A 230,686-nucleotide genomic window follows, 5' to 3' on the forward strand; every position below is an offset into this window, starting at 1 on the left:
ACTCGGCGCTGTTGAGTGAAGAACTGACCAAGACCGCGAATACCCAGTATTCGTTGGTGGAGCGGTTTAATCGCTGATAGCGCTTGAAGGCAAAAAAAACCGGACGGCGAAAGCGTCCGGTTTTTTATTATCCCCTTGAAAATTTGTTGCCTGTGAGGCCGCCATCGCGGGCAAGCCCGCTCCCACAGTGAACTGTGGTGTGGCTGGATTTTGGGATCGACTCGAAACCCTGTGGGAGCTGGCTTGCCCGCGAAGAGGCCCGAACTGGCACTGCAAATCTCACTGGAGAAACTCGGACACCTTCCCCGCCGCAGCCGCCAAATGCTGCTCATGCGTAAACCCCGAAGCCTTCAACGGCTTCAAATCATGGTCCCCTGCCGCCAGCCAGAACACCTCGATACTCGGCGCCAACGTGTAAGCCTCGACGGCCGCCAGACTGCCCAACGCATCCCGTTCACCCTGCACGATCAACGTCCGGGTCTTCAGCGCCGCCAGATGCTCGACCCGCGGCTTCTCCGGTTTGCCCACCGCATAAAACGGATACCCCAGGCACACCAGCGCATCCGCGCCCAACTCATCGGCCAACAAACTCGCCATCCGCCCGCCCATGGACTTGCCACCGATGGCCAGGCGCCCAGCGACATGGCGTCGCACCACGGCATACACCTCACGCCAGCATTCCTGCAGTTTGGGTGCCGGGTTCGGGGGACGTTTACCGCCATCGATACGCCGTTGCGCCATGTAGGGAAACTCGAAACGCAGCACGTTGACCCCATGCGCAGCAAGGCGCGCAGCCATGTCGCTCATCCAGCCACTGTCCATCGGCGCACCGGCGCCGTGAGCGAGAATCAGCGTTGCCGAAGCCGGCGCTGTGGCGGCATTCCACAACCATCCATGATCCCGCACACACTGCGCCCATTGATCCCCGTCAATACTGGCCTTGTGCTCTTTGTCCATGCTTGCCTCGCTTTTAGTCTGCCTATAACTCCAGGCGAAGGGAGCGTTGCCTTGCGCAAACGCCCTCACTTCGGCTGAACCGTGGATGGGGAACCATGAACACTTCTATCAGTACCGCCTACAACTACAAGGTGGTCCGCCAATTCGCCATTATGACGGTGGTGTGGGGCATCGTCGGCATGGGGCTCGGGGTTTTTCTCGCCGCCCAATTGGTCTGGCCTGAACTCAACTTCAACCTGCCGTGGACCAGCTTCGGCCGTCTGCGCCCGCTGCATACTAACGCGGTGATCTTTGCCTTCGGCGGTTGTGCCTTGTTCGCCAGTTCTTTCTATTCGGTGCAACGTACTTGCCAGACCCGTTTGTTTGCTCCCGCAATTGCGGCGTTCTGCTTCTGGGGCTGGCAGCTTGTGATTCTCTTGGCGGCCATCAGCCTGCCACTGGGTTACACCAGTTCCAAGGAATACGCCGAGCTGGAATGGCCGATCGACATCCTGATCACCATCGTCTGGGTTGCCTATGCCGTCGTGTTCTTCGGCACGATCATGCAGCGCAAGACCAAACACATCTATGTCGGTAACTGGTTCTTCGGTGGATTCATCATCACCGTGGCGATCCTGCACATCGTCAACAACCTTGAGTTGCCGGTGAGTTTCACCAAGTCCTACTCGGTGTACGCCGGTGCGACCGATGCCATGGTGCAGTGGTGGTATGGACACAACGCCGTAGGCTTTTTCCTCACCGCCGGTTTCCTCGGGATGATGTACTACTTCGTGCCGAAACAGGCCGAGCGTCCGGTGTATTCCTATCGCCTGTCCATCGTGCACTTCTGGGCGCTGATCACCCTGTACATCTGGGCCGGCCCGCACCACTTGCACTACACCGCGCTGCCGGACTGGGCACAGTCGTTGGGCATGGTGATGTCACTGATCCTGCTGGCGCCGAGCTGGGGCGGGATGATCAACGGGATGATGACGCTCTCGGGCGCCTGGCATAAGTTGCGCAGCGACCCGATCCTGCGCTTCCTCGTGGTGTCGCTGGCGTTCTACGGCATGTCGACCTTCGAAGGGCCGATGATGGCGATCAAGACGGTCAACGCCCTCTCCCACTACACCGACTGGACCATTGGCCACGTTCATGCCGGCGCGCTCGGCTGGGTGGCGATGATTTCCATCGGTGCGCTGTACCACATGATTCCGAAAATCTTCGGCCGCACGCAGATGCACAGCATCGGCCTGATCAACGCGCACTTCTGGCTCGCGACCATCGGCACCGTGCTGTACATCGCGTCGATGTGGGTCAACGGCATCGCCCAGGGCCTGATGTGGCGCGCCGTCAACGAAGACGGCACGCTGACCTACTCCTTCGTCGAAACCCTGGTGGCCAGCCACCCAGGCTTCGTCGTGCGACTGGTGGGCGGCGCGATCTTCCTCAGTGGCATGTTCCTGATGGCTTACAACACCTGGCGCACCGTTCGGGCCTCGCAGCCCGCCGAAGCCGCCGCTGCCGCGCAGATCGCCTGAGGAGTCCGCCATGAGACACGAAACAATCGAGAAAAACGTCGGCCTGCTGATGTTGCTGATGGTGTTCGCCGTGAGCATCGGCGGCCTGACCCAGATCGTCCCGCTGTTCTTCCAGGACGTGACCAATAAACCGGTGGAAGGCATGAAGCCCTACACCGCGTTGCAACTGGAAGGTCGCGACATTTACATCCGCGAAGGCTGCGTCGGTTGCCACTCGCAAATGATCCGCCCGTTCCGCGCCGAGACCGAGCGCTATGGCCACTACTCGGTGGCAGGGGAAAGTGTCTGGGATCACCCGTTCCTTTGGGGTTCGAAACGGACCGGACCTGACTTGGCCCGCGTCGGCGGTCGCTACTCCGAAGACTGGCACCGCGCGCATTTGTACAACCCGCGCAACGTAGTGCCTGAGTCGAAAATGCCGGCCTACCCGTGGCTGGTCGACAACAAGGTCGATAGCAGCCACACCGAAACCAAGATCCGCGCCATGCGCACCCTCGGCGTGCCCTACACCGACGACGACATCGCCGGCAGCGTCGCCTCGCTCCAGGGCAAAACCGAAATGGACGCGCTGGTCGCCTACCTGCAAGTGCTCGGCACTGCCATCAAGAGCAAGAGGTGAGCCATGTCCATGCCCTTTGAAATAGTAAGCGAAATGAGCAGTGGAATGATCCGCGGCCTGGGCACGGTCGTGGTGTTCGTGGCCTTCGTCGGCCTGACGCTGTGGGTGTTCAACAGCAAGCGCAATCCGGAGTTCGCCGAAGCGCGTCTGCTGCCGTTCGCCGACGAGCCGCAATCGGAAAACAGCACCCAACAAGAATCCGCCACAAGGAGTACCCGGCCATGACCACCTTCTGGAGTACGTGGATCTGCGTACTGACCATCGGCAGCCTGATCGGCCTGACCTGGCTGCTGATCGGTACGCGCCGAGGGGAAACCAAGGGCAGCACCGACCAGACCATGGGCCACAGCTTCGACGGCATCGAGGAGTATGACAACCCGCTGCCGCAGTGGTGGTTCATGCTGTTCGCCGCAACCTTGGTGTTTGCCGTCGGCTATCTGGTGCTTTACCCGGGCCTTGGCAACTGGAAAGGCATATTGCCCGGTTATGAGGACGGCTGGACCGGTGTCCACGAATGGGAAAAGGAGATGAACAAGGCTGACGCGAAGTTCGGGCCGATCTTCGCCAAATTTGCTGCCATGCCCATCGAAGAAGTAGCCAAGGACCCGCTAGCACTGAAAATGGGCGGTCGCCTGTTTGCATCCAATTGCTCGGTGTGCCACGGCTCGGATGCCAAGGGCGCGTTTGGCTTCCCGAACCTGGCCGACAGCAACTGGCGCTGGGGCGGCGATGCCGAAATGATCAAAACGACAATCATGGGCGGTCGCATGGCCGCAATGCCGGCCTGGGGTGAAATCCTCGGCGATGCCGGCGTGAAGAACGTCGCCGCTTACGTACGTCATGAACTGGCCGGCTTGCCCTTGCCTGCCGACAGCACAGCCGACCTGCGCGCTGGACAGCAATCGTTCAGCACCACCTGCGTAGCCTGTCATGGGGTAAACGGCCAGGGAACTGAAGCCATGGGAGCGCCGAATCTGACGCAACCGGCCGGATTTATCTACGGTACAAGCCTGGCGCAACTGCAACAAACGATTCGTCATGGCCGCCAAGGCCATATGCCGGCGCAGAACGAACTGCTCGGCAACGACAAGGTGCAATTGCTGGCCGCTTACGTGTACAGCCTGTCTCAAGGCCTGAGCACCGAGCGTTTACAGGCTGAAGGCAAAAGCGAATAAATCTCGTCCGCGCAACGCCGCATTCACCCGGATGCGGCAGTTCCCTGCCCCTTTGCGACGCATTGTCGCACCCTCCCTCGGTCTTCCTTTCGGTTCGCCGGATTCAGGTCTAAGCTTCCCAGCGATGCGGACTGGCCAGCGCCGGTTCCAGGTCGATTCAACCCGATGTGTTCGACGAATTTGCTCGATGACAGGCCCCAAAGGCTGGTAGACACCGGCTATCGTCCCCGTTGCCCTCTGTTACCCGATCGTCGTGTTTGAACATACCCCGTTACAACTGACCTGAACCCCTCGCCTCTTTCATCCGTTGCGACATTTTGTCCGAGGGCAATTTTGTCCTTACGCGGCGCATGGAAAGGCCGCAGAATCAGCTTTTGAAAGCATTGACCCACGTCATGGCGCGTTGCAATGACCCCCCGCTTTCTACATACTTGCGGCCGATTTTTACTCCTAATAAAACACCCAAACCGTGGAACCTTAGAATGAGCACAGCAATCAGTCCGACTGCTTATAACTATAAGGTAGTCCGCCAGTTCGCCATCATGACGGTGGTCTGGGGGATCCTTGGCATGGGGCTCGGTGTCTTCATCGCCTCGCAACTGGTCTGGCCGGAGTTGAACTTCGGTCTGGCATGGACGAGCTTTGGACGCCTGCGCCCGCTGCACACCAACCTGGTGATTTTCGCCTTCGGTGGTTGTGCTCTGTTTGCCACTTCCTATTACGTCGTGCAGCGAACCTGCCAAACGCGACTGATTTCCGACAGCCTCGCGGCCTTCACCTTCTGGGGTTGGCAAGCAGTGATCGTCGGTGCGATCGTTACCTTGCCGATGGGTTTCACTACCACCAAGGAATACGCGGAACTGGAATGGCCTCTGGCTATTCTGCTGGCCATTGTCTGGGTCACCTACGGTCTGGTGTTCTTCGGCACCATCGTCAAGCGCAAGACCAAGCACATCTATGTCGGTAACTGGTTCTACGGTGCCTTCATCGTCGTGACCGCGATGCTGCACATCGTCAACCACGCGTCCCTGCCAGTCAGTTTCTTCAAGTCCTACTCGGCTTACTCGGGTGCGACTGATGCGATGATCCAGTGGTGGTACGGCCACAACGCGGTAGGTTTCTTCCTGACCACCGGCTTCCTGGGGATGATGTACTACTTCGTTCCGAAGCAGGCCGAGCGTCCGATCTACTCTTATCGTCTGTCGATTGTGCACTTCTGGGCGCTGATCACCTTGTACATCTGGGCCGGTCCGCACCACCTGCACTACACCGCATTGCCGGACTGGGCTCAGTCCCTGGGCATGGCGATGTCGATCATCCTGCTGGCACCAAGCTGGGGCGGCATGATCAACGGGATGATGACCCTGTCGGGCGCCTGGCATAAGCTGCGCACCGACCCGATCCTGCGTTTCCTCGTGGTATCGCTGGCGTTCTACGGCATGTCGACCTTCGAAGGCCCGATGATGGCCATCAAGACCGTCAACTCGCTGTCGCACTACACCGACTGGACCATCGGCCACGTACACGCCGGCGCTCTTGGCTGGGTAGCGATGATTTCGATCGGCGCGATCTACCACATGATCCCGAAACTGTTCGGTCGTGTGCAGATGCACAGCATCGGCCTGATCAATACGCACTTCTGGCTCGCGACCATCGGTACCGTTCTGTACATCGCCTCGATGTGGGTCAACGGCATCACCCAGGGTCTTATGTGGCGTGCAATCAACGACGACGGCACCCTCACCTACTCGTTCGTTGAAGCGCTGCAAGCCAGCCATCCTGGTTTCATCGTTCGCGCCCTGGGCGGTGCGTTCTTCGCCAGCGGCATGCTGTTCATGGCCTACAACGTATGGCGTACCGTACGTGCCTCGAACCCGGCTGAAGCCAAAGCTGCTGAACAGATTGCTGTAGTTGGAGCTCACTGATGAAGCATGAAGCAGTCGAGAAGAATATTGGCCTGCTGGCCTTCTTCATGGTTATCGCCGTCAGCATCGGCGGCCTGACTCAAATCGTTCCGCTGTTTTTCCAGGACGTCACCAACAAGCCGGTCGAGGGCATGAAGCCTCGCACCGCCCTTGAGCTGGAAGGCCGCGACGTGTACATCGCCAACGGTTGTGTCGGCTGCCACTCGCAGATGATCCGCCCGTTCCGTGCTGAAACCGAACGTTACGGCCACTACTCGGTCGCCGGTGAAAGCGTTTGGGACCACCCGTTCCTGTGGGGTTCCAAGCGTACCGGTCCGGACCTGGCTCGTGTCGGCGGTCGTTACTCCGATGACTGGCAGCGTGCGCACTTGTACAACCCGCGCAACGTAGTGCCTGAGTCGAAAATGCCAGCCTACCCGTTCCTCGTGGAAAACAAGCTCGACGGCAAAGACACTGCCAAGAAAATGGAAGTCTTGCGCACGCTCGGCGTCCCTTACACCGACGAAGACATCGCCGGCGCCAAGGATGCTGTGAAGGGCAAAACCGAAATGGACGCGCTGGTGGCCTATCTGCAAGGCCTGGGCACCATCATCAAAAGCAAACGGTGATTTAGATGGATATCGGGATGATTCGTGGCCTGGGCACCGTTGTTGTGATGGTGGCCTTCATCGGTCTGGCGCTATGGGTGTTCAGCCCCAAGCGCAAGTCGGAGTTTGAAGACGCGACCTTGCTGCCTTTCGCGGATGATCCCGAAGCCATCAAGCACGTCGAGCAAGCTTCTAGGAGTAACAAAGAATGACTACGTTCTGGAGTCTGTACGTCACAGTCCTCAGTCTCGGCACCATCTTCGCCCTGACCTGGCTGCTGCTGTCCACCCGCAAGGGCCAGCGCAGCGAATCCACCGATGAAACGGTCGGCCACTCCTTCGACGGGATCGAGGAGTATGACAACCCGCTGCCGAAATGGTGGTTCATGCTGTTCGTGGGCACCATCATCTTCGCCCTCGGCTATCTGGTGCTGTACCCGGGCCTGGGTAACTGGAAAGGCCTGTTGCCGGGTTACAACTACCTCGATAACGAGAAGCAGACCGCGTTCGCCAACGGCCAGACTGGCTGGACCGGCGTTCACGAATGGGAAAAGGAAATGCTCAGGTCGGACGCCAAGTTCGGCCCGATCTTCGCCAAGTTTGCTTCCATGCCGATCGAAGAAGTCGCCAAAGACCCGCAAGCCCTGAAGATGGGTGGCCGCCTGTTCGCCTCCAACTGCTCGGTCTGCCACGGTTCCGACGCCAAAGGCGCCTACGGTTTCCCTAACCTGACCGACGCCGACTGGCGCTGGGGCGGTGAAGCGGAAACCATCAAGACCACCATCATGGGCGGTCGTCATGCCGTGATGCCGGCCTGGGCTGCAGTGATCGGCGAACAAGGCGTTGCTGACGTTGCCGCGTTCGTGCTGACCAACCTGGATGGCCGCAAGCTGCCGGAAGGCACCAAGGCCGATCCGGTTGCCGGCCAGAAACTGTTCGCCGCCAACTGCGTGGCGTGCCATGGCCCGCAAGGTAAAGGCACCCCAGCAATGGGCGCCCCTGACCTGACCCACCCGGCGGCGTTCATCTACGGTTCGAGCTTCGCTCAACTGCAGCAGACCATCCGTTACGGCCGTCAGGGCCAGATGCCTGCGCAAGAACAGCTGCAAGGCAACGACAAGGTTCACCTGCTGGCCGCTTACGTCTACAGCCTCTCTCACGGTGAGAAGGCAGCGGACGCGAATGCCCAGTAAGGCAAACGCCTGAAACAAAAAAGGCCCCGCTAATGAAAATTAGCGGGGCCTTTTTTGTTTCAGCAATGCGCTCATAACTTGAGACAAATGCTTAATAGACTCGAATTTCAGTGCCCTGTAGCGTTCATTCCCACCCCGATGATCAACGTCAGGGCCAACTTTCATGGAAGAACCACATGTCAAAGAATGACGACAACATGCCACTTCATCAGCCCTCTCCCTGCCTGCACGACGACATTGAACCAGCGCTTCAGGACGCTGTAGACGTTAAACCTGAAGACTCAGCGACAGGTGCAGGCGCGAAAAATACCCGAATCAGGTCTTTCGCCGACATAACTGACCTGGATGACGCAGATGGCGTGGATAGAAAACGTGATACCTGCAGTGGACTGGATAGCCTGGGAGGCGGCAGGCTGCCCTGATCCCCGGCACGGCCCATCAAACATTTACTGAAGCTACAAAAACGGCCCCTCATCTGATGGGGCCGTTTGCATTCAAGCCGACAGGGTTGAAGGTCGCGATCTCCGAAGCGGGTGACCCGGCAAGGCTGGGTTGAGCACAATAATTTCAACTTGCTGGATCACGAGCAGGGTAACAACGTTTCTACATCGGCATTTTCAGGAGCCTACGCATGGCCATCACCACCATTTCCAGTCGTGAATTCAACCAGGACACAAGTAGTGCCAAAAAAGCCACGCGTCATGGGCCGGGGTTGTCATCACCGACCGCGGCAAGCCTGCTCACGTACTGCTAAGCATTGAGGAGTACCAAAAACTGACTGGCATAAACGCCAACATGGTCGATTTGTTGGTGATGCCAGAAGCGGCAGACATCGAGTTCGAAACCGAGCGCGCCACTATCATCCATCGCCCCGTGCATCTGTCCTGATGTCAATCCATGGGACGAATGAGTTCGCTGCCCCTGCAAAACCGTCCATAATTCACAAGTCAATTGATTCAAGTCATTACACCATCAATTGATTTCTCCCAACGCGACCAAAGGTCGCACCCTTGCGCTAGAGCTACAGGCGTATCATTGCGCCACTGCAACACCTCTTTTTGACCGCGGTCGGCACGTACTGACCGGGGCATTTTTCCACTGCCGTGGGATGCAATGATGAGCAATCAGATTCCGGTACACGACGTTACTCCGCCTGCCAAGAACGCAAACAACAGCGTCGACCTCTACGCCTCTCGAGAAAAGATCTACACCCGCGCCTTCACCGGCCTGTTCCGCAACCTGCGGATGATCGGCGGTGCCGGGCTGTTTCTGCTGTATTTCGGCACGGTGTGGCTGAACTGGGGCGGTCATCAGGCCGTCTGGTGGAACCTGCCGGAACGTAAATTCTTCATTTTTGGCGCGACCTTCTGGCCTCAGGATTTCATCCTGCTCTCAGGTATTCTGATCGTCAGTGCCTTTGGCCTGTTCTTCATCACCGTGTATGCCGGTCGAGTCTGGTGCGGCTACACCTGCCCGCAAAGCGTCTGGACCTGGATCTTCATGTGGTGCGAAAAAGTCACCGAAGGCGACCGCAACCAGCGCATCAAGCTCGACAAGGCGCCGATGGGCGCCAACAAATTCTTGCGCAAATTCAGCAAGCACACGATGTGGCTGCTGATCGGTTTCGTGACCGGCATGACCTTCGTCGGTTACTTCTCGCCAATTCGCGAACTGGTGCTCGATTTCTTCACCGGCCAGGCCGATGGCTGGTCGTATTTCTGGGTCGGTTTCTTCACCCTCGCCACCTACGGCAACGCCGGCTGGTTGCGCGAGCAGGTATGTATTTACATGTGCCCGTACGCACGCTTCCAGAGCGTGATGTTCGACAAGGACACGCTGATCGTCTCCTACGACCCGCGTCGTGGCGAAAGCCGTGGGCCGCGCAAGAAAGGCATTGATTACAAGGCTCAGGGCCTGGGCGATTGCATCGACTGCACCATGTGCGTCCAGGTCTGCCCCACCGGCATCGACATTCGCGACGGCCTGCAAGTCGAATGCATCGGCTGCGCGGCGTGTATCGACGCCTGCGATAGCATCATGGACAAGATGGATTACCCGCGCGGCCTGATCAGCTACACCACCGAGCACAACCTGTCGGGGCAAAAAACCAATAAACTGCGTCCGCGCCTGATCGGCTATGCCACGGTGCTGCTGGCGATGATCGCGTTGCTGATGACCGCGTTCTTCATGCGTTCGCTGGTCGGTTTCGACGTCAGCAAAGACCGCGTGTTGTACCGTGAGAACGCCGAAGGCCGGATCGAAAACGTCTACAGCCTGAAGATCATGAACAAGGACCAGCGCGACCATACGTACGTGCTGGAAGCCACCGGCCTGCCGGATCTCAAGCTGCAAGGCAAGCGCGAGATCAAAGTCGCCGCCGGGGAGATTTTCAGCCAGCCGGTCGAACTGTCCAGCGCACCGGAACAACTGCCGTCGAGCACCAACGAGGTGAAATTCATCCTCAAGGATGCCGATGACGCCAACGTCCACGTTGAAGCCAAGAGCCGATTCATCGGCCCACAAATTCGTTGAGAGAAGTGATCATGCCCGCAGCAACTGCCGCAAGTCCTTGGTACAAGCATCTTTGGCCGTGGATCATCATCGCCATCCTGGCCTGCTCGGTGACCTTGACCCTGTCGATGGTGACCATCGCGGTGAACAACCCGGACAACCTGGTCAACGACAACTATTACGAAGCCGGCAAGGGCATTAACCGTTCGCTGGACCGCGAACTGCTGGCCCAGACCCTGCAACTGCGTGCCAGCGTGCACATGGATGACGTAACCGGCGAAGTCGACCTGCGCCTGAGCGGCAACAGCCAGCCGAAAACCCTTGAGCTGAACCTGATTTCGCCAACCCAGCCAGAGAAAGATCGCAAGATCACCCTGGCCCGCAGCGAAGCCGAACAGGGCCGCTACATTGGCCAGTTGAGCGACAGGATTGAAGGTCGTCGCTTCGTCGAATTGCTGGGCGTGCAGGATGACAAGATCTGGCGCATGTTCGAAGAAGAACAGGTCAGCCATGCCAAGGATCTGCTGCTCGGTGATGAGCCGCTGCAGGGTGCGGAAGACCTGAAAAAATAAAGTCGCGCTTCGCGCATCGCGAGCAGGCTCGCTCCCACAGTAGATCTGCGGTGTACATGAATTTTGTGCACGACATCGATCAAATGTGGGAGCGAGCCTGCTCGCGATGAGGCCCTCCCGGACGATATAGATTCCAGCTCATGAGTACTCCTACCCCCTGCTACCACTGCGCCCTGCCCGTCCCGGCCGGCAGCCGCTTCACGGCCGCCGTCCTCGGGGATACCCGCGAGTTCTGCTGCCCGGGTTGCCAGGCAGTGGCCGAGGCCATCGTGGCCGGTGGGCTGGAAAGCTATTACCAGCATCGCAGTGAAGCCTCGGCCAACCCCGAAGCCTTGCCGGTACAGTTGGTGGACGAGTTGGAACTCTACGACCGCGCCGACGTGCAGCAACCTTTTGTTCGCCACGAAGGCGAACTCGCCGAAACCACCCTGTTGATGGAAGGCATCAGTTGCGCCGCCTGCGGCTGGTTGATCGAGAAACACCTGCGCGCCTTGCCAGCGGTGGCCGAAGCACGCCTGAATCTGTCCAACCATCGCCTGCATGTACGCTGGGCCGACGCGCAATTGCCATTGAGCCAAGTGCTCAGCGAATTGCGCCACGTCGGTTACGCCGCCCACCCTTATCAGGCCGACCGCGCCAGCGAACAACTGGCCAGCGAAAACCGCCTGGCCCTGCGTCAACTCGGTGTCGCCGGGCTGCTGTGGTTCCAGGCGATGATGGCGACCATGGCCACCTGGCCGGAATTCAACATCGACCTCAGCCCAGAACTGCACACCATCCTGCGCTGGGTCGCGCTGTTTCTGACCACCCCGATCGTGTTTTACAGCTGCGCGCCGTTCTTCAAGGGCGCGATGCGCGATCTGCGCACCCGTCACCTGACCATGGACGTCTCGGTATCGCTGGCGATCGGCAGTGCCTATATCGCCGGGATCTGGACCTCAATCACCGGGGTTGGCGAGCTGTATTTCGATGCGGTAGGGATGTTCGCGCTATTCCTGCTGGCCGGGCGTTATCTGGAACGTCGTGCCCGGGAACGCACCGCCGCCGCGACCGCACAGCTGGTCAATCTGTTGCCCGCCTCTTGCCTGCGGCTGAGTGCTGATGGCCAGAGCGAGCGGATTCTGCTCAGTGAGTTGCGCGTGGGCGATCAGGTGCTGGTGCATCCCGGAGCAATTCTGCCGGCCGATGGCAAAATCCTCGACGGTCAATCGAGCATCGACGAATCCCTGCTGACCGGCGAATATCTGCCACAGCCACGAACCCCGGGCGATGCCGTCACCGCCGGCACCTTGAACGTCGAAGGTGCGCTGACCGTGGAAGTCCTGGCGCTGGGACAGGACACCCGACTGTCGGCCATCGTCCGCCTGCTGGATCGCGCCCAAGCCGAAAAGCCGCGACTGGCGGAAATCGCCGACCGCGCCGCCCAATGGTTTTTGCTGTTGTCACTTATCGCGGTGGCCGCCATCGGCCTGCTGTGGTGGGAACTGGATTCTTCGCGAGCCTTCTGGATCGTCCTGGCGATGCTGGTTGCGACGTGCCCGTGCGCCTTGTCGCTGGCCACGCCAACCGCCCTCACCGCCGCCACCGGCACGTTGCACAAGCTCGGTCTTTTGTTGACGCGCGGTCATGTGCTGGAAGGCCTGAACCAGATCGACACGGTGATATTCGACAAGACCGGCACCCTCACCGAAGGTCGCCTGGCCTTGCGTTCGATCCGCCCGCTTGGCCCCCTGACCAGCGATCAATGCCTGAGCCTCGCCGCCGCTTTGGAAAACCGCTCCGAGCACCCGATTGCCCGGGCTTTTGGCCGCGCACCGCTGGCCGCCGAAGAAGTTCACAGCACACCGGGCCTGGGTCTGGAAGGGTTGGTCGGCGCACAACGCCTGCGCATTGGCCAACCGGGTTTTGTCTGCGAACTCAGCGACGCTCAAGTGCCAGTAATGCCCGATGAGGCCGGCCAATGGCTGTTGCTCGGCGACAGTCAAGGGCCGCTGGCGTGGTTCGTACTCGATGACCGTTTGCGCGCCGACGCGCCCGCCCTGCTCGCAGCGTGCAAGGCTCGTGGCTGGCGCACGCTGCTGCTGTCCGGCGACAGCTCGCCGATGGTCGCCAGCGTCGCTGCCGAACTGGGCATCGACGAGGCCCGTGGCGGTTTGCGTCCGGACGATAAACTGCAGGTGCTGCTACAGCTGCACAAGGAAGGTCGCAAGGTGTTGATGCTCGGTGACGGGGTCAACGATGTACCGGTGCTGGCCGCCGCCGACATCAGCGTGGCGATGGGTTCGGCCACCGATCTGGCGAAAACCAGTGCCGACGCGGTGCTGCTGTCGAACCGTCTCGACGCGCTGGTGCAAGCCTTCAGCCTGGCCCGTCGCACCCGTCGGGTCATCATCGAGAACTTGCTGTGGGCGGCGCTGTACAATGGCCTCATGTTGCCGTTCGCCGCCCTCGGCTGGATCACTCCGGTATGGGCTGCGGTCGGCATGTCGATCAGTTCGTTGACCGTGGTGTTGAATGCCCTGCGCCTGACTCGCTTGCCGAGCGCGCCGGCCGTCAGCACCACGCCAGAAACCCGCCCGCTGCCGGCCTGAACCGCGCAGGCATGGAGTCCAGATGCCAGCTCTCTACGTGATGATCCCGGCCGCGCTGCTGATCGTGGCCATCGCTATCTATATCTTCTTCTGGGCAGTCGACAGCGGTCAGTACGACGACCTCGACGGCCCGGCCCACAGCATCCTGTTCGACGATCAGGACCCGAACCACAAGGCAGCGGTCGACGAGGCCAGCGGCCATCCGGCCAAACCGGACGACAAGGCGCCGCCCCATGCTTGAGTTGGCGCCACTGCTGGTGTCTGCGCTGATCCTCGGCCTGCTCGGCGGCGGGCATTGCCTGGGCATGTGTGGCGGCTTGATGGGCGCCCTGACCCTGGCGATCCCCAAGGAGCAACGCAGCCGACGCTTTCGATTGTTGCTGGCCTACAACCTGGGGCGAATTCTCAGCTACGCCGCGGCCGGCCTGCTGATCGGTCTGGCCGGCTGGGCCGTGGCCAATAGCCCGGCGGCGATGTTCATGCGCATCCTCGCCGGACTGCTGCTGATCGTCATGGGGCTGTACCTGGCCGGCTGGTGGAGCGGCCTGACCCGCATCGAAAGCCTCGGCCGTGGCCTGTGGCGGCATATCCAGCCGGTGGCCAACAAACTACTGCCAGTGTCGAACCTGCCCCGCGCCCTGCTGCTGGGCGCACTCTGGGGCTGGCTGCCGTGCGGGTTGGTTTACAGCACATTGCTGTGGTCGGCGAGCCAGGGCAATGCGCTGGACAGTGCGTTGCTGATGCTGGCATTCGGGCTGGGCACCTGGCCGGTGCTGCTCGCCACAGGGCTGGCGGCCGAGCGCGTCACGGGGTTGTTGCGCAAACGCAGCGTACGCATGACAGGTGGCTTGCTGGTGATGATGTTCGGCATCTGGACCTTGCCTGGGCCGCATCAACATTGGCTCATGGGGCATTAGATCGGCGGTGGCCCCATCGCGGGCTTGCCCGCGATGGGGCCGGTACCAGCACCACAAATCCCGACCCTTGATGCAAATCAAGATGCCTTTGCGCACTTCTCCCTAGACTCGCCCACATGCCAGCCTATCTCGGGGGAATGCCCGCATGCTCGACGCCATTCGTTGGGACACAGATCTGATCCGCCGTTATGACCTGGCGGGACCGCGCTACACCTCGTACCCGACCGCCGTGCAATTCGACAGCCAGGTCGGCACCTTCGACCTGTTTCATGCCCTGCGCGACAGCCGTAAAGCCCTGCGGCCGCTGTCGCTGTATGTGCACGTGCCGTTCTGCGCGAACATTTGCTACTACTGCGCCTGCAACAAAGTCATCACCAAGGACCGTGGCCGCGCCCTGCCCTATTTGCAGCGCCTGGAACAGGAAATCCAGTTGATTGCCTGTCATCTCGACCCCTCGCAGAAAGTCGAGCAACTGCATTTCGGCGGCGGCACGCCGACCTTTCTCAGCCATGACGAACTGCGCCAGTTGATGGCTCAGCTGCGCAAGCATTTCAATTTGCTGGACGACGATTCCGGCGACTACGGCATCGAGATCGACCCTCGCGAGGCTGATTGGTCGACCATGGGCCTGCTCCGGGAACTGGGCTTCAACCGGGTCAGTATCGGCCTGCAAGACCTCGACCCGGCGGTACAACGGGCGGTCAATCGCCTGCAAAGCCTGGAAGAAACCCGCGCGGTGATCGACGCTGCCCGGACCCTGCAATTTCGCTCGATCAACATCGACTTGATCTACGGCCTGCCGAAGCAGACGCCCGAAAACTTCGCCCGCACCATCGACGAAGTCATCAGCCTGCAACCGGATCGGCTCTCGGTGTTCAACTACGCCCATCTGCCGGAACGCTTCATGCCGCAACGGCGGATCAACAGCGACGAACTGCCGACCCCGGCGCAAAAACTGGAAATGCTCCAGGGAACCATCGAGCAGCTGACCAAGGCCGGTTATCGATATATCGGCATGGACCACTTTGCGCTGCCCGACGATGAACTGGCGATTGCTCAGGAAGAATCGACCCTGCAACGTAACTTCCAGGGCTATACCACCCACGGTCATTGCGATTTGATCGGTCTGGGGGTATCGGCGATCAGCCAGATCGGCGATTTGTACTGCCAGAACAGCAGTGATCTGAACCAGTACCAGAATGCGTTGGCCAGCGCACAGCTGGCCACCAGCCGTGGCCTGCTGTGCAACGCCGATGACCGCCTGCGACGTGCCGTCATCCAACAACTGATCTGCACTTTCGGCCTGGAATTCGCCCAGATCGAACAAGCCTTCAACATCGATTTTCAGGGTTACTTCGGCGAACTCTGGCCACAGTTGCAGGGAATGGCCGACGACGGACTGATCGAACTTGATAACGAACGGATTACCGTACTGCCCGCCGGACGATTGCTGGTGCGTTCGGTGTGCATGGTGTTCGACGCGTACCTGGAACAGCAAAATCGCCAGCGGTTTTCACGGGTTATCTAGCCATCAGCTCACTGGCCGGTCTGCGAAACGTTTATTTTATGACCCTGCGACAAAATCGCCGCGTGCCTGAATGTCCTCCCGTGGGTTACCCTTACAGCTTATGTGTGTTTTCCCACAAGGATTAAAGAAATGTCCGAGCCAGTAAAGCTGCGCGCTCATAGCCAGGCCCATTGCAAGGATTGCAGCCTGGCCCCCCTCTGCCTGCCACTTTCTCTGAATCTGGAAGACATGGATGCGCTGGACGATATCGTCAAACGTGGTCGCCCGCTGAAAAAAGGCGAGTTCCTGTTTCGCCAGGGCGACACGTTCGATTCCGTTTATGCAGTACGCTCCGGCGCCCTGAAGACTTTCAGCCTGAGCGATGGCGGCGAAGAGCAGCTCACCGGTTTCCATTTGCCGAGTGAACTGGTCGGCCTGTCGGGCATGGACACTGAAAAGCACCCGGTCTCGGCGCAAGCCCTGGAAACCACCTCAGTGTGCGAAATTCCTTTCGATCGCCTCGACGAACTGGCCCTGCAACTGCCACAACTGCGCCGTCAGTTGATGCGGGTGATGAGCCGCGAGATTCGCGACGATCAGCAGATGATGTTGCTGCTGTCGAAGAAAACCGCCGACGAGCGCATCGCCACGTTCCTGGTCAACCTGTCGGCCCGTTTCCGCGCCAGGGGCTTCTCGGCCAACCAGTTCCGGTTGAGCATGTCGCGCAACGAAATCGGCAATTATCTGGGCCTGGCGGTGGAAACCGTGTCCCGGGTGTTCACCCGTTTCCAGCAAAACGAACTGATCGCCGCCGAAGGCAAGGAAATCCACATCCTTGATCCGATCCAGCTCTGCGCCCTGGCCGGCGGCTCGCTCGACGGCTGATCGTGGCGACGGCGGCTGAGCGAAACGGTTCAGCCGCCGTTATACTGCGACGTTTGCAGCCCGCCAGGACACCTCGACGATGGTCTTCGACTCCTTCGACATCAAATCCCTGATCCGCCCCGTGATCGACTTCCCCAAGCCGGGCGTGATCTTTCGCGACATTACCCCATTATTCCAGTCACCCACGGCCCTGCGCCTGGTGATGGACAGCTTTGCCCATCGTTACGTCGAAGCGGACTTCACCCACATCGGCGCCATGGATGCCCGTGGCTTTCTGATCGGTTCGATCCTGGCCTATCAGTTGAACAAACCGCTGGTGCTGTTCCGCAAGCAGGGCAAATTGCCGGCCGACGTGCTGGCCGAGGGTTATCAGACCGAGTACGGCGAAGCCTTTCTCGAAATCCATGCCGACAGCCTGTGTGAGGGTGATGCGGTGGTGATGTTCGATGACCTGATTGCCACCGGCGGCACGCTGATCGCGGCGGCGAACCTGATTCGGCGCATGGGCGCGCGAGTGCATGAAGCGGCGGCGATCATTGACTTGCCGGAGCTGGGTGGTTCGCAGCGGCTGGAAGACATGGGGATTCCTACTTTTTGCCTGACGCAGTTTGCCCTTACCGATAAATAAGCAGCGTCTGTACTGACGTCATCGCGGGCAAGCCCGCTCCCACAGGGATCACCTGAGACCTGTGGGAGCGGGCTTGCCCGCGATGGCGTCAGCCGCAACACCGCAAAACTCAAAGCCCCATCTGCTTACTGATGATCTCGTTCATCACTTCCCGCGTCCCGCCGCCGATCGACAGAATCCGGTTATCCCTATACAGCCGCTCCACCAGACTTTCACGCATGTAACCCAGACCGCCCAGAATCTGCACCGCATCGGTCGTAATGCGATCAGCCGTGTCGGTGGCGAAATTCTTGGCCATGGAAATCTCCTTGATCACGCTCTGCCCCGCGGCCATTTTCGCCGCCTGGCGATAGGTGAATTCCCGTGACACCTCCAGCGCCGTGGCCATTTCCGCAAGACGGTGCTTGAGCACCTGGAACTTGCCGATAGGTTTGCCGAAGGCTTCACGCTGACGGGCCCACTTCAGGCTCTCCTCCAGCGCCAACTGCGCGGTCATGTTGGCCATCAGCGCCAGGGCCAGACGCTCGCTCTGGAAGTTGCCCATGATGCAGGCGAAGCCCATGTTCTCGGCCCCGATCAGATGGCCCGCCGGTACTCGGCAATCATCGAAAAACAGTTCGGCGGTGTCCGACGCCCACCAGCCCATTTTTTTCAACTGACGACCGACGGTGAACCCGGGCGTGCCCTTCTCGATCAGCAACAAACTGATGCCGCCAAACCCCGGCTCGCCGGTGCGCACCGCGACGGTGTAGAAATCCGCACGAACGCCGCTGGTAATGAAGGTTTTGCTGCCGCTGACCCGGTAAAAGTCGCCGTCACGTACGGCGCGGGTTTGCAGGTTGGCGACGTCTGAGCCGCCGCTGGGCTCGGTGACGGCCAGGGCGCTGATCTTCTCGCCTGCGAGCACCTGAGGCACAACGCGATCGCGGACTTCGGACCTGGCCCACTTGAGGATCGGCGGCAAACCAATGTCCAGCGAGCCCAGCCCCGCGACCAGACCACCGGAACCGCAGCGCATCAGCTCTTCACTGGCAGCGATTTTGGCGAACACATCACCTTCGTGACTGCCACCCAAGGCTTCTGGATAACCAATGCCCAAAATCCCCGCCGCGCCGGCCTTCAGGTAGAGCTCACGGGGGAAGCTTTCGGCTTCTTCCCACTGGTCGATGTCCGGAAGAATCTCGCGCTCGACGAAACGTCTGACGCTGTCGCGGACCAATTGGTGGCTGGGATCGAAGTATTCCTGAAAGGCAGGCATCGGCGAGCTCCACTGAAGGTTCAGCGAAGTTAACCGAGCGCTTGCTTGGTTTTCAATAGAAGGAGTCGCGGAAGATCAAAAGATCGCAGCCTTCGGCAGCTCCTACGCGCCTGTGGGCGCCGCCGAAGGCTGCGATCTTTTGATTTTGATGCGGTTACAGCGAGATCGGCTTACGCCCGGCAAACGAATGCGCCAATGTCCCGCCGTCCACCAGTTCCAGCTCGCCACCCAACGGCACACCATGGGCGATGCGCGAGGCGATCAGGCCTTTGTTGCTGAGCAACTGGGCGATGTAATGCGCCGTGGCTTCGCCTTCCACCGTCGGGTTGGTGGCGAGGATGACTTCGGCAAACGTACCCGCCTCTTCGATCCGCGCCATCAATTGTGGAATGCCGATGGCGTCCGGCCCCAACCCGTCGAGGGGCGACAAATGGCCCTTGAGCACGAAGTAGCGACCGCGAAAACCGGTCTGCTCCACGGCGTAAACATCCATCGGACCTTCCACCACACACAGCAAGGTGTCGTCGCGGCGAGGATCAGCGCATTGCGGGCACAGATCGTCTTCGGTCAGCGTGCGGCACAAGCGGCAGTGGCCCACTCCTTCCATGGCCTGGCTCAGCGCCTGGGCCAGTCGCGAACCGCCGCTGCGATCACGCTCAAGCAGTTGCAACGCCATGCGCTGGGCAGTTTTCTGACCCACACCCGGCAAAATTCGCAGGGCGTCGATCAGTTGGCGAATCAAAGGGCTGAAGCTCATGGGAAAAAGTCCGACATAACAACGAGACGCGGTTTATACCCGCGCCTCTGTTTAGCGTCAAATAGCACCGTCAATTACTCAGTCTGCGCGACCCGCACCACCAGTTTGCCGAAGTTGCGTCCCTCCAGCAGACCGATGAATGCCTGGGGCGCGTTCTCCAGACCGTCGACCACGTCTTCACGGAATTTCACCTTGCCGTCCCGCACCCACGGGGCCATGGCGCTGATGAACTCCGGCTGACGATCACCGTAGTCATCGAACACAATGAAGCCCTGAATCCGTACGCGCTTGGTCAGCAGTGTGCGTTGCAACTGAGGCAAGCGATCCGGCCCGCTAGGCGCTTCATTGGCGTTGTAGGACGCAATCAGACCGCAAAGAGGAATCCGCGCCTTGGGGTTGAGCAGCGGCAGCACCGCATCGAACACCTTGCCACCGACGTTTTCAAAGTAGATATCGACGCCTTTGAAGCAGGCCAGCGCCAACTCTTCGGCGAAATCCGGGCGCTTGTGGTCGATGCAGGCATCGAAGCCCAGCTCCTCGACCACGTAGCGGCATTTGTCCGCACCACCGGCCACACCGACCACTCGCAAGCCCTTGATCTTCGCCACTTGGCCGACCACCGAACCCACCGCGCCGGACGCAGCCGCTACCACCAGGGTTTCGCCCTCCTTGGGCTGGCCGATGTCCATCAACCCCATGTAGGCGGTCATACCGGGCATGCCCAGTACACCCAGGGCCATCGAAGGACTCTGCAGCCCGGACGGGATCGGAATGATGTTGCGCCCGTCGCTGATGCTGTGGCTTTGCCACCCCGTGACGCCGACCACCAGATCACCCTCATGGAATTTCGGATGCAGCGAGCGTTCGACACGACTGACAGCCCCACCGGTCATCACCTCGTCGATTTCTATCGGTGCAGCGTAGGACTGCGCGTCGCTCATACGACCGCGCATGTAGGGATCGAGCGACAGATAAAGCGTCTTGAGCAACACCTGACCGTCGGCCAAGTCTGGCAGTGCTACCCGTTCCAGGCGGAAATTCTCTGGTGTCGGCGCGCCCACCGGGCGGGACACCAGAACGATTCGTTGGTTGAGGGTCAATGCTTGTGGCATGTGAGCGTCTCCTTGATCGATGAATTTCAGCGGTATAGGGAGCAGACATTTGTGGCGGTGTCGGGTTCGAAGTTTCGTCAGTTGTACCGAGGTGACTTCATCGCGGGCAAGCCACGCTCCCACAGGATTCAGGTGATCACTGTGGGAGCGGGCTTGCCCGCGAAGGCTGCCTCACCGGCACCATACTTCCAACAGACAGAAACAAAAATGCCAGGCGCGATGCCTGGCATTTTTTTGTAACCTATCCGATGCGCGTTGGCGAATCAGAATGGCAGTTTCATACCCGGTGGCAATTGCATGCCAGCGGTCACGCCGGACATTTTGTCCTGGCTGTTGGCTTCGATCTTGCGCACGGCGTCGTTTACGGCTGCGGCGAATACCGCCTCCAGCATTTCCTTGTCGTCTTCGCTCAGGCCTTCGACCAGGCTTGGGTCGATGGTCACGCGCTTGACGTCGTGACGACCGGTCATCACCACGGTGACCATATCGCCGCCGGCTTTACCGGTGACTTCGGCGTTGGCCAGTTCTTCCTGCATCTTGGCCATTTTTTCCTGCATCTGCTGCGCCTGCTTCATCAGGCCGGCCATGCCACCTTTCATCATGGGAATCACCTCAAAAGTACTTGGATAAAAACAGCGCCCGGCGAATGCGGCCAAGCGCCTTCAGTTATTAGTCCTGACTGACCAGGGCCTCGACAGGTTCAATAGTATCGTGACGGACCACCGCCCCGAACTGCTGCATCATTTGCTGGATGAACGGATCGCCGTGGATCGATTCCTCGGCCTCGCGTTGACGGTTGGCACGCCGGCGGGATGAGGCCTGAGCCGGGGTTTCCTGCTCGGGCTTGATCAGCTCCATGCTCAGGGTCAGCGTGCGCCCGTGGAACTGGTTCAGTGCATCGTTGAGGCGACGTTGCTGTGTCGCGTTGAACAAGGCGCTGTGAGCCGGGTCCAGGTGCAACAACCAATTGTCGCCATCGACGGCGATCAGCGTGCAGTTGGCGGCGATGCTGGCGGTCATGCCGGACACCGGCAGTTTCGGGAACACCTCCAGCCATTGCAGGGCCAGACCCGTGGCCGGCATCGCGGCCGGTTCTGGCTCGGGTTCCGGCGCAGGTTCGGCGGTGTGCTCGCTGGCCAGTTCGTCGAGATAGCTATAGGCCGAATCCATGTCCGGCTCTATGTAATCCTCGTCCAGCGGCGGCTCGTCGTCCTGATCCATGCCAGGCGTGGCGGCATCGACTTCGGCCATGGACGGTTCCGGAATCGGCGCAGCGGCCCATTCCGGCGCGTCCGGCACCACACTGTCCGGCGTCGGCATGGGCATCGGTGGCAATTCGGGTTGTTCGCCAGCCGTTTCCAGCACCGGCTCGACCGCGGGCTGCTGGACAACTTCCGGCTCTACCGGGTCGTTCCACGGCAGATCGACGACTTCTTCGACCGCTACGGGTTCGGCAACAGGCTCGGGCTCGGGCTCAGGCTCAGGCGCGACCACGGGCACAGCCACGGGCGCGACCGGCTCAGGCGCAGCTACCGGGACAGGGGCCGGCGCCACCACGGGCGCAACAGGAGCCGGTGTAACGGCCGTAGCGACTACCGGCGCAACAACCGGCGCGGCAGCCACTGAATTTGCGGAATCAACTGTGGCCTGGCTGATCCCCACTGTCTTTAGCGGTTGCCTCGGCGCGTCCGCAGTGTCTGCCGGCCGGAACGCGAGCATTCGCAGCAGGACCATTTCGAAACCGCCGCGCGGGTCCGGCGCCAGCGGCAAGTCCCGGCGACCGATCAGGCCCATCTGGTAATAGAACTGCACGTCTTCAGCCGGCAATGCCTGGGCCAGAGCCAATACGCGATCACGGTCACCATGACCGTTGTCGACGCCTTCAGGCAGGGCCTGGGCGATGGCGACACGGTGCAGCACATTGAGAATTTCCGAGAGCACGCCGTTCCAGTCCGGGCCTTGTTCGGCCAGATGGCGCACGGCTTCGAGCAATGCCTTGGCGTCGCCTTCGATCAGCGCATGCAGGACGTCGTAGACCTGGCCGTGATCGAGAGTACCGAGCATGGCCCGCACGTCGGCGGCCATGACCTTGCCTTCACCGAAAGCAATGGCCTGATCGGTCAGGCTCATGGCGTCGCGCATCGAACCGTCGGCGGCGCGGCCCAGCAGCCACAGCGCGTCGTCTTCGAACGGCACGTTCTCGACGCTCAGCACGTGGGTCAAATGCTCGACCACCCGTTCCGGGGTCATGTTCTTCAGGGAGAACTGCAGGCAACGCGACAGAATCGTTGCAGGAAGTTTCTGCGGATCGGTGGTCGCCAGGATGAACTTGACGTAAGGCGGCGGCTCTTCAAGGGTTTTCAACAGCGCATTAAACGAATGGCTGGAGAGCATGTGCACTTCGTCGATCAGGTAGACCTTGAAGCGCCCGCGGCTCGGTGCGTACTGCACGTTGTCGAGCAGTTCGCGGGTGTCTTCGACCTTGGTCCGGCTCGCGGCGTCGATCTCGATCAGGTCGACGAAGCGGCCTTCATCGATTTCGCGGCACACCGAGCACTCGCCACAGGGGGTCGAAGTGATACCTGTTTCACAGTTCAGGCATTTGGCGATGATCCGCGCGATGGTGGTCTTGCCAACCCCGCGGGTACCGGTAAAAAGGTACGCGTGGTGCAGCCGTTGGCTGTCCAAGGCATTGATCAGAGCCTTGAGCACATGGGTCTGGCCGACCATTTCGCCGAACGAGCGCGGACGCCATTTACGTGCAAGAACCTGATAACTCATCGAAAACCGTCGCAACGAAGGAACAGAAGCGGCTAATGCTAGCGGAGCAAGGCCAAAATTGCATCCGGTGCGCTCGTCTATTCTGGCTAAGCTGCACTTTAAGGGGCTTTTATTGGCTCAGGTTTGAGCCGTACCGGAGCGTTTATGCGTTTTGCCTTGGGGGCACTGCTGTTGGTCAGCCTGAACGTCTCAGCCGCCGAGGCGCCGTTGCGCTTTGTCGTGTCCGACAGCTGGGCCATGCCCATGGCGCAGATGGAGCGCGGCGGCCGACCGACCCAGGGCATTCTGCACGACATCATGCTCAGCCTGGCGACACAGGTCGGCATGCCGGCGCAATTTCATGTCTTGCCTCGGGCACGGGTGCAAAACGCCATGGAACACGGCGAAGTCGATGTGCGCTGTTATATCTCAAAATCCTGGTTGCCGAACCTGTCCGGCAACTATATCTGGAGCGTTCCACTGCTGGTTCAGCGCGACTTGCTGATTGGCCGGCGAGGCTCACCCGACACGGTCAACCCGGCAGAGCTGCCGCAGCAGTCGATCGGCACAGTGCTCGGCTATAGCTACCCGACCCTGCAACCGCTGTTCGACGCCGACCGCCTGCACCGCGATGACGCGCGCAATCAGGAACAGGTGCTGGATAAACTCCTGGCCGGACGCTACCGATATGCCGTGAGCAGCCAATGGACCCTGGACTGGTTCAACCAGCGCCTGCTACCCGACCGACAACTGCAAAGCGTAGCGCTGGTACACGAACAAACCGTCGGCTGCTACGTGCGCAACGACCCCAAGGTGCCTGTGCAACGCATTCTGGACACGTTGCTGCAAATGAAAACGTCCGGGGAGATTGATGACATTATCCGGCTCTATACCGGTAACCCTGCTGCCAACCAGTAGCAGCTGCATGATGTCTCAGGCTGTCTGGCCGAGCGTCTGCCATTGCGACGGGGCGACAAACCCTGCCACCCAGCCAGGCACCTCACCGGGAGGCATCGGGCGGGCGATGAAATAGCCTTGAGCGACTTCGCATCCCAGCCGCAACAGCAATTCACCGTGCTCAACGCTTTCCAGCCCCTCGGCAATCACCTGCCGGCCGAACGCACGGGCCAGGCCAATCACCGCCGTGGTCAGAGCCAGGTCGTCGTGATCATTCAGAATGTCACGCACGAACGACTTATCGATTTTGATGGTTTGGGTACGTAAACGCTTGAGGTAACTCAGGGACGAGTAACCCGTGCCAAAGTCACCCAACGAGAACTGCACCCCCAACGCCTGACAGGCCTGCAAACAGGCACTGACATGCTGGATATTCTCGATCGCCACTGACTCGACGATTTCCAGATCGAGCATCTGCGGGGCGACTTGGGCATGTCGAGCGAGGACCTGCCTGAGCCGGTCGACAAAATCGGCGCGCTGAAAATGTCGCGCCGCGATATTGATACTGATCGGCCAGCCCTGCCCCGCTTGCTGCCAACGGTGCAACTGCGACAAAACCTGATCCATCACCCATTCGCCGATATCGATGATCAGGTCGGTGTCCTCCACCAGCGGCAAAAACTCCCGGGGTGGCACCATGCCGTTTTGCGGGTGCTCCCAACGCAACAACGCCTCGAAACCGACGACCACGCCGCGGCGCATGTTCACCTTGGGCTGAAAATGCAGGCGTAACTCACCGGCGACCAGCGCCTGACGCACCCGCTCGACGGTCTGGTGCGTGGCCTTGACCTCCTGATCCCGAGAGACATCGAATAGATGAAAGCGGTTTCGCCCGCTCTGCTTGGCCACATACATCGCCTGATCGGCATGACGCAGCAGGGTTTCGGCATCTTCGTTATCGTGGGGAAACAGGGTGACGCCGATACTGGCGAACACATTGATGTCCTTGCCATGCAGTGTGTAAGGCGCCGAAATCGCCCCCAACACGCGATTCAGCGCCGCGCGCAACTCCTGCAGATCACGCACATAACGCAGCACCAGCACGAACTCGTCACCGGCCAGTCGGGCCACCACGTCTTCGCCGCGCACAATGTCGCGCAAACGCTTGGCCACTTCCACCAGCAACATATCGCCACTGGCGTGACCGTAACCGTCGTTGACCGCCTTGAACCCGTCGAGGTCAAGCATGCACACCGCCAACGGAATATTTTCATGCCGGGAGAATTCCAGCGCCTGATCCAGTAAATCCGACAGGAACGCGCGATTGGGCAGCCCGGTCAGCACGTCGTGCCCGACCCGCCATTGCAAGGATTGCAGGAGTTGGCGTTTTTCGCTGATGTCGAACCGAATCGACAGGTATCGGTGAATGCGCCCGGTGGAATCATCGAGCACCGGCACCATGGTGCTGTCGACCCAATACAGGCTGCCATCCTTGGCGCGATTACAGATTTCGCCCTTCCAGATATTACCCAGGGCGATGGTGCGCCACATGGCGGCGAAGAAGTCGGCGGAATGCAGGCCGGAGTTCAGCAGGCGATGGTTTTGCCCCAGCAGTTCCTCACGGCTGTAGCCGGACACGGCGCAGAATTGATCGTTGACATAGGTAATCCGGCCGTTCAGATCGGTCTCGGAAAAAATGGCGGCTGCATCCACGGCCCTGCGGTATTTCTCATCCATGAGTCAGGCTCACTGTCGCTAGCGGTGGTACCGCTCGACCAGCACAGGATGCCCGGAAGAGGTGTTTTGAGACGTACTGCGCAGAGACACGTTATCACTCCATGAACAGCATTTGATGGCCCCGGACCGCCGAAGATCCAGGGCAAAGTAGCAACACCGACTCTGGTAATATTTCGCGAGGTTTCAGACCGTCAGCGGCCTCTGTGCATACCCGGCAGGGAACGCAATGCTGGCTTTTTCATATCGCCTAAACTTCAGAAAGCAGATCACCCAATAACCCTTCGAAGCGGCGATTCTACGAAATGCATCACATTTTGCAAAGCAAGGTGATGGATCATGCAGTTGCCTAATGCAAAAATCTATCGTTAAGTTCTTGATTCTAAATGGGAATTGAGCGATGCAAATTTCAAGTTTGGGTCCAGCCATCCGACGCTACCGTAAGGTCGCAGGGCTTACTCAGGCTGAACTCGGCGAAAAAACCGGTTTTGACCCCAAAACCATCAGCCGTTTCGAAACCGGCACCTACACCCCCAGCGTGGAAGCATTGTTTTTGCTTGCCGACGTGCTGGGCGTGAAGCTGAAAGCCTTTTTCGCAGATCTGGAAGACGAAGATGAACAGCGGGCGTACCTGTTCAGCGTCATACACAAAGCCACCCCGAAGGATCTGGGAAAGCTGATCGCAGCGGTTGACCAGGCCTTGTCCAAGCCTAGTGCCAGTAAATGAAAAAAAGAGGCCGATCTGTCGAATGCGACAGATCGGCCTCCTTTTTATATCCCGTACTTTAATTCGGAAACGACGAAACACCGCCCTGGATGAGCTCCATGGCAGGGGACAAAACAGAATTTTTAGATAGAAAACACGAAAGAGCGTTCGTGTTGCGTTATGGAGGCAACCCCACCAGCCACACCCCGGCACACAATGTTCCCGCTGTGGCTGCTCCCTTCCGGGTCTGACCAGGTTCACGGGTAATCGTTGCGGGGGGACCGATGGGGTCACCATAACGACGCTCACCTGACGGCGAGCCGCGCCATTGTACCTATCTGAGACGAAGTTACAACCGTTCGGGTGGATTAAAAAATATGAGCTGCGTCAAGGACATGCGCTGACCCTGAAACAATGCGACCTGTAGCAGCTGGCGCAGCCTGCGTTCGGCTGCGAAGCGGTCGTAAACCCGGTGTTCGCGGCTTATGTAAAAACCGGGCTGCCTGACTTCACGACTGCTGCGCAGCCGAACGCAGGCTGCGCCAGCTGCTACAAGGCTGCGATCTTTTGATCCTATTGCGCCAACACCTCATCCGCCCTGCCGCCCTCTTGCTGGATCACCAGATGAATGAAGTGCAGCTTGGCAATCACCGCCGGCGGCAGGACGAACGGATAGAAATCCGGTTGGCCCATGCTGCGTGACAGTTCGTTGAGCATGCCGGCCAGCTCGATCCATGCGTTGACGAACGACAGGAACGCCGGGCCTCCGGGGTGCTGCGGGTCGAATAGCGTGCTCGGCGGAAACGGCTGGTAGTCGAAATCCATTTCCTGCGCACTCATGCCAAAACCCAGGGCGGTGTCCACTGCATCCATCATGTGCAGGTAGTGAGCCCAGGTTTCGGCCCAGTCTTCCCAAGGGTGCATGGTCGCGTAGGCGCTGACGTAATGTTGCTGCCAGTCGAGCGGTGCGCCTTGCTGATAATGCCGCTCAAGGGCCTCGGCGTAGCTTGTTTGCTCGTCACCAAACAGATCGCGGAACGGTTCCAGCCAATGACTGTTGGCGACCAAGCGGTCCCAGTAGTAATGCCCTACCTCGTGACGAAAGTGCCCGAGCAGCGTGCGATAAGGTTCGTGCATCTGCACGCGAACTTGCTCGCGATGGGCGTCGTCGGCTTCCTTGATATCGAGGGTGATCAGACCGTTGGCATGCCCGGTGGTCGGCGGCTTGCCTTCGAGGTCGATACCGATGAAGTCGAAGGCCAGACCGATGTCTTCGTCCATGGATTTCGGAATGACCGACAAGCCCAGGCTGATCAACTGCGCCACCAGACGACGCTTGGCGATTTCCACTTTGCGCCAGCGCTCGTGGTTCTCGGGGATCGACAGGTCAGGGATGGTGCGATTCAGGCTACACGCAATGCATAACGCATCGTGATCATTGGCCGGCAGCAGCCAGTTGCATGCGGCTGGAGAGTCGAGATTGGCGCAGCGGCGGAACACCCCCGCGTCAGGATCGGCGTCGAGCAACCAGGTATCCGCTTGCGGGCCGGGTTGCAGCGAAGACAAGCGACTCTGCTGCGGCTGATAGCCCAGCGCTGCCGAACAGGCCAGGCACTGACTGTTGCGAAAGAACAGCGACTGCCCGCAACGGCAATGCCAGACCTTGCTGTTGCGCAAACGCTCACCCATGAAGGGCGCGGCGATGCGTGAACTGAGCTGTTCGAAGAAGCGGTACATGGCGATCTCTCCCTGGGGCCTGCCAAGACTAGATCATTCTTGTACCGTGATCGTTCCGCGTTCTTTGTGGCGAGGGAGCTTGCTCCCGTTGGGCTGCGTAGCGGCCCCAGAACCGGCAACCGCGATTTGTCAGACATACCGTGCAAGCAGGTCTTGCGACGGCTTCGCCGCCGAACGGGAGCAAGCTCCCTCGCCACAGGTCCCGCGCTAGATCGAGATGTTGTATTCCTTCAGGCGAGCCACAAACGCCTCTTCATCCAGCACCTTCAACCCCAGCTCATTGGCCTTGGCCAGCTTCGATCCCGCGCCCGGGCCGGCGACCACGCAATGGGTCTTGGCCGACACGGAACCGGCCACCTTGGCGCCGAGGCTTTCAAGTTTGTCCTTGGCGACATCGCGACTCATCAGCTCCAGCGAACCGGTCAGCACCCAAGTCTGCCCGGCCAGCGGCAACCCTTCGACGACCTTTTTCTCGCTCTGCCAATGCATGCCGAAATCACGCAGCTGCTTTTCGGCGGCCTCGGCGAGTTGACGATTTTCGGTCCCCGCAAAGAACTCGCGAACCGAAGTCGCCTGCTTCTCCGGCAATGCCTGACGCATGTCCAGCCAATCAGCACTCATCACCGCTTCGAGCGAGCCGAACTTGTCCGCAAGCTTCTGCGCCCCGCCCGGCCCGACCGACGGAATGTGCAACTTGTCGAGGAAACCGCCCAACGTGGTACTGGCGGCAAATTCGGCACCCAGCTCGCCCTGATCCTGAATCTGCAGGCCGTGCTTGAGCAGATCCTTGATCACCTGCTGGTTATGCGTGTCTTCAAAGAAGCTGTGAATCTCGTGAGCCACTTCCAGCCCGACATCCGGCAAGTACGTGAGTACTTGCGGCAACGCCTGCTGAACCCGCTCCAGAGAGCCGAGAGAACGTGCGAGGACCTTGGCCGTCTCTTCGCCGACATCGGGAATGCCTAAGGCGTAGATGAACCGCGCCAGGCTCGGCTGCTTGCTGTCTTGAATAGCGCCGAGCAGGTTCTTGCTCGACAGTTCGGCAAAGCCTTCCAGGTCGACGATCTGCTCGAACGTCAGGGCGTAGAGATCGGCCGGCGAACTCACCAGGCCTTCGTCCACCAGTTGCTCGACGCTCTTCTCGCCCAGACCTTCAATGTCCATGGCGCGGCGCGAAACGAAGTGAATGATCGCTTGCTTGAGTTGCGCACCACAGGCCAGACGCCCGACGCAGCGATACACCGCGCCTTCGCTGATGGTCTCGCGGCCCTTGCTGCGCTTGACCAGTTGCGTGCGCTCGACATGGGAGCCGCAGACCGGGCACTGCTCGGGAATCTGCACCGCCCGGGCATTCTCCGGACGGCGCTCGGTGACCACTTGCACCACTTGCGGAATCACATCGCCGGCGCGACGAATGATCACGGTGTCGCCGATCATCAGGCCCAGTCGCGCAACTTCATCCATGTTGTGCAAGGTCGCATTGGCCACGGTGACACCCGCGACCCTGACCGGCTTCAAGCGTGCCACCGGCGTCACGGCACCGGTACGGCCTACCTGGAATTCCACATCGAGCAGTTCGGTGAGTTCTTCCATCGCCGGGAATTTGTGAGCAATCGCCCAACGCGGTTCGCGAGCGCGGAAACCCAGTTCACGCTGGGAAGCAATGCTGTTGACCTTGAACACCACGCCGTCGATTTCATACTGGAGCGCATTGCGACGCTCACCGATGTCGCGGTAGTAATCCAGGCATTCTTCGATGCCGTGCGCCAGTTTCAGCTCATGACTGATCGGCATTCCCCAGGCTTTGAGTTGCTGCAGATTGCCAATGTGTGTGTCGGCAATATCGGCCGAAATCTGGCCGATGCCGTAGCAGCAGAATTCCAGCGGACGGTTGGCGGTGATCTTCGAATCCAGCTGCCGCAAACTGCCCGCTGCCGCGTTACGCGGGTTGGCGAAGGTCTTGCCGCCCACTTCCAGTTGCGTGGCGTTGAGCCGTTCGAAACCGGCCTTGGACATGAACACTTCGCCACGCACTTCCAGGGTCGCCGGCCAGCCGGTGCCATGCAGCTTGAGCGGAATATTGCGCACGGTGCGCACGTTGACGCTGATGTCTTCGCCAGTGGTGCCATCGCCGCGGGTCGCGCCGCGCACCAGCACGCCATCCTGGTACAGCAGACTGACCGCCAGGCCATCGAGCTTGGGTTCGCAGCTGTACTCAACCGCTGCGCCACTGCCAAACAAGTCGCCGACCGGCAGATCCAGCCCTTCCGTCACCCGGCGATCGAATTCGCGCATGTCGGTTTCTTCGAAGGCGTTGCCCAGGCTGAGCATCGGCACTTCATGACGCACTTGGGTAAACGCCGACAGCGCCGCGCTGCCGACACGCTGGGTCGGCGAGTCACTGGTGATCAATTCGGGATGGGCCGCTTCGAGGGCCTTGAGCTCGTGGAACAGGCGATCGTATTCGACGTCCGGAATGCTGGGCTCGTCCAGCACGTGGTAGCGATAGTTGTGCTGATCGAGCTCGGCACGCAGCTCTAGAATGCGGTTTTTGGCGGCGGTCATGGGTGTTCTCTCATAAAGCAAAAGAGCAGCCGAGGCTGCTCTATCTCATCTCATCAAGATCAAGAGATCGCAGCCTCGTTTCACTCGACAGCTCCTACAGAAAATCGCGAACCCTGTAGGAGCTGTCGAGTGAAACGAGGCTGCGATCTTTTGACTTTAACGCTTCTGGGTCAAAGCGCGACGCTCGAACTCGACGATGCGCTGACGGTAGTGCTCAATCGTTTGGGCGGTCAGCACGCTGCGCTGGTCGTCTTTCAGTTCGCCGTTCAGCTCCTGGGACAGTTTGCGTGCCGCAGCCACCATCACGTCGAAGGCTTGCTTCGGATGACGCGGGCCTGGCAGACCGAGGAAGAAGCTCACTGCCGGGGTGCTGAAATGATCGATGTCATCCAGATCGAAGACGCCCGGCTTGACCGCGTTGGCCATGGAGAACAGGACTTCGCCGTTACCGGCCATGCTTTCGTGACGGTGGAAAATGTCCATCTCGCCGAAACGCAGACCGCTTTCCAGAATGTTCTGCAACAGCGCCGGACCCTTGAAGCCGGCCGGGTCGCGGCAGATCACGCTGATCACCAGCACTTCTTCGGCTTGCGGCTGATCTTTCTCGGTCGAGCTGGCGGGCTTGGTGTCATCCGGGAAATCGTCACGGCTGTTGAAGCTCGGGCCGCCGTCCAGGTCCAGGTTGAGGTTCAAGTCGCCTTGCGATGGCTCGCCATGGCCACGCTTGCCGCGCTTGGAACCCGACTCGCGGGGTTCACGGGCAGGCATGCTCACCGACGGCAGATCATGCTCGTCCAGTTGCGGTTCTTTGTGGTTATCCAGCACGCGGGGCGGGCCCAACAGCTCGGCGCTGGTGTCCTCGTCCGGCAAATTGGACAAACTTCGGTCAAGACGGAATTTCAGTTTTCCCTTGCCGCCGCGCATGCGACGCCAGCCATCGAAAAGAATACCGGCAATGACAATAATGCCGATGACGATCAGCCACTCGCGCAGACCGATTTCCATGTAATCCCGTGCCTCTATAAAAAATGCTGAAAAATAAGGGGTTTACATTGTGTAAACCGCTTTAAAACGTGGCGCCAACTCTATGTTCTGACAGGCGTTTTGCCCACGTATACGAAAAATTGACATTAAACTAGCACGACCAAAGGCAACTTTACACCGTCTGTCACAGTGGCTTGCGCGAATTATGTCGATTGGCCAGCAAGTCAAGGCAAGTAAAAAGCCCTACAGCTCAAAAATACCTGCCCTACAAGCAATGATTCAGGCATCCACCATTGCCATCGCCTCCTCCACATCCACTGCCACCAGACGCGAGCAACCGGGTTCGTGCATCGTCACCCCCATCAATTGATCGGCCATTTCCATGGCGATCTTGTTGTGGGTGATGTAGATGAACTGCACCGTCTGCGACATCTCTTTGACCAGCCGTGCGTAGCGTCCAACGTTAGCGTCATCCAATGGCGCGTCAACCTCATCGAGCATGCAGAACGGCGCCGGATTCAACTTGAAGATGGCAAAAACCAGGGCCAATGCGGTCAGGGCTTTTTCGCCACCGGAGAGCAAATGGATGGTGCTGTTCTTCTTTCCTGGCGGCTGCGCCATGATCGTTACCCCTGTATCGAGTAGATCTTCGCCCGTCAGTTCCAAATACGCGCGTCCTCCACCGAAAACTTTTGGGAAAAGGGCCTGTAAACCACCATTGATCTGATCAAAGGTATCTTTGAAGCGGTTTCGGGTTTCCTTGTCGATCTTGCGAATCACGTTCTCGAGCGTATCCAGCGCTTCCACCAAATCGTCGTTCTGCGCATCCAGATAACGTTTGCGCTCGGATTGTTGCTGGTACTCGTCGATGGCCGCGAGGTTGATCGCGCCGAGGCGCTGAATTCGAGCGGCGATGCGCTCGATTTCTTCTTCGGCGTCTTTCTCGTTGGCTCCGGCCAGCAGCGTGGCAAGCACGCCGTTGAGATCGTAGCCGTCCTCGAGCAATTGATCCTGCAAAGTCTTGCGCCGCACCGTCAGCGCTTGCCATTCCATGCGCTGCTGTTCGAGCTGGCTGCGAATCAACTGGGATTGCTGCTCGGCCTGAGTGCGGCGCTTTTCGGCGTCGCGCAGTTCGCGGTCGGCGTCTTCCATGGCGATTTGCGCGGTCTTGAGTTCTTCGTCGACGGTCATGCGCTTGTCGAGCAGCTCTTCGAGTTTCAACCGCAGCTCTTCCAGCGGCGCCTCGCCCTCTTCGAGGTTGAGGCTCAACTGTTCGCGCTTCTCGGTCAGGCGCTCGGACTGCATTTCCAGCCGCTCAAGGGCCTGACGAGTGGAATCGTGTTGCGCCTTCAGCGAACCGAGGCGCACCGCCAATTGATGCGCATGATCCTTGTGCTGCCGGGCTTCCTGACGCACCCGGTCGAGGCGTTCGCGCAGGCTGTCGCGCTGGGCCAACAGCAACTCACGCTGCTCGGTGTCCAGCGCCATGCTGTCGAGGGCTTCCTGCAATTGCAGGCGCGCTTCGCCGATGTTTTCGTGTTCCAGGGCGCGCTGTTCGCTCAGCTCGGTGAGTTCTTCATCGAGACGGGTGCGGCGCAGGGTCAACTGCTCGACCTTGGCTTTGCCGGCGGACAACTGGGCTTTCAATTCGCCTTGCTGACGGGCTTCGTCTTGCAGCAGACGGCGCAAATGTTCGCGACCGTTTTCCTGCTGACGCTGTTGCGCCCTGAGATTTTGAAGTTGGGTTTCCAGGGTTTCGACCGTGGCTTCGCGCTCTTCGCGTTCAAGCCCCAAGCGCTGGATTTCCTGGCCACGGGCGAGTACACCGCTTTCCGCTTCGCTGGCCCGGCGCACACGCAAAAAGTGTCGACCGACCCAGTAACCGTCCCGGCTGATCAGGCTTTGCCCGGCGGCCAATTGCCCGCGCAAGGCCAAGGCCTGCTCAAGGCTGTCGACCGGTTTGACCTGCCCCAGCCATGGCGACAAATCAATCTGCGCCTCGACCTTGTCGAGCAAACTGCCAGGCATGCGCACGCCATCGGTGGCCGGGCTGAGCAGGCGCAAATCGCCTTGGGCAAACCCGGCCAGATCGAAATCACCGAAGTCATCCACCAGCACCGCTTGCAGGTCGGCGCCGAGCACGGTTTCCACCGCCAGCTCCCAACCGGCCTCGACCTTCAGGCCTTCGGCCAGACGCGGACGATCCGCCAGATGCTGTTCGCGCAGCCATTCGGCAGTGCCGGTGCCTGGATCGAGCGCGGCTTGCTGCAAGGCTTCCAACGACGCCAGTCGACCGTTGAGCCGCTGTAAATCACCTTGGGCTTGCTGCTGCGCCGAGAGCGCTTGCTGCAGCTCCTGACGCAGTTGCTCGAGGCGCTCGACCTGAGCCTCCTCACTGGCTTGCAAGTCTTCGAGCGTGGCCTCGGACGCGGCCAACTGCTCGCTGAGTTCCATGATCGCCGCGTCTTCCGGATCCGCCGACAGCAACGCACGCTCTTCACCAAGACGTTTCTGGCGATCGGCCAAACGTTCCATGCTGGTTTCCAGCTGCTGGATCCGCGACTGCTGAACTTCAGACTGACGGCGTGGCTCGGCGGCGGTGAGGTTGAAGGTGTCCCACTGCTCCTGCCAGCCGTGCATGGTGGTTTCGGATTCTTCGAGCGCGGCAGCAGCTTCTTCGGCAGCGGCGCTAGTGACTTCCTGTTCCGGCGTGAGCATGTCCAGCTCTTCGCCCAAGGTCAGCAGCAAGGTGCGGTCGTGGCCCAAGTGAGACTCGGTTTCCAGCCGCGCGCGCTCGGCTTCCTTCAGGTCGTCCTGCAACTGACGCAAACGCTGCTGACCGTGCTGGATGCTCTGTTCGACCCGGGCGATATCACCGCCGACCGAATAAAAACGCCCCTGCACCAGATTGAAGCGTTCGGAGAGATCGTGATGACCGTCACGCAGGCGTTCGATGGCCGCGTCGGCATTACGTTGCTCGGCCACCAGGGCTTCGAAGGTGACCTCCTGAGTGCCGATGATCGACTCGCGCTGGCCGACCTGTTCGTTCAATGCCTGCCAGCGCAGGGCCGACAGCTGGGCCTTGAGCTGGCGCTCTTCGCCTTTGTATTCCTGATACTTCTTGGCGGCCTCGGCCTGGCGGTGCAAGCGTTCAAGCTGACGCTCGAGCTCTTCGCGCAGGTCGGTCAGGCGGGCAAGGTTTTCGTGGGTACGGCGGATACGGTTTTCAGTCTCGCGTCGACGTTCCTTGTACTTGGAAATACCGGCGGCTTCTTCGATGAAATTGCGCAGGTCTTCGGGCTTGGACTCGATCAGCTTGGAGATCATCCCCTGCTCGATAATCGAATAGCTGCGCGGGCCGAGGCCGGTACCCAAAAAGATGTCGGTGATATCGCGGCGACGGCATTTGGTGCCGTTGAGGTAGTAGGTGGTCTGGCTGTCGCGGGTCACTTTGCGGCGAATGGAAATCTCCGCATAGGCAGCCCATTCGCCAAGCAGGGTACCGTCGGAGTTATCGAACACCAGCTCAATGCTGGCCTGGCTCACCGGTTTACGGCTGGTCGAGCCGTTGAAGATGACGTCGGTCATCGACTCGCCGCGCAAGTTCTTGGCCGAGCTCTCGCCCATCACCCAACGCACGGCGTCGATGATGTTCGACTTGCCGCAACCATTGGGGCCGACCACTGCCGCCATGTTACTGGGGAAGTTCACCGTGGTCGGGTCGACGAAGGATTTGAACCCCGCCAGTTTGATGCACTTGAGCCGCACGCTTAAGCGACCGTCAGGGCAGAGACCACCAGATCGCAGCTGCGCTGGGCATACGCCGTCAGCACCACGCGGATCTGAGGAAAGTCACGAGCCAGCACGGCAGCGAGCAAGCGTTCGAACAGCTCGAGGAACTCGCTCATCGAGGCCTTGCGCTGATCCAGCGCAAGGAAATACGCGCGGCTCATGGCCGGTTGCAGATTCTCGACGGTTTCCTGCAAGTACGGGTTGTTGGCGAACGGATAGGCGGCGCGCATCACACTGAAGCTGTCGTCGACGAACGTGCGGATGTCCTGGCGTTCGTAGCTGTCGGTCAGGCGCTGCTGGATCTGCACGAACGGCGCCATGTCGGCCTGGACTTGCCAGCCGCTGGCCACGGCGTTGCCGAGCAGAATGTACAACTCGCTCATCAGCGTGCACAGGCTCTGCACCTTGTGCGCCGTGAGTTCGGTCACGTGGGCGCCACGTCGCGGCAAAATCGCGATCAAGTGACGGCGCTCGAGAATCAGCAAGGCCTCACGGACGGAACCGCGGCTGACATTGAGCGCCAGCGTGACCTTCTGTTCCTGAATGCGCTCCCCAGGCTTCATTTCGCCGCGAATGATACGTTCGGCGAGGTGGTGAGCGATTTGCTCGGCGAGGCTGTCCGGCGCCTTGAACGTCATGGTTGTCCTTCAAACTCTTCGATCTGCACAAGCGGCGCAGTGTAGCGCAATTGATGGGTCATGGCGGAGTGCCCACCCAGCGGTTTTTGGCACGATTCAAGCAAAAGGCAAGCTATCCCGTGAGGGTCAATAATGAAGGAACGAGTCGTTGATCGACAAAACGCTATTTCCTGACCTTTAAGTCAGAAAATCATTGACCGAAAAGTCAGACCTGATAAATTCGGCTCATGTCGGTTAACAACAATAATGAGTTTGCGAGGCCTTCCGTGATCCAGTTTTTACTAAACCAGGAACTCCGTAGCGAGCACGCCCTGGACCCGAACCTGACCGTGCTCAATTACCTGCGCGAACATGTGGGCAAACCCGGCACCAAAGAAGGCTGCGCCAGCGGCGACTGTGGCGCCTGCACCGTGGTGGTCGGCGAGTTGCAGACGGACGACGATGGCCGCGAACATATTCGCTATCGCAGCCTCAACTCGTGCCTGACGTTCGTCTCCTCCTTGCACGGCAAGCAACTGATCAGCGTCGAAGACCTCAAGTACCAAGGCGAGCTGCACAGCGTGCAAAAAGCCATGGTTGAGTGCCACGGCTCGCAATGCGGTTTCTGCACGCCGGGCTTCGTGATGTCGCTGTTCGCACTGCAAAAGAATAGCGACGCACCCGATTCTCATAAAGCCCATGAAGCCCTGGCCGGCAACCTCTGCCGTTGCACCGGTTATCGGCCGATCCTGGCCGCTGCCGAGCAATCTTGCTGCGGCAAACAACCCGACCAATTCGATGCTCGCGAAGCGGACACCATCGCTCGCCTGAAAGCCATCGCGCCCACCGACATCGGTGAACTCAACAGTGGCGACAAACGCTGTCTGGTGCCGTTGACCGTGGCCGATCTGGCCGACCTCTACGACGCTTATCCACAGGCCCGCCTGCTGGCCGGCGGCACCGATCTGGCGCTGGAAGTCACCCAGTTCCACCGCACCTTGCCGGTGATGATCTACGTCGGCAACGTCGCTGAAATGAAACGCATCGAACGCTTCGACGATCGTCTGGAAATCGGCGCCGCCACCGCCCTCTCCGACTGCTACGACGCGTTGAAGGCCGAGTACCCGGACTTCGGTGAGTTGCTGCAGCGCTTTGCCTCCTTGCAGATCCGCAACCAGGGCACCCTCGGCGGCAACATCGGCAACGCCTCGCCGATCGGTGACTCGCCACCACTACTGATCGCCCTCGGCGCGCAGATCGTCCTGTGCAAAGGCGAAGCCCGCCGCACCATGGCACTGGAAGATTACTTCATTGATTACCGGGTCACCGCGCGTCAGGAAAGCGAGTTCATCGAAAAGATCATCGTGCCGCGCGCCAGCGTTGAACAGCTGTTCCGCGCCTACAAGGTGTCCAAGCGTCTGGACGATGACATTTCCGCCGTTTGTGCCGCGTTCAACCTGCGCATCGACACTGGCGTGATCGCCGACGCCCGCGTTGCTTTCGGCGGCATGGCGGCCATTCCAAAACGCGCCAAAAACTGCGAAGCCGCCCTGCTGGGTGCGCCGTTCAACAACGCCACCCTCGAACGCGCCTGCGCTGCATTGGCCGAAGACTTCACGCCACTCTCGGACTTCCGCGCCAGCAAGGAATACCGCCTCCTCAGCGCGCAGAACCTGCTGCGTAAATACTTCATCGAACTGCAAACACCGCACATCGAGACTCGGGTGACCGCTTATGTCTAATCATCACGCTGTAGAGAAGACCCAAGCCGAACTGGCTGAATTGTTCGCCAAGGACCTGACCACCGGAGTCGGCCGCAGCGTCAAGCACGACAGCGCCGACAAGCATGTGTCCGGTGAAGCGCAGTACATCGACGATCGGCTGGAATTTCCCAATCAGCTGCACGTTTACGCACGGCTGTCGGACCGCGCCCACGCGAAAATCGTCAGCATCGACACCAAGCCCTGCTATGCCTTCGAGGGCGTGCGCATCGCCATCACCCACGAAGATGTGCCGGGCCTGAAAGACATCGGCCCACTGTTGCCGGGCGACCCGTTGCTCGCCATCGATGACGTGCAATTCGTCGGTCAACCGGTACTCGCCGTGGCGGCGAAAGACCTGGAAACCGCGCGCAAAGCAGCCATGGCTGCAATCATCGAATACGAAGATCTGGAACCGGTTCTGGACGTGGTCGAAGCCCTGCGCAAACGCCACTTTGTGCTCGACAGCCACACGCATCAGCGCGGCGATTCGGCCACTGCGCTTTCTACTGCAGAGCATCGCATTCAAGGCACACTGCACATCGGCGGCCAGGAACACTTTTATCTGGAAACCCAGATCTCTTCGGTGATGCCGACTGAAGACGGCGGCATGATCGTTTACTGCTCGACCCAGAACCCCACCGAAGTGCAGAAACTGGTGGCGGAAGTGCTGGACGTGTCGATGAACAAAATCGTCGTCGACATGCGCCGCATGGGTGGTGGTTTCGGCGGCAAGGAAACTCAAGCGGCAAGCCCGGCATGCCTGTGCGCGGTGATTGCGCACCTGACCGGTCAGCCGACCAAAATGCGCCTGCCGCGTGTCGAAGACATGCTGATGACCGGCAAGCGCCACCCGTTCTACGTCGAGTACGACGTGGGCTTCGACAGCACCGGCCGCCTGCATGGCATTGCGCTGGAACTGGCCGGCAACTGCGGTTGCTCACCGGATTTGTCGGCATCGATTGTCGACCGTGCGATGTTCCATGCCGACAACTCGTACTACCTGGGCGACGCGACCATCAACGGTCACCGCTGCAAGACCAACACCGCGTCGAACACCGCTTACCGTGGCTTCGGCGGCCCGCAAGGCATGGTCGCCATCGAAGAAGTGATGGACGCGATTGCCCGCCATCTGGGCCTCGATCCACTGGCGGTGCGCAAGGCCAACTACTACGGCAAGACCGAGCGCAACATCACCCATTACTACCAGACCGTCGAGCACAACATGCTCGAGGAAATGACTGCTGAACTGGAAGCCAGCAGCCAGTACGCCGAGCGTCGCGAAGCGATTCGTCGCTACAACGCCAACAGCCCGATCCTGAAAAAAGGCCTGGCGCTGACTCCGGTGAAATTCGGTATTTCCTTCACCGCCAGCTTCCTCAATCAGGCCGGTGCACTGATCCACATCTACACCGACGGCAGCATCCACCTGAACCACGGCGGCACCGAAATGGGTCAGGGTCTGAACACCAAGGTTGCGCAAGTCGTGGCTGAAGTGTTCCAGGTGGAAATGGACCGTGTGCAGATCACCGCGACCAACACCGACAAGGTCCCGAACACTTCGCCAACCGCCGCTTCGAGCGGCGCCGACCTCAATGGTAAAGCGGCGCAAAACGCGGCGGAAATCATCAAGAAACGCCTGGTGGAATTCGCCGCGCGGCAATACAAGGTCAGCGAAGAAGACGTGGAATTCCACAACGGTCACGTGCGGGTTCGCGATCATATCCTGACCTTCGAATCGCTTATCCAGCAGGCGTATTTCGCTCAGGTTTCGCTGTCGAGTACCGGCTTCTACAAGACGCCGAAAATCTACTACGACCGCAGCCAGGCGCGGGGTCGGCCGTTCTACTACTACGCCTTCGGTGCGGCCTGCGCCGAGGTGATCGTCGACACCCTGACCGGCGAGTACAAGATGCTGCGCACCGACATCCTTCACGATGTCGGCGACTCGTTGAACCCGGCGATCGATATCGGTCAGGTCGAGGGTGGTTTCATCCAGGGCATGGGTTGGCTGACCATGGAAGAACTGGTGTGGAACAACAAAGGCAAACTGATGACCAACGGCCCGGCCAGCTACAAGATCCCGGCGGTGGCAGACATGCCATTGGACCTGCGGGTGAAGCTGGTGGAAAACCGCAAGAACCCGGAAGACACGGTGTTCCATTCCAAGGCCGTGGGTGAGCCGCCGTTCATGCTCGGGATCGCCGCGTGGTGCGCGATCAAGGACGCCGTGGCCAGTTTGGGCGACTACCAGCATCAACCGAAAATCGACGCACCGGCGACCCCGGAGCGGGTGTTGTGGGGCTGCGAGCAGATGCGGCAGTTGAAGGTGGCCAAGGCTGCCGAAGCTGAGCCGGAGTTGGCTTCGCTTTAAGACCGCGTTGCGGCCATCGCAGGCAAGCCAGCTCCCACAGGTACGATGCAATCCTTGTGGGAGCGTGGCTTGCCCGCGATGAGGCCCGAACAGACAACAATGTTGTAGGGGTGAAAACATGTACAACTGGATCGACGCCCTCGCCGACCTGCAAACCCGGGGTGAACCCTGTGTGTTGGTGACCATCATCGAAGAGCTCGGCTCGACGCCGCGTAATGCCGGCTCGAAAATGGTCATCAGCGCTACGCAAACGTTCGACACCATCGGTGGCGGGCATCTGGAATACAAGGCCATGCAGATCGGCCGCGAGATGCTCGCCAGCGGCCGACAGGACACCCATCTGGAGCGCTTCAGCCTCGGCGCCAGCCTGGGCCAGTGCTGCGGTGGCGTGACCGTATTGCTGTTCGAACCGATGGGCCAGGTCCAGGCGCAAATTGCCGTATTCGGCGCCGGCCACGTCGGTCGGGCGCTGGTACCGCTGCTCGCCAGCCTGCCCTGCCGGGTGCGCTGGATCGACTCACGGGAAGCTGAGTTTCCCGAACAGATTCCCCACGGCGTACGCAAAATCGTCACCGAAGAACCGGTGGATGAAGTCGATGACCTGCCCGCCGGCAGCTACTGCATCGTCATGACCCACAATCACCAACTCGACCTCGAACTCACCGCCGCGATCCTCAAGCGCAACGACTTCGCCTACTTCGGCCTGATTGGTTCGAAGACCAAACGGGTGAAGTTCGAACACCGCCTGCGTGATCGAGGTTTCGACAGCAGCGTGCTGCAACGCATGCGTTGCCCGATGGGCATCGGCGAAGTCAAAGGCAAGTTGCCTGTGGAAATCGCCATCTCCATCGCCGGCGAAATCATCGCCACCTATAACGCGAATTTCGGCCAGCACACCGCCAGCGCCGGATCATCGATCGCCAAACTGCTGCCTGCTTCACGCCGCAGCCAAGCTTTGAACTGAAAAGCTTCGAACTAATTGAGAACTCACATGCCTCTGACTCGCAAAGCCTACCGCGCCGCCCTCCTGCACAGCATCGCCGATCCCGCCGAAGTGGGTATCGAAGCCTCGTACGAGTATTTCGAAGACGGCCTGCTGGTGGTCGATAACGGCCAGATCAGCGCCATCGGCCACGCCAGCGAATTGCTGCCCACGCTGCCGGCCGACATCGAGATCACCCATTATCAGGACGCACTAATCACCCCGGGCTTTATCGACACCCACATCCACCTGCCGCAAACCGGCATGGTCGGCGCCTATGGCGAACAGCTTCTGGACTGGCTGAACACCTACACCTTCCCTTGCGAAAGCCAGTTCGCCGACAAGGCCCACGCTGACGAAGTCGCGGATATTTTCATCAAGGAACTGCTGCGCAACGGCACCACCACTGCACTGGTGTTCGGCAGCGTACATCCGCAATCGGTGAACTCGTTCTTCGAGGCCGCCGAACAGCTGGACCTGCGGATGATCGCCGGCAAGGTGATGATGGACCGCAACGCACCGGACTACCTGACCGACACCGCCGAATCGAGCTACGTCGAAAGCAAGGCGCTGATTGAGCGCTGGCACGGCAAGGGTCGCCTGCACTATGCGGTCACCCCACGCTTCGCCCCGACCAGCACCCCGGAACAACTGACCCTCGCCGGCCAGTTACTCAGCGAATATCCGGATCTGTACATGCAGACCCACATCAGCGAAAACCTCAAGGAAGTCGAGTGGGTCAAGGCGCTGTTCCCGGAGCGCAGGGGCTACCTGGATGTCTACGATCACTACCAATTGCTCGGTGAGCGCTCGGTGTTCGCCCACGGCGTGCACCTGTGTGACGACGAATGTGCGCGACTGGCGCAGACGGGTTCAGCGATTGCGTTCTGCCCGACCTCGAACCTGTTCCTCGGTAGCGGCCTGTTCAATCTGCCGATGGCCGAGAAGCACAAACTCAATGTCGGCCTCGGTACCGACGTCGGCGGCGGCACCAGTTTCTCGCTGCTGCAAACCCTGAACGAAGCCTACAAAGTCATGCAACTGCAAGGTGCGCGGCTGAGCCCGTTCAAATCGCTGTACCTGGCCACCCTCGGCGGCGCCCGCGCCCTGCGCCTGGAAGACAAGATCGGTACCTTGCAACCGGGCACCGACGCGGACTTCCTGGTGCTGGACTACAACGCCACGCCACTGCTCAGCTATCGCCTGAAGCAGGCCAATAACATTGCCGAGACGTTGTTTGTATTGATGACGCTGGGGGATGACCGGACGGTGTTGCAGACGTATGCGGCGGGGAATCTGGTGCATCAGCGCTAGTTTTCTCCAAGCATAAAAAATCCCCCGTAGCCGTACAGCCCGGGGGATTTTTATTGCCTGTCAGACCGCTATCGCGAGCAGGCTCGCTCCCACATTTGAAATGCATTCCCCTGTGGGAGCGAGCCTGCTCGCGATGGGCGCGACTCGGTCTATCAGAGTTTCGCGACCGGCCGCCCAGGCTTCTTGGTCTGCAACAAATGCGAAAACACCGCATGCAAATCATCCGACGCGCTTTCTTCGTCGAGGTTGAGTTTGCTGTCGATGTGGTCCATGTGGTGCATCATCAGGTCCACCGCCAGCGTCGCGTCCCGCGCTTCGATCGCGTCGATCAACTGGGTGTGTTCATCATACGAACAGTGGGAACGGTTGCCGCTCTCGTACTGGGCGATGATCAACGAAGTCTGGGACACCAGGCTGCGCTGGAAGCTGATCAGCGGCGCATTTTTCGCTGCTTCGGCCAGCTTCAAATGGAACTCGCCGGACAGACGGATACCGGCACCACGATCCCCACGGGAAAAGCTGTCGCGCTCGTCGTTGACCATCTGCCGCAGTTCGAGAAGTTGCTCGGCGGTGGCGTGCTGAACCGCCAATTCAGTGATCGCCCGCTCCACCAGACGCCGCGCCATAAATACCTGACGGGCCTCTTCCACACTCGGGCTGGCGACGACAGCGCCGCGATTCGGTCGCAGCAACACCACGCCTTCATGGGCCAGACGCGACAGCGCGCGGCGAATGATGGTGCGGCTGACCCCGAAAATTTCCCCCAGCGCTTCTTCGCTCAACTTGGTGCCGGGCGCCAGACGCTGTTCGAGGATGGCCTCGAAGATATGCGCGTAGACAATATCGTCCTGGGTACCGCTGCGGCCGGCTTTGCCTGCTCGCGGTTGTTTCTTGAGGGGTTGCAACTGTTCGTTCATGGGCACTCGAGTCGGGAGAACTGCGGCGAATTGACCGTGACTGTAATACGGCACAGTGGGTCGCTGGCAAGTATCGCGTAAAAAACACCGCGATTGTACACAATGGACGGTGGCAACACGACTGTACGGCTGTTTGTCGCCCTCGCTGTATTGCAACGACCGGTTACTTTTCAGTTTAGGCTTGAACGCAGAATCCTGTAGGAGCTGTCGAGTGAAACGAGGCTGCGATCTTTTGATCTTGGAAAATCAACATCAAAAGATCGCAGCCTCGTTTCACTCGACAGCTCCTACATTGGAAGACTTCGCTTCGGACATCTTCATATGTATAAGGAACACCGCTGTCATGACCGACGCCACGCACACGCAGCTTCGCCCCCTGACTGACACATCACCCTCGGCCATCGTCGCCGGGTTCATCGCCATGATGACCGGCTACACCAGCTCACTGGTGCTGATGTTCCAGGCCGGGCAAGCGGCGGGGCTGACTAGCGGGCAGATTTCGTCGTGGATCTGGGCGATCTCCATAGGCATGGCGGTGTGCTCGATCGGCTTGTCCCTGCGCTATCGCACGCCGATCACCATCGCCTGGTCGACCCCCGGCGCGGCATTGCTGATCACCAGCCTGGGCGGTGTCAGCTACGGCGAGGCCATCGGCGCCTACATCACTTGCGCAGTGCTGGTGACCATTTGCGGCCTGACCGGCAGTTTCGAACGGTTGATGAAAAAGATTCCGGCCTCATTGGCGGCGGCATTGCTGGCGGGGATTCTGTTCAAGATCGGCAGCGAGATTTTCGTCGCCGCCCAGCACCGCACTGCACTGGTCCTGGGGATGTTCTTCACGTATCTGGTGGTTAAACGCCTGTCACCGCGCTACGCCGTGCTGGCCGCGCTGTTGATCGGCACTGCGTTGTCGGGGTTTATGGGTTTGCTGGATTTCAGTGGCTTCCACCTGGAAGTCGCGATGCCGGTCTGGACCACGCCGCATTTCTCCCTGGCCGCGACCATCAGCATCGGCATCCCGCTGTTCGTGGTGGCGATGACCTCGCAAAACATGCCGGGCATCGCCGTACTGCGCGCCGACGGCTACAACGTGCCGGCCTCACCACTGATCACCACCACCGGCATCGCCTCGTTGCTGTTGGCGCCGTTCGGCTCCCATGGGATCAACCTGGCCGCCATCAGCGCGGCTATCTGCACCGGGCCGCATGCCCATGAGGATCGCAACAAGCGCTACACGGCCGCCGTCTGGTGCGGGATTTTCTACGGGATTGCCGGAGTGTTCGGCGCGACGCTGGCAGCGTTGTTCGCCGCATTGCCTAAAGAGCTGGTGCTGTCGATTGCCGCGCTGGCGCTGTTCGGCTCGATCATCAATGGGTTGAGCATTGCCATGGCGCAAGTGCAGGAACGGGAAGCAGCGCTGATTACCTTTATGGTGACGGCGTCGGGGTTGACGCTGTTTTCCATCGGTTCGGCGTTTTGGGGGATTGTCGCGGGGGTGTTGACCTTGCTGATCTTGAACTGGCGTAAAAGCTAAAAGATCGCAGCCTCGTTTCACTCGACAGCTCCTACACAGCGCCTACCTTCGTATGCGTTGCCCTGTAGGAGCTGTCGAGTGAAACGAGGCTGCGATCCTTTGATCTTCACAAAAAAAAACGGCGACCCTTGGGGCGCCGTTTTTAGAACATCAAGCTACCGGATTGATCGGCTTTTCCGGGTACCAGACGTCGATCAGCGGGCTGACGGTTGCTTCGGTCAGTTCGCTGCGGCCTTTGAGCCAGGCTTCAACAGCAGCACGCTGCTCTTCGGAAACCGAGCCACGCTTCTGCAGGCACACCAGACCGAAGTCGTCGCCGCCAACATAGCCCAGACCGTTGGCTTCCATGGCTTCTTTCAGGAACGCGTCGAGGAAAGCATCAATGGCTTCATCAGCCAAATCTTCTTTGAAATCCAGGTTCAGTTCGAAACCCAGCTCTTGAAATTCATCGACGCACAGTTTTTTGCGCAGACGCTGGGAACGGTTAGTCGCCATTGGAACAATCCTCATAAGTAATAACGGGCCGCACTTTAGCAGTTTAAGGCGCCGATTGCCCGTCTCAGAACGGCGCTACGCCTACCGTCGGTAAAAAAATAGCGGATTAGACGACCGGGGTACGGCACAAGCTGTTGCACCTTGGGGCATAATGCCGACACTTTCATGACCGCTGAGGGAATTTATCTCCATGCCCTCGTCTTTTTCCCCCTCGGCTGTAGGGTTTTATTTCAGATGATCAAATCTTTGCGTCCATTGCTGCTGGCCAGCCTTCTTCTGCCCCTGGCCCTTCCCGTTTCCGCCGCTTCGATCAACACCGCCCTGTCGCCCAACGTCGAAAAGGCTCTCAAGGCCAGCAAGCTGCAGGACAGTGCCCTGTCGCTGGTGATGATCCCGCTCAATGGCCCGGGCACCCCAACCATTCATAACGCTGACGTTTCGGTTAACCCGGCCTCGACCATGAAGCTGGTGACCACGTACGCCGCGCTGGAAATGCTCGGCCCGAACCACCAGTGGAAAACCGAGTTCTACACCGACGGCACCCTCAGCGGTGGCATCCTCAACGGCAACCTCTACCTCAAGGGTGGCGGCGATCCGAAGCTGAACATGGAAAAACTCTGGCTGCTGATGCGCGATTTGCGCGCCAACGGCGTGACCCAGATCACCGGCGACCTGGTGCTGGACCGCGGCTTCTTCGTGCAACCGCAACTGCCTGAATTCAACGACGACGGCAATGACGAGAACAAACCGTTCCTGGTCAAACCCGACGCGCTGCTGGTCAACCTCAAGGCCCTGCGCTTCGTGGCCCGCAACGACTCGGGCAAGGTCCTGGTGTCGGTCGAGCCGCCGATTGCCAGCATCCGCATCGACAATCAGGTCAAGGCGCTCAACTCCAAGCAATGCACCGGTGGCGTACGTTACAACCCGGTGCCCCAGGCTGATGGCAGCGTCACCGTGACCGTCGGTGGCCAGTTGGGCGAAGGTTGCAGCTCCCAGACCTACCTGTCGCTGCTCGATCACGCGACCTACACCGCCGGCGCTGTGCGAGCGATCTGGAAGGAATTGGGCGGCAGCATCCAGGGCCAGGATCGTTTGGCACCGACGCCGAGCAACGCCAAGGTACTGGCCCGGGCCTATTCGCCAGATCTGGCGGAAATCATTCGCGACATCAACAAATACAGTAACAACACCATGGCTCAGCAGTTGTTCCTGAGCCTGGGCCAGAAGTTCCGCACAGACGCCGACGGTGACGACGCCAAGGCGGCTCAGCGCGTGGTGCGTCAGTGGCTGGCGAGAAAAGGCATCACTGCGCCGCACCTGGTGATGGAGAACGGCTCCGGCCTGTCCCGTGCCGAGCGAGTGAGTGCCCGTGAAATGGCCGCGATGCTGCAAGCCGCCTGGCGCAGCCCGTATTCCGCCGAGTTCATCAGCTCGATGCCAATCGCCGGCACCGACGGCACCATGCGCAAACGCCTGAAGACCACCGCGATGCGCGGTGAAGCCCACGTCAAGACCGGTACCCTGAACACTGTGCGCGCCATTTCCGGCTACAGCCGCGACGTCAATGGCAATACCTGGGCGGTGGTGGCGATCCTCAACGACAAGGCACCGTTTGGCGCCTCCTCGGTGCTGGATCAGGTGCTGCTGGATCTGTATCGCCAGCCGAAACTACCGGAAACGGCTTCGGTGTTGTAACCCTCTAAAGTCAAAAGATCGCAGCCTTCGGCAGCTCCTACATGGGAATGTGTACACCCTGTAGGAGCTGCCGAAGGCTGCGATCTTTTCCTCTCACCACAAACATCCTGCCTGACCTAACTCATCTGCCCCTCAACCCGATCCCTTCCCGCCTGCTTCGCCGCATACACTCCTGAGTCCGCCCGCAACAGCAGCGCATCCGCGCCCTCTCCGGCCCGCCAGCTGGCAATCCCGAAACTCGCGGTGACGATCCCGACCTCGTCGATCGGCGCACTGCGCAACCCCTGCCACAACTCAACGGCCAACACATGGGCCTGTTCGCCGTCGATATCCGGACAAAGCACCATGAACTCTTCACCCCCCAGGCGACAGAACACATCAGTGCGCCGCAGGCGACCGCCAATGCGCTCGCACACGGCCTGCAATACCCGATCACCCACGGCATGACCGTGCTGATCATTGATGCGTTTGAAGTGATCGATGTCGAGCATGATTACCGACAACTCGCCACCGCCGCGCTCGACCCGCGCCATTTCGGTGGTCAGGCGCTCCTGGAAGTAGCGACGGTTATGGATCCCGGTCAGGGAGTCGGTCACTGACAGTGCGCGCAACTCCTCTTCCACCCGCTTGAGGTCGGAGATGTCCGAGATGAAACCATGCCATAGCACACCGCCACCGGGCAGTTCTTCAGGCGTCGCTTCACCGCGGACCCAGCGCAGACCACGCTGGGGCAATTGCACGCGGTACTCTTCACGCCAAGGGCTGAGGGTGTCAGCCGAGGCCAGGATCGAAGCGCGGACCCGACGCGCGTCCTGAGGATGAATCCGCGCGAACACCGCTTCGGCGTTGAGCAACAGCACGTCCGGCTCGAGTTCGTAGATATCGCGCATGCCGTCGCTGGCGTAGATCACGCTGAAGCGCCCATCGAATTCCATCTTGAACTGGTAGATCCCGCCGGGCACATGGGCGCTGAGTTTCTTCAACAACAGGTCCCGTGCCGCCAGGGCTTCATGGACGCGCTTGCGCTCGGTGATGTCGATACAAATCGCCAGGTGCCCGACCCACAAGCCTTGCTCGTCGAGTACCGGGGTCGCCAGCATGTTCACCGTCAAGTGACTGCCGTCGTGGCGCACCAGTGTCCACTCCCGGGCTTCGTGACCGCCCTCTTCCCCCCCTTCGACCAGCATTGCCTGACACGTCGGGATCGGCTTGCCATAACGCGCGCTCAACTCCGCCGAGCGCGCTTCGAGTTCCCGGGGCAGGTGCAGATTTTCCAGGGTCATGTGGCCCACAACCTGCGCACTGAAGTAACCGAGCATCTGCTCTGCCCCAGCGTTGAAGGTGCTGATGATTCCGCGCAGATCGGTGGCGATGATCGCCACCTGAGTCGCGGCTTCCAGCACACCGCGCAACTGGCCATGCGTGCCGCGCAACTCTTGCTCACGGTCGTGAAGTTCCTGGGTCCGCTGCGCCACCATTTTCAGCGCCCGCTGGCGCTGGCTGACCAGCACATAGAGAAACACACTGAGCAGCAGGCTGAGCAAACCGCCGAGCACCACCAGGCTGGTCACCGAAGAATGGTTGGCTTTCAGGAACGCGGCGCTGGGGCGCATATCCACTTGATAATCATGGTCGGCCAGACGCAGCAATCGCGTGGAGGACAAGTCACTGGCCCCCACCGTGTTGGTCGACTCGTACAGCACTTCGTGTTGATCATCGGTAGACAAGTCGAGGATACGCACCGAGAGAGAGTCATGATTCTCTTCCGGCAGCCCGTCCGCCAACAGCTGGCGCATGCTGATCACCGCCATGACATACCCGGCGGGCGCGGCGCTCGGGAGGTTCTGATAGATAACTGGCGCTACCAGCAATACGCCCCGCGAATAGGCAGGCTCGATGCCTACCAGATGCAACGGTTGCGACACGGCCATGCGGCCATTGCGATTGGCCCGTTCCAGGGTCGAACGACGCAGGGGTTGAGCCAGCAAATCGTAACCCAGCGGCGCGGGCAGTCGGCTTTGGGTTTGGGTGTAGAGCACCGGTACGTACTCGTCGCGATCTACGGCAGGTTGCAACTGGCCGTCGGCGGTAAGTTCGCGGAAGGTGAAACCGCTCAAGCCTTCTTCTCGCACCACGCGTTCAAGCAGGGGACGTTCGGCGCGGGAAACCCGGGGAGCCCAGGAGTAGGCCTGGGTGCGACGTAAAAGAGGTTTGGCGTAACCGTCGAATTCCTCGCGGGACACCGATCCGGAATTGATGAAGAACCGGCGCAGGCCGTCGAGGCGCTGCTCCTGATCTTCGAAACGTTCTTCGATACGGCTGTAACGTTCACTGGCGAGCAGCTGGAAACGTTGCCGCACTTGCTGATGAAATTGATTGAACGTCGCCCAAGCCAGCAATCCCGTGAGAATCCCGCCGACGAGCAACGCCAGCAGCGCGACCAGCCAGGCCGAAACATCTTCGCGGATAAAACCCAGGATCTTGGGGCGCACGGCGTGCAACGACATAGATACAACTCAAAACGCCAGGTGCCGGAAAAGCCCATTGGCCATGCGTTGAGTTATAGCTATTAGCCACTAATTTGACCAGCACTGAAAGAACCCAAGAGCCTTTAAAAATCAAGGCTCTGTGGATCCAATCAGGCTCAAGTGTCAGCGAGCAGTGATCTTCCAGGCACGGTGGATCTTGCCATTACGGGCAAAATCCGGATCGATGGTCTGTGCGGTGATTTCTTCAACGGCATAACGCTCGGTGAGGTTTTCCTCGAGCTGGAACTTGCGGAAGTTGTTGGAGAAGTACAACACCCCGCCCGGCGCCAGACGCGCCATCGCCAGGTCGATCAACTGCACCTGATCACGCTGCACGTCGAAGATCCCTTCCATGCGCTTGGAGTTGGAGAAGGTCGGCGGGTCGATGAAGATCAGGTCGTACTCGTCACGGCAAGCATCGAGCCAGGCCATCACATCGCCCTGCTCCAGACGGTTCTTGTCGGAGAAACCGTTCAGCGACAGGTTGCGACGCGCCCAATCCAGGTAGGTTTTCGACAGGTCGACGCTGGTGGTGCTGCGCGCGCCACCCTTGGCTGCATGAACGCTGGCCGTCGCGGTGTAGCAATACAGGTTGAGGAAGCGCTTGCCGGCCGCCTCTTTCTGGATTCGCATGCGCATCGGCCGGTGGTCGAGGAACAGCCCGGTGTCGAGGTAGTCGGTGAGGTTCACCAGCAGCTTCACGCCGCCTTCGTTGACCTCATTGAACTTGCCCTGTGCACTCTGGCGTTCGTACTGCTTGGTGCCACTCTGACGCTCGCGACGTTTGACCACCACGCGGTTCTTGTCGATGTTCAACGCTTGCGGGATCGCCGCCAGGGCATCGAACATCCGCGCCGAGGCTTTTTCCGGATCGATGGATTTCGGTGCGGCGTATTCCTGAACGTGGACCCAGTCGTGATACAGGTCGATGGCCATGGAATATTCCGGCATGTCGGCATCGTAGACGCGGTAGCAGTCGATGCCTTCACGCTTGACCCACTTGCCCAGCGCCTTGAGGTTTTTTTGCAGGCGGTTGGCAAACATCTGCCCGCCTTCGCTCAAGCGCGGTTGCTCGATCACCACCGGGGCCGGTTTGATCGGGTTGCCGTTCTTGTTGTACTTCTCATACTTGCCCGGCGCTTCGATGTTCGACGGCGCATCGGACTCGGCCTGTTCGCGCTCGATCTGGCGCTGTTCCGGAGTACGACGCTCGCCGGTTACGAACTGGTCCGGCGTGACCTTGATCAGCAGCAATTTGCACGGCAAGGCACCGTTCCAGAACGAATACTGCTTGTGGCTGCGGATACCCATGCGCTTGCCCAAGTCCGGGGCGCCGGTGAACACCGCCGCTTCCCAGTTCAGGCACGCCTGACGCAGACGTTCGCCGAGGTTCTGGTAGAGATAAAGCAGACTCGCCTCATCGCCCAGACGCTCGCCGTACGGAGGGTTGCAGATCACCAGACCTTTCTGGTTCTGGTCCGGGCGCGGCTCGAATGTCGCAACTTCGCCCTGATAGATCTTGATCCACTCGCTCAGGCCGGCACGTTCGACGTTATTGCGGCCCGGTTGAATCAGGCGTGGGTCAGCTTCATAACCGCGAATCCACAGCGGTGGCTTGGCCAGGCCGGCTGCGGCGCGTTCGGTGGCTTCTTCGTGGAGCTTTTTCCACAACGCAGGCACGTGACCGAGCCAGGCGGTGAAGCCCCATTGCTCGCGACGCAGGTTCGGCGCCATGTCGGCGGCGATCATCGCCGCTTCGACCAGGAACGTACCGACACCGCACATCGGGTCAGCCAGCGCGCCGCCATCGGCGGCAATTCGTGGCCAGCCGGAACGGATCAGAATCGCCGCCGCGAGGTTTTCCTTCAGCGGCGCCGCGCCCTGCTGCAAGCGGTAACCGCGCTGGTGCAGGCTGTGGCCGGAAAGGTCGAGGGACAAAATCGCTTCACCACGGTCCAGGCGCAGGTGAATGCGCAGGTCGGGGTTGAGCTTGTCGATGGACGGACGATCGCCTTGCGGGGTGCGCAGTTTATCGACGATCGCATCCTTGACCTTCAAAGCGCCGAAGTGCGTGTTGTCGATACCCGAACCGTGACCGCTGAATTCGACGGCCAGGGTGCCATCGTTGAGCATGTGGTCTTGCCACTCGATATCCAGCACGCCGTGGTAGAGGTCTTCGGCGTCCTTCATCGGGAAACGCTTGAGCACCAGCAGCACGCGGTTCGCCAGACGCGACCACAGACACAGGCGATAGGCGGTTTCCATGGTGGCCATGCCGCGCACAGCCGAGGTGTGCTCACGTGCTTCCTCAAGGCCAAGCCCGACGGCTTCCTCGATGAGCAGGCCTTCAAGGCCTTTGGGGCAAGTGAGGAAGAGTTCGAAACGATCGGACATGGTAATTCCAGAGCCTTTAGCTAAGTGAACCGGCAACGCATTGCCGATCCGGTTTTCAATCAGGCGTTTTTCTAACAGAACGCCCGCGTGGCACGAAGGTGTGCCGTCCCACCCTGGCTGCTCGGGTTAAAAGAGCTTAGATGCCAGGACAGATATAAAAGTTGATGCAACAAAATGTCATAAGTCGACCCTTCGTCGAATAGTCCCCAAGTGAACGGGTGTCATTCTCGTTAAAGGCCTCACCCCTCTCATCCAGTGCAGGGCCGATCATACCGGGGTTTGGCCAATAAACACGGGACAAATATCGTGTTACTTATGGCCATAGCATCTTTATGGTTACGTTCTTATGACAAAACGATCATTCCCTCGATGTGACGCATTGGTTAGAACTCAACACAGGTTGACGTCGCAACGGCGTCAACACCTTGGCTCGCGACGCCGGCAGCGAGCCGCCAACGGCAGGATTTTTCTGCCTGACCTCGATTGAGGTCGACGCGATAAATACAGTCAACAAGTGAGGGCAACACCCTATGAGAAGACTTAAGCGTGATCCGTTGGAAAGAGCATTTTTGCGCGGATATCAATATGGCGTTGGTGGTAAATCCCGTGAGCTTTGCCCTTTTACTCTACCGTCGGTACGCCAAGCCTGGATCAATGGCTGGCGAGAAGGACGCGGCGACAACTGGGACGGTATGACCGGCACTGCGGGAATCCACAGACTCAACGAACTTCACGCCGTCGGCTAATACAGGGCACACACTCCGACACGACAATCTGATTACGCAACGACTTAACCACGCACGTCCCATCCGGACGGCGGGCTTCGGCCCAAGGGCTCCTTCGAGGAGCCCTTTTTTATGTCTGATCCAAATTCAGCGAAGAAACAAATTGTGGCGAGGGGGCTTGCCCCCGTTGGGCTGCGAAGCGGCCCCAAAATCAGACAACGCGGTGAATCAGAGAGAACACGGACACAGGGTTTACGACTGCTTCGCAGCCGAACGGGGGCAAGCCCCTCGCCACACAAGCCCTCGCCACAAGTCTCCTACCCTGGGATTAGCGCAGCGCGGCGATGGCATCCACCGATTCACGAATCAACGCCGGGCCTTTATAGATGAAGCCGGAGTAGAGCTGCACCAAACTCGCACCCGCGGCGATTTTCTCAGCCGCGTGCTTGCCTTCAGTGATGCCGCCCACGGCGATGATCGGCAAACGACCGGCCAGTTCCGCCGCCAGCACCTTCACAGTGTGAGTGCTCTTGTCGCGAACCGGTGCACCGGACAAACCGCCCGCCTCGTCACCATGCTCCATACCTTCGACACCAACGCGGCTCAGGGTGGTGTTGGTGGCGATCACCGCGTCCATCCCGGTTTCGATCAACGCTTGGGCGACTTGAGCGGTTTCTTCATCGGTCATGTCCGGTGCGATCTTGATCGCCAGCGGAACATGCTTGCCGTGACGCAGGGCCAGTTCCGCCCGGCGGGTGGCCAGGTCGGCGAGCAATTGCTTGAGCGAATCGCCGAATTGCAGGCTGCGCAGGCCCGGGGTGTTCGGCGAGCTGACGTTGACCGTCACGTAGCTGGCGTGGGCATAGACCTTATCCAGGCAGATCAGGTAGTCGTCGACCGCACGCTCAACCGGCGTATCGAAATTCTTGCCGATGTTGATGCCCAGCACGCCCTTGTACTTGGCCGCTGCCACGCGAGCGAGCAAGTGATCGACACCGAGGTTGTTGAAGCCCATGCGATTGATGATCGCCTCGGCGTCCGGCAAGCGGAAAATCCGTGGTTTCGGGTTGCCCGGTTGCGGACGCGGCGTAATGGTGCCGATTTCGACGAACCCGAAACCCAATTGGGCAAATCCATCGATCGCTGCGCCGTTTTTGTCCAGACCGGCCGCCAAACCCACCGGGTTCGGGAACTCCAGGCCCATGACCGTTACCGGCAGTTTCGCTGGCGCCTTGCACAGCAAGCCGTTAAGGCCCAAACGCCCGCCCGCGCCGATCAGGTCCAGGGACAGATCGTGGGAGGTTTCCGGGGAAAGTTTGAACAACAGCTGACGGGCCAGGGTGTACATGGGCAGGCTTGACTCGGTTGGCGATGAGAGGCGGCGATTATAGCCGCGCATCAGGGCTTCACGCGAGGCGCGCAACAAAATCAGCCAGCGATGGCATATGCCTTGCACCGTCAGAGGCATCAGCACTCATGCCAACGGCGGGATGAGTGGAAGGACAATGGCGTCGTCACCCGGCTTTGCCCACGCAAGGGCCTTGGGACGACGCTTTTTTTTGGAAGGTGCGAAATCGATGAACGAACCATCAGCCGGCCCACTGGCCTGGGTCAATGGCAGCGATGCCCCGGAAAAAACCGCAATCAACCTCGGCTTCATGGCCCTGAGCGACTGCGCCTCAGTGGTGGTCGCGGCCACTCAGGGCTTCGCCCAACCGTACGGCCTGACCCTGAACCTCAAGCGCCAATCGTCCTGGGCCAACCTGCGAGACAAACTGGTCAGCGGCGAACTCGACGCCGCCCACAGCCTGTACGGCCTGATTTACGCCGTGCATCTGGGGATCGGCGGCGTAGCCTCCACCGACATGGCCGTGCTCATGGGCCTGAACCAGAACGGCCAGAGCATCAACCTCTCCCACGGTTTGCAGGCCCTGGACGTGACCAGTCCTGAAGCACTGGACCGGCACGTGCACCAAAGTCGCCCAAAATTGACCTTCGCCCAGACATTTCCTACGGGCACCCACGCCATGTGGCTGTATTACTGGCTCGCGAGCCAGGGTATTCATCCATTGCAGGATGTCGACAGCGTAGTGGTGCCGCCGCCGCAAATGGTCGCGCACCTGCAAGCCGGGCGCATCGACGGTTTCTGCGTCGGCGAACCATGGGCAGCCAGTGCGGTGCAACAGAATCTCGGGTTTACGATGGCCACCAGCCAGACCCTCTGGCCCGATCACCCGGAAAAAGTCCTCGGCTGCACCCGCGCGTTCGTCGAGCAATACCCCAACACCGCCCGGGCGTTGGTGATGGCGATCCTCGAAGCCAGCCGATTCATCGAAGCCAGCCGCGAAAATCGCCGCAGCACCGCGCAACTGTTGAGTGCGCCTGAGTATCTGGATGCACCGCTCGATTGCATCGAACCGCGCTTGCTCGGTGACTACGCCGATGGTTTGGGCAATCGCTGGCAAGACCCGCACGCCATGCGTTTCCACGGTGGTGGCGAGGTCAATTTTCCGTATCTGTCCGACGGTATGTGGTTCATGACCCAGTTCCGCCGCTGGGGTTTGTTGCGTGACGACCCGGATTACCTCGGCGTGGCCCGTCAGGTCCAGCAACTAGACTTATACCGTGAGGCCGCCACCGCTGTCGGTGTGCCCGCCCGGTGCCAGGAAATGCGCAGCAGTCAACTGATCGACGGCAAAGTCTGGGACGGCTCGGACCCGGCCGGCTATGCCCGCAGCTTCACGCTGCACGCCATGAGCGACAGCGCTCCCCTTCTCGCCAGCCGCTGACAGGAGCCTACGAATATGTTGCGTATCCTGCTGATCAATGACACTGCGAAAAAAGTAGGGCGTCTGAAGGCGGCCCTGACCGAAGCCGGGTTCGAGGTCATCGACGAGTCCGGCCTGACCATTGACCTGCCCGCGCGCGTCGAAACGGTGCGCCCGGACGTGATCCTGATCGATACCGAATCACCGAGCCGCGATGTGATGGAGCAAGTGGTGCTGGTGACCCGTGACCAACCACGGCCGATTGTGATGTTCACCGACGAGCACGATCCCGACGTGATGCGCCGCGCGATCAAGTCCGGCGTCAGTGCCTACATCGTCGAAGGCATTCACGCACAACGCTTGCAGCCGATTCTCGACGTGGCCATGGCGCGCTTTGAAAGCGACCAGGCCCTGCGCGCGCAACTGCACGCCCGCGACCAGCAACTGGCCGAGCGCAAGCGCATCGAGCTGGCCAAGGGGCTGCTGATGAAGATGAAGGACTGCAACGAAGAAGAGGCCTACACCCTGATGCGCCGCCAGGCCATGAGCCGCCAGCAGAAGCTGATACAGGTGGCGGAGCAGATCATTGCCATGAGTGAGTTGTTGGGCTGATCCGATCATTGTGGCGAGGGGGCTTGCCCCCGTTGGGCAGCGAAGCGGCCCCTTAAATTCCGTCATATAGACCTCGCACAAAGGTCTTGCGACGGCTTCGCCGCCGAACGGGGCGATGCGGCGTTCCGACAAGCCCCCTCGCCACAAAAGCAGATTGTTGGCACAAATCTCGCTAAGTAAATCACTGCAAGGTAACCAACGGCGGTTGCCCCACCTACGACAAAGACGTCGCTCACCTCATTCGCCCCCTTGGCGGATCGGGTAGCGGCGTTTTTCCGTTTTGGCCCCAGAGACCGGGGCTGGTGGTGCGGCCTTTGTGGCGCCCCACCTGCAAGCTCATGACTCCTTCTTGATACGCCTGACAGCTGAGGTGCGCGATGAATTCAAGCTTCTGGAAATCCGGCCATACCCCGACCCTGTTCGCAGCCTTCCTCTATTTCGACCTGAGCTTCATGGTCTGGTACCTGCTCGGCCCAATGGCGGTGCAGATCGCCGCCGATTTGCACCTGACCACCCAACAGCGCGGGCTGATGGTGGCCACGCCGATTCTGGCCGGGGCCGTGTTGCGCTTTGCGATGGGCCTGCTGGCTGATCGCCTGTCGCCAAAAACCGCCGGACTGATCGGCCAGGTGATCGTCATCTGCGCCCTGTTCGTCGCCTGGAAAGTCGGCATCCACAGTTACGAGCAGGCGCTGTTGCTGGGCCTGTTCCTCGGCATGGCCGGTGCATCCTTCGCCGTCGCCCTGCCGTTGGCCTCGCAATGGTATCCGCCCCAGCACCAAGGCAAAGCCATGGGCATCGCCGGTGCCGGTAACTCGGGCACCGTCCTCGCAGCCTTGATCGCCCCGGTACTGGCCGCTGCATTTGGCTGGAGCAACGTGTTCGGCTTCGCCCTGATCCCGCTGATCCTGACCCTGATCATCTTCTACTGGCTGGCAAAGAATGCGCCTGAGCGCCCGAAACCCAAGTCCGTGTCTGACTATTTCAAGGCCCTGGGTGATCGCGACAGCTGGTGGTTCATGTTTTTCTACAGCGTGACCTTCGGTGGCTTCATCGGTCTGGCCAGTGCCCTGCCCGGCTACTTCAACGACCAATACGGCCTGAGCCCGGTGACCGCCGGCTACTACACTGCTGCGTGTGTGTTCGGTGGCAGCCTGATGCGTCCTTTGGGCGGCGCGCTGGCGGATCGCTTCGGCGGGATTCGCACCCTGCTGGCGATGTACACCGTGGCGGCGATCTGCATTGCGACAGTGGGTTTCAATCTGCCAAGTTCCTACGCTGCATTGGCGCTTTTCGTCTGCACCATGCTCGGTTTGGGTGCAGGCAACGGTGCGGTATTCCAGTTGGTCCCGCAGCGTTTCCGTCGGGAGATCGGTGTGATGACCGGGCTGATCGGTATGGCCGGCGGCATCGGTGGCTTCGCATTGGCAGCCGGCATGGGCGCAATCAAACAAAGCACTGGCAGCTATCAACTGGCATTGTGGTTGTTCGCCAGCCTTGGCGTACTTGCCTGGTTCGGTCTGCACGGTGTGAAACGTCGCTGGAGGACCACTTGGGGTTCGGCAGCCGTCACCGCTGCACGGGTGTGAGGACTGAATGAGCCTGCAACTGAGCTTCGCCGAACACAGCGCCATCGGCCCCCGCGAGGAGAACCAGGACGCCCTGCGCCTGGTCACTCCGGCCCCGGCGCTGGCGGCGAGCAAGGGTTACCTGTTCGCCATCGCCGACGGCGTCAGCCAATGTGCCGATGGCGGGCTCGCAGCCCGTTCAACCTTGCAGGCCTTGGCGCTGGACTACTACGCCACCCCGGAAACCTGGGGCGTCGCCCAGGCATTGGACCGTCTGCTACTGGCGCAAAATCGCTGGTTGCAGGCTAACGGCGGCGGGCAACCGCTGCTGACCACGGTCAGTGCTTTGGTGATGCGCGGCCGGCGTTTCACCCTGGCGCATGTCGGCGATTGCCGGGTTTATCGCTGGCACGCCGACACGCTGCAACGGGTGAGTGAGGATCACGTCTGGGACCAACCGGGCATGCAACATGTGCTCAAACGGGCCTTGGGGCTGGATCAACACCTGGTGCTGGACTTTCTCGATGGCGAACTGCGCCTGAACGAGAGTTTCGTGCTGCTCAGCGACGGCATCTGGGCCGTGCTGGGCGACACCGCCATTGCAGGCATTTTGCGGGATCAGCCTGACCTGAACAGTGCCGCGCAGACCCTGGTCAGCGCTGCGCACCTGGCCGGCAGTCAGGACAATGCCAGCGCCCTGCTGGTGCGGGTCGATGCCCTCGGTGAAACCAGCATTGGCGATGCACTGATTCATCTGCAGCAATGGCCACTCCCGCCGGCGCTGAAGCAGGGCCAGACCTTCGAAGGCTGGCAGGTCGAAGGGATCCTCGGCCAGAGCCAGCAATCGCTGCTCTACCGGGTGCGCGACGCACAACAACAGCCCTGGCTGCTGAAAACCTTGCCCAGTGCGCTCCGCGACGATCACCAGGCCGGGCAGGCGTTGTTGTCGGAGGAATGGTTTCTCAAGCGTGTGGCCGGGCGGCATTTTCCTGAAGTCCATGCCGCCAGTCAGCGTCAGCATTTGTACTACGTGATGCGGGAATATTCCGGATCTACCTTGGCTGAGCTGCATGAGCGTGTCGCAACGCTGCCACTGGCTCAATGGCTGGACCTGGCCGAACGCCTGCTGCGGGCCATCGGCATCTTGCATCGGCGGCAGATTCTGCATCGCGATATCAAACCGGAGAACCTGCTGCTGGGGGACGACGGCGAGTTGCGCCTGCTGGATTTCGGCCTCGCCTACTGCCCCGGGCTGTCTGAAGATCAAGCCTGCGCCCTGCCCGGAACGCCCAGCTATATCGCACCGGAAGCCTTTCGAGGTGACGCTCCTACACCGCAACAGGATTTGTATGCGGTCGGCGTAACCTTGTATTACCTGCTGACCGGGCATTATCCCTACGGCGAAATCGAAGCGTTCCAGCGCCCTCGGTTTGGTGTGCCTGTCAGCGCCAGTCGCTACCGGCCCGACCTGCCGGAATGGATTGCGCAAAGTCTGGAGCGCGCGGTGGCGGCGGCTCCAGATCAGCGTTTTGAAACGGCGGAAGAATGGTTGCTACTGCTGGAACAGGGAGAACGACGCAGCTTGAGCGTGCGCCCCAGACCGTTGCTGGAGCGAGAACCGCTGAAGGTCTGGCGGACGTTGGCGCTGGTGTCGTTGCTGGTAAATCTGGTGCTGCTGTTTTTGCTGTTTCACGGTTGAGTTTTGCACTGAACCCAAAAGATCAAAAGATCGCAGCCTGCGGCAACCCTACGGGTGCCCACGATCTCCTGCAGGAATGACCGCAGGCTGCGATCTTTTGACTTTTCTGCTTCAAAAACGGGCATAGCGCATTGAACCGGTGCACGCAAACACCCTCCTCCCACGCTGAAAGCCCATAAATTCGGCATTTGTGCGACTTGGCACAACCGCTGCATTACCTTTCCCAACATACATAAAGCCCAACCTTCAACGTGGAAGGCTGCGCTGCCCGAGAGAACGGGACAAGGACAAAGGCGTCCTCGCTAGTTAACTAGCGGGACGCCTTTTTTTGTTTGCGCAAAATTTTGTCGAGCAAGGCCTGAATGCCCTGATGAGGCAGGCCCGAGCTCCCCGGAGAACCTGATGAAAAAACTAAAACTAGTGATGATCGGCAACGGCATGGCCGGGGTTCGTACCCTGGAAGAACTGCTCAAGCTGAGTAATGAGCTGTACGACATCACGGTCTTCGGCGCCGAACCCCATACCAACTACAACCGCATCCTGCTGTCGCCTGTACTGGCTGGCGAACAGACGTTCGAAGAGATCGTGCTCAACGATCTGGACTGGTACCTGGAAAACAACATCAAGCTGCTGCTCAACCGCAAAGTGGTGGAGATCGACCGGGTCAAACGCCGGGTCATCGCCGAGGACGGCACCGAGGCCGAATACGACCGCCTGCTGATTGCCACCGGTTCGACCCCGTTCATCCTGCCGATCCCCGGCAATACCTTGCAGGGCGTGATCGGCTACCGCGACATTGCCGACACCCAAGCGATGATCGACACCGCCAAGACCCACAAGCACGCCGTGGTCATCGGCGGCGGCCTGCTGGGTCTTGAAGCCGCCAACGGCCTGATGCTGCGCGGCATGCACGTCACCGTGGTGCACATCGGCGAATGGCTGCTGGAACGGCAACTGGACAAAACCAGTGGCCAACTCCTGCAAACCGCCCTGGAAGCCCGAGGCCTGCATTTCCGCCTGTGCGAACAGACCCAGGCCCTGCACGATGCCGGCAATGGTCGGGTAGGCTCGGTGCAGTTCAAGAACGGCGACATCATCCCCGCCGATCTGGTGGTGATGGCCGCCGGTATTCGCCCCAATACAGAACTCGCGGAAAAATCCGGCATCCCGTGCAACCGCGGGATTCTGGTCAACGACACGATGCAAACCTACGACCCTCGGGTCTATGCCATCGGCGAATGCGCCAGCCACCGTGGCATCGCCTACGGCCTGGTCGCGCCGCTCTTCGAACAGGCCAAGGTATGCGCCAACCACCTCGCCCAACTGGGTTTCGCCACCTACAAGGGTTCGGTGACTTCGACCAAATTGAAAGTCACCGGCATCGACCTGTTTTCTGCCGGCGACTTCATGGGCGGCGAAGGCACCGAGACCATCACCCTCTCCGACCCGATCGGCGGGGTCTACAAAAAACTGGTGATCAAGGATGACGTGCTGGTCGGGGCCTGTCTGTACGGCGATACAGCCGATGGCGGTTGGTATTTCCGGCAGATCCGTGAGAACCATGGCATCGGCGAGATCCGCGATCACCTGATGTTCGGCGAAAACGCCTTGGGCGACGTAGGACACCAAGGCCAGGACAAAGCCATGAGCATGGCCGACACCGCCGAAGTCTGCGGCTGCAATGGCGTGTGCAAGGGCACCATCGTCAAGGCCATCCAGGAGCACGGTCTGTTCAGCGTCGATGACGTGAAAAAACACACCAAAGCCGCCAGTTCCTGCGGTTCCTGCGCCGGTCTTGTCGAACAGATCCTGATCAACACCGTGGGCGGTGCGGCGGACGTCAAACCGAAAAGCGAAAAAGCCATCTGCGGTTGCAGCGACCTCAATCACGGGCAAATCCGCCAAGCCATCCGCGACCAGCACCTGCTGACCATCGCCGGCACCATGAGCTACCTGAACTGGCGCACCCCGAACGGTTGCGCCACGTGTCGTCCGGCCCTCAACTACTACCTGATTTCCACCTGGCCGGGCGAAGCCAAGGACGATCCACAATCGCGCCTGATCAACGAACGCGCCCACGCCAACATTCAGAAAGACGGCACTTACTCTGTAGTCCCGCGGATGTGGGGCGGTGTGACCAATCCTTCAGAGCTGCGGCGCATTGCCGACGTGGCCGATAAGTACAACGTGCCAATGGTCAAGGTCACCGGCGGCCAGCGCATCGACTTGCTGGGGATCAAAAAGCAGGACCTGCCAGGCGTCTGGAAAGACCTGGACATGCCCTCCGGCCACGCCTACGGCAAATCCATCCGCACCGTAAAAACCTGCGTCGGCAGCGAGTTCTGCCGCTTCGGCACCCAGAACTCCACGCAACTGGGCATCGAGCTTGAGCACGACCTGTTCAACATGTGGTCGCCGCACAAAGTGAAACTGGCCGTCTCCGGTTGCCCACGCAACTGCTCGGAAGCGGGAATCAAGGACGTCGGAATTATCGGCGTGGACTCCGGCTGGGAGATGTACATCGGTGGCAATGGCGGGATCAAAACCGAAGTCGCGGAGTTCTTCGTCAAACTGAAAACCGCCGAAGAAGTGCGCGAATACAACGGCGCGTTCCTGCAGCTGTATCGCGAAGAAGCCTTCTACCTCGAGCGCACCGTGCATTACCTGCAACGGGTCGGCATGGAACACATCAAGAAAGCCGTGCTGGAAGACCCGGAGCGGCGCAAGGCATTGAACGATCGCCTGCAATTTTCCCTGTCGTTCGAACAGGACCCCTGGAAGGAACGCCTCGAACAGCCGCTGCTGAAAAAAGAATTCGAGGTCATTCCCGTGAAGAACCTGGAGGTGTCGGTATGAACTGGCTGGATATCTGCGCACTGGAAGAGATCAACACCCTTGGCTCGCGGATCATCGCGGGCCCGAAAGGCGACATCGCGATTTTTCGTACGAGCGACGATGAGGTTTTCGCCCTCGACGACCGCTGCCCGCACAAGGGCGGGCCGCTCTCCCAGGGTTTGATCTACGGCAAACGAGTGGCCTGCCCGCTGCACAACTGGCAGATCGACCTGGAAACCGGCGAGGCCCAGGCCCCGGATATCGGCTGTGCCCACCATCATTCGGCACGGGTCGAGAACGGCCGCGTGCTGCTGGCCCTACGGGAAGCAAGCTGATGGACCGTCAAATCACCGCCTCGACCTGCTGCTACTGCGGGGTCGGCTGCGGCGTGCTGATCGAACACGACGGCGAGCGCATCCTCGGCGTCAGCGGCGATCCTGCGCACCCGGCCAACTTCGGCAAATTGTGCAGTAAAGGTTCGACCCTGCACCTGACCGGCGACTTGGCAGCACGGGCGTTGTACCCGGAATTGCGCCTGGGCAAAGGCCTGGCCCGCAGCCGCACCGACTGGGACACGGCTCTCGATCACGCCGCCAGCGTCTTCGCCGAGACCATCGCCGAGCACGGCCCGGACAGTGTCGCGTTCTACATCTCCGGGCAGTTGCTGACCGAGGATTACTACACTTTCAACAAACTGGCGCGAGCGCTGGTGGGCACCAACAACATCGACAGCAATTCGCGGCTGTGCATGTCTTCTGCGGTGGTTGGCTACAAACGCAGCCTCGGCGCCGATGCTCCGCCTTGCAACTACGAAGACCTGGAATTGAGCGACTGCGTGATGATCGTCGGCAGCAACATGGCCTACGCCCATCCGATCCTCTTTCGTCGCCTGGAAGAAGCCAAATCCCGCCGCCCACAGATGAAAGTCATCGTCATCGACCCACGGCGCACCGACACCTGCGATTTGGCCGACATGCATTTGGCGATTCTGCCCGGCACCGATGTCGCCTTGTTCCATGGGATTTTGCACCTGTTGCTGTGGGAAGACTGGGTCGACCGCGATTTCATCAAGGCCCACACCGAAGGCCTCGCCGAGTTGAAAAACCTGGTGCGTGATTACACCCCGACAATGGTTTCGCAACTCTGTGGCATCAGCGTCGAGCAACTGCATCAATGCGCGGAATGGGTCGGCACTTCACCGAGCTTTCTGTCGCTGTGGTGCATGGGGCTGAATCAGTCCACCGCCGGCAGCGCAAAAAACAGCGCGCTGATCAATCTGCACTTGGCCACCGGGCAAATCGGCCGGCCCGGTGCAGGACCTTTCTCGCTGACTGGTCAGCCGAATGCCATGGGCGGCCGGGAAACCGGCAGTTTGTCGAACCTGCTGCCAGGCCATCGCGAAGCGGCCAATGCCGAACACCGCGCACAAGTGGCCGACTACTGGGGCGTTGATCAACTGCCCGCGAACACCGGGCTGACGGCCATCGAACTGTTCGAACAGATGCGCAGCGGCAAGATCAAAGCCCTGTGGATCGCCTGCACCAACCCTGCACAATCGCTGCCGGATCAGACCGCTGTGCGCGCGGCACTGCAAGCCTGCCCGTTCGTGGTGTTGCAGGAAGCCTTTCGCACCACCGAAACCGCCGCGTTCGCCGACCTGCTGTTGCCCGCCGCCAGTTGGGGCGAAAAGGACGGCACGGTCACCAACTCCGAACGGCGCATTTCCCACGTCCGTCAGGCCATTGGCGCACCCGGTGAAGCACGGCCCGACTGGGCGATCACCGTGGATTTCGCACAGCGCCTGGAAAAACATCTGCGCCCTGAAGCAACCAGCCTGTTTGCCTTTGAAACCCCGGCGCAGGTCTTCGACGAATACAAACACCTGACGCGCGGCCGCGACCTCGACCTGTCCGGAATCAGCCATGAATTGATCGACCAGCTCGGTCCGCAGCAATGGCCCTTCCCCGCCGGTGCCCGCGAAGGCACGGCGCGACTGTATCTCGACGGAGTTTTCCCTACTGCCAGCGGGCGTGCACAGTTCGTGACCGACCCGTATCGCGCCGCCAAGGAGCAACGCGATGCACGCTTCCCGCTGACCCTGATCACCGGCCGCCTGCGCGATCAATGGCACGGCATGAGCCGCACCGGTACCGCCGCGCAGTTGTTCGGCCATGTCAGCGAAGCCGTGTTGAGCCTGCACCCGGATGAACTGCGTCGGCATCGCCTGCAACCGGGCGATCTGATCAATCTGAAAAGTCGCCGGGGCTCGGTGATCGTGCCCGTCAGCAGCGATGACAGCGTACGTCCGGGCCAGGCGTTTCTGCCGATGCACTGGGGCGACCGCTTTCTCAAGGGCGGTGTGAATACCCTCACCCTTCCCGCCTTCGACCCATTGTCGAAACAACCGGAACTCAAACACAGCGGCGTACGACTCGAGCCTGTGCAATTGCCTTGGCAGCTTTTCGCCCTGATAGAGGGCGATGTTCAACAGCACTTGGAGACGCTACGACCGCTCTGCGAGACGTTTTCCTACGCAAGCCTCAGCCTAACCGGCCGTGAACGCCCTGCACTGCTGATACGCGCCGCCAGCGCCACCGCGCCGGAGCCGCAGCTGTTGCGTGATATCGATCAATGCCTGGGCCTCAACGACGGCCCGGTATTGGCCTACGACGATCCTCGGCGCTCGATCGGCAAGCGGGTACGGATCGAGAACGGTCGGATCACCGCGATTCGCCTGGCCGGTGAAACCCTCGCTCAGCACTGGTTGCAAAGCCTGTGGCTCGAAGGTCGCGCCGACGAACAGCTACGCCGTTGGCTGCTGGCGCCTTTGAGTGCGCCACCGGGCAGCGCTGGCGGTCCGGCATCGGGTACCAAAACCCTGTGCAACTGCATGAACGTCAGCCAGAACGCGGTCTGTGCCGGCATCAGCCGTGGTCTGGATTTGCAGGGTTTGAAACAAGAATTGGGTTGTGGCACGCAATGCGGCTCCTGCGTCCCGGAAATCAAGCGTTTGCTGGCCGCCAATGCGCAGCCAGTCGCCGTCATCTCGTGAGGAAAACACTATGAGCGCAAAAGTCTGGCTGGTGGGTGCGGGTCCTGGCGACCCTGAATTGCTGACCCTCAAGGCGGTTCGAGCGTTGCGCGAAGCGGACGTGGTGTTGATCGACGATCTGGTCAATGACGCGGTGCTGGAGCATTGCCCGAATGCGCGAATTATTCCTGTGGGTAAGCGCGGCGGCTGTCGCTCCACGCCTCAGGCCTTCATTCATCGCCTGATGTTGCGTTATACCCGTCACGGCAAATGCGTGGTGCGGCTCAAGGGCGGTGATCCGTGCATCTTCGGGCGCGGCGGTGAAGAAGCGCAGTGGTTGCGTGAGCGTGGCGTCGAGGTTGAGCTGGTCAATGGCATCACGGCGGGCCTTGCCGGCGCGACCCAATGCGATATTCCGCTGACGCTGAGAGGTGTCGCGCGTGGTGTGACACTGGTCACGGCGCACACTCAGGATGACAGCAGCCTGAACTGGCAGGCCCTGGCTCAAGGAGGCACCACACTGGTGATCTACATGGGCGTGGCGAAGCTCAGTGAAATCCGCGAGCAACTGCTGGCCGGCGGAATGGCTGCCGATACGCCTGTGGCGATGATCGAAAATGCTTCCCTGCCGCACCAACGGGAATGTCGGAGCGACTTGGCAGCCATGGAAGACGATGCCTGCGACTTCCAGCTCAAAAGCCCGGCGATACTGGTGATCGGTGCGGTGGCGGCCTGTGATGAGATCAAAAGATCGCAGCCTGCGGCAACCCCTGCATTGGCTCGGTGTTCATCCTTATAGGGATTAAAAGATCGCAGCCTGCGGCAATTCCTACAGGGATAAATGCCAAATCCATGGAGCTGCCGCAAGCTGCGATCTTTTAGAAACAAGAAAAACCGGCGCTGAAACCCAAATCGCAGACAAAGAAAAGCCCGGCCTAAGCCGGGCTTTTCCAGAGCTACGAGCTAATTACTTAGCGCTAGCTTCAACCTGCGCTTCTACGCGACGGTTTACAGCGCGACCAGCGTCAGTTTTGTTGTCAGCAACTGGGCGGGATTCGCCGTAGCCAACAGACTGAACGCGGGAAGATTCAACACCGTACTGGTTGGTCAGAACTTGCTTAACGGCGTTTGCACGACGCTCGGACAGTTTCTGGTTGTAAGCGTCAGGACCGACGGAGTCAGTGTGACCTTCAACAGTAGTAGTGGTGGATGGGTACTGCTTCATGAAGTCAGCCAGGTTCTTGATGTCGCCGTAGCTGTTAGGCTTGACTACCGACTTGTCGAAGTCGAACTTCACGTCCAGCTCAACACGAACAACTTCAGCAACTGCTGGGCAGCCATCAGCGTCAACAGTTACGTTGGCTGGGGTGTCCGGGCACTTGTCAACGTTGTCGCAAACGCCATCGTTGTCGCTGTCGGCGCAGACTTCAGCTGGTGCTGGAACTGGAGCAGCAGCAGGCTTGGAGCCGCCACCGAAGTTCACACCGATACCGACGCTAGGAGCCCACTCGGTGTCGCCCTGGTCGATGTTGTACTGAGCTTCAACGCCGGCACGGGCGTAGAAGTTGTCGGTGAAGTACAGCTTGGCACCGCCGCCAACGTTGGCGAAGGTGGAACCGTTACGACCACCGGAACCGTTCTGACCGATGCTCTGGTCGGAGAAGCCAGCCGATACGTACGGACGCAGCATGTCGCCCGGGTTGTTGAAGTGGTACAGAGCATCCAGAGCGGTGTTGGAGCCCTTGATGTTACGGCCATCTTCAGCACGTGCGTTGTGCACTTCGTCGTAGGCCAGACGCAGTTCAACGTCGTCGGTCAGGAAGTAACCGATCGAACCGCCGAACAGGTTGCCGTTGTTCTTGAAGTCACGAGCGCTATCGAACATTTCTTTCTTAGCGAAGCCTTCGATTTCAACTGCGCCTTGGCCTTGTGCCAGAGCGCCGAACGAAGTGGCAGCAATAAGAGAACCAATGGCCAAGCCCAAGGTGTTTTTCAGTTTCATCCGTTAAATCCCCATCTGGTGATTGTGAAGCAGTCCCGCAAACCGGGGGACAACTCGGCGGCAAGTCTATCAGAACTTGCCTACACGTAAGAGATATTTGCGCCGAACTAAGTTTCAGCAATGCCTGCAAATTTCTCACGCAATTTGTCTAGAGCGCGTTTGTAACGCATTTTTGTCGCACTCAAACCCATGTGCATTATGTCTGCGATCTCCTGAAATTCCAGTTCTGCGACAAATCGTAGCACCAGAATTTCACGGTCGATCGGATTCACATACACCAGCCAGCGATCAAGTCCGCCCTTCTCCTCGGGTTTCGGCGTCTTTTCTTCAGACGCTTCCTCGAGGGGGTCCAGACTCAAAGCGTCCATCAAGCGACGCTTTCGCCGTTCCTTCCGATACTGCGTGATGCACTCGTTGTACGTGATGCTATATAGCCATGTCTTGAACTTCGATTTCCCCTCGAAGTTCTTCAGGCCGTACAGCACCTTCAACATCACTTCCTGACAGACATCGTCTGCATCACGATCGTTCCCAAGATACCGTGCACAAACGTTAAATAATGTTCGCTGGTAACGCCGCATCAGTTCTTCATAAGCGCGCGTTACGTGAAACAGCTCGTTATGCGAGCGCGCGACCAACTCCTCATCAGAGAGCTCGCGGGGGTCGTAGCGCGTGGAGAGCGATTGAGCTTTATTCAAAACAAGTCTGGCCGACAGTCAGGTCAATGTCCGCCGCAGCCCCTCAGGGCATTTTTGCGGCGGCATACATTAGCAGGATTTGCCGGGTTAGCGGCTACTCACATGCTGCTCCAAGAGAATCCGATTCGAGAGAGAGACTAGCTCACCCTCGTCGGTGAGCACGGTGGTTTTAACCGTGCCGATCTCTTCGATCTGACCTTCGACCTCGCCAACTCGCACTTGTTGCCCAACCTGATACAACTCACGCACATAGATTCCCGCAAGAATCTGCCCGGCAATTTCCCGGCTTCCCAACCCCATGGCCAGCGCAACCGCCAGACCAACGGTAATCAGGACGATCACGATCACATGGTTTAGCAGGTCAGTCTTGACCTCCAACTGGCTGATCGCAACCGAAATACTGATGATGATCACCAGGCCTTGGGCAATTCGCCCCAGGCCCGCCGCGTAATCAAGCCCTACACCTTCTGCCGCGCCACGCACCAGCCCATTGGCCAGTTGCGCCAGCAAGACACCCACCAGCAGCACCAGCGCAGCGCCAAATACTTTCGGCAAATACAGCGCCAACATGTCCAGCGTAGCCGAAACTCGCTCAAGTCCAAGTGATTCTGCGGCAGAAACCAGAAAAATCAGCAGAACGAACCAATAAACGATCTTGCCGATCAATGTTGAGATAGGCACCTGAAGGCCGGCGCGGGACAGCAACTTGGTCAGTCCGGTGCCGCCCATCAAGCGATCGAGGCCCAGTTTGGCAAGCAATTTGGAGAGCAGCGTGTCCAGCAGTTTGGCCACGACAAAACCCAGCAGCAGCACAACCAGTGCGCCAAACAGGTTCGGAATGAAGTTTGCAACCTTGGTCCATAACGCAGTCATTGCAGTGACGAGGCTCTGAGTCCAGAGATCAAGTTCCATATTCAATCAGCCTTATCAGCAGTGCGAGCGGTAGGTTTACGAAGACGGGAAACCGGCGAGATATGGGCCGATCCGTTATTCAGGGCGATCATCAGCGCGGGCAACCAGCGGCCCAGCAGGCTGAACAGATCGCCGGCGCCGACCTGGCGGTTGGCGGTTTTCAGCACGCGACCCAGGCAAGCATCGTCGTCACGACTGGACGGCGAAGCTTTGAGCATGTCACGCAAAGACTGTTCAAACGGATCGTGCATATGCACCTCTCGTGATATCTGTGAAAGACGCGGTCAAATTTGGTCGGGTCACATGACTCATCATCAGAACCAGCGCAAACGTCGGAATAGCCACCACTGCCCCAGCGCTACCGAGCCTGCCAGCAAGCAGGCGATCAGGAAGCCATAAGGGCTGGTGGAGAACGGAATACCGCCGACATTGATACCCAAAAGTCCGGTCAGAAAACTCATCGGCAAAAAGATTCCGGTGATGATCCCGAAGCGGTACATCGTGCGATTCATGCGCACGCTCAGACGCCGGTCTTCGGCCTCCAGGACCAGCCCCACGCGCTCCCGGGTCAATTCCAGTTCCTCGAGATAACGGGTCAGGCTGTTGTTCAGTTCGTTCCAGTAATCGCCATCGTCTTCGACGAACCATGGCAGTTTTATCCGCGTCAGCTGACCGAAAATATCCCGCTGCGGTGCCAGAAAACGTTTCAGTGCGGCCGCCCTGCGACGGATCTGCAAAACAGCCCCATGCTCCGGTGTATACCGTTCGTCGGTATCCAGCTTTTCTTCTTCCTCATCGACGATTTCCGAGAGGCAGCTGATCAGATCCTGCACTTTGTTAGTGAGGTATTGCGCCATATAAAGGATCAGTTCGGAGGCGGTTCTCGGCCCTTTTCCTTCGGCCAGTTGCACCAGCAACTCATCGGTGGCGCGCAACGGCCGCAGACGCAGGGAGATCACCCGCTGGGCCGAACCGAAGATCCGCACCGAGACCATGTCTTCCGGCTCGGCACCTGGATTGAGGTTGATCCCGCGCAGAAACAGCAACAGCTCAGAGTCCGGCAGCGGCAAAAGGCGCGGCCGGGTGTTCTCTTCCAGCAACAAGTCGCAACTAAATTCACTCAGACCGCTGTATTTACGCAGCCAGGTCTGGGTTTGCGGGTGACTACGATCCCAGTGCAACCACAGGCTTTCATGGGCCTGCAACTGCAAGTCATCGAGTTCAGTCCGGGCTATCGAACGCGCACCGCCTTTACCGTCCAGCACGAGGGCATGCACCAGCCCCCACTGCGCGTTTTCTTCCTCGAACATCCTCACCCCTTTATTGAAACGCGCTTTATTCAGGCATCTTCAGCGGGCTTGGCGAAATGATCACGCCGTTGTTGTCCGCATAAACATAGTGACCCGGGTGGAAGGTCACACCCGCGAAGGTCACGGCAATATTGAGTTCACCAACACCGCGCCGGTCGGTTTTCATCGGGTGACTGGCCAGGGCCTGAACCCCCAGATCGGTTTGCGCGATGACGTCGACGTCGCGGATGCAACCGTAGATCACCAGCCCTTCCCACCCGTTATTGGCGGCTTTCTCGGCCAGCAGGTCACCCAACAGCGCGCGTCGCAGGGAACCGCCACCGTCGACCACCAGCACTTTACCGCTCCCCTTGAGCGCGACTTGCTCCTTGACCAGCGAATTATCTTCGAAACATTTGATGGTCACGATTTCGCCACCGAAAGAATCACGGCCACCGAAATTGCTGAACATCGGTTCCAGCACCTGCACCAGCTCCGGGTAGGCGTCGCACAGATCAGGTGTGATGTAATGGTTCATCGAGAAACTCCTGTAAGAAGGAAGACAATCGAATAGGCAGCATACGCGGGCCAAGGCTGAACGGCTGCAAACGCGCCGATCGAGTCGACCACCAAAAGTGACCAGAACCGCTTAATGCGTCATATCTTAGCCGCAAGCCGTTCCGAGCGAAATGCCCTTGTTAGAGCATCAGGCTCAAACTGCCGCAGCCAAATCCGGCTTTCCACCCAGCAACGGCGTCTGTTGATCCGCCAGCCAACGCGCCACCAACGGCCAGACTTCAGTCTGCGCAGCCTTGCTGACAAGCATTTCCACATGACCGAAATTATCGCCAAAGCCTTGCTCGCGGCCAAGGGTGATGAACTGCTTGTGCTCGGAGCCAACCTGATCGAACAGCTTGTGGCAGGCCCAGGTCGGGTCTTGATGATCGCCCGCGGCGCTCACGGCCAGCACTGGCAACTGGACCTCGGCCAAACCCGCCCACCAGTCCTTGTCGGCATCACCAAAACGGCCGAACAGCCCGTACCAGCGCATGCTTTCCAGGGCCAGGCCAATCGGCTCGTCCTCCGGGCCGCGCTTGAGCCGTGAACCTGACAGTTGGGCAAATCGCTTGAGAATGAAGCGCCCGCTCCACTCCACCGGCGGAAACTTCAACGGCCAGTAGGTGCGGCTGACCTGAGTGCCAAAAAACGCCGCAGACGCGACGACAGGCTCGCCGATGTATTCCCCACCCAGCGCCGCCGCCAGCGTAATGCCACCCAGCGAATGACCGATCCAGTGTGGGACCTGGCCGCTTTGTTCGCGCACGAACGCGCCAATGGCCGGCAAATCGTAACGCGCGTAGTCGGCGACGCGGTTTTTACGATAATCCTGATTGCGCTGAGACAGCCCATGACCGCGCATTTCCGGAATCCACACATCGAACCCCAGACGCGTCAGATAAGCCCCCAACCCCAGACCTTTGGGAGAGAACCAGAACCGTCGATTGGAAAAGCTGCCGTGCAACAGAATCACCGGCACGCCACGCACCGCCGGCTCATCGGCCAGGCCCAGGCGCGTCACAGCCAGTTCGACGGTGCCGTCGGGGCTGTTGCCGGGTTTCAAACGATAGACGTCTTCGCTCAAATCACCGCGCCGCTCGGCGCTGATCAGGGCGACAGGAAATAGGTTGCTGCTGCTTTGCATAATGCTCTTGCACAAAAAAGGGCGGCATCCAGAGGAGCCCGCCCTACTTGAATCTCTAAAAGGGCCGATCACAGATCGGCCCTTTCACTCACACCATCAGGCCGGAGCCTGACCTTCAGCCAGGAAGAACCAGGTTTCCAGCACGGAATCGGGGTTCAGCGAAACGCTTTCGATGCCCTGCTCCATCAGCCACTTGGCCAGATCCGGGTGGTCCGAAGGGCCCTGACCGCAGATGCCGATGTACTTGCCGGCCTTGTTGCATGCCTGAATAGCATTGGCCAGCAGCTTCTTGACCGCAGGATTACGCTCGTCGAACAGATGCGCGATGATCCCGGAGTCACGGTCCAGGCCCAGTGTCAGCTGAGTCAGGTCGTTGGAGCCGATGGAGAAACCATCGAAGAACTCGAGGAACTCTTCAGCCAGGATCGCGTTGGAAGGCAGTTCGCACATCATGATTACGCGCAGACCGTTTTCGCCACGGGCCAGACCGTTTTCGGCCAGCAGATCGACCACCTGGCTCGCTTCGCCCAGGGTGCGAACGAACGGCACCATGATTTCGACGTTGGTCAGGCCCATCTCGTTGCGCACGCGTTTGAGGGCGCGGCACTCGAGCTCGAAGCAGTCGCGGAACGATTCGCTGATGTAACGCGAAGCGCCACGGAAGCCCAGCATCGGGTTTTCTTCTTCCGGCTCGTAGAGTTTGCCGCCGATCAGGTTCGCGTATTCGTTGGACTTGAAGTCCGACAGACGCACGATGACCTTTTTCGGCCAGAACGCTGCCGCCAGGGTACTGATGCCCTCGACCAGTTTTTCGACATAGAAGCCGACCGGGTCGTTGTAACCGGCGATGCGCTTGTCGACGCTGTCCTTGATCTCTTGCGGCAGGCCGTCGTAGTTCAACAGCGCTTTCGGGTGTACGCCGATCATGCGGTTGATGATGAATTCCAGACGGGCCAGGCCCACACCGGCGTTCGGCAGTTGCGCGAAGTCGAAGGCGCGGTCCGGGTTGCCGACGTTCATCATGATCTTGAACGGCAGATCCGGCATGGCATCCACGGAGTTTTTCTTGATGTCGAAGCCCAGTTCGCCTTCGAAGATGTAGCCGGTGTCGCCTTCAGCGCAAGAAACAGTCACACCCTGGCCGTCTTTCAACAGCTGAGTCGCGTTGCCGCAACCGACCACGGCCGGGATCCCCAGCTCGCGAGCGATGATCGCCGCGTGGCAGGTACGGCCGCCACGGTTGGTGACGATAGCGCTGGCGCGCTTCATGACCGGTTCCCAGTCCGGGTCGGTCATGTCGGAAACCAGAACGTCGCCCGGCTGGACTTTGTCCATCTCGGACACGTCCTTGATGATCCGCACCTTGCCGGCGCCGATGCGCTGGCCGATGGCGCGACCTTCCACCAGCACGGTGCCGGTTTCTTTCAACAGGTAACGTTCCATGACATTGGCCGAAGTGCGGCTCTTCACGGTTTCAGGACGGGCCTGAACGATGTAGAGCTTGCCGTCGTCACCGTCTTTGGCCCATTCGATGTCCATCGGGCACTTGTAGTGCTTTTCGATGATCATCGCTTGCTTGGCCAGCTCGCTGACTTCGGCGTCGCTCAGGCAGAAACGTGCACGATCAGCCTTGTCCACGTCGATGGTCTTGACCGACTTACCGGCCGTGGCCACTTCGCCGTAGATCATCTTGATGGCTTTGCTGCCCAGGTTGCGACGCAGGATGGCCGGACGACCGGCTTCCAGCGTGCCTTTGTGGACATAGAATTCATCCGGGTTCACCGCGCCTTGTACGACGGTTTCACCCAGGCCGTAAGCGCCGGTGATGAACACCACGTCACGGAAGCCCGATTCGGTATCGAGGGTGAACATCACGCCGGCGGTGCCGGTTTCGGAGCGGACCATGCGCTGCACGCCAGCCGACAGGGCAACCAGCTTGTGGTCGAAGCCCTGGTGGACGCGATAGGAAATCGCACGGTCGTTGAACAGGGAAGCGAACACCTCTTTGGCGGCGCGAATAACGTTTTCGACACCACGGATGTTCAGGAAGGTTTCCTGCTGGCCAGCGAAGGAAGCGTCCGGCAAGTCTTCGGCGGTAGCGGAAGAGCGCACGGCAACGGCCATGTCAGGGTTGCCGGCCGACAGCGTGGCGAACGCGGTGCGGATCTCGGCGTTGAGCTTCTCGGGGAATTCGGCTTCCATGATCCATTGACGGATCTGGGCACCGGTTTTGGCCAGGGCGTTGACATCGTCGACATCCAGCGCGTCGAGGGCGGCATGGATCTGATCGTTCAGACCGCTCAGTTCCAGGAAATCACGATATGCCTGAGCTGTCGTGGCGAAGCCACCGGGCACCGATACACCGGCACCTGCAAGGTTACTGATCATCTCGCCCAGGGATGCGTTCTTGCCCCCCACATGCTCTACATCATGGACGCCGAGCTTATCGAGGGAAACTACGTACTCTACCAAGGTGATCTCTCCACTAACTGTGTTGGAAAAGCTCAGAAGCCGGCGACTCGGGGGAGCATTTGCCGGCTGTATGGCCTGGACCTGGAAAATAAGTGAGAATGCTGGCCACTGGCGGCCGACAAATCGCGCCTACTATATCCAAGAATCGTCACTAGCTTAAGGCCCAAGGTGCAAATGAAACGATCTGCTTTCTTTATCTCCGATGGCACGGGCATTACGGCCGAAACCCTGGGTCAAAGCCTGTTGGCGCAGTTCGAAAACATTACCTTCAGCAAAATCACGCGGCCCTACATCGACAACGCGGATAAAGCGCGGGCCATGGTACAACAAATCAACAAAGCCGCCGAAAACGATGGTTTTCGTCCGATTATTTTCGACACCATCGTCAATCAGGACATTCGTGAGATTCTCGCAACGTCGAATGGTTTCATGATCGACATTTTTTCGACCTTCCTGGCCCCGCTGGAACAGGAACTGACCGAGCATTCTTCCTACACCGTCGGCAAATCCCATTCCATTGGTGGCAACTCCAATTACATGGAGCGCATCGAGGCGGTGAACTTCGCCCTCGACAACGACGATGGCGCCCGCACGCACTATTACGACAAGGCCGACTTGATACTAGTGGGCGTGTCGCGATGTGGTAAGACGCCGACGTGTCTGTACATGGCCATGCAATTCGGCATCCGTGCGGCCAATTACCCGCTGACCGAAGACGACATGGAGCGCCTGCAACTGCCAACCGCCCTGCGCGCCCATCATCACAAGCTGTTCGGCCTGACCATCGACCCGGACCGGCTCACCGCGATCCGCAACGAACGCAAGCCCAACAGCCGCTATTCGAGCTACGCACAGTGCGAATTCGAAGTGCGCGAGGTGGAGAATCTGTTTCGACGCGAGAACATTGCCCACATCAATTCCACGCATTTCTCCGTGGAAGAAATCTCTGCGAAGATTTTAGTAGAGAAAGGTGTGGAGCGACGGTTCAAGTAATTTCCGGGGTCTGCTCCACCGCCATCGCGGGCAAGCCCGCTCCCACAGGGATCTGTGTTGAATGCAAAATCCAAACAATGGAGAACCTGTGGGAGCGGGCTTGCCCGCGATTGAACGATGACGCGGTGTAACTAGATCACAAACAAATCCACAAACCGGTTCACCGCCGTCTCCTCAAGCCGCGCCTGGTCCTTGCACAACGCAAAGATCTCGGCACTCCGCTGCGCCGTGAAGCGCGTCGCCAGATTGGCCTTGAACTTCTCTTCCAGCAGCGGAATGCCATCGGTGCGGCGACGGCGATGGCCGATCGGGTACTCCACCACCACGTTCTCGGTGCTGGAGCCGTCCTTGAAGAACACCTGCACCGCATTGGCGATGGAGCGTTTATCCGGCTCCAGGTATTCGCGGGTGAAGCGCGGGTCTTCGACGATGACCATTTTGTCGCGCAGCACGTCGATGATCGGATGCACGGCGTGGAAGTCGTCCTCATATTGCTCGGCCACCAGATTACCGAACACCAAGGGTACGGCGGTCATGTACTGGATGCAGTGGTCGCGGTCCGCAGCGTTGGCCAGCGGGCCGACCTTGGAGATGATGCGGATCGCCGATTCGTGGGTGGTGATGACGATCCTGTCGATTTCGTGCAGGCGATTCCTGACCAGTGGGTGCAAAGTGACGGCGGCCTCGCAGGCAGTTTGCGCGTGAAACTCGGCGGGAAAGCTGATCTTGAACAGCACGTTTTCCATCACGTAGCTGCCGAACGGCCGAGAGAATCTGAAGGCCCGCTTGTCTTCAGGCTTGAGCGCCATGTCATTGTTGGTGTGGCTGAACAGTACGTCGTAGAAACCCCATTGTTTGGCGGTCAGTACACCGGGAATGCCCATCTCCCCGCGCATCGCAATGTCCGCCAGACGCACGCCACGACTGGACGCATCCCCCGCTGCCCAGGATTTACGCGACCCGGCATTTGGCGCATGCCGGTAAGTACGCAGCGCCTGGCCGTCGGCAAAGGCATGGGACAACGCCGACAGCAGTTGCTCGCGATTGGCGCCCATGAGCTTGGCGGTGACCGCGGTCGAGGCGACTTTCACCAGGATGACGTGGTCGATGCCGACGCGATTGAAGGAGTTTTCCAACGCAATCACGCCTTGAATCTCGTGAGCCATGATCATCGCTTCCAACACCACGCGAAGGGTCAGCGGTGCGTCGCCATTGGCCTGGCGTTTTTGCGACAGATGGTCGGCCACCGCAAGAATGGCGCCGAGGTTATCGGACGGATGACCCCATTCGGCGGCGAGCCAAGTGTCGTTGTAATCAAGCCAGCGGACGATGCAACCGATGTCCCAAGCGGCTTTGACCGGATCAAGACGATAACTGGTGCCCGGCACGCGAGCACCGAAGGGAACGACAGTGCCTTCGACGATAGGTCCAAGGTGTTTGATGCATTCGGGAAAACGCAGGGCCAGCAGACCGCAGCCGAGGGTGTCCATCAGGCAATTGCGGGCGGTATCCAGCGCTTCTGGAGATTCGATTTTGAAGTTGAGGACGTAGTCGGTGATGTCCTGCAGGACCGTATCGTAGTCGGGGCGGTTGTTCAGGTCGACGTTGGCGCTCATGTTCGATTCACTCGGTCAGTGGTTCGCTGATGGGACCTCGGTTCAGGATCAATCTTAGTTGGTGACGCCATTCTTGTTATTGAAATGCAGTCCACTGTGGGAGCGGGCTTGCCCGCGATAGCGGTGTATCAGCCGACATAGATGTTGAATGTGAAGGCCTCATCGCGGGCAAGCCCGCTCCCACAGGGTTTTGGGTGACGTCTAAACTTATGTCAGAAACAATCCCCCGGCACGCGGACATAGCCTTCCATCAACACCCGCGCACTGCGGCTCATGATGGCTTTGTTCACGGTCCATTCACCGTTGACCTGAGTGGCCTCGGCGCCCACGCGCAAGGTCCCGGAGGGATGACCGAAGCGCACCGCGTTGCGTTCGATGCCGCCCGCCGCCAAGTTCACCAACGTGCCGGAAATCGCCGCCGCCGTGCCGATGGCCACCGCTGCCGTGCCCATCATCGCGTGGTGCAGTTTGCCCATGGACAGCGCACGCACCAGCAAGTCAATGTCGGTGGCCGCAATCGCCTTGCCGCTGGACGCAATGTACTCCGCCGGTTTGGCGACGAACGCCACCTTCGGCGTGTGCTGACGCTTGGCCGCTTCGTCCAGGTGCTGAATCAGCCCCATGCGCAACGCGCCGTAAGCGCGGATGGTTTCGAACATCGCCAGGGCCTTCAGGTCGCCATTGATCGCGCCCTGCAATTCGGTACCGGTGTAGCCGATGTCTTCGGCATTGATGAAAATGGTCGGAATGCCGGCGTTGATCAAGGTCGCCCTGAGCGTACCGACGCCCGGCACTTCGAGGTCATCTACCAGATTGCCGGTGGGGAACATCGAACCACCGCCACCCTCTTCTTCCGCCGCCGGGTCCATGAATTCGAGCTGCACTTCGGCCGCCGGAAAGGTCACGCCGTCGAGTTCGAAATCGCCGGTTTCCTGGACCTCACCGTTGGTGATCGGCACATGGGCGATGATGGTCTTGCCGATGTTGGCCTGCCACACGCGCACCACCGCCACACCGTTGTGCGGAATGCGGCTGGCATCCACCAGGCCATTGCTGATGGCGAACGAACCGACCGCCGCCGACAGGTTGCCGCAGTTGCCGCTCCAGTCGACGAAAGGCTTGTCGATGGAGACCTGACCGAACAGGTAATCGACGTCATGGTCGGCCTTGATGCTTTTCGACAGGATCACGGTTTTGCTGGTGCTGGACGTCGCACCGCCCATGCCGTCGATTTGCTTGTCGTATGGGTCGGGACTGCCGATCACTCGCAGCAATAACGCATCGCGAGCCGGGCCGGGAATCTGTGCCGCTTCGGGCAGGTCTTTCAGACTGAAGAACACGCCTTTGCTGGTGCCGCCGCGCATGTAGGTGGCGGGGATTTTGATCTGAGGTGCGTGAGCCATTGGTGCTCCTTATAGATAGACAGACACGGGCCTGAAATCCCGTGTCCGCACATCGTTGTTAAACGGCAACCGCCGATTCTTCGAGGAAGTCCTGAGCGAAACGCTGCAACACGCCGCCGGCCTCGTAGATCGACACTTCTTCAGCGGTGTCGAGGCGGCAGGTCACCGGCACTTCGACGCGTTCGCCGTTTTTGCGATTGATCACCAGCGTCAGCGTCGCACGCGGGGTGCGGTCGCCGATCACGTCGTAGGTTTCGCTGCCGTCGATGGCCAGGGTGTGACGGTCGGTGCCCGGTTTGAACTCCAGCGGCAACACGCCCATGCCCACCAGGTTGGTGCGGTGGATGCGCTCGAAACCTTCCGCAGCGATTGCTTCCACACCTGCCAGACGCACACCTTTGGCTGCCCAGTCACGGGACGAACCCTGACCATAGTCGGCGCCGGCGATGATGATCAGCGGCTGCTTGCGTTCCATGTAGGTTTCGATGGCTTCCCACATGCGCATGACCTGGCCTTCCGGCTCGACTCGCGCCAGGGAACCCTGCTTGACCTTGCCGTTTTCCTGAACCATTTCATTGAACAGTTTCGGGTTGGCGAACGTCGCGCGCTGCGCGGTCAAGTGGTCGCCGCGGTGCGTGGCGTAGGAGTTGAAGTCTTCTTCCGGCAGGCCCATTTTCGCCAGGTATTCACCGGCGGCGCTGTCGAGCATGATCGCGTTGGAAGGCGACAGGTGATCGGTGGTGATGTTGTCCGGCAGCACCGCCAGCGGGCGCATGCCCTTGAGCGGACGAGCGCCGGCCAGCGCGCCTTCCCAATACGGCGGACGACGGATGTAGGTGCTCATTTCGCGCCAGTCATACAGCGGCGTGACCTTCGGACCGGTGTCTTCGTGGATGGCGAACATCGGAATGTACACTTGGCGGAACTGCTCCGGTTTCACCGAAGCCTTGACCACCGCGTCGATTTCTTCGTCGCTCGGCCAGATGTCTTTCAGGCGGATTTCCTTGCCGTTCGCGTCCAGGCCCAGCACATCTTTTTCGATGTCGAAACGGATGGTCCCGGCGATGGCGTAAGCCACCACCAATGGCGGCGAAGCCAGGAACGCGTTTTTGGCGTATGGGTGAATCCGCCCATCGAAGTTACGGTTACCGGAAAGTACGGCCGTGGCATACAGATCGCGATCGATGATCTCTTGCTGGATCACCGGGTCCAGCGCGCCGGACATGCCGTTGCACGTGGTGCAGGCGAAGGCCACGACGCCGAAGCCGAGTTGTTCCAGTTCTTTAGTCAGCCCGGCTTCATCCAGATACAGCGCCACGGTTTTCGAACCCGGCGCCAGCGAGGATTTGACCCATGGCTTGCGGGTCAGCCCGAGCTTGTTGGCGTTGCGCGCCAGCAGGCCAGCGGCAATCACGTTGCGTGGGTTGCTGGTGTTGGTGCAACTGGTGATGGCGGCGATGATCACCGCGCCGTCCGGCATCTGGCCGGGCACGTCGTCCCACTGGCCGGAGATGCCTTGCGCCGCGAGATCGGACGTGGCGACACGGGCGTGCGGGTTGCTCGGGCCGGCCATGTTGCGCACCACCGAGGACAGGTCGAAGCTCAGCCCTCGCTCGTATTGCGCGCCTTTCAGGCTGTCGGCCCAGAGACCGGTCTGCTTGGCGTAATTCTCCACAAGCTGCACTTGCTCGTCTTCACGGCCGGTGAGTTTCAGGTAGTCGATAGTCTGCTGGTCGATGTAGAACATTGCCGCCGTGGCGCCGTATTCCGGGGCCATGTTGGAAATGGTCGCACGGTCGCCCAAGGTCAGAGCCGAAGCCCCTTCACCGAAGAACTCCAGCCATGCGCCGACGACTTTTTGTTTGCGCAGGTATTCGGTCAGCGCCAGCACCATGTCGGTGGCAGTGATGCCCGGTTGCAGCTTGCCAGTGAGTTCGACACCGACGCTTTCCGGCAGACGCATCCACGATGCGCGACCAAGCATGACGCTTTCCGCTTCCAGACCACCAACACCAATGGCGATCACGCCCAGCGCATCGACGTGCGGGGTGTGACTGTCGGTGCCGACGCAGGTATCGGGGAAGGCCACACCGTCACGCACCTGAATCACTGGCGACATTTTCTCCAGGTTGATCTGGTGCATGATCCCGTTGCCTGGCGGGATCACGTCAACGTTCTTGAAGGCTTTTTTGGTCCAGTTGATGAAGTGGAAACGGTCTTCGTTGCGACGGTCTTCAATGGCACGGTTCTTTTCAAACGCTTCCGGGTCGAAGCCACCGCGCTCAACGGCCAGGGAGTGGTCGACGATCAACTGAGTCGGCACTACCGGGTTCACTTGCGCCGGGTCACCACCTTGCAGGGCGATGGCGTCGCGCAGGCCGGCGAGGTCGACCAGGGCGGTCTGGCCAAGAATGTCGTGGCACACCACGCGGGCCGGGAACCACGGGAAATCGAGATCGCGTTTGCGCTCGATGAATTGCTTCAAGGACTCAGTGAGCGTGGCCGGGTCGCAGCGACGCACAAGGTTTTCCGCCAGCACGCGGGAGGTGTACGGCAGGGTGTCGTAGGCGCCAGGCGCAATGGCATCGACCGCCGCGCGGACGTCGAAATAATCCAGATGGCTGCCGGGCAGCGGTTTGCGGAATTCAGTGTTCATCGTCAGGACTCGGTCACGGTGGTTTCAAAGGGTGGGGCCTGGCGCAGCTGTTGAAGCAAACACAATCCACTGTGGGAGCGGGCTTGCCCGCGATAGCGGTGTATCAGTCGACATCCATGTTGGATGTCAGTCCGTCATCGCGGGCAAGCCCGCTCCCACAGGGACCTGCGTTTTGTTCAGGTTCCTGTGCCGGCGCCCTCCCGGTCAGCGTTGTTCGATTGGCACGAACTTGCGCTGTTCGACGCCGACGTATTCAGCGCTCGGGCGGATGATGCGGTTGTTGGCACGTTGTTCGAACACATGCGCCGCCCAGCCGGTCAGGCGCGAGCAGACGAAGATCGGTGTGAACAACTTGGTCGGGATGCCCATGAAGTGGTACGTCGACGCATGGTAGAAGTCGGCGTTCGGGAACAGCTTCTTCTGTTCCCACATGGTTGCGTCGATGGCTTCGGAAACCGGGAACAGCACGGTGTCGCCCACTTCGTCGGAGAGTTTTTTCGACCAGGCCTTGATCACCTCGTTGCGCGGATCGTTGTCCTTATAGATCGCGTGGCCGAAGCCCATGATCTTGTCCTTGCGCGCCAGCATGCCGAGGGTGCCCTCGACCGCCTCTTCAGGCGACGAGAAGCGCTCGATCATTTCCATCGCCGCTTCGTTGGCGCCACCGTGCAACGGGCCGCGCAGGGAGCCGATGGCCGCCGTGATGCAGGAATACAGATCCGACAGGGTCGAGGCACACACCCGGGCGGTGAAGGTCGAGGCGTTGAACTCGTGCTCCGCGTAGAGGATCAGCGAAACGTTCATCACCTTGACGTGCAACTCGCTCGGTTTCTTGTCGTGCAACAGGTGCAGGAAATGGCCGCCGATGCAGGCTTCGTCAGTCACGCAATTGATGCGTTTGCCGTCGTGGCTGAAGCGATACCAGTAGCACATGATCGCCGGGAACGCGGCCAGCAGGCGGTCGGTTTTGTCGTGCTGCTCGGAGAAGTCTTTCTCCGGTTCGATGTTGCCCAGGAACGAGCAACCGGTGCGCATCACGTCCATCGGATGGGCATCGGCGGGGATGCGTTCCAGTACTTCTTTCAGCGCTTGCGGCAGGTCACGCAGCTTGCTCAGTTTGGTCACGTAAGCGGCGAGTTGCGCTTTGGTAGGTAGCTCGCCGTGCAGCAGCAGGTACGCCACTTCTTCGAATTGGGCGTCAGCCGCCAGTTCGCGAACGTCATAGCCGCGATAGGTCAGGCCTGCGCCCGACTGGCCCACGGTGGACAGTGCGGTTTGCCCGGCAACCTGGCCACGGAGCCCGGCGCCACTGAGTACTTTTGCTTCGGCCATTGCTGTCTCCAGTTTTCTTGAATTTGTCAGGGAATCGGCAAATTGTGTTTCATCAGGTTCTTTGGGGATTGCCGAAAAGATCGCAGCCTTCGGCAGCTCCTACATTGACTGCGTTCGACAACAACCCTGTAGGAGCTGTCGAGTGAAACGAGGCTGCGATCTTTTGATCTTTTGATCTTTATTTCTTCGCCGCAAACAACGCATCGAGCTTCTGCTCGAAGGTGTGGTAATCGATGCGATCGTAAAGCTCCATGCGCGTCTGCATGGTGTCGATGACGTTCTGTTGCGTGCCGTCGCGGCGGATCGCGGTGTAGACGTTTTCCGCGGCTTTGTTCATCGCGCGGAACGCCGACAGCGGGTACAGCACCAACGACACGTCGGCGGCAGCGAGCTGCTCGGTGGTGTACAGCGGCGTTGCGCCGAATTCGGTGATATTGGCCAGGATCGGCGCTTTCACGCGACTGGCGAACAGTTTGTACATCTCAAGTTCGGTGATCGCTTCCGGAAACACCATGTCGGCACCGGCTTCGATGCATGCGGCCGCGCGTTCCAGCGCAGATTCAAGACCTTCCACCGCCAGGGCGTCGGTGCGGGCCATGATCACGAAGCTGTCGTCGGTGCGGGCATCGACGGCCGCTTTGATGCGGTCGACCATTTCCTGCAGCGAGACGATCTCTTTATTAGGACGATGACCGCAGCGCTTGGCGCCGACCTGGTCTTCGATGTGGATCGCCGCCGCGCCGAACTTGATCATCGACTTCACGGTACGGGCGACGTTGAACGCCGAGGAACCGAAACCGGTGTCCACGTCCACCAGCAGCGGCAGGTCGCAGACGTCAGTGATGCGACGCACGTCGGTCAGCACGTCATCCAGACCGGTAATCCCCAGGTCCGGCACGCCGAGGGAGCCGGCAGCCACCCCGCCACCCGACAGGTAAATAGCCTTGAAACCGGCGCGCTTGGCCAGCAGTGCGTGGTTGGCGTTGATCGTGCCGACCACTTGCAGCGGATGTTCGCTGGCGACCGCATCGCGGAAACGCTGGCCTGGAGTGCTCTTGTTGGAACTCATGACTCACCTCGTTCAGTGGCTGTCGGGTTAGCGCCGTCTTGGTAGTGACGGGCGATATTGCGTTTGGAGGCGCCGATGTGACGGCGCATCAACAACTCGGCCAGCTCACCGTCACGGTCGGCGATGGCATCGAGAATTCGGTGGTGTTCGGCAAACGCCTGGCGCGGCCGATTGGGCGTGGTGGAAAACTGGATGCGGTACATGCGCACCAGCTGATAGAGCTCACCGCACAGCATCTGGGTCAGGGTGCGGTTGCCGCTGCCCTGGATGATCCGGTAATGAAAGTCGAAATCGCCTTCCTGCTGGTAGTAACCGACACCGGCCTGAAACGCCGCATCGCGCTCATGGGTTTCCAGCACCCGACGCAGTTCGTCGATTTCTTCGACCGTCATGCGTTCAGCCGCCAGACGGCACGCCATGCCTTCCAGGGATTCGCGAATTTCGTAGAGTTCCAGCAGTTCGGCGTGGCTCAGCGACACCACTCGCGCCCCGACGTGCGGCACGCGAACCAGCAGGCGCTGGCCTTCCAGACGGTGAATGGCCTCACGCAGCGGCCCGCGGCTGATGCCGTAGGTGCGCGCCAGCTCGGGCTCTGAGATCTTGCTGCCCGGGGCGATCTCGCCTTTGACGATGGCCGCCTGAATACGTCGGAAGACGTTTTCGGAAAGTGTTTCCGAGTCGTCCTGAACTGTGACTGGGGGATCGAGTTGATCCAGCATATTGTCGACACCTTGAAAACCAATGCCGCAAAAACTAGCGAATATAGCCAGATACGTCAAAGGATAATTCGATATTGTCGACAATCGTCTAATAACCACGCTGCACCATAAGGAAGCAACCCCTCAAGTTATAGCCGTCGGCCAACGCTGGCGCCATAAACCCACCGTGCTAGAATGCCGCCCGCATTTGCTTGTCATCTGCATTGCCTGTCATAAAAAACGGATAGGCATACGAGGGAGCTTGTGCAGCAATGCCAGGGCCTTGAATTGAAGAACGGACCGCTGCGCACCAGGATTTATGAGACTCAAGCCCTTCACCACATTCCTTTGTCTTTTTGGTCTGCCAGGTTTCGCCGCGGCAGGGGAAAAGACTGTGTACGGCCTCAATGAGTACGCTTCGCTGGAAGGCATCAATCTGGAAGTCGCCGCCAAACTCGACACTGGGGCGAAAACCGCTTCGCTGAGTGCCCGCGACATCAAACGCTTCAAACGCAATGGCGAGTCCTGGGTGCGCTTCTATCTGGCTATCGACGCCGCGCATTCGCATCCGATCGAACGACCGCTGGCCCGTGTCAGCAAGATCAAGCGCCGGGCCGGTGACTACGACCCGGAAGAAGGCAAAAAATACACCGCCCGTCCGGTCATCGAGCTGGATATCTGCATGGGTTCGGCTTTACGCAGCATCGAAGTGAACTTGACCGACCGCAGTGCCTTCCAATACCCGCTCTTGATCGGCTCCGAAGCGCTCAAACGCTTCGATGCGCTGGTCGACCCCAGTCTTAAATACGCTGCTGGCAAACCCGCCTGCGCCACCGACGCACATACCGCAGAGTAATTCCAATGCGCTCTCTTACCCTCCATCTGAAACTGCTGATCGCCATCCTGGTGGTGCTGGGCATTTCAGTTACGGCCTATCAGATTTTCGTGCTCGGAATTCCGGTGACCGAAGACGCTACCGACGACTTGTGGAACATCGACGCCAAGGTCGAGTTCGTCGCCAACGCCAAGGATCCGATCAAGATCCAGATGTTCGTGCCGCCGCTGAGCCGCGACTACGTGAGCCTCAACGAGAGTTTCATTTCCAATAATTACGGCGTGGCGGTGAATCGTGCCGATGGCAACCGCAAGGTCACCTGGTCGGCGCGTCGGGCCAAAGGCAACCAGACCCTTTATTACCGACTGGTGCTGACCAAGCGCTACAGCGGCGAAAAATCCAAGATCAAAGGCCCGACCTTCCGCGACAGCATTGCCGTCGAAGGCCCGGAAAAAATCGCCGCCGAAGCCTTGCTCGCGCCGATCCGCCAACACTCGGCCGACGTGGAAACCTTCATCGGCGAAGCCATCAAGCGCGTCAACAACCTCAACGACGACAACGTAAAACTGCTGCTGGCCGGCGATCCGTCCACCGTGAACAAAGCCAAAATCGTCGAACTGGTACTGTCCATCGCCCACGTGCCGGTGGAAAAGGTCCACACCATTCGCCTGGTAGCCGATCAGCCGCAAATGCCTGAACTCTGGTTACGCAGCTTCAACGGCACCGACTGGCTGTACTTCAACCCGGAAACCGGCGAACAGGGCCTGCCCACCGACCGCTTGCTGTGGTGGACCGGCGACGAAAACCTGATCACCGTCGATGGCGGTAAAAAAGCCAACGTCACCTTCAGCCTGAACAACAGCGAAATGAACGCCATTCGCCTGGCCAAGCTGACCGACGAAAACTCCGACGCCAACTTCCTCGACTACTCGCTGTACGGTCTGCCGCTGGAAACCCAGCAGACCTTCATGATCATGGTGATGATCCCGATCGGCGTGCTGGTGATCCTGATCCTGCGCAACCTGATCGGCATTCAGACACTCGGCACCTTTACCCCGGTGCTGATCGCCCTCGCCTTCCGGGAAACCCAGCTCGGCTTCGGTATTGTGCTGTTCACCATCATCACGGCGCTGGGGCTGTCGCTGCGCTCCTACCTTGAACACTTGAAGCTGCAAATGCTGCCGAGGCTGTCGGTGGTGCTGACCTTCGTGGTGGTGCTGATCGCGGCTATCAGCCTGTTCAGCCACAAACTCGGCCTGGAACGCGGCTTGTCGGTGGCGCTGTTCCCGATGGTGATTCTGACCATGACCATCGAACGCCTGTCGATCACCTGGGAAGAGCGCGGTGGCGGCCACGCGATGAAAGTGGCGATCGGCACGTTGTTCGCAGCCGCCCTGGCGCACCTGATCATGAGCGTGCCTGAGCTGGTGTACTTCGTGTTCACCTTCCCGGCGATCCTGCTGATCCTGGTGGGTTTCATGCTGGCCATGGGTCGCTATCGCGGTTACCGCCTGACCGAACTGGTGCGTTTCAAGGCTTTCCTCAAGAAGGCTGACGCCTGATGTTCGGTCTCTGGAAGACCTGGAAAGCCTTGGAGGCCCGGGGCATCATGGGGATCAATCGGCGCAACGCAGACTACGTACTCAAGTACAACAAGCGCAGCCTGTACCCGATCGTCGATGACAAGATCATCACCAAGGAGCGCGCCATCGCCGCCGGCATCCACGTGCCGGAGCTGTACGGCGTGATCTCCACCGAGAAGGAAATCGACAACCTCAGCGAGATCATCGGCGGGCGTACCGATTTCGTGGTCAAGCCGGCTCAGGGCGCTGGCGGTGATGGCATTCTGGTGATCGCCGACCGCTTCGAGGGCCGCTATCGCACGGTGTCGGGCAAGATCATCAGCCACGAGGAAATCGAGCATCAGATTTCCAGCATCCTGACCGGCCTGTACTCGCTCGGCGGTCACCGTGACCGCGCGCTGATCGAATACCGCGTGACCCCGGACCAGATCTTCAAAAGCATCAGCTATGAAGGCGTGCCGGACATTCGCATCATCGTGCTGATGGGCTATCCGGTGATGGCCATGTTGCGCTTGCCGACTCGCCAGTCCGGCGGGAAGGCCAACCTGCACCAGGGCGCCATCGGCGTCGGTGTCGATCTGGCCACAGGCCTGACATTGCGCGGCACCTGGCTGAACAACATCATCAACAAACATCCGGACACCACCAACGCAGTGGACGGCGTGCAACTGCCCTACTGGGACGGTTTCATGAAGCTCGCTGCCGGCTGCTATGAGCTGTGCGGGCTGGGTTACATCGGTGTCGACATGGTGCTCGACCAGGAAAAAGGGCCGCTGATTCTTGAGCTTAACGCCCGGCCCGGATTGAACATTCAAATCGCCAACGATTGCGGATTGACGTTGCGTACCCACGCGGTCGAAGCGCGGCTGGAAGAATTACAGGCCCGCGGGATAATCGAAACAGCGCAGGAACGCGTGGAGTTCGTTCAGGAAATGTTTGGGCATATTCCTGCGGTTGAGGGCTGACCTGTGGCGAGGGGGCTTGCCCCCGTTCGGCTGCGCAGCAGTCGTCAAACCAGCCGATGCGGTCTGTCTGATACAACCGACTTTGGGGCCGCTTCGCTGCCCAACGGGGGCATGCCCCCTCGCCACAGGCAAACCTCCCTCGCCACAGATGTATCTCTTGCCGACATCCCCTCTAGGAGCAAATCCTGCAGAGGACTACAATCGCTCCCCCGCCTCGATGGCTGATCTGCCCCGCCCATGTTGACCTGTTCCGTACACCCGCTGCCCTATCGCGCCGACCCCGCTGAATACTTCGCGGCGATTCGTCATGCCCCCGGTGCTGTGCTGCTCGACAGCGGCCGGCCGAGCGCCGAGCGTGGGCGTTATGACCTGCTCAGCGCCTGGCCGCTGGAGCAATTGGCCGTGTTACCAGATGAAAGCGGCAGCCATTTCCTGCAACGCCTTCGCGACAACCTGACGCGACTCGGCGAAGCCACTGTTCCGTTCGACCTGCCTTTCGCCGGTGGCCTGATCGGTTATCTGAGCTATGACTTCGGCCGACATCTGGAAAACCTGCCGAGCCAGGCGCGGGACGACCTGCAATTGCCCGACGCACGTTTCGGGCTGTACGACTGGGCCCTGATCAGCGATCACCACCAGGCCACCAGCCAACTGGTGTTCCACCCAACGCTGATCGACAGCGAACGACAGCGGCTGATCGAACTGTTCACGCAACCTGCACCTCAGAAAATCGAGCCTTTCAAACTGGACGGCCAGATGAGTGCCGACCTGAGCGCCGACGACTATCGACAAGCCTTCGAACGCATTCAGCAGTACATCCAGGCCGGCGACTGCTATCAGGTCAACTTCGCCCAGCGCTTCCGCGCGCAATGCCAGGGTGATCCGTGGGCCGCGTACTGCGCGCTGCGGGCGGCGTGCCCGACGCCGTTTTCCGGCTTCCAGAGCCTGCCCGACGGCGACGCCGTGCTGAGCCTGTCGCCGGAGCGCTTCGTCAAAGTCAGCGAGCGCCACGTCGAAACCCGCCCGATCAAAGGCACCCGCCCCCGCGGCCTGACTGCAGTTGAAGATGCGGCGAACGCCGCCGAACTACTGGCCAGCCCCAAGGATCGTGCGGAAAACCTGATGATCGTCGATTTGCTGCGCAACGACCTCGGTCGCACCTGCCGCATCGGCTCGGTGCGGGTGCCGGAGTTGTTCAGCCTGGAAAGCTATCCGAACGTGCATCACTTGGTGAGCAGCGTTACTGGCGAGCTGGCGGATGACAAGGATGCGCTGGATTTGATTGCCGGCAGCTTCCCCGGCGGCTCGATTACCGGCGCACCAAAGATTCGCGCCATGCAGATCATCGACGAACTGGAACCGACCCGTCGTGGGTTGTATTGCGGTTCATTACTGTACCTGGACGTGCGCGGCGAGATGGACAGCTCCATCGCCATCCGCAGTTTGCTGGTCAAGGATGGGCAGGTGTGCTGCTGGGGTGGCGGCGGGATCGTCGCGGATTCGAACTGGCAGGCGGAATATCAGGAATCGATAACCAAGGTGAAGGTGTTGCTCGATACTTTGGGGGGCCTTTAAAAGCTTCGCGGGCAAGCCCGCTCCCGCAGGATTTGTGTTGATCGACACATAACCTGTGGGAGCGGGCTTGCCCGCGATGGGGCCATCCCTGACGACTACAAACTCAACGCCCGATTCGAAGCCTTGATGAACTCTTGCTTCAACTCCGCAAAGCTGTGCACCGCCGGGAACTGTGGAAACTCACGAATCACATTGTCCGGCGCATGGAACAGAATCCCGGCATCCGCCTCGCCCAGCATCGTCGTATCGTTGTAGGAATCCCCCGCCGCGATCACCCGATAGTAGAGGCTCTTGAACGCCAATACCGACTGCCGCTTGGGATCTTTCTGACGCAACTGATAGCCCGTGACCCGACCGGCATCGTCGGTAATCAGACGATGGCAAAGCAAGGTCGGGAAGCCCAGTTGACGCATCAGCGGCTGGGAGAATTCGTAAAAGGTGTCCGACAGAATCACCACCTGAAAGCGTTCACGCAGCCAGTCGACGAATTCGCTGGCGCCTTCCAGAGGCTTGAGCGTGGCGATCACTTCCTGGATGTCGGAAAGCTTCAGGCCGTGCTCGTCGAGAATCCGCAAGCGCTGCTTCATCAACACGTCATAGTCGGGAATGTCCCGAGTGGTGGCCCTGAGGGAGTCGATCCCGGTTTTTTCGGCAAAGGCGATCCAGATTTCCGGGACCAGCACACCTTCAAGATCCAGACAGGCAATTTCCACAAGACACTCCCATTTTGTACTGTTTATTGAGTCGAGCGAGCAAAAGGACTGCCGAACTCTAGCGACTCGCCCTCCTCTGTGCAACGCAGAGGGCGCACCAGCCGCCGCAGGATTTTGTTACCATCAGGCATATATAGAGCGCCCAGCGCCACCGACCTGTAGGAAGCCGCCCTGATGAGCCCATCGTTCGATGTCGTGGAACTCGCCACGACCTATGCCAACAAATCCGCCCAGGACATCCTGAAACTCGCATTCGCCGAGTTCGGCGATGACCTGTGGATATCTTTCAGCGGCGCCGAGGATGTGGTGCTGGTGGACATGGCCTGGAAGCTAAACAAGAACGTCAAAGTGTTTAGCCTCGACACCGGCCGCTTGCACCCCGAGACCTACCGCTTCATCGAGCAGGTGCGTGAGCACTACAAGATCGACATCGAAGTGGTATCGCCGGACTACACCAAGCTCGAACCTTTCGTGAAGGAAAAAGGCCTGTTCAGCTTCTACAAGGACGGCCATGGCGAGTGCTGCGGCATCCGCAAGATCGAGCCGTTGCGTCGCAAGCTGTCGGGCGTGACAGCCTGGGCCACCGGCCAGCGTCGGGACCAGAGCCCGGGCACCCGCAGCGCGGTCGCGGTGCTGGAAATCGATACCGCGTTCTCCACCCCGGAACGCACTCTGTACAAATTCAATCCGCTGGCGCAAATGACCAGCGAAGAGATCTGGGGCTACATCCGCATGCTGGAGCTGCCGTACAACAGCCTGCATGAGCGCGGTTTCATCAGCATCGGCTGCGAGCCTTGCACCCGCCCGGTATTGCCGAACCAGCATGAGCGCGAAGGTCGTTGGTGGTGGGAAGAAGCCACGCAGAAAGAATGCGGGCTGCATGCCGGAAACATCATCAGCAAATCCAAGGCTTAATCCCCGCCTTATGCAATCCCTGTGGGAGCGGGCTTGCTCGCGAAGGCGGACTGTCAGTCAACATCAGTGTTGAATGTGACTGCCTCTTCGCGAGCAAGCCCGCTCCCACACTGCCCCTGGGTCAACCCGAATAATTGTGTACACAGAAATGTCACCATAAGTGCCATATCTGTGTGCACTTTTTATTTAGGCGCCCCAAAAAGTTACATCCTTCTTTCATGATTCCCTCAGTCGATCATTTCCATACAACCCCGCCGAAATAAATACCTGTTCAATCGGTCAATTTATATTGCCAATTTTTCAACTACTTAGTTTCAGTCAATAACAAAAAGAAATTAGCCAAGTAATTCATAGATCACTGACTGGCACAAATCTGGCTTAAGTGAACACATGTTTTGTATACAATAAATACAAAAACATACACACACTTTATATCCGCAAGCCTGAAGCGCCCTATCCCGTACAGGCTGCAGATGCCCCGTAACCAATGATGCTCTCCCGCCCGCGACGAAGATTTGTCGAGTTCACGCTCATGCACAGTCATCGCGGCAACGAGCTTCTGGAGCCTGCCGGAATGCGTACTAGCCTCCCCAATAACAACATCGCGCTGGATCTGCCCTCCTCACTTTCCACGTCCGTCATTCACGATCAAACATTTCAACCCCCCGTGGTACTCAGCCCTCGTCTGCACAACAAGGACCTGGCGCCGACCAAGGCTGAAGGCCGGCGTTGGGGTCGTTACAGTATCTTTGCCCTGTGGACCAACGACGTGCACAACATTGCCAACTATTCCTTCGCCATTGGCCTGTATGCACTAGGCCTGGGCGGCTGGCAGATTCTGCTGTCCCTGGGAATCGGCGCGGCGCTGGTGTATGGCTTCATGAATCTTTCCGGCTACATGGGTCAGAAAACCGGTGTGCCGTTTCCGGTGATCAGCCGGATCAGTTTCGGCATCCATGGGGCGCAAATTCCTGCATTGATTCGTGCCGTTATCGCCATTGCCTGGTTCGGGATTCAGACGTACCTGGCGTCAGTAGTCTTTCGCGTATTGCTGACGGCGGTGCACCCCGGTTTCGCCGATTACGACCACAACTCGATCCTCGGGCTGTCGAGCCTGGGTTGGGTGTGTTTCGTGGCGATCTGGTTCGTGCAGTTGGCGATCCTGGCCTATGGCATGGAGATGGTGCGACGCTACGAGGCGTTTGCCGGCCCGGTGATTTTGCTGACCGTCGCCTCCCTTGCCGGGTGGATGTACTTCCAGGCCAACGCAACTATCGCCTGGTCGATTCGCGAGCCGCTGAGCGGTGGCGAGATGTGGCGCAACATCTTTGCGGGCGGCGCATTGTGGCTGTCGATCTACGGCACGCTAATCCTGAATTTCTGTGACTTCGCCCGCTCTTCGCCATGCCGCAAGACCATCCGGGTGGGTAACTTCTGGGGCCTGCCCGTCAACATTCTGGTATTCGCCGGGATCACGGTCCTACTGTGCGGTGCGCAATTCCAGATCAATGGCCGGATCATCGAAAGCCCAACGGAGATCATCGCGTCGATTCCCAACACCTTCTTTCTGGTACTCGGTTGCCTGGCGTTCCTGATTGTCACCGTGGCGGTGAACATCATGGCCAACTTCGTGGCCCCGGCCTTCGTACTGAGTAACCTGGCGCCCAAGTACCTGACCTTCCGCCGCGCCGGGCTGATCAGTGCGACCATCGCGGTGCTGATCCTGCCGTGGAACCTCTATAACAGCCCGCTGGTGATCGTCTATTTCCTGTCGGGCCTCGGCGCCCTGCTCGGCCCGTTGTACGGGGTGATCATGGTCGACTACTGGCAGGTACGAAAAGGCCGGATCAACGTGCCGCAGTTGTACAGCGAAGATCCCAATGGCGATTATTACTACAGTCATGGGGTCAATTTGCGTGCCGTGGCGGCGTTCATTCCGGCTGCCTTGATCGCCATTGTCCTGGCCCTGGTGCCAGGTTTCGACAGCATTTCACCGTTCTCCTGGCTGATTGGCGCCGGGATTGCAGGGATGCTCTACCTGATCATCGCCAAACGGCAGCCTTACTACGCAGATGTCAGCGGTGAAGCCATCGCGGTCGATAACGTCAGCCATTGATCTCCGGGTGGCCCGGCAACGTCGGGCCGCAGAACCACTTCGCTATAAAAGGACCTCCCATGCGAATTCTCGTGGTCAACGTCAACACCACCGAATCCATTACCCAAGCCATCGCCCGCCAGGCCCAATCCGTGGCCTCGCCCGGTACGGAAATCATCGGCCTGACCCCGCATTTTGGTGCCGACTCCATCGAAGGCAATTTCGAAAGTTATCTGGCTGCTATTGCGGTGATGGATCGGGTCATGTCCTACGATCAGCCCTTCGATGCGGTGATCCAGGCCGGTTATGGCGAGCACGGCCGCGAAGGTTTGCAGGAGTTACTCAACGTGCCGGTGGTGGACATCACCGATGCCGGCGCCAGCACTGCGATGTTCCTCGGGCATGCCTATTCGGTGGTCACTACACTGGACCGCACCGTGCCGCTGATCGAGGATCGCCTCAAACTGTCCGGTCTTTGGGACCGCTGCGCGTCGGTACGGGCCAGCGGGCTGGCGGTGCTGGAGCTGGAGTCCGATCCAGAGCGTGCACTGGAGGCGATTGTTCGACAGGCGGAACTGGCGGTGAGTGAAGACAAGGCCGAGGTGATCTGCCTGGGCTGCGGCGGCATGGCCGGGCTGGATGAGCAGATTCGTCAGCGCACCGGCGTACCGGTGGTGGATGGGGTGACGGCGGCGGTGACCATTGCTGAATCGCTGGTGCGGTTGGGGTTGTCGACGTCGAAAGTGCGGACCTATGCGACGCCTCGGCCGAAGACCATTATTGGTTGGCCGTGGCGGTTTGGCAGATAAACCGCGTTATCGTTCATCGCGGGCAAGCCACGCGCCCACAGGGTTTTGAGTCGTCTCGTAATGATGTAAACGACACAAAACCTGTGGGAGCGTGGCTTGCCCGCGATGGCCACACCTCGGTCTTAAGCCAGGTTCAGAGCGCACTGAACCGCTGCCCCAACCCCTGCTCTGCAAACTGCTCAATGATGAAATCGACAAACGCCCGGGTCTTGCCCGGTAGCAGTTTGTGTTCGGCGTAATAGATGGAGATGTTGCCGTCGTCGACATACCAGTCGGGCAACACCCGCTGCAACGTTCCGGCATCCAGATAGCCCACGGCAAACGGCATGCTCACCAATGCAATGCCCAACCCCTGAGCCGCCGTGGCGCAGGCGGCTTCAGAATCGCTCATGGTCATCCGCGCCTTGAGCGTCAGCGGGCTGTGTTGCCGGGTGCGACTGGTCAACTGCCAGGAACGCACGCGCCCCGTCTGCGGCGAGCGTATCAAGATGCCGTCGTGGTGTTTGAGGTCGTCGGGCTCGACGATCGTCTCGTGCCCCGCGAGGTACTCGGCTGAAGCCACCAACACTCGATGGGCGGGCGTCAGCTTGCGCGCCACCACGCCTTGGGGCAGTTCGAATCCGCCACCAATCGCCGCATCGAAACCCTGGCCGATCAGGTCGACCTGGCGGTTATCGAAATGCCAGTCCGGGTTGATCGCGGGAAAGCGCCGCAGAAACTCTCCCAGCAACGGCACGATGTACAAACGCCCGAACACTGTGCCCATGCTGACCTTGAGCGTACCTGCCGGACGTCCTTCGGCGCTGGCCAGGTTGGCCACGGCATTCTGGATCGTGTGCAGGCTGGCGCTGACTTCGCCGAGAAATAGCTGACCGGCCTCAGTCAGCGTCAAGCTGCGCGTGCTGCGCTGGAACAGCCGCACACCCAGTCGCGCCTCCAGCTTGGCGACGCTCTTGCCCACCGCCGCCGGCGTCAGACTCAAGCGCCGCGCAGCTTCGGCGAAGCTGCCAACCTCGGCGCTACGCACGAAGCATTCGATACTGCTGAAGGTTTCCATAAGCGCCACTATAAACTTTTGGTATACACAGACTATAGCAATGACGGTCTACCCGCAGGGTAATGCGAGGCCGATACTCGACTCCAACAACAAGGCAGCCCGCCTTGAATTTCTGGAGATCGACATGACCACTCAACACCTCAGCGGTAAAGTAGCTCTGATTCAAGGCGGTTCACGCGGCATCGGTGCTGCCATCGTCAAACGCCTGGCCGCGGAAGGCGCTACCGTCGCCTTCACTTACGTCAGCTCCACCGCCAAAGCCGAAGAGTTGCAAAACAGCATCACCAGCGCTGGCGGCAAAGCCCTGGCCATCAAGGCCGACAGCGCCGATGCCGTCGCCATTCGCAATGCCGTTAATGCCACCGTCGAAGCCTTTGGGCGCCTGGACATCCTGGTCAACAACGCAGGCGTTTTGGCCGTCGCACCGCTGGAAGACTTCAAACTCGAAGACTTCGACCAGACCCTGGCGATCAACGTACGCAGCGTGTTCATCGCCACCCAGGAAGCGGCCAAACATATGACCGAAGGCGGTCGCATCATTAACATCGGCAGCACCAATGCCGAGCGCATGCCCTTCGCCGGTGGCGGTCCGTACGCCATGAGCAAATCGGCGCTGGTCGGCCTGACCAAAGGTCTGTCTCGCGACCTCGGCCCACGGGGTATCACCATCAATAACGTGCAACCCGGCCCGGTCGACACCGACATGAACCCCGCCAGCGGCGACTTCGCTGAAAGCCTGATCCCGTTGATGGCCGTGGGTCGTTACGGCAAAGTGGAAGAAATCGCTAGCTTCGTCGCTTATCTTGTCGGCCCCGAAGCCGGCTACATCACTGGGGCCAGCCTGACCATCGACGGTGGTTTCGGCGCCTGATACAGGTCACTGTGGGAGCGGGCTTATGTGGCGAGGGGGCTTGCCCCCGTTCGACTGCAAGCAGTCGTAAAACCAGTCACCGCTGTCTAACTCAAGATCGCGGTGACTGGTTTCAGGGGTGCTTCGCGCCCCAACGGGGGCAAGCCCCCTCGCCACACAAGCCCGCTCCCGCATTTACCGGCATTAAGCCCAATCGAGTGCCGGCAGGCCACATGCTCCGGGCTTGAACGCCTTCAACGTACGAAGAATGCCATCGGCATGTGCGTACTTTTCGTCGGCCATCGCCGCATCCGGAATCGCAATCGCCGTCATCCCCGCCGCTTTCGCTGCGGTGACGCCGAACGGTGAATCCTCGAACACCAGGCAATCCTCAGGCGCAACACCCAGGCGCCGTGCCGCCGTCAGGAAGATATCCGGCGCTGGTTTGGCCGCGCCCACTTCCGGGTCATCAGCTGTGACGATGAAGTCGAACAGCGCGAACCAGTCGCGGTGCAAGGTGGTTTTCTGGCCGAACGACTGACGTGAAGAACTGGTGCCCACCGCAATAGGAATGTTGTTGGCCTTCAAGTGCCGAACCAGCTCCTCTGCGCCAGGCATCGCCAGCGCCGTTGGAAAACGCTCGCGCATCAACGGTTCGCGGATCACCAGAAACTCTTCGGCTGTAATCGGCAGGTCCAGCGCCTCGACCACATAGCGCGCCAGATCACCCGCGCCACGACCGATGATGTTCTGTTTGACGCTCCAGTCGAAGGTCCGGCCATAACGCTCGGCAATGATGGACGTGACCTCGGTGTAAATGCCCTCGGTGTCCAGCAACAAGCCGTCCATGTCGAAAATCACGGCCTTGATCGGGCCGAACTCATCCAAGGGTGCATTCATCGCATCTGATCCGTTTTCTCATGACATCCCAGGAGCGGCTAAGGCACGACCGGGTCCGTGATGGATTAAAGGGTTCAGCAGCATAGCGAGCGCGGTTGGCAGAGAGCAACGGGCAATGCCTGGCGGATACAAAAAACTGTGTCGAGACGCCCGCGATGATTTAGCGATTTCCCCTACACCAAACACCTCCTTTCCCGACTTCTTTCCTTGTTGATCCCCCGCAAAGTCTTGCGCTCCAGATTAATCAGCGCGAGGGACTGCGAATGTTCGAACCTGACAAGGTCCTGGCCTTGAACAATGCCATCGGCCTGCTGGTGGTCGCCGCCATGAACCCAGAGCAGCCGGACGTCGAAGCGTTGCTCGGTGATTTTCGACTCTGCCTCAACGACTACGACGCCTGGGCGGAAAACTTCTGGACCGGTGGGGCGCTGAATGTCGAGCAAGTGTTCAAGGTCGGCAATGAAGTCCGGCTCAGCGCACCGAAGGACTCCACCCTCCCTGTCAGTTCGACGCTCGCCATATGTCCGGCCAGCGGTCCATTGACCCTGGTGCACCTGTTTGAGGCCACGCGTTTCGTGCCGATCGGCAATACGCCGGTGATGCTCGAACCGGTTATCTCGCAGCGTAATGGTGAACTGACGTTCGGTGAGCCCGTCCACAAAACCATCGGCCCCGGCGGCATCCTTGAAATCCCCGAATGCTGGCGTGGCCAGCGCTATCGCATCACCTTCTTTCCCAATGTTTGCGCTGAGCACGTCAAAGCGCTCTATGCCTCTTATCAAGGTGTTATCGGCGAGCTCGAAGGCTGGTTGCGCAATGAATGGACGAGCGAATTCCAGCCCCTGTGGGCAGGCTTTTCCCAGGCAGGGTTCACCCAGCGCTACGGCATGCTGCAACAGGCCGACTGGCGCGGTTTCGAGCGTTCGCTGCACGGTTTGTGGGATGACGTGAAGCAGGTCTACGCCCTGCTGGCAGACCTGCAAACCAATAGCGAAAAACTCCTTGAGTACCTGACCCAAGGCGAGCTTGGGACGCTGCTGAACGCCTCGGCTGAAGCCATCGCCAATGTGTTGCTGATGTTGAGCGATGAGCCGTTGATGTTCATCCATCTCGCGGCTTTTACCGGTTGGTTGAGGATGCTGCCGCCGCAGTACATCGCCGAAGTCGTGGCGCAAATTCGTACAGAACTGTTGATCAGTTTCCTGCTGGTACGCCTCACCGGCCCTACGGGTCTGAAGCTCGGCATGAGCACCAAAGTATTGGACAAGATCAAGTCCCAGCAGGCTCGGCAGTGGTTGGCGGCGGCCAGTTTGCGGTTGGCCGAACTGACGGCCAGATCTGACCTGACAGCCCACGCTGGCGCGCTCAAACCGCTCGTGGTCAGCGCGCGGAATGCACCACTGAAACCGGCACCGACGGTTCCGCTACAGATCCGTGCCGGCGACTCTCCCGTTGTACAGGTGAACAATCCGGTTGCCATTGCTCGCGACAAGTCCAACGCCATGACCCGACTGGGGCGACACGAACCTCACGACGATGCATCGAGTCAGGCGAAAAACCCCAACGGCGACAGTGCCACTTGCGTGCCGTCCACCTGCAAGAACGGTTGCCCGGTGTCGATGGTCACCGGCGAAGAACTGCTGACCCTGACCGACGGTTCGCTGGACGGGATTCTGCCGTTCGACTTCACCCGGCTCTATCGCACCAGCGCCGCCGAGATCGATTGCGGGCTGGGTTGGGGCTGGAGCCATTCGCTGGCGCAGCGGTTGGAGCTGGACGATGAACAGGTCGTCTGGGTCGACCATGAAAACCGTCGTACGACGTTTCCACTGCCGAGCGTCGAGCGCCCGGTGATCCACAACAGCCTGTCGCGGGCAGCGATTTACCTCGGGAACGAGCCCGAAGAACTGATCCTCGCCCAGGCCGGCGACGACGCGCGTTTCTACCACTTTCACAACGGTCGGCTGACGGCGATCAGCGACGCGTACGACAACCGCTTGCGTATTACCCGCGACCGTCAGGATCGTATTCAACGCCTCGATAACGGCGCCGGTCGTTCGCTGCTGTTTTGCTACGAGCGCAGGCACCTCGTCGCCATCGAATATCAGTCGTTTCATCCCATCGATGCCGTGGGTGAAGCCTGGCATACAGAGCAAACACTGGTTTTCTTTCGCTATGACGCCCGCCAACGCTTGATCGAAGCGACCAACGCCGCGGGTGAAAGCGAGCGTTACGACTACGACGATCAGCATGTGATTTTGCAGCGGCAACTGGCCGGTGGCGCGAGTTTTTTCTGGGAGTGGGAAAGGTCTGGCAAGGCGGCGCGCTGCGTCCGGCATTGGGCGTCGTTTGCACAGATGGAGGCGCGCTACGTCTGGAATGACCAGGGCAGCGTCACCGTCCAGAACGTCGATGGCAGCGAAGAGGTTTATGTCCACGATGACCGTGCACGACTGGTGCGCAAGGTCGAGCTGAATGGTGGCGAACACCTCAAGGCCTATGACAATCAGGGCCGCTTGCTGGCCGAACAGGATCCGCTCGGGGCCGTCACTGAATATCGCTACGACGAAGTCGGGCGGTTGGTGGCGCTGATCCCGCCGGAAGACGAGCCAACATCCTACGAATACCGCAATGGTTTCCTGCATGCGCGCTATCGCGGTAAAGCGGTGTGGAAATATCAGCGCAATGCTCAGGGGGATGTCACCGAAGCCACCGATCCGGATGGCCAGGTCACTCACTATCACTACGACGCTCAGGGGCGTTTGCTGTCGATCCGCTTCCCTGACACCAGCCGCCATGTGTTCGTCTGGAATGCCTTGGGCCAGCTGCTTGAGGAAACGCTGCCGGATGTCGGCCAGCGGCGCTTTTCCTACGACGCGCTGGGGCGGCAGACGACCCGTCAGGATGAACACGGCGCGCTCACCCAGTACCAATGGGATGCCGTCGGCCGACTGGTTCAGACGACGCTGCCTACTGGCGCCAGCCGCGGGTTCAGCTACAACGCCTACGGCAAGATCACCGCCGAGCGCGATGAGCTGGGCCGCGTCACCCGCTACGAATACGCCGACGACCTGCACCTGGTCAGTCGCCGGATCAACCCCGATGGCACGCAACTGCGTTATCGCTACGAAAACGCGCAGTTACGGCTGACGGAAATTGAAAACGAATCCGGTGAAAAGTATCGCCTGGACTACACGCCCAACGGCCTGATCCGACAGGAAACCGGCTTCGACGGCCGCCGCACCGCTTATAGCTACGACCTCAACGGCCACCTGCTGGAGAAAACCGAGTTTGGTGATGACGACTCGCAACTGATCACCGGCTATCAGCGGGACTCGGCTGGACGTCTGTTGGTCAAGACCCTGCCCGACGGCGTCAAGGTCAAGTACCGCTACGACCGCCTCGGCCGACTGGTCAGTGTCGACGACGGCCACGACCATCCGCTGGAATTCGAATACGACGCCCAGGACAGGCTGATCACCGAGCACCAAAGTTGGGGCACCTTGCGTTACCGCTACGACGCGTGCGGCCGACTCAACCACCTGCGCCTACCGGACAACAGCAAACTCGATTATCACCACGCCAAGGGCGGCGCGCTGACGGCCATTGACCTCAATGGCACACGCCTCACCACCCACCAGTTTGCCTTCGGTCGCGAACAAAACCGCCAACAGGGTCTGCTGCTCAGCGAATATGCCTACGACGACCAGGGCCGGCTGAAAGCCCATGCCGTCAGCCAACATCAACATCCGCTGTACCGTCGCGATTATGCCTACAGCGCCAACGGCAATCTCGACCACATCGCCGACACCCGCCATGGCCAGCGCAGCTATCAGTATGACTCGCTCGACCGCCTGATCCGCGTCCGCCATTCCCGTGACCAATCGCCGGAAACCTTCGCCCACGACCCGGCGGGCAACCTGTTGATGCAGGATCGCCCCGGCGTTGCGAAGGTGCTGGGTAATCGCCTGCTGATGCAGGGCGACCGCCACTACGACTACGACGCCTTCGGCAACCTGATCCGCGAACGCCGCGGCACCGCGCAAAAACTCGTCACCGAATACCACTACGACTGCCTGCACCGGCTGATCGGCGCCACCCTGCCCAATGGCAGCCAAGCCACTTACCGCTACGACGCCTTCGGCCGCCGTATCAGCAAATCCGTCGACGGCAAAACCACCGAGTTCTTCTGGCAAGGCGACCATCTCGTCGCTGAACACAGCCAGGATCACCATCGCAGCTACATCTACGAACCCGGCACCTTCCGCCCGCTGGCCATGCTCGACGGCAAAGGCCCGCGCCAAGCGTGCCCGTTCTACTACCAACTCGACCACCTCGGCACACCGCAAGAACTCACCGACTACAGCGGCGACATCATCTGGGCCGCCCGATACACCGCCTATGGCCGCCTCACCCGCCTCAACCGCGACACTCACCAGGTCCTCGATCAACCGCTGCGCTTTCAAGGGCAGTATTTCGACGCGGAAACTGGTCTGCATTACAACCGGCATCGCTACTACAATCCGGATGTCGGACGGTATCTGACGCCAGATCCGAGCAAGTTGGCGGGCGGGTTAAACGGCTATCAGTACACGCGCAATCCGGCGGGCTGGGTTGATCCGTTGGGGTTGAGTGATTGTCCGGGGGGCGATGGATGTAAGAAGCCGTCGTTTGGGGATGAAGATCCGGCGGGTAAGGTGGGGGTTGATGAGGGGGAGCCCGGCCCCCCAAATCCAAAACAAGAGAACTATTATTTATACCGTGGTGACGACCGAGAACCATGGGAAATATTTGAGGCAGGATTTGAACCCTTGGGAGACAGTACAGATCTGTTTTTGCATGCATCAGATAACAGAAGCCCTCCCAGTTACTTTGTCAGCACTACGACAAACGAAAAAGAGGCAAAAAAGTTTGCCACAGGGTACGGTCTTGCCGACGGCTATATATATGTGCTGAAAAACATTCGCGGCATCGATGTAAATAAAGAACTGGGCATGATGTCACCACATCGGCGTGAGGTTGAGATAGCGTTCCCAGGAGGAATAAAAAATCACGACATCGTGGGCGTCACCCCCGTTTACGATGATGGTAGCTATAAGGGCTACTCAATACCCAACCCTTTCAGGAGGTAACCATGAAAACAATAGAAATTTTAATAAACAATCATGGGATCATAGAAAGGGCCACAATCGAATGCGACAGAAAAAAACCGACACTCACATTCACGATGCAAAGTGGTTTAAAAAAAGTTTATACAGCCTATGACCTTTACGTATGCTTTGGCATGTTAAGAGCCGACTATCCTGAGATAAAATTTCTGTGCAAAGGAGCCAAATTAAATGTTCATCCTTCAAGAATGTCGTCCCAAATGTCTAGCGGCTTAGTCGCATACGAACTTAAACTTGGAAAACCTAGCGAAGAAGAGGACATAGTAAGAATTTTCGACTACGAAGACAAAAACATTACTAGCAACATTGAAGAGCAAAAAACCTTCTATAAAAACTGGATCGAGTCATTAATTATTACAACGCAAAAAAAACCTGAAGATAATACTCAATAAAACAACCAACAACATAGAATCATGAACTCACGTAACACGCTCATCGAGCAAATGCGTCAAGCATCAGTGACGCCTGTGAAAAGCATCCAAAGCCCAGCTCGACGCTGGGCTCAGTTGTACAGTAAAAAAACTCTGACTTAACCGCCAGAACCACCGGTTTTACCTCCACTTCCTACTCCACCACCGCTCTCATCAATTTTAAAATCACCTGATTCTCCAGACCCACTTCCAGAACCACTCCCCATCGAACTTCCATCGCTCATCGACCCACTTCCCTTCCCCGGGCTGGTGCTACTTCCATTGGCATCGCCGCCATTCCCACCACCAATGGTATCCGGTGGCGGCGCCTTTCCGTCCGAGGTACCCGCATTCATTTCCGAGTAAGGTGGCATCCCGCCCTTGTCGACCGGCGCATCGCGGCCGGAAGATTGAGCAAATGCCGCCAATGAACTGATCGACAATAAGCCGACCACCGTCAGGGTCGTCAGTTTTGACCTGATCATGGCGCACCTCCATTAAAGAGTGCTTTACCTGATGTCTGGCAGCGGTCGCTTTTTTAAGGTGCCGCACAATCGACGAGCGGCGATGGATCGCTGCGCAGGCTTCAGCTCGGTTCTCCCGATAGATCGTCACCGGCAATGTCCGGGTCATCGGGATTGGCCTCCACATCCCCGCGCTCCACATCATCGGTATCGGTGGGCACCTGCTCCACGCCGGTGTCGTCATCGTCGGGCGGGCGCTGATCGCGACTCAGGGAGTCGGTGGGTGAAGGCAGCGGATACTCGGGGGTATCGTCGTCGATATCAGAGTCTTTTGGATCAGCGTTCATAACGCACCTCTCAATGGACCTGAAAAGCAGATCCTGACATTTCGAGGACAACACGATAGACGCGGTTCGATCAGAGGGACGATCGGTTGGCCCGCCCCCCCCTGTCACTCGTCGTCTTCCTCGTCGTATTCGTCGTACTCGATATTGCCCACATCGCCTGCGTCATCGGCATCGTTGAGCGGCACCGTGGCGTCGTCCATCAGAGACCCCGGATCTTCGTTGCCAGGATCGTTGATCGGACCTTCATCTTCCATGCCTTCGGTTTCCGGAGTCATGACATGCCTCAAAACGTTCAGGGGTGTATGAAGTTCGAGGCGTCCTACGGGCAAACGTTCCAGAGTCCTACTAACAGAAACGAAAAACCCGGCACTGGGCCGGGTTTCTACTGTCACTCGATGTCGAGTTAGCGATGCTTGTACTTATTTTTATGCTTGTGTTTGTGATTGCCGCCACCGGAATGCGAGCTGCCGCTGTCATTACCCAGGTTGCTGCCCACCGCGCCACCGGCTGCACCGCCCACGCCAGCACCAATGGTCGAGCCGGTAGAGCCGCCCAGGCTATTGCCGATCACTGAGCCGCCCGCCGCGCCAATACCGCCGCCAACGGCCGCTTCTGTTCGACTGCCCTTGCGCGCACCGACCGCGCTGCCTGCCGCACCGCCGACGCCAGCGCCCACCGCTGCTCCCGTGCTGCCGCCTAGTTGACCGCCGACGACGTTACCCAGCGCGCCACCAAGACCACCGCCCACTGCAGCGGTGCCGTCACCGGCAGCCATTGCACCCTGAGCAACCAAAAGTCCCAAAACCACCGTGGACAATGTCAAACGCATGATATGAACCTCTAATTTCCGCATCGGGGGAAGATCGTGCCGCGGATAGGCCTCAGCCTGGCATCTGCGTCTGTTGAACAGCAAATCAGATACCGACTGTAAGAGATTTGAGCCATATACGGGAGAAACGTTCCAAAACGAAAAAGCCCGGCATCGAGCCGGGCTTTTTCAGCGGATCATTAGGATCAGTGGCGCTTTTTGGACAGATTGCTGCCCACGCCGCCGCCCAATGCACCACCCAGGCCGGCGCCGATGGTGGAACCTGTCTTGCCGCCCAGGCTATTGCCGATCACCGAACCGCCCGCCGCGCCCACACCGCCGCCGATGGCCGCTTTGGTGCGGCTGCCTTTGCGTGCTGCAACAGCACTGCCGGCTGCGCCCGCTACGCCAGCACCAATCGCTGCACCTGTGCTGCCGCCCATTTTCTGACCGACCACATTACCCAGTGCGCCACCCAGACCACCACCGAGCGCGGCAGTGCCATCACCGGCAGCCATCGCACCTTGAGCAACCAAAAGGCCCAAAACCAGGGCAGGCAGTGTCAAACGCATAACGAGAACCTCAAAAAAGGGGGAAACCGAAAGGCCGGAGATTGAATGCTTTAGAGGAGGCAAAGTCCAGACACAAACACGGAACAACCTCGTCATTGGCGACGGTTGGACAGCATTTATGGAAAAGGTTTTATGACAGGCAAAAAAAAGCCCGCTGGGGAGACGGGCCAGGGTACTGCTTTCTAACGGATGAGCTGAGACTACGTAGGCAGGTGTGAAAAGTTTGTGAAAAAAAACTAGCGCTCGTAAAGTTTGTAGGACGTTTTCCCGCATTGCCGCCAAGCCACGCTTTCTACCCTTCAAAAACAAGAAACCCCGCTCAATGGCGGGGCTCGTACGAGTCACTGTTTACTTCCTGGAAGGCGCACCCAGCTTGGGCATGAATTTCGACTTCGGCCCTCGAGTTCGAGGCACTGTAGATTTGATTTTGTTGATTTTGATACGGTCTTCACCAAAGCTCGGCACATAGTCCGTCTGACCACACTGCACGCAATTATTGATTGGAAACTCCGCCCCGTCGTCTTCGATATACGGCTCAGTCATATCTTCGCTCCTATCAACGGGTCGATACCGGCAAGCCCTATTTGCCTGAAAAATATCGACCACCCAGGATTTTGAGACTAGTCGGTCATTCCCGGACTTGTGATTCAGATTGTTACGTGCCCGACGAATGGCCAGCGCTTGCTTCCTACAAAATCAGATGGCGAATAAACAGAACGCGCACGCCCTTGGCACGGTGCCCTCAAGATTTTTTGACGCCAACTTACCTCAGTTTGACCGCCGTCCCGGTCACAAACACCACCACCATTCCCCCCTTGCCGGCCGGCATGCTGATCTCATAATCGAGCCCTACCACTGCATCCGCCTGAAGCGCCCGCGCCCGCTCCTTGATCTCGTCGGTCGCCTGAATCCGCGCGTCCTTCAATGCCCGCTCCAACGTTTGAGAGCGCCCACCGAAAAAATCCCGCATGCCAGCGAACAGATCGCGGATCACGTTAACGCCTTGCACCGACTCAGCGCTGACGATGTCCAGGTAAGCGGTGATTTGCCGACCTTCGATGGTGTGGGTTGTGGTGGTGATCATGAAATGTCCTTGTTCAGAGCTGTCGTCGCCAGGGTGAAACGACGGGGAAAACGGCGCGAGAATTGAGTATAGAGATCGATTACCGTCGAGGGGGTTGGCAGTCTAACAGGAGGGCGGAATACGCCTGAAACGCGGCTTTGGGGGCAGCTTGAAAAGGTCGTACCCGAAAAGCAGTTAAGTCCTACATATCGTTCGGAAGCCGCTCCCCGTTCGCGCATTGCTCTGGTTTGGAGCGGGAGCGTATTGTCTGGACGTTGCCTAAATAGTGGTTCGGATTTGGCGACTCGACGATAAATTTGCAGAAGCCTCCAGGTTGGGACTGGTGCCTGAAGTATTAGAGCAGCTTGATCAACACCGCAGTAACGGTAGCTACCGTACCAATCAACCCAATAGCAACGGCCACTGGATACCAAAAAGTATCACGGGTCATCTTGCCGGCCTCGGCGTTCAGCTTGCGCTGTTCAGCGATCAGTTTGACGATCTCCACATGAACCTTTTCCAGCTCTGCCTGTTTCATGGTCATTTCCTGCATAACGTGCGCACGTCCGTTCCGGATAATGGGGGCGTCATTTGCGCTGCCCTTTGATTCATTTTGCACCCTGGAGGCGCAAAACAAATACCCTTCCCGAGATGGCTCATGTGAGGTGCTGAAACCTATGGAAGCACCCAACTGCCTAGCTTTCCAGCATTACTTCCCACACGCCTAGCACTTGTCCTACATCATTTTCGGACGCGTCTTTGCTGATGCGCCTGAGCCAGCGGCAGCCATGATTGAAAAATCCAGACACCAGAAACCACAAAACCCCTGACTTCTCTCGAAATCAGGGGTTTTGGTTACATCGAATTTGGCGGTGAAGGAGAGATTCGAACTCTCGATACAATTTCTTGTATACACACTTTCCAGGCGTGCTCCTTAAGCCACTCGGACACTTCACCGTATCTCTTCAAACATGTTCTGTCTGTCGAGGCGCGCTAATGTAGTCGAAAGCTTTTCTTATGGCAAACATTTTTTTCAGAATTTTCATGCGGTTAACGCCGTTATCCGTTTCGTGCCGTTCAAGGGCATGGCAAACCTGCCAATCTCCGGCTTCGCCTTTCCTTCTATATAGAAGCCAATGCGCGGCGGACGTGGCTGACTACGGCTGGCGGGCGGCGAAAGGGTGACTGGCGAGTCAGTCACGGCGCTTTACCTGGCCTACGGCGGTGGGTAACGTCTGCCCTACTTTATTAGAAGGATTGGCGTCATGAGTGAGTTGATTTCTTACCATCTCGAAGACGGTATCGCGACCCTGACCTTGAGTAATGGCAAGGTCAATGCCATCTCGCCGGATGTGATTGTTGCGTTTAACGCTGCGCTGGATCGAGCGGTGGCGGATCGGGCGGTGGTGATCATTACCAGTCAGCCAGGTATTTTTTCGGGTGGCTATGACTTGAAGGTGATGACGGCCGGCCCTAAAGAGGCTGTGGCACTGGTGGCTGCCGGTTCGACCCTGGCTCGTCGTCTGCTGTCACACCCGTTCCCGGTGGTTGTGGCCTGCCCTGGGCATGCGGTGGCCAAGGGTGCGTTTATTCTGTTGTCGGCTGACTATCGCATTGGTGTCGATGGCCCGTTCAGCATTGGTCTGAACGAAGTGCAGATCGGTATGACCATGCACCACGCCGGTATCGAGCTGGCGCGTGATCGTCTGCGCAAGTCGGCGTTTCATCGTGCGGTGATCAATGCCGAGATGTTCAATCCGCAGAGTGCTGTGGATGCCGGTTTCCTTGATGTGGTGGTGTCGGCCGAAGAGCTGCAAGGCGCGGCGCTGGCAGCGGCTCGTCAGTTGAAGAAGCTCAACATGATCGCCCACAAGAACACCAAGCTGAAAGTGCGCAAGGCGCTGCTGGAGACACTGGACAACGCGATCATCCTGGATCAGGAGCATATGGGTTAAGCCCTAACGCGTTGCACCGAAAAGCCCGACCGTCGTGTCGGGCTTTTTCTTGCGTGTTTGGTTTAGAACCTTACAACCGCTCTAGACCGCATCTGACCCATAAGTCGGAAACATGCGCTCAAACATCGGCTATCTCCCACTTCTATAGCGGCAATTGCCGAAAACAGTGCACATCCGTACACTGCGCCACCTTTTGTCCCGGTGGGCCCTTTAAATGCTGTTTGTGTTTCGTATGTTATTGATGGGCTTGCACTTTATTCTGGCCGGCGTGCTTGGAGTGATCCTCGGTCTATGCCGGCCGTTTAATCCGGACAACAGCCGTTTATGCGCACGTCTGTACGCGTGGCCGGCGATGTGCATTTTGCGTTTGCGGGTGAAGGCTGACGTCGGGCCATTGATGGCTAAGCCTGACAGTTGCGTGATCATTGCCAACCACCAGTCCAACTACGATCTGTTTGTGTTCGGCAACGTGGTGCCCCGCCGCACCGTGTGTATCGGCAAGAAAAGCCTGAAGTGGGTGCCACTGTTCGGGCAGTTGTTCTGGCTGGCCGGCAATGTGTTGATTGACCGCGGCAATGCGCACAAGGCACGCCAGTCGATGCTGACCACTACTCGCACCTTGCAGCATGAAGACACCTCGATCTGGGTCTTCCCGGAAGGCACGCGCAACCTCGGCGAAGAGCTGCTGCCGTTCAAGAAAGGCGCGTTCCAGATGGCTATTGCCGCGGGTGTGCCAATCGTGCCGGTGTGTGTCAGCAGTTACGTTAAACACATGCGATTGAACCGCTGGCGCAGTGGGAAAATTCTGATCCGTTCGCTGCCGGCGATTCCTACGGCTGGATTGAGTCTGGATGACATGCCGATGCTGATCGCCCAGTGCCGCGAGCAGATGCGCGAGTGCATCGACTCGATGGATCGGCAACTGCAAGCTGCCTGAAAGAAACCCGCCCTGTGCGGGTTTTCTTTTGCCTGCGAACTCTACAGATTTTGCTGACTCTCAAGCAGCAGACAAGGTTAAGCTGAATCCTGCCTGGCACCGCCAGTCTTTACAGAAAACGGCTAATAAGAAGTGAATCACCATCATGGGTAGAGTCGTTGCTGCTGCGGTTTACAGCGCCGGTAAGAAAGTCACCAATATCACCCTCGACGAAGGCGCTGCCTGGGCTGCCAAGCCTGGCCACTTTGTGTGGATTGGCCTCGAAGAGCCGAACGCCCAGGAGCTGTTCAACCTGCAACGCCAGTTCAACCTGCACGAACTGGCCATCGAAGACGCCCTGGAAAAACACAGCCGACCGAAGCTGGAAACATTCGGCGACGCACTGTTTATCGTCACTTACTCGCCGATCCGCAATGAAGGCAAACTGGAGTTCATCGAGACTCATATCTTCGCCGGCAAGGGTTACATCATTACCGCTCGTAATGGTCACTCGGCGTCCTACGCCTATGTCCGACAGCGTTGTGAGGCGCGGCCGCTGTTGTTGGAGCATGGGGAAGATTTCGTACTTTATGCCATCCTCGACTTCGTGATTGAAAACTACCAGCCGATGGGCGAAGCGATCCATGCCGAGATCGATGAGCTGGAACAAAACGTTATGTGCGGCTCCCTGAACGAGCGCGACATCCAGAAACTCCACAGCCTGCGCCGCGATGTATTGCGATTGCGCCGGTATGCGGCGCCGATGGTGGAGATCGGTGAAGAGTTGCAGAAACTGAGCTTTCCATTCATAGACAAGAACATGCGCCCGTATTTTCGCGATGTGCAGATACATGTCACGCGGCAGATGGAAGACCTGACGACTCTGGCGGACATTGCCAGCCAGACCATCGAGGTCGGGGTGTTGCTGGAGGCGTCACGGCAGAGCGTGGTGCAGCGCAAGTTTGCGGCATGGGCGGCGATTCTGGCGTTCCCGACGGCGGTGGCCGGGATCTACGGGATGAACTTCCAGAACATGCCGGAGTTGAGTTGGCATTACGGCTATTTCGGGGTATTGGGGTTTATTACCGTTGGATGCGTCGGTTTGTGGGCGAGCTTCAAGCGGTCGGGGTGGTTGTAGTCAGTACCGAGTCGTCTGCGAAAATCGCGAGCCGGCTCGCTCCCACAGGGTTTCGGCGTACCTGTACAAGGAGCGAGCGGTGCGGCGATCCGACTTGCCCGCGAAGCTTTTAAGGCTTAACCGACTCACCCTCAGGCTTGTGCGCCACAAACCGCATCATCCACTCTGCGACGGTAGTGCCGTGATGCTCGTATTCAAGACTCGCCATACCTTTCGAATAAATCTGCTCGCCCAGCGCTTCCTGACGAATATCCAACAATGCCCGTGAGTAATCGTGAATGAACTCCGGATGCCCCTGGAAGCACAGCACTTGATCGTTGATGTGGTACGCGGCGAACGGGCAGAAATCGCTCGAGGCGATGACCGTAGCGTTTTCCGGTAGCGCGGTGACCTGATCCTGGTGGCTGATCAGCAGCGTCAGCTCTTCCCTCAGCGGGCTCATCCATGGCGCCTTGGCCGCGAGTTTGTAGTTGTGGGTGCCGACGCCCCAACCCTGGGTCGCCCGCTCGCTCTTACCACCCAACAACAGCGCCAGCAATTGATGACCGAAGCACACGCCCAACAGTTTGTCGCCGCGTTCGTACCGGTTCAGCAGGTACGTCTTGAGGGTTTGAATCCACGGGTCGGTGCCGAAGGAATCGGCCTTGCTGCCGGTGACCAGATACGCATCGAAGGTCAGGTCATCGCTGGGATAATCGCCCTGCATCACGTTGTACACGGTGAACTCGGCAGCGATGGGCTGCTGCGAAAACAGACGCTGGAACATCTGCCCGTAACCCTGATATTGATCGACCAGTTCCGGACGCAGGATGTCGGTTTCCAGAATGCAGATGCGTAACGACATAAAAAATACCTGACACATGAAGGGAATAATGCACACCCCAGAGCCTGCCTTGAAACACAGTGGCAAGGCAAGTCCCGGAGCGCGTCATCGGTCCCTTAGAACAGCGCGTTTTTGGCGGCTTTCTCCAGCAGCAGCGCAGGCGGTGTGAAGCGCTCGCCGTACTGCTCAGCCAGGTACTGGGCGCGGGCGACGAAGTCTTTCACGCCGTACTGGTTGATGAACTGCAGCGCACCGCCGGTCCAGGCCGCGAAGCCGATGCCGAAGATCGAGCCAACGTTGGCATCCGCCGTCGAGGTCAGCACACCCTCTTCCATACAGCGCACGGTTTCGATGGCTTGTACGAACAACAGTCGATCGCGTATGTCCTTCGACGAAATCTGCCCATCAGCTTTCTCGAAACGGCTTTTCAGCTCTGGCCACAAATGCTTCTGCCCTGTGGCCGGGTAATCGTAGAAACCACCTCCAGCGGCCTTGCCCGGACGCTTGTATTCCTTGAGCAACAAGTCAATCACGGCGAACGCCGGGTGCTCAATCAGGTTTTTCCCTTCTGCTCGCAGGTCTTTGGCGGTTTGCTCGCGGATATGGCTCATGAGGCTGAGGGAAACTTCGTCGGAGATCGCCAGAGGTCCGACAGGCATGCCGGCCTTGCGCGCTTCGGTCTCGATCATCGGCGCGCTCACACCTTCGCCGAGCATGGCGATGCCTTCGTTGGTGAAGGTGCCGAACACCCGCGAGGTAAAGAAGCCGCGGCTGTCGTTGACCACGATCGGGGTTTTCTTGATTTGCAGGACGAAATCGAATCCGCGAGCCAGGGTTTCGTCGCTGGTATGGACGCCCTTGATGATTTCCACCAGCGGCATTTTCTCCACGGGACTGAAGAAATGCAGGCCGATGAATTTCGTCTGGTCCGGCACGGCGGTGGCCAGGCCACTGATCGGCAAGGTCGAGGTGTTGGAGGCGATGACCGCGTCCGGGCCGACGACTGTTTGCGCAGCCGATGAGACCTTGGCCTTCAGTTCGCGATCCTCAAACACCGCTTCAATAATCAGATCGCAACCCGCCAGGTCCGCATCGTTTTCGGTGGCATGGATTCGCGCCAAAATCTCTTGGCGCTGCTCCCGGGTTAACTGACCACGCGCCACTTTCTTGTCCAGCAACGCCGCCGAGTGGGCCTTACCCTTCTCTGCCGAGGCGAGGTTGATGTCTTTGAGCACCACATCGATGCTGGCTGATGCGCTGACAAACGCGATACCTGCGCCCATCATCCCGGCGCCAAGCACGCCGACTTTCTTCGTCACATAAGGCGCTATGCCTTGGGGCCGCGAGCCGCCGGCATTGATCTCATTGAGCTGAAACCAGAACGTGCCAATGAGGTTTTTCGACACCTGGCCGGTGGTCAGCTCGGTGAAGTAGCGGGTTTCGATCAGGTGCGCCGTGTCGAAATCCACTTGGGCGCCTTCCACCGCAGCACAGAGGATTTTCTCTGGCGCGGGCAGGCAGCCCTGGGTTTTGCTGCGCAGGATCGATGGCGTGATAGCAAGCATCGGCGCGAGCTTCGGATCCGACGGCGTGCCGCCAGGAATCTGATAACCCTTCACGTCCCAGCGCTGCACAGCGACCGGGTGAGCGACAATCCATGCCCGCGCCTTGGCCATCAGCTCATCGCGATCGGCTGCCAACTCGTCGATCAACCGCGCCTGTAACGCCTGTTGCGGCCGGATTTTCTTGCCTTCAAGCAGATACGGCAGGGCTTTTTCAATGCCCAGCATGCGGACCATGCGCACTACCCCGCCGCCGCCCGGCAACAGGCCGAGGGTGACTTCCGGCAGGCCCAGCAGCACCGACTGATTGTCCAGCGCGACGCGGTGATGACAGGCCAGACAGATTTCCCAACCGCCACCGAGCGCCGCGCCGTTAATGGCGGCGACCACCGGTTTGCCAAGGGTTTCCAGGGTGCGCAGTTGGCCCTTGAGTGTCAGCACCATGTCGTAAAAGGCTTTGGCTTCGGGTTTGCCGACCTTGATCAGTTCATTGAGGTCGCCTCCGGCGAAGAAGGTCTTCTTGGCCGAGGTGATGATCACGCCGGCAATGGCGTCCTTGTCAGCGACCAGTCGGGCGACGCAGGTGGCCATGGCGTCGCGGTAGACCGCGTTCATGGTGTTGGCACTCTGGCCCGGCATGTCGATGGTCAGGACGACAATCTGGTCCTGACCCTTTTCGTAACGGATGGCTTGGGTCATGGCAATTTTCCTTGAGTCGGATTTTCTTAAAGTCAGGCTCAGAGGCGTTCGATGATGGTGGCAATGCCCATACCGCCGCCGACACACAATGTCGCCAGGCCATAGCGCAGGCGCCGGGTTTCCAGTTCATCGAGCAGCGTGCCGAGAATCGCGCAGCCGGTGGCGCCGAGCGGGTGGCCCATGGCGATGGAGCCACCGTTGACGTTGACCTTGTCGGGGTCGATGGCCATGTCCTTGATGAACTTGAGCACCACCGAAGCGAACGCTTCGTTGACTTCGAACAGGTCGATGTCTTCGACCCGCAGCCCGGCCTTGGCCAGCGCCTTGCGCGTGGCCGGCGCCGGGCCGGTGAGCATGATGGTCGGGTCGGTGCTGGTGACCGCCGTGGCGACGATTCGCGCCCGTGGCTGCAAGCCCAGCGCCCGGCCCTTGGCCTCGGAGCCGATCAGCATCAGCGCCGCGCCATCGACGATCCCGGAACTGTTGCCCGGCGTGTGAACGTGGTTGATCCGCTCGATCTGGCTGTAAACCCGCAATGCCGTGGCGTCGAAGCCCATTTGCCCGATCATTTCGAAACTTGGCTTGAGCTTGCCCAGGCCTTCCATCGTCGATTCGGCGCGAATGAACTCATCGTGATCCAGCAGGATGATGCCGTTCTGATCCTGCACCGGCACCAGCGACTTATTGAACGAACCGTCCGCCCGCGCCCGCGCCGCCTTCTGTTGGGAGTGCAACGCGAAGGTATCAACGTCCTGACGGCTGAAACCTTCAATCGTGGCGATCAGGTCCGCACCCACGCCCTGAGGCGTGAAGTGGTTGTGCAAATTGGTTTCCGGGTCCAGCGCCCAGGCCCCGCCGTCGCTGCCCATGGGCACGCGGGACATCGATTCGACGCCACCGACCACCACCAGGTCTTCGAAACCGGAACGCACTTTCATCGCACCGAGGTTCACCGCTTCCAGCCCCGACGCGCAGAAGCGATTGAGCTGCATCCCGGCCACGCTGACGTCCCAATCGGCCACCTGTGTGGCGGTCTTGGCGATGTCGGAGCCCTGATCGCCGATTGGCGTCACACAGCCGAGCACCACATCATCGACCTGACTGGTGTCCAGGGACGTGCGCTGCTGCAGCGCCGTCAGCAGCCCGGCCACCAGATTCACTGGCTTGACGCTGTGCAAGGCGCCATTGGCCTTGCCTTTGCCACGGGGGGTGCGTAACGCGTCGAATATCAAAGCTTGGGTCATGACGTCCTCGAAACCTGAGGGTGAATGAAGATCAAAAGATCGCAGCCTGCGGCAGCTCCTACGGGAGACCGTGTGACCTGATCTTTATGCCCTCACCTTATGCCGAGCAGCCGTGGATTCAATGACCACAGCGCTCATTGGCGTTGACGGTCACGCTCAGACGAACGGTAGTCTGCTATCGGATAAACCGATTCAAGTCACCAAGCTGTCTAGCAAACGGGCGCCCAAGAAGCTGGCCATAGGCCTCATGCCTTTTTAAAAGCGATGAGTGCTCAGCACATACGAAATGGATCTAAGCCAATCGTGACGCGGGCCCTAAGGTAAACCTGTACGAAGTTGTCGTCGGGTTTTGCCGAGGCACTCGTCATACAAGGAAGTGCAGCGCTCTGCCGTCATGGAGATAGGCAGGCAGGCATCAGGAAATAACAAAAAAGGCGGTCAAGCCATGTTCAAGCATTCGAAAGTTCGTCAAGCCGGGCTCATTCTATTTGCCACTACACTGTTGTTGATTTTGCCGAACCTGACCAAGGTGATTGGCTGATCGAACATCAGGGTTTTCATTTCGCCTGATAAAAATGTGATTGGCTCGCTACCCGGGTCAGCGTGGCTGTGCCAACCTTTGCGGCACTTCCACGACATGGACGGCGATCACTTGAAAGCGCTCACTCTATTTGGGGCCTTGCTGCTCAGCATGCCTCTGTCTGCCGCACAGCTGAATCTGGAGCTAGGCGCGAGTTCTCGCACCTGGCAGACCGAGCAATTGCTCAAGCATCCTCAGGTTCAGACCATCACGATCACCAACGACGTTTCCTACAAACGGGACATGAGCTATCGCGCCGTGCCGTTGGCGGCGTTGTTGACGGGCATCAAGCCTGACGATCATCTGCAAGCCGTTGCCCTGGACGGTTTTGCCGCCGAACTGGCTGCCGCGCCGTTGCTCAATACCCAGGGCGCGCGGGCCTGGCTGGCAATTGAAGACCCGGCCAAGCCATGGCCAGCATTGTCCGAGGGCAAGCACAGTGCCGGGCCGTTTTATCTGGTCTGGACCGATCCACAAGCGGGCAATATCAGCCCCGAGCAATGGCCGTTCGAAGTAGCGAGCATCAAGCGCATGGCCCCGGTGGCCGAGCGCTTCCCTGCCCTGCTGCCCGATCCTGCGCTGAAGGCGGACGATCCGGTGAACAAGGGCTTTGCGCTATTTCAGAAAAACTGCCTGGCCTGTCATCGATTGAATGGCGCGGGAGATGCGCAGTTCGGGCCGGACCTGAATATTCCGTTCAACCCGACCGAGTATTTCGGCGCGGATTTCCTCAAGCGCTACATTCGTGATCCGCAGAGCTTGCGCCAGTGGCCACAGGCGAAGATGCCGGCGTTCGCGACGACGGTGTTGCCGGAGGGGGATCTGGAGTTGTTGGTGGGGTATTTGAAGCATATGGCGGGGCGGAAGGTGTCTTCAGCCAAGTAAATAACCCCTGTGGCGAGGGGGCTTGCCCCCGTTCGGCTGCGCAGCAGACGCAAACCGCCTGACGCGATCTATCTGGCGGATCGAGGAGGCAGATTTCAGGGCCGCTTCGCGACCCAACGGGGGCAAGCCCCCTCGCCACAGATAAGCCCTAACCACAGTGAATCGCTGCTACTGCTGCTGGACGGAGATCACCGGCGCAGGCGTCGGAGAAACAAACACCTTCGCATGCATCTGCTCGCACCCACCACCACGGCGCATGCCGCGCACCGGGCAGGCGTCGAGGTAATCCAGACCCACGGCCAGTTTCAGGTGACGCTCCGGGCGGGCCAGTTCGTTGGTCACGTCGAAGCTGTACCAGGCGTCATCCAGCCAGGCTTCAGCCCAGGCGTGACTGGCCAGGTGTTCGCTGTTCTCGCTGTACAAATACCCCGATACATAACGCGAAGGAATGCCCAGGCTGCGGGCGCAGGCGAGGAACGCATGGGTGTGGTCCTGGCAGACCCCGGAACGCCCGGCGAAAGCCTGGGCGGCGCTGGTGTCCACTTCGGTGGAACCCGGCGTGTAGGTCATGTGCTGGTTCAGGCCATGCATCAAATCGATCAGCGCCGTACGATCCCGGCGTTGTTTACAGGCCTTCTCGGCAAATGCGCGCAGCGCTTCGTCGGCTTCGGTCAGGCGCGTGAAGCGCAGGAACGGCAGCGCCGACTGGCTTTCATGCTCGGCTTCGCGCAGTTCGTCGATGTCCACCTGCCCTCGGGCGCCGATGATGATTGCCTCGTGGGGCTCGTCCATGGTTAGCACGTGCAGGATGTTGCCGAACGGATCGAGTTGCGCGCGCACCGGGCGTGGCAGGTCGAGCTGCCAGCTGAGCACGTGTTGGCGCTCGCTGTCGTGGGGGGTCAGTCGCAGGTACTGGATGCTCGCCCGCACCTGATCTTCGTAGTGATAGGTGGTCTCGTGGCTAATGGAAAGTCTCATGCAGCCTCCAGGTAGGAACTGTGTATGGCGTTGCCCAACTGGCGTACCAGCGGGATGAACTCGGTCAGCCAGGCGTGCAGGCCTTCGTCGAGAATTTCGTTGATACCGGTGTAGCGCAGGCGTGCGTCCATTTCCGCGGCCAGGCGTTGCGCGGGACGGCCATTGGCCCCCGGCAATTGGGCGAGGATCTGGTCGATTTCTTCGGTACAGGCGCGCAGGGATCGCGGCACGTCGGCGCGCAGCAGCAACAACTCGGCCACGTGCCGGGCGCCGGGGGCGTCGCGGTAAATCTCGGTGTAAGCCTCAAACGACGACAAGGCCCGCAGCAAGGCGCTCCACTGGTAATAGGCGTGAGCCGTGCCGTCGCTGACTGCTTCGGCCTGATCGCCGGCCATTTCGTAACGGGCGTCGAGCAGGCGCAAAGTGTTGTCAGCCCTTTCGATAAAGGTACCCAGACGAATGAAGCGGAACGCGTCGTTACGCATAATGGTGCCGTAGGACGCGCCGCGGAACAGGTGGGAACGTTCCTTGATCCACTCACAGAAACGGCTCATGCCGTAGCGACTCAAGCCTTGCTCGGCGATCCCGCGAATCTCCAGCCAGGTAGAGTTGATGTTTTCCCACATGTCGGCGGTGATTCGCCCACGCACCGCATGGGCGCTGGCTCGCGCGGCACCGAGGCAGCTGTAGATGCTCGCCGGGTTGGCCGCATCCAAGGCGAAAAAATGCAGCAGCCGTTCGGCATGCAGATCGCCGTGACGCTCCAGGTAATCGTCCAGAGTACCGGTGATCAGCAACGGCATGGCGAGTTCGTGCAAGCCGTCGCCACGACCGTCCTGAGGCATCAGTGACAGCGAATAACTGATGTCGAGCATCCGTGCGAGGTTTTCGGCCCGCTCCAGGTAACGCGACATCCAATACAGATCCGAGGCAGTTCTACTTAACATGGCAGGCTTCCTTCAATCCTCGACCACCCAGGTGTCCTTGGTTCCGCCGCCCTGGGATGAGTTCACCACCAGGGAGCCTTCGCGCAAGGCGACACGGGTCAAACCGCCGGGCACTACCCGGGTTTCGCGGCCAGACAATACAAACGGACGCAGGTCGATATGGCGTGGAGCGATGCCGTTTTCGACAAAGGTCGGACAGGTCGATAAAGACAACGTCGGTTGGGCGATGTACGCGTGGGGCTTGGCTTTGATCCGCTCGCGGAAAGATTCGATTTCCGCCGCCGTCGCCGCCGGCCCCACCAGCATTCCATAACCGCCGGAGCCTTGGGTTTCCTTGACTACCAGCTCTGGAAGATTGGCCAGCACGTGGGACAGTTCAGAGGGATTACGACACTGCCATGTAGGCACGTTCTTCAGGATCGGCTCTTCATCCAGGTAGAAACGAATCATGTCCGTGACGAAGGGATACACCGATTTGTCGTCCGCGACCCCGGTGCCGATGGCATTCGCCAGCACCACGTTGCCGGAGCGGTAGGACGACAGCAGGCCTGGAACACCAAGCATCGAGTCCGGGTTGAACGCCAATGGATCAAGGAAGGCATCGTCGAGGCGTCGGTAGATCACGTCGACGGCTTTCGGCCCGTCCGTGGTGCGCATGAACACCTTGTCATCGCGCACGAACAGGTCCGCGCCTTCCACCAGTTCAACACCCATTTCCCGGGCCAGAAACGCATGCTCGAAAAACGCGCTGTTGAAGCGTCCTGGCGTTAGTACCACCACGCTCGGGTTGTCGATCGGGCTGGAGCTTTTCAGGGTGTCGAGCAACAGGTTCGGATAGTGGTCGATCGGTGCAATGCGCTGGGCCGCGAACAACTCGGGGAACAATCGCATCATCATCTTGCGGTCTTCGAGCATGTAGCTCACGCCGCTGGGTGTACGAAGATTGTCTTCGAGCACGTAGTACGTGCCGTCGCCATCGCGCACCAGGTCGACGCCGGAAATGTGCGAATAGATATCGCGGTGCAGGTCCAGCCCTTGCATCGCCAACTGGTATTGCTCGTTGGCCAGCACTTGCTCGGCCGGGATGATGCCGGCCTTGATGATGCGCTGCTCGTGATAGAGGTCGGCAAGGAACATGTTCAATGCCTTGACCCGCTGAATGCAGCCGCGCTCGACGACCCGCCATTCACTGGCGGGGATACTGCGGGGAATGGTGTCAAAGGGAATCAGGCGCTCTGTCCCCTGCTCATCACCATAGAGCGTGAATGTAATCCCGGCACGATGAAATAACAGATCGGCCTCGCGTCGCCGTTGTGCCAAAAGCTCGTCAGGCGTTTCGGCCAGCCAACGGGCGAACTCCCGATAATGCGGGCGGACCTGGCCGCCGGCATCGTACATCTCATCAAAATAGGTGCGGATCATGCCGTACTCCTTGTCACCCGGACATCCAAGCCTTCGCAAGGCCCGTGCCATCGGCATAAACGCTTTGATATCAATCAGTTGGATAATGGCGCTGCATGCACCGCACCAATCCTGTGCGGTAAATGCCCCAACCTGATCGCCCCCGCTTCATGGCGAAGCAATGCTGTCGCCTATCTGCAGCATAGTCAGAGTTGATTTCACTGCCCGGGGGGCGATGCGGATAATCGGCGCATTCGCTGGAAAGATGACCGAACACTTGCCGAAACTCCCTTTTAGCCGCCCGTTCAGGTGGCTTTTTTTTGCGTTTTTGAAACGTTATGAATCAAAAACACGATCAAGAGATCGCAGCCTCGTTTCACTCGACAGCTCCTACAGGAGAACGCATTCCAATGTAGGAGCTGTCGAGTGAAACGAGGCTGCGATCTTTGGCCTTTTCAAACCGCGAAAACGAAAACGGCCAACCCAAAGGTCAGCCGTTGCTGAGTGTTGTCACTGTTCATAAAGTTATGCGAGTAGCCCTCGTACCTCCTGCTTGACGCCCCATCCTTCGATGATACCGCCCAGAGGCTCGACCACCGCCTCAAAGTCCTGCTCAAAGTCGCCGATCCCGTCGTAGGTGGCGTACATCACTTTGCTCAGTTCCAGATGCCACGCGCCGTCGTCGCGCACGCTGATCTGGGCATTCAAGGATTCACCACTGAAATGACCTGCCGCCCTGCGTGCCCGCTCCTCGTCCGGAAAAATGGCGTAGAACTCGATGGGATGGAATCGTGAAAAGTCGAAACCGCCTTCTTTCATGCGGCGCAGCACGCTGCTGCTGATGTCTTCTTGATAGGCTGTGCTCATGAAACGTCCCCCTCAGACTGATGGATAGACTTTCCGTATTCCCTGCACTTTCAACCGATTGGTGAGAGCGATACGGCAACAGAGGTTGCCGACGGGAAACAAGCATGTAGCTGACAAGACCAGACCTTAGCGAGTCATTCGCTGATCTCGCTTGCAGAGTAGCCCCAAGATAGAGCTGCTGCCAAGGTCTGGTTGTGAATGTGACAAGAGGTGTATCAGATCGGGGTAATACTGATGATTTCAATGCTGTTCTGGGATTTCAGGCTTTTGACGGTCGGATCATCGGTACGACCCTCCAGATCATTGAGATCCAGTTCGGCAGCGACAGGCAGGCGCCGGGCGCGAATGAGTTTGGCGGCTTGCTCGCTGTTCGGGCATTCCTCGCACTCGAAGAGTTCGTCCACTGTTTCACCGTGATCATCCACGAAAGTGATTTTCCACTTTTGCATCGGTGCCTCCTCGATAAAACCCATGGATGGGCTTACTTCTATCTGGACTTTTGCCCGAAGTGATCGTTCAAACGGATTACCGCTTGGCTTGCCGGCATGAAAAAAAACACAGAAAACCTGTGTAGGAGCGAAGCTTGCTCGCTCCTACACGGTTATATGTTCATTTTAGTCGTTGCTGGGTTTGTTCACCGCTTGCAGAACGTATTGCGGCAAGGCGAAGGCACCGATGTGGATTTCCGGGTTGTAGTAGCGGGTGATGATGCCGCTGCCGGCGAACCGCTGTTGCAGGGTTTCGCGGGACAATTTGCGATAGGCGGTATTGGCTGCGCCCCAAGCGAAGGTCATCGCGCCGCCGATGTAGGTCGGCACGGCCGCCTGATAGAAGTGCCAGTCCGGAAACAGGCTGCGCAGACGGCCGGCGGTGGTTTTGACTTCTTCTATCTGCATGAACGGCGTGCCGTTCTGGGTCACCAGGATGCCGCCTTCGTTCAGGCAGCGACGGCAAGCCTGGTAGAAGTTCTCGGAGAACAGCACTTCGCCCGGGCCGATCGGGTCGGTGGAGTCGGAAATGATCACGTCGAACTTTTCAGTGGTGGTAGCGACGAAACGCATGCCGTCGTCGATCATCAGGTTCAGGCGTGGATCATCGAACGCACCTTTGGAGTGGTTCGGCAGGAATTCCTTGCACATGTCGACCACGGTGCCGTCGATCTCGACCATGGTGATGTGCTCGATGCTGCGGTGCTTGGCCACTTCACGCAGCATGCCGCCGTCGCCGCCGCCAATGATCAGTACGCGCTTGGCGGTGCCATGGGCGAGGATCGGCACGTGGGTGAGCATTTCGTGGTAAATGAATTCGTCGGCTTCGGTGGTCTGGATCACGCCGTCCAGCGCCATTACCCGGCCCATGCGCGGGTTCTCGAAGATCACCAGGTGCTGGTGTTCGGTGCGCACTTCGTGCAGCAGTTTTTCCATGCGAAAACGCTGGCCATAGCCTTCGTAGAGGGTTTCCAGGTACTCGCTGGTTGGAGTATTGCTCATGGGAAGTGCTCCGTGAATGCGGGTGGCAACGGACGGTTACCCGCCCATGACGGCCAATTGATCGCCTCGATCGACCGGGAAAGACGCGCATTCTATGTCGCGGAATATGACAGGTCGAACGTCACTGATGGTTCAACACAATCCTCTGTGGGAGCTGGCTTGCCTGCGATAGGAGCGCTGCAGTGAATCTGACTGACCGCAGCGCCTGCATCGCGGGCAAGCCACGCTCCCACAGGTTCCGTGTTGCTTGCACGAAACCGATCAGATCCGGACGTTGCCCCTTGGTCCGGCGATGGCCCAGATGATCAGGCCCAGGACCGGCAGCAGGAGGATCAATAGCACCCAGATGATTTTCATCCCGGTTTCGGCGCCACTTTTAAGCACGTTGATGATGGCCCAGATATCCAGGGCAAGAATAATCAGACCGACCAGGCTGTTGAACGTGGAACCCATGGTGACGCTCCCGAAGAGTGGTATGCACTCTTAGGATAGACGGGCCTTGCGAGGGTTCCGTTTTATTACCGTCGTAGACGGTTTCAGACGTGGATCGCCACTTTCAGGGCTTCCAGAGAGGGCGCGGCGGCGATGCCGACTTCGGCGCACAATTCAAGAACCCGTGGCACGTCGTTACCGTAGACCAGCACCACTTGCAGTTCGTCATCGAGCAACTGGCTGAAGTTCATCAGCGTGTAACCGCCGTTTTCCTTGTTCATGCTGCTCATCTGCACCTGAATGCGATTGAGCGCCGTCAGGGCTTCGGTCTTGGCCAGTTGCTTGGGTTTGATGTTGAAATCGACACCAGGGCCGAACGAAGCGACGATCTGCGCAAACAGGTCCATGTAGGTGTCAGCCTGGAACAGCACGGTTTCCGGCAAGCTGCCGACGACCACCCACTCACCCAACGAGATCGGGAAGGTTTCGTCGTAGTTGATGTCCGGATTGGCCGCCAGAAAAGCCTCGGGATCGGCGTAGGCCTGAGCCGCTTCGTCAGCGACTTTCAGAATTTCGTCATCGCTCATGCACCCGGAGCTGATTTTGCTGATGAGTTCGACGAGTGCGGCTTTCATGAGGTGGATCCTGTAGCGAGGGAGATTTGAGGGCGCGAAGGATAGCGCATTAACGGATGAAATGCGGACCTGTGGCGAGGGGGCAAGCCCCCTCGCCACAAAAGCCCCGCAGCCACAGAGATCAGGCCAGGAGTTTCTGCAATTGTGCGGTGGTATCCACCGCGCCCATGGTTTTGGCCGCGTCCAGCGCGGACACACCGTTGGCATCCTTGGCTTTCGGATCGGCGCCTTTGCTGATCAGGTAGTCGACGATTTCGACGCGGTTGAACATTGCCGCCATCATCAACGCAGTGCGACCGTCGAAGGACGAACCTTCCACTTGCGCGCCACCTTCCACCAACGCCTTGACCACCGCCAGATCACCCTTGAATGCTGCACCGGCAATCGGGCTTTGGCCGTTGTCGTTGCGGATTTCAGGATCGGCCTTGTGCTCAAGCAGGACTTTTACCGTCTCGACATGGCCGTGGTACGCCGCGAGCATCAGCAAGGTGTCGCCCTTGTGGTTGCGCAGGTTCGGCGGTAAGCCCTTGGTCAGCAGCGCAGCCATCATGGCCGCATCGCCCTCGCGCGCTTTGTTGAACACCTGTTCGGCAAATTCAGCAGCTTCTTCGGGCGTCATCTGGCGGCTTTTGTCTGACATTGGGGGACTCCACATTCGGTCAATCGGAAAAGCCGATAGTTTCCCGAGCGCTCCGGAACCTGTCACTTCTTTTTTCTCATGAGAGGCCATAGCCACATTCAATAGCGGTACTTACCGTCTTGAATATCCGCCAGTACCCGCTCGGTGACTTGCACGTAAGTCTGGGTACCCGGCAACCAGGCGTAGATCGGGTCATCGCCGGTTTTGTTCGGGTCGAAGGCTTCATCCTTGAGTCGGGTTTTCTGGTATTTGAAGGTCCCGGTGGTCTCCATTTTCACTTTCACCCGTAGGAAAAGTGGCACCGCATAGGCAGGCATTTGCTGCTTGGCGAAAGCCAGCAACTCGCTGAAGTCCAGGGTCGCCAGGGATTCGGCCGGCGTGATTGCCGCCATCCCTGCCCTCCCATTGGTGTTGTGGATTTCCACGCCATAGGCCACGGCTTCGGCGATCTGCGGGTGTTGCAAGAGGATGTTTTCGACCTCGGTGGTCGAGACGTTTTCACCCTTCCAGCGGTAGGTGTCGCCCAAGCGATCGACAAACTGCGCGTGGCCAAACCCGATATTGCGCAGCAGGTCACCGGTATTGAAGTAACGGTCGCCCTTCTTGAACACGTCGTGGAGCACGACTTTTGCGGTCTTCTGCGGATCGGTATAGCCGTCCAGCGGCGCCTTGTCGTCGATCCTCGCCAGCAGCAAACCCTGCTCGCCCTTGGCCACTTTTCGGATGAAGCCCTTGGCATCTCGCGTAGGTGCGCCGCTGTCGTGGTCGTACGCCACCAGTTCCCAGGACATCAGGGAAAAACCGATGGTGTTGTCGAAGTTGAGGATGTTGGTGAAGCCGATATTGCCGTCGCTGGCGGCGTACAGCTCGCAGATATGGTCAACGGCAAAACGCGTCTTGAACTCGCTCCACGCGCCGGGGCGCAGACCATTGCCGATCATCTTCGTCACGCTGTGCCGACTGTCGTCGACGCTGCGCGGTTGATCCACCAGGTAGCGGCACAATTCGCCGACGTAACCGAGGGTGGTCGCCCGGTACTTGCGCACGTCACTCCAGAACTGGCTGGCGCTGAACTTGCGGCGGATGGCAAACCCCGACGCCCCACTGATTGCCGAGCCCCAGCACACGCAGAGCCCGGTGGCGTGGTACAGCGGCAAGGTGCAATAGACGATGTCCTGCGGCTGCATGTCCAGGGCAATCAGCCCGAAGCTGGCGGAGCTGCGCATCCAGCGGCCGTGCTTGAACACCCCGGCTTTGGGCAACCCGGTGGTGCCCGAGGTGTAAATGTAGAAACAAGGATCGTCGAGAAAAACCTGCTGGCTGCTGACGGGGTTATCGCTGCATGCTTCGGTGCTGACCGTCATCAGGTTGATGAAGCCATCGGGCGAATTGCCCGGATCGCGATAAGTGTCTTGATCGGCGACAAACCAGGTGCGCGCTGAGTCGATGGACACCCGTTCGCGGACCGCATTGAAGGCTGGAACCAGCTCTTCTCCGACCACGATCGCCACCGGCGCCACCAGGTTCAGGCTATGGGCCAGGGTATCGCGGGTCTGGGACGTATTGAGCAAGGCACTGATCGCGCCGACCTTGGCCACCGCCAATATCGTCACCAGCAGTTCCGGACGGTTTTCGATAAAGATCGCCACCACATCGCCCTTGCCGATGCCTTGGGCTATCAAGTGATGGGCGACGCGATTGGCCCACTGATTGACCTGTGCATAAGTGAGCGCTACCTCGCCCTGCAGCAAGGCCGGGCCATCGGGATTACGCAATGTCGCCTGCTCGAAGCTCCAGCCAAGGCCGCACGGTTGGGTCGGGTCCTTGACGTTGGCGGCTTTCATGCCCTTCACCACGCGGGGAATGGCTTTGGCAATGGAAGGCAGCTTGCGGAGCATCATGCCCCAGGTGATCGTGTCGTTCAGCGTGCGGCTCATGATGCTCCCGTTCGATCTTCTTATTGTCGGGTGGCGTTGATTGAGGCCGAAAATACGTCAGCGGTTCTTGAGCTGTACACGCAGTTTTTGAAATGTTTTGTATCCGCAGCCGAAGCGTTCGGACCAGACATCGAAAAGCGGAACTCTGGCGTTGTAATTGGTTCCATCGAGCCGATGCCGACCACGCAAAATGCAGGATGCACGATGGCCATTCATGCAGATTGCACGAAAGCATATAAACGCCAAAAGACTAACTTATTGATTTATATGAATTTTTAAAAAATCAGGGGCTGGCACAATCACTGCAACTACCTCTCCATGTTGCCCTTCAAGCACAAACGGAGCTGATAGACATGAGCCTGATCCAGGAAAAATTTTCGTCGCTGTTCTCCAACTTCGAAGTGACCACCCAGCCACGGCCTGACGGCGGCATTCTGCTGACCCTGCGCAGTACGGACGGCAAAGTCTTCAAACGTTCGATTTCCTACCAGCAATTACATGCCGGCGATCAGCTGTCGTGGGTGATCAGCGCGATTCGCCGTGACATCGCCGAACAGGCCAGCGAACTGCCGCAGATCTCCATGCTGCAAAGCCAGCAACGGTTCGCCCTGCCGACCTATCACTCGGTTTAAACGCTACAAACAAACAGGCCGTGAGAGCTTTCGCTTCACGGCCTGAGTTGTTTCTGCGGTTGCGCAATCCCTGTTATGTGGTTTACAGGGCAGAAGGATTGATCCGCGCAAAGCTGTCGACGGTCACATGCCCTGCCAGTTCCCCGCCCTCACGGGCCAGGCCACAGGTTGCCATGCCGGCAGTGCGCGCCGCGTCCAGCTCTTGAACAATGTCGGACAGAAACAGAATCTGCGAAGCCTCGACGCCAATTGCCTGGGTGATGCGCTCGTAGGACTGCGCTTCACGCTTGGGCCCTGAGGTGGTGTCGAAATAGCCGCTGAACAGTGGCGACAAATCCCCCGCGTCCGAGCAACCGAAGATCAGTTTTTGCGCCTGAATCGAGCCCGAGGAATACACAAACAGTTGATAGCCTTCCTGATGCCAGCGCTTGAGCGCTTCGACGGCATCCGGGTACACGTGGCCTTTCAACTGCCCGGCCTGATAACCCTGCTCCCAGACCATGCCTTGCAACGCCTTGAGCGGCGTGGCCTTGCGGTCTTCGGCGATCCAGCCCAAGAGAATTTCGATGACCCGTTCGACGTCGGCTTGCGGCTCACCGCTGTCACGCCGAACAGCGGTGAGCTGCTCGGCAACGTCGGCGCGTTCGGCGTTTTCGCGAACGAAATCCGGCAGGTGTTTGGCCGCGTAGGGAAATAGCACGTCGAACACAAAACTCACCGCACTGGTGGTGCCTTCGATGTCGGTGAGAATCGCTTTGATCGGCATCGACTCAGTCCTCGAGACGCGGGAAGCGGCTGGCGATGTCGTCGCCGGTGAAACTGGCCACCCAGCCTTCGGGGTTGTTGAACAGTCGGATTGCGACGAAATGCGGATGCTCGCCCATGTCGAACCAGTGCGGCGTACCGGCCGGCACCGAGATCAGGTCGTTTTTCTCGCAGAGCACGGCGTAGACGTAATCGCCGATGTGCAGGGTGAACAAGCCACGGCCGGCGACGAAAAATCGTACTTCGTCTTCAGCATGGCGGTGTTCATCGAGGAACTTGGCGCGCAACTCGGCTTTTTGCGGGTGATCGCTGTTCAGGCTGATCACGTCGACAGTGACGTAACCGCGCTCGGTCATCAGCTTGTCGATTTGCTCCTGGTACGCGGCGATCACTTCTTCCTGGCTGGCACCGGGCTGGATTTTCGCCGTGGCCTGCCAACGGTCGAAGCGCACGCCCTGCTCGGCCAGGGTCGAGGCGATGTCCTCGAGGTGGGTCAGGACTTTGTTCGGTATTTCAGGGCTGGAGACGTGATAAACGGACAGGCTGCTCATCTGGGCAACTCCTTAACGGTTCATGCTTTATGGTTCGAGAGCGAGCGCGTCTTCAACTCGCACTCGAACAAAAATTCAAAGGCCTCGATCTGCCGCAGCGCGTCGCTCATGCGCGCGCCCCACGTGTAGAGGCCATGGCCGCGGATCAGATAGCCGACGCAATCAGGATGGGCGTCGAGCCAAGGCTGCACCTTGGCGGCCAGCCGTGCAATGTCCTGATCGTTGTCGAAAATCGGCACGCGCATCCGGGACTCGTGGGTCGAGATGCCGCTGAAGGCTTTTTGCAGTTCATAGTCTTCGAATTCGATGAAGTCTTCCGGCGTCAGGCGCGACAGCACGGTGGCATTCACCGAATGGGTGTGCAGCACCGCACCGATCTCCGGGCGCCAACGGTAGAGCTGAGTATGCAACAGGGTTTCGGCGGACGGTTTTTTGCCCGGTTCCAGGCTATTGCCCGACAAGTCGGTGGCCAGCACATCGTCGATACCCAGCTGGCCTTTGTGCTTGCCAGACACCGTCAGCAAGGCTTCGGTCGGCGACAGGCGGGTCGAGTAATTGCTGCTGGTGGCCGGCGACCAGCCGCGGCCATACAGAAAACGCCCGGCGTCGATGATTTCCTGGGCGAGGTGTTCACGGGTAAGGCTCATGGCCTGTCCTCTTGCATACGTGTGGCAATGATAACGGCAGCGGCGAAGGCAGCGAGACTGGCAATACTAAAGGTCAATGTGGCGCCGAGGGCATTCCAGCTATAGCCGGAATACAGCGCGCCCAGTGCACCGCCAGTGCCGGCCAGCGCGGCATACAACGCTTGGCCCTGCCCTTGCTGACGCGCGCCGAAGCTACGTTGCACGAACTGGATGGCAGCCGCGTGAAAGCTGCCGAAGGTTGCGGCGTGCAGCACTTGGGCAAACAGCAGCACCCAGAGGAACTCGGCAAACGAACCGAGCAACAACCAACGCAAAGCCGCCAGCAGGAAACTCGACAGCAGCACTCGGCGCACCGAGAAACGCGTAAGGATTTTGCTCATGGCCAGAAACATCAAGACTTCGGCAACCACGCCGACCGCCCAGAGCATGCCGATCAGCCCACGACTGTAACCGAGTCGCTCAAGGTGCAGGGTCAGAAAGGTGTAATACGGCCCGTGACTCATCTGCATCAACGCCACGCAACCGTAGAACGCCAATACCCCGGGGTTGCGCAATTGCTGGAGGAATCCCTCCCCCGCCAGCCGTTCACTCTGAATCGGTTGCGCGTTAGGCACCCATAAACTGCTGACCACGATCCCGGCCATGATCAGCACCAGCGTGACCGGATAGATGTCGAGGCTGAGCCATTCGAACATTCGACCGAGGGCGACCACGGTAATGATGAAACCGATGGAACCCCACAGGCGAATCTGACTGTAGCGAGATGTCTGGCCGTTCAAGTGCGCCAGGGTGATGACTTCGAACTGCGGCAATACCGCGTGCCAGAAGAAGGCGTGCAAGGCCATGACCATCGCCAGCCACGCGTAGCTTTTGCTGACGAAAATCAGTGAGAAGGTCAGCAACGTACAGACCGCGCCGAACCGCACGATAGCCAGCCGTCGCCCGGTGTAGTCACCGAGCCAGCCCCAGATGTTCGGCGCCACGCAGCGCATCAGCATCGGGATCGCCACCAGTTCGCCAATGCGCGCACTGGAAAAGCCCAGGTGATCGAAGTACAGCGCCAGGAATGGCGCTGTCGAACCGAGCAAGGCGAAATAGAACAGATAGAAACTGGAAAGCCGCCAGTACGGGAGCGCCGCCACGGTCGTCAGACCCCGGCGGCCATAAGGTCAGCCATTAAAGCTGACCCAGCACCGGAGTGCTCACGCGCACATTGAGGTTCTGCCCGCGGTGACGCAGCAGGTGATCCATCAGCACGATGGCCATCATCGCTTCTGCAATCGGCGTGGCGCGGATGCCGACGCACGGGTCGTGACGGCCCTTGGTGACGACCTCAACCGGGTTGCCATGGATGTCGATGGAGCGACCCGGCGTGGTGATGCTCGAGGTTGGCTTAAGTGCCAGATGCGCAACGATCGGCTGACCGGACGAGATGCCACCGAGAATGCCGCCAGCATTGTTGCTTAGGAAACCTTCCGGGGTCATTTCATCACGGTGTTCGGTGCCGCGCTGGGCGATGCTGGCAAAACCGGCGCCGATCTCAACGCCTTTGACCGCGTTGATGCTCATCAGCGCGTGGGCCAGTTCGGCGTCGAGGCGGTCGAAAATCGGCTCGCCGAGGCCAGGCATCACGCCTTCGGCAACCACGGTGATCTTCGCGCCGACCGAATCCTGGTCGCGACGCAACTGGTCCATATAGGCTTCCAGCTCCGGCACTTTGTCCGGGTCGGGGCTGAAGAAAGCGTTTTCTTCCACCGAATCCCAGGTCTTGAACGGGATTTCGATCGGGCCGAGCTGGCTCATGTAGCCACGAATGACGATGCCCTGGGTGGCCAGGTACTTTTTCGCGATCGCCCCTGCCGCCACGCGCATGGCGGTTTCACGGGCCGAACTGCGACCGCCGCCGCGATAATCGCGCTCGCCATATTTGTGGTGGTAGGTGTAGTCGGCGTGGGCCGGGCGGAACAGATCCTTGATCGCCGAATAGTCCTTGGACTTCTGGTCGGTGTTGCGGATCAACAGGCCGATGGCGCAACCGGTGGTGCGGCCTTCGAACACGCCAGAGAGGATTTCGACTTCGTCGGCTTCCTGGCGCTGGGTGGTGTGGCGGCTGGTGCCGGGCTTGCGGCGATCCAGGTCGCGCTGCAGATCCTCAAGGGAAATCTCCAGGCCCGGCGGGCAGCCATCGACAATGGCGACCAACGCCGGACCATGGCTTTCGCCCGCGGTGGTGACAGTGAACAGCTTGCCGTAGGTATTGCCGGACATGCGGGACGCTCCGTGAAATCGAAACTAAAATACGTAATGCGCGCCAGTATACGCAGGCTACCCGACTAGTTCATCCTCGAACCTTATGGGTGCCTGCGAGTCCAACCGGCACCTTGTTGATGATGGCGTGATGATGCTGCGAGTTCTAGCCTTGAGCCTTACCTTGTTTACCGGCTTTGCACAGGCCACTGTCCTGCAACGCCCGATCACATTGGACACCGGCAGTGGCGAGCTTTTCGGCTCGCTGTTGCTGCCCAAGTCCGACACGCCTGTGCCGGTTGTCCTGATCATTTCCGGCTCCGGTCCTACGGATCGTGACGGAAACAACCCCGACGGCGGACGCAACGACAGCCTCAAACGGCTGGCCTGGGTGCTGGCCAAACACAACATTGCCAGCGTGCGCTACGACAAGCGTGGCGTGGCGGCGAGCCTGGCTGCGACTCCAGACGAACGTAATCTGTCGGTGGAGGCCTATGTGGCCGACGCCGAAGCCTGGGGCCACAAGCTCAAAGCCGATCCGCGCTTTGGCAAACTGATTTTGCTGGGCCACAGCGAAGGTGCGTTAATCGCCAGCCTGGCGGCGCCAAACGTCGATGCCGCGGCGGTGATTTCCATGTCCGGCAGCGCCCGGCCGATCGATCAGGTCCTGCGCCAGCAGCTAAGCAATCGCCTGCCGCCTCCCTTGATGCTGCGCAGCAATGAGCTACTCGACAGCCTCAAGGCCGGCCACACCGACGACAACGTGCCCCCACAATTGCAGGTGATTTTCCGCCCCAGCGTGCAGCCGTATCTGATTTCGCTGTTCCGCCAAGACCCGGCGGCGGCCTTCGCCAAATTGAAAATGCCGGCGCTGATCATCCAGGGCAGCAACGACATTCAGGTCGGCGTCGGTGATGCCCAGGCGCTCAAGGCGGCCAAACCGGACGCCGAACTGGCGCTGATCGAAGGCATGAACCACGTGATGCGCATCGTGCCCAACGACGTGAAGCGGCAATTGGCCTCCTATAAAGATCCGCAATTACCACTGGCAGCCGAACTCGGCGCGCGAATCCTCGGGTTTATTGACGGACTTCGCACCAGTTAAGCGCTGTTTTAAGCGCTGTTGACCCTCCAGTCCTGAAAAAAACGGCCGATAAGCCTTTGTCGCCAGCGCACTGGCTGGCGGCAAGCAGGGCTTGGACAGGATCTCGCCGTTATGACTGATACCCAGACTTCACCCGACACCACCGCTGAAAAAGACGCACCGCCAGCGGTCGAGCTGCCGTGGGCGGACGTCCACGTCGAGCACCACAAAATGCTCCGCCTGGCGCCGCTGCAAACCGACCGCAATACCGGTGGACGGCCGTTGCGCTTTGTCGAATTCGGTTACGCCGAACGCAATAGCAAGGAACACAGCCTGATGCGCATGACCATCAAGCTGCCGGGCCAGCGGGTGCGCAAAGAACAGAATCATCTGGACGTGTGGGTCGATCACACTGCCAAACGCGTGCATTTCAGGCCGGAAAGCGGTTTGCAGATCGAGCCAATGAACCGCGGCATCGGGCGTTATATGGCCGCTCAGGGCATTACTTGGGCGAAGAAGAGATGGCCCGCCTACACCGTCGACGGCACTGACCTGAACAACAAGGATGCGCTGAACGAAGACACTCGCCTGCGCCGCGATCACTTTCTGCGGGTGCACGGTTTTGACGTGGTCTACGCCGACGCCCAGCATTTGAAGGGCAGCGTTAAAGAGGTGTCGGTCGGTGATTTGCTCGGCGACTGGAATAGCGAAAAGTTGCAGCAGGTAGAAATCCTCGAAGCCGCGCAGATGCTCCAGCAAGCCGAGCAGAACCTGGCGGAACAGGAAGTCAAACTGAAGAAGCACGAAGAAAAAGTCAGCAAGTACAAACGCGAAGACGCCGGGCTGCGTTTTACCATTACCTGTCTGGTGGCGTTTGCGGTGTTTCAGGCGGGGTTGTTGATCTGGATTGCTACGCATCGGTAAAGATTTGAGACCGAGGGGCGGCCATCGCGGGCAAGCCTCGCTCCCACAAGTTTTGTGTGTGCCTCCTCATTTGGACACAACACAAAACCTGTGGGAGCGTAGCTTGCCCGCGAAGGCATTCTCAGGTCAGACGCGAGAAGCAAACAACGCCTGATGATCGCGGCATTGCTCCGCTGTCAGCATGAACACCCCATGCCCGCCACGCTCGAACTCAAGCCAGGCGAAGTCGACTTCCGGGTATAGCGCCTCGACGTGAACCTGGCTGTTACCCACCTCGACAATCAGCAAACCCTTCTCGGTCAGATGATCCGCCGCTTCGGCGAGCATGCGACGCACCAGATTCAAACCGTCGTCGCCACAGGCCAGGCCCAGCTCCGGTTCGTGCTGATACTCGTCCGGCATGTCGGCGAAATCTTCCGCATCGACGTAAGGCGGGTTCGACACGATCAGGTCGAAACGTTGACCCGGCAAGCCATCGAAACCATCGCCCTGAACGGTGAACACCCGCTCATCGACACCGTGGCGCTCGATATTCTGGTTCGCCACTTCCAGCGCTTCAAACGACAGATCGGCCAGTACCACTTCGGCGTTCTGGAACTCGTAAGCACAGGCGATGCCGATGCAACCGGAACCGGTGCACAGGTCGAGAATACGTGCAGGTTCGGCACCCAACCACGGCTCAAAACGCTTTTCGATCAGCTCGCCAATCGGCGAACGCGGGATCAGCACGCGCTCGTCGACAATGAACGACATACCGCAGAACCAGGCTTCACCCAGCAGGTAAGCGGTCGGAATGCGCTCTTCGATGCGGCGCTTGAGCAAGCGTTGCAGATTGACCAGTTCGTCGTCTTCCAGACGGCAGTCCAGATAGCTGTCGGCGATTTCCCACGGCAAGTGCAGCGCACCCAACACCAGCTGACGGGCTTCGTCCCAGGCATTGTCGGTCCCATGGCCGAAAAACAGATCCTCCCCATGGAAGCGGCTGACGGCCCAACGGATATGGTCGCGCAGGGTACGAAGTCGGGAAGTGATCACGGGGGCAAACTCCAGAAAAAACGACTGACGATTCTAACAGCCAAAAGACGCCACGACGACGCAGGAAAAACACCGGGTCAGATGTAGGACTCTTCTATTTTTTAAGCAAGCTATTGAACAGAACGAGTATCTTGACAAGGCTGCGACCCAACAACGGCGGTGCCTACGATGGTAGCGATTCACAGAAGCGCTCAGCCAGAGGACAATGTCGCAAAAGCCCCACCCGAAGGAGCCCCAGAATGTCCGTTCCAAAAACGATGTTTCAACTCAGCGGCCGTGGTTATGCAGCGGCCAATCTGGGTCATGCGACCCTTGTCATCATCGATGCCCAGAAAGAATACCTCAGCGGCCCCTTGGCACTGAGCGGCATGGATGCTGCCGTCGCGAACATCAAGCAACTGGTGGCCGCTGCCCGTGCAGCCGGTCGGCCGATCGTGCACGTGCGCCACCTCGGCACCGTCGGTGGGCTGTTCGACCCGCAAGGCGAGCGCGGCGAGTTCATCCCGGGGCTCGAGCCACAGGGCGACGAAACCATCATCGGCAAATTGCTGCCGAGTGCGTTTCATGGCACCGAACTGCTGGAGCGCCTGCAGAATCTCGGCTCGCTGGACCTTATCGTCTGCGGCTTCATGAGCCACTCCAGCGTCAGCACTACCGTGCGCGCCGCGAAGAACCTGGGCTTTCGTTGCACATTGGTTGAAGACGCCTGCGCGACTCGCGACCTGCCCTACAAGGGTGGCGTCCTGAGCGCCGAGCATGTTCAGCACACCGAGATGGCGATCATGGCGGACAATTTCGCCACCCTCGCCCAGACCCGCGAACTGATCTGATCAACCCTTCGATGAGCGGTCCATGCCGCCGCTCATCCGCAAAAGCCTCTCATTTGCTGTAATTGCCCTAGCCTCAGGAACATCCCGGTCAACTCCCGGTCGAAGGGCCGATACCCATTGAGGAAGGTCGGAATGAAGTTATCCGATGGTTTTGATGCACGCCGCTTGCGGCCCAAAGGCCAAAGCAACTGGCGTTTTCGCTTCGGCGCAGCGTTCGCTGCCTTGCTGGCGACGTGCGGTGTGTTGCTGGCGATGGCCGGCGCGGCCAGCCTGCTGGGCCGGCCACCGGCGCTGGGCGAATTGAATGCCAGCCCGCTGGGCTCCGCGATCATTCTGGCCGTGGGCCTGTTCGTGCTGTACATCGGCGTGTGGCTCTGGCGCCGCTGCCGTCGCCGCTCGCGCCAGTCACGAGAGCTGAACATGTCTCCGCACTTGATGAAAAAACACGACTAAGCCCAAAGCCGGACGTTTTGTCGCGCCCGATTCGTCCCGACTTGGGTAAACTGGCCGCCCTTCGCGGAGGCTGACATGCAAGACGACGATTTTTCCCTGTTCAAAAGCGCGATCCAAGGCGTCAAGCCGATCAAGCACGATCGCGCCGAAACCGGCAAACCCAAGGCCGACCGCGCGCAAATCGCCAAGCTGCGCCAAGCCGCCACTGTGCGCACCGATGCCACCACCGTTGACGGGTTGTCCGATCAGTTCGTCATCGATGTCGGCCCCGAAGATGAGCTGATGTGGGCCCGTGACGGTGTCCAGGAAAGCCAGATGCGCAAGCTCAAGATCGGACAGATTCCGTTCGAAGGCAGCCTCGATCTGCATGGCATGAACGTGGAAAAGGCCCGTGAAACCTTGTGGGCCTTTCTGGCCGAAGCGACCAAATTCGAAATCCGCTGCGTACGTGTCACCCACGGCAAGGCTGTGCGCCTGGACGGCAAGCGGCCGATGATCAAAAGTCACGTCAACACGTGGCTGCGTCAGCATTCACAGGTGCTCGGCTTCACCTCGTGCCAACCGAAACACGGCGGCGCCGGAGCGGTTTATGTGATGCTCAAACGCACCATGATGGAAGGTCGCGACGAGTAATGCCGTCGCTTCACGCTTGCAGCGCCGTGTCCGTCACCGTACCCTTGCCCTTTGCGTAAAATCCCACAGGTAGTTTCATGTCCCTGGAACAGAATTACACCGACATGTTCAGAGGTGTTTACTAAGTTATCAGGGGCAATGAAATCAGGGACTTAACGCCCAGGCCAACTCAGAGTTTCCTGCCAAAACGCAGTCATTGGTACAAAAATTGGTACGAGATTCCCTCCTCACGCAACACATAAAAGGCCCCGCTCCGGCTGTACCGTGCGGGGCTTTTTTACAACTAGAGCTGATGCTTTGAACGCTGGCTGAAAGGCGGCTACAGCCATAAGCAGTCAGTGGACAGGCTAGTGGCAAATTGGTAGCATCTCCTTGCTGCGCTGAATCTTTACCGCAGTTGAGCTCGCCGTCATCCATGTCGCTTTTCTCTCTGGGCTATGTCGCGTTGCTGCGACTCCCTCCAAGCTAGACAAGGGCTTACGGGAGGACAAGGAACGTTATACGCCATCACTGTCGTGTTTAAATGCGGCAGTAATGTCGTCCAATAGTAGTTAGGCGTCATTATGAAGAACTTTCTTCTCGCTGCAGCGAAACTCGCCACAGGCCTCTTCCTTGCAGGTTTGGCCCTCGGGATCACGATCGCGCTTTACTTTTGGGCAACCAAAATCTACGAGAGTAGCCAGGCCAAGCAGTACGAGACCATCAAGGAGTGGCCAGCAGACCTAACCGCGAATCTCGGCTTGCAACTTCAGGCCAAGACAAAGGTAATATCTGGGAAGCTCTTGCTATCCGTAGATATCGTCGGATATCCCGCCTATCTATCGGACCCTCGCTTAGCCGAACGAAACCAGAAGGCACAACTCATTGTCCAGTTCGTCGACCTGGATGGTTTCAGAGTCTTCAGCAAACCAATCGAGCTTTCCGAATTTAGTGGCATCGTAGGCGCAAAGGGCGAGAAAATTGGCCTTCGAACTCAACTGCAAGAATACGTCTCGATCGAGGACTACAAGAGGTTTCAGCGTCTTCAGGTCGAATGGACTCTGGAAACCAAGGTCCCGCCTAATCTTGCGCCCGACGTAAAGGAAGAACAGAGTCGCCTTGATCACTGCGCTCCGAGCATCTCGCGCGCAGAACGGCTCAAGCGCCTGTCAAAACACGGAGAGTTACGGGAAATAGCTTCCGGCTCTTACTCTGCAGGCGATCGATCCGTGCACTTCTTCTACGATGGAACACTACTGAATTGCCGATAACAAGTTTCTTGCGCTGGCGATTGGCCCACAGCTTCAGCTATGCATCCATATGCTTTGGCGCTAGAGGCCCGTGTTTACTGGCTGTAACGCCCCTCTTGCCTGCTTGCATAAATGCATAGTGGGCATTGAATGGCATGGTTTGGCGTACGGTTTGCCCCATTCAGTGACGAGACCGTCGAGAAAGGAGGATGTAAATGCAGCAGCTTCGCGTTAGAAACCATTACGTTCCGGAGCTCTATCTAAAGCAGTGGGAGCATGAGGGTAGGATTTCCACTTACCGGCTGCTGGTTCCCCATGACAGCTTCCCTCTCTGGGAAGAGTTACCCTTGAAAAGTATCGCCTTTCGTCGGCATCTCTATACCTCTCTGATCGGGCAAGAGGAGACGGATGAGATTGAACGCTGGCTCGATCGTGAATTTGAAAGTCCGGCGCAAGAAGCGATATCCCGCGTCATCAACGAGCAGCGCCTTACACCTGATCACTGGAGGCACTTGGTTCGCTTTGCTGTAGCTCAAGATGTGCGCACTCCTGCACGGCTTAAGGAGTTTCTTAGTCGCCAAAAAGAGACATTGAAACCGCTGATGGATAAGACATTGGCGCAAACCGTTAATAAACTGGAACGGAGCGTCAATGAAAACCAGCCACTTCAGGTTAACGAAATGGTTGGGGCTGGTGAATTTCCTTTAAAAATCACCATTGAGAAACCACCGGTAGGGAATTGGCAAGTGCAGGCCGAGACCATGATCGGTAGAGGGATGTGGCTTTGGAATATAAAGCATCTTCTGACAAGCACCCTAAAACGCATCCCCCGACAACAGTGGACAGTGCTTCACGCCCCGGCAGGAATATCTTGGCCGACATCAGACAATCCGCTTATCAGACTGAACTATCAGGACGCTAGCAATTATGACTTTGGTGGTGGATGGGGGGTCAAGAACACCGACATACTTCTCCCGCTGAGCCCGAAACATCTTCTTCACACGAGCATTGGCAAGCGTTCGTGGCTGCGCGGCACGGTGCTGGAGGAAGGCATGGCGCGAATTTTGCGCAAGATCATCATTCAACATGCGGATCGTTACATTTTTTCGCTAGACCCGAGCGACGTCCACCTGATTCGACCTCGACTCGTATGCTCGGAGACCTACAAGGGCGAGGAGGAGGCCTGGCAAAATTGGCACAGTGATCAGTGCCAGGCGGAGGCCGAGCTGAGGGAGTAATAGGCTGCTCGAATATGAATGCTTTGAGTGCCTGTTGGACGGTCATCGGTAAAGGACTGGAGATTCCCGGTAATCGAGCCAACATCACCGTTGACCTGCTCGATGAAGCGGACGGATATGTGACAGTGATCAAGGTGACGCGCAACGGGAAGGAGGTCTATATGACCAGCATGCGACGTTTGAATAGCGATCAAGCCAAGCTGGATGAGGAGATCAAAAGGTTAACGAAGAAAAGAAAATGAGCAGACGGTGGGGCCTCCCAGCCCGACTAGGTCGGGAACCCCACATAACCATCCGCAGCATGCTGCGTCGTACGGTAGGGAGATCACCGTGTCACGTCTGTTCGTCACAACCGTAACGCACATCGGTAGTGAAATGGGAGGGAAACAGATCTAGACCAGAGGTCTGAATAAATGGGTGCAATGGCAGATATATGCTAAACCCTAGGTAGGTTCGCAGTGGTCCACAGGCCGATACAAGGCTATTGCTGTCGGGTAGCCAGGATAATATCCTTCGCTGCCGTATCAAAGGTGGCAGGTCTATCGCGCCGTATCGACAGTCAAAGGCTGTCCGTGGTCTCCTAGTCCGATCTCCTATGTCACTTTCAACAAGGAAGCTGCTCCGCTGTCAAATGGATGACAAACCTACTAAAGGAGAACGAAGATGAGCAAAAGTCGTGAGCATAAAAGCCTGATGGATAGGTTGAAAGGCTATTACATGGGTGCAGAGCGCGATGCCGCGAAAACAACACCGTTCTACGTCACTGGAGACGGCGTGATGTTTGCTAATCCTAAAGAAGTGATTCGCTCGCAAGCCGTGCAGCACCAATTGTCGGCGTTTGAGTCGTTGAGGACTGAGATGCAGGACAAAAAAAACGATGATGCCGATAAACGGGCTGCTCAAGGCGATTAGACAAGGCGTTTAATCGCCGCCTAAGGATGGGTTTGAATGCTCAAAGCAGCGTTGGCATTTTTCCCGTTGATAGCGGGCTATCTTTTTGTAACCACTTGGCACAAAACGAGATACCTCATCAAGCGTGAGGACTCCCAAAAAATCTATATCAGAGCCGCTTTTTGGGGCATCTGGCTCTTCCTTCTAGCGTTTACTTTCGTCACCTCGATCAAACAGGACGTAGAGCCGTATCTGGCATTCGTACGGGTATGGGCAGATCTAGCAATCCTTCAAGACTCTAGCGACCGGCAGATAGACACAGCTTTTTGGGTGCTCGTCCTATTCTCCACATTAGCTCTGGGAATGTTTGGCGGTTACCTACTCAACTGGAGCCTGGCCTTCGGAACTATTTCTAGAAAAGAGTTTTTTCGGCTACTCGTACGTCGAGTTAAACACCGCGACCCTCATTTTTTTCGCCAAATCTATGACTACTCAACCCGCGCAGCACTCAAAAAAGTAATACATGATTTGAATGCCGACCTTGAAATCATCGTAATGAGGGCATTGGAGCTTACGATGCCCGTCTCCGTAACCATGGGGAACGGCAAGGTTTATATAGGTTATGTGACTGGGGCGATTGATCCTGGGGACAAACGCGACATGCTCCGGATTTTGCCTGTGGTGAGTGGTTATCGTGCGGGAGAGGAAATGACGCTTCGTTTCACAACCTGGTACACAACGGTATATCAGCGTTTTAAGAAGGATGAGTCATTAAGCCACCTAAACCCTGAGTTGTTTGAAGTGGCCTTTCCTCTGAGCGAAATCAGAGCGATCAATCTGTTTGATGCCGAGGCATATCAAGCCTTTCAGCAGGAAAATGCTCCGGCCGTTCGAATTTACCTCCCCGATCCATAGCTCTCTACCTACTCACGCAACATTATGCTTCAGATGAGTCGCAGCCTGTAGCGCCGTAGGCGGCGTTTAAATGGGTAGCCCAATGAGGCCCAACAGTGGTGATCGGATATTTGAGACGTGAAAGCGACGTAAATGCACATGGACGGTTAGGGATTCGAACCCCTTCGAATGTTTCGGTAGACCGCTCCAGGCCACTAATTGCGCCATTTTACTGCGCCGCTAATGGTATATACCGGCCTACCGCGGCCCACTTTATGCCCTAAATCTGCCCTAAGCTTGCCGCGTTGCTGATGAAGGTGGTTGTTGTAAAGAATACTTGCATGCCCAACCTAGTGAAGCGGGGCGCTCTCAAGCCCCTCTCTTCATCCGCTTGGAAAATATTCACTTCACCGGTTTTACTCCGCCACGGCGCCCTAGGCCGAATCCGACACGGTAGAGATCTGGCAGATTGACCCTACCGTCCTTCATCGTTTCAAAGATGCCGAGCCGTTCTAGATCGCTTCGCACCCCGGACCATCCTCTTTCAGCATGCTGAGGTGGAAGTCTTTGGTCTGATAATCCCGTAAGCCCCGAGGGAAACTGAACTCTCCACCTTTCTTCGACGATTTCAAAAGCACAGGGGACAGAAGCCCCTCGAAGAGGATCCATGATTTTGGGAACCCATGGATAATCCTCAGCCATTTCGGCAACCCTGATCTCAGACGCTTTTTGAACGCCGCGTTTGATGCTCTCATAATGAAGAGCCTGCTCATGGTCCGGATATTTTTCTAACGAGTCTTCTGCCGCCTGGCGTATGGCGGCAAGGAAAGACCTAGGGGAGGTCCGGCCCCGCCCATCTGCGAGGTGGCTCACCGCCCATATATAAGGTACTCCGCGGCGACGATCTCGCCCCATCCACGGACCAGCTAAAGCCTCAAATAAGTCCCGCTGCTTGGCGCTCTCTCGCTTCACCTCTTCAGCTACAAGCCAAACTTGATTGTCTGAGCGCGGAGCATTCCCAATTACTGACGTATATAACTCACGCAGGTTTTCCCCATCAGATCCGGTAGCATTGCAAAGTGTCTGCCATAACAACCCATGCAGATCATGCGACGCCCATGTCAGTTCAGCCTTTGTAGCTAGCAACTTTGAAGCGTCGGGAAAATCGGTGATAGTGCGATCAGACTGATCTTCTCGTAGGAATACTTTGGCATGGAGACGCGGATAGGACTTCAACCAAAGCACAACTTTGAGCAGGTCTCTTACAATCTGGTCCATCATTCCCCAGTCATTGCTGGTTCGATCCAAAGCATCGAATACAATGAGACCAAATCTGCCGCTACTGACAAGCGTGCTGTTCGTATCCTGAACGATCCTCGCTAGAAGTTCAGGATTATCTCTGACCCACTCTATCGTGTCTTGCCACTTGCTATCAGGGATGGATACCGGATTGATTTTAGCGAGCCAACGAAGGACGACTCCTTTCCAAATTTCGAAAGGAGTAAATCCATTATTGATGAGCTGCGCAAAAACCTCCATATCGGGGAACGAATCAATATCTGGCGAAACACCGAAACCCACATGTACATCGGTAATCTCCAGCTCCTTGACAGCTTTACCAAGCGCCTCGCGCAAGATAGGAGCGCGCAGTGCGGCAGTCCAAAAAGATTTCCCTACCCCCCTGGCACCGATTACCAAATTGCACTCGAGCCTCAAAGCTTTTGTATGGCCCGGTGGCATATACAAATGACGTCGATCAGGCGCTTCCCCGTGAGTTGAAGTTGTCAGAGGAATCGCTTGAACAAGAGACTCTTTGATCTGTACCTTAGAAATCACGAACAATCCTCACCTTGAACGGCATTAGATATGCCTTGTATTACTTGACCGAATATAGCGGATACTTCATCGGCATCAATACCATTCAGCCTTGAATGCATCGCACGGAGCGAATTGAATCCGCGGTTCCAACGGATTGCCCAAGCATAGTGGGGACCTCCCTCATCGGAGCTGTCAAAACTCCAAGTTTCCTCCGTAGCCGCGCTACCCGCCGGCACTTCGTCATAGAGCTCATCCGCGAACAAGCTCCATGCCTCTTCACGTAAGCCAATTGTGTATTCGACTCCATCCAACTCTGGAATCAAGGCTCCCACAACTTGAAGCCGCTCTCTGATTTCTCGGACGACTCCGGTGGTTCGCCAGTGACGAAATAGAATACGATAACCGGACCACGTCTGGTCTCCATCTAATGCGAATAGAAGCACCAGGTTCGCGCCTAAATCAGTAACACAGGCAGATGCCACCTCATCAATTCCCGCTCTAGAATCAATAAGAATTACATCGGGAGACCAGCGCTTCTCTAAAAGAGAGATGAGTCGTTGCAGTCTCTGGGACCAAGATTCCTGGCCGCTGGAGGTGACTTTAGGCATCCACGCCCGACCCAACTTAGAGACATATTCACCAGAATCTGCACCATGGGCAGGGACTACAAAAATATCACCGTCATGTGATAAGCCGCTGGATGCCACCATGCTGTCGAAAACTTCATCGCCATTATCGATAAGGTCTTCAACTAACCAATCGGTGATTCCGTATTTGGGACGGCGATCAATTGGCAGCAAGGAGGTCGAAAGACCCGGCGACTCAAGATCCAAATCGAGCACTAAAACTCGCTTTCCACTTTGTGCTAGCGACCAGGCACTCGCCGCGATCGCTGTTGAGCGACCGACTCCCCCTTTGATGGAGAAAAAAACTACCCGTGGTATCTCTGCCGAGGCCGGGGCAATTGTCGACCAATTTCCTTGAGTAGCTAACCGATCAATCAACGAAACGCCAGAAATACCCTCAAGAGGGAAAACGGGTGCACCAAATGCAACGCTCTCTACAGATTGCTCAAATAATACTGCTTGCTCTACGGGAAAAGCCCGCTTACCTAGCGTCTCGACCATTTGTTGCGAGATAGCTGCTAGTGATTTCAAAACGCTTTGATCGCTTTGCCACTTTGCAGAAACGATCAGTCGCACCCTTCCGTTCAGGTCTCTGTTTATGTAAACGGGCGCTGCTAGCTGAAGGAACTCTGTGTGGTGAGAAAAAATCTCCTGCAGCTTGGGAATCAGTTGGTCAAACGTAATCATATCAATCCCTCCAGCAGGGCCTTTCGAACCAGAGCAGCAACAACTCCAGCAGCGGTTCGATGAGCTTCAACGCTCGGCAGCAAAACGTCGCCGCTTTTCGCGTATCTCTGCGATGCATCCCAATCGAGGAAAGGGTTTGGGCTTGGCAGAGCGTAATTTGCACCATTAACCGAGCTTGCACGATAGGTATCGTAGCGATCCCACGCTTTGTTGGCATGCACACGATCATCAACCTCTTTTGGCGCGCCATCTTGCCGAATCACCATTCCGAAGTGGTGCATCAGCTTCTTAAGTCCGCACTCCGCCGCAAAGCCGTATAGCTGATCGGCGTTACCCAAGCGTGACGCCAAAAATAGCGATTCTGCATCAACCATATGTCTTTGATGGGCATCTAAAAAATCTGCATTCATGTGTCGCTGTCCATCCCTAGAGCTCCGAACGCAAATATCGGGTCAACGATCGCCGGATACTGAAGCTGAAATGTGTGAGGTAATCGTGCAATTCCGGATTATGCCCTGTCACTCGCCGAGAGGCCACGCTGGAACAACTGAAGGCACACCGTACTCATAGCGTTGGAGTGCTGAAGTTTTGATGTACCGTATTAACAGGACTCCGCTTGGCCCAAATCAGCCACTCATTCACCTACAGCTAACAGTCCATAATTGGTCCAGCCGCGTGGTATAGCTTTGACTCATCATCTCCCGTTGCATACCCCGATCCGGATTGGTCGGCGCGCTGGCGGCTCGAAGCGTACCTCCTCTACCCCACCGCCCATTGATCTGGTCCAGCACCGCCATCACCCGGGTCGCCTCCAGCCTGTGGCCCTGCCACCAGGCGAATCGCCGAGCACGATGTGCATGGTCCCTCACACTGCGGAGTGGTTCAGCCGAACCTCTGGGCATATGTAAGTAGCTGCTTGTTGAGGTCATGGGCATATGGCGCATAATGCGCTTCGCGGTGACAGCACGGGCAAAGGGCCACACAGTTGTATACACGGTCTGACTTCTCGGCCCCGAAGATGTGATGAACATCCAGGAAGCCAGGGAAGTCCCGACGCTCGCCGCAACCCTCACGCTCGCACGCAAACCCAGCCCTTTTGAGTACAGCTCGACGTACATGCGGATCGCGACGGACCTCCGAGCGAACCACGGGCATGCGTTCGCCTTCATCCCGACCCAGAGACGAGTAATCCGGCGCCGGGCAGTCGTCGTAGGTATCGTCGGCCAGTACCGACTCCACCACATGGGGAGTGAGCTTGGCTAGATCGATCACACCCGGCCACTGCCACAGTGCATCGGCCACCTCGTGTCCGGCGGGTGTCCGGTCATCCTGCAACCACAGGGTCGGGCTGGTGCCGTTCTGAGCGTGATTCTTCTTCGCCCGCCCCTTCAATCCACGGCGTTGCAGGTCATCGCTGACCTCGCGCTGGCGGTTCCAGATTGCATGGAGACTTTCGACAGGAATTAACGCGGCGAAGATAATGGCACCTTCGTCACGCTGTATGAGCAGATTGTGAGTGAGCCCGCGCTTTGTGTCTCTAGCGGTGATGTGCTCCAGTGTCGCATCCCATCCGCCCGGCCGAAGGTGTGCCGCCAACTGAGCAGCGGCGTACTTCTTCTCGCTGAGATTTCGTCCATCGCGGCGCCAGCACAGTCGGACGCGCATTCTCAGTTCCTGGCCATTAGGAGTGCGGGTGCTGATGAACTGCTGAGTTGCTTCGCCCGTTCGAATTCGCTCGTCGGCAATGACAACGTAACCTTGATCATTCAGGAATGGTGCGATTGCATCCCTGGATAGCTTTTCCGCTGCATGACTTTCAGGCCCCCGGAAAGGGCGATCTCCGTTCGACACCTTGGTACTCCTGCTGTTGATCTATGACGAAGCCATGCCGAGATAAAGGGAAATTTCACTCATTTGATTCGTAACTAGCTATTTTAGCGTAGTCACAACTTATAGCTTTCGCAGTGATCTACTGAAACCGTTGCTAGGCTAAGTCAGTATGACGACGAGGAATAGCAAATGCGCCAATTTGAAATTGATGATTTAGTTAAGGCCGCAGCAGGCGATGCGGATGCACAGTTTCGAGTAGAACGCCGCCAAGAGGTCCTAAAGTGGAATCAGGAAAATCGCAAGAATGCGATGGCACTCGCAACCCCCGCATGGAGGGACAAAAAGGCTATCAAGGATATCTACCAGGAAGCGCGCAGGCTGACTGCTGAGACAGGCATCAAGCATGAAGTCGACCACATCGTGCCGATCATGGGGAAAAAGGTCTGCGGGCTGCACGTTGAAGCCAACCTGCAGATCCTTACCAAGACCGAAAACACTCGGAAATATGCGAAGTTTCCTGATATGGATATTTCCGAGCAATTGGAAAGGGCCGGACTGCAAGTTATTGCAGGCATACGTAAACTCAAGGCCGGACTGAAGGTAGGTAAGCCCGTGGTTGCCATCGACTGTCACGGCGCGTTTTATCGTATCACTTCACAGTATGGGCAACTCGCTATGGTCTCCATTGGCGGAAGTGAAACTACCCCGGAGGCCATAGTCAACTTTGTCGCTGCTCAGTGATCAAGGGGGGCTGAAAACACGCTGAAGGTGTTACCCAGACGGTGAAAAAGTGGCGTGCTGCTCAGGGCTCGCCCGGCTTCAAAGGCGAGTGAGTAACTCCACGCTCCGAGGTATGCCATACGGGCAGGGGTAAGCCGGATCGGTGCCAATGCCCGTAACGAATCGAACAAAAATACCCCGCGTCGCCGGCCGCTGGACTAGGCTAAATAGGCCACTCAAGTTCAAATATCGAAAGGTTCTCGCCATGAGCCAGACCGAACAAACATACCAGCAGCTGCAGGCGCGTATTACCGAATTAAAGGCGCAGTATCAAACGCTGCAGGACAGCTACGACGATGAGATCCTGTTGTGCGTGAGTGTACTGCGCACCTTGGTTGATGATGACTATGACTACAGCGAGTCACTGGTGAAGCGAGCTGACTGCTCCGCCGAGCGCAAGGCTGACACATTGCAATTTATCGCCGACGTGCGCGATGGCTATTCCTGAACTAATCGAAAGTAACCCGCGACGAAGCCCACCACACCTCTAACCAGAGCACCCCAGTAACATCCGCTCCAGACGTATAGCAAGCACCATTAAAACAGCCCTCCCAGCGCCGCCGGCTCCCAGTTCATGATCACCAGCTCGCCGCTGACCTCGGCCTTGCCTTGGCGCTGATTGGTGTTGCTGTAGCGGATGTCCAGAGTCTCAAAGTGGAAGCCCTCAAACACCCGCCGGATGTCCGGGTGATCGTTGATGCTGACCATAACCTTGCCTTTGCAGCGGCGCATGAAGTCGGCCATCCGCTCGTAATTCTCGAACGGAAAATCGACCCCATAGCCGGCGGTCTGCCAGTAAGGCGGGTCCATGTAGTGGAAGGTGTGGGCACGGTCATAGCGCTCGGCGCATTCCAGCCAGGGCAGGTGTTCGACGTAGGTGCCGGACAGGCGCTGCCAGGCGGCCGAGAGGTTTTCCTCGATCCGCAACAGGTTGATGGCCGGCCCGGTGGTGGCGGTACCGAACGTCTGACCGGTGACCTTACCGGCGAAGGCATGGTGTTGCAGGTAGAAGAATCGGGCGGCGCGCTGGATGTCGGTGAGGGTTTCGGGGCGGGTCATCTTCTGCCACTCGAACACTTGGCGTGAGCTGAGCGCCCATTTGAACTGGCGCACGAATTCTTCCAGGTGGTTCTGCACGACGCGGTACAGCGTGACCAGGTCGCCGTTGATGTCGTTGAGGACTTCGACGGGCGCGGCCTGAGGTCGCATGAAGTACAGCGCGGCACCGCCGGCAAAGACTTCGACGTAGCATTCATGTGGCGGAAAAAGCGGAATGAGACGGTCGGCCAGGCGGCGTTTGCCGCCCATCCAAGGGATGATGGGTGTAGACATTGATAGCAAGACCTTTACTGTATGGATAACCAGGTGCTAGGCTCGCCGCGCTTTGTGCACGAAGCAGGAGCCTTGGCTGGACTTGCAGGGACGTTCTGCAGGGACGGCGGCAGACATTGATGTTGAAGCATCGATGTCTGCCGCTTCTTTAACTCACAATACTAAATAGATAAGGGACTACTGGATGGCTTTCAGAAAGAACAAGGTGTTACAAGTAGAGTTAAAAAACCCAAACATAAACCTTGTTACGCCTCAAGAAAACGACCAAGCATCCAGCAGCATACAAAATGTACTTTGGACTCCTGAACTAATCTTAAAAACCATAGCTTTTCTAACAGTCGCGATCAACGGAGGGTTATCCATCCTCGGCTATATACATCTTGCCGGCTACCTGGATACGTTTGGCGTAAGTCTAAACGAATTAGAAATTGGCCTTCCCACATTGCTATTTAATGGCTATCTGTCAGCAATGATAGCCATAACCGACCATCACATTTTCAGCGCCATTGCTCTAATAATAACAACTACAACTCTTCTCTCTTGCGGACTTTTCATTGTTTTCCGAACAAAACAATGGGCAAAAAAATTCATATCTCACGCAATGGCAACTTTATTAGTTATAAGCATTCCTCTAATTCCTATTTTTGGAATCACCGCAGGACAACGTGACGCCTACCGCGACTACAGATTAGAGAATGGAACGCCCCCCATTATTAGTCTTACAAATACCACCACTATAAATACGAAAGACAACAAAACAATCACGGGCACCAAAATATTCGCAACCATTCAATACACTTTAATCCTCCAAAAAAACGAATTGTATAAAATACTAAACAAAGGAAACCAGATAGTCAGCATTAGCAAATTCACTCCTAAACTAGAACAACAGATGACATCCAAATAGAACCAGGCTATTTTTTTAATATTATGTTCTGTATATAGGCTTGACAGGCTGCCAGGGCGATCAGTCCTTGATCGCCGGTATCGGTGATGCCGATAATTCGTTGAGCATGCGCTGGGTCAAGTTGGGCTCTTGTGGCGCCATGAACCACGCCGCCGGTTGTGGTGGCGGCTGACACTGTGCCGCCGCTGGCTGAATCGGTGGCGTCGAGTAGGACTGACAAGCGCAGATCAGCAGTGGCAAGGCGGTCGCGCAGGCGACCTTGATCACGTTGGGCATCGCTCAGGGCTCGGTAATGGGTTTGTTCACTGGCTGAAAGCCGCTGCTCCAAGGCCAGACGTTTAGCCTGCTCAGCCTGTTGCTGCGCTGCAGCCGCCAGCGTCTGTTGGTTGAGGCTTTCCGCCTGCAGGCGGGCTTGTTGCTCAAGCTGCCGACCGTAGCGCCAGTCCTGAACCTTCCAGGCCGACGCTGCAGAACCGCCGACCAAGGCGATCAGCAGCACGCCTTTGGCCAGCAGCCGATACGGCGCCGGGATCAGATCGACGATATGCATAGCACTGCCCTCGCCCGCTCCCACAATTGCAGCCGATCCGCCAGGCCGTTGAGGCCACCGTTGATCTTGCGGGTGATCGCCTCGAACTCATCCCGATCCGCTAAAGCGTTCAGCTCACGCACCCACCAGAACCACGCGGCCGACTCGGCAGCCCATTGCGGCAGCTCGAGCAACTCCGGGGTGCGCAGCAATCGCTCGTCGCCGAACAATGCCAGGCTGCAGCGCAGGTAGTTGTTGCGGCCGGTGATCTGAATCAGGCCGCGACCGCGATAGCGCTGGCCATCGCCGTCCGGCTCTGGTGTATTGCCCAGCTTCGCGGCCAGACTGCCGGTGTCGTACTTGCTCAGGTACTGGTCGCCACCGAGTTCGCGGACATACTGCAATTGGCCGGACTCGTGACCGACTTGAGCCAGGAATGCGGCCTGCCGCTTCGGTGTGTTGATTTGCCGATGAGTCATGGCGGTGTTTAAGGCGGATACAAAAACGCCCGCTTGGCGGCGGGCGTTCGGCATGATGCGTTGCAGCTGTTTCTCGGTTAAGGACATACAAACTCCAGGCATAAAAAAACCGCACTCGGCGGCTATGGATTCGTTTTCGCGTTACTTCAGGGACACGACTTTGACCGGCTTCGCCTCCTTCTTCTTTTTCCTGCCTTTGGCCTTGGCCTTGCCGTTCTTGCCGCCGTTGCATTCGACGGTGGTCGACCAACCGGCTTGGGTATAAACCTGCTCGACCGAATCAATCAGGTATTCGCCATCGAGTCCGACCTTGAAACCCTGGGCGTTGATGGACCGCTCGGCAAACAGGTCCGTGCGCCCGGGCATTTCAAACCGAACATCCGCGCTCGAACGGTTGAACGCCGCCAAGCGCGCCTTGGCCGCCGATTCCGCGGCGGTCTTGTTCGGATGAATGTGCCGATCGGTATGCACCGCCGGCAGGCCGTCCGGCACGTCGTCATTGTCCAGGGAGACGACCGCGAGCTTTCCGGTCTTCTTGTCCTGGTGCTTGGTGGCCACCGCCTTGTGTGCGCTGCGATCGCCAAAGCGAAACTGCCAGCGACTGACATCACGGCGGGTCAGAGTGACCGCCCCGAACGCCTTGCCGCTGGCCGTCTGCCCGCCTTGGCGGGGCATCACCAACAGCTTCCCGTCGCCCACCTTGGCGGTACAGTCGTATTGCTTGGCCAGACGCGTGATGAAGTTAAAGTCGGATTCGCTGAGCTGGTCCGCCCGGGCGACCTTCGTCGTGACCGGGCACACCGGCTGCCAGCCGTTTCGCGTGGCGACATTGCTGACGATCTTGGACAGCGGCACGTTCTCCCAGCTACCGCTGCGGATGGTCTTGCCGCTGCCGCGCATGTCGCTGGCCTTGCCCTTGATCACGATCACATCCGGCGGACCGGATACCGTGACCTCGTCCACCACATAACGCCCCAGACGCGTCAGGGTCGTCTCGACATAGCCCAGGTAGATCTCGATGCCAATGCCCTTACGGGGCAGCGTCACCAGCCCGTCGCGGTCGTCAATGCGCAATTCGAATTCGTCCGACTCCATGCCGGGCTTGTCCGTGGTACTGAGCTGCAACAGCCGATCATTGATCAGGCTCGTGATATCGGCACCATCCGCCACGATACGAAAGATGGGCGTCATGAATTTTTTCCAAAAAAATACCCGCACAAGGCGGGCAAGAAAGTAAGGAATTTGAAGCGATGAACGACACGAGTGTAGATCATCAATCCCATAGCGTTACCTGCTCCGAAGCAGGGGCCAGCAGATCCGGTAGCGTAATGAGTACCCCAGCGCGATAGGGTTGAGGCTCGTCAGCCAAACCCTGATTGGCATCAAGGACCGCTTCGACACTGCCGACCAGATGGCCGTAGTAGTTGTGACAGATGGTGTCCAACAGATCCCCGTCAGACGTTCTGCATGTCGTCGCCATAGCGTACAAACTCCAGCGTGAACCCTTGTTTGCGCGGGATGCCACCCTGCATCAGCGCGCTCTGTTCTTCTTCAATGCTCTTGAGGCACCAGTTCCCCAGCACGTCGCCATAGCCCGTGACCAGGCTCAACGGTTCAAGCCTGGCGCCGATCGCGCGCAACGTGTCGAGCTGCTTCAGGCCGCCCTTGAAACCCGGGAAGATCGCGCCCTTGAGTGTGATCTTCTCCTCGCCCATGCCCACGGCTTGCTGCGCCGGCCGGCGCGACAGGCGCTCCTGGGAAGCCCAGCGGAATTCAGTCGAGCGTCGCAGCTCGTCAAAGGCCGCCGTGTCGAGGTTGAAGAAATACGGCTGCGCCTTGGGGTCTTTGGGCTGGATGATCAGCAAGTGCGGGAACGGCTTCACCGCCTCCGGTGCCGGCGTCGAATCCGTGGCAAAGGCCCCGGTGGGCACGATGTTGGCCAGCGCCGGACTGGCCTTGCCGGCGATCTTGTTGATCGCCGTCGCCGCCTTGCCCGTCTGCTCTTTCAGCACTGCCATGCGCTCGTCAATCTGCGACAGCGCCCGGGTGGCCGTGTTGTACGTGGCCACCACCTGCCCGACCTTGGCCTGGGCCGCATTCACCCCGCGCATGACGCGCTGAAGCTTGGCGCCGATCGCGGGGCCGACAAAGGGCAGCCCCTCCAGCTCGGACGTCGCGCCGGTGATTTCCCCGATCGCGCCATTCACCGGTCCCAGCATGCCGTCCAGGCTGCGCCGACCGGTTTCCCCGGCCGAGGCCAGGTACTTCAGCCCCGACTGTAATTGCCCCAATGCTTCCATGAGCCCTCCTGATTAAACGTGCGGCGCGTCAAAGAGCTGAGCGCTCCCCATTTGCTTGGCCATGTCGCGATAGTGCTGATCGAGCAACGGCTTGAGCTGACCGTACAGCTGCGCCGCGTCCTTCACGTCACCGTTGACCACCAGCGAAAACGGCGCCTGAATGTCCACCTTGGATTCGATCTTGGGGGGCTCCAGCTTCACGGCCGGCGCCAGGACCTTGGCCAGCGGCCCTGCCCCGGCATCGGCGCTGGCCGGCGGCAACATCATCGAGCGCGCGGCATCACCGGGCTGCGTCTCGGCAGCAGTGGCAGCGCGTGCGGGCACAGCGGCGGCCGGCAGCGCCGGCGCCCCACCACGGGCCATCACCAGCGATCCGGCCACTGGCGCCGCGAACGACTTGGCAATGCCTCCCATCACTGGCGGAATGTCCTTGCCGGCATTGCTCATCATCAGCGGCCCGGCGGCCGGCATCCGCTTCAGCTCATCGGGCGTGCCAAACATCGACTTGCCGATGGCACCACCCAGCGCGTCACCGCCCTGGCTGCCGAGATACCCCCCAATCAAACCGCCGACAAAGGTGCCAATCACCGGCAACACCGCCGTACCGATCGCCGCACCAGCGGCGGCACCGGTCAGCGTGCCCGCCAGCCCACCCGCCGCCGCGCCATAACCCTCGGCCTTCTCGTCCTGCGTCTCGGCGTTCTGATAGGTGTCATAGGCCTTGTAACCGGCCTCAGCGACGGCGAATACCGCCGCACCTTTGACCACAGTACCGACACCACCCCCACCTCGCCCGCCAACGCCCTTGCCGCCCGCCCGGCCTTTTTTGCCCTTTTTGCCTTCGCCACCGGCATCAAGGTCGCCGCCATCCAGCCCGCCGGCACCACCGGCCGGCATGTTGGTGACGATCACTTTTTGCGGGATGTTGGGATTTCCCATCAGCGAGCCGCGCCCGAGGTTCATCAGGCCCTTGGCAATCTTGAAGCTGCTCATGGCGGTCTGGAAACCGATCACGGCCGCGACGGCCGCACCGATGCCCGTCACCAGCCGGGGCGACTCATCGGACAGTTTGGCGAGGCCTTGCGTGACAGAGGTCACCCCGTCGACCACTGCGTCAGTGACCGGCCGAAAGGCATCACCGATGCCACGCATGGCGTCGTCGATACCCTGGACCATTTCCGCCTGTTTCTGCGCGGACGACTGCCGGCGTTCCTCAAGGTTCTTGTCCAGAATCCCCGTGGCGCTGGCCGATTCGCTTTTCAACTTCGCATACAGATCCTTGTTCTGCATGTACGCGGTCAAGGCGCCCTTAACCTGCATGTCGGCGAACAGATCGCCGGTACGCAAGGCTTGCTCCAGGGAGGCAATCATGGCCTTGGCTTTTTCCGGATCGGTCTCCTTGCTGATCTTGGCCGTGGCTTCCGCCATGGCGGCGGCCTTCTTCGGATCGGTAGCCGCAATGTACTTCTGGGCCAGCTCAAAGCTGGATTCCAGTGTGGACTTGCCATTCTGCAGGCCGGTGTTCATTGAGCCCTGATAATCGATCCCGGCCTTTTTGTAGGCCTCGACCGTGTCACCCGAACCGATCTTTTCCATCCAGTTCTTGAGGTTGTTCGCCGCCTCATCCGAACCGCCGGCGGTCTTCATCTGCACCTGAAGCATCGCACCCAGTTGCGTGACCGAATCCATCCCGGTGATGCCCAACTTGCCCATGCCTGCCAGCAGCTCAGGGAACCAGCGCGCCATGTCGGCCGCCTCAAAACTGCCCGCCTGCCCTTGGTAAGCGATCGCCTCCAGCGCCTTCTGCATCATGGCCGGATCGGAAATCTTGGCGTTCTGCCCCAGGGCGTTGATCATGCGCGCGGTTTCGCCACCATCCGAGCCTTGGCCCACGGCGAACTTGGCCGCCGTTGGGGCATATTGCAGGGCCTTGTCCAGCTCCATGCCGGCCCCCACCAGCGCGTTGACCACCTCGGCCACCTGATTGCGCGCCATGCCGGTGTCGCGAGACGTGTCGATCACCGTCTGGGACAACTTCGCTTCTTCAGGCTTGTTGGCAATGTTCGACTTGATCGCAATGTCACGAATGATCGCGCCATAGTCCGCGCTGATCTTCGCCGGGAGCGCCATCGCAGCCGTGCCGGCGACCGCCTGGCCGACACTGCTTCTCAGGCGCTGCTTGCCCTCGTCCAGCTGATGGTGACCTTTGGCTTTCAGCTCGGCCTTGGCGGCCGCTTGCCCCATGGTGCTGTAAGCCTTGGCCAGATTGCGGACTTCAACGCCTTGCTTCTTCAGGCTGCTGAGATTGCTTTCCAGCTGTTTCAGCAGCGCGCCGGCGCCCTTCTCGCCCGCCATGTGTGCCTTGCGCCATTCATCGCGCAACCGCATGGTGTCGCCAATGGTCTTTTCCAGCACCCGGGCTTTTTTGCCTTCGGCCTCCAGACGCTTGATGCGACTGGTGACATCCTTGAACGCGGAACCCACGGTAGAGCTGACCGCCCCGCCAATGACCAGGCCGAGCGCGAGTTTGTTCGCCATGTACTTGCCCTATACGTCGGGTAGATCAAGGGCGGCTCAATCCGTGAGCCACCAAACCATCTCATCAAAGGGCATGGCCGTAATCTCAGCAGCAGAGAAACCTGTCTCTTTCGCCAAGCGTTGGGCCGCCATTTTGAGAGTGATCGCGTTAAACGTCGTCTTCTTCGACCAGGCGAAAATAGCCCGCCGATAGGCGCTGATAGTCCTTGTATTTCAGACTCAACAGTTCCGCCTCGGTGAGCCCCAGCAAGCTGCTGAACAGCGACAACTCCTGTTTTTCATAGTCGCCATTGCCCGCCACCTTTGAGGCGCGCCAATCCATGACACTGGGCGCACGCATCATCAGCTTGTCGGTCAGGACACCACTGATCAGGGTCTTGTATTTGAGCGTTACGGTAACGCCCTCATCGCTCAGCTTCAGCCAGCTCGGCAGTTCTTGGTCTTGGATTACTTGAGTCATGTGCTTTTGTCCTTAGAGGCCGAGGGCCGAGCGTTCGGCGGCAGCTTGGTCGACACCGTCGACCACCATCACCATGTTGAGCGGGTCGATTTCGTACATGACCCGGCCGTCGATCTCCAGCTTGTAGTAGACCAGTTTGACCGCGTGCTTGATTTCAGCCTTGTCGGCCGGTTTCCAGTCGCCCATGTCGACCTCTTTGATGCCGCCGCGCATGGTCACAATGACCGGCGTGACCACGCCCCGCAGGCCCTTGAAGGCACCGCGGAACACGAGATTGCAAGCGGTCTGATCGGCCAGGCCGAAATACTTCAGCGCCTCACGACGCACGCCGTTGGTGGTGAACGCCGCTTCCAGCTTTTCCAGGCCCATGGCGATTTCGACCGGGGACAACATGCCGCCGCCCTGATAGTCGTCGGTCTTTTGGGTCAGCTTGGGTAGCGACAGGGTCGGCACGTCACCGGCAAAACTGACGCCGTCGACGAACGCGTTACAGTTGGAGAGAACTTGAGGAATCATCGAACGGCCCCCTTAGGCTGCTTCAAGAACTTCGGTCGCCCATTGATCGGTGACTTCGAAGAGGAAATTCGGGTTTTCCGCCGGCGGCACGTCGGTGAAACGGATGCGCCAGTAGACTTTGCCCTGCATGATTTGGCTGGCCGTGCTCATTTCGTCGTCCGCGTAGACTTCGAAATTGATCACCGCGCCCCGGTTCTTCTCGTCGCGCATGAACGCCTGAAGGCCTTCGGTGACGTCCTTGACGTAAGTCTTGGTGATCGAGCGGTCGACCGCCCACTTGTGCCCGGCCTGCACCGCATCCATGAGGATGTCGCAGGTCCGCACGCGGGTGATGAACGCCCATTTCGGATCGCTGGACAGCGTGCGGTTGCCCCACAAACGGAAACCGCCGTCACGAATGATCGTGGTGATGTTTGCGTTGTTCAGCAGGTTGGCCCGGCAGGTGGCGTCGCCGTCCAGGTACTCGATCGGGCGGCTCGTGCCGGTGATGCCGACAAACTCCTTGTTCGATGGCGACGCCCAGTAGCCATACTCGGCATCGGTCCAGGCAAACAGACCCGCCGTCCACGCCGAACCCGGTGCATCGACCGTCGCGCTCTCGACCGTGTCCCAGAACTGCACACCCGGATCGACCAAAAACAGGCGCTTACTGCCGAAGTTCAAGGCGTAGGCCATGGCCGCCTCATCGGTGGTATTCGGTCCGTCGATGATGGCGATCGCGCGCAACTTGCCGGCTAGGGCATCCATGGCGGTGGCCACCGCCTGCGTCGCCGAATGCCCCGGGGCAATCAACAATTTGGGCTGGGCGTTGTGTTTGCTCTTGCCGTCCAGCAGCGCCTGGAGGCCGGTACGCTGACCATCGGCAAGCACGCCACCGATGATGGCGGATGTTTGCAGCGCGGCGTCTTCGAGCTTGGGCACGCCGACAGCGACGATTACCGCCTTGGCTCGCACATAGATCGCAGCCGCCGCCCTGGCGATGGCCGAACCCGCCCCGAACGCCGCGATGGCTTCGCGCTCGGAGGTGATCAGCTTCAGCTCGCCGGCCTTGGCCGTACCGCCGCCGAGGATGCCCGGGGTAAAGGTGTCGCACAGACCAATGATCGACGACGACGGCAGCGAAATGGTCCGCGCCCCGGTGTCGAGCAGCGTGGTCGTAACGCCGTGAAAGAAACTCATAAGGCAATCTCCAGAAACGAGAAAGCCCCGCATAGGCGAGGCCGTGAGGGATGTTCGTGTGACGCGTAACGGAAAAGAAAACGCCCCGTCAGTACGGGGCGTTTATTGGGACTGTCCGGCCAGCCATTGAGGAGCTTCCGGCCGACCGGCAATGTCAGGGAACAGTGGCGAAACCGGCCAATCACGCAGGCTTTGCACATAGGCCAGAAGCTCCGAAAACTGCGCCGCTGTAAGTGTGGTCGCCAGATCGAGCTCAACCTCGTCACGATGCCGGTTAATAAGCCACTGAACCTGACTGATCGCTATGTCTCGCCACTCTCGTTCAGCGCTAGCAATCAGCTCCGCCGAAGGCTCAGGAGGACCGACGATAATTGGCGCCCCTCCCTCATCAAGCTTAACCAGCAGACCCGCAGAGCGCGCGGCCAATAACTCAAGGTATGTTTCGCGGGTGACTTCAACGGCGTCATCCGGCATAGTTCTGTGTATTTTCGGGTCATAGAACCCTGCTGTTTGTTCTGAAAAATACATAAAGCCCCCTTATCTCCCAATGCCCCAAAAATATGTCCCTTGCGTCGACTGAAGGCTGCCCGAAAAATTCGTGGCCGCCACGCCAACCGTAGACAGCCCGACATTGAAGACGAAAGCGCCAACCACGTTAGCGGTGGCGCCAGTGCCGTCACAGCTCGCGCCGGCAAGATAGACCGCATTTGGGAACGTGATCGGCCAGCTCGCAGAAACACTCTGCCCGCCGTTGGCTGGCACATTCCCGGGAGCCGTTTTACTCCATTGCAAAATAAGACCGCCCAGCCACGTAGGGAACGCAATGTAACCGGCCGCCGCCAGGCTGATAGCAAAGCCTTTGCGCAGTTTTTTCGGCGTGGCCATCACGGCATCATTCGCGCTATCAAGCATCTGTGCATCAGTGGCGACCTTGGCCGTACCCTGATTGATTTCAGTCGCCTGAGCCGCCAACGCAGCTAGAGCCGCAATATCAATGTTTCCCTGATTGATCGGCGCGTTCCAGGCCTTGATGCACCACATCACCGCCAAGTTGCGCGGGCGGGCTTCGTTCCCACCGGAGTTAACCGTATTAGGGGCCGAGACAACCTGATTTGAGTCCCCCCCTCCGGTTGCCAGGTATCCACCGGTTGCTGCGGGTTGAGCGCCCCCATTAACGAGGCCGGTTGCGGTTCCACCATATGGATCAATGTTGGCGCTTACTGCGTCAAAATAACGGTGGTTGTGGCTTTCGTTCTGGCCTAGTTGATAGCTGCCAATGCCGCGTCCAGCGTCCGCCCCCCGTCCATGATCCCAGCCGCGCAAGAACTCGCCACGCGACTCCGGCAGGCGGAAGTTACCGGCGCCTTCGTCACCCTTGTTGAAGGCCGTACCGAGGAACGTCGCCAGATCCGGATAGGCCGCAATGCTTTTGACGCTGCCGTCCAACTCCAGAAACCCGGGCGCGACCTTGTCCAGTGGAAACGCCACGGTGGCACCGACCGGCAACGCCGAGGCCTGCGCAATCATCGCCTCGATTTGGGCCTTGGTGTACGCGTCCGTGATCCCCATACCGGCTAACGTGCTGGGGTTATCACCCGACACCACAATCCCCCGATCGTTGGTCTTGACCCGGGTCCATTCACCGGGCGTCTTGTTCTTCGGCAGTACTTCCAGAATGGCCGCGTCGACGTAGGCGCGCGAAGCCAGCACAATCGCCGGATCGATCTTGAGCGTGATGTTGCCGGTGCTGGTCACAATGAAGTTCATCCGCACGATTTGCGTGCGACCCGAGCCCTGCGACAGGATCGGTTTGAAGCTCGGCGCACAGTTGGCCACCGCCACCAGATCGCCGTCCGCGTCGTACAGGCCGATTTCGCGAATCCACTTCCCGCCCTCATCCGCCGGGATAATCTGCTCGGCGATCAGCACCGCCGGGTTGATCGGGTCGATCTTGAGCTGATTCAGCGGCCGGCGCCGCCATTCGTTGATCAGCGTGGTTTGCGAGGCATTGGGGATCGGGTCGGTATTGTTGGCATCGCCCACACCCATTTCGGTGATCTTCCAGGGAATGCCGAGCGCGTCGGCGTTCGCCTGCTTCGCCATGCCCACGTTCGTGAGGATGGCGAAAAACTGCGAGTTCGCATCAATCATGGTAAACGTCCAGGGTATCTATGGAGTGTTCGCGCCCCACCACGCCGAAGCGACCCGTGACCTCAATGTCACGCATCACCGGCGGGTAAACGTCGATTTCGTCGCCTTCGTAGAGGGCGACACTGATGTTCAGATTGCCTTGGGTTTCGAGGCTGATCGCCAGCCCAGTCAAGTGCCGGGTCACGGGCTTGGCGTCGTCGATCAGGCGTTCCAGCTCCTGATACATTTCTTCGGTGATCCCGGTATCCAGAACGCCGACCTTCAGCGCGAAGGTGCCCGGCACGCCTTTGGGCACCGTCTTGAACCACTCGACGATTTCGATCAGGTAGCCCAAAGGCTCGACCACCCGGCGCAAGGCGCCGATGGTCCCCTTGTGGGCATGGATGTAATACGACGCCTTGATGGCGGCGCGCTTGGTCGCTTCGGGCCAGCGGTAATCCCAGCGGTCGACCGACCACGCCCATGCCAGATGGGGCAGCAGATGAACCGGGCAGGTATCGGCGTTGTAAAGCGTGCGCAGCGGGACAATCGTGCGTTCGTAAAACGTCGCCTCCAGGGCGCGCTCCAGTTGCGTGCTATTGCTGGGCAGCAGACTCCTCATGTCGCCCCCGCCATCTTCACGTCATAGTCGAAGCACCACGCCGCCTGGGCCTTGGTCGGAGCCAGGTCGACCCAGCCGGGCAGCTCGACCCGGGAAACGCCGGCAACGTGCAACTGAGCGTCAATAGCCGACCGCGCCACCTCAACCCCCAACCGCTTGCGCGGGTTGATCCAGGCCGCCAGTCGCTTGATGGCCTCGGCCAAACTGGCATCCCCCTCAGGCCCGGCGCTGCTCATGTGCAAAATGGCGTCGATGCGGTACCGGATAATCTCCGCGCTCTGCACCGTCACCCAGTCCGTCAGCGGCCGCACATCCTCATCATTCAGCGCCGTGTCCACGACGGCCAACAACTCAGGGCCGGCCTCGCCTTCCCCTTCCGAACTCAGCACCGTTACCGTAACGCAGCACGGCGCCGGGCTTTCCGCCGTGGCATCCGCCACCAGCCCCGACGCATTACGTGAATGCAGGATGTAGCTGTTACGCGGGCCGGCCGTCGTCAACCCCTCAAACGCCAACTGGATGCGCTCGCGAAACGGGTCATCCTTTTCCTTGATTTCCGGCACCGGCGGCACCGCTGTCAGATCTTCGGCCTGAATCACCAGGCGCTTCAGATTGTAATTAGCCCCCAACTGGTCGAGGTCACTACCAATGGCATGGGCCAGTAACAGCGCCTTGGCACCGTCGTTGACCCGGGCGCGGTTCCCGACCTTGATGTAAGCCCCGACCTCGATCACCTTGGTGACCGGGTCGCTTTCCAGCGTCGCGGTCCAGTTGTTACCCATGTAGCCGCGAAAGACGCCCAGCCCTTCCTCATAGGTCGCCTCAAAGTCCAGAGGCTCCAGCACATCTGGCGCCGGCAGGGCCGACAGATCCAGCAGACTCATACGCTGACCTCCACAAGAAAGCTGTCACCGAGGTAGTCGCCGGCAATGCTCAGATTGATTTGCCCGCCCAGTACCGACAGCACGCGCACGCGCTCCAGTTTCAGCCGCGGCTCCCAGCGCTCCAGGGCGCGGATGGCTTCCGCTTGCACGGAGCTTTTCCAGCCCTCATTGACGGGCAAGTCCACGTAGGAGCGGACCTTGCTGCCGTACTCCGGCCGGTGCCGGCGGCTGCCCAGTGACGTGCCCAGGACGTCGCCCATGGACTGGCGCAGATGCTCGATGCCGGAAATGGGCTGGCCGGTGTGGCGATCCATTCCGATCATCGATATCACTCCTTCGGTGGCTCAATCTCGGGATGGGCCTTCAGATACGCAATGGCTTGCTCATCGGAAACGGACACCTCGACACACCCCTTGGCCACCAATAGCGTGCGAGCGCTGCCAGGGATGATCAGGGTGCGCGACGTGTACACCTTGTCGCGAAAGGTCAGCAGCAGATCCGCCGGCGACTGATCGGCGGCCGGCTGTTCGGTGTTCTTGGCCATGTTTTCTCCAGGCATAAAAAAAACCGCACTGGGCGGTCTGGATGGGGTTGTTGATTAGTGCGTGTGATGGTTGTCGCTGGATCCTGCAGCGAGGATCGAGGCGCTCCCGGTGATGTCTTGCGTTACATGTAACGTGCCGTCGATTTCCACTGCCGCGACCAACTTGATCGCGGCCGAGGTGACCGTCACCGAATCGGGTGTTAGCGCGGCCTCGGTGCCGCCAACCTTCACCGTCACGGCGTTATCCGTCACGGCGACTTCGGTGCTGCCGACCTTGATCGTCACCGTCCCGGTCGGCAACGTGATGGTGTAGGTCTTGGCCTGCCAGTCGTAAATCAGCGAGCCCCCATCATCAAAGCGCCAGACTTCCACATGATCGCGGTTGTCCGGCTGGGCGCCGGCATTGCCATACAACCCCGGGATAAAGGTGCCCATGCCCGCCTGGCCGCTGGGGTTGAACAACACCCCTTGCTCGCCCAGGCTCGGCGCGCGCCAATGCCGCGCCTTACCGGCCGCGAGGCTGTGCCAGCGCACCCAGGCGCTGGTCCATTCACCATTGGACACACGGACCATCGCCGCCGGCAGATCCACGCCGACCACCACGCAAGGCATCAACATCGCGGCAATCATGCGGTCATGTTCCGCAGTGGCGTAACTCACAGATCCTCCGGCTTAACCGGACCATCACCCGGCTCGATGTCGAACACCAACGAGCCCGGCGGCTCATCCGGCCATGGCCATTCCTCAACACCCAAATAAATCTGGTGGGTCCACTCAACGAGCCAGACCACGTAACCGTCGAGCTCTGGCTTGGTCCAGTCCTGCGTGGCCTGCACGAACTCAGCGGGCTCTACCGCCAAGCCCCAGGTTTGCAGGCGCAACAACACGGCCAGTTGCGCCGCCAGGTGCGCGGCCTGCTGGCAGTGTTTTGGGCGGATCGGATCAACGATGATCCGCGCTTCGAACCGGCAAATCAGGCTGGTCTCGCCGGTACCGATATCAATCCCCGGTTCCATCTCCGCCATTTCAATGAACACCACCGGCAATGCGATGCGGTCCTTGATGTTGGGCCACGCCGTTACCGCTTTGATGCCCGCCAGATTGCTCGCCAGGTGCTGCTCGATCCCCTGATAAAGCTGGTCCAGGCTAAAAGGTTCGTCAGACATGGGCCGTCCCCTTCAGGTATTTCTGCAGTTCAAAGTTGAGTTCCTGGTGCAGGATCTCCAGCAGACGCGCATCGGCCCGTTTGACCCAGGTGTCGAAGTGCGGACGGGCTTGCTCCAGCGATACCTTGGCTTTGGCCAACGGAAAGCGATCGCCGTTTTCCGCAACCCAACCCGAACTGGCACCACCACCTCGCGACACCGTGCTATCGGGATAGTCGTCCGCATTGAAGTGCTTGCTCGCGGTGCGGATCCAGATGTCGGGTTTGTTGCCATAGACCTTCTTGAGGAAGGCCCCTTGATACCGCCGCCCGGCCACCGACACGCCACTGCTGGACTGCCGTGCTCGCCCGATCCGGCTGGACTCAATCGCGTTGAGACCAAACCACAACTTGCCGCTCGTGGCTCCCCCGGACACCGGATAACTGCGCAGACGCTGACGCACCGCCGCGACGGCGATGCGCTCTTGCCGGCTGACTGCTCGGGCAATGTGAGTGCGCAACCAACCCAGCGTTTTGTTGATCGCTCGACGGTGCGCCGCCGCTGCCGCTTTCGGTACCAGCTTGGCGAAGTCCTGAAACGCTTTTAGGTCCGCAGCCGAGGACTGGATGGAGAGCATCCCGCCGCCGGCCGAAGGCTTGAAGTAGCTGCCGACACTCATGCGCGCATCCTCAGAATCAGGGCGACCAGACCGTCACCGCTGGGCTCCAGCTGCAGCAGGTCGTACTCGCCACCACCGTCCAACTCAGGCAGTTCGATGGTGACCAGCAACCCCTGCTCCAGTCCGTGCGAGTCGCTGACGCGAATCTCGAAACGAGGCTCGCGCAGACCGGTGTTGAGCTTGCCGATCTTCGGCTGCAGCCAGGGCGCCGAGAACATGCCCAGCACCGGTTCCTCCCGGCCTTCGATCCGCGCGGTATCGCCCAGGGTCTCGAACACCACCGCGTCTACCTCGGCAATCAGATCGCGGAAGCCCATGGTCAGAGCTCCAGCAGGATCTGCGCGCGCGGACGGGTACACAGGTGCAGCGGGTTGGACTGGGCTTCGCCGGAGATCCCTTTGTTGAACGGCATCGGCTCAAGTTTGCTGTAGTAAGGCACGCCTTCGGTGTTGACCGTTTCCATGTAATCCGCCGGCGCGAACACCGAGATGTACAGGTCCGGCACACCTTCGGGAATCAGCAGAGCCTTGTCGTCATGCACGAAGTTCATGCCGGCGATCTTGCCGCGATAACGCTCCCACACGATGCCGCCGTACTCGAAACTTTCGCGCGAGTCACCGCGCAGGGACGCCGCTTGCTGAGTGTTCAGATAGGTGGCCTTCACCTCTTTGATTTTAAGAAGCGCATTCCAGAAGCTCTTCCCGCAAAAGGCGCGAGAGCCGCTGCTGGTCACGCTGCCCAGCGCTTCCTCTTGCATATCCAGCGCATCGCCACAGCGCACGCGGAATTCGCTGCTTGGATCGTTCAGCCCCATCGACAGCGTTTGGCGCTGCACACCGAAACGGTCATAAAGATCCAGCAGAACGGTTTGGCCATCGGCGTCATAGATCTTGCCGTTGAGTGCGCCCATGCGTTGGAATTCGTGAGTGACATCGAGCTGGCGTCGAGCTTTGGCCAGGCGTTTGTTGACCACGTCCTGCACAGACTGCAACTCGGAACGCGTACCAAAGGCACGGATCCCCTGAATCTCATCAGCCTTGATCGCAAAGCGCTGAGGCAGGTGCACGGTGTTGAACGGGATCAGGTTGCGTTTGGTGCCGCTGACCACTAAACCGGAGGTGCCGCGCTCGCCCGCCGGTACCAGGGCCAAGGTGTCGCCGTCCTTCTCAATCTGCACCGTCAGGGTGGTGATGCCCTCCTCCTGGAACAAACCGAGGCTGCTGATGCGGCCCGGCAAGTATTCCTGTTCGTTGATGGCGGCGGTCAGCGAAGAGACCGAAAACGCGTCATCGTTAAAGATTTCAATGTCAGCCATGAAGCTATCTCCAGAAAGCAAAAAACCCGCACTCGGCGGGTTCGGTAATCAGGGGGATCGTCTTAGCGGACGATCAGGAAATTGGTGGCCAGCGCCTTTTCAGCGGCCGGATCCAGACCAGTGAGATGGGCTTCGCTGACCTCAGCCAAGCGCACCACGGCACGGCCGCGACGGACCACATCGGATTCGCCCAGTGGACCGTAGAGAATGGCGATAGCGTTTTCGCTGCCGTCTTCGGCGGTTGGGTTGTACGGGGCGAACTCACCGCTAATGCTCACCAGGCCGAGGATCTGCCCCGGCTCCAGCGCAGGCCCTGCCGCGACATTGATGGCTTCGCGGGAAATGGTGCCGGCGGCTTCGGACAGGAGGAACTCGCCTGCATGCATCGGCTCTCGTTGAATCGTCATCGTCTTGCTCCTGTAGCAGATTGAGGTCTAGCGGTTCGCGCGGCTTGGCGCGCCGACCAGATAGAGGGTTGATCGATTTGCTTGGCCTGCACCTTCGGCGGTGGGTCTTCGTCCAGCGGCAGACTGTTGTCGATTTCGAAGCCTTTGCCGCTGCCGACGATCTTGTCGAACAAACGCGCCCGAACCGCCGCTGCATCCAGACCGGCCGCGACGAACTCGGCACTGAACTCTGGCAACCGTGCGGCCACACACAGGTCATTCACAGCCTTGGCGCGTGTCAGTCCTGCCTGAACGATCTCCTCGCTTTCGAGGTTGGTCGAACTAAGCAGCGGTGCGACCAGGTTGTTGATCCCTGCTTCCGCACAACGTTGGGTGATCATCAGTGCCAACTTGGCAGCGTCGACTACGGTCGGTTCCGGTGGCGGGTTGTCTGGCTCTAACTCCGGATCCGATTCAGGTGGCTCGTCGAGTTGGGCCAGCAGTTCGGCCGGTGCGTGCTGGTAACGCTGCAGCACACCACCTTGGCCGAGGCACGCCTTAACCTTAATGCCGTCGCCAACTTCATCGGCCAGCCCCAAGGCCACGGCTTCGTTGGCCGTCAGCCAAGTCTCAGCAGCGACCAGTCGCCGCAACTCGACCTCATCAATGTCCGGCGCCTTCGCCTTGTAGGCCGCGATGATCGCTTCCATAGTTTGGTCAAGGACGTCGGCCACCTTGCGGAAGTCTTCGGCGTCCCCGGCCGCGTAGGTCCAGGGGTTGTGAATCATCAGCATGGCGTTGGCTGCGATCACGACCTTGTGTGCACCGCAGACTGCGACGCTGGCCGCACTGGCGGCCAATGCATCGATTCGACCGGTGCAACGCTCGCCCAGACGCGACAGCGCGTTGTGCATGGCCAACCCGTCAAACAGGTCACCGCCAATGCTGTTGAACGCTGCGATCACCGGCGAGACGCCATCGTCCATGGCACGCAGATCCTGCACGAACTGATTGGCGGTAATACCCCAGGCACCGATCTCACCGTAAACGAACACCTCAATGACACGTTCAGCGGCCTCGCCGTTGGCCTCCAGCGCGTACCAGGTTTTATCCTGCACCTGGACTCGCTTGCCCGCTCGGTTGTAAATGCGCGGTCGCGCTTTCTTGCTCATGGTTGCTCCTTCTCGTCGAGCTGCTCGACGGCTTCGTGCGTGTTGTAGTTGAGGCCAAGACGAACGGCCCGCTCGTTGTCTGCGGCGTTTTCCGCATCGACCGTTTCCGCGTCGTAGCCGGTGCGCAGGACCATCTCGCTACGCGAGGCAAAACCCGCCTGCACTTCCATCCGCCGAGCCTGTACGTCCTGCACCGGCTGGATGTAGGCCCAACCTTGTGGCACCCAACGTGTGCGCAGGTATTCGCGGCGACGCTGTGCGTAGTCTTCCAACACCAGGGCACCCGACAGCACCGCCATGTCCATCCAGGCAGCCCGAACTGGACGGCAAAGCTGGTGGACATAAACGCTGAATTGCAGCTGCTCCAGCCGGCGCCGGAATTCGTTGAGCACCACGCGCAGCGCCCGGTCGTTGACCTCGCGCATGTCGCCGGTGAGGATCTCGTAAGGCGTGCCCGTCCCCGCCGCAGCGGCCATCAGCTGCTGCCGCATAAAGTCCGGGTAGTTGTTGCCAGCGTCCGGTGGTTTGGAGAACTCGACCTCTTCACCCGGCCCCAGCTCCTGCATGGTGCCGGGCTCCAGCGCCACCATCGGCGTGAAACCATCACGATCAAGGCTCAACGGTTGGCCAGTGACGGGGTCTCTCGGCACCAGCCCAGAGTCGGGAGCCGGCCGGCTGATGAAACCGGCAAACAGGTTGGCCACTTCCTGACGAAACAACACCGCATCGTCGTAGTTGTCGAGACTGCGCAGGCGCTTCAGCACTGGCGACAATCGCGGCACGCCGCGTAGCTGGCCCGGTTCGACCGGCTCAAAGATGTGCAGCACCTGAGCGGCCGGCACGCGCACCAACTGGTTGTAGCCCACGTTCAGCGACGAGGCATCACGCGGATGCGACAGATACATCCAGTACGCCACCCGCTTACCGCCGGGGGTGAACTCGATCCCGGCGCGGATGATGTTGCCGTTCTTGGTGGTCTCGTATTTGTCGTGCGGTACGAACTCCGGAGCCAGCGCCTGAATCTGCAACGGCACCGCCAGCCCTTCGTCCAGACCGCGAGGCCGCAAGCGCACAAAACACTCGCCCGAGGTTTCAACCGTGCGGGCGATCAGCGCCTGCTGGCCGTTGAAGTCGGTGCGTTCATCCGCGTCCGACTCATCGACCCAGTCGTCCCAGAGTTCCTGCAGCAACTTGCGCAGGGCTTCGTCGTCAGTCTTGGGACGCGGCGTGATGCCGGTGCCGATCAGGTTGCTGACACGCTTGTCGATCACGTTGTAGGCATACGGATCGTTGCGAACCGCTGCCCGCGAGCGCGAACGCAAGTTACGCAGTGCTGGGGTGTTGATGCTGTTGATCCCGTTGTCGGGAGCATCCCAGCCAGTGGAGCGACGGCCTTCCCCGGCGCCTTCGTAACTGGCCTTGATGTTCGACGGCAGCAAGAATCCGTTACGGGTCAACGTCGGATAGGTGCGGGCCATTAGACTCCTTTGCCTCCGTGGTACAGCCGAACCACGCGCGAGCGAGGTCCGGCAGCGCTGATCAGCGAGGTGCGGATTTCTTCACGAGCCTTGAGCAGCTCATCGACGGTGCGGTACTCCACGGTGCGGTCGGTGTAGCGCACGGTTTTCTCACCGCGAGCAATGGCCGCCTCAACCGCGTCGAGGTGCTTCTGGGTAAATGACATATCAGCGTCTCTTCAGGTAACCGCTGGTGGAGCTGCGGCGTTGAGGTGGCGGTGCTGCGGGTCGCGATTGCACGACCGGCGCAGCGGGTTGCGGTGCCGGTTGTGGTGCGGCAACGGATGTTGTTGGCACCGGGTTACTGATGCGTTCACCTTGAACGGGCTTGATGCCCAGGGCTTCGTCAAACAGACCGGACTGTGCCAGGGACTGACGCACCCGCTCCCAGTCGTGTTCCTTGTAACGGTTGAGGCCCAAGTAGTGCGCCATCGCCAGGCAGTACACCATCAGGTCGAGCGCTTCGTTGCGCTCGGCCTTACCCTTGACCCACTCAATGCGCTTGTGTCCGCGCACATAGCGGGCGACTTTGCGCTCGGCAACGCACTGGTCAAAGAAGTCATCCGGCAGGTCATTGGCAAAGTGCAGCGCGCCCGGACCGGCTTCGAACGGGTAGCGGTTGTAGATCCAATCCTTCGCCGTGTCGGTACCGACAAACCACAGCTCGGCGCCGTTGCGTTCGGTCTGGCCCTTCCAGGTCACATCGACCATCGACGGCCGCTGGGCAATCACCGGCTTCCCGGGCTTGCTCGCGCCCTTGATGGCGAACACGTTGCGCCAGCGGCGAACGCGGCAGAACTGGTAGACCTCATCAGTGTGGTGACCACCAGAGTCGACGGCCACCGCGAGAATGCCCAGACCGACACCGCAGGGATGGCGGTATTTGGCCTTGAGTAATTCGTCCAGCGCGGCCCAGGTGCGCTCGTCGGCGGGATCACCCGACACCACTTGGTAGTCGATGACCCAGCGTTCCATGCCGACACCCCAGCCCATCGCCATGAACTCCAGGCGGTTAGCCTGAACGTCGACGGCACCGGTGATCATCAGCACGGCAGCCGGCAACGAGCCAAGACCGAAGCCTTCCAGACGCGCCCGTTGTCTGAGCACATCGGCTTTGGTTTGCTCTTGGGCGGCGTCCCAGACCTTCGCCAGACGAGTGTTGTAGAACACCTGCATCGGCTCAAGATCGCCTTTGGCCTGGGCCTTCTTGGCCTTTTCGAATTGCTTGGCCAGCGACTTCCAGTCCATCCAGCCCAGCGGCGAATACAACGCGTTGAGGTGGAAACCCACCGTCTCGCCGTCGCCCTCGGCATGGGCACGCCACTCGCCGTTAGCGAGCATCTCGCCCTTGTGGTATTCCTCGATCAGCACGTCGCAATCAGGCCCGGCACACTGGTAGTGCACCACGCTGAAGTCCTTCGAGTAATGCAGTCGCTCCCATTCCAGGGTCTGCATGTGGCCACACGTCGGGCATGGCACGTAGTAGTGACGCTGGTCGCTGCCGTCGAACAGGTCGGAGATCCGCGAGGCGCCCTTGATCGTCGGTGAGCTGGAGAAGTAAAACTTCGCATTGCGGCCGAAGGTGCTGCCTCGGGTTTCCGCCAGCTCGATGGGATCGCCCTCCTCGCCGATGTCCACTTCCCAACGGTCGATCTCGTCGCCGTACACGTAGCGCGCTGACAGCTCCGACAGGTTGGCCGCCGAGCCGGCAGTGGTGACGTACAACGTCCCGCCCTCAAACTCCTTGGTGTCCATGGTGTTGCGCGAATCCCGCGAGCGGTTGGCCGCCACGCGCTCCCGTAGCACGGGCGTGGCTTTGATCGTCTTGCCGATCCGCGCGGACACCCGCTTGGCCAGGCCGAGGCTGGGTAGCAGCGCCAGAATGTTCGACGGCGCCATATGCATCAGACCGCCAATCCAGTTCAGGCCGATCTGGGTTTTCATCAGCTGCGACGCGACCATGGTGATCACGCGCTTGCAGGGGTGAGCCGGTGACAGACAACGCATGGGCTCGCGGGCATACGGCGTGCGCGAGGTGCGGTACTGGCCCGGCTCAGCGGCGCCGGTGTCACGCGGGATGCGCATGTACTCGTCGGCCCACTGATCGATCCAGACGTCCGGGTCGGGCCGGAGCCCGCGGAAATACGCCTCGCGGTACACCTCTGCACCGTCAGGAATATCCGTGGGCATGGGCTTAACTCGTGGTCAGTGCGTGTTCAAGGTCCGCTGAAGACATGCGTTCGGCGTCTTCCAGCGAGCGACGGATCGCCGCCGTGAGGTGCTTTTCGATTTCCCAAGGGTCGGTCATGGAGGCCAGTTCGGGCGCCAGCTGCGGCGGCATGCCCAGCAGTTGATCGCGCAGCATGCGGCCAGCGTTGTAGGCGCCGGTCTGCACCGCCGTCATGGCGACCAAAGAACCCTTGGCCTTGTGCAATTCGATCTCGGCGAGCTGGGCCAGGTTGTGTTCGCGCAGTGCCCGAGCTTTCTGGAAGTCGGGCAGCTGCCCCGCAGGGGTGATCGCGGGTGGCGGCGCAGCCATTGAAGTCGGTTCGACCTGACTGGATAGCTGGCTGTAAACATCACGCTGAAGCCGGTCTTGGTGGTGACGGTCGGCGACGGCAGTCTTGCTGGGGTCAGCGGTGTCGCGAATCAACGCTTCGCTAGCCAGCACGTCTACCTGTTTGCCATCGGCAGTCAGCACCAGGCGGTTATTGTTTTTCAACCAGGTGATGTAGCTGGGTGCCCTGCCGATCCGAGCCGCGAAGGCGCTCTTTGACAGGTACATTGGTTCTGTCATAAGCCCTCCTTTTCAACGGCTTTTCAATGGAACCTTTCAATTTCAATGGATTGAATTTCAGTAAGCTGGCAACCCTGCCGCTAACACTTTCCCGCGGGTTTCCGACCCCGTACCCCTCAACATCCCCCAGGGTCCCCCCGACTTTTCTGTCCCCAAAATCGTGCACCCCCAGAAAAATCGAGAAAATCGAGGCCATCCCGGGCAGCGCAGCGGACATAACAAGCAAAGTGCTACCATCAGATAGTCCTTCTCCCGCAGAAGGCATGTCGAGGAAGGACACCTCATCAATCACGAAGGATAAGAGATGGCCAAATATAAAATTGCTCATGTCCACCGTAGCGGCCATGACATGATCATCTTTCCGCTGACGTCTTCGTTCGGCTCTCAGTCGAACACGTCTCAACAAGAGATCATGGACTCGCTCCAACAAGCCGCTTGGGGTGCAAACCTAGCAGGACATGTCGTAGTCATCTGGAAGTCCGGGAATCGCATTAACTTCCGCGCCCCACCTGCCTGGCATTCGTTCCTCAAGTCCCCGGACATCTGGGAATGGGTGATGACTAACATCAACAAGGAGCTGACGATCTAACATTTCTGCAAGAGCTGCGGAGTTATCAGCTGCTACATCACTACCCATGATCAGGCAATTCTGTTCCGCATGTGCCTGTAACAAAGCTGATTCCAGCGCAGCAATGATCTTCTCCAGCGTCCCATCCCGGCGGTAAGCCAGACTTGTCAAACCGCCGTTTTCTGTCTTGATCCACAGTACTTCTGAGCTTTTTTCAAAAACACACACCTTCATGGTTTGATCTCCCGTATCTACTGACCCGGCTCGCCATTGGTCGGTGGCACTTCGCAAACGCCCAGCCGCTTGGCGGCCCAGCGTTCGTATAGGCCGATGGCGACATCGGCGCCGGCCATCGCGGTCAGGCATCCCAAGGCGCCCGCCGTCCAGATCGACATACCGGCGGCGATCATTAACATCATCGCTGTCACACCGCAGGCGATACAGGCGCCGGATCGAAGTGCCAGCCTGCGCAACAATGCCCAACCTCGCGCCCCGTCTTTGTCCGCCCGCCACATCTCACCCGATACGCCGCCGACCAGGGCCAGGACGATCACTAACCAGATCGGCATCTCAGCCAACGCTTGCTGCTCATTTGTCATGTTCTGCCTCAGTAGTGGCGCCACCAACGCCGGAAAAAGAAAACCCCGCCGGGGTGGGCAGGGTTTTCGAAGTCCTGGGTGCCCCCGGGACTAAGTGCATAGTTCGTGTGGGCTCTACGCCAAGGCGCAAATTCCATATCGTGGAGACTTTTTACCCCCCTCCGGAAAAACCGAAAAGAGGTGATTTTCGGTTGTCACGCTTGACGCAACTTTGGTTCACTTTGACGCAGCTTTGAGGCAATCCACTCCGACGAACGGTCAGCACGCCTGACGTCGCTTTATGGACGAGGCCCGTGTCAAATCGGTCTGGACACTGCCGCTGCGCCGATCATGGTTGCGGGTCGTCGCCGTCCGAACCGTCAGAATGAGCTGCACTTGCTGATGCATGCGATGTACCCAATTGCGGTAAGTCCGGTCGCCATCCTCGGGCAGACCCAGCAACTGCAACTGACGGCGAACTGGCAACGGCGGATTCGCCAAGTAGCGGTTGTGAGCCAAGGCTGCCAGTTTTGCACCCTTCTCCGACTGACGCCCCAACTGGGCGACCGCCGCGGCCACCTCGCACGCCACGTAATCCATCCCGCCGCCACCGTTCAGCAAAAGATCGCGAGACCCCGGTGTTCCACGTGGCGCGCTACCGCCATATTGCATGATGGTCGCCATCGGACTGCCCAATCCCGGCTCGTCGCCAATCAGGCAGTACTGCCGGCCCCAGTGCACCATCAGCTCTTCAATTTCCTCGATCATTGCCTCATTTCCCCGCCAATCGAACCCCACACAAAAATCCCGATACCCGACACAAACCCAACACAAAACAACCCCTTTAAAACCAAGGCCTTTATCCAATTTGAGTTGAGTGTGTTGGGTGTGTCGGTTTTTTCGCCCATCGCATGAAAGGAATTCCGAGCACCATTTTTGCCATCAAATAGCGTCACGTATGCGCGCACGCGTACGTAAACCCAACACACCCGACACAAAGCCCGCCAGCCCGCGAAGTACAAGGGTTTACGCTGTGTGGAGTAGCCCACGACAACCCAACACATACCCGCCACACCCAACACACTTAGAGGCGTCGTCATGCGGCAGCCGCCTTGATGTGATCCCAGTTGTCCACGTTCCAGCCCGCCAGCTTCGCTTTGGCCCGCCAGTTCTCCACCTGCTTGCCAAGCTCTGCCGCTTTCAGTGATGGGGGTGGGGAAGCGTCCTGGTCGACCGGAAAGAAGAACGCGCCGAATCGTCGGTTGTTACCATCGGTCCAAGGAATCGCCCGCGTCTTGTTCATCTCCGAACTGATGAACAACGAGAACTTCGTCTGACTCATGACGTGCTCCTTGTTGCGCTGACACCACTCAAGGAACAGCGAATACAAATCCGTGGAGAGGCATGGCCCCCATAACCCCTGACCGAGTTCGCTGTACTTCCACAGGTGGAGGAAGGTTTGCCAGCCGGCACGACTCAGGGCGACCAACCGCTCCCGGGCATCGGTGGAGGGTGGACGCGTGCGCTGATTGAAATCGCCTAGGTCGACCGCCAATAGCCAACCGTACAGCGCCGCGACGCCGCCTTCCTGCAGCTCCTGGCCGATGGCCTTCTGGCGCTCCCCCGGCAACGTTTCCAATGGCCACACCACCAGCATTCGCCGGTCGGTATCGCTGATAGGCCAGGGCAGAATCTCGTTGCTCAGGAACACCGCGTTCATGTGGTTGGCCTCTTCCCAGCCGTTGATGAACTTGGACTCCATTCGTACCGTTTTGCCTGTCACCAGATGCTTGATCTTGCCCACCTGGTTGTAGCGCTGGTCGCGACTCACAACCTCCTCGAAGACCGCCCAAAGCTTGCGGCTTTGCCAAGCATTAAAATTGCTTTCCAGCTGGGTCTGTCCGACTGTTGCCGCGTACTGCCCGTACAACATGCCAAGCGTGTCGGCAAAGAACAGGCTCTTACCCGAGCCTTCCATGCTGGAGTGCATCAGCACCGCGGTGTCCATCTTGGCGCCGAGGTGCTGCAGTGGATACGCCAGCCAGCGCGTCAGCCACCGCACCGCATCTTCGTCATGGTTGCAAAGGAACGAAATCAGCCAGCGCAGGTTGGTGCAGGCTGCATCGTCCCTGACCGGCTCAAGCGGCAGCCCATCGAAGGTGTTGATGTACATGGCCGGATCCTTGGTCATGGTCGGATCGAACACGATGTGTTCAACGTCCACCGTTCGCCGCTCGCTACTGTTGAGCCACAGCGGATAGGTGTCACCCAACGCCATCTTGACCGCACCTTCAGCGATACGCCGCTTTTTCTCCCGGTCCCACACATCCTTGGTGCCGTCGATGTACACGTAACGATCCGTCGGCGACATGCCTAGGGCACCGCCCTTTTTGCCGGCCATGCGCCGCGCCTGCTCGATGTCGCGGACGTGGTCATCGGAGATCAGACGCTTGCCAGTGTCATCCAGCCAGGCCTTGGCCAACGGCTTGCCTACCCGGGCCTCGAACGCCGATTTCTTCATTACCTTCGACTGGTCGCAGTCCCACACATGCGTGGTGCCCTCCACCAGCGCAAACCGACGCAACACCTGCTCAAGGGTCAACTCCTCCCCCGCTCCCCCGGAAGTTGCAGGAGCGGCCTCGCTTGATGCCGTCTCATCATGCACATCTGTTGCAGCTGTATCACCAGAAGGGGGCGGGGGAAGATCTCGCGGATCCGGTCGAGACGAATGCTGCATGCCCAACAGGCGCGCCGCCTCCTTGACCGCCCGCGCCTGATCACCGCAGTGCTCGAGCAGGCAGTACACTTCAAAGGCGTCGTTCTGGTGTCCGTTGGCGAGCGGATCGGCGCCGTGGTGCGAATACACCTTGCCCTCGGCCACCGTGATGCCGGGCAACCCCGTGCTGCTCTGTGGATAGAGCCACTTGCTGCCGCGTTTGATGTAACCATTGGCGCGCAGTAACTCTTCCACATCGTGACAGCGGTTGAACTCGTCGATCACAGAGGGTTGCTTGCCATTGGCCGGTGCCTGACGCTTGATCGGCTTGCCAAGGGGCTTTTTTGCCCTCACCGCCCAGGGACATGCAGCCTCGGCGTCACGCTTGAAAATCTCCCAGTTGGTCCAGATGGCCAACAACTCAGGGGGCAGCACCGGTAAGCCATTCTCTACTTTAGGCGGCGTACGCCATGCATAGGGTTTTCCCGTACCCGGATGGATCGATGGAGGCAACACGTCCTGCACAAGACCCGCACGCAGCTCGAACACCGTGAAGCGCTTGAACTCCTCGGCCTCGGCCCGCGCCACGGTCTCCCCCACCACATCACCGGCGGCTTTGGCAGCCTTGGCTTTCTCGATCAAACCCTTGTGGATCGTGCCATCCGGATCTTTCTCGTTCGGCCACGCCAATGAATGCCGGGTCAGCTCGATGCCGTCCGGCACACGAAACATGATCCGAAAGCGTGCGGGGTTCCCAACAACCGTCGGGAATACCAACGCCATTGCATCCAGATCAATCTCCAGTAGTTCGTAGAGGATATGCCTCGTCCATTGCACATCATCAACGTCTAACGAGCAGACGCGACTTGGACCCAGCACCAGACCTAGGTTGTGCGCAGGATTGGTTTGCCAAAAAAGAGCGGCTTTCGCCGCTTCGGTGATGTAGCCCCCGGGCTTGTTCCAGCCCATACCCTTGGGGGCCTTCTCCCCTGGCTCGATGGGCACCAGGGCGAGATTGAAAGAGTCGATGTAACGTTGCGCCCACTCCGCGGTGGGCGCTCCTTTAACCAGCTCACTCATCGGCGACGCTCCCGCAAAGCCTGGCAGCTGACGCAGGTCTGACAACCTTCGATCGTCTGCTGACGAAGTGCCGGGATGGGCTCATCACAGTCAGCGCAATACTCGGCGCTGGCGACACCTGTTGCCGGGCGGGGACGACGATCCAAAGCGACCTGCAGGAAGTAATCGGCCTGATCGTTGGCCGTATCGATCACATCAGCCATGCTCGTGCCCCTCCATCGCCTGACGGGCGCCGGCCATGATGCCCAGCACTGCGCGAATCACGTCCGCGCCATGTTTCTCCAACTCAGCGACTTCGTGCTGTTCCCACACGTTGTCCGCTGCGCCCTCGTGCATGCTGGAAACAAACAGCCCTGTTTCGTGCAGCAACTTGCTGACGGCCAAAAGCGCCTGCTTCGTAGGAGCTGCGGCTTCGGGCTTGTACCAAACCATTCCCGCAGGACGCATCAGCGCATCCAGCAACACAGGGCTGGCCGTCAACCGGATAACTTCTTCCAGTTCGTCCGGATCCAGCCAGCGTTGCTCGAAGTCGTGCTTCAGCTTTTTCTGCAGGGTGTCGTAATCGATAACCATATCCAGCGCCAAGGCAGTGACACCGCCTCTGTAGGAATGGCCGGCGCGGTACAGCGCCTTTCGAAGAGAAAGAACCGGCTCAGCGGCCGGCAGTTTTGCGTTGCGACTCATAACCGTAAAAACTCCTTTTACGGTCTAGCCATAGGAACAGGCACAACCTATCCTACGACCACGACCGATGTGCATTGCTGTGTATCGTCGTCGCCGGGCTGGGGGATCTTTGGTGAGAGGCCCCGGCCTGGCACCTTTAAGCTATTTCCTGCTGGGTCTCAGCGCCTTTTTCTTGCTCAAAAAGCCGTTCAATTGCTTTGCCCGTTTCGTATCGAATATCTGCACCCTTAGCAGCTCGAAAAATCGTGGGTTGCGTCGTTCCGACACGCTCCGCAATCGCACGCTGCGAAAAGCCAAGTCCCAGAAGTACGGTCAGCATCTTTTGAATAGTCATGTGATTCACCAATGCGTTTTCGCATTAAGCTGATAATACGCATACGTATCGACGAGCGCAATACACTCCCAATACGTTTACGAATCAGAGGACCAACATGTGATAGGCAAGCGTATAGCTCTGCGCATGACGGAGCTTCAGCTATCAGAAGGTGAATTAGGTCGCAGATCCGGCGTACCTCAACCAACTATTCACAGAATAATCACCGGTGAATCGCTTAGTCCGAGGCAATCGAACGTCGACAAAATTGCGAAGGCTCTTGCTGTTACATCGAATTGGTTGTGGACTGGTAAGAACGCTGGATCTGAGGCAAGCACGTTTGCGCACGCCAACGTGGAGCCAGGCCCTGCTATTAAAGGTTCTGTTCCATTGATTTCATGGGTACAAGCGGGTGCGTGGTGCGAAGCAATCGATATTATGACTATCGGCGATGCGGAGATTTGGCTTCCATGCGCCGTATCTCATAGTAAGAAAACCTATGCGCTTCGTGTGCGCGGGCTTTCAATGTTCAATCCTCATGAACGTCGATCTTTTCGAGATGGCGACATCATCTACGTCGACCCAGCGAAGGATCCAGAAAACGGATCTCTTGTCATCGCCAAACTGACAAACAGTGATGAAGCAACGTTCAAGCAACTGGTCTTGGAGGGGCATCGTCAGTTCCTCAAGCCTCTCAACCCATCGTGGCCAGAACCCATTATTGAGCTACCGCCAGATGCCGTGATTTGCGGAGTTGTCATTTCAAAATTGGAAATTTTCTAAATCGCTGCTCCCAACAAGACCGCCCTTTAGGCGGTTTTTTTGTGGCCATGGAAAAAACAATACATATTCGTATTGACCAGATCGATACGTATTTGTATTGTTCGCCTCGTATACCTCTCACCAAGAGTACGAGCGATGACCTCTATAGCGCCCTACGAAAATGTAGTTACTGCGAACAGTTTGACGGATGAAACCACGATAGAAGTCCGACAAATCGAGCATGGTGATACGCCATGAATTGCTTTCAGCTACCACTCATGGAACAAGACCTGCTGCATCACATGTTGCAAACAGGCGGCCGAGCTGCCTGCTCAATGATGCGGCCAGCGCAAACAATCCAAGCAGTGTTCGATGTTGAGTTGACTGCGGAATACGCACTTGTCCGAGTCGACGTGGCGGGGCGCTCAGACCAGGTGAAGCTACGTCGCGGTGATCGAGCCAATCACCTACATCTACGAGACTTCATGCACGAAGTAGCAAACCGCCAAATCGCAGAAAACGTCATTTCAGAAGGAGTTCGACATGAATCGTACTCTTGACCAGACCGCGGCCTTGCTTGGCGTCAAACCACGCGCCCTTCGCAAGGCGCTCCGCGAGCTACGCATTCTCACGCCAGGGGGCGATCTAGCGAGTCACCACCGTGACAGCGGCCATTTGTTCTCCGATCCGCGAAGCGTCCAAGTAGGTCCGAAACGACTCAAGCACTACGCAGTGGTGATGGTCACCGAGACAGGCATCCAGTGGCTTGCGAAAAAACTGGGCATCGTAATCACGGATCAGGAAGTCGCTGCATGAAGACCAATTACTACAACGCATATACGCAAGCAGTAGGTACCTTAAAACTAATTCCGATTTACCTGAATTGCCCTGGAGTTATCAGCCGGGCGACGCTCGTTGGTGCGGCGACAGAAGCCGTCCAACTGCTCGAAAGCATGCCCTCGCTGAGCGTGGAACTTGCTGAGGTTTTCCGTAGCGTCAATGCGGTGATCTTGGAAGGTCAAACGGCTTACGTCACACCTACCAACTCTCCCGAGTTTCCTTATGGGGCGGTTGTAGCGGACAAAAAAGGTCACGTTTGCGCTGCAGCTATGGGTCGCAGCAAAGAAGGTCTGGCGGAGTTGATTCGCTTGAAGCTGCAGCCACAAGCCGAGGGGTATGGGGAGGATGCAGCGTGACCAGCACCCTCACCCAGCTTAGAAAGCAGTTTGATACACCTTGCCCGTCTATTGCCGAAGTACGTGAACGGTATTTCTCACACATCCGAACCGACCGCTACCTGCTGAAGGAAATCAAGGCAGGTCGTATTCCGTTGAACATCAAACGCCTGCACAGCTCGGCGCGGGCTAAACCCGTGGTTTACCTACATGACCTCGCCGACTACCTCGACGCCCAAGCAGAAAAAGAAGCGGCTTGATTTCAGAGGCTAGGTTACCCAAATCCGGCTGCCGTCCTCTCACCAAAGATCCAGCAGCTGGCTCAAACAAGGAACACAGCATATGCACACGCCTCTAGACCCAATCGCTCCCGAACCGGCTGTTGAGATTTGCCAGATCGACAAAATTCCGGAGGAGAAAATGGCCGAACTGGTCGGCACGACCCGCCGAGCATTGCAAGGCAAGCGAGCCAGAGGAGTCATTCCCAAAGGCGTCTGGAACACCATCGACAGCCGCATTTACTACAGCATCAGGAGATACGAAGCATGGCTCGAGAGCCAATGGGATTGCCCACCGGAGTTGAATTTGCCGGACAGTCCGTCCGCATTCGCTTCACCTGGAACAGGCAACGCCGTTGCGAAACCCTCCCCTATCCCCAGACGCCGAAGGGGATTAAGGCTGCCGCCGACCTACGCACTCACGTAACCAGCCTGATCAAGCATGGTGTGCTGGATGATCAGCGCTATGCCGAACTGTTCCCCAACTCCACCTATGCCAACTACTCGGCGACTCCCCGTTTCGGGGAGTACGCCCAGGAGTGGCTCAACAGCCGCGAGATCGTGGCCGGGACGCGCAAGAACTATCTAGGTTCCCTGAATTTGTACTGGATGCCTTATCTGGCGATGTTGCCGATCGACAGCATCACGTCGGTGATGCTGCGCAAGGTGGTAGCGAACACCGAATGGCCATCACCGGGCGTGAAGCGCTCGGCGATCCAGCGCCTGACCACACTGTTCGGCACCGCGGTGAAAGACGGGCTGATCAACCGAAACCCGGTTGAATCGATCGAACTGCCGGCGAAAGCCAAGAAGCCGATTGACCCCTTCACGGTGGATGAGGCCAATAAGATCATCGCTCACCTGTACGAGACCCTGACCCACTCGATGCGCATATACGCGGCGTACTTCGAGTTCGCCTTCTATACCGGCATGCGCCCGAGCGAAATGGCGGCGCTGCGCTGGGAGGAGGTCGACCAGGAGAAGCGCCTGGTTAACGTGTGTCGGATCGTCGCGGACTACAAGATCGAGGAGCGCACCAAAACCCGCACTATCCGCCAGGTCATGCTCAACAGTCGCGCTTTGCACGCTATAGAACAAGCCCAGCGCATGGCCAAGCAACGCACGCAGCAGAGCCGCCGCAAGCAGGCGAAATCGCCGTTTGTGTTCCCGCCGACCAAGAACTTCGAGTTCATCCAGCAGTCGAGTGTGACCGACAAACATTTCCAGGCTGCGCTGACCGAATTGGGGATTCGCACTCGCCGGCAATACAACTGCCGACACACTTACGCAACCATGTGCCTCATGGCGGGTATGAACCCTGCGTTTATTGCCACTCAACTCGGTCATAGCGTTCAGATGTTGCTATCGACCTACGCCCGATGGATCAACTCCAGCACCGACTGGGGTGAGCTCGGGAAGCTCGAAAACAGCTGGAGTGGTAAAAAATTGCTACAGACAGAAACAGTACCCCTCTGAAATTATGGAATCAGCCTCTGTGACACTGGAACCAGCCCGCTACGTTATAAGAGCGGTTTTCTAAGTGTACCGGGGCCTAATTGCATACTTTAGAATCAAGCCACTTATAGCCAATAGCAATAAATAACTTATTTAATACATTTCGGATGCCTATAGCTTCTGAAGTCCGCCCTACTGACCGCCTTGGCTTGGCTTGGCTTGGCTTGGCCAGTAGCAGATAGGCTTGAGGCCTTCCCGTGGCTCCAATGTAAAGGTAAATACGCTACCGTTGATGCCAGAGAGTTTCACTTCTAATCTTCATGCGAAGCTATGACCTCATTTTCTGCATTGGTAGGTAACTATCACCCTTGGCGAAGCCCCGAACTTCTTCACTTTTAGTTTCAGCTCAGGCACTTAGGATCAAGAAAACGTCATTCAAATCATCCTCCCTTTAGCCATAAATAAAAAATTGACGAATTAGGCTTTCAAACATTTGACAGAGTGAGTTCTCCCAACAAGAATTGCCCAGCGCGTTTCCAAGGTTGGGATCGCGTAACAAGGAGAAATTCTTTTCTAGAATTTCAGCGCAGATAAAAAAAGGAAATTAAAATGTCTGAAGCACTCAAGGAAAAAATCTCGAACGACGCGGTGACAGTTCAGCCCTACATCCTCTTCAACCAGAATGGCATCCTGATCACCTTGGCTCTGCCCAGCCCAGTGTCGCTCGTCCTGAACACCCCGCAGTATTACCCCCCCGAAGCGAACCCATCCCCAAAAGTCGTTCCACTTTTGACCAACCAATCGGGCCTTGACCTCCAATCGGCGACGTTCACTATCCAAGTCAATGACGTACAAGAGGACGGCAACACGATCGTCAATACGCGGTGGTGGAACGACAGTCTGGCCGATGGGCAACAGTCCATAGTATTCACTTGTGGACCGATTGCTAACCAGGCCCCCCCGGGCAAAGGTATCGCCGCCATTTCTGGATATGAGCAAATCCGGTGGGCCACCATGGCGAACAACGGGAAAGGCCATCAAACCTTTTCCGTGAGCGATGTCTCGCTCACCTTCAAATCTACTTCTTCGGTAACTACGGGTAAAACTGACGGGCCGATTGTCAGAATTGGCTAGTTGATCTGCCACCGCGGGGCCCAGAGTTCCGGTCCCCGCGGTCGTCGCCGTCGCTGCGATGTTTTGCCAAATCGACGTGCTGGACGGATCGGCTTGAAGCCGATTCGCCGGTCTTAAGTCAAGGTTAAAAGCCATCGCGCCAGCAGGATTCAACTGCAGGGTTTGCCCTTGAACTCAACCTGATCGGTTGAACCTGTCGAACCCGTTTCCTCTTCATTGGCTACGACCGAATCGTGCCTGACATCCAGGTGGATCAAGCGGTAGTGAGAACACCTGCACCGCCCTGGCAGTCAACTCCCCCCGAGAAACGCTGGGGGCCGCCAATGTGCCCACAACGTGTCACCGAACGTTGGCTGGTGCCCAACACGCCAGTGCCAACGGACTCACTTGGCAGACGACCCGTTTCTAACACCCTCAGGCGGTGACAGCCGGCCGCCAATCAGATTTTATGGCTCACACCAGTCCCCTTTCGGTTGGTCGATCATCACCTTAACTCGCCCGGCAGGCGAAACAGCGCTTGGCATCGAAAGGCTGTTTCTCCTTATACCGATTTGCAGCTTCGCGCCCGCCGGCAATACAACTGCCGACACACATACGCTACCATGTGCCGCATGGCGGGGATGAACCCTGCATTTATTGCCACTCAGCTCGGTCATAGCGTTCAGATGCTGCTATCGACCTACGCCCGATGGATAAACTCCAGCACCGACTGGGGTGAGCTCGGGAAGCTCGAAAACAGCTGGATTGGTACAAAATTGGTACAGACTGAAACAGTACCCCTCTGAAACCCTTATGGAATCAGCCCCTGTGACACTGGAACAGAATTACACCGAGATTCTCGGCCAATTGGGCGAGGACGCCTCCCGCGAGGGCCTGCTCGACACGCCAAAACGTGCCGCCAAAGCCATGCAGTACCTCTGCCGCGGTTATGAACAGACACTGGAAGAGGTCACCAACGGTGCCTTGTTCAGCTCCGACAACAGCGAGATGGTGCTGGTCAAGGACATCGAGCTCTACTCGTTGTGCGAGCACCACATGCTGCCGTTCATCGGCAAAGCTCACGTTGCCTACATTCCGAGCGGCAAGGTCCTGGGGCTGTCGAAAGTCGCGCGTATCGTTGATATGTACGCCCGCCGCCTGCAGATCCAGGAAAACCTCAGTCGCCAGATCGCCGATGCGGTCCAGCAAGTCACCGGCGCGCTGGGCGTTGCGGTGGTGATCGAGGCCAAGCACATGTGCATGATGATGCGCGGTGTGGAGAAACAGAATTCGACGATGATCACCTCGGTGATGCTCGGCGAGTTCCGCGAAAACGCGGCCACCCGCAGCGAGTTTCTCAGCCTGATCAAGTAACTCGCAGCACAAAGAAAACCGGCACTGATCGCCGGTTTTTTTTCGCCTGCGAAAAATCAGGTAAGCTGCGCGCCTTCTGTTTGCCCTGTGAGGCTTATCCCGTGTTCGTTAAAGCGCTTCGTATCGGCCTCGGCCAACTGATCATCTTCATCGACTTCATCACTCGTCCAGGCAAGAAGCAGCGCCCCGCCGCCGCTCAGGCCCAGGTCGAAACCGCCGCCAAGGACCTGACCCTGTATCAGTTCCACGCCTGCCCGTTCTGCGTGAAAACCCGCCGCACCCTGCGCCGCCTGAACGTTCCAGTGGCGTTGCGCGATGCGAAGAACAACGAACAGGATCGCCAGGCTCTGCTGGAGCAAGGCGGCAAAATCAAGGTGCCGTGCCTGCGCATCGAAGAGAATGGCCAGACCACCTGGATGTATGAATCCAAGGTGATCATTGATTATCTGGATAAGCGGTTTGCTGCTGCCTGATGGTTTTGTGGTGCTTCGACCAGCGCCATCGCGGGCAAGCCCGCTCCCACAGGGATTTGTAGAGTAAATGGGATCTTTGTTTAAAACAGATCCACTGTGGGAGCGGGCTTGCCCGCGATGAGGCCAGACCAACCACCACAAATTACAGACAAAAATAAACCGGCCCATAGGCCGGTTTATTTGTTTACGCCCTCCCCTCAAGCCGCTTTTGCCGCCAGGGCCTGACGCACCACCGTCGCCAATCGCTTGAGCCCTTCGTCCAGCCGCGCCGGGTCGATGTGGCTGAAGTTCAGCCGCAGATGACCGGGGTTCTTGTCCGGCTCTGGGAAAAATGGCTCGCCCGGCATAAACGCCACATCCGCCGCCAGCGCAGCCTTGAGCAGCGTGCGGGTATCCAGCGGCTGCTTGAGCGTCAGCCAGAAAAACAACCCACCCTGCGGCACGTTCCACTGCGCCAGGTCGCCAAAATGCTTTTCAAGGGCTGACTGGAATGCATCCCGACGAACCCGATAGAAGTCCCGCAACTCACCCAGGTGCTGCTGATATTTCTCGGTGCCGATCCATTGCAGCGCTTGCCATTGCCCGATGCGGTTGGTGTGCAGATCGGCCGATTGTTTGAGCCGCAACAAGTGCGGAAACAAGTCCGGGCTGGCGATCAGGTAACCGACCCGCAGGCCCGGCAACAGGGTTTTCGACACGGTGCCGGTGTAGATCCAGCTGGCCTTGTTCAAGCGACTGACGATTGGCGTGGCACTGCCGCCGTCGAAGGTCAGTTCGCGGTAGGGTTCGTCTTCGATCAGGGTTACGCCGAACTCGTCGAGCAACGCCGCCACTGCGTCGCGCTTGGCTTCGCTATAACGCACTGCCGATGGGTTCTGAAACGTCGGAATCAGGTAGATGAACGCGGGTTTGTGCTTTTCCAGACGGTTGCGCAATTGCGCCAGGTTCGGGCCATCGGCTTCCAGCGGGACGGTGATGCAGTCGGCGCCGAACAGCTGAAAAATCTGCAACGCCGCCAGGTAAGTCGGCGCTTCAAGCAGGATCTCGGTGCCTTTGTCGATATAGAGCTTGGCCGCCAGATCGAGGGTTTGCTGGGAACCGCTCACCACCAGCACCTGACTCGCCTCGCAAGGCACGCCCAACGCTCGGGCTTCGGCCGCCAGCGCCTCACGCAGCGCCGGCTCACCTTCGCTCATACCGTATTGCCCCATGGACAGCGGCATGTCCGCCCACTCGACTTTCGGCAGCATGGCTTCGGCCGGCAAGCCGCCGGCGAACGACATCACTTCCGGGCGCTGGGCCGCGGCGAGGATTTCACGGATCAAAGAACTTTTAAGGCGCGAGACACGTTCGGAAAAAGCCATGGGGTCACCGGTAGCGAGGCCTGAGGAAAATGAGTCAAACTGGTTGACCGAAATTACGACAGACCGAGCGGATACGTCAACATGATTGACCTTAAAAACCCCAGCACTCAGCAACAAGCCATGGAAGCGTTTTTCTTCGGTTACCAGGCGTTCACCGCCAAGGCCGACGAAATGCTCGAGCGTCGCGGCTTGAGCCGGGTGCATCAACGCATCGTGTTTTTCATAGCCCGCTACCCTGCCCTCAGTGTCAAGGAGTTGCTGGCGTTGCTGGGTGTGAGCAAGCAGGCGCTGAACATTCCGCTGCGACAATTGGTGGAAATGCATTTGGTGAACAGCGTCGCGTCCGAGACCGACAAGCGTAAGCGGCTGCTGGAACTGACCGACGATGGTGCGCGGTTCGAGCAGTCATTGCGGCGCGAGCAGGTGAAATTGCTGGAGCGGGTGTTTGCCGAGGCTGGGGAGACGGCAGTGAATGGGTGGCTGGCGGTGAATCTGGCCTTGGGGAAAAGTCAGGTGACAGCTGACTGAACGCTCTGCCCGCGACATGTGTATCGACTGATCTAAAGCTATCGCGGGCAAGCCACGCTCCCACAGGGGAATGCGCTCACCTGTAGGAGCGAGGCTTGCCCGCGAAGGCGTCCTTCCTGGCGATATATCCCTATTGCCAAACTTTTCGTCTACAAAATCAAAAACATTATTTGCTTTATTTGTATACAAAAGCATAATTCGCTTCGTGCGAGTTCCTGACCATAAGGTCAACAAATTCGCAAGTACCTCAAAGGGTCGCTGCCACCCTCATGGGTCCGGCCCTGGAAATAACAATAAAACTCTTGAGGAGTATTCGCTGTGGAAAGCCGCAAATCCGAAGCCCCGACGCTGGAACTCTCGCCGCCATTACGCAATGGCTGGCTGGAGCGCATCTTCAAACTCAGCTTGCACGGCACCACGGTGAAGACCGAGCTGATCGCCGGTCTGACAACCTTCATCACCATGGCTTACATCATCTTCGTCAACCCGAACATCATGGCCGATGCCGGCATCGATCACGGGGCGGCGTTCGTCGCCACCTGCATCGCCGCCGCGCTGGGTTGCCTGCTGATGGGCCTGTACGCCAACTGGCCGGTCGGCCTGGCGCCGGGCATGGGCCTGAACGCGTTCTTCACTTACACCGTGGTCGGCACCATGGGCTACAACTGGGAAACCGCCCTCGGTGCGGTGTTCGTTTCCGGTGTGTTGTTCATGTTCCTGACCTTTTCCCGGATTCGCGAATGGCTGCTCAACAGCATTCCAGTGAGTTTGCGCTTTGCCATGGGCGCCGGTGTGGGCCTGTTTCTGGGGCTGATCGGTTTGAAAACCGCTGGCATCGTTGTCGATAGCCCGGCCACTCTGATCAAGCTTGGTTCCCTGCGCGAGCCTGGCCCGCTGCTGGCGGCCATCTGCTTCCTGATGATTGCCGTGCTCAGCTACCACAAAGTGTTCGGCGCGATCCTCATCAGCATCATCACCGTGACCCTGGCCGGTTGGGGCCTGGGCCTGGTGCACTACGAGGGCATCATGTCTGCCCCGCCGAGCCTGGCACCGACCTGGATGGCCATGAATGTCGCCGGCGTATTCAACGTCAGCATGATCAGCGTGGTGCTGGCCTTCCTCTTCGTACACATGTTCGACACCGCCGGCACCCTGATGGGCGTCGCCCAGCGCGCCAACCTGGTGAACGCTGACGGCCGGATCGAAAACCTTTCCCGCGCCATGAAAGCCGACAGTGCTTCCAGCGTGTTCGGTGCGGTGGTCGGTGTTCCGCCAGTCACCAGCTATGTGGAAAGTGCCGCTGGCGTAGCAGCGGGTGGTCGGACTGGTCTTACCGCCGTGACCGTAGGTGTGCTATTTATTGCCGCAATGTTTTTCGCACCGCTGGCTGGCATGGTCCCCGCTTATGCAACCGCCGGTGCACTGATTTATGTGGCGATGCTGATGATGGGCGGCATGGCGCATATCGAATGGGACGAAGCGACCGACAGCATTCCGGCGATCGTTACCGCGATCATGATGCCGCTGACCTTCTCGGTCGCCGACGGCATCGCGCTGGGCTTCATCACTTATGTGGCGCTGAAGGCCGGCACCGGTAAGTACAAGGAAATTTCCGTCAGCCTGTGGGTGCTTTGCGCGATTTTCATCGCCAAGTTCATTTTCTTGTAAGCCGTTTACGTTTCAAAAAACGGTGCTTCAAAACAGCCTCACCCCGTCGGGTGGGGCTTTTGCACATAGGGAGGAAAGTGATGAGTCTGGAAACCTGGCTGCTGTTCAGCGGCGCTGCACTGGTGGTGATCCTGATCCCGGGGCCACTGTCTTTGCTGATGATCAGCAACAGTCTGAATTACGGTTTGCGCCGTTCTTACCCAGCGTTTCTGGGAGGCGTGATTGCGTCGATCTGCCTGCTCAGTGCTTCGGCTTTGGGTTTGGGCGCATTGTTGCTGGCGTCGGAACAGCTGTTCAGCGCCCTGAAAATCGTCGGTGCGCTGTACCTGTTCTACCTCGCCTGGCAGAGCTGGCAGCAATCGCGTCAGCCATCCCAAGGCGCCGAAGTGCCCCAGGCTGCACCGGTGCCGCGCTTTCGCGCACTGTTCGGGCGCGCGTTCATGCTCGGCGCGAGTAATCCGAAAGACATTTTGTTCTTTGCCGCTTTTCTGCCGCAGTTTTTGAGCGCCGAGCAACCGTTCCTGCCGCAATTGCTGGTGATGATTGTCACTTGGACCGTGCTGGATCTGCTGTGCAAATTGGCTTATGGGCTGGGGGCTCACGGCGCGGCGCGGTATCTGCGCAGCGGCGAGGGGCAGAGCTGGTTTAACCGGGTGAGTGCGGGGTTGTTCAGTGGTGCGGGCGCAGCGTCCCTGTTGAGCCGATAAGAGCTTCGCGGGCAAGCCCGCTCCCACAGGTTCTGTGAGCGCCAGAAATTCTTGTGGGAGCGGGCTTGCCCGCGAAGGCGTCATTGGCAACGCCACATTTCTACAGGCAAAAAAAAGCCCGCAGTGTGAGCGGGCAAAAGACCAAAGAAGCTATATGCGCAGCTTTTTTTGAGAAGAAGGGGCTTGGGGGGAAAGTCCTAGCTTCCTCTGTAGGTCGAATAGCTATACGGCGAAATCAACAACGGCACATGGTAGTGATCCTGTTCCGCAGAGATGCCGAAACGCAGCACCACCACATCCAGGAACGCAGGCTCAGGCAGCTGAACCCCACGGGCGCGGTAGTAATCACCCGCATGAAACTGAAGCTGATAAACCCCGGACCGATAGTCATCACCTTGCAGCAGCGGCGAATCGACACGGCCATCGCTGTTGGTGAGCGCAGTGGCGACCAATTCCAGCTGCGAACCTTCAACGCGGTACAACTCGACCTTGATCGAACTGCCCGGGCAACCGTGTGCAGCGTCCAAAACGTGTGTAGTCAAACGTCCCATTGATTCTGCGCGCCTGCCTGCGTGGAGCAGTCAGACCTCGCGCCTCCCGAAGTCAGTTGAAAAGGAGACCGCACCGTTTCGGAGCACGAAAAGCTGCGGCGAGCGACTGATTAAGACATTTTTAATAAAAATTGTACACAATAAAAACGACATTTTTACCGCTGCCACCGTCATTCAGCCTTTGGCAGCGAATCTTGCGCCGAACCATAAGATCAGAGGACCTTCTATCCATTAGCTGACCAGTCAGGCAGGTTTCTTGCTGTACCCTTCAAAGTAGACAGTCAGTGAAAAATGCAAAAAATCAGGCTTACAAAGTGAATATAAAGTTGTATACAATCACTCCATCGCTGTGACGCCAGCCTGCCCTCTCATCGCCAGGCCGCCACACACACCCTGACTTTGAATAAGTCGACACGAACAAGAAGGAAGACTGCAGTGAGCGCTGACTATCCACGCGACCTGATCGGTTACGGCAGTAACCCTCCTCACCCACACTGGCCGGGCAATGCCCGCATCGCGCTGTCCTTCGTGCTCAATTACGAGGAAGGTGGCGAGCGCAATATCCTGCACGGCGATAAAGAGTCCGAAGCTTTCCTCTCGGAGATGGTCTCGGCGCAGCCGCTGCAAGGCGAGCGCAACATGAGCATGGAATCCCTTTACGAGTATGGCAGCCGTGCCGGCGTCTGGCGGATTCTGAAACTGTTCAAGGAATTCGACATTCCGCTGACGATCTTCGCCGTGGCCATGGCCGCCCAGCGCCACCCGGATGTGATCCGCGCCATGGTCGATGCAGGCCACGAAATCTGCAGCCACGGCTATCGCTGGATCGACTACCAGTACATGGACGAAGCGCAGGAACGCGAGCACATGCTCGAAGCGATCCGCATCCTCACCGAAATCACCGGCGAGCGCCCACTGGGCTGGTACACCGGCCGCACCGGCCCGAATACCCGTCGGCTGGTGATGGAAGAAGGCGGTTTCCTCTACGACTGTGACACCTACGACGACGACCTGCCCTACTGGGAACCGAACAACCCGACCGGCAAGGCGCATCTGGTGATTCCGTACACCCTGGACACCAACGACATGCGCTTCACCCAGGTCCAGGGCTTCAACAAGGGCGACGATTTCTTTGAATACCTGAAAGACGCGTTTGATGTGCTGTACGCCGAAGGCGCCGAGGCTCCGAAAATGTTGTCGATCGGCCTGCACTGCCGCCTGATCGGCCGTCCGGCGCGCCTGGCCTCGCTCAAACGCTTTATCGAATACGCTAAAAGTCATGAACAGGTGTGGTTCAGCCGTCGCGTCGACATCGCCCGTCACTGGCACGAAACCCACCCGTATCAAGGGGCCGCGAAATGAGCCACTTCCAAACCCTGAAGCCCTCGACCCTGAGCCGCGACGCGTTTGTCGCCGCCTTCGCCGACATCTACGAGCACTCGCCATGGGTGGCCGAGAAGGCCTTCGACCTGGGCCAGGACGCTTCGATCGACGAGATCGAAACCCTGCACCAGCGCATGAGCGACATCTTGTTGAGCGCTGATCACACAAGCCAACTGGCCCTGATCAACGCTCACCCGGACCTGGCCGGCAAAGCCGCCGTCCAGGGCCAGCTTACCGCAGCCAGCACTGAAGAACAGTCTGGCGCGGGTATTCACCAATGCACGGCCGAAGAGTTCCAGCGCTTCACCGAGCTGAACGACGCCTATAAGACCAAGTTCAAGTTTCCCTTCATCATGGCGGTAAAAGGCAGCAACCGGCATCAGATCCTCGCGGCGTTCGAAATGCGCATTCACAACTCGGTCGACACCGAATTCAAATGCGCGCTGGCGGAGATCAACAAGATCGCGTTGTTCCGATTACTGACCCTATAAGCGAGCTTGGCCCGAGTGCTCTTAAACGCGAAAAGTACCCAGGGCCCTGCAAGCATCCCAAGCCAACTTATTTAAAGGCAGACAAGAAGAATGAAAGCTTACGCCGTACCTTTCGAGAAGTTCGTCAACCTGGCCGACGCCCGCCTGGGCACCAAAATCATCTCGGTCACCGATGACTGGTTCGCAGATGCCAACCGTCTGTTCCAACCGACCCCGGCCGTGTGGAAGGAGGGCGTGTTCGATGACAACGGCAAGTGGATGGACGGCTGGGAGTCGCGCCGCAAGCGCTTCGAAGGCTACGACAGCGCGGTGATCCGCCTGGGCGTACCGGGCTCGATCAAAGGCGTGGACATCGACACTTCATTCTTCACCGGCAACTTCCCGCCGTCGGCTTCCCTGGAAGCCTGCTTCCTGACCTCCGGCGAGCCGGACGAAAACACCCAGTGGACTGAAGTGCTGTCGGCCGTCGAGCTGCAAGGCAACAGCCACCACTACCACGAAATCACCAACGACCAGGCCTTCAGCCACCTGCGTTTCAACATCTACCCGGATGGCGGCGTCGCCCGTCTGCGTGTGTACGGCATTCCGTTCCGCGACTGGTCAGCTGTGGGCGACAACGAACAGGTCGACCTGGCCGCAGCTCTGAACGGTGGCCGTGCGCTGGCCTGCTCCGACGAACACTTCGGCCGCATGAGCAACATCCTCAACCCGGGCCGTGGCATCAACATGGGCGACGGCTGGGAAACCGCACGTCGTCGTACGCCGGGCAATGACTGGGTGATCGTCGCGCTGGGTCATGCCGGCGAGATCGAGAAAGTCATCGTCGACACCCTGCATTTCAAAGGTAACTACCCGGACACCTGTTCGATCCAGGGTGCATTCGTGAAGGGCGGCACCGACAGCCAGATCGAAACCCAATCGCTGTTCTGGCGTGAACTGTTGCCAAGCCAGAAGCTGGAAATGCACGCCGAACACACCTTCGCCGAGCAGATCAAGGCGCTGGGCCCGATCACCCACATCCGCCTGAACGTGTTCCCGGATGGGGGCGTGAGCCGCCTGCGGGTATTGGGCAAGGTCGCTAAATAAACGTCGCCCCCAATCGCGGGCAAGCCCGCTCCCACAGGTTTTGCGAATGCCACAATTCATGTGGGAGCGGGCTTGCCCGCGATGGCGATAGAACAAACAACACAGAATTTGGATAAGAAGACCAGCATGCGCACATTGACGATTGAACCGCTGACCAAAGAAGCCTTCGCCCCTTTCGGTGACGTGATCGAAACCGACGGCAGCGATCACTTCATGATCAACAACGGTTCGACCATGCGCTTTCACAAACTGGCGACGGTGGAAACCGCTACGCCAGAGGACAAGGCGATCATCAGCATCTTCCGCGCCGACGCGCAGGACATGCCGCTGACCGTCTGCATGCTGGAGCGTCACCCGCTGGGCAGCCAGGCTTTCATTCCGCTGCTCGGCAACCCCTTTCTGATCGTGGTCGCGCCACTTGGCGATGAACCTGTATCAGGCTTGGTCCGCGCCTTCGTCACCAACGGCAGGCAGGGCATTAATTACCATCGCGGCGTTTGGCACCACCCGGTGCTGACGATCGAAAAGCGGGATGACTTCCTGGTGGTTGATCGCAGTGGCACAGGCAATAACTGCGATGAGCATTTTTTCAAAGAGGATGAGCGTTTGATCCTCGCCCCCCACCAATAAGAGAAGGTCTGATCACTCGACGACAGAGTGACAGGCGAGAGGTAAAGACTGTGGAAGCACATCTGTTGGAATGGCTGAACCTGAGCGTGCGCTGGGTTCACATGATTACTGGCGTGGCCTGGATCGGCGCGTCGTTCTATTTCGTCTGGCTGGAGAACAACCTCAATCGGGTCAACCCGAAAAACGGGCTGGCGGGCGATTTGTGGGCGATCCACGGCGGCGGTATCTATCACCTGGAAAAATACAAACTGGCTCCACCGACCATGCCCGACAACCTGCACTGGTTCAAATGGGAAGCCTACTTCACTTGGCTGTCGGGGGTCGCGCTGCTCTGCGTGGTGTTCTACTCCAACCCGACGCTGTACTTGCTGGCACCGGGAAGCACCCTGAGCGGCCTTGAAGGCGTGGCCATCGGTCTGGGCTCGCTGTTCATCGGATGGTTTGTCTACTCCTTTCTCTGCGACTCGGCCCTGGGCAAACGCCCTGCCCTGCTCGGCTTCATCCTGTTCGTGCTGATCATTGGCGCCGCTTACGGCTTCAGCAAAGTGTTCAGCGGTCGTGGTGCGTACCTGCACGTCGGCGCGATCATCGGCACCATCATGGTCGGCAACGTGTTCCGCATCATCATGCCGGCGCAGCGCGCCTTGGTGGCGGCGATCGCCGAGAACCGCACGCCCGATCCGGCCCTGCCGGCCAAAGGCTTGCTGCGTTCGCGTCACAACAACTACTTCACCTTGCCGGTGCTGTTCATCATGATCAGCAACCACTTCCCGAGCACCTACGGCAGCCAATACAACTGGCTGATCCTGGCCGGGATCGCGGTGCTGGCGGTGTTGGTGCGTCACTACTTCAACACCCGTCATGACAGCCACAAATTCGCCTGGACCCTGCCCGTTGCGGCGGTCGGCATGATCTGCCTGGCCTACGTGACCGGGCCGGCGCCGATGTCCAGCGCACCTGAAGTGGCCAAGGCGCCTGGGACCATCGAGTACCAGCCGTTGCCGGAAACAGCCCTGGGCGGTGGCAAGAACCCGGCTGAAGCTGCACCGGCGGCGGCCCCTGAAACTGCACCCGCCCAGGCATCAAATGCCGGTCCTGCCTTCGACAAGGTGCACGACGTGATCCAGGAACGCTGCACGGTCTGCCATTCGGCCAAACCTACCAGCCCGCTGTTTAGCGCGGCGCCGGCTGGCGTGATGTTCGATACCCCCGAGCAGATCAAGCTCCAGGCCCCGCGCATCCAGGCCCAGGCTGTTGCCAGCCAGATCATGCCACTGGGCAACATCACCCAGATGACCCAGCAGGAACGTGACCTGATTGGTGCGTGGATTGTTCAGGGGGCCCAAACCCAATAAGTAGCAAAAGCATCGCGGGCAAGCCCGCTCCCACAGGGTTTGCATTGCCTGTGTGGGAGCTGGCTTGCCTGCGATTGGCCGCAACGCGGTCCACCTGATTAGAAAACAGCTGCCAGCAGCACTGCGGCTGTAAATCACAAGAATAAAAAAAGATCCGAGGTGTTGCATGTCCGAGCTATCCGAAGCCCGCATCCCCGACGCACCCGCCATTCAGCGCTTACCCCTTTTGCAACTGATCCTGGTCGGTCTGCAACACGTTCTACTGATGTACGGCGGAGCCATTGCGGTGCCGCTGATCATCGGGCAGGCCGCGGGGCTGAGCCGTGAAGAAATCGCCTTTCTGATCAACGCTGACCTGCTGGTGGCTGGCATCGCCACTATCGTCCAGTCGCTGGGCATTGGCCCGATGGGCATTCGCATGCCGGTGATGATGGGCGCCAGTTTCGCCGCGGTCGGCAGCATGGTGGCCATGGCCGGGATGCCTGGCATCGGTCTGCAAGGGATTTTCGGCGCAACCATCGCCGCCGGTTTCTTCGGCATGCTCATCGCGCCCTTCATGTCCAAAGTCGTGCGTTTCTTCCCGCCGCTGGTGACCGGCACCGTCATCACCTCGATCGGTTTGTCGCTGTTCCCCGTGGCCGTGAATTGGGCCGGCGGCGGTGCTGACGCGGCTCAGTTCGGTTCTCCTGTTTACCTGGCCATCGCGGCATTGGTACTGGCTACGATTCTGTTGGTCCATCGTTTCATGCGCGGTTTCTGGGTCAACATTTCGGTGCTGATCGGCATGTGCCTGGGCTACATCATCTGCGGCGTAATCGGCATGGTCGACCTCAGCGGCATGGCCCAGGCGCCGTGGCTGCAGATCGTCACGCCACTGCATTTCGGCATTCCGCAATTCCACCTCGCGCCGATCCTTTCGATGTGCCTGGTGGTGGTGATCATCTTCGTCGAGTCCACCGGGATGTTCCTGGCGCTAGGTAAAATCACGGGGCAGGACGTCACGCCACGGATGCTGCGTCGTGGCTTGCTCTGCGATGCCGGCGCTTCGTTTTTCGCCGGCTTCTTCAACACTTTCACCCACTCCTCTTTCGCCCAGAACATCGGTTTGGTGCAGATGACCGGCGTGCGTTGCCGTTCAGTGACCATCGTCGCCGGCGGCTTGCTGGTGGTGCTGAGCCTGCTGCCGAAAGCGGCATTCCTGGTGGCATCGATTCCACCTGCGGTACTGGGCGGCGCGACCATTGCGATGTTCGGCATGGTCGCCGCCACCGGGATCAAGATTCTTCAAGAGGCCGATATCGGTGACCGTCGCAACCAATTGCTGGTGGCGGTGAGCATCGGCATGGGGTTGATTCCGGTGGTCCGTCCGGAGTTCTTCGCCCACCTGCCAATGTGGATGAGCCCGATCACCCACAGCGGCATCGCCATGGCCACGCTGAGCGCCCTGGCGTTGAACCTGTTGTTCAACATTCTTGGCGGTCACGAACGCGCGGACATCAACGACTGCCACGCGCACCCGCACTAATCGAACCGGCGAACAGGCTTCCTGTGGCGAGGGGGCTTGCCCCCGTTGGGTCGCGAAGCGGCCCCGGCATCCTCTCAAGCAAACAGCATTCACCTGTTTTACGACTGCCTCGCAGCCGAACGGGGGCAAGCCCCCTCGCCACAAAACAATAAAAACAAGAGGGAGCAACAGATGATTCGGACAAAAACCAGCGTGCTGTTGGGCACTGGCCTGTTGGCCGCGAGCCAAGCCATGGCCGGGGATTTGCTGCTGTGGCAGACCAACAGCCTGAGCTATCTGTATGGCAAGGATTTCGCGGTCAACCCGTCAATCCAGCAGACGATAACCTTTGAGCACGCCGACCGCTGGAAGTACGGCGACAACTTCCTGTTCGTCGACAGCACTTACTACAACGGCGAGAAAGACCGGAATAAAGGCGTTCACGCCTATTACGGCGAGTTCAGTCCGCGCCTGTCTTTCGGCAAAATCCTCGACCGCCGTTTCGAATTCGGCCCGATCAAGGACGTGTTGCTGGCCATGACCTACGAGAATGGCGAAGACGACACTGAGGCCTATCTGATCGGCCCCGGTTTCGACCTCGCAGTACCGGGCTTCAATTTTTTCACCTTGAACTTCTACTATCGCCAGACCGAAGGCTCGCGTCCCGGCGACGATGTCTGGCAGATCACGCCGGCCTGGTCCTACACCCTGCCATTGGGCAACTCGAACCTGTTGATCGACGGCTACATCGACTGGGTCGTGGATAACGACCAGAACTCACAGGGCACCTACCACGCCAACCTGCACCTGAACCCGCAGATCAAATACGACCTGGGGAAGGCTTTGGCCTGGCGGGAGAAACAGGTGTACGTCGGCGTCGAATACAGCTACTGGAAAGACAAATACGGCATCGAAAACAACGCCAACCTCGACACTAATGAGAACACCACCAGCCTGCTGATGAAGGTGCATTTCTAGATGATCCGCAACCGTGCTCCAAACCTGTCGTCGGTGCGCTGTTGCGGGGCACTTGAGACCTGGCCAAGGAGTCAGTATTCTCCGCGGCCGCCCGAATCTGGTCTAAAAAAAGCCCGGATTTAATTCCTGACCAGAAAGCCAACTTACCCCGGCGCTGGACGGTACCAAGGCACTCCAAAACCACTCTCAATCGACTGCTCTTGAGCCGCCGAACGGGAGTTTTTTGGCTTTTTAAAAGCCTTGGCTCAGCTCTTGCTAACAGCACTGAAGCTGACCGATTGGATGATTTTTTACAGCTAAAGAAAAAGGCGCCACACCAGAGCGCCGACCTTAGAAAAATAACGTGGAACCACCTACTTTTTGGGAGCAACCGAATGAAACGTACGTGCACCAGCCTGATGCTTGCGGGATCCTTGTTGGCCGGGGGCCAGGCAATGGCCGGCGACTTGCTGCAATGGCAGAACAACAGCCTGACCTACCTCTATGGCAAGGACTTCCAGGTCAACCCGCGCATTCAGCAAACCGTCACCTTCGAGCACGCCGATGCCTGGAAATACGGCGACAACTTCGTGTTCGTCGACAAGATTTTCTACAACGGCAAGGAAGACAGCGGCGTCGGCTCGAACACCTATTACGGCGAAATCAGCCCGCGCTTGTCGTTTGGCAAGATCTTCGACCAAAAACTGGAGTTCGGCCCGGTCAAAGACGTGCTGCTGGCCATGACGTACGAATTCGGTGAGGGCGATACCGAGTCCTACCTGATCGGTCCTGGTTTCGACCTGGCGATTCCCGGGTTCGATTACTTCCAGCTGAACTTCTACCAGCGTCACACCGAGGGCAGTCGCCCGGGTGACAACGTCTGGCAGATCACCCCGGTTTGGTCCTACACCATTCCAGTGGGCGATTCGAACATCCTGATCGATGGCTTCATGGACTGGGTGGTCGACAACGACCAGAACAGCAAAGGCACCTACCACGCCAACCTGCACTTCAACCCACAGATCAAATACGACTTGGGCAAAGCCCTGAACATAGGCGAGAAGCAGTTGTACGTCGGTGTCGAGTACGACTACTGGTCAGACAAGTACGGGATTAAGGACAGCCAGTACTTCAAGACCGATCAGAGCAACACGAGCTTCCTGGTGAAGTTCCACTTCTAATCGTAAAAGCTTCGCGGGCAAGCCTCGCTCCCACAGGTTTTGTGTCGTTCACATCATCGGCGAACGACACAAAACCTGTGGAAGCGAGGCTTGCCCGCGAATTGCCGCACCGTAAATCTCAAGCCGAAACCGCAGGCTCCACCAACCCCAGAAACCGGCACAGCTCATCCCGCTTGGCCAACGCATCGCGCCGGCCCAGATCAATCAGCTCGCTGCAATACCCCGCCTCAAACAGCAGATAACTCAGCACCCCCGCCCCGCTGGTCTTGGTCGCCCCCGGCCCGCGCAAAAACAGGCGCAAGGCCGCCGGTAATTCCTGGCGATGCCGCGCCGCAATTTCATCGATCGGCTGACTCGGCGAAATCACCAGCACGTCCACCGGCGCTGCTCCCAATGCACGACTCGGTGTGCCGTCGGGCAGCAGATGGCTGAACTGATTCAGACGCTGCAGCAACTCGATGTCACTTTCCAGGCTGTCAATGAATGTACTGTTGAGCATGTGCCCGCCGATTTGTGCCAGGGTCGGCTGCTGACCGGTGTAGGCGCGTTGCAGCGGCTGTTCCGGATCGACCCCGCGCGGGTTGCCGCTGACGCCCACCACCAGCACGCGACTGGCACCCAGGTGCAGGGCCGGACTGATCGGTGCCGATTGGCGTACCGCGCCATCGCCAAAATATTCTTCGCCGATTTTCACCGGTGCAAACAGTAATGGAATCGCCGAACTGGCCAGCAAATGATCGACGCTCAATTGGGTCGGCACGCCGATTCGCCGATGGCGCAACCAGGACTCGATGGTGCCACCGCCCTGATAAAACGTGACGGCCTGACCGGACTCATAGCCAAACGCCGTGACCGCCACCGCCTTCAATTGCTTTTGCGCGATAGCCTCGGCAATCCCGGGCATGTGCAGTTTGTCGTTGAGTAAACCGCGTAGCGGCGAGCTGTTGAGCAGGGCCACAGGCACCGGAGCGCCAATCCCCATCAGATTGTGACTGACAAAACGGGTGGCTTGATGGATCACCCCAGGCCAGTCGCTGCGCAGTACCAGATGGCTGCGGAAACCTTGCCAGAAGGCGGTCAGACGCTGAATCGCGCCGCGAAAGTCCATTGCCCCACTGGCCAGGCTGACCGCGTTGATCGCGCCGGCCGAGGTGCCGACGATCACCGGAAACGGATTCGCCGCGCCCACCGGCAGCAGCTCGGCAATCGCCGCCAGCACACCCACCTGATAAGCCGCCCGAGCCCCGCCGCCGGAAAGTATCAACCCTGTAACCGGTTCAGCAGAACTCATCGCAACACTCCATGGTGCTTAAAGGGATCGGTGACTCAACCGCGTTTGGCGTACAGCTTCGGTTCGCCCGGTGGTCGGCTCTTGAAGCGGCGATGTGCCCAGAGGTATTGCTCCGGACATTCGCGCAACGTACTTTCGACCCACTGATTGATCCGAATGCAGTCAGCCTCTTCCGTCTCGCCGGGAAAGCCCTCGAGCGGCGCATGAATCACCAACCGATAACCACTGCCGTCAGCCAGGCGTTGCTGAGTGAACGGCACTACCAGCGCCTTGCCCAGCCGCGCGAACTTGCTGGTGGCGGTGACGGTCGCCGCCTGAATCCCGAACAACGGCACGAAGATACTTTGCTTGGCGCCGTAGTCCTGATCCGGTGCGTACCAGATCGCTCGGCCTGCCCGCAGCAGTTTGAGCATGCCACGCACGTCGTCGCGCTCCACCGCCAGCGAGTCAAGGTTATGCCGCTCGCGGCCACGACGCTGGATGTAGTCGAACAGCGGATTCTTGTGTTCGCGGTACATGCCATCGATGGTGTGCTGCTGACCGAGCAGCGCCGCGCCGATCTCAAGCGTAGTGAAATGCACGGCCATCAGAATCACGCCCTTGCCGTCGCGCTGGGCCTGCTGCAAATGTTCCAGGCCTTCGACATGGGCCAGTTTCGCCAGACGCTTGCGCGACCACCACCAGCTCATGGCCATCTCGAAGAAGGCGATGCCGGTGGAGGCGAAGTTTTCCTTGAGCAGACGCTTGCGCTCGGCAGCGGTCTTTTCAGGGAAACACAGCTCAAGATTGCGCTTGGCAATGCGCCGTCGGTCGCCGGCCACTCGATACATCAATGCACCCAAGACGCGACCGGCCGACAGCAACGCCGGATACGGCAGCTGCACAATCAGCCACAAAAGCCCCAAGCCACACCACAGCGGCCAGAAACGTGGAGAAAGAAATGCTGTTCGAAAACGCGGGCGATCCATTAAAGGTTCCGTCAAGACAGTGGCCGCGCATTCTACATCGTTCGACCCGGCTTGCGGCCTGCGGGCGTTCTCGTTATAAGTCTCGGCACTTTTAGTGACAAGCCGTTGTATGCCAACCATGAGCCAAACCGAACCGCTAGACCAAGATCCCGTGTTCCAGTTGAAGGGCAGCATGCTTGCCATTACGGTGCTGGAACTGGCCCGTAACGACCTTGAGAACCTTGATCGACAACTGGCCGCCAAGGTCGCCCAAGCGCCCAACTTCTTCAGCAACGCGCCGCTGGTACTGGCCCTGGACAAACTCCCGGCCAGCGAAGGCTCGGTCGATTTGCCGGGGCTGATGCGCATCTGCCGCCAGCATGGCCTGCGCACCCTGGCGATCCGTGCCAGCCGCATTGAAGACATTGCCGCCGCCATTGCGGTCGATCTGCCGGTGCTGCCGCCGTCCGGCGCCCGTGAGCGACCGCTCGACCCGATCGAAGGCACTGTTGCGAAAAAACCGGAAAAACCACCGGAACCGACCATCAAACCGACCAAAATCATTACCTCGCCGGTACGCGGTGGCCAGCAGATTTATGCCCAGGGTTGCGATTTGGTGGTGATTTCGTCGGTCAGCCCGGGGGCGGAACTTCTCGCCGATGGGAACATCCATGTATACGGCGCGATGCGCGGTCGTGTCTTGGCCGGCGTCAAAGGTGACACGAAAGCCAGGATTTTCTGTCAGCAAATGACCGCTGAACTGGTCTCCATCGCCGGCCACTACAAGGTTTCCGAGGATTTGCGTCGTGATCCATTGTGGGGCGCGGGCGTACAAGTCAGCCTGTCGGGCGACGTGTTGAACATCATTCGGCTTTAACGGATACTGCCGCATTTTCCAAGCATCTCTAAAACGTAGCGAAAACGGCTCAAACGAAGTAGGAAAAAGGCTAAAAGCAGTGTTTACCGGGGGTAAGCGCCGCTCAGAACCGGATTCCAGCCAAGGCTGTCCGACTGCAGTAGTTTTTCAAGAGATGTTTTTCAGGGGCTAAACGTCCTTTTTCCTTAGGGGTAAAACACCTTGGCCAAGATTCTCGTGGTTACATCCGGCAAGGGTGGTGTGGGTAAGACCACCACCAGCGCCGCTATCGGTACCGGCCTCGCTCTGCGTGGTCACAAAACAGTTATCGTCGACTTCGACGTCGGTTTGCGTAACCTCGACCTGATCATGGGTTGCGAGCGCCGCGTGGTGTATGACTTCGTCAACGTGGTAAACGGCGAAGCCAACCTGCAACAGGCTCTGATCAAAGACAAGCGTCTGGAAAACCTCTACGTACTGGCCGCCAGTCAGACTCGCGACAAAGACGCGCTGACCCTGGAAGGCGTGGAAAAAGTGCTGATGGCACTTAAAGAAGACTTCGAATTCGTGGTCTGCGACTCCCCGGCGGGCATCGAGAAAGGCGCCCACCTGGCCATGTACTTCGCTGATGAAGCGATTGTAGTGACCAACCCGGAAGTCTCCTCCGTACGTGACTCGGACCGCATGCTGGGCCTGCTGGCCAGCAAATCCCGTCGCGCCGAGAACGGCGAAGAGCCGATCAAGGAACACCTGCTGCTGACCCGCTACAACCCTACACGCGTGAGCAACGGCGAAATGCTCGGCGTCGAAGACGTCAAGGACATCCTCGCGGTGACCCTGCTGGGCGTGATTCCAGAATCGCAGGCAGTCCTCAAAGCCTCCAACCAGGGCGTGCCAGTGATTCTCGACGACCAGAGCGACGCCGGTCAGGCGTACAGCGATGCCGTCGATCGTCTGCTGGGCAAAACCGTGGACCATCGTTTCCTCGATGTCGAGAAGAAGGGATTCTTCGAGCGACTTTTTGGAGGTAGGTAATGAACCTTTTTGACTTCTTTCGTGCCAACAAAAAGCCTAATACCGCCTCGGTAGCGAAAGAGCGTCTACAGATCATCGTGGCGCATGAACGCGGCCAGCGCAGCACGCCGGATTACCTGCCAGCCTTGCAGAAGGAACTGGTGGAAGTGATCCGCAAGTACGTCAATATCGGGTCCGATGACGTGCACGTCGCTCTGGAAAACCAGGGCAGCTGCTCGATTCTGGAACTCAATATCACCCTGCCAGATCGCTGAGTCGATCCGGCGGGAGCCACGGCGGCTCAGAACCTTCGAGCCTGTGTAGGAGCTGCCGCAGGCTGCGATCTTTTGATCTTGTTTTAAAAGCAAAATCAAAAGATCGCAGCCTGCGGCAGCTCCTACATGGACAGTGAAGGTTCTGAGCCGCCGTTGGCGTTTGTTACGAGGCTGTTTTAATGCCGTTGTCCAACATCCGCATCATCCATCAGGACGCCGCCGTACTGGTGGTCGACAAACCGACCCTGTTGCTCTCCGTCCCTGGCCGGGCCGATGACAACAAGGACTGCCTGATTACGCGTCTGCAAGAAAACGGCTACCCGGAAGCACGAATTGTTCATCGGCTGGACTGGGAAACTTCCGGCATCATTCTGTTGGCCCGTGACCCGGACACTCATCGCGAGCTGTCTCGGCAATTTCACGACCGCGAAACCGAAAAGGCCTACACCGCCCTGTGCTGGGGACAACCGGAACTGGACAGCGGCAGCATCGATCTGCCCCTGCGCTATGACCCGCCGACCAAGCCACGCCATGTGGTGGACCATGAGTTCGGCAAGCATGCCTTGACCTTCTGGCGTGTGCTGGAGCGTTGTGGCGACTGGTGCCGCGTCGAGCTGACGCCGATCACCGGCCGCTCTCACCAGTTGCGCGTGCACATGCTGTCGATAGGTCACCCGCTGTTGGGTGATGGGCTCTATGCCCATGAGCAAGCCTTGGCTGCCTGGCCACGACTTTGTTTGCACGCCAGCATGCTCAGCTTCACTCATCCCCAGACGGGCGAACGCCTGCGATTCGAGTGCCCTGCGCCGTTTTAACGGTCGATGAGCATGCTTTTGTGGCGAGGGGGCTTGCCCCCGTTCGGCTGCGAAGCAGTCGTATATCCTGCAGATACGGTTAGCCGGTTTCAGGAGTGCTTCGCACTCCAACGGAGGCAAGCCCCCTCGCCACAAAAGCTCCCTCACCACATTGAGTCTCACTCTGCACGCGTAATCGCCCGCCGCACTTTGCGCTTTCAATACGTTAAACTGGCGCCACTGCTGTCTGGAGCTACTTATGCGCGAAGAGTTGAACCAAGGCCTGATCGACTTCCTCAAGGCCTCCCCTACCCCATTCCATGCCACTGCCAGCCTTGTTCAGCGTCTGGAAGCGGCCGGTTTTATGCGCCTCGACGAGCGCGAGCCTTGGAGCACCGAAGCCAACGGTCGTTACTACGTCACCCGTAACGACTCTTCAATCGTCGCGTTCAAAATGGGCCGTCATTCGCCCCTGCACGGCGGCATTCGTCTGGTCGGCGCGCACACCGATAGCCCGTGCCTGCGGGTCAAACCCCAGCCGGAACTGCAACGCCAGGGCTTCTGGCAACTGGGTGTCGAAGTGTATGGCGGTGCACTGCTGGCGCCGTGGTTCGACCGCGATCTGTCTCTGGCCGGCCGCGTGACGTTCCGCCGTGATGGCAAGGTCGAGAGCCAATTGATCGACTTCAAGGCACCGATCGCGATCATTCCGAACCTGGCCATTCACCTCAACCGCGAAGCCAACATGGGCTGGGCGATCAATGCCCAGACCGAACTGCCGCCGATCCTCGCGCAATTCGCCGGTGACGAGCGTGTGGACTTCCGCGCCGTGCTCACCGATCAACTGGCCCGCGAACATGGCCTGAACGCCGACGTGGTGCTCGATTACGAGCTGAGCTTCTACGACACCCAAAGCGCCGCGGTCATCGGCCTGCATGGCGATTTCATTGCGGGCGCGCGCCTGGATAATTTGCTGTCGTGCTACGCCGGCCTGCAAGCTTTGCTGACGACCGAAACCGACGAAACCTGCGTGCTGGTCTGCAACGATCATGAAGAAGTCGGTTCCTGCTCGGCCTGTGGCGCCGACGGCCCGATGCTTGAGCAAACCCTGCGTCGTCTGTTGCCTGAAGGGGACGAATTCGTACGGACCATTCAGAAATCCCTGCTGATCTCGGCCGACAACGCCCACGGCGTGCATCCGAACTATGCCGACAAGCACGATGCCAACCACGGCCCGAAACTCAATGCCGGCCCGGTGATCAAGGTCAACAGCAACCAGCGCTACGCCACCAACAGCGAAACCGCCGGTTTCTTCCGCCATTTGTGCATGGCTGAAGAAGTACCGGTGCAGAGCTTCGTGGTCCGCAGCGACATGGGCTGCGGTTCGACCATCGGCCCGATTACCGCCAGCCATCTGGGCGTGCGCACCGTGGACATCGGCCTGCCGACGTTCGCCATGCACTCGATCCGCGAGCTGTGCGGCAGCCATGACCTGGCGCACCTGGTCAAAGTGCTGAGCGCGTTCTACGCCTGCCGCGAATTGCCGTAGTCCTTGGTGATTAAAAGGTAACTCTTGTGGCGAGGGAGCTTGCTCCCTCGCCACGATGATCTTCATCACCTCCGCTCGTCCGAAAGCCGCCTAGACTTGCAATACCCCTCTCCGACAAGGCTGTCACCATGATCTCGATGTCATCATTCCACTCCATGCTGATCCCGATTCTTTCCGGGATGATCATGCTGGCCATCGGCTTCAACTTTCGCGACAAGAACGTTGGTGTATTCGCGATGTGGGTTGGCATGCTGATGATCCTCGCCACCGTGATCTACAAGATCCTCGCCAAACTCAACGAATAAATCCTCGTACCTGGCTCGCATTGATTTTGACGGCCTCGTACACTCGGCCGATTCGTTCATCCGAGGTTGACCGTGTTCGCTCGTCTTTTTGCCCTCCCGTGTTTGTTCCTTGTCTGCCTGATGACATTGCTGCCGATGGCACCTGCCCAGGCGGTCAGTTTGCCGGGTCTGCTCAATGGCTCGGCGAAAACCCAGCCGCAAGCACAAGAGCCACTGGGGCAATCGCTGGACGAAGTCATTAAGTCTCTGGAAAACGATCAGCAGCGCGCCCAGCTGCTGACGGACCTGAAAAAACTTCGCGACGTCACCCAAAAGGCTCAGCCGACCACTGAACAAGGCGTGCTGGGATTGATCGGCGGCACTCTGGCCGGTTTCGAAAAGCAATTTTCCGGCGCCGACAGTCCCCTCAATCGCTGGTCCGAAGAGGTCGATCTGGCCAAGGATGAACTGGCGGCGCTGATGCTGCCGGCCAATGAATGGCTGCCAATCATCTTCGCGTTCGCTGTGATCCTGATGGTCTGGAGCCTGCTGGCCGCCGCCCTGATCTGGCTCGGCCACCGAGTGCGTATGCGCTTCGGCCTGACCGAAGAATTGCCGCAACACCCCAAGGCGCTGGACATGCTGCGCTTCGCCTTGCGCAAACTCGGGCCGTGGTTGATTGCCTTGGTCATGACGGTTTACATGACCTACGCCCTGCCTTCGTCATTGGGCAAAAGCCTGGCCATGGTGCTGGCTTATGCGCTGGTCGTCGGTACTTGTTTCTCGGCGATCTGCGTCATCGCATTTTCCGTGCTGGATGGCCCGCATCGCCATCGTGCCTTGTACATCCTGCGGCATCAGGCTTTCCGCCCGTTGTGGCTGATCGGCAGTTTCGCCGCCTTCGGTGAAGCCCTGAGCGATCCGCGTCTGGTTGAAAGCCTCGGCAGTCACCTGGCTCACACAGCAGCGACATTCGCCAACGTGTTGGCAGCGATCTTCACCGGTTTTTTCATTCTGCGTTTCCGTCGGCCCATCGCACATTTAATCCGCAACCAGCCGCTGTCCCGGCGCCTGACTCGTCGAGCCTTGAGCGACACGATCGAAATTCTCGGCACCTTTTGGTATCTGCCGGCGCTGGTGCTGGTGGGCATTTCGCTGTTCGCCACCTTCGTCTCCGCCGGCGACACCAGCACGGCCCTGCGTCAGTCACTGATCTGCACCGTGCTGCTGGTGTTGTGCATGGTCATCAACGGGTTGGTGCGCCGCCATTCACTCAAACCGCAGCGCAGCGTAAAGCGCCATGCACTGTATTCGGACCGCTTGAAAAGCTTCTTCTACACCCTCGCCCATCTGCTGGTGTGGCTGGCATTCATCGAACTCGGCCTGCGCGTCTGGGGCATGTCGCTGATCCGCTTCACCGAAGGCGAAGGTCATGAAGTCAGCGTCAAACTGTTCAGCCTCAGTGGCACGCTGATTTTTGCCTGGTTGATCTGGATCCTCAGCGACACCGCCGTGCATCACGCCCTCACCCGCTCGCGCAAAGGCCTGGCCAATGCCCGCGCGCAGACGATGATGCCGCTGATCCGCAACGTGCTGTTCGTAGCAATATTCATCATTGCGCTGATCGTCGCCCTGGCGAACATGGGCATGAACGTCACGCCGTTGCTGGCCGGTGCCGGCGTGATCGGTCTGGCCATCGGTTTCGGCGCGCAGTCACTGGTGGCTGACCTGATCACCGGGCTGTTCATCATCATCGAAGACTCCCTGGCCATCGACGACTATGTGGACGTCGGCGGCCACCTGGGCACGGTCGAAGGCCTGACCATCCGCACCGTGCGCCTGCGGGACATCGACGGCATCGTTCACACCATTCCGTTCAGCGAAATCAAAAGTATCAAGAACTACTCCCGGGAATTCGGTTACGCGATCTTCCGGGTGGCGGTGCCCTCCAACATGGACATCGACGAGGCGATCAAACTGATGCGCGAAGTCGGCCAGAAAATGCGCACCGACCCGCTGCAACGGCGAAACATCTGGTCGCCGCTGGAGATTCAAGGGGTAGAAAGTTTCGAATCCGGCAACGCGATTCTTCGCGCACGGTTCAAGACCGCGCCGATCAAACAGTGGGAAGTTTCCCGGGCGTTCAACCTGTCGCTCAAGCGACATCTGGATGAAGCCGGGCTGGATCTGGCGACGCCGCGGATGAGTGTCCACGTTGCCACGGCGACAGGTGGGCCGCAGAAAGAATAGCCTTGGCTGTCAGGCCGCCATCGCGAGCAGGCTCGCTCCCACATGGGTTTTGTGAACGACATAGATCCATTGTGGGAGCGAGCCTGCTCGCGATGGCGGCGACTCGGTTTTACTGCGAACTAAACCACATCCACCCCGACATGAATCGCATCATGGCGCCAGAACTCCAGGTCACAGTCGATCAGTCGTTGATGTTGATCGTAATTGACCCGCGCAATCCGCAACCCCGGGCTGCCCACCGATACCCGTAAAGCCGCCGCAGCGTCCACCGACAACGCCGTCGGCACGATCTCGAAACGCACCCGCCCGTAATGCAAGTCGTAATGCCGGGCATACAGTTCGGTCATCGACTGATTCAGATCGAAATCCAGAATCCCCGGGAAAAACTGCGGGTTCAAGTAGTGCTCCACATACAGCACCAATCGCCCGTCAATCCGTCGCGAGCGGCAGATCTGGATCACGCTCGACAGCGCCGGCAACTGCAACCAGGCACACACCGCCGCCGACGCCGGTTGCAACCGCGCCGAGATCACCTCGGTGGACGGCACCCGCCCCTGCGCACTGACCATCGCGTGAAAGTGGCTGCGCTGCATCAAGTTATAAGCCAGCCGGGGTGGCGATACGAACCAGCCGCGTCGCTCCTCGCGATAAATCTGGCCCTGGGCCTCCAGTTGCAATAACGCCTCACGCACGGTGATCCGCGTAGTACCGAACAACTCACTGAGCTTGCGCTCTGCCGGCAACTTGCTCCCGGGCGCCAACAAGCCGTGGTCGAGCTGTTCCTGCAGAACCTGCCCGATGGCTGTCACCGCTTTGGTTGTCTCGATGCGCATCAACGTTACCTATCTGGACTAGACCAGCACTGATTCAGGGCAGAACCATGATTCAAATCGGTTCCTTCAACTGCCTGCAAGCCTAGGCACTGCACATGACTGACAGATGACAAAGCCGCCGAACGGTTGCTCCAGACACCTGCAATTTTATGGCCAAGTCCCTTTCATATCAGCTCTTTAGCCATGGTCTACGCTTATCTCGCACCCCGCGTATCCGAGCGCAGAAAATTCAGGCCGACCGGTCGTCGACATCAAAATGTCATCCAACCCGCCTAAATTGGCTCAGGTATTGCTGACCTAGACCAACACAACCGCAATCGCAGCGTTGAAAACGCCCAAAGGAGCTTCGGATGAAACAGTTTTTCCTGGCATCACTGTTAGGCTCGACCATTGCCCTGTGCACCACCGCCATGGCGGCGGATGATCTGAAAACCCTGGAAGCCGCTGCGAAAGCGGAAGGCGCAGTCAACAGCGTCGGCATGCCCGATGACTGGGCCAACTGGAAAGGCACCTGGGAAGACCTGGCCAAGAAATATGGCCTGAAACACATCGACACCGACATGAGCTCGGCTCAGGAAATCGCCAAGTTCGCCGCCGAAAAAGACAACGCCAGCGCCGACATCGGCGACGTCGGTGCCGCCTTCGGCCCGATCTCGGTCAAGCAGGGCGTGGTACAACCTTACAAGCCAACTACCTGGGAACAGATTCCGGATTGGGCCAAGGATAAGGACGGTAACTGGGCGCTGGCCTACACCGGCACCATCGCGTTTATCGTCAACAAAAAACTGCTGCACGGTTCTGAAGCACCGACCAAATGGGCCGACCTCAAGACTGGCAAGTACAAAGTCTCTATCGGTGACGTGAGCACCGCAGCCCAGGCTGCCAACGGTGTACTGGCCGCAGCCCTCGCCAACGGTGGTGACGAGAAAAACATTCAGCCAGCCCTGTTGCTGTTCGCTGACATCGCCAAGCAAGGCCGCCTGTCCATGGCCAACCCGACGATCGCCACCATGGAAAAGGGTGAAATCGAAGTCGGCGTGGTCTGGGACTTCAACGGTCTGAGCTACAAGGCCAAGATGGCGAATCCGGATGACTACATCGTGCTGATTCCATCCGACGGCTCGGTGATTTCCGGTTACACCACCATCATCAACAAATACGCGAAGAACCCGAACGCCGCCAAGCTGACCCGCGAATACATCTTCAGCGATGCCGGCCAAATCAACCTGGCGAAAGGCAACGCCCGTCCGATCCGCGCCGAACACATCAAACTGCCGGAAGATGTGAAGGCCAAGCTGCTGCCTAACGAGCAGTACAAAAAGGTTACGCCAATCAAAGACGCCGACGCATGGGAAAAGACCTCCAAGTCGCTGCCACAGAAGTGGCAGGAAGAAGTCATCATCAACATGCCGTAACACGGTAGATCCCCATTCGGGGATCTGATGGAGATCCATTGTAGGAGCGGGCCTGTGGCGAGGGGGCTTGCCCCCGTTGGGCCGCGCAGCGGACCCAGTATCTGCGAGCGCTGCGCACTCGAACGGGGGCAAGCCCCCTCGCCACACAAGCCCGCTCCCCCAGGGGATTGGTTGCGTACTTGAATCATCTGTTTTCGCGGAGTCCCAGCCCTATGAAGCACAACGTCATCCTTGTCGTGCTCGACGGCCTCAATTACGAAGTCGCGCGCCACGCCATGGGGCATCTGCAGGCTTACGTTGGCGCAGGACGCGCGGCACTCTACAAGCTGGAGTGCGAACTGCCGGCCCTGTCCCGACCACTTTATGAATGCATCCTGACCGGCGTTACGCCGATCGTCAGCGGTATCGTTCACAACAACGTCTCACGCCTGTCCAACCAGCGCAGCATCTACCACTACGCCACCGATGCCGGCCTGAAAACCGCCGCCGCGGCCTATCACTGGGTCAGCGAGTTGTATAACCGTTCGCCGTTCGTGGCCGCCCGGGATCGTCATACCGACGACCCCAAACTGCCGATCCAGCACGGTCATTTCTACTGGAGCGACCACTACCCCGACTCGCACCTGTTCGCCGACGCGGAAAACTTGCGTCTGCGCCACGCGCCGGACTTTTTATTGGTCCACCCCATGAACATCGACGACGCCGGGCACAAGCACGGCCTCGACACCCCGCAGTATCGCAATAGCGCTCGCTCAGTCGACATCATCCTCGCCGATTACCTGCAAGGCTGGCTCGACGCCGGTTACCAGGTGCTGGTGACGGCTGACCACGGCATGAACAACGACCGCTCGCACAACGGCCTGTTGCCCGAAGAACGCGAAGTGCCGCTGTTCGTCCTCGGCGATGCCTTCAGCTTCAACCAAAACGCCGCACCGAAACAGACCGAAATCTGCGGCACCGTCTGCGAACTGCTGGGCGTGCCCCACGACAAACCTGTGTGCCGGGAGCTGCTCAAGTGAACGCCATGACCCGTGGTAAATGGCTGGCCGTTCTGTGCCTGGTGCCCTTCGCGATTTTCTTCTTCGTGTTCCAGATTGCCCCGCTGCTCTGGGTGATGATCAACAGCCTGCAATCGGAAGAATTCGGCTGGGGCCTGGCCAACTTCAGCAAAATCTTCAACTCGAAGTTCTATTTGCAGGCGATCCAGCACAGCCTCGAGATCAGTTTCTGGTCCAGCGTGTTCGGCATCATCATCGCCATACTCGGCGCCTACTCCCTGCGCCGGGTCGACTCGAAACTGCGCAACTTCGTCAACGCCTTCGCCAACATGACCAGCAACTTCTCCGGCGTGCCACTGGCCTTCGCGTTCATTATTTTGCTGGGGTTCAACGGCACCTTCACCATCATGCTCAAACAGGCGGGGATCATTCAGGATTTCAACCTGTACTCGAAAACCGGTCTGATCATTCTCTACACCTACTTCCAGATTCCCTTGGGCGTGCTGCTGCTCTACCCGGCTTTCGACGCCCTGCGCGAAGACTGGCGTGAGTCCGCCGCGTTGCTCGGTGCCAACGGCTGGCAATTCTGGCGACACATCGGTTTGCCGGTGCTGACCCCAGCGCTGTTGGGGACTTTCGTGATTCTGCTGGCCAACGCCCTCGGTGCGTACGCCACGGTCTACGCCCTGACCACCGGCAACTTCAACGTGTTGCCGATCCGCATCGCGGCAATGGTCTCTGGCGACATTTCCCTCGACCCGAACCTGGCCAGTGCCTTGGCCGTGGTGCTGGTGGCGTTGATGACCCTGGTGACCATCGTGCATCAGCTGCTGTTGAAGAGGAGCTACCATGTCTCGCGTTGAACTGGGCCCCGTCGGTGTCTATCACCGCGTCGTGGCGTATTTGTTGTTTGCCATTCTGCTGTTGCCGCTGCTTGGAACGCTGATCTACTCGATCTCCACCAGTTGGTCTGCGACGATTATGCCCAGCGGTTTCACCTTCAAGTGGTACATCCAGCTGTGGAGCGATCCGCGTTTTCTCGACGCGTTCGGTCAGTCGTTGCTGGTCTGCGTCGGCTCGCTGATTTTGTCGGTGGTGCTGATTCTGCCGCTGCTGTTTGTGGTGCATTACCACTTCCCGAAACTCGACGCTTTGATGAACATCCTGATCCTGCTGCCCTTCGCGGTGCCGCCGGTGGTGTCGTCGGTGGGGCTGTTGCAGCTTTACGGTTCGGGGCCGTTCGCGATGGTCGGCACGCCGTGGATTCTGATCGGTTGCTACTTCACCGTGGCGCTGCCGTTCATGTACCGGGCAATCACCAACAACCTGCAAGCGATCAACCTGCGCGACCTGATGGACTCCGCGCAACTGCTCGGCGCCAGCACTTGGCAAGCGGCATTCCTGGTGGTGCTGCCGAACCTGCGCAAGGGTTTGATGGTGGCGTTGCTGCTGTCGTTCTCGTTCCTGTTCGGCGAGTTTGTGTTCGCCAACATTCTCGTCGGCACCCGCTACGAAACCCTGCAGGTCTACCTCAACAACATGCGTAACAGCAGCGGCCACTTCACCAGTGCGCTGGTGATCTCCTACTTCTTCTTTGTGCTGGTTCTGACCTGGGCTGCCAATATCTTGAACAAGGACAAAAGCGAATGAGCTACGTGAGCGTCCAACATCTTCAAAAAAGCTACTCTCAAATAGGGCAGTCCGGCACCACGGTGTTCAGCGACATCAACTGCGAAATCAAGAAAGGCGAGTTCGTCACCCTCCTCGGTCCGTCCGGTTGCGGCAAGTCCACCCTGCTGCGTTGCATCGCCGGCCTGACTTCGGTGGATGGCGGCAAGATTCTGCTGGAGGGTCAGGACCTCGTCCCGCTGAGCCCGCAAAAACGCGGGATCGGCATGGTGTTCCAGAGTTATGCGCTGTTCCCGAACATGACCGTGGAGCAGAACGTCGCCTTCGGCTTGCGCATGCAGAAGGTCAACGCCGACGATAGCCACAAGCGCGTCACCGAAGTACTGACACTGGTGGAGCTCAATGACTTCGCCGCCCGTTACCCGCATCAACTGTCCGGTGGCCAGTGCCAACGTGTCGCCCTGGCTCGCTCGCTGGTGACCCGGCCTCGGTTGTTGTTGCTGGATGAGCCGCTATCGGCACTGGATGCGCGGATTCGCAAGCACCTGCGCGAACAGATCCGTCAGATCCAGCGCGAACTGGGGCTGACCACGATCTTCGTCACTCACGATCAGGAAGAAGCCCTGACCATGTCTGACCGAATCTTCCTGATGAATCAGGGAAAGATCGTACAGAGCGGCGATGCCGAAACCCTCTACACCGCGCCAGTCGATGTTTTTGCCGCAGGCTTCATCGGCAACTACAACTTGCTGGATGCCGACAGCGCCAGCAAGCTGTTGCAACGACCGATAACCCATCGCCTCGCCATTCGCCCGGAAGCCATCGAGCTGAGCCTGAACGGCGAACTCGACGCGCAGATTCGCAGCCACAGCCTGTTGGGCAACGTCATTCGCTATCGGGTCGAAGCCCGGGGCGTGGAATTGGTGGTGGATGTGCTGAACCGTTCGGCGGCTGACCTGCATCCCGATGGTCAGCGCCTGGCGCTTTCCATCGATCCGACGGCCCTGTGTGAGGTAGCCTGATGACTTTGCTGATGTTGAAGAGAGAACTGCACTGATGGCCCTGGCAATTTTTGATCTGGACGAAACCCTGATCCACGGCGACTGCGCCACCCTTTGGAGCGAGCAAATGGGTCGCTTGGGCTGGGTCGATCCCGAGTCGTTCATGCGTCAGAACAACGAACTGATGGACGCTTACAGCCACGGCAAGTTGCGGATGGAGGAGTACATGACCTTCAGTCTGGAACCGATGATCGGTCGCACGCCGGAAGAAGTCGACCATCTGGTCGGACCTTGGGTGGAAGACTTCATCGAGCCGATCATCTTCAGCAACGCCACCAAAGCCATTGCCGCCCACCGCAAGGCCGGCGACCGGATCCTGGTGATCTCGGCTTCGGGCACACATTTGGTCAAGCCGATTGCCGACCGCCTGGGCATCGACGAGATTCTCGGCATCGAGCTGGAACTGCTGCACGGGGTGTACAGCGGCAACACCGTTGGCACCCTGACCTACCGCGAAGGCAAGATCACCCGGTTGCTGGAATGGCTGGATGCCGAAGAGGAAAACCTGGAAGGCGCGAGTTTCTATTCCGATTCACGCAACGATTTACCGCTGCTGCTGAAGGTGGATTTCCCACACGTGGTGAATCCGGATCCGGTGCTGCTTGAGCACGCCGAAAAGGCCGGCTGGCCGATCCATATCTGGAAGTAATCCAAATCCTGTGGGAGCGGGCTTGCCCGCGATTCAGGCGACGCGGTGTGTCTTTCATACCGAGTCATCGTTCATCGCGGGCAAGCCACGCTCCCACAGGTGAGTGTCAAACCAGGCTGTCGTCGATCACCAACACCAGTTTGCCGGACACCTTATTGGTCGCCAGTTCCGCAAACGCCGCTTCGGCATCCTTGATCGCAAATGTCTTGGCCAGTTGCGGGCTCAAACGCCCTTCGGCGAACAGCGGCCAGACATGCTGGCCAAGATCACTGAACAAATCGGCCTTGAACTGCTCGTCGCGACTGCGCAGGGTCGAACCCAGCAGTTGCACCCGCTTGGCCAGTACCTGTGCCAAATCCAGCTGCGCCTCACGACCGCCCATCAAGCCGATCAGCACCCAACGACCATCGCGAGCCAGCAGCTTGAGGTTCAACGCCGCATAGTTGCCACCCACCGGGTCCAGGATCACGTCGAACGGCGCAAGATCATTCAAGCTATCCAGATCGCCATTGCGCACTACGCCACCCTGTGCGCCCAACGCTTCGCAGTAAGCCAGACGCTCGGCAGAACCGACGCTGACCCAGCACGGGTTACCAAACGCCTTGCACAGCTGAATGGCAGCTGAACCGATTCCACTCGCTCCGGCGTGCAGGAGAACTTTCTCACCCGGTTTGAGCGCAGCCAGTTGAAACAAATTCAGCCAAACGGTCGCATACACTTCCGGCAATGCTGCCGACTCGGCCAGAGACAAACCTTCGGGAACCGGCAACACATGCCGTCCGTCGACAACTACCTCTTCGGCCATCCCACCCCCGGCCAGCAAGGCGCAAACCCGATCGCCGACCTGCCAGGAGGAGCCCGGGCCAACCTCGCTAATCACCCCGGAACACTCAAGACCCAGTACTTGACTGGCCCCCGGCGGTGGCGGGTAAAGTCCTGCTTTCTGTAACAAATCGGCGCGATTGAGTCCTGCTGCCGCTACTCGGATGCGAACTTGTCCTACATCGCACGTAGGACTCGGCTCTTCAACCCACTCCACTCGCCCCTCAACGCCTTGCAATGCTTTCACAGTGCCTCCATAGTGAGTCTGGACTGAGCCCGAAGCTGTAGCGCCGGGCTTTTTGCATTATGCGACCGGTCCTTGTGGATCCGGCGACTTCAAAGACGGCCTAATATGCGTGATCAATTGTCCCCGCGTCGAATCAGCATGAAGCATTTTTTTCCCAGCACCGCCCTTGCTCTTGTCATTGGTCTCGGTCTTTTGCCGATGTCGAGCAATTCGTTCGCAGCCAACAGCTGGGACAAGCTTCAGCCCGATCGTGACGAAGTAATCGCCAGTCTGAACGTCGTCGAATTGCTCAAGCGTCACCATTACAGCAAACCACCGCTCGACGATGCACGCTCCGTGATCATCTACGACAGCTATATCAAGCTGCTGGATCCATCGCGCAGCTACTTCATGGCCAGCGATATTGCCGAATTCGACAAATGGAAAACCCAGTTTGACGACTTCCTCAAAAGCGGCGACCTGAACGCCGGGTTCACCATCTACAAGCGCTACCTGGACCGCGTCAAGGCGCGTCTGGACTTTGCCCTTGTCGAGCTGAACAAGGGCGTCGACAAAATCGACTTCACCACCAAGGAAACCTTGCTGGTCGATCGCAAGGATGCCCCTTGGCTCAAGACCACCGCCGATCTGGACGACCTGTGGCGCAAACGCGTCAAGGACGAAGTCCTGCGGATGAAGATCTCCGGCAAAGAGTCGAAGCAGATTCAGGAAACCCTGACCAAGCGTTACAAGAATCAACTGGCGCGTCTGGACCAGACCCGTGCAGAAGACATCTTCCAGGCGTACATCAATACCTTCGCCATGTCCTACGACCCGCACACCAATTATCTGTCGCCGGATAACGCGGAAAACTTCGACATCAACATGAGCCTGTCCCTGGAGGGCATCGGCGCCGTGTTGCAGAGCGATAACGATCAAGTGAAAGTCGTGCGTCTGGTGCCTGCCGGCCCGGCCGACAAGACCAAGCAGGTTGCACCGGCCGACAAGATCATCGGCGTAGCCCAGGGCAACAAAGAGATGGTCGACGTGGTCGGCTGGCGCCTGGACGAAGTGGTCAAACTGATTCGTGGTCCGAAAGGCACCGTGGTGCGCCTGGAAGTGATTCCGGCCAGCAATGCGCCGAACGACCAGACCACCAAAATCGTACCGATCACCCGCGAAGCGGTGAAGCTTGAAGACCAGGCAGTGAAGAAGTCGGTCCTCAACCTCAAGCAGGATGGCAAGGACTACAAGCTCGGTGTCATCGAGATCCCGGCCTTCTACCTGGACTTCAAAGCCTTCCGTGCTGGCGATCCGGACTACAAGAGCACCACCCGCGACGTCAAGAAGCTGCTGACCGAGCTGCAGAAAGACAAGGTCGACGGCGTGGTCATCGACCTGCGCAACAACGGCGGCGGTTCCTTGCAAGAGGCCACCGAGCTGACCAGTCTGTTCATCGACAAAGGTCCGACCGTACTGGTGCGTAACGCCGATGGCCGGGTCGATGTACTGGAAGATGAAAACCCGGGCGCGTTCTACAAAGGCCCGATGGCGTTGCTGGTCAACCGTTTGTCCGCCTCGGCTTCGGAGATTTTCGCCGGCGCCATGCAGGACTACCACCGCGCGCTGATCATCGGCGGCCAGACCTTCGGTAAAGGCACCGTGCAGACCATTCAGCCGCTGAACCATGGCGAACTGAAACTGACCCTGGCCAAGTTCTACCGGGTTTCCGGCCAGAGCACCCAGCATCAGGGCGTGCTGCCGGACATCGATTACCCGTCGATCATCGACACCAAGGAAATCGGCGAAAGCGCCCTGCCGGAAGCCATGCCATGGGACACCATCCGTGCGGCCATCAAGCCAGCGCTTGACCCGTTCAAACCGTACATCACTCAGCTCCAGTCCGAGCATGAGGTGCGCACGGCCAAGGACGCGGAGTTTGTGTTCATCCGCGATAAACTGGCCCTGGCGCAGAAGTTGATGAGCGAAAAAACCGTCAGCCTCAATGAAGCCGATCGTCGCGCACAACATGCCGATATCGAAGCCAAACAACTTGCCATGGAAAACATCCGTCGCAAGGCCAAGGGCGAAGAGCCGCTCAAAGAGCTGAAGAAAGAAGACGAAGATGCCATCGCGGCCGAGCAGGACAAGACCAAGCCAGAAGACGATGCTTATCTGAGCGAGACCGGGCGGATTCTGCTGGATTACTTGAAACTCAACACCGCGGTTGCCAAGCACTAAGTTGTTACAAGCAAGATGATGGCAATTTAATGTTGACGCTCCCCGGAGCATCATCAAACAGTCATCATTCTGTCGTGAAATACAGGACTGGGCGTGCTCTTTAACGAGAGCACGCCCAGTCCTTTTTTTATCGCCAGAGAACGCCATGACCACGACCGAACAGCTGAGTGCCTTGAGCTCAATACTGACTCAAAGCGGTTTGCACAGCCTGTTCCAGCCGATCATTTCCCTCTCTGAACGACGCATCATCGGTTACGAAGCCCTCAGCCGTGGCCCGTCCAACAGCCCGCTGCACTCCCCCGTCGCCCTGTTCGCGGTAGCCCGCCAGGCCGGTCGCCTCAGCGAACTGGAGATCGCTTGCCGTCAAAGTGCTTGCCGCCGTTTCAATGAACAGCAACTGCCCGGCAAACTCTTCCTCAATGTGTCCCCGGAATCCCTGCTCGAAGCCGCCCACCAACCCGGACGTACTTTGCAACTGCTGCAGGATTTCGGCATACCACCGAGCCAAGTGGTGATCGAACTCACCGAACAGACCCCGACAGACGATTTCCAGTTATTGCAAAACGCCCTGCATCACTATCGGGCAATGGGCTTTTCCATTGCGCTGGATGATCTGGGTGCGGGTTATTCGAGCTTGCGGCTCTGGTCTGAATTGCGCCCGGATTACGTCAAGATCGATCGGCATTTTATCGACGGCATTCATCAGGACGCGCTCAAGCGTGAGTTCGTCGGCTCGATCCTGCAGATCGCCAAGGCTTCGCGTGCAAAAGTGATCGCAGAAGGCATCGAATTACCGGAAGAACTGGCGGTGTTGACCGAGATGGGCGTCGATCTGCTGCAAGGCTATCTGCTCTGCCGGCCCCAGGAGCATCCGCCCCGCGATGCCCGAACTTTCATACCCAAACCAAACAGCGTCGCCGCAATACTGAACGAAGAAGTCAGCGACCTCAGCGCCCTGCTCAACGACCAAGCGGCGGTGACCAGCGACACCCCGACCGCCACCGTGCTGGAAGCCTTCCGCCGCCAGGCCAACCTGAACTCCCTGGCGGTGCTCGACGAACAGGGCCAGCCCTGCGGCATCGTCCACCGTCATTCGCTCTCCGATGCCTTGCTCAAGCCTTTTGCCACCGACCTGTTCGCCCGCAAGCCCATCAGCCGCTTGATGAGCGACGACTTCCTCGCCGTGGAGCTGAGCCAGTCGCTGCAACAGGTCAGCCGCCTGATCACCAGTCGCGCCCGCCAGCGTATCGAAGAAGACTTCATCATCACCCTCAACGGCGGCTATCTGGGGCTCGGCCGAGTGATCGACGTGCTCAAGCTGATTACCGAACTGAAAATCCAGCAAGCACGCTACGCCAACCCGCTGACCCTGCTACCGGGCAACGTGCCGATCCAGCAATGCCTGACACGGCTGCTGCAACAGGAACGGGAATCGGTGATCTGCTACGTGGACATCGACAGCTTCAAACCCTTCAACGACATCTACGGCTACGGTCGCGGGGATGAAGTCCTACTGTGCCTGGCACAATGCCTGAACGACCGCGTCGACCCTTCCCGCGACTTCGTCGGCCATATCGGCGGCGACGACTTCCTGCTGGTGCTCGGCCCGGAAGACTGGCGCAAACGCCTGAATCAATTGCTGGATGACTTCCACAGCCAATGCCGACGCTTTTACCGCAGCGAACACCTGGAAGCCGGCTGCTTCATCGCCCCCAACCGCCAGGGCGTAAGACAGGAATTTCCGCTGCTGTCCCTGTCCATCGGCGTGGTGCATTTGCATCCCCAGGCCTGTGGACAACTCGATGCGAGCCAGTTGGCGGAAATGGCATCACAGGCCAAGCACCACGCGAAGAATGTGCCGGGGTATAGCGTGCATGTGATTGATAGCCTGGCGGTGCCCGGACCAGAAGAAGAGCTGCTCATTGGGCATCGTTGATTGATCTGACGCCTTCGCGGGCAAGCCTCGCTCCCACAGGTTTTGTGTCGTTTGTGAATATTGCCTACGACACAAAACCTGTGGGAGCGAGGCTTGCCCGCGAAGAGGCCCGCTCAGGCACCATAAATTCCCAGGGCTAATCCGTCACTAGGCATCGCCTGAAGGCCGAGCCCGCAACCGCCGCCCAATCACATCCAGCACATCACACCCATCGCGCAGTGGAATGGCACAGAGCAAGGCAAAGTCGCTGAGTATCGTCGAATCACACTCGACTGAGCCGCGCATGGACAGGTTCTCAAGTACCTGGGTGACGGCACGAATTCGATAGCTGGCAGCATCGGTCAAAATATCGAGCGGCGCGTGGGTATCGACGAACAGCGTGGGCATGTCGTTGCAGTTGCTGGTGAGCGCCATGAAGCGGCTTTTGGGGTGGGGAATTGGTTTTTCGTAGGGTGGATCAGGGGTAATTGCCGTCATTGTTTGATTCCTAACGTATGGACTGGAGCCGCCAGAAATCACTTCCACGCAATAGGTGGCGGCTATACGCAGGTGTGGAAGACCAGGACGTTAGGCACCTGGCGCACTCGAAAGCGCCCCGCGCACAGCCACCATAAAACACAGACGATAAAAAACGCCGAACTGGTGGCGCTTGATGCGCCTAACGATAGAAGGGCTTCCACGCCCTGTCACTGAATTTGCAGTGACAACCCCAAGACTATCGATGGAGCGCATCGCGCACCAGTTCATGCAAACCGCTACAACTTGAAGGAAATCTCCGATGGATCTGCCCGGCAATAAACGCGCGAGACTTTGCGGGGGATCGATCAGGAAAGAAGTCGGGGAAGGATGATGTTGATGTAGGGCGATTCGCTAATGATCGCTCCATTAATCAACAAGCAGGCAGAAACGCAAACGTGGCGGGAGGTTTCCCTCACGCCACGTTCGTTTGTCAGACACACAATTGTTTAATCTGCAGAACCACTAGACGCCAACTCTTTCAATTTGAGTTCGGCCAGCGGATGCCCGGCCTTCGCCGCCATTTCCCACCAGCGAGCCGCTTCAGCCGGATCAGGCGCCTTGCTCGGCGTTCCGGCGAGGCTGATCACACCAACCTGATAGGCCGCCTTGCCATCCCCCGCCAACGCGGCCAGGCGCAGTAATCGCATCCCCTCCTCGCGTGCCCCAAGACCGACGCCGCGAAAGGTCAGAATGTGGCCATAGAAGCTCTGGGCGCCGACGTCCCCCAGGTTCGCCATGCGCGCGAACTGGCCCTCGAGCCAGCGCCAGCCTCGCGGCTGGCGCACAAACCACGGCCAGTGGAACAACCGGCGGGCCAGCCAGTAACTGGCCCGTGCCTTGAGTCGTAAAAACACTCAGGCTTCCGCCGACTCGGGGTACTCGTATTCGAACACCCGCACCACTTCCGAGGCATGCCAGGACGCGGCAGCCACGCCATCGGACGGGCCGGAAAAGCGCCCGAGACGCTCGACACATTCAAAGAAGCCGGTGCGCGGCAAGCGGCTGGCGCCTTGGCTGATCACCAACGAGCTGCGCAACGGCTGCTCGGCTCTGGCATCCAGCGCGGCCAGATGCTCAAGGGCTGCGGTCAAGGTTTGCATGGCCGGCGTGGGTAGCTGCAAACGCTCCAGCAACGCCCGATAAGTCAAAAGATGGCGCTGACGACGCGCCTGATCCAGCTCCCCCAACAATCCGTCCCAATGTTGACGACTGATGCGTACGCTCACGATTCATCCCTCCATCCTGGCACCGTCAATTCCCAGGCGAGGCTGCGGCGAATAGCAGCGTCGGGTTGACGCTCACCGCTTTCGATCAAGGCGAGATATGACGGGCTGATGCCTACCGTGCGGGCGAGCGCCTCAATGGCGATGCCCTTCCCTTCGCGCAAATTGCGTAGTTGATCCAGACCCGGAAGAATCTGGTCTGGTGCCGCCGCGGGAGGCACTGTGGCGTCGCGCGGTGGTTGTTGCTTGATGCCTGCTGCTTTCAGTAGAGCCTGATACTGAGCCCATGGCAGAACCGCATATTCGGGTTCACCTTCGCGTGTAATTATCTGGATATCCATGACCACCCCGTAGGACAACGACACTTAGCGAGTCGGCGCTTTTCCTTAGAAGTGTAATCCTAACAGCGGCCAAGGTCGCGGGGGGGCATGAATATCTGGAGGATTTTGAATTGGCTCAGTTTTTTTTCGGGCCCTGAAGCTGCAATTGTTCGGGGGTATCGGGCAGGCGTTCGACCACCGCAAGCTTTTCCGGCAGCTGACGCTTGCGCCAGGCACGGAAGGCGTTGAGTTCGTCATCAAGGACTTTCATCAACCAGGCCAGCACGGCAATGTCGTCGAGCATGCCGAATACCGGGATGAAATCCGGGATGGCATCCACCGGGCTGAGGAAATACATCAGGCCGGCCACCACCGAAACCAGTGCTTTCGGACTGATGGCCCGGTATTCGCCCCGCCAGTAGGCCAGGCAAAGTGCCTGTAACAGGCGCAGATCGTCTTTGATCTTGCCCAGGCGATTGCCCTGGCTCGCGCCTTTGCTGGCAACAGCGAACAGCAAGGTCGGCAAACGACCACGGGCCAGCAGGCGTCCGGCCAGAGGCAGAAAACGAGCGAAATTCCAAGGTGCTTTCATCATTTTCTCCCACTGAAATGTTATCCACACAAATTGTGGATAACCTTGTGAACAGAGCTGCATTTCATCGCTGAAAGCCCCGTTTCATAAGGGCCTGACTCAGATCGGGCGTTTTTTACTCACATAAAAAAACCCAAGAATTCATTGACTTGGCGCACCGGTCCGTCTAGCTCAAGCGCTCTCACTGGCTATGACTCCAGCGTACCGCATCTGTTCGCTTTGTTTACCGCCACTGAACGCCAGATGCAACAACGCCCCGCATAAGCGAGGCGTTGTTTTTCGAGCAGACGCGTATTACTTGGTGGCGTCTTGTTTTGCTGGGTCCTTGATGGCCAGCAGCTCCAGGTCGAATACCAGCACCGAGTTGGCTGGAATCGCCGGGCTTGGGCTTTGGGCGCCGTAAGCCAGTTCGCTAGGGATGTACAGTTTGTACTTCTCGCCAACGTGCATCAGTTGCAGGCCTTCGACCCAACCCGGAATCACACCGCTGACCGGCAGATCGATCGGGCTGCCGCGCTCGACGGAACTGTCGAAAACGGTGCCGTTGGTCAATTTACCGGTGTAGTGAACAGTCACTACGTCGGTCGGCTTAGGCTGAGCGCCATCGGCTTTCTTGACCACTTCATATTGCAGACCGGAAGCGGTGGTGGTGACACCGGCTTTCTTGCCGTTCTCTTCGAGGAATTTCTTGCCGGCGGCTGCCGACTCTTCGCTCATCTTGGCCAAACGCTCTTCAGCACGCTTTTGCAGTGCGGCGAAGGCTTCGACCAACTCTTCATCTTTCAGCTTCTGTTCTTTCTTGCCGACGGCATCTTCGATGCCCTGGGCAACTGCTTTGGAATCCAGGTCATCCATGCCTTCCTGAGCCAGGCTTTTGCCCATGTTCAGGCCGATACCGTAGGAAGCTTTTTGCGCCGGGGTTTTCAGCTCTACGCTGGTCTGCGAATCACAACCCGCAAGTACCAGGCCAACCAGGGCCACCGCCGCCGCCAACCGATGCTGTTTCATGCTATTTCCTTGTTCATGCGCCTAAAGGGCAATCGAGTAAAGCCGCGAGCTTATCAGGCCGCCACGACCAATGGCTACCGGCATGAGAGCCGGAAACGCCTGATAAGTTCAGGTGTTTCAACGCATTTCGGCTATAGAAGGATGAAGCTTCTGTCATTTGGCTCTTACAGACTCAAGGGCCGGCTCCCACAGCCTCTGGCGTAATGGCCTCTTGCCGCACCTCGTCAGCTGAGGCATAAGAGAGCTACAAATTTACAAGGATGTTTATCTTGCGCCTCATATTCCGCTTGCTGATTCTGATCGCAGTATTACTGGGGCTAGGCCTCGCCATAGTGCTGTATTACGTCGCCAACCCGAGATTACCGGCCTGGTCACCGGCGCAACAGGTGAATTACCTGGAGCAATGGAGCGCCGCCGACCGACAGGCTTACTACTTCACACCTCAGGGTACCCAGGTCAAAGGCTTGCGCTATGACTGGTTCAACGCCCTGGAATTGCCCTTCTCGCAAAAACGATTCGCCGCTCCTGAATACCTCGCACGCTTTGGTTTTCTGATCGACCCGAGCCAGAAAGCCACGCCGAACAATCCTGGTAACCTGCCCGTCGGTTTTGCCCGTCATCAAAACCCCGGCAGCCAGGACGAGTTTCTGGACATCACCTGCGCCGCCTGCCACACCGGCGAATTGCGTTTCAATGGCCAGGCCGTACGCATCGACGGCGGCTCGGCCCAGCATGTGTTGCCATCCAGCGTTCCGACCCTGCGAGGCGGCAGCTTCGGCCAGGCACTGGTGGCCAGCCTCGCCTCGACTTACTACAACCCCTGGAAATTCGAACGTTTCGCACGCAACGTTCTGGGCCAGGACTACGACGCACGGCATCAAAAGCTACGCCAGGATTTTAAAGTCTCACTCGATACCTTCTTGAAAGTGGCCTGGAACGACACCCATCGCGGCCTCTACCCCACCGAAGAAGGCCCCGGCCGCACAGATGCCTTCGGGCGTATTGCCAACGCCAGCTTCGGCGACGCGATTTCACCCGCCAACTACCGCGTAGCCAACGCACCGGTGGACTACCCGCAACTGTGGGACATGTGGACCTTCGACTGGGTGCAGTGGAACGGTTCGGCGCAGCAACCGATGGCCCGTAATATCGGAGAAGCCTTGGGAGTGGGCGCCACGCTGAATTTCTTCGACAGCAGCGGGCAGCCGCTCAAGGGCGACGACCGCTACCCGTCCAGTGTCCGGGTGCGCGATCTGCACCGGATCGAGGAAACCCTGCAACGACTCAAACCGCCTGCCTGGCCGGAAGCCCTGTTGGGCAACATCGACAAGCCTCTGGCCGCAAAAGGCCGCGAACTATTCGCTGAAAACTGCGCCGGGTGCCACGTACCTCGCGTCACCCAAAGCGACGGCAGACCGGTGCATCATCTGAAATTACTGCCTGTGGAGGTGATTGGCACAGACGCCGGCGCCGCCAACAATATTGCTGATCACCGCTTCGATCTGACGGCCTTGCAGTGGGATCCGGCAGAACTTGCGCAACTGGACGTACAACTGCATCCCAAACCCACAGAACCATTGGATATGAGCCAGTTGTCAGTGGCCAAGGGACTGGCTTACGTCACTGCTTTCGTGAGTAACCAGGCCTACCGCGAAGCCAACGTGACACCTGCAGAGCGCCCGAACCTGGACGGATTCGGCCTGCCGATCGGTGTTCAGGAATTACGCAGCTACAAAGCCCGACCATTGGCAGGCGTCTGGGCTACGCCGCCGTTTCTGCATAACGGTTCGGTACCCAGTATTTATCAACTGCTCTCGCCCCAGGATGAACGCGCCACCTCGTTCTACAAGGGCACCTTCGAATACGACCCCAAACATTTGGGTTATCGCACCGAAGCCTTCACCAACGGTTTTGTGTTTGATACGCGCGTCACTGGCAATCACAACAGCGGTCACGAGTTCCGCGCAGGCGAGCGCGGGAACGGCGTCATTGGTCGCCTGCTGCAGCCGGAGGAACGCTGGGCGCTGCTGGAATACCTGAAAGTGTTGGGCGGCCCGATGGAGTCGCAACTGCCAGACCGCCGCCTCAGTCAAAAGGATTGACCCATGCTGATTACTCTCTGGCTGCGCCTGGGCGCCTTCCTTGGCAAAACCCTGCTGTGGTTGCTGGGTCTGGGCCTGCTCGGCTGGGCGCTGATCATGGCCTGGTCCGCCTGGCAGCATCGCGGCCCGGTATCGGCCGAAGAACTGATTCCGGACGGCGAAGCGGCAATGACCCAGGACATCATCCAGACGGCCGTGCGTATCGTCGATCAACACCGTGAAAGTACTCGCTACCTGCGCGATGCCCATGCCAAAGCCCATGGCTGCGTGAAGGCCGAGGTTCAGGTGCTGCCAGATCTGGCGGCGGAGTTACGTCGAGGCGTGTTCAGCGAACCCGGCAAAACCTGGCAAGCGACGATGCGGCTGTCCAATGGCAATGCGTATCCGCAGTTCGATAGCGTCCGCGATGCCCGGGGTATGGCGATCAAACTGTTCGATGTGCCTGGTAAACAGCTGCTGAATGACCGACAAGGGCGCAGCGAACAAGATTTCGTGATGTTCAACCATCCGAACTTCTTTGTCAGCGATGTCGCCGAGTATCGTCAGAATGTGGCCGCTCAGGCTGATGGCAAAAAGGTCATGGCGTTCTTCCCGGGTTGGGACCCGCGCACCTGGCAGCTTCGCCATCTGTTTATCGCGCTGGCGACGCTCTCCCCTGCCCCGGCAAGCCCGACGCAGACCACTTACTTTTCGGTTTCGCCGTACAAGTTTGGTGACGCCAATGCCAAATTCCGGGTGATGCCGGATCCTGATAACTGCCCGGCCTACGCGCTGCCCACGCAAAATCAAAACCTGCCGAACTTCCTGCGCAGTGCGCTGAACCAGCAGCTGTCGACCGATCGGGTGCCGGCGTGTTTCGTCTTGCAGATCCAGCGTCAGGATGCGGGCAAGTACATGCCGATCGAAGACACCAGCATCGAATGGCGTGAACGCGATGCACCCTTCGAAACCGTGGCCCGGATCAAACTGCCTGCCCAGGATTTCGACACCCCGGCGCTGAACCTGCAATGCGACAACCAATCGTTCAACCCATGGTTCGGCCTTGAAGCCCATAGGCCGATTGGCGGGATCAACCGGTTGCGCAAAGCGGTGTACGAGGCCGTCAGCGACTACCGGCACAGTCGTAACGCCGAACAATAGGCAAGACAGAAACGAAAAAAGCGACCCGAACAGGTCAATGCTGGTCAGGTGCGGAACCTGTGGGAGCGGGCTTGCTCGCGAAAGCGGTATGTCAGGCGACATCAATGGTGAATGTGCTGCCGTCATCGCGGGCAAGCCCGCTCCCACAGGGATTTCGCGTAACTTAAAGGCATCACCCGAACAGGTCGTTTTTTCAGTGGGAGGCCAGCACAAAGCCAAATCCCAGACAGCAAAAAGCCCGCATTAAGCGGGCTTTCTGTGGTGATCTGGCGTTCAGCGTTCCAGATACCGAATATGGCGCAGCGGACGGGACTCGAACCCGCGACCCCCGGCGTGACAGGCCGGTATTCTAACCGACTGAACTACCGCTGCGCGTAGCGTTGAAAGTAAGTGGTGGGTGATGACGGGATCGAACCGCCGACATTCTGCTTGTAAGGCAGACGCTCTCCCAGCTGAGCTAATCACCCTTTACCTTCGTTGCGGGGCGCATTGTGCCACAGATTTTCATAAAGTGTTGATTTAATTGATAAATTTATCAAAAAATCTGAAAACCGGTAAAACGACACGACCTGCAGGAACAACGTTCAAACCATGGACAGAAAAAAACCCGCGTTAGCGGGCTTTTCCGTGGTGACCTGGCGTTCAGCGTTCCAGGTTACCGAATATGGCGCAGCGGACGGGACTCGAACCCGCGACCCCCGGCGTGACAGGCCGGTATTCTAACCGACTGAACTACCGCTGCGCGTAACACTAAAGCGAATGGTGGGTGATGACGGGATCGAACCGCCGACATTCTGCTTGTAAGGCAGACGCTCTCCCAGCTGAGCTAATCACCCTTCACTTTCGGTGTGGCGCGCATTCTACGGAGCGACCCAACCTCTGGCAAGCACTTTTTTAATTAATTTTCTCAGGCCTTCCAAAGGCTTAGAGAAGGGTTGGCCTATGGCACACGGAGGACAATAATGCCCCCCTTTGTATAAAGGAGAGACTCATCCCCATGTGGTTCAAAAACCTGCTTATCTATCGCCTGACCCAAGATCTGCCTTTTGATGCCGAGGCGTTGGAAACTGCACTGGCCACCAAACTGGCGCGTCCATGTGCAAGCCAGGAGTTGACCACCTACGGTTTCGTCGCGCCATTCGGTAAGGGCGAAGACGCGCCGCTGGTGCACATCAGCGGTGACTTCCTGCTGATCGCCGCCCGAAAGGAAGAGCGCATTCTGCCGGGCAGCGTCGTACGCGACGCGGTGAAGGAAAAGGTCGAAGAGATCGAAGCCGAACAAATGCGCAAGGTCTATAAAAAGGAACGCGATCAGATCAAGGATGAAATCATCCAGGCCTTCCTGCCCCGGGCCTTTATCCGCCGCTCGTCGACCTTCGCCGCCATCGCGCCGAAACAGGGCCTGATCCTGGTTAACTCGGCTAGCCCGAAACGTGCCGAAGACCTGCTGTCCACTCTGCGCGAAGTGATCGGCTCGCTGCCAGTGCGTCCGCTGACGGTGAAGATGTCGCCGACCGCCACCATGACCGAATGGGTCACCACCCAGAAAGCCGCGAATGATTTCTTCGTGCTGGATGAGTGCGAGCTGCGCGACACCCACGAAGACGGCGGCATCGTGCGCTGCAAGCGTCAGGACCTGACCAGCGAAGAAATCCAGCTGCACCTGAGCACCGGCAAAGTGGTCACTCAACTGTCACTGGCCTGGCAGGACAAACTGTCGTTCGTGCTCGACGACAAAATGGTGGTCAAGCGCCTGAAGTTCGAAGATCTGCTGCAAGATCAGGCGGAACAGGACGGTGGCGACGAAGCCCTGGGCCAGCTGGACGCCAGCTTCACCCTGATGATGCTGACCTTCGGCGACTTCCTGCCGTCGATGGTTGAAGCGCTGGGTGGTGAAGAGACCCCGCAGGGTATCTAAAAAACAACCGGTTCCCATTGAAGGAACCGGATCAAATGTGGGAGCTGGCTTGCCTGCGATGGCGGCGTGTCAAACGGCTTAAATGTAGTCTGGCACACCGCTATCGCAGGCAAGCCAGCTCCCACATTGATTGGATTTCCAAACTGGGAATCTCACTAATTCAGCAAGGATCAGGCCATGCGCGCACTGGCTGCATTGAGTCGTTTTGTCGGCAACACCTTCGCTTACTGGGTACTGATTTTCGCCGTCGTGGCGTTTCTGCAACCGGCCTGGTTCATCGGTTTGAAAGGCGCCATTGTGCCGCTGCTGGGGCTGGTGATGTTCGGCATGGGCCTGACCCTCAAGCTCGAAGACTTCGCCGAAGTCGCTCGTCATCCGTGGCGTGTGGCCTTGGGTGTGGTTGCCCATTTCGTGATCATGCCCGGTGTGGCGTGGTTGCTCTGCCAGGTTTTCCACTTGCCACCGGAAATCGCCGTCGGTGTGATTCTGGTCGGTTGCTGCCCAAGCGGCACCTCGTCGAACGTGATGACCTGGCTGGCGCGCGGCGATCTGGCGTTGTCGGTGGCCATTGCCGCTGTCACCACCCTCCTCGCTCCGCTGCTGACGCCGGCACTGATCTGGCTGCTGGCCTCGGCCTGGTTGCCGGTGTCGTTCATGGAGCTGTTCTGGTCGATCCTGCAAGTCGTGCTGCTGCCGATCGTGCTCGGCGTGGTTGCCCAGCGCGTACTCGGTGATCGGGTTCGTCACGTGGTAGACGTGCTGCCACTGGTGTCGGTGGTGAGCATCGTGATCATCGTCACTGCCGTGGTGGCCGCCAGCCAGGCGAAGATTGCCGAATCCGGCCTGCTGATCATGGCCGTGGTGATGTTGCACAACAGCTTCGGCTACTTGCTGGGTTACTTCACCGGGCGCCTGTTCAACCTGCCATTGGCCCAGCGCAAATCCCTGGCACTGGAAGTGGGCATGCAGAACTCCGGCCTGGGCGCGGCGCTGGCCAGTGCGCACTTCTCGCCGCTGGCAGCGGTGCCAAGCGCGTTGTTCAGCGTCTGGCACAACATTTCCGGGGCGCTGCTCTCGACGTATTTCCGTCGTATGAGCGAGAAAGAAGACCGGCAACTCGCTGCTCAGCAGGCAGCGGATTAAGCCGCAAACTTGATCCTCGGATTAATGATGGGCACTCTAATGCGCAATGCGGGGACGACCTCGCGGCTCGATCGAGTGATTAATCCGGGGACGACCCCATCCATTGATGGAGGTCTTTGATGTCCTGGATCATTCTGTTTTTCGCCGGCCTGTTCGAAGTCGGCTGGGCCGTCGGCCTGAAATACACTGACGGTTTCAGCCGCCCTCTTCCTACCGCACTGACCGTTGCCGCCATGGCGATCAGCCTTGGCCTGCTGGGCCTTGCGATGAAGGAATTGCCGCTGGGCACGGCCTATGCGATCTGGACTGGCGTGGGCGCGGTGGGCACGGTGATCGCCGGGATTATTCTGTTTGGTGAATCCATGGCGTTGTTTCGGCTGGCCAGTGTGGCGTTGATCATTGCCGGGTTGGTTGGGCTCAAGGTTAGCGCTTAGGCCTCCGACGCCATCGCGGGCAAGCCCGGCTCCCACAGGTTTTGTGTTGTGCCACATAGTGTGGACACACCATCAATCCTTGTGGGAGCCGGGCTTGCCCGCGATGAGGCCCGCCCGATCACCGACTACCTGACGGCCCCACGCAATTCCCCCACCAACCCTTGCAATGTCGCCGGTTCAGCCACTTCAACGGCCACCGCCGGCCCCGCCACCAGGGTCACCCGCGACCACAGCCTGCGAAACACGCCCTTGGCTGGATCACGGCTGAAGAAACTCCCCCACACCCCCTGCAATGCCAACGGAATCACCGGCACCGGCGTTTCTTCGAGAATCCGCGTCAGCCCGCCCTTGAATTCGTTGATCTCGCCATCGGCGGTCAACTTGCCTTCAGGGAAAATGCACACCAGTTCGCCGTCCTTCAGATACTGGGCGATGCGGGTGAAGGCTTTTTCGTAGATCTGAATGTCTTCCTGACGTCCGGCAATCGGAATCGTCCCCGCCGTGCGGAAGATGAAGTTCAGCACTGGCAAGTTGTAGATTTTGTAATACATCACAAAGCGAATTGGCCGACGCACTGCGCCGCCAATCAGCAACGCGTCGACGAACGACACATGGTTGCAAACCAGCAATGCCGCGCCCTCATCGGGAATCAGCTCCAGATTGCGATGCTCGACGCGGTACATGGAATGGCCAAGCAGCCAGATCATGAAGCGCATGCTGAACTCGGGGACGATTTTGAAGATGTAAGCGTTGACGCCGATGTTCAGCAGCGACACCACCAGGAACAGCTGTGGGATCGACAGCTTGGCAAGGCTCAACAAGACGATCGACACAATGGCCGAGACCACCATGAACAGGGCGTTAAGAATGTTGTTGGCGGCGATCACCCGCGCCCGTTCGTTCTCGACGGTGCGCGACTGGATCAGCGCATACAGCGGCACAATGTAGAAACCGCCGAAGATCCCAAGCCCGAGGATGTCGATCAACACCAGCCAGGCGTGGCCAAACCCAAGGACTTCGATCCAGCCATGGCCAGCAACGCTGTCGGGAATTCCGCCGGAATGCCACCACAGCAACAGGCCAAACACCGTCAGACCGAATGAGCCGAACGGCACCAGACCGATCTCGACTTTGCGCCCGGAGAGTTTCTCGCAGAGCATCGAACCCAGTGCGATACCGACCGAGAACACCGTAAGAATCAGCGTCACCACGGTCTCGTCGCCGTGCATCCATTCCTTGGCATAGGCCGGGATTTGCGTCAGATAAATCGCCCCGACAAACCAGAACCATGAGTTGCCGACGATCGAACGCGATACCGCGGGCGTTTGCCCGAGGCCCAGCTTCAAGGTGGCCCAGGACTGGCTGAAGATATTCCAGTTCAAACGCATTTCCGGCGATGCCGCTGCGGCCCGGGGAATGCTGCGGCTGGCCAGGTAACCGAGCACCGCGATACCGATGATTGCCGTGGACACGACCGGCGCGTAGTTGCTGGTGGACATCATGATCCCGGCACCAATCGTCCCGGCGAGAATCGCCAGGAAGGTGCCCATTTCCACCAGACCATTGCCGCCCACCAGCTCCTCTTCGCGCAAGGCCTGTGGCAGGATCGAGTACTTCACCGGCCCGAACAGCGCCGAGTGGGTACCCATGGCAAACAGCGCCAGCAGCATCAGCGACAGGTGATCGAACATGAAACCGACCGCCCCCACCGTCATGATGACGATTTCCCCGAGCTTGATCAGACGGATCAGGGCGTCCTTGGCGAACTTTTCCCCGAATTGCCCGGCCAGGGCCGAGAACAGGAAAAACGGCAAGATAAACAGCAACGCACACAAGTTGACCCAGATCGAACGGTCACCCTCGATTGTCAGCTTGTACAAAATGGCGAGGATCAGCGACTGCTTGAAGATGTTGTCGTTGAAGGCCCCGAGGGACTGCGTGACAAAAAACGGCAGGAAGCGCCGAGTGCGAAGCAAGGTGAACTGTGAGGGGTGACTCATCTTCCATGTGTCCCTGATTTTGGGTGGCGTGGATACTGTTATTGGAATGTCGAGCGTCGATCCAGGCCACAGATTACCTAATCTTTGCCCCTTATTTCTTTAATCCTGCAATGCACGGCGAGACAAATAGCTCACCTCGCCACGCACCCTGCACCGTACGCTTGGCGACTATCAGCCACATCACCGCCAGCATTGCCACCAACAGGCAACCAAAGACACTGAAAAACGTCAGGCTCAAGGTGCTGGCCAGTTTCAGCGTAGCCAGTGAGTAGACACCCAGCGGAAAAGTGAAGCCCCACCAGCCGAGGTTGAACGGGATACCGGCGCGCAAGTAACGCACGGTGATCAACAGCGCAATCAACATCCACCAGAGCCCGAAGCCCCACAACGTGATGCCGGCCACCAAGCCAAGCCCAGCGGCGATCTCGCCAATACCCGGCAGACCGTTGGCGGCAAAGATCGTCGGTGCGTCGGCGCCCAACAGCAACATGCCCAATGCTCCGGTACCGATGGGACCGAGGGCCAGCCAGCTCGAGGCAGCCATGTTTTCATGGGGCAATTTATGCAACGCCATGCGCAATAACAGGATAGTCAGAATGCTGAACGCCACCGGCAGGGAAAAGGCCCAGAGCACGTAGCTGGTCACCAACACCACCCATTGTGAATGAGCATCGGCCAGGTGCGGCGCCAGCAAGCCACCGCTGGCAGCCGCCACTTCCGCCGCCACCACCGGCAACAGCCAGACGGCGGTCATCTGGTCGATGCTGTGCTCCTGACGGGTAAACATCATGTAGGGAATCAATACCCCGCAGGCCAGCGACATCACCACGTCCAGCCACCACAGCACTTCGGCGAGATGAATCACACCGTCACCCCAGCGCGGCAAACCGAACAACAGAAAGCCATTGATGATGGTCGCAAGGCCCATGGGAATGGTGCCGAAAAACATCGAAACCGTGGAATGGCCGAAAATCCGTCGCGCCTCGTCGAAGAACATGACCCAACGCGCGGCATACATGGCCGTGAACACCACAAACAAAGCGATGTTGAATAGCCACAGGCTTTCGGCAAACGCATGCAGACCGGGATTCGACACCGGCAATTGCGCAAGCGCCAGCGCCAATACACCCGTGCCCATGGTCGCCGCGAACCAGTTGGGGGTGAATTGGCGGATGGCCTCTCGAGGGTGCTGCAAATGACTGAGCGGTTTGATACCGGGTTTAACGCTATGGGTGCAGGTCATGGTGAACTCCTGTCCTCTCGTGAGGTGGAGCTCATGGTAGATCCGAATCGAATATCGATATAACGGGTAATATCTCTAACTGTTATCTGTTTTACAGATAACGTCTCAGACGCTGCCTTCGGTCTCGATCACCAATATGCGCGCCACACCCAGTGGATGAGCCACATGCTCGGTGCCCACCGAGGCATAAAAAATATCGCCGATCTCGAGTAGCGTTTCCTTCTCCAGGCCTTCTTCGCGATAACGCATCTGCACCTGCCCATCGAGCACCACGAACACTTCCTGACCGTCGTTGATGTGCCATTTATAGGGCTGATCGGTCCAGTGCAAACGGGTGGTAATGCCGTTCATGTTAGCGATATCCAACGCCGCCCAGGCGCGGTCACCGGTGAAGGATTTGCTGCGGATGATCTTCATGGGGCGGTCCGTCGAAATGAATGGCGGTGCCAAGGCTAACGGTCATCGAACATCGACGCCACAGGCTTTGACGGACCGCTCACGCATCAACCCGAAGAGCGCACCGAGCGACAGGATAATCAGCACCGCGCCATAACCATCGGTGGTTGCCACCAAGCCAAAGGTCCGCGTCAGACCGCCAGCCAGCAACGACGGCAAGCAGAACGCCAAGTAACTGAGCGCATAGAACGCCGACATCAAACCCGCCCGCTCATGAGGCAAGGCCAGCGGCACGATGCTTCGCAAGGCACCCAGGAAACCCGCGCCAAAACCGCCGCCCGCCACCAGGGTGCCGAAGAAAAACAACGGCAGGCTGGCGCTGTGTACCGCCAGCAGAATCAGCGCAACGCCCGCAGGCAGCAGGCTCGCGCCCAACAGCAAGACTTTGTCGGCCGGCCGATTGCGCAAGGTGTAGATCATCAATGCACCGGTCACTGTCAACACGGCCACCGTCGCCCCACCAATCAGATTCGAGGTGGACCCAGTGGCGGTCCGCACCAAAGACGGCGCCAGGGAAGCGAAAAAACCACCGAGCGCCCAAACCGCCAGATCTATCGGCAGCACCCGCCACAGCATACGCCGCGCCTGAATCGGCACATGCAAGGTCGGGCGCAGCGAGGCCCAGGCACCCGATTGCCGTGTGACGCTTTCCGGCAGGCGCCAGACGTACAACGCTTGCATCACAAACAGCGCGAACAGCACCCAATAGGTCAATTGCAGCGGCAGCGGCGCAAACTCGGCCAACACACCGCAGCCCATGGCACCCAGCGCCATGCCCAGCAACGGCGCGACGCTGTTGACCATCGGCCCTTGCTGACGGTCGGTGTCCAGCAGCGCCGCACTCAAAACGGCGGTGGCCATGCCCGTGGCAAAACCCTGCAGGACCCGGGCACTGATCAGCCAGGCAACGCTGTCGGCGTTGATAAACAGCAACATCGCCAGCATGTTCAGCAATACGGCGGTAAAAATCACCGGTTTGCGCCCCAGATAATCCGAAAGCGAACCGACCGTGAGCAACGCCGCCAGCAAGCTGAGGGCGTAGACGCCGAAAATCAGGGTCAGGGTCGCTGCCGAGAACTGCAGGTGTTCTTGATACAAGTGATACAACGGCGTTGGCGCGGTGGAAGCGGCGAGAAAACTGAGTAAGGTGATCGCCAGAAACCACAGGCTGGAACGGTTTGACGTTAGACGAGACATAAGCACACTCCGCAAAAGCTAACTTTTTGCTTTTGCGGAGTGTGCTACTGGTAAACGCTTAAAGCAAATTCTTTGTGTTAAGGTCCGCCGTATGGCTATTAAAGAAGGTTTACGTCCTGGGGGCCGCAGCGCCAGGGTGCAAGAGTCGATTCATTCGGCAGTCCGCGCGCTCCTCGAAGAACAGGATCGCGCGAGCGTGACCGTGCCGCAAATCGCTGCCCGGGCCGGAGTGACGCCGTCGACCATTTACCGGCGCTGGGGTGATCTGTCGGCGCTATTGGCCGAC

Annotated in this window: 219 protein-coding genes, 5 tRNA genes, 1 other RNA gene and 3 pseudogenes (2 of these 228 only partly in view); 105 read left to right on the forward strand and 123 right to left on the reverse strand. The window is 58.9% G+C overall.

Annotation, left to right across the window (positions count from 1 at the left end; all coding sequences use genetic code 11):
* A protein-coding gene (locus JFU11_RS00240; RefSeq protein WP_123720867.1) for a PAS domain-containing methyl-accepting chemotaxis protein crosses the window boundary here: on the forward strand, positions 1–77 show its end. 1,489 nt of this gene lie to the left of the window's left edge; the window shows 77 of its 1,566 coding nt (coding positions 1,490–1,566); the start codon falls outside the window, past its left edge; the stop codon is at positions 75–77.
* A gap of 202 nt (positions 78–279) precedes the next feature.
* On the opposite strand, the gene JFU11_RS00245 is transcribed toward JFU11_RS00240, so the two are convergent.
* Entirely contained in the window at positions 280–957 is a 678-nt protein-coding gene (locus tag JFU11_RS00245) for an alpha/beta family hydrolase (RefSeq protein WP_201059259.1), read from the reverse strand.
* 95 nt (positions 958–1,052) lie between these two features.
* Between JFU11_RS00245 and ccoN (JFU11_RS00250) the strand changes: the two genes are divergently transcribed.
* The 17 genes and pseudogenes from ccoN (JFU11_RS00250) (at position 1,053) to JFU11_RS00330 (ending at position 17,586) form a co-directional block, all read left to right on the forward strand.
* A complete protein-coding gene (ccoN, locus tag JFU11_RS00250; RefSeq protein ID WP_123720865.1) occupies positions 1,053–2,477 on the forward strand; it encodes a cytochrome-c oxidase, cbb3-type subunit I in 1,425 nt (474 codons plus the stop codon).
* 10 nt (positions 2,478–2,487) lie between these two features.
* A complete protein-coding gene (gene ccoO, locus JFU11_RS00255) occupies positions 2,488–3,096 on the forward strand; it encodes a cytochrome-c oxidase, cbb3-type subunit II (RefSeq protein ID WP_123720864.1) in 609 nt (202 codons plus the stop codon).
* Between the two features lie 21 nt (positions 3,097–3,117).
* Entirely contained in the window at positions 3,118–3,321 is a 204-nt protein-coding gene (locus tag JFU11_RS00260) for a cbb3-type cytochrome c oxidase subunit 3 (protein WP_123360719.1), read from the forward strand.
* A complete protein-coding gene (gene ccoP, locus JFU11_RS00265) occupies positions 3,318–4,271 on the forward strand; it encodes a cytochrome-c oxidase, cbb3-type subunit III (RefSeq protein ID WP_201059263.1) in 954 nt (317 codons plus the stop codon). Before JFU11_RS00260 ends, ccoP (JFU11_RS00265) begins: the two co-directional genes overlap by 4 nt.
* A gap of 482 nt (positions 4,272–4,753) precedes the next feature.
* On the forward strand, positions 4,754–6,196 hold the full coding sequence (gene ccoN, locus JFU11_RS00270) for a cytochrome-c oxidase, cbb3-type subunit I (protein WP_052965444.1): 1,443 nt from the start codon (positions 4,754–4,756) through the stop codon (positions 6,194–6,196).
* Entirely contained in the window at positions 6,196–6,804 is a 609-nt protein-coding gene (ccoO, locus tag JFU11_RS00275; RefSeq protein ID WP_009042961.1) for a cytochrome-c oxidase, cbb3-type subunit II, read from the forward strand. Before ccoN (JFU11_RS00270) ends, ccoO (JFU11_RS00275) begins: the two co-directional genes overlap by 1 nt.
* Positions 6,805–6,809: 5 nt before the next feature.
* Positions 6,810–6,995 carry a CcoQ/FixQ family Cbb3-type cytochrome c oxidase assembly chaperone gene (locus tag JFU11_RS00280; RefSeq protein WP_003175465.1) on the forward strand — a complete coding sequence of 62 codons (186 nt, stop codon included), beginning with the start codon at positions 6,810–6,812 and terminating at the stop codon, positions 6,993–6,995.
* Complete coding sequence (gene ccoP / locus JFU11_RS00285; RefSeq protein ID WP_123720862.1) at positions 6,992–7,975, forward strand: cytochrome-c oxidase, cbb3-type subunit III; 984 nt, start codon at positions 6,992–6,994, stop codon at positions 7,973–7,975. The genes JFU11_RS00280 and ccoP (JFU11_RS00285) overlap by 4 nt, the downstream gene beginning before the upstream one ends.
* Positions 7,976–8,606: 631 nt before the next feature.
* A pseudogene (locus JFU11_RS00290) lies at positions 8,607–8,863 on the forward strand (type II toxin-antitoxin system Phd/YefM family antitoxin).
* A gap of 228 nt (positions 8,864–9,091) precedes the next feature.
* On the forward strand, positions 9,092–10,507 hold the full coding sequence (ccoG, locus tag JFU11_RS00295; RefSeq protein ID WP_201059265.1) for a cytochrome c oxidase accessory protein CcoG: 1,416 nt from the start codon (positions 9,092–9,094) through the stop codon (positions 10,505–10,507).
* A gap of 11 nt (positions 10,508–10,518) precedes the next feature.
* Positions 10,519–11,058 carry a FixH family protein gene (locus tag JFU11_RS00300; RefSeq protein ID WP_201059267.1) on the forward strand — a complete coding sequence of 180 codons (540 nt, stop codon included), beginning with the start codon at positions 10,519–10,521 and terminating at the stop codon, positions 11,056–11,058.
* Between the two features lie 140 nt (positions 11,059–11,198).
* Positions 11,199–13,649, forward strand: a complete 2,451-nt coding sequence (locus JFU11_RS00305) for a heavy metal translocating P-type ATPase (RefSeq protein ID WP_201059268.1) — start codon at positions 11,199–11,201, stop codon at positions 13,647–13,649.
* 22 nt (positions 13,650–13,671) lie between these two features.
* Entirely contained in the window at positions 13,672–13,890 is a 219-nt protein-coding gene (ccoS, locus tag JFU11_RS00310; protein WP_007905420.1) for a cbb3-type cytochrome oxidase assembly protein CcoS, read from the forward strand.
* Positions 13,883–14,566, forward strand: a complete 684-nt coding sequence (locus JFU11_RS00315) for a sulfite exporter TauE/SafE family protein (protein WP_201059270.1) — start codon at positions 13,883–13,885, stop codon at positions 14,564–14,566. The genes ccoS and JFU11_RS00315 overlap by 8 nt, the downstream gene beginning before the upstream one ends.
* A gap of 145 nt (positions 14,567–14,711) precedes the next feature.
* A complete protein-coding gene (hemN, locus tag JFU11_RS00320) occupies positions 14,712–16,094 on the forward strand; it encodes an oxygen-independent coproporphyrinogen III oxidase (protein ID WP_201059272.1) in 1,383 nt (460 codons plus the stop codon).
* Between the two features lie 129 nt (positions 16,095–16,223).
* Positions 16,224–16,958 carry a fumarate/nitrate reduction transcriptional regulator Fnr gene (gene fnr / locus JFU11_RS00325; RefSeq protein ID WP_052965436.1) on the forward strand — a complete coding sequence of 245 codons (735 nt, stop codon included), beginning with the start codon at positions 16,224–16,226 and terminating at the stop codon, positions 16,956–16,958.
* A gap of 79 nt (positions 16,959–17,037) precedes the next feature.
* On the forward strand, positions 17,038–17,586 hold the full coding sequence (locus tag JFU11_RS00330; RefSeq protein ID WP_201059274.1) for an adenine phosphoribosyltransferase: 549 nt from the start codon (positions 17,038–17,040) through the stop codon (positions 17,584–17,586).
* A gap of 109 nt (positions 17,587–17,695) precedes the next feature.
* On the opposite strand, the gene JFU11_RS00335 is transcribed toward JFU11_RS00330, so the two are convergent.
* The 5 genes from JFU11_RS00335 to dnaX all read right to left on the reverse strand — a co-directional run bounded on the left by JFU11_RS00335 (position 17,696) and on the right by dnaX (position 23,494).
* Positions 17,696–18,844, reverse strand: a complete 1,149-nt coding sequence (locus JFU11_RS00335) for an acyl-CoA dehydrogenase family protein (RefSeq protein WP_201059276.1) — start codon at positions 18,842–18,844, stop codon at positions 17,696–17,698.
* A 154-nt stretch (positions 18,845–18,998) separates the two neighbouring features.
* On the reverse strand, positions 18,999–19,601 hold the full coding sequence (gene recR / locus JFU11_RS00340; RefSeq protein ID WP_008075173.1) for a recombination mediator RecR: 603 nt from the start codon (positions 19,599–19,601) through the stop codon (positions 18,999–19,001).
* A gap of 74 nt (positions 19,602–19,675) precedes the next feature.
* The gene (locus tag JFU11_RS00345) at positions 19,676–20,713 is read right to left on the reverse strand and encodes an NADP-dependent oxidoreductase (protein WP_123720854.1); all 1,038 of its coding nucleotides are present in this window, start codon (positions 20,711–20,713) and stop codon (positions 19,676–19,678) included.
* Between the two features lie 263 nt (positions 20,714–20,976).
* Positions 20,977–21,315 (reverse strand): YbaB/EbfC family nucleoid-associated protein, encoded by a 339-nt coding sequence (locus tag JFU11_RS00350; RefSeq protein ID WP_007905413.1) that lies wholly within the window; start codon positions 21,313–21,315, stop codon positions 20,977–20,979.
* A gap of 67 nt (positions 21,316–21,382) precedes the next feature.
* Entirely contained in the window at positions 21,383–23,494 is a 2,112-nt protein-coding gene (gene dnaX / locus JFU11_RS00355; RefSeq protein WP_201059278.1) for a DNA polymerase III subunit gamma/tau, read from the reverse strand.
* 144 nt (positions 23,495–23,638) lie between these two features.
* Between dnaX and JFU11_RS00360 the strand changes: the two genes are divergently transcribed.
* Entirely contained in the window at positions 23,639–24,391 is a 753-nt protein-coding gene (locus JFU11_RS00360) for a transporter substrate-binding domain-containing protein (protein WP_123720851.1), read from the forward strand.
* A gap of 15 nt (positions 24,392–24,406) precedes the next feature.
* Here the strand turns inward: JFU11_RS00360 and JFU11_RS00365 are convergent, their stop codons facing one another.
* Complete coding sequence (locus JFU11_RS00365) at positions 24,407–26,107, reverse strand: GGDEF and EAL domain-containing protein (protein ID WP_123720850.1); 1,701 nt, start codon at positions 26,105–26,107, stop codon at positions 24,407–24,409.
* Between the two features lie 397 nt (positions 26,108–26,504).
* Between JFU11_RS00365 and JFU11_RS00370 the strand changes: the two genes are divergently transcribed.
* Positions 26,505–26,831: a helix-turn-helix transcriptional regulator gene (locus JFU11_RS00370; protein ID WP_007905395.1), complete on the forward strand. Its 327-nt coding sequence runs from the start codon at positions 26,505–26,507 to the stop codon at positions 26,829–26,831.
* Between the two features lie 169 nt (positions 26,832–27,000).
* Here JFU11_RS00370 and ffs read toward each other — a convergent pair.
* The 6 genes from ffs to JFU11_RS00400 form a co-directional block, all read right to left on the reverse strand.
* Positions 27,001–27,097: signal recognition particle sRNA small type (gene ffs / locus JFU11_RS00375), an RNA gene on the reverse strand.
* Positions 27,098–27,383: 286 nt separating this feature from the next.
* Positions 27,384–28,547 (reverse strand): putative zinc-binding metallopeptidase, encoded by a 1,164-nt coding sequence (locus tag JFU11_RS00380; protein WP_201059280.1) that lies wholly within the window; start codon positions 28,545–28,547, stop codon positions 27,384–27,386.
* Positions 28,548–28,754: 207 nt separating this feature from the next.
* Complete coding sequence (ligA, locus tag JFU11_RS00385) at positions 28,755–31,112, reverse strand: NAD-dependent DNA ligase LigA (protein ID WP_123720848.1); 2,358 nt, start codon at positions 31,110–31,112, stop codon at positions 28,755–28,757.
* A 156-nt stretch (positions 31,113–31,268) separates the two neighbouring features.
* Positions 31,269–32,117 (reverse strand): cell division protein ZipA, encoded by an 849-nt coding sequence (gene zipA, locus JFU11_RS00390; protein WP_123720847.1) that lies wholly within the window; start codon positions 32,115–32,117, stop codon positions 31,269–31,271.
* 258 nt (positions 32,118–32,375) lie between these two features.
* The gene (smc, locus tag JFU11_RS00395) at positions 32,376–35,864 is read right to left on the reverse strand and encodes a chromosome segregation protein SMC (RefSeq protein ID WP_123720846.1); all 3,489 of its coding nucleotides are present in this window, start codon (positions 35,862–35,864) and stop codon (positions 32,376–32,378) included.
* Positions 35,865–35,866: 2 nt separating this feature from the next.
* Entirely contained in the window at positions 35,867–36,526 is a 660-nt protein-coding gene (locus JFU11_RS00400; RefSeq protein WP_123720845.1) for a GntR family transcriptional regulator, read from the reverse strand.
* A 266-nt stretch (positions 36,527–36,792) separates the two neighbouring features.
* Here JFU11_RS00400 and xdhA point away from each other — a divergent pair, with 266 nt between their 5' ends.
* From xdhA to guaD, 4 genes are all read left to right on the forward strand, one after another.
* Positions 36,793–38,247: a xanthine dehydrogenase small subunit gene (xdhA, locus tag JFU11_RS00405; protein ID WP_201059282.1), complete on the forward strand. Its 1,455-nt coding sequence runs from the start codon at positions 36,793–36,795 to the stop codon at positions 38,245–38,247.
* Positions 38,240–40,639 carry a xanthine dehydrogenase molybdopterin binding subunit gene (gene xdhB / locus JFU11_RS00410; protein WP_201059284.1) on the forward strand — a complete coding sequence of 800 codons (2,400 nt, stop codon included), beginning with the start codon at positions 38,240–38,242 and terminating at the stop codon, positions 40,637–40,639. The genes xdhA and xdhB overlap by 8 nt, the downstream gene beginning before the upstream one ends.
* Before the next feature lie 118 nt (positions 40,640–40,757).
* Positions 40,758–41,603, forward strand: a complete 846-nt coding sequence (xdhC, locus tag JFU11_RS00415) for a xanthine dehydrogenase accessory protein XdhC (RefSeq protein ID WP_123360034.1) — start codon at positions 40,758–40,760, stop codon at positions 41,601–41,603.
* A gap of 27 nt (positions 41,604–41,630) precedes the next feature.
* Complete coding sequence (gene guaD, locus JFU11_RS00420) at positions 41,631–42,935, forward strand: guanine deaminase (RefSeq protein WP_123720842.1); 1,305 nt, start codon at positions 41,631–41,633, stop codon at positions 42,933–42,935.
* Between the two features lie 152 nt (positions 42,936–43,087).
* Here the strand turns inward: guaD and JFU11_RS00425 are convergent, their stop codons facing one another.
* Positions 43,088–43,852, reverse strand: coding sequence for a GntR family transcriptional regulator (locus tag JFU11_RS00425; protein WP_052965420.1), 765 nt, complete (start codon positions 43,850–43,852; stop codon positions 43,088–43,090).
* Positions 43,853–44,195: 343 nt separating this feature from the next.
* Between JFU11_RS00425 and JFU11_RS00430 the strand changes: the two genes are divergently transcribed.
* Entirely contained in the window at positions 44,196–45,386 is a 1,191-nt protein-coding gene (locus tag JFU11_RS00430) for a benzoate/H(+) symporter BenE family transporter (RefSeq protein WP_201059285.1), read from the forward strand.
* 150 nt (positions 45,387–45,536) lie between these two features.
* Here the strand turns inward: JFU11_RS00430 and JFU11_RS00435 are convergent, their stop codons facing one another.
* Positions 45,537–45,881 carry a YggL family protein gene (locus tag JFU11_RS00435; RefSeq protein WP_007896965.1) on the reverse strand — a complete coding sequence of 115 codons (345 nt, stop codon included), beginning with the start codon at positions 45,879–45,881 and terminating at the stop codon, positions 45,537–45,539.
* Positions 45,882–46,115: 234 nt separating this feature from the next.
* On the opposite strand from JFU11_RS00435, the gene dacB reads away from it, so the two are divergent.
* Positions 46,116–47,576 carry a D-alanyl-D-alanine carboxypeptidase/D-alanyl-D-alanine-endopeptidase gene (dacB, locus tag JFU11_RS00440; RefSeq protein WP_123720840.1) on the forward strand — a complete coding sequence of 487 codons (1,461 nt, stop codon included), beginning with the start codon at positions 46,116–46,118 and terminating at the stop codon, positions 47,574–47,576.
* Between the two features lie 116 nt (positions 47,577–47,692).
* Here dacB and JFU11_RS00445 read toward each other — a convergent pair whose 3' ends face one another.
* Together JFU11_RS00445 and rlmKL are read right to left on the reverse strand one after the other, a co-directional pair.
* Positions 47,693–50,083 carry a diguanylate cyclase gene (locus JFU11_RS00445; protein ID WP_201059288.1) on the reverse strand — a complete coding sequence of 797 codons (2,391 nt, stop codon included), beginning with the start codon at positions 50,081–50,083 and terminating at the stop codon, positions 47,693–47,695.
* Positions 50,084–50,227: 144 nt separating this feature from the next.
* Positions 50,228–52,498, reverse strand: coding sequence for a bifunctional 23S rRNA (guanine(2069)-N(7))-methyltransferase RlmK/23S rRNA (guanine(2445)-N(2))-methyltransferase RlmL (gene rlmKL / locus JFU11_RS00450; RefSeq protein ID WP_123720838.1), 2,271 nt, complete (start codon positions 52,496–52,498; stop codon positions 50,228–50,230).
* Positions 52,499–53,028: 530 nt separating this feature from the next.
* On the opposite strand from rlmKL, the gene JFU11_RS00455 reads away from it, so the two are divergent.
* The gene (locus JFU11_RS00455) at positions 53,029–53,244 is read left to right on the forward strand and encodes a ribosome modulation factor (protein ID WP_003223300.1); all 216 of its coding nucleotides are present in this window, start codon (positions 53,029–53,031) and stop codon (positions 53,242–53,244) included.
* A 307-nt stretch (positions 53,245–53,551) separates the two neighbouring features.
* Here the strand turns inward: JFU11_RS00455 and JFU11_RS00460 are convergent, their stop codons facing one another.
* The gene (locus JFU11_RS00460) at positions 53,552–54,571 is read right to left on the reverse strand and encodes a quinone-dependent dihydroorotate dehydrogenase (protein WP_038980250.1); all 1,020 of its coding nucleotides are present in this window, start codon (positions 54,569–54,571) and stop codon (positions 53,552–53,554) included.
* 229 nt (positions 54,572–54,800) lie between these two features.
* Between JFU11_RS00460 and JFU11_RS00465 the strand changes: the two genes are divergently transcribed.
* The 8 genes from JFU11_RS00465 to cobA all read left to right on the forward strand — a co-directional run bounded on the left by JFU11_RS00465 (position 54,801) and on the right by cobA (position 66,535).
* Positions 54,801–56,012, forward strand: coding sequence for a CmpA/NrtA family ABC transporter substrate-binding protein (locus JFU11_RS00465; RefSeq protein ID WP_201059292.1), 1,212 nt, complete (start codon positions 54,801–54,803; stop codon positions 56,010–56,012).
* A 15-nt stretch (positions 56,013–56,027) separates the two neighbouring features.
* On the forward strand, positions 56,028–56,603 hold the full coding sequence (locus tag JFU11_RS00470) for an ANTAR domain-containing protein (protein ID WP_008006986.1): 576 nt from the start codon (positions 56,028–56,030) through the stop codon (positions 56,601–56,603).
* A gap of 377 nt (positions 56,604–56,980) precedes the next feature.
* Positions 56,981–58,192: a nitrate/nitrite transporter gene (locus JFU11_RS00475; RefSeq protein ID WP_201059294.1), complete on the forward strand. Its 1,212-nt coding sequence runs from the start codon at positions 56,981–56,983 to the stop codon at positions 58,190–58,192.
* 7 nt (positions 58,193–58,199) lie between these two features.
* Positions 58,200–59,870 carry a bifunctional protein-serine/threonine kinase/phosphatase gene (locus tag JFU11_RS00480; RefSeq protein ID WP_123720835.1) on the forward strand — a complete coding sequence of 557 codons (1,671 nt, stop codon included), beginning with the start codon at positions 58,200–58,202 and terminating at the stop codon, positions 59,868–59,870.
* 402 nt (positions 59,871–60,272) lie between these two features.
* On the forward strand, positions 60,273–62,726 hold the full coding sequence (gene nirB / locus JFU11_RS00485) for a nitrite reductase large subunit NirB (protein WP_052965412.1): 2,454 nt from the start codon (positions 60,273–60,275) through the stop codon (positions 62,724–62,726).
* Complete coding sequence (nirD, locus tag JFU11_RS00490) at positions 62,723–63,040, forward strand: nitrite reductase small subunit NirD (protein ID WP_007902067.1); 318 nt, start codon at positions 62,723–62,725, stop codon at positions 63,038–63,040. Before nirB ends, nirD begins: the two co-directional genes overlap by 4 nt.
* On the forward strand, positions 63,040–65,757 hold the full coding sequence (locus tag JFU11_RS00495) for a nitrate reductase (RefSeq protein ID WP_201059296.1): 2,718 nt from the start codon (positions 63,040–63,042) through the stop codon (positions 65,755–65,757). The genes nirD and JFU11_RS00495 overlap by 1 nt, the downstream gene beginning before the upstream one ends.
* Before the next feature lie 10 nt (positions 65,758–65,767).
* Positions 65,768–66,535 (forward strand): uroporphyrinogen-III C-methyltransferase, encoded by a 768-nt coding sequence (gene cobA / locus JFU11_RS00500; protein WP_123720833.1) that lies wholly within the window; start codon positions 65,768–65,770, stop codon positions 66,533–66,535.
* 168 nt (positions 66,536–66,703) lie between these two features.
* On the opposite strand, the gene JFU11_RS00505 is transcribed toward cobA, so the two are convergent.
* The 8 genes from JFU11_RS00505 to ppsA form a co-directional block, all read right to left on the reverse strand.
* A complete protein-coding gene (locus tag JFU11_RS00505) occupies positions 66,704–67,738 on the reverse strand; it encodes an OmpA family protein (RefSeq protein ID WP_008074091.1) in 1,035 nt (344 codons plus the stop codon).
* A 107-nt stretch (positions 67,739–67,845) separates the two neighbouring features.
* Positions 67,846–68,436, reverse strand: coding sequence for an RNA polymerase sigma factor SigX (gene sigX / locus JFU11_RS00510; RefSeq protein ID WP_123720832.1), 591 nt, complete (start codon positions 68,434–68,436; stop codon positions 67,846–67,848).
* Positions 68,437–68,523: 87 nt separating this feature from the next.
* The gene (locus JFU11_RS00515) at positions 68,524–69,348 is read right to left on the reverse strand and encodes a mechanosensitive ion channel domain-containing protein (protein WP_007902078.1); all 825 of its coding nucleotides are present in this window, start codon (positions 69,346–69,348) and stop codon (positions 68,524–68,526) included.
* A gap of 2 nt (positions 69,349–69,350) precedes the next feature.
* The gene (locus tag JFU11_RS00520) at positions 69,351–69,599 is read right to left on the reverse strand and encodes a hypothetical protein (protein ID WP_007902080.1); all 249 of its coding nucleotides are present in this window, start codon (positions 69,597–69,599) and stop codon (positions 69,351–69,353) included.
* Positions 69,600–69,662: 63 nt separating this feature from the next.
* Positions 69,663–70,658, reverse strand: coding sequence for a zinc transporter ZntB (locus tag JFU11_RS00525; RefSeq protein WP_123720831.1), 996 nt, complete (start codon positions 70,656–70,658; stop codon positions 69,663–69,665).
* A 25-nt stretch (positions 70,659–70,683) separates the two neighbouring features.
* Positions 70,684–71,175: a ribonuclease E activity regulator RraA gene (gene rraA, locus JFU11_RS00530; protein ID WP_201059298.1), complete on the reverse strand. Its 492-nt coding sequence runs from the start codon at positions 71,173–71,175 to the stop codon at positions 70,684–70,686.
* A gap of 174 nt (positions 71,176–71,349) precedes the next feature.
* Positions 71,350–72,339, reverse strand: a complete 990-nt coding sequence (locus tag JFU11_RS00535) for an alpha/beta fold hydrolase (protein WP_123720830.1) — start codon at positions 72,337–72,339, stop codon at positions 71,350–71,352.
* Between the two features lie 96 nt (positions 72,340–72,435).
* Positions 72,436–74,811 carry a phosphoenolpyruvate synthase gene (ppsA, locus tag JFU11_RS00540; RefSeq protein WP_050681879.1) on the reverse strand — a complete coding sequence of 792 codons (2,376 nt, stop codon included), beginning with the start codon at positions 74,809–74,811 and terminating at the stop codon, positions 72,436–72,438.
* Positions 74,812–74,985: 174 nt separating this feature from the next.
* Between ppsA and JFU11_RS00545 the strand changes: the two genes are divergently transcribed.
* A complete protein-coding gene (locus JFU11_RS00545; protein WP_007902088.1) occupies positions 74,986–75,804 on the forward strand; it encodes a pyruvate, water dikinase regulatory protein in 819 nt (272 codons plus the stop codon).
* 131 nt (positions 75,805–75,935) lie between these two features.
* On the opposite strand, the gene prpD is transcribed toward JFU11_RS00545, so the two are convergent.
* The 6 genes from prpD to JFU11_RS00575 form a co-directional block, all read right to left on the reverse strand.
* Positions 75,936–77,420 (reverse strand): 2-methylcitrate dehydratase, encoded by a 1,485-nt coding sequence (gene prpD / locus JFU11_RS00550; protein WP_201059299.1) that lies wholly within the window; start codon positions 77,418–77,420, stop codon positions 75,936–75,938.
* 212 nt (positions 77,421–77,632) lie between these two features.
* Positions 77,633–78,823 (reverse strand): 2-methylaconitate cis-trans isomerase PrpF, encoded by a 1,191-nt coding sequence (gene prpF, locus JFU11_RS00555; RefSeq protein WP_201059301.1) that lies wholly within the window; start codon positions 78,821–78,823, stop codon positions 77,633–77,635.
* Between the two features lie 58 nt (positions 78,824–78,881).
* Positions 78,882–81,479, reverse strand: coding sequence for a Fe/S-dependent 2-methylisocitrate dehydratase AcnD (acnD, locus tag JFU11_RS00560; protein ID WP_123720827.1), 2,598 nt, complete (start codon positions 81,477–81,479; stop codon positions 78,882–78,884).
* A 204-nt stretch (positions 81,480–81,683) separates the two neighbouring features.
* Positions 81,684–82,811, reverse strand: a complete 1,128-nt coding sequence (gene prpC, locus JFU11_RS00565; RefSeq protein ID WP_201059303.1) for a 2-methylcitrate synthase — start codon at positions 82,809–82,811, stop codon at positions 81,684–81,686.
* A gap of 178 nt (positions 82,812–82,989) precedes the next feature.
* A complete protein-coding gene (prpB, locus tag JFU11_RS00570; RefSeq protein ID WP_038979899.1) occupies positions 82,990–83,880 on the reverse strand; it encodes a methylisocitrate lyase in 891 nt (296 codons plus the stop codon).
* Positions 83,877–84,596 (reverse strand): GntR family transcriptional regulator, encoded by a 720-nt coding sequence (locus tag JFU11_RS00575; RefSeq protein WP_172901229.1) that lies wholly within the window; start codon positions 84,594–84,596, stop codon positions 83,877–83,879. The genes prpB and JFU11_RS00575 overlap by 4 nt, the downstream gene beginning before the upstream one ends.
* Before the next feature lie 301 nt (positions 84,597–84,897).
* Between JFU11_RS00575 and JFU11_RS00580 the strand changes: the two genes are divergently transcribed.
* The 4 genes from JFU11_RS00580 to pabB all read left to right on the forward strand — a co-directional run bounded on the left by JFU11_RS00580 (position 84,898) and on the right by pabB (position 89,536).
* A complete protein-coding gene (locus JFU11_RS00580) occupies positions 84,898–85,434 on the forward strand; it encodes an ATP-dependent zinc protease (protein ID WP_123720824.1) in 537 nt (178 codons plus the stop codon).
* 5 nt (positions 85,435–85,439) lie between these two features.
* Positions 85,440–86,975 carry an inactive transglutaminase family protein gene (locus tag JFU11_RS00585; protein ID WP_123720823.1) on the forward strand — a complete coding sequence of 512 codons (1,536 nt, stop codon included), beginning with the start codon at positions 85,440–85,442 and terminating at the stop codon, positions 86,973–86,975.
* Positions 86,975–87,961 carry an alpha-L-glutamate ligase-like protein gene (locus JFU11_RS00590; protein WP_123720822.1) on the forward strand — a complete coding sequence of 329 codons (987 nt, stop codon included), beginning with the start codon at positions 86,975–86,977 and terminating at the stop codon, positions 87,959–87,961. The genes JFU11_RS00585 and JFU11_RS00590 overlap by 1 nt, the downstream gene beginning before the upstream one ends.
* Positions 87,962–88,198: 237 nt before the next feature.
* Positions 88,199–89,536 (forward strand): aminodeoxychorismate synthase component I, encoded by a 1,338-nt coding sequence (gene pabB, locus JFU11_RS00595; RefSeq protein ID WP_201059307.1) that lies wholly within the window; start codon positions 88,199–88,201, stop codon positions 89,534–89,536.
* Positions 89,537–89,631: 95 nt separating this feature from the next.
* On the opposite strand, the gene thrH is transcribed toward pabB, so the two are convergent.
* Positions 89,632–90,249: a bifunctional phosphoserine phosphatase/homoserine phosphotransferase ThrH gene (thrH, locus tag JFU11_RS00600; RefSeq protein WP_008074130.1), complete on the reverse strand. Its 618-nt coding sequence runs from the start codon at positions 90,247–90,249 to the stop codon at positions 89,632–89,634.
* A gap of 174 nt (positions 90,250–90,423) precedes the next feature.
* Here thrH and JFU11_RS00605 point away from each other — a divergent pair, with 174 nt between their 5' ends.
* The 3 genes from JFU11_RS00605 to JFU11_RS00615 all read left to right on the forward strand — a co-directional run bounded on the left by JFU11_RS00605 (position 90,424) and on the right by JFU11_RS00615 (position 94,068).
* A complete protein-coding gene (locus JFU11_RS00605) occupies positions 90,424–91,164 on the forward strand; it encodes a phosphoadenylyl-sulfate reductase (protein WP_008074131.1) in 741 nt (246 codons plus the stop codon).
* Between the two features lie 574 nt (positions 91,165–91,738).
* Positions 91,739–93,280, forward strand: coding sequence for an NCS1 family nucleobase:cation symporter-1 (locus JFU11_RS00610; RefSeq protein ID WP_201059308.1), 1,542 nt, complete (start codon positions 91,739–91,741; stop codon positions 93,278–93,280).
* Positions 93,281–93,339: 59 nt separating this feature from the next.
* Positions 93,340–94,068, forward strand: coding sequence for an aspartate/glutamate racemase family protein (locus JFU11_RS00615; protein ID WP_201059310.1), 729 nt, complete (start codon positions 93,340–93,342; stop codon positions 94,066–94,068).
* 133 nt (positions 94,069–94,201) lie between these two features.
* Here JFU11_RS00615 and JFU11_RS00620 read toward each other — a convergent pair whose 3' ends face one another.
* Entirely contained in the window at positions 94,202–95,125 is a 924-nt protein-coding gene (locus JFU11_RS00620; RefSeq protein WP_123720820.1) for a LysR family transcriptional regulator, read from the reverse strand.
* Between the two features lie 124 nt (positions 95,126–95,249).
* Here JFU11_RS00620 and JFU11_RS00625 point away from each other — a divergent pair, with 124 nt between their 5' ends.
* Entirely contained in the window at positions 95,250–95,996 is a 747-nt protein-coding gene (locus JFU11_RS00625) for a 3-oxoacyl-ACP reductase family protein (RefSeq protein ID WP_123721245.1), read from the forward strand.
* A gap of 183 nt (positions 95,997–96,179) precedes the next feature.
* Here JFU11_RS00625 and JFU11_RS00630 read toward each other — a convergent pair whose 3' ends face one another.
* The gene (locus JFU11_RS00630) at positions 96,180–96,875 is read right to left on the reverse strand and encodes an HAD-IA family hydrolase (protein ID WP_123720819.1); all 696 of its coding nucleotides are present in this window, start codon (positions 96,873–96,875) and stop codon (positions 96,180–96,182) included.
* Positions 96,876–97,138: 263 nt separating this feature from the next.
* On the opposite strand from JFU11_RS00630, the gene JFU11_RS00635 reads away from it, so the two are divergent.
* On the forward strand, positions 97,139–102,007 hold the full coding sequence (locus tag JFU11_RS00635) for an RHS repeat-associated core domain-containing protein (RefSeq protein ID WP_201059312.1): 4,869 nt from the start codon (positions 97,139–97,141) through the stop codon (positions 102,005–102,007).
* 2 nt (positions 102,008–102,009) lie between these two features.
* Positions 102,010–102,435: a hypothetical protein gene (locus JFU11_RS00640; protein WP_201059314.1), complete on the forward strand. Its 426-nt coding sequence runs from the start codon at positions 102,010–102,012 to the stop codon at positions 102,433–102,435.
* A 137-nt stretch (positions 102,436–102,572) separates the two neighbouring features.
* Here the strand turns inward: JFU11_RS00640 and JFU11_RS00645 are convergent, their stop codons facing one another.
* The 9 genes from JFU11_RS00645 to JFU11_RS00680 form a co-directional block, all read right to left on the reverse strand.
* Positions 102,573–102,938: a hypothetical protein gene (locus JFU11_RS00645; protein ID WP_201059316.1), complete on the reverse strand. Its 366-nt coding sequence runs from the start codon at positions 102,936–102,938 to the stop codon at positions 102,573–102,575.
* Positions 102,939–103,039: 101 nt separating this feature from the next.
* On the reverse strand, positions 103,040–103,264 hold the full coding sequence (locus tag JFU11_RS00650) for a hypothetical protein (RefSeq protein ID WP_038979875.1): 225 nt from the start codon (positions 103,262–103,264) through the stop codon (positions 103,040–103,042).
* 104 nt (positions 103,265–103,368) lie between these two features.
* Positions 103,369–103,539: a hypothetical protein gene (locus JFU11_RS00655; RefSeq protein WP_167344811.1), complete on the reverse strand. Its 171-nt coding sequence runs from the start codon at positions 103,537–103,539 to the stop codon at positions 103,369–103,371.
* Positions 103,540–103,667: 128 nt separating this feature from the next.
* Complete coding sequence (locus JFU11_RS00660) at positions 103,668–104,093, reverse strand: glycine zipper domain-containing protein (protein ID WP_201059318.1); 426 nt, start codon at positions 104,091–104,093, stop codon at positions 103,668–103,670.
* Between the two features lie 185 nt (positions 104,094–104,278).
* Complete coding sequence (locus tag JFU11_RS00665) at positions 104,279–104,644, reverse strand: glycine zipper domain-containing protein (RefSeq protein WP_038979874.1); 366 nt, start codon at positions 104,642–104,644, stop codon at positions 104,279–104,281.
* 348 nt (positions 104,645–104,992) lie between these two features.
* Complete coding sequence (locus JFU11_RS27985; protein WP_008072999.1) at positions 104,993–105,187, reverse strand: hypothetical protein; 195 nt, start codon at positions 105,185–105,187, stop codon at positions 104,993–104,995.
* 220 nt (positions 105,188–105,407) lie between these two features.
* Entirely contained in the window at positions 105,408–105,728 is a 321-nt protein-coding gene (locus tag JFU11_RS00670; protein ID WP_007902143.1) for a YbjQ family protein, read from the reverse strand.
* 334 nt (positions 105,729–106,062) lie between these two features.
* Positions 106,063–106,245: a hypothetical protein gene (locus JFU11_RS00675; protein WP_123720815.1), complete on the reverse strand. Its 183-nt coding sequence runs from the start codon at positions 106,243–106,245 to the stop codon at positions 106,063–106,065.
* A 329-nt stretch (positions 106,246–106,574) separates the two neighbouring features.
* Positions 106,575–106,664, reverse strand: a tRNA-Ser gene (locus JFU11_RS00680).
* Between the two features lie 308 nt (positions 106,665–106,972).
* On the opposite strand from JFU11_RS00680, the gene JFU11_RS00685 reads away from it, so the two are divergent.
* The 3 genes from JFU11_RS00685 (at position 106,973) to JFU11_RS00695 (ending at position 109,716) form a co-directional block, all read left to right on the forward strand.
* Positions 106,973–107,662, forward strand: a complete 690-nt coding sequence (locus tag JFU11_RS00685; protein ID WP_123720814.1) for a crotonase/enoyl-CoA hydratase family protein — start codon at positions 106,973–106,975, stop codon at positions 107,660–107,662.
* 214 nt (positions 107,663–107,876) lie between these two features.
* Positions 107,877–108,599, forward strand: coding sequence for a 1-acylglycerol-3-phosphate O-acyltransferase (locus JFU11_RS00690; RefSeq protein ID WP_038979796.1), 723 nt, complete (start codon positions 107,877–107,879; stop codon positions 108,597–108,599).
* 145 nt (positions 108,600–108,744) lie between these two features.
* Positions 108,745–109,716, forward strand: a complete 972-nt coding sequence (locus JFU11_RS00695) for a magnesium and cobalt transport protein CorA (RefSeq protein WP_123720813.1) — start codon at positions 108,745–108,747, stop codon at positions 109,714–109,716.
* Positions 109,717–109,825: 109 nt separating this feature from the next.
* On the opposite strand, the gene JFU11_RS00700 is transcribed toward JFU11_RS00695, so the two are convergent.
* The 3 genes from JFU11_RS00700 to JFU11_RS00710 all read right to left on the reverse strand — a co-directional run bounded on the left by JFU11_RS00700 (position 109,826) and on the right by JFU11_RS00710 (position 114,044).
* The gene (locus JFU11_RS00700; protein WP_201059319.1) at positions 109,826–110,560 is read right to left on the reverse strand and encodes an amidotransferase; all 735 of its coding nucleotides are present in this window, start codon (positions 110,558–110,560) and stop codon (positions 109,826–109,828) included.
* Positions 110,561–110,655: 95 nt separating this feature from the next.
* On the reverse strand, positions 110,656–112,800 hold the full coding sequence (locus JFU11_RS00705; protein ID WP_201059321.1) for a 3-hydroxyacyl-CoA dehydrogenase NAD-binding domain-containing protein: 2,145 nt from the start codon (positions 112,798–112,800) through the stop codon (positions 110,656–110,658).
* A gap of 38 nt (positions 112,801–112,838) precedes the next feature.
* A complete protein-coding gene (locus JFU11_RS00710) occupies positions 112,839–114,044 on the reverse strand; it encodes an acetyl-CoA C-acetyltransferase (RefSeq protein WP_123720810.1) in 1,206 nt (401 codons plus the stop codon).
* Between the two features lie 637 nt (positions 114,045–114,681).
* Between JFU11_RS00710 and JFU11_RS00715 the strand changes: the two genes are divergently transcribed.
* A complete protein-coding gene (locus tag JFU11_RS00715; protein ID WP_123720809.1) occupies positions 114,682–115,509 on the forward strand; it encodes a cytochrome c in 828 nt (275 codons plus the stop codon).
* 168 nt (positions 115,510–115,677) lie between these two features.
* On the opposite strand, the gene JFU11_RS00720 is transcribed toward JFU11_RS00715, so the two are convergent.
* From JFU11_RS00720 to JFU11_RS00765, 10 genes are all read right to left on the reverse strand, one after another.
* On the reverse strand, positions 115,678–116,487 hold the full coding sequence (locus JFU11_RS00720) for a transglutaminase family protein (RefSeq protein ID WP_074874856.1): 810 nt from the start codon (positions 116,485–116,487) through the stop codon (positions 115,678–115,680).
* On the reverse strand, positions 116,484–117,434 hold the full coding sequence (locus JFU11_RS00725) for an alpha-E domain-containing protein (RefSeq protein ID WP_030131627.1): 951 nt from the start codon (positions 117,432–117,434) through the stop codon (positions 116,484–116,486). Before JFU11_RS00725 ends, JFU11_RS00720 begins: the two co-directional genes overlap by 4 nt.
* Positions 117,435–117,446: 12 nt before the next feature.
* Complete coding sequence (locus JFU11_RS00730; protein WP_007902187.1) at positions 117,447–118,856, reverse strand: circularly permuted type 2 ATP-grasp protein; 1,410 nt, start codon at positions 118,854–118,856, stop codon at positions 117,447–117,449.
* A gap of 504 nt (positions 118,857–119,360) precedes the next feature.
* On the reverse strand, positions 119,361–119,702 hold the full coding sequence (locus JFU11_RS00735) for a ribonuclease E inhibitor RraB (protein WP_008005633.1): 342 nt from the start codon (positions 119,700–119,702) through the stop codon (positions 119,361–119,363).
* A 215-nt stretch (positions 119,703–119,917) separates the two neighbouring features.
* Entirely contained in the window at positions 119,918–120,151 is a 234-nt protein-coding gene (locus JFU11_RS00740) for a hypothetical protein (RefSeq protein ID WP_030131629.1), read from the reverse strand.
* 165 nt (positions 120,152–120,316) lie between these two features.
* Entirely contained in the window at positions 120,317–121,192 is an 876-nt protein-coding gene (gene speE, locus JFU11_RS00745) for a polyamine aminopropyltransferase (protein ID WP_201059325.1), read from the reverse strand.
* A 261-nt stretch (positions 121,193–121,453) separates the two neighbouring features.
* Positions 121,454–121,645, reverse strand: coding sequence for a PLDc N-terminal domain-containing protein (locus tag JFU11_RS00750; protein WP_007902193.1), 192 nt, complete (start codon positions 121,643–121,645; stop codon positions 121,454–121,456).
* Between the two features lie 83 nt (positions 121,646–121,728).
* Positions 121,729–122,259: a hypothetical protein gene (locus JFU11_RS00755; protein WP_201059327.1), complete on the reverse strand. Its 531-nt coding sequence runs from the start codon at positions 122,257–122,259 to the stop codon at positions 121,729–121,731.
* A 121-nt stretch (positions 122,260–122,380) separates the two neighbouring features.
* Positions 122,381–122,899 (reverse strand): ankyrin repeat domain-containing protein, encoded by a 519-nt coding sequence (locus JFU11_RS00760; RefSeq protein ID WP_007898805.1) that lies wholly within the window; start codon positions 122,897–122,899, stop codon positions 122,381–122,383.
* A 98-nt stretch (positions 122,900–122,997) separates the two neighbouring features.
* Positions 122,998–124,836 (reverse strand): long-chain-acyl-CoA synthetase, encoded by a 1,839-nt coding sequence (locus JFU11_RS00765; RefSeq protein ID WP_201059328.1) that lies wholly within the window; start codon positions 124,834–124,836, stop codon positions 122,998–123,000.
* Between the two features lie 353 nt (positions 124,837–125,189).
* Here JFU11_RS00765 and JFU11_RS00770 point away from each other — a divergent pair, with 353 nt between their 5' ends.
* A complete protein-coding gene (locus JFU11_RS00770; RefSeq protein ID WP_008005638.1) occupies positions 125,190–125,468 on the forward strand; it encodes a DUF3509 domain-containing protein in 279 nt (92 codons plus the stop codon).
* Between the two features lie 82 nt (positions 125,469–125,550).
* On the opposite strand, the gene mtnC is transcribed toward JFU11_RS00770, so the two are convergent.
* Genes mtnC through aroC form a run of 5 tightly spaced genes read right to left on the reverse strand, consistent with a single transcriptional unit; the run spans position 125,551 to position 129,699 of the window.
* A complete protein-coding gene (mtnC, locus tag JFU11_RS00775) occupies positions 125,551–126,234 on the reverse strand; it encodes an acireductone synthase (RefSeq protein ID WP_123720805.1) in 684 nt (227 codons plus the stop codon).
* 4 nt (positions 126,235–126,238) lie between these two features.
* Complete coding sequence (locus JFU11_RS00780) at positions 126,239–126,784, reverse strand: acireductone dioxygenase (protein ID WP_201059330.1); 546 nt, start codon at positions 126,782–126,784, stop codon at positions 126,239–126,241.
* Positions 126,785–126,804: 20 nt separating this feature from the next.
* Positions 126,805–127,431 carry a methylthioribulose 1-phosphate dehydratase gene (locus JFU11_RS00785; protein WP_201059332.1) on the reverse strand — a complete coding sequence of 209 codons (627 nt, stop codon included), beginning with the start codon at positions 127,429–127,431 and terminating at the stop codon, positions 126,805–126,807.
* Entirely contained in the window at positions 127,428–128,573 is a 1,146-nt protein-coding gene (locus tag JFU11_RS00790) for an MFS transporter (RefSeq protein ID WP_201059334.1), read from the reverse strand. Before JFU11_RS00790 ends, JFU11_RS00785 begins: the two co-directional genes overlap by 4 nt.
* Before the next feature lie 34 nt (positions 128,574–128,607).
* Positions 128,608–129,699, reverse strand: a complete 1,092-nt coding sequence (gene aroC, locus JFU11_RS00795; protein WP_052963693.1) for a chorismate synthase — start codon at positions 129,697–129,699, stop codon at positions 128,608–128,610.
* Positions 129,700–129,784: 85 nt separating this feature from the next.
* On the opposite strand from aroC, the gene JFU11_RS00800 reads away from it, so the two are divergent.
* Together JFU11_RS00800 and JFU11_RS00805 are read left to right on the forward strand one after the other, a co-directional pair.
* Positions 129,785–130,783 carry an alpha/beta fold hydrolase gene (locus tag JFU11_RS00800; RefSeq protein WP_201121210.1) on the forward strand — a complete coding sequence of 333 codons (999 nt, stop codon included), beginning with the start codon at positions 129,785–129,787 and terminating at the stop codon, positions 130,781–130,783.
* 111 nt (positions 130,784–130,894) lie between these two features.
* Positions 130,895–131,686, forward strand: a complete 792-nt coding sequence (locus JFU11_RS00805) for a hypothetical protein (protein ID WP_201059338.1) — start codon at positions 130,895–130,897, stop codon at positions 131,684–131,686.
* Positions 131,687–131,812: 126 nt separating this feature from the next.
* Here JFU11_RS00805 and prmB read toward each other — a convergent pair whose 3' ends face one another.
* The gene (gene prmB / locus JFU11_RS00810; RefSeq protein WP_052963689.1) at positions 131,813–132,721 is read right to left on the reverse strand and encodes a 50S ribosomal protein L3 N(5)-glutamine methyltransferase; all 909 of its coding nucleotides are present in this window, start codon (positions 132,719–132,721) and stop codon (positions 131,813–131,815) included.
* Positions 132,722–132,960: 239 nt separating this feature from the next.
* On the opposite strand from prmB, the gene JFU11_RS00815 reads away from it, so the two are divergent.
* The 8 genes from JFU11_RS00815 (at position 132,961) to JFU11_RS00850 (ending at position 138,910) form a co-directional block, all read left to right on the forward strand.
* On the forward strand, positions 132,961–133,551 hold the full coding sequence (locus tag JFU11_RS00815; protein WP_008005646.1) for a cysteine hydrolase family protein: 591 nt from the start codon (positions 132,961–132,963) through the stop codon (positions 133,549–133,551).
* Positions 133,552–133,683: 132 nt separating this feature from the next.
* Positions 133,684–134,004 (forward strand): hypothetical protein, encoded by a 321-nt coding sequence (locus JFU11_RS00820; protein WP_030131642.1) that lies wholly within the window; start codon positions 133,684–133,686, stop codon positions 134,002–134,004.
* Positions 134,005–134,079: 75 nt separating this feature from the next.
* Entirely contained in the window at positions 134,080–134,637 is a 558-nt protein-coding gene (locus JFU11_RS00825) for a Smr/MutS family protein (RefSeq protein WP_007898817.1), read from the forward strand.
* 563 nt (positions 134,638–135,200) lie between these two features.
* Positions 135,201–135,887, forward strand: coding sequence for a hypothetical protein (locus JFU11_RS00830; RefSeq protein WP_201059340.1), 687 nt, complete (start codon positions 135,201–135,203; stop codon positions 135,885–135,887).
* Positions 135,888–136,081: 194 nt separating this feature from the next.
* Complete coding sequence (locus JFU11_RS00835) at positions 136,082–137,104, forward strand: DUF4238 domain-containing protein (RefSeq protein WP_201059342.1); 1,023 nt, start codon at positions 136,082–136,084, stop codon at positions 137,102–137,104.
* Positions 137,105–137,118: 14 nt separating this feature from the next.
* A complete protein-coding gene (locus tag JFU11_RS00840) occupies positions 137,119–137,346 on the forward strand; it encodes a hypothetical protein (protein WP_201059344.1) in 228 nt (75 codons plus the stop codon).
* A 421-nt stretch (positions 137,347–137,767) separates the two neighbouring features.
* Positions 137,768–138,016 (forward strand): hypothetical protein, encoded by a 249-nt coding sequence (locus JFU11_RS00845; RefSeq protein WP_111454843.1) that lies wholly within the window; start codon positions 137,768–137,770, stop codon positions 138,014–138,016.
* Between the two features lie 36 nt (positions 138,017–138,052).
* Positions 138,053–138,910 carry a hypothetical protein gene (locus tag JFU11_RS00850; RefSeq protein WP_201059346.1) on the forward strand — a complete coding sequence of 286 codons (858 nt, stop codon included), beginning with the start codon at positions 138,053–138,055 and terminating at the stop codon, positions 138,908–138,910.
* Between the two features lie 381 nt (positions 138,911–139,291).
* Here the strand turns inward: JFU11_RS00850 and JFU11_RS00855 are convergent, their stop codons facing one another.
* The 5 genes and pseudogenes from JFU11_RS00855 to JFU11_RS00875 form a co-directional block, all read right to left on the reverse strand.
* On the reverse strand, positions 139,292–140,725 hold the full coding sequence (locus tag JFU11_RS00855; protein ID WP_201059348.1) for a hypothetical protein: 1,434 nt from the start codon (positions 140,723–140,725) through the stop codon (positions 139,292–139,294).
* A complete protein-coding gene (locus JFU11_RS00860; RefSeq protein ID WP_201059350.1) occupies positions 140,722–142,020 on the reverse strand; it encodes a ParA family protein in 1,299 nt (432 codons plus the stop codon). The genes JFU11_RS00855 and JFU11_RS00860 overlap by 4 nt, the downstream gene beginning before the upstream one ends.
* The gene (locus tag JFU11_RS00865; protein ID WP_201059352.1) at positions 142,017–142,430 is read right to left on the reverse strand and encodes a hypothetical protein; all 414 of its coding nucleotides are present in this window, start codon (positions 142,428–142,430) and stop codon (positions 142,017–142,019) included. The genes JFU11_RS00860 and JFU11_RS00865 overlap by 4 nt, the downstream gene beginning before the upstream one ends.
* 228 nt (positions 142,431–142,658) lie before the next feature.
* Positions 142,659–142,832 (reverse strand): annotated as a pseudogene (locus JFU11_RS00870) (DUF4113 domain-containing protein); the annotation flags it as partial.
* Between the two features lie 70 nt (positions 142,833–142,902).
* On the reverse strand, positions 142,903–143,871 hold the full coding sequence (locus tag JFU11_RS00875; protein WP_201059355.1) for an HNH endonuclease signature motif containing protein: 969 nt from the start codon (positions 143,869–143,871) through the stop codon (positions 142,903–142,905).
* Between the two features lie 168 nt (positions 143,872–144,039).
* On the opposite strand from JFU11_RS00875, the gene JFU11_RS00880 reads away from it, so the two are divergent.
* Complete coding sequence (locus JFU11_RS00880) at positions 144,040–144,591, forward strand: HNH endonuclease signature motif containing protein (RefSeq protein ID WP_201059357.1); 552 nt, start codon at positions 144,040–144,042, stop codon at positions 144,589–144,591.
* Between the two features lie 244 nt (positions 144,592–144,835).
* Positions 144,836–145,078: a hypothetical protein gene (locus tag JFU11_RS00890; RefSeq protein WP_201059358.1), complete on the forward strand. Its 243-nt coding sequence runs from the start codon at positions 144,836–144,838 to the stop codon at positions 145,076–145,078.
* A gap of 89 nt (positions 145,079–145,167) precedes the next feature.
* On the opposite strand, the gene JFU11_RS00895 is transcribed toward JFU11_RS00890, so the two are convergent.
* Complete coding sequence (locus tag JFU11_RS00895; protein WP_201059360.1) at positions 145,168–145,962, reverse strand: DNA adenine methylase; 795 nt, start codon at positions 145,960–145,962, stop codon at positions 145,168–145,170.
* A gap of 184 nt (positions 145,963–146,146) precedes the next feature.
* On the opposite strand from JFU11_RS00895, the gene JFU11_RS00900 reads away from it, so the two are divergent.
* Positions 146,147–146,869 (forward strand): hypothetical protein, encoded by a 723-nt coding sequence (locus JFU11_RS00900; protein WP_201059362.1) that lies wholly within the window; start codon positions 146,147–146,149, stop codon positions 146,867–146,869.
* 7 nt (positions 146,870–146,876) lie between these two features.
* Here JFU11_RS00900 and JFU11_RS00905 read toward each other — a convergent pair whose 3' ends face one another.
* The 34 genes from JFU11_RS00905 to JFU11_RS01070 all read right to left on the reverse strand — a co-directional run bounded on the left by JFU11_RS00905 (position 146,877) and on the right by JFU11_RS01070 (position 174,021).
* A complete protein-coding gene (locus tag JFU11_RS00905) occupies positions 146,877–147,419 on the reverse strand; it encodes a lysis system i-spanin subunit Rz (RefSeq protein WP_201059364.1) in 543 nt (180 codons plus the stop codon).
* The gene (locus JFU11_RS00910) at positions 147,401–147,964 is read right to left on the reverse strand and encodes a glycoside hydrolase family 19 protein (RefSeq protein ID WP_201059366.1); all 564 of its coding nucleotides are present in this window, start codon (positions 147,962–147,964) and stop codon (positions 147,401–147,403) included. Before JFU11_RS00910 ends, JFU11_RS00905 begins: the two co-directional genes overlap by 19 nt.
* 54 nt (positions 147,965–148,018) lie before the next feature.
* The gene (locus JFU11_RS00915) at positions 148,019–149,068 is read right to left on the reverse strand and encodes a contractile injection system protein, VgrG/Pvc8 family (protein ID WP_201059368.1); all 1,050 of its coding nucleotides are present in this window, start codon (positions 149,066–149,068) and stop codon (positions 148,019–148,021) included.
* 82 nt (positions 149,069–149,150) lie between these two features.
* Positions 149,151–149,357: a tail protein X gene (locus tag JFU11_RS00920; protein ID WP_201059369.1), complete on the reverse strand. Its 207-nt coding sequence runs from the start codon at positions 149,355–149,357 to the stop codon at positions 149,151–149,153.
* Positions 149,332–150,177: a phage tail protein gene (locus JFU11_RS00925; protein ID WP_201059371.1), complete on the reverse strand. Its 846-nt coding sequence runs from the start codon at positions 150,175–150,177 to the stop codon at positions 149,332–149,334. The genes JFU11_RS00920 and JFU11_RS00925 overlap by 26 nt, the downstream gene beginning before the upstream one ends.
* 12 nt (positions 150,178–150,189) lie before the next feature.
* On the reverse strand, positions 150,190–152,715 hold the full coding sequence (locus JFU11_RS00930) for a phage tail tape measure protein (protein ID WP_201059373.1): 2,526 nt from the start codon (positions 152,713–152,715) through the stop codon (positions 150,190–150,192).
* 148 nt (positions 152,716–152,863) lie between these two features.
* Positions 152,864–153,175 carry a phage tail assembly protein gene (locus tag JFU11_RS00935; protein WP_201059375.1) on the reverse strand — a complete coding sequence of 104 codons (312 nt, stop codon included), beginning with the start codon at positions 153,173–153,175 and terminating at the stop codon, positions 152,864–152,866.
* A gap of 12 nt (positions 153,176–153,187) precedes the next feature.
* On the reverse strand, positions 153,188–153,691 hold the full coding sequence (locus JFU11_RS00940) for a phage major tail tube protein (protein WP_201059377.1): 504 nt from the start codon (positions 153,689–153,691) through the stop codon (positions 153,188–153,190).
* Positions 153,692–153,703: 12 nt separating this feature from the next.
* Positions 153,704–154,870: a phage tail sheath family protein gene (locus tag JFU11_RS00945; protein ID WP_201059379.1), complete on the reverse strand. Its 1,167-nt coding sequence runs from the start codon at positions 154,868–154,870 to the stop codon at positions 153,704–153,706.
* 102 nt (positions 154,871–154,972) lie between these two features.
* Positions 154,973–155,398 carry a tail fiber assembly protein gene (locus JFU11_RS00950; RefSeq protein ID WP_201059380.1) on the reverse strand — a complete coding sequence of 142 codons (426 nt, stop codon included), beginning with the start codon at positions 155,396–155,398 and terminating at the stop codon, positions 154,973–154,975.
* A 9-nt stretch (positions 155,399–155,407) separates the two neighbouring features.
* The gene (locus JFU11_RS00955) at positions 155,408–157,021 is read right to left on the reverse strand and encodes a phage tail protein (protein ID WP_201059382.1); all 1,614 of its coding nucleotides are present in this window, start codon (positions 157,019–157,021) and stop codon (positions 155,408–155,410) included.
* Positions 157,014–157,622 (reverse strand): phage tail protein I, encoded by a 609-nt coding sequence (locus JFU11_RS00960; protein ID WP_201059384.1) that lies wholly within the window; start codon positions 157,620–157,622, stop codon positions 157,014–157,016. Before JFU11_RS00960 ends, JFU11_RS00955 begins: the two co-directional genes overlap by 8 nt.
* The gene (locus tag JFU11_RS00965; protein ID WP_201059386.1) at positions 157,619–158,506 is read right to left on the reverse strand and encodes a baseplate J/gp47 family protein; all 888 of its coding nucleotides are present in this window, start codon (positions 158,504–158,506) and stop codon (positions 157,619–157,621) included. Before JFU11_RS00965 ends, JFU11_RS00960 begins: the two co-directional genes overlap by 4 nt.
* Complete coding sequence (locus JFU11_RS00970) at positions 158,503–158,829, reverse strand: GPW/gp25 family protein (protein WP_201059388.1); 327 nt, start codon at positions 158,827–158,829, stop codon at positions 158,503–158,505. The genes JFU11_RS00965 and JFU11_RS00970 overlap by 4 nt, the downstream gene beginning before the upstream one ends.
* A gap of 5 nt (positions 158,830–158,834) precedes the next feature.
* Complete coding sequence (locus tag JFU11_RS00975) at positions 158,835–159,050, reverse strand: hypothetical protein (protein ID WP_201059390.1); 216 nt, start codon at positions 159,048–159,050, stop codon at positions 158,835–158,837.
* 54 nt (positions 159,051–159,104) lie between these two features.
* The gene (locus JFU11_RS00980) at positions 159,105–159,710 is read right to left on the reverse strand and encodes a phage baseplate assembly protein V (protein WP_201059392.1); all 606 of its coding nucleotides are present in this window, start codon (positions 159,708–159,710) and stop codon (positions 159,105–159,107) included.
* A complete protein-coding gene (locus tag JFU11_RS00985) occupies positions 159,707–160,216 on the reverse strand; it encodes a hypothetical protein (RefSeq protein WP_201059394.1) in 510 nt (169 codons plus the stop codon). Before JFU11_RS00985 ends, JFU11_RS00980 begins: the two co-directional genes overlap by 4 nt.
* A complete protein-coding gene (locus JFU11_RS00990; protein WP_201059396.1) occupies positions 160,209–160,874 on the reverse strand; it encodes a hypothetical protein in 666 nt (221 codons plus the stop codon). The genes JFU11_RS00985 and JFU11_RS00990 overlap by 8 nt, the downstream gene beginning before the upstream one ends.
* Positions 160,871–161,191: a hypothetical protein gene (locus JFU11_RS00995; RefSeq protein ID WP_201059397.1), complete on the reverse strand. Its 321-nt coding sequence runs from the start codon at positions 161,189–161,191 to the stop codon at positions 160,871–160,873. The genes JFU11_RS00990 and JFU11_RS00995 overlap by 4 nt, the downstream gene beginning before the upstream one ends.
* Positions 161,192–161,193: 2 nt before the next feature.
* Positions 161,194–162,189 carry a major capsid protein gene (locus JFU11_RS01000; protein ID WP_201059399.1) on the reverse strand — a complete coding sequence of 332 codons (996 nt, stop codon included), beginning with the start codon at positions 162,187–162,189 and terminating at the stop codon, positions 161,194–161,196.
* Positions 162,190–162,251: 62 nt separating this feature from the next.
* Complete coding sequence (locus tag JFU11_RS01005) at positions 162,252–162,596, reverse strand: head decoration protein (RefSeq protein WP_201059401.1); 345 nt, start codon at positions 162,594–162,596, stop codon at positions 162,252–162,254.
* A complete protein-coding gene (locus JFU11_RS01010) occupies positions 162,593–163,747 on the reverse strand; it encodes a head maturation protease, ClpP-related (protein ID WP_201059402.1) in 1,155 nt (384 codons plus the stop codon). Before JFU11_RS01010 ends, JFU11_RS01005 begins: the two co-directional genes overlap by 4 nt.
* On the reverse strand, positions 163,744–165,225 hold the full coding sequence (locus JFU11_RS01015) for a phage portal protein (RefSeq protein WP_201059404.1): 1,482 nt from the start codon (positions 165,223–165,225) through the stop codon (positions 163,744–163,746). Before JFU11_RS01015 ends, JFU11_RS01010 begins: the two co-directional genes overlap by 4 nt.
* Positions 165,225–165,431: a hypothetical protein gene (locus JFU11_RS01020; protein ID WP_201059406.1), complete on the reverse strand. Its 207-nt coding sequence runs from the start codon at positions 165,429–165,431 to the stop codon at positions 165,225–165,227. The genes JFU11_RS01015 and JFU11_RS01020 overlap by 1 nt, the downstream gene beginning before the upstream one ends.
* A 1-nt stretch (position 165,432) precedes the next feature.
* Complete coding sequence (locus JFU11_RS01025) at positions 165,433–167,454, reverse strand: phage terminase large subunit family protein (protein WP_201059408.1); 2,022 nt, start codon at positions 167,452–167,454, stop codon at positions 165,433–165,435.
* 4 nt (positions 167,455–167,458) lie between these two features.
* Positions 167,459–168,061 (reverse strand): hypothetical protein, encoded by a 603-nt coding sequence (locus tag JFU11_RS01030; RefSeq protein WP_201059410.1) that lies wholly within the window; start codon positions 168,059–168,061, stop codon positions 167,459–167,461.
* On the reverse strand, positions 167,973–168,407 hold the full coding sequence (locus tag JFU11_RS01035) for a hypothetical protein (RefSeq protein ID WP_201059412.1): 435 nt from the start codon (positions 168,405–168,407) through the stop codon (positions 167,973–167,975). The genes JFU11_RS01030 and JFU11_RS01035 overlap by 89 nt, the downstream gene beginning before the upstream one ends.
* A 102-nt stretch (positions 168,408–168,509) precedes the next feature.
* Complete coding sequence (locus tag JFU11_RS01040; RefSeq protein ID WP_201059414.1) at positions 168,510–168,863, reverse strand: hypothetical protein; 354 nt, start codon at positions 168,861–168,863, stop codon at positions 168,510–168,512.
* Positions 168,864–168,880: 17 nt separating this feature from the next.
* On the reverse strand, positions 168,881–169,228 hold the full coding sequence (locus JFU11_RS01045) for a phage holin family protein (protein ID WP_201059416.1): 348 nt from the start codon (positions 169,226–169,228) through the stop codon (positions 168,881–168,883).
* Between the two features lie 258 nt (positions 169,229–169,486).
* A complete protein-coding gene (locus JFU11_RS01050) occupies positions 169,487–169,975 on the reverse strand; it encodes a hypothetical protein (protein WP_201059418.1) in 489 nt (162 codons plus the stop codon).
* Positions 169,976–170,303: 328 nt separating this feature from the next.
* Positions 170,304–173,003 (reverse strand): DUF5906 domain-containing protein, encoded by a 2,700-nt coding sequence (locus JFU11_RS01055; RefSeq protein WP_201059419.1) that lies wholly within the window; start codon positions 173,001–173,003, stop codon positions 170,304–170,306.
* Positions 173,000–173,206, reverse strand: coding sequence for a TraR/DksA C4-type zinc finger protein (locus JFU11_RS01060; protein WP_201059421.1), 207 nt, complete (start codon positions 173,204–173,206; stop codon positions 173,000–173,002). Before JFU11_RS01060 ends, JFU11_RS01055 begins: the two co-directional genes overlap by 4 nt.
* Positions 173,199–173,687, reverse strand: a complete 489-nt coding sequence (locus tag JFU11_RS01065) for a phage regulatory CII family protein (RefSeq protein WP_201059423.1) — start codon at positions 173,685–173,687, stop codon at positions 173,199–173,201. Before JFU11_RS01065 ends, JFU11_RS01060 begins: the two co-directional genes overlap by 8 nt.
* Before the next feature lie 136 nt (positions 173,688–173,823).
* Positions 173,824–174,021 carry a hypothetical protein gene (locus tag JFU11_RS01070; protein ID WP_201059425.1) on the reverse strand — a complete coding sequence of 66 codons (198 nt, stop codon included), beginning with the start codon at positions 174,019–174,021 and terminating at the stop codon, positions 173,824–173,826.
* 99 nt (positions 174,022–174,120) lie between these two features.
* Here JFU11_RS01070 and JFU11_RS01075 point away from each other — a divergent pair, with 99 nt between their 5' ends.
* The 9 genes and pseudogenes from JFU11_RS01075 (at position 174,121) to JFU11_RS01110 (ending at position 180,630) form a co-directional block, all read left to right on the forward strand.
* A complete protein-coding gene (locus JFU11_RS01075; protein WP_201059427.1) occupies positions 174,121–174,783 on the forward strand; it encodes a S24 family peptidase in 663 nt (220 codons plus the stop codon).
* A gap of 522 nt (positions 174,784–175,305) precedes the next feature.
* Positions 175,306–175,578, forward strand: coding sequence for a phage antirepressor KilAC domain-containing protein (locus JFU11_RS01080; protein WP_201059429.1), 273 nt, complete (start codon positions 175,306–175,308; stop codon positions 175,576–175,578).
* On the forward strand, positions 175,575–175,958 hold the full coding sequence (locus JFU11_RS01085; RefSeq protein WP_201059431.1) for a hypothetical protein: 384 nt from the start codon (positions 175,575–175,577) through the stop codon (positions 175,956–175,958). The genes JFU11_RS01080 and JFU11_RS01085 overlap by 4 nt, the downstream gene beginning before the upstream one ends.
* A complete protein-coding gene (locus JFU11_RS01090) occupies positions 175,955–176,197 on the forward strand; it encodes a pyocin activator PrtN family protein (RefSeq protein WP_201059433.1) in 243 nt (80 codons plus the stop codon). Before JFU11_RS01085 ends, JFU11_RS01090 begins: the two co-directional genes overlap by 4 nt.
* Before the next feature lie 285 nt (positions 176,198–176,482).
* The gene (locus JFU11_RS01095; protein WP_201059435.1) at positions 176,483–177,691 is read left to right on the forward strand and encodes a tyrosine-type recombinase/integrase; all 1,209 of its coding nucleotides are present in this window, start codon (positions 176,483–176,485) and stop codon (positions 177,689–177,691) included.
* A gap of 588 nt (positions 177,692–178,279) precedes the next feature.
* Positions 178,280–178,804: a hypothetical protein gene (locus JFU11_RS01100; protein WP_201059436.1), complete on the forward strand. Its 525-nt coding sequence runs from the start codon at positions 178,280–178,282 to the stop codon at positions 178,802–178,804.
* Positions 178,805–179,355: 551 nt separating this feature from the next.
* Positions 179,356–179,589 (forward strand): annotated as a pseudogene (locus JFU11_RS27990) (site-specific integrase); the annotation flags it as partial.
* Between the two features lie 22 nt (positions 179,590–179,611).
* Entirely contained in the window at positions 179,612–180,157 is a 546-nt protein-coding gene (gene folE / locus JFU11_RS01105; protein WP_123496264.1) for a GTP cyclohydrolase I FolE, read from the forward strand.
* Between the two features lie 101 nt (positions 180,158–180,258).
* A complete protein-coding gene (locus JFU11_RS01110; protein WP_048394407.1) occupies positions 180,259–180,630 on the forward strand; it encodes a glutathione S-transferase N-terminal domain-containing protein in 372 nt (123 codons plus the stop codon).
* Positions 180,631–180,827: 197 nt separating this feature from the next.
* Here the strand turns inward: JFU11_RS01110 and JFU11_RS01115 are convergent, their stop codons facing one another.
* Positions 180,828–181,994: a PLP-dependent aminotransferase family protein gene (locus JFU11_RS01115; protein WP_201059439.1), complete on the reverse strand. Its 1,167-nt coding sequence runs from the start codon at positions 181,992–181,994 to the stop codon at positions 180,828–180,830.
* A gap of 81 nt (positions 181,995–182,075) precedes the next feature.
* Here JFU11_RS01115 and JFU11_RS01120 point away from each other — a divergent pair, with 81 nt between their 5' ends.
* The 3 genes from JFU11_RS01120 to JFU11_RS01130 all read left to right on the forward strand — a co-directional run bounded on the left by JFU11_RS01120 (position 182,076) and on the right by JFU11_RS01130 (position 184,897).
* Entirely contained in the window at positions 182,076–182,522 is a 447-nt protein-coding gene (locus JFU11_RS01120; protein ID WP_201059440.1) for a MarR family transcriptional regulator, read from the forward strand.
* A 348-nt stretch (positions 182,523–182,870) separates the two neighbouring features.
* Positions 182,871–184,190: an NCS2 family permease gene (locus JFU11_RS01125; RefSeq protein WP_207188861.1), complete on the forward strand. Its 1,320-nt coding sequence runs from the start codon at positions 182,871–182,873 to the stop codon at positions 184,188–184,190.
* A gap of 80 nt (positions 184,191–184,270) precedes the next feature.
* Positions 184,271–184,897, forward strand: a complete 627-nt coding sequence (locus tag JFU11_RS01130; RefSeq protein WP_201059442.1) for a LysE family translocator — start codon at positions 184,271–184,273, stop codon at positions 184,895–184,897.
* Positions 184,898–185,094: 197 nt separating this feature from the next.
* Here the strand turns inward: JFU11_RS01130 and uraH are convergent, their stop codons facing one another.
* The gene (uraH, locus tag JFU11_RS01135; protein WP_007898824.1) at positions 185,095–185,448 is read right to left on the reverse strand and encodes a hydroxyisourate hydrolase; all 354 of its coding nucleotides are present in this window, start codon (positions 185,446–185,448) and stop codon (positions 185,095–185,097) included.
* Positions 185,449–185,883: 435 nt separating this feature from the next.
* On the opposite strand from uraH, the gene puuE reads away from it, so the two are divergent.
* The 8 genes from puuE (at position 185,884) to JFU11_RS01175 (ending at position 194,035) form a co-directional block, all read left to right on the forward strand.
* A complete protein-coding gene (gene puuE, locus JFU11_RS01140; RefSeq protein ID WP_201059443.1) occupies positions 185,884–186,810 on the forward strand; it encodes an allantoinase PuuE in 927 nt (308 codons plus the stop codon).
* A complete protein-coding gene (gene uraD / locus JFU11_RS01145; protein ID WP_201059444.1) occupies positions 186,807–187,322 on the forward strand; it encodes a 2-oxo-4-hydroxy-4-carboxy-5-ureidoimidazoline decarboxylase in 516 nt (171 codons plus the stop codon). The genes puuE and uraD overlap by 4 nt, the downstream gene beginning before the upstream one ends.
* 90 nt (positions 187,323–187,412) lie before the next feature.
* Complete coding sequence (gene alc, locus JFU11_RS01150; RefSeq protein ID WP_123720793.1) at positions 187,413–188,408, forward strand: allantoicase; 996 nt, start codon at positions 187,413–187,415, stop codon at positions 188,406–188,408.
* Between the two features lie 126 nt (positions 188,409–188,534).
* Entirely contained in the window at positions 188,535–189,038 is a 504-nt protein-coding gene (locus tag JFU11_RS01155; protein WP_007898831.1) for an ureidoglycolate lyase, read from the forward strand.
* A gap of 50 nt (positions 189,039–189,088) precedes the next feature.
* Entirely contained in the window at positions 189,089–190,393 is a 1,305-nt protein-coding gene (locus tag JFU11_RS01160; RefSeq protein ID WP_123720792.1) for a urate hydroxylase PuuD, read from the forward strand.
* A gap of 166 nt (positions 190,394–190,559) precedes the next feature.
* Entirely contained in the window at positions 190,560–191,918 is a 1,359-nt protein-coding gene (locus JFU11_RS01165) for a nucleobase:cation symporter-2 family protein (RefSeq protein WP_201059445.1), read from the forward strand.
* A gap of 171 nt (positions 191,919–192,089) precedes the next feature.
* Complete coding sequence (locus tag JFU11_RS01170; protein WP_201059446.1) at positions 192,090–192,875, forward strand: outer membrane protein OmpK; 786 nt, start codon at positions 192,090–192,092, stop codon at positions 192,873–192,875.
* 374 nt (positions 192,876–193,249) lie between these two features.
* Positions 193,250–194,035, forward strand: coding sequence for an outer membrane protein OmpK (locus JFU11_RS01175; RefSeq protein ID WP_123720789.1), 786 nt, complete (start codon positions 193,250–193,252; stop codon positions 194,033–194,035).
* A 118-nt stretch (positions 194,036–194,153) separates the two neighbouring features.
* On the opposite strand, the gene JFU11_RS01180 is transcribed toward JFU11_RS01175, so the two are convergent.
* The gene (locus JFU11_RS01180) at positions 194,154–195,326 is read right to left on the reverse strand and encodes a patatin-like phospholipase family protein (RefSeq protein WP_123720788.1); all 1,173 of its coding nucleotides are present in this window, start codon (positions 195,324–195,326) and stop codon (positions 194,154–194,156) included.
* A 35-nt stretch (positions 195,327–195,361) separates the two neighbouring features.
* A complete protein-coding gene (locus JFU11_RS01185; RefSeq protein ID WP_201059447.1) occupies positions 195,362–196,294 on the reverse strand; it encodes a lipid A biosynthesis lauroyl acyltransferase in 933 nt (310 codons plus the stop codon).
* 118 nt (positions 196,295–196,412) lie between these two features.
* Between JFU11_RS01185 and minC the strand changes: the two genes are divergently transcribed.
* From minC to JFU11_RS01220, 7 genes are all read left to right on the forward strand, one after another.
* Positions 196,413–197,150, forward strand: coding sequence for a septum site-determining protein MinC (minC, locus tag JFU11_RS01190; protein ID WP_123721244.1), 738 nt, complete (start codon positions 196,413–196,415; stop codon positions 197,148–197,150).
* A 201-nt stretch (positions 197,151–197,351) separates the two neighbouring features.
* The gene (gene minD, locus JFU11_RS01195; RefSeq protein WP_050681334.1) at positions 197,352–198,164 is read left to right on the forward strand and encodes a septum site-determining protein MinD; all 813 of its coding nucleotides are present in this window, start codon (positions 197,352–197,354) and stop codon (positions 198,162–198,164) included.
* Positions 198,164–198,418, forward strand: a complete 255-nt coding sequence (gene minE, locus JFU11_RS01200) for a cell division topological specificity factor MinE (RefSeq protein ID WP_048394400.1) — start codon at positions 198,164–198,166, stop codon at positions 198,416–198,418. Before minD ends, minE begins: the two co-directional genes overlap by 1 nt.
* A gap of 179 nt (positions 198,419–198,597) precedes the next feature.
* The gene (locus JFU11_RS01205) at positions 198,598–199,233 is read left to right on the forward strand and encodes an RluA family pseudouridine synthase (RefSeq protein ID WP_030131660.1); all 636 of its coding nucleotides are present in this window, start codon (positions 198,598–198,600) and stop codon (positions 199,231–199,233) included.
* A gap of 238 nt (positions 199,234–199,471) precedes the next feature.
* The gene (locus tag JFU11_RS01210; protein WP_123720786.1) at positions 199,472–200,761 is read left to right on the forward strand and encodes a M18 family aminopeptidase; all 1,290 of its coding nucleotides are present in this window, start codon (positions 199,472–199,474) and stop codon (positions 200,759–200,761) included.
* 128 nt (positions 200,762–200,889) lie between these two features.
* Entirely contained in the window at positions 200,890–201,066 is a 177-nt protein-coding gene (locus JFU11_RS01215; protein WP_167344810.1) for a hypothetical protein, read from the forward strand.
* Between the two features lie 72 nt (positions 201,067–201,138).
* Positions 201,139–203,295, forward strand: coding sequence for a mechanosensitive ion channel family protein (locus tag JFU11_RS01220; protein ID WP_201121213.1), 2,157 nt, complete (start codon positions 201,139–201,141; stop codon positions 203,293–203,295).
* Between the two features lie 119 nt (positions 203,296–203,414).
* Here JFU11_RS01220 and JFU11_RS01225 read toward each other — a convergent pair whose 3' ends face one another.
* Positions 203,415–204,128 (reverse strand): UTRA domain-containing protein, encoded by a 714-nt coding sequence (locus tag JFU11_RS01225; protein ID WP_123360108.1) that lies wholly within the window; start codon positions 204,126–204,128, stop codon positions 203,415–203,417.
* Between the two features lie 350 nt (positions 204,129–204,478).
* On the opposite strand from JFU11_RS01225, the gene JFU11_RS01230 reads away from it, so the two are divergent.
* The 6 genes from JFU11_RS01230 (at position 204,479) to JFU11_RS01255 (ending at position 209,880) form a co-directional block, all read left to right on the forward strand.
* A complete protein-coding gene (locus JFU11_RS01230; protein WP_123720784.1) occupies positions 204,479–205,543 on the forward strand; it encodes an ABC transporter substrate-binding protein in 1,065 nt (354 codons plus the stop codon).
* Between the two features lie 212 nt (positions 205,544–205,755).
* Positions 205,756–206,562: an alkaline phosphatase family protein gene (locus JFU11_RS01235; protein WP_123720783.1), complete on the forward strand. Its 807-nt coding sequence runs from the start codon at positions 205,756–205,758 to the stop codon at positions 206,560–206,562.
* Between the two features lie 5 nt (positions 206,563–206,567).
* Entirely contained in the window at positions 206,568–207,404 is an 837-nt protein-coding gene (locus JFU11_RS01240) for an ABC transporter permease subunit (protein ID WP_187326435.1), read from the forward strand.
* A complete protein-coding gene (locus JFU11_RS01245; protein WP_123720781.1) occupies positions 207,391–208,191 on the forward strand; it encodes an ABC transporter permease in 801 nt (266 codons plus the stop codon). The genes JFU11_RS01240 and JFU11_RS01245 overlap by 14 nt, the downstream gene beginning before the upstream one ends.
* Positions 208,188–209,192, forward strand: coding sequence for an ABC transporter ATP-binding protein (locus JFU11_RS01250; RefSeq protein WP_201059449.1), 1,005 nt, complete (start codon positions 208,188–208,190; stop codon positions 209,190–209,192). Before JFU11_RS01245 ends, JFU11_RS01250 begins: the two co-directional genes overlap by 4 nt.
* Positions 209,193–209,226: 34 nt before the next feature.
* Positions 209,227–209,880 (forward strand): HAD family hydrolase, encoded by a 654-nt coding sequence (locus tag JFU11_RS01255; RefSeq protein ID WP_201059451.1) that lies wholly within the window; start codon positions 209,227–209,229, stop codon positions 209,878–209,880.
* A gap of 106 nt (positions 209,881–209,986) precedes the next feature.
* On the opposite strand, the gene JFU11_RS01260 is transcribed toward JFU11_RS01255, so the two are convergent.
* Positions 209,987–210,949, reverse strand: a complete 963-nt coding sequence (locus JFU11_RS01260; RefSeq protein ID WP_201059453.1) for a zinc-binding dehydrogenase — start codon at positions 210,947–210,949, stop codon at positions 209,987–209,989.
* 138 nt (positions 210,950–211,087) lie between these two features.
* On the opposite strand from JFU11_RS01260, the gene JFU11_RS01265 reads away from it, so the two are divergent.
* A complete protein-coding gene (locus JFU11_RS01265; RefSeq protein WP_201059454.1) occupies positions 211,088–213,169 on the forward strand; it encodes a carboxy terminal-processing peptidase in 2,082 nt (693 codons plus the stop codon).
* Between the two features lie 145 nt (positions 213,170–213,314).
* A complete protein-coding gene (locus JFU11_RS01270; protein WP_201059456.1) occupies positions 213,315–215,105 on the forward strand; it encodes a bifunctional diguanylate cyclase/phosphodiesterase in 1,791 nt (596 codons plus the stop codon).
* Between the two features lie 147 nt (positions 215,106–215,252).
* Here JFU11_RS01270 and JFU11_RS01275 read toward each other — a convergent pair whose 3' ends face one another.
* The 6 genes from JFU11_RS01275 to JFU11_RS01300 all read right to left on the reverse strand — a co-directional run bounded on the left by JFU11_RS01275 (position 215,253) and on the right by JFU11_RS01300 (position 218,767).
* Positions 215,253–215,582 (reverse strand): hypothetical protein, encoded by a 330-nt coding sequence (locus JFU11_RS01275; RefSeq protein ID WP_123720776.1) that lies wholly within the window; start codon positions 215,580–215,582, stop codon positions 215,253–215,255.
* Positions 215,583–216,070: 488 nt separating this feature from the next.
* Positions 216,071–216,478 (reverse strand): SEL1-like repeat protein, encoded by a 408-nt coding sequence (locus tag JFU11_RS01280; RefSeq protein WP_201059458.1) that lies wholly within the window; start codon positions 216,476–216,478, stop codon positions 216,071–216,073.
* The gene (locus JFU11_RS01285) at positions 216,479–216,850 is read right to left on the reverse strand and encodes a hypothetical protein (protein WP_007898892.1); all 372 of its coding nucleotides are present in this window, start codon (positions 216,848–216,850) and stop codon (positions 216,479–216,481) included.
* A complete protein-coding gene (locus JFU11_RS01290) occupies positions 216,847–217,188 on the reverse strand; it encodes a helix-turn-helix transcriptional regulator (protein WP_030131674.1) in 342 nt (113 codons plus the stop codon). Before JFU11_RS01290 ends, JFU11_RS01285 begins: the two co-directional genes overlap by 4 nt.
* 115 nt (positions 217,189–217,303) lie before the next feature.
* Positions 217,304–217,759: a YkvA family protein gene (locus tag JFU11_RS01295; RefSeq protein WP_123720774.1), complete on the reverse strand. Its 456-nt coding sequence runs from the start codon at positions 217,757–217,759 to the stop codon at positions 217,304–217,306.
* A 294-nt stretch (positions 217,760–218,053) separates the two neighbouring features.
* Positions 218,054–218,767: an FKBP-type peptidyl-prolyl cis-trans isomerase gene (locus tag JFU11_RS01300; protein ID WP_123720773.1), complete on the reverse strand. Its 714-nt coding sequence runs from the start codon at positions 218,765–218,767 to the stop codon at positions 218,054–218,056.
* A 269-nt stretch (positions 218,768–219,036) separates the two neighbouring features.
* On the opposite strand from JFU11_RS01300, the gene JFU11_RS01305 reads away from it, so the two are divergent.
* Both JFU11_RS01305 and JFU11_RS01310 read left to right on the forward strand, forming a co-directional pair.
* A complete protein-coding gene (locus JFU11_RS01305; RefSeq protein WP_123721243.1) occupies positions 219,037–220,869 on the forward strand; it encodes a di-heme-cytochrome C peroxidase in 1,833 nt (610 codons plus the stop codon).
* Positions 220,870–220,872: 3 nt separating this feature from the next.
* On the forward strand, positions 220,873–222,009 hold the full coding sequence (locus JFU11_RS01310; RefSeq protein WP_123720772.1) for a catalase family protein: 1,137 nt from the start codon (positions 220,873–220,875) through the stop codon (positions 222,007–222,009).
* Positions 222,010–222,304: 295 nt separating this feature from the next.
* Here JFU11_RS01310 and JFU11_RS01315 read toward each other — a convergent pair.
* From JFU11_RS01315 to JFU11_RS01330, 4 genes are all read right to left on the reverse strand, one after another.
* A tRNA-Asp gene (locus tag JFU11_RS01315) sits at positions 222,305–222,381 on the reverse strand.
* Positions 222,382–222,400: 19 nt separating this feature from the next.
* Positions 222,401–222,476: transfer RNA gene (locus JFU11_RS01320), tRNA-Val, on the reverse strand.
* A gap of 198 nt (positions 222,477–222,674) precedes the next feature.
* A tRNA-Asp gene (locus tag JFU11_RS01325) sits at positions 222,675–222,751 on the reverse strand.
* Positions 222,752–222,769: 18 nt separating this feature from the next.
* A tRNA-Val gene (locus tag JFU11_RS01330) sits at positions 222,770–222,845 on the reverse strand.
* 161 nt (positions 222,846–223,006) lie between these two features.
* Here JFU11_RS01330 and rdgC point away from each other — a divergent pair.
* From rdgC to sugE, 3 genes are all read left to right on the forward strand, one after another.
* Positions 223,007–223,927, forward strand: coding sequence for a recombination-associated protein RdgC (gene rdgC, locus JFU11_RS01335; protein ID WP_052967943.1), 921 nt, complete (start codon positions 223,007–223,009; stop codon positions 223,925–223,927).
* Positions 223,928–224,104: 177 nt separating this feature from the next.
* On the forward strand, positions 224,105–225,070 hold the full coding sequence (locus JFU11_RS01340; protein ID WP_201059460.1) for a bile acid:sodium symporter family protein: 966 nt from the start codon (positions 224,105–224,107) through the stop codon (positions 225,068–225,070).
* Positions 225,071–225,189: 119 nt separating this feature from the next.
* Positions 225,190–225,504: a quaternary ammonium compound efflux SMR transporter SugE gene (gene sugE, locus JFU11_RS01345; protein ID WP_027922462.1), complete on the forward strand. Its 315-nt coding sequence runs from the start codon at positions 225,190–225,192 to the stop codon at positions 225,502–225,504.
* Between the two features lie 125 nt (positions 225,505–225,629).
* Here the strand turns inward: sugE and JFU11_RS01350 are convergent, their stop codons facing one another.
* From JFU11_RS01350 to JFU11_RS01365, 4 genes are all read right to left on the reverse strand, one after another.
* Positions 225,630–227,504, reverse strand: a complete 1,875-nt coding sequence (locus tag JFU11_RS01350) for an MFS transporter (protein WP_201059462.1) — start codon at positions 227,502–227,504, stop codon at positions 225,630–225,632.
* 91 nt (positions 227,505–227,595) lie between these two features.
* A complete protein-coding gene (locus tag JFU11_RS01355) occupies positions 227,596–228,747 on the reverse strand; it encodes a TDT family transporter (RefSeq protein ID WP_201059464.1) in 1,152 nt (383 codons plus the stop codon).
* Positions 228,748–228,852: 105 nt separating this feature from the next.
* Entirely contained in the window at positions 228,853–229,164 is a 312-nt protein-coding gene (locus JFU11_RS01360; protein ID WP_201059466.1) for a hypothetical protein, read from the reverse strand.
* A gap of 42 nt (positions 229,165–229,206) precedes the next feature.
* Positions 229,207–230,400: an MFS transporter gene (locus JFU11_RS01365; RefSeq protein ID WP_123720768.1), complete on the reverse strand. Its 1,194-nt coding sequence runs from the start codon at positions 230,398–230,400 to the stop codon at positions 229,207–229,209.
* 91 nt (positions 230,401–230,491) lie between these two features.
* On the opposite strand from JFU11_RS01365, the gene JFU11_RS01370 reads away from it, so the two are divergent.
* A protein-coding gene (locus JFU11_RS01370; protein ID WP_123720767.1) for a TetR/AcrR family transcriptional regulator crosses the window boundary here: on the forward strand, positions 230,492–230,686 show its beginning. The gene runs 345 nt beyond the window's last position; only the first 195 of its 540 coding nucleotides appear in the window; it begins with the start codon at positions 230,492–230,494; its stop codon lies off the right edge, out of view.

This window comes from Pseudomonas sp. TH37 (genome assembly GCF_016650735.1).
Lineage (GTDB): Bacteria > Pseudomonadota > Gammaproteobacteria > Pseudomonadales > Pseudomonadaceae > Aquipseudomonas > Aquipseudomonas farris.

Bases quoted from the DNA above. Each gene is read 5' to 3' on its own strand.
- JFU11_RS00245 (WP_201059259.1), bottom strand. From the start codon at position 957: ATGGACAAAGAGCACAAGGCCAGTATTGACGGGGATCAATGGGCGCAG.
- ccoN (WP_123720865.1), top strand. From the start codon at position 1,053: ATGAACACTTCTATCAGTACCGCCTACAACTACAAGGTGGTCCGCCAA.
- ccoO (WP_123720864.1), top strand. From the start codon at position 2,488: ATGAGACACGAAACAATCGAGAAAAACGTCGGCCTGCTGATGTTGCTG.
- ccoP (WP_201059263.1), top strand. From the start codon at position 3,318: ATGACCACCTTCTGGAGTACGTGGATCTGCGTACTGACCATCGGCAGC.
- ccoN (WP_052965444.1), top strand. From the start codon at position 4,754: ATGAGCACAGCAATCAGTCCGACTGCTTATAACTATAAGGTAGTCCGC.
- ccoO (WP_009042961.1), top strand. From the start codon at position 6,196: ATGAAGCATGAAGCAGTCGAGAAGAATATTGGCCTGCTGGCCTTCTTC.
- JFU11_RS00280 (WP_003175465.1), top strand. From the start codon at position 6,810: ATGGATATCGGGATGATTCGTGGCCTGGGCACCGTTGTTGTGATGGTG.
- ccoP (WP_123720862.1), top strand. From the start codon at position 6,992: ATGACTACGTTCTGGAGTCTGTACGTCACAGTCCTCAGTCTCGGCACC.
- ccoG (WP_201059265.1), top strand. From the start codon at position 9,092: ATGAGCAATCAGATTCCGGTACACGACGTTACTCCGCCTGCCAAGAAC.
- JFU11_RS00300 (WP_201059267.1), top strand. From the start codon at position 10,519: ATGCCCGCAGCAACTGCCGCAAGTCCTTGGTACAAGCATCTTTGGCCG.
- JFU11_RS00305 (WP_201059268.1), top strand. From the start codon at position 11,199: ATGAGTACTCCTACCCCCTGCTACCACTGCGCCCTGCCCGTCCCGGCC.
- ccoS (WP_007905420.1), top strand. From the start codon at position 13,672: ATGCCAGCTCTCTACGTGATGATCCCGGCCGCGCTGCTGATCGTGGCC.
- JFU11_RS00315 (WP_201059270.1), top strand. From the start codon at position 13,883: ATGCTTGAGTTGGCGCCACTGCTGGTGTCTGCGCTGATCCTCGGCCTG.
- hemN (WP_201059272.1), top strand. From the start codon at position 14,712: ATGCTCGACGCCATTCGTTGGGACACAGATCTGATCCGCCGTTATGAC.
- fnr (WP_052965436.1), top strand. From the start codon at position 16,224: ATGTCCGAGCCAGTAAAGCTGCGCGCTCATAGCCAGGCCCATTGCAAG.
- JFU11_RS00330 (WP_201059274.1), top strand. From the start codon at position 17,038: ATGGTCTTCGACTCCTTCGACATCAAATCCCTGATCCGCCCCGTGATC.
- JFU11_RS00335 (WP_201059276.1), bottom strand. From the start codon at position 18,844: ATGCCTGCCTTTCAGGAATACTTCGATCCCAGCCACCAATTGGTCCGC.
- recR (WP_008075173.1), bottom strand. From the start codon at position 19,601: ATGAGCTTCAGCCCTTTGATTCGCCAACTGATCGACGCCCTGCGAATT.
- JFU11_RS00345 (WP_123720854.1), bottom strand. From the start codon at position 20,713: ATGCCACAAGCATTGACCCTCAACCAACGAATCGTTCTGGTGTCCCGC.
- JFU11_RS00350 (WP_007905413.1), bottom strand. From the start codon at position 21,315: ATGATGAAAGGTGGCATGGCCGGCCTGATGAAGCAGGCGCAGCAGATG.
- dnaX (WP_201059278.1), bottom strand. From the start codon at position 23,494: ATGAGTTATCAGGTTCTTGCACGTAAATGGCGTCCGCGCTCGTTCGGC.
- JFU11_RS00360 (WP_123720851.1), top strand. From the start codon at position 23,639: ATGCGTTTTGCCTTGGGGGCACTGCTGTTGGTCAGCCTGAACGTCTCA.
- JFU11_RS00365 (WP_123720850.1), bottom strand. From the start codon at position 26,107: ATGGATGAGAAATACCGCAGGGCCGTGGATGCAGCCGCCATTTTTTCC.
- JFU11_RS00370 (WP_007905395.1), top strand. From the start codon at position 26,505: ATGCAAATTTCAAGTTTGGGTCCAGCCATCCGACGCTACCGTAAGGTC.
- JFU11_RS00380 (WP_201059280.1), bottom strand. From the start codon at position 28,547: ATGTACCGCTTCTTCGAACAGCTCAGTTCACGCATCGCCGCGCCCTTC.
- ligA (WP_123720848.1), bottom strand. From the start codon at position 31,112: ATGACCGCCGCCAAAAACCGCATTCTAGAGCTGCGTGCCGAGCTCGAT.
- zipA (WP_123720847.1), bottom strand. From the start codon at position 32,117: ATGGAAATCGGTCTGCGCGAGTGGCTGATCGTCATCGGCATTATTGTC.
- JFU11_RS00400 (WP_123720845.1), bottom strand. From the start codon at position 36,526: ATGACGTTCAAGGCGCCGGACAGCCTCGCCGAGCAAATCGCTCACCAC.
- xdhB (WP_201059284.1), top strand. From the start codon at position 38,240: ATGTCTAATCATCACGCTGTAGAGAAGACCCAAGCCGAACTGGCTGAA.
- xdhC (WP_123360034.1), top strand. From the start codon at position 40,758: ATGTACAACTGGATCGACGCCCTCGCCGACCTGCAAACCCGGGGTGAA.
- guaD (WP_123720842.1), top strand. From the start codon at position 41,631: ATGCCTCTGACTCGCAAAGCCTACCGCGCCGCCCTCCTGCACAGCATC.
- JFU11_RS00425 (WP_052965420.1), bottom strand. From the start codon at position 43,852: ATGAACGAACAGTTGCAACCCCTCAAGAAACAACCGCGAGCAGGCAAA.
- JFU11_RS00430 (WP_201059285.1), top strand. From the start codon at position 44,196: ATGACCGACGCCACGCACACGCAGCTTCGCCCCCTGACTGACACATCA.
- JFU11_RS00435 (WP_007896965.1), bottom strand. From the start codon at position 45,881: ATGGCGACTAACCGTTCCCAGCGTCTGCGCAAAAAACTGTGCGTCGAT.
- dacB (WP_123720840.1), top strand. From the start codon at position 46,116: ATGATCAAATCTTTGCGTCCATTGCTGCTGGCCAGCCTTCTTCTGCCC.
- JFU11_RS00445 (WP_201059288.1), bottom strand. From the start codon at position 50,083: ATGTCGTTGCACGCCGTGCGCCCCAAGATCCTGGGTTTTATCCGCGAA.
- rlmKL (WP_123720838.1), bottom strand. From the start codon at position 52,498: ATGTCCGATCGTTTCGAACTCTTCCTCACTTGCCCCAAAGGCCTTGAA.
- JFU11_RS00455 (WP_003223300.1), top strand. From the start codon at position 53,029: ATGAGAAGACTTAAGCGTGATCCGTTGGAAAGAGCATTTTTGCGCGGA.
- JFU11_RS00460 (WP_038980250.1), bottom strand. From the start codon at position 54,571: ATGTACACCCTGGCCCGTCAGCTGTTGTTCAAACTTTCCCCGGAAACC.
- JFU11_RS00465 (WP_201059292.1), top strand. From the start codon at position 54,801: ATGAACGAACCATCAGCCGGCCCACTGGCCTGGGTCAATGGCAGCGAT.
- JFU11_RS00470 (WP_008006986.1), top strand. From the start codon at position 56,028: ATGTTGCGTATCCTGCTGATCAATGACACTGCGAAAAAAGTAGGGCGT.
- JFU11_RS00475 (WP_201059294.1), top strand. From the start codon at position 56,981: ATGAATTCAAGCTTCTGGAAATCCGGCCATACCCCGACCCTGTTCGCA.
- JFU11_RS00480 (WP_123720835.1), top strand. From the start codon at position 58,200: ATGAGCCTGCAACTGAGCTTCGCCGAACACAGCGCCATCGGCCCCCGC.
- nirB (WP_052965412.1), top strand. From the start codon at position 60,273: ATGAAAAAACTAAAACTAGTGATGATCGGCAACGGCATGGCCGGGGTT.
- nirD (WP_007902067.1), top strand. From the start codon at position 62,723: ATGAACTGGCTGGATATCTGCGCACTGGAAGAGATCAACACCCTTGGC.
- JFU11_RS00495 (WP_201059296.1), top strand. From the start codon at position 63,040: ATGGACCGTCAAATCACCGCCTCGACCTGCTGCTACTGCGGGGTCGGC.
- cobA (WP_123720833.1), top strand. From the start codon at position 65,768: ATGAGCGCAAAAGTCTGGCTGGTGGGTGCGGGTCCTGGCGACCCTGAA.
- JFU11_RS00505 (WP_008074091.1), bottom strand. From the start codon at position 67,738: ATGAAACTGAAAAACACCTTGGGCTTGGCCATTGGTTCTCTTATTGCT.
- JFU11_RS00515 (WP_007902078.1), bottom strand. From the start codon at position 69,348: ATGGAACTTGATCTCTGGACTCAGAGCCTCGTCACTGCAATGACTGCG.
- JFU11_RS00520 (WP_007902080.1), bottom strand. From the start codon at position 69,599: ATGCACGATCCGTTTGAACAGTCTTTGCGTGACATGCTCAAAGCTTCG.
- JFU11_RS00525 (WP_123720831.1), bottom strand. From the start codon at position 70,658: ATGTTCGAGGAAGAAAACGCGCAGTGGGGGCTGGTGCATGCCCTCGTG.
- rraA (WP_201059298.1), bottom strand. From the start codon at position 71,175: ATGAACCATTACATCACACCTGATCTGTGCGACGCCTACCCGGAGCTG.
- JFU11_RS00535 (WP_123720830.1), bottom strand. From the start codon at position 72,339: ATGCAAAGCAGCAGCAACCTATTTCCTGTCGCCCTGATCAGCGCCGAG.
- JFU11_RS00545 (WP_007902088.1), top strand. From the start codon at position 74,986: ATGAAACGATCTGCTTTCTTTATCTCCGATGGCACGGGCATTACGGCC.
- prpD (WP_201059299.1), bottom strand. From the start codon at position 77,420: ATGAGCGCCAACGTCGACCTGAACAACCGCCCCGACTACGATACGGTC.
- prpF (WP_201059301.1), bottom strand. From the start codon at position 78,823: ATGGCTCACGCACCTCAGATCAAAATCCCCGCCACCTACATGCGCGGC.
- acnD (WP_123720827.1), bottom strand. From the start codon at position 81,479: ATGAACACTGAATTCCGCAAACCGCTGCCCGGCAGCCATCTGGATTAT.
- prpC (WP_201059303.1), bottom strand. From the start codon at position 82,811: ATGGCCGAAGCAAAAGTACTCAGTGGCGCCGGGCTCCGTGGCCAGGTT.
- prpB (WP_038979899.1), bottom strand. From the start codon at position 83,880: ATGAGTTCCAACAAGAGCACTCCAGGCCAGCGTTTCCGCGATGCGGTC.
- JFU11_RS00580 (WP_123720824.1), top strand. From the start codon at position 84,898: ATGAGACTCAAGCCCTTCACCACATTCCTTTGTCTTTTTGGTCTGCCA.
- JFU11_RS00585 (WP_123720823.1), top strand. From the start codon at position 85,440: ATGCGCTCTCTTACCCTCCATCTGAAACTGCTGATCGCCATCCTGGTG.
- JFU11_RS00590 (WP_123720822.1), top strand. From the start codon at position 86,975: ATGTTCGGTCTCTGGAAGACCTGGAAAGCCTTGGAGGCCCGGGGCATC.
- pabB (WP_201059307.1), top strand. From the start codon at position 88,199: ATGTTGACCTGTTCCGTACACCCGCTGCCCTATCGCGCCGACCCCGCT.
- JFU11_RS00605 (WP_008074131.1), top strand. From the start codon at position 90,424: ATGAGCCCATCGTTCGATGTCGTGGAACTCGCCACGACCTATGCCAAC.
- JFU11_RS00610 (WP_201059308.1), top strand. From the start codon at position 91,739: ATGCGTACTAGCCTCCCCAATAACAACATCGCGCTGGATCTGCCCTCC.
- JFU11_RS00615 (WP_201059310.1), top strand. From the start codon at position 93,340: ATGCGAATTCTCGTGGTCAACGTCAACACCACCGAATCCATTACCCAA.
- JFU11_RS00620 (WP_123720820.1), bottom strand. From the start codon at position 95,125: ATGGAAACCTTCAGCAGTATCGAATGCTTCGTGCGTAGCGCCGAGGTT.
- JFU11_RS00625 (WP_123721245.1), top strand. From the start codon at position 95,250: ATGACCACTCAACACCTCAGCGGTAAAGTAGCTCTGATTCAAGGCGGT.
- JFU11_RS00630 (WP_123720819.1), bottom strand. From the start codon at position 96,875: ATGAATGCACCCTTGGATGAGTTCGGCCCGATCAAGGCCGTGATTTTC.
- JFU11_RS00635 (WP_201059312.1), top strand. From the start codon at position 97,139: ATGTTCGAACCTGACAAGGTCCTGGCCTTGAACAATGCCATCGGCCTG.
- JFU11_RS00640 (WP_201059314.1), top strand. From the start codon at position 102,010: ATGAAAACAATAGAAATTTTAATAAACAATCATGGGATCATAGAAAGG.
- JFU11_RS00645 (WP_201059316.1), bottom strand. From the start codon at position 102,938: ATGATCAGGTCAAAACTGACGACCCTGACGGTGGTCGGCTTATTGTCG.
- JFU11_RS00650 (WP_038979875.1), bottom strand. From the start codon at position 103,264: ATGAACGCTGATCCAAAAGACTCTGATATCGACGACGATACCCCCGAG.
- JFU11_RS00655 (WP_167344811.1), bottom strand. From the start codon at position 103,539: ATGACTCCGGAAACCGAAGGCATGGAAGATGAAGGTCCGATCAACGAT.
- JFU11_RS00660 (WP_201059318.1), bottom strand. From the start codon at position 104,093: ATGCGTTTGACATTGTCCACGGTGGTTTTGGGACTTTTGGTTGCTCAG.
- JFU11_RS00665 (WP_038979874.1), bottom strand. From the start codon at position 104,644: ATGCGTTTGACACTGCCTGCCCTGGTTTTGGGCCTTTTGGTTGCTCAA.
- JFU11_RS27985 (WP_008072999.1), bottom strand. From the start codon at position 105,187: ATGACTGAGCCGTATATCGAAGACGACGGGGCGGAGTTTCCAATCAAT.
- JFU11_RS00670 (WP_007902143.1), bottom strand. From the start codon at position 105,728: ATGATCACCACCACAACCCACACCATCGAAGGTCGGCAAATCACCGCT.
- JFU11_RS00675 (WP_123720815.1), bottom strand. From the start codon at position 106,245: ATGAAACAGGCAGAGCTGGAAAAGGTTCATGTGGAGATCGTCAAACTG.
- JFU11_RS00685 (WP_123720814.1), top strand. From the start codon at position 106,973: ATGAGTGAGTTGATTTCTTACCATCTCGAAGACGGTATCGCGACCCTG.
- JFU11_RS00690 (WP_038979796.1), top strand. From the start codon at position 107,877: ATGCTGTTTGTGTTTCGTATGTTATTGATGGGCTTGCACTTTATTCTG.
- JFU11_RS00695 (WP_123720813.1), top strand. From the start codon at position 108,745: ATGGGTAGAGTCGTTGCTGCTGCGGTTTACAGCGCCGGTAAGAAAGTC.
- JFU11_RS00700 (WP_201059319.1), bottom strand. From the start codon at position 110,560: ATGTCGTTACGCATCTGCATTCTGGAAACCGACATCCTGCGTCCGGAA.
- JFU11_RS00705 (WP_201059321.1), bottom strand. From the start codon at position 112,800: ATGACCCAAGCCATCCGTTACGAAAAGGGTCAGGACCAGATTGTCGTC.
- JFU11_RS00710 (WP_123720810.1), bottom strand. From the start codon at position 114,044: ATGACCCAAGCTTTGATATTCGACGCGTTACGCACCCCCCGTGGCAAA.
- JFU11_RS00715 (WP_123720809.1), top strand. From the start codon at position 114,682: ATGGACGGCGATCACTTGAAAGCGCTCACTCTATTTGGGGCCTTGCTG.
- JFU11_RS00720 (WP_074874856.1), bottom strand. From the start codon at position 116,487: ATGAGACTTTCCATTAGCCACGAGACCACCTATCACTACGAAGATCAG.
- JFU11_RS00725 (WP_030131627.1), bottom strand. From the start codon at position 117,434: ATGTTAAGTAGAACTGCCTCGGATCTGTATTGGATGTCGCGTTACCTG.
- JFU11_RS00730 (WP_007902187.1), bottom strand. From the start codon at position 118,856: ATGATCCGCACCTATTTTGATGAGATGTACGATGCCGGCGGCCAGGTC.
- JFU11_RS00735 (WP_008005633.1), bottom strand. From the start codon at position 119,702: ATGAGCACAGCCTATCAAGAAGACATCAGCAGCAGCGTGCTGCGCCGC.
- JFU11_RS00740 (WP_030131629.1), bottom strand. From the start codon at position 120,151: ATGCAAAAGTGGAAAATCACTTTCGTGGATGATCACGGTGAAACAGTG.
- speE (WP_201059325.1), bottom strand. From the start codon at position 121,192: ATGAGCAATACTCCAACCAGCGAGTACCTGGAAACCCTCTACGAAGGC.
- JFU11_RS00750 (WP_007902193.1), bottom strand. From the start codon at position 121,645: ATGGGTTCCACGTTCAACAGCCTGGTCGGTCTGATTATTCTTGCCCTG.
- JFU11_RS00755 (WP_201059327.1), bottom strand. From the start codon at position 122,259: ATGAAAGCCGCACTCGTCGAACTCATCAGCAAAATCAGCTCCGGGTGC.
- JFU11_RS00760 (WP_007898805.1), bottom strand. From the start codon at position 122,899: ATGTCAGACAAAAGCCGCCAGATGACGCCCGAAGAAGCTGCTGAATTT.
- JFU11_RS00765 (WP_201059328.1), bottom strand. From the start codon at position 124,836: ATGAGCCGCACGCTGAACGACACGATCACCTGGGGCATGATGCTCCGC.
- JFU11_RS00770 (WP_008005638.1), top strand. From the start codon at position 125,190: ATGAGCCTGATCCAGGAAAAATTTTCGTCGCTGTTCTCCAACTTCGAA.
- mtnC (WP_123720805.1), bottom strand. From the start codon at position 126,234: ATGCCGATCAAAGCGATTCTCACCGACATCGAAGGCACCACCAGTGCG.
- JFU11_RS00780 (WP_201059330.1), bottom strand. From the start codon at position 126,784: ATGAGCAGCCTGTCCGTTTATCACGTCTCCAGCCCTGAAATACCGAAC.
- JFU11_RS00785 (WP_201059332.1), bottom strand. From the start codon at position 127,431: ATGAGCCTTACCCGTGAACACCTCGCCCAGGAAATCATCGACGCCGGG.
- aroC (WP_052963693.1), bottom strand. From the start codon at position 129,699: ATGTCCGGCAATACCTACGGCAAGCTGTTCACTGTCACCACCGCGGGC.
- JFU11_RS00800 (WP_201121210.1), top strand. From the start codon at position 129,785: ATGGGTGCCTGCGAGTCCAACCGGCACCTTGTTGATGATGGCGTGATG.
- JFU11_RS00805 (WP_201059338.1), top strand. From the start codon at position 130,895: ATGACTGATACCCAGACTTCACCCGACACCACCGCTGAAAAAGACGCA.
- JFU11_RS00815 (WP_008005646.1), top strand. From the start codon at position 132,961: ATGTCCGTTCCAAAAACGATGTTTCAACTCAGCGGCCGTGGTTATGCA.
- JFU11_RS00820 (WP_030131642.1), top strand. From the start codon at position 133,684: ATGAAGTTATCCGATGGTTTTGATGCACGCCGCTTGCGGCCCAAAGGC.
- JFU11_RS00825 (WP_007898817.1), top strand. From the start codon at position 134,080: ATGCAAGACGACGATTTTTCCCTGTTCAAAAGCGCGATCCAAGGCGTC.
- JFU11_RS00830 (WP_201059340.1), top strand. From the start codon at position 135,201: ATGAAGAACTTTCTTCTCGCTGCAGCGAAACTCGCCACAGGCCTCTTC.
- JFU11_RS00835 (WP_201059342.1), top strand. From the start codon at position 136,082: ATGCAGCAGCTTCGCGTTAGAAACCATTACGTTCCGGAGCTCTATCTA.
- JFU11_RS00840 (WP_201059344.1), top strand. From the start codon at position 137,119: ATGAATGCTTTGAGTGCCTGTTGGACGGTCATCGGTAAAGGACTGGAG.
- JFU11_RS00845 (WP_111454843.1), top strand. From the start codon at position 137,768: ATGAGCAAAAGTCGTGAGCATAAAAGCCTGATGGATAGGTTGAAAGGC.
- JFU11_RS00850 (WP_201059346.1), top strand. From the start codon at position 138,053: ATGCTCAAAGCAGCGTTGGCATTTTTCCCGTTGATAGCGGGCTATCTT.
- JFU11_RS00860 (WP_201059350.1), bottom strand. From the start codon at position 142,020: ATGATTACGTTTGACCAACTGATTCCCAAGCTGCAGGAGATTTTTTCT.
- JFU11_RS00865 (WP_201059352.1), bottom strand. From the start codon at position 142,430: ATGAATGCAGATTTTTTAGATGCCCATCAAAGACATATGGTTGATGCA.
- JFU11_RS00880 (WP_201059357.1), top strand. From the start codon at position 144,040: ATGCGCCAATTTGAAATTGATGATTTAGTTAAGGCCGCAGCAGGCGAT.
- JFU11_RS00890 (WP_201059358.1), top strand. From the start codon at position 144,836: ATGAGCCAGACCGAACAAACATACCAGCAGCTGCAGGCGCGTATTACC.
- JFU11_RS00895 (WP_201059360.1), bottom strand. From the start codon at position 145,962: ATGTCTACACCCATCATCCCTTGGATGGGCGGCAAACGCCGCCTGGCC.
- JFU11_RS00900 (WP_201059362.1), top strand. From the start codon at position 146,147: ATGGCTTTCAGAAAGAACAAGGTGTTACAAGTAGAGTTAAAAAACCCA.
- JFU11_RS00905 (WP_201059364.1), bottom strand. From the start codon at position 147,419: ATGCATATCGTCGATCTGATCCCGGCGCCGTATCGGCTGCTGGCCAAA.
- JFU11_RS00910 (WP_201059366.1), bottom strand. From the start codon at position 147,964: ATGTCCTTAACCGAGAAACAGCTGCAACGCATCATGCCGAACGCCCGC.
- JFU11_RS00915 (WP_201059368.1), bottom strand. From the start codon at position 149,068: ATGACGCCCATCTTTCGTATCGTGGCGGATGGTGCCGATATCACGAGC.
- JFU11_RS00920 (WP_201059369.1), bottom strand. From the start codon at position 149,357: ATGGCGACGACATGCAGAACGTCTGACGGGGATCTGTTGGACACCATC.
- JFU11_RS00925 (WP_201059371.1), bottom strand. From the start codon at position 150,177: ATGGAAGCATTGGGGCAATTACAGTCGGGGCTGAAGTACCTGGCCTCG.
- JFU11_RS00930 (WP_201059373.1), bottom strand. From the start codon at position 152,715: ATGGCGAACAAACTCGCGCTCGGCCTGGTCATTGGCGGGGCGGTCAGC.
- JFU11_RS00935 (WP_201059375.1), bottom strand. From the start codon at position 153,175: ATGACTCAAGTAATCCAAGACCAAGAACTGCCGAGCTGGCTGAAGCTG.
- JFU11_RS00940 (WP_201059377.1), bottom strand. From the start codon at position 153,691: ATGATTCCTCAAGTTCTCTCCAACTGTAACGCGTTCGTCGACGGCGTC.
- JFU11_RS00945 (WP_201059379.1), bottom strand. From the start codon at position 154,870: ATGAGTTTCTTTCACGGCGTTACGACCACGCTGCTCGACACCGGGGCG.
- JFU11_RS00950 (WP_201059380.1), bottom strand. From the start codon at position 155,398: ATGTATTTTTCAGAACAAACAGCAGGGTTCTATGACCCGAAAATACAC.
- JFU11_RS00955 (WP_201059382.1), bottom strand. From the start codon at position 157,021: ATGATTGATGCGAACTCGCAGTTTTTCGCCATCCTCACGAACGTGGGC.
- JFU11_RS00960 (WP_201059384.1), bottom strand. From the start codon at position 157,622: ATGAGGAGTCTGCTGCCCAGCAATAGCACGCAACTGGAGCGCGCCCTG.
- JFU11_RS00965 (WP_201059386.1), bottom strand. From the start codon at position 158,506: ATGAGTCTGCTGGATCTGTCGGCCCTGCCGGCGCCAGATGTGCTGGAG.
- JFU11_RS00970 (WP_201059388.1), bottom strand. From the start codon at position 158,829: ATGATCGGAATGGATCGCCACACCGGCCAGCCCATTTCCGGCATCGAG.
- JFU11_RS00975 (WP_201059390.1), bottom strand. From the start codon at position 159,050: ATGGCCAAGAACACCGAACAGCCGGCCGCCGATCAGTCGCCGGCGGAT.
- JFU11_RS00985 (WP_201059394.1), bottom strand. From the start codon at position 160,216: ATGTCTGACGAACCTTTTAGCCTGGACCAGCTTTATCAGGGGATCGAG.
- JFU11_RS00990 (WP_201059396.1), bottom strand. From the start codon at position 160,874: ATGAGTGTCGGCAGCTACTTCAAGCCTTCGGCCGGCGGCGGGATGCTC.
- JFU11_RS00995 (WP_201059397.1), bottom strand. From the start codon at position 161,191: ATGGGCTTCCGCGATCTGATTGCCGAGGTAGACGCGGTGGTGTTCGAG.
- JFU11_RS01000 (WP_201059399.1), bottom strand. From the start codon at position 162,189: ATGGCTGACATTGAAATCTTTAACGATGACGCGTTTTCGGTCTCTTCG.
- JFU11_RS01005 (WP_201059401.1), bottom strand. From the start codon at position 162,596: ATGACGATTCAACGAGAGCCGATGCATGCAGGCGAGTTCCTCCTGTCC.
- JFU11_RS01010 (WP_201059402.1), bottom strand. From the start codon at position 163,747: ATGAGCAAGAAAGCGCGACCGCGCATTTACAACCGAGCGGGCAAGCGA.
- JFU11_RS01015 (WP_201059404.1), bottom strand. From the start codon at position 165,225: ATGGCCCGCACCTATCCGACGTTGACCCGTAACGGATTCTTGCTGCCG.
- JFU11_RS01020 (WP_201059406.1), bottom strand. From the start codon at position 165,431: ATGTCATTTACCCAGAAGCACCTCGACGCGGTTGAGGCGGCCATTGCT.
- JFU11_RS01025 (WP_201059408.1), bottom strand. From the start codon at position 167,454: ATGCCCACGGATATTCCTGACGGTGCAGAGGTGTACCGCGAGGCGTAT.
- JFU11_RS01030 (WP_201059410.1), bottom strand. From the start codon at position 168,061: ATGACAGAACCAATGTACCTGTCAAAGAGCGCCTTCGCGGCTCGGATC.
- JFU11_RS01035 (WP_201059412.1), bottom strand. From the start codon at position 168,407: ATGGCCGCTACGGTGGACATGAGCAATTTTATATTTGGCCATCTCTTA.
- JFU11_RS01040 (WP_201059414.1), bottom strand. From the start codon at position 168,863: ATGAAGGTGTGTGTTTTTGAAAAAAGCTCAGAAGTACTGTGGATCAAG.
- JFU11_RS01045 (WP_201059416.1), bottom strand. From the start codon at position 169,228: ATGACAAATGAGCAGCAAGCGTTGGCTGAGATGCCGATCTGGTTAGTG.
- JFU11_RS01050 (WP_201059418.1), bottom strand. From the start codon at position 169,975: ATGATCGAGGAAATTGAAGAGCTGATGGTGCACTGGGGCCGGCAGTAC.
- JFU11_RS01055 (WP_201059419.1), bottom strand. From the start codon at position 173,003: ATGAGTGAGCTGGTTAAAGGAGCGCCCACCGCGGAGTGGGCGCAACGT.
- JFU11_RS01060 (WP_201059421.1), bottom strand. From the start codon at position 173,206: ATGGCTGATGTGATCGATACGGCCAACGATCAGGCCGATTACTTCCTG.
- JFU11_RS01065 (WP_201059423.1), bottom strand. From the start codon at position 173,687: ATGAGTCGCAACGCAAAACTGCCGGCCGCTGAGCCGGTTCTTTCTCTT.
- JFU11_RS01070 (WP_201059425.1), bottom strand. From the start codon at position 174,021: ATGACTATTCAAAAGATGCTGACCGTACTTCTGGGACTTGGCTTTTCG.
- JFU11_RS01080 (WP_201059429.1), top strand. From the start codon at position 175,306: ATGAATCGTACTCTTGACCAGACCGCGGCCTTGCTTGGCGTCAAACCA.
- JFU11_RS01085 (WP_201059431.1), top strand. From the start codon at position 175,575: ATGAAGACCAATTACTACAACGCATATACGCAAGCAGTAGGTACCTTA.
- JFU11_RS01095 (WP_201059435.1), top strand. From the start codon at position 176,483: ATGGCTCGAGAGCCAATGGGATTGCCCACCGGAGTTGAATTTGCCGGA.
- JFU11_RS01100 (WP_201059436.1), top strand. From the start codon at position 178,280: ATGTCTGAAGCACTCAAGGAAAAAATCTCGAACGACGCGGTGACAGTT.
- JFU11_RS01115 (WP_201059439.1), bottom strand. From the start codon at position 181,994: ATGGCTTTTTCCGAACGTGTCTCGCGCCTTAAAAGTTCTTTGATCCGT.
- JFU11_RS01120 (WP_201059440.1), top strand. From the start codon at position 182,076: ATGATTGACCTTAAAAACCCCAGCACTCAGCAACAAGCCATGGAAGCG.
- JFU11_RS01130 (WP_201059442.1), top strand. From the start codon at position 184,271: ATGAGTCTGGAAACCTGGCTGCTGTTCAGCGGCGCTGCACTGGTGGTG.
- uraH (WP_007898824.1), bottom strand. From the start codon at position 185,448: ATGGGACGTTTGACTACACACGTTTTGGACGCTGCACACGGTTGCCCG.
- uraD (WP_201059444.1), top strand. From the start codon at position 186,807: ATGAGCCACTTCCAAACCCTGAAGCCCTCGACCCTGAGCCGCGACGCG.
- alc (WP_123720793.1), top strand. From the start codon at position 187,413: ATGAAAGCTTACGCCGTACCTTTCGAGAAGTTCGTCAACCTGGCCGAC.
- JFU11_RS01155 (WP_007898831.1), top strand. From the start codon at position 188,535: ATGCGCACATTGACGATTGAACCGCTGACCAAAGAAGCCTTCGCCCCT.
- JFU11_RS01165 (WP_201059445.1), top strand. From the start codon at position 190,560: ATGTCCGAGCTATCCGAAGCCCGCATCCCCGACGCACCCGCCATTCAG.
- JFU11_RS01170 (WP_201059446.1), top strand. From the start codon at position 192,090: ATGATTCGGACAAAAACCAGCGTGCTGTTGGGCACTGGCCTGTTGGCC.
- JFU11_RS01175 (WP_123720789.1), top strand. From the start codon at position 193,250: ATGAAACGTACGTGCACCAGCCTGATGCTTGCGGGATCCTTGTTGGCC.
- JFU11_RS01180 (WP_123720788.1), bottom strand. From the start codon at position 195,326: ATGAGTTCTGCTGAACCGGTTACAGGGTTGATACTTTCCGGCGGCGGG.
- JFU11_RS01185 (WP_201059447.1), bottom strand. From the start codon at position 196,294: ATGGATCGCCCGCGTTTTCGAACAGCATTTCTTTCTCCACGTTTCTGG.
- minC (WP_123721244.1), top strand. From the start codon at position 196,413: ATGAGCCAAACCGAACCGCTAGACCAAGATCCCGTGTTCCAGTTGAAG.
- minE (WP_048394400.1), top strand. From the start codon at position 198,164: ATGAACCTTTTTGACTTCTTTCGTGCCAACAAAAAGCCTAATACCGCC.
- JFU11_RS01205 (WP_030131660.1), top strand. From the start codon at position 198,598: ATGCCGTTGTCCAACATCCGCATCATCCATCAGGACGCCGCCGTACTG.
- JFU11_RS01210 (WP_123720786.1), top strand. From the start codon at position 199,472: ATGCGCGAAGAGTTGAACCAAGGCCTGATCGACTTCCTCAAGGCCTCC.
- JFU11_RS01215 (WP_167344810.1), top strand. From the start codon at position 200,890: ATGATCTCGATGTCATCATTCCACTCCATGCTGATCCCGATTCTTTCC.
- JFU11_RS01225 (WP_123360108.1), bottom strand. From the start codon at position 204,128: ATGCGCATCGAGACAACCAAAGCGGTGACAGCCATCGGGCAGGTTCTG.
- JFU11_RS01230 (WP_123720784.1), top strand. From the start codon at position 204,479: ATGAAACAGTTTTTCCTGGCATCACTGTTAGGCTCGACCATTGCCCTG.
- JFU11_RS01235 (WP_123720783.1), top strand. From the start codon at position 205,756: ATGAAGCACAACGTCATCCTTGTCGTGCTCGACGGCCTCAATTACGAA.
- JFU11_RS01240 (WP_187326435.1), top strand. From the start codon at position 206,568: ATGACCCGTGGTAAATGGCTGGCCGTTCTGTGCCTGGTGCCCTTCGCG.
- JFU11_RS01245 (WP_123720781.1), top strand. From the start codon at position 207,391: ATGTCTCGCGTTGAACTGGGCCCCGTCGGTGTCTATCACCGCGTCGTG.
- JFU11_RS01250 (WP_201059449.1), top strand. From the start codon at position 208,188: ATGAGCTACGTGAGCGTCCAACATCTTCAAAAAAGCTACTCTCAAATA.
- JFU11_RS01255 (WP_201059451.1), top strand. From the start codon at position 209,227: ATGGCCCTGGCAATTTTTGATCTGGACGAAACCCTGATCCACGGCGAC.
- JFU11_RS01265 (WP_201059454.1), top strand. From the start codon at position 211,088: ATGAAGCATTTTTTTCCCAGCACCGCCCTTGCTCTTGTCATTGGTCTC.
- JFU11_RS01270 (WP_201059456.1), top strand. From the start codon at position 213,315: ATGACCACGACCGAACAGCTGAGTGCCTTGAGCTCAATACTGACTCAA.
- JFU11_RS01275 (WP_123720776.1), bottom strand. From the start codon at position 215,582: ATGACGGCAATTACCCCTGATCCACCCTACGAAAAACCAATTCCCCAC.
- JFU11_RS01290 (WP_030131674.1), bottom strand. From the start codon at position 217,188: ATGGATATCCAGATAATTACACGCGAAGGTGAACCCGAATATGCGGTT.
- JFU11_RS01295 (WP_123720774.1), bottom strand. From the start codon at position 217,759: ATGAAAGCACCTTGGAATTTCGCTCGTTTTCTGCCTCTGGCCGGACGC.
- JFU11_RS01300 (WP_123720773.1), bottom strand. From the start codon at position 218,767: ATGAAACAGCATCGGTTGGCGGCGGCGGTGGCCCTGGTTGGCCTGGTA.
- JFU11_RS01310 (WP_123720772.1), top strand. From the start codon at position 220,873: ATGCTGATTACTCTCTGGCTGCGCCTGGGCGCCTTCCTTGGCAAAACC.
- rdgC (WP_052967943.1), top strand. From the start codon at position 223,007: ATGTGGTTCAAAAACCTGCTTATCTATCGCCTGACCCAAGATCTGCCT.
- JFU11_RS01340 (WP_201059460.1), top strand. From the start codon at position 224,105: ATGCGCGCACTGGCTGCATTGAGTCGTTTTGTCGGCAACACCTTCGCT.
- sugE (WP_027922462.1), top strand. From the start codon at position 225,190: ATGTCCTGGATCATTCTGTTTTTCGCCGGCCTGTTCGAAGTCGGCTGG.
- JFU11_RS01350 (WP_201059462.1), bottom strand. From the start codon at position 227,504: ATGAGTCACCCCTCACAGTTCACCTTGCTTCGCACTCGGCGCTTCCTG.
- JFU11_RS01355 (WP_201059464.1), bottom strand. From the start codon at position 228,747: ATGACCTGCACCCATAGCGTTAAACCCGGTATCAAACCGCTCAGTCAT.
- JFU11_RS01360 (WP_201059466.1), bottom strand. From the start codon at position 229,164: ATGAAGATCATCCGCAGCAAATCCTTCACCGGTGACCGCGCCTGGGCG.
- JFU11_RS01365 (WP_123720768.1), bottom strand. From the start codon at position 230,400: ATGTCTCGTCTAACGTCAAACCGTTCCAGCCTGTGGTTTCTGGCGATC.